207 protein-coding genes, 4 pseudogenes and 1 other annotated feature (2 of these 212 cut by a window edge) are annotated in these 230,686 nt (G+C 46.2%); of the genes and pseudogenes, 68 read left to right on the top strand and 143 right to left on the bottom strand.

The features are described from left to right. Positions 1 to 1,324 carry the 5' portion of a penicillin-binding transpeptidase domain-containing protein gene (locus P3L57_RS02385; RefSeq protein WP_069487511.1) on the bottom strand. Its footprint begins 683 nt before the window's first position, so only the first 1,324 of its 2,007 coding nucleotides appear in the window; it begins with the start codon at positions 1,322 to 1,324; its stop codon lies beyond the left edge, outside the window. A 150-nt stretch (positions 1,325 to 1,474) separates the two neighbouring features. Between P3L57_RS02385 and P3L57_RS02380 the strand changes: the two genes are divergently transcribed. Continuing rightward, positions 1,475 to 1,765, top strand: coding sequence for an antibiotic biosynthesis monooxygenase family protein (locus tag P3L57_RS02380; protein WP_024120249.1), 291 nt, complete (start codon positions 1,475 to 1,477; stop codon positions 1,763 to 1,765). A 2-nt stretch (positions 1,766 to 1,767) separates the two neighbouring features. Here the strand turns inward: P3L57_RS02380 and P3L57_RS02375 are convergent, their stop codons facing one another. From P3L57_RS02375 to P3L57_RS02335, 9 genes are all read right to left on the bottom strand, one after another. Then, positions 1,768 to 2,013 (bottom strand): YczI family protein, encoded by a 246-nt coding sequence (locus tag P3L57_RS02375; protein WP_010333057.1) that lies wholly within the window; start codon positions 2,011 to 2,013, stop codon positions 1,768 to 1,770. Positions 2,014 to 2,185: 172 nt separating this feature from the next. Then, positions 2,186 to 2,827 carry a spore germination lipase LipC gene (gene lipC / locus P3L57_RS02370; protein ID WP_059334506.1) on the bottom strand — a complete coding sequence of 214 codons (642 nt, stop codon included), beginning with the start codon at positions 2,825 to 2,827 and terminating at the stop codon, positions 2,186 to 2,188. A 63-nt stretch (positions 2,828 to 2,890) separates the two neighbouring features. Next, on the bottom strand, positions 2,891 to 3,643 hold the full coding sequence (locus tag P3L57_RS02365; protein ID WP_059334505.1) for an IclR family transcriptional regulator: 753 nt from the start codon (positions 3,641 to 3,643) through the stop codon (positions 2,891 to 2,893). Between the two features lie 16 nt (positions 3,644 to 3,659). Continuing rightward, a complete protein-coding gene (locus tag P3L57_RS02360; protein ID WP_083244563.1) occupies positions 3,660 to 4,667 on the bottom strand; it encodes a 5-oxoprolinase subunit C family protein in 1,008 nt (335 codons plus the stop codon). A gap of 2 nt (positions 4,668 to 4,669) precedes the next feature. Beyond that, positions 4,670 to 5,392, bottom strand: a complete 723-nt coding sequence (gene pxpB, locus P3L57_RS02355) for a 5-oxoprolinase subunit PxpB (protein WP_069487509.1) — start codon at positions 5,390 to 5,392, stop codon at positions 4,670 to 4,672. A gap of 44 nt (positions 5,393 to 5,436) precedes the next feature. Further along, positions 5,437 to 6,228, bottom strand: a complete 792-nt coding sequence (locus tag P3L57_RS02350) for a putative hydro-lyase (protein WP_059291944.1) — start codon at positions 6,226 to 6,228, stop codon at positions 5,437 to 5,439. Between the two features lie 5 nt (positions 6,229 to 6,233). Continuing rightward, a complete protein-coding gene (locus P3L57_RS02345) occupies positions 6,234 to 7,448 on the bottom strand; it encodes an NRAMP family divalent metal transporter (protein WP_069487508.1) in 1,215 nt (404 codons plus the stop codon). A gap of 18 nt (positions 7,449 to 7,466) precedes the next feature. Then, entirely contained in the window at positions 7,467 to 8,234 is a 768-nt protein-coding gene (pxpA, locus tag P3L57_RS02340; RefSeq protein WP_069487507.1) for a 5-oxoprolinase subunit PpxA, read from the bottom strand. Positions 8,235 to 8,438: 204 nt separating this feature from the next. Continuing rightward, positions 8,439 to 9,188, bottom strand: coding sequence for a Cof-type HAD-IIB family hydrolase (locus tag P3L57_RS02335; protein ID WP_024120241.1), 750 nt, complete (start codon positions 9,186 to 9,188; stop codon positions 8,439 to 8,441). Between the two features lie 131 nt (positions 9,189 to 9,319). Here P3L57_RS02335 and P3L57_RS02330 point away from each other — a divergent pair, with 131 nt between their 5' ends. Further along, the gene (locus tag P3L57_RS02330) at positions 9,320 to 9,484 is read left to right on the top strand and encodes a hypothetical protein (RefSeq protein WP_024120240.1); all 165 of its coding nucleotides are present in this window, start codon (positions 9,320 to 9,322) and stop codon (positions 9,482 to 9,484) included. Between the two features lie 35 nt (positions 9,485 to 9,519). On the opposite strand, the gene P3L57_RS02325 is transcribed toward P3L57_RS02330, so the two are convergent. Continuing rightward, the gene (locus P3L57_RS02325) at positions 9,520 to 9,912 is read right to left on the bottom strand and encodes a 3-hydroxyacyl-ACP dehydratase FabZ family protein (protein ID WP_069487506.1); all 393 of its coding nucleotides are present in this window, start codon (positions 9,910 to 9,912) and stop codon (positions 9,520 to 9,522) included. A gap of 85 nt (positions 9,913 to 9,997) precedes the next feature. On the opposite strand from P3L57_RS02325, the gene P3L57_RS02320 reads away from it, so the two are divergent. Further along, positions 9,998 to 10,606 (top strand): dienelactone hydrolase family protein, encoded by a 609-nt coding sequence (locus P3L57_RS02320; protein WP_059291948.1) that lies wholly within the window; start codon positions 9,998 to 10,000, stop codon positions 10,604 to 10,606. Here P3L57_RS02320 and P3L57_RS02315 read toward each other — a convergent pair. From P3L57_RS02315 to P3L57_RS02295, 5 genes are all read right to left on the bottom strand, one after another. Next, positions 10,592 to 11,656, bottom strand: coding sequence for a tartrate dehydrogenase (locus P3L57_RS02315; RefSeq protein WP_082687806.1), 1,065 nt, complete (start codon positions 11,654 to 11,656; stop codon positions 10,592 to 10,594). The genes P3L57_RS02320 and P3L57_RS02315 overlap by 15 nt on opposite strands. A gap of 88 nt (positions 11,657 to 11,744) precedes the next feature. Beyond that, entirely contained in the window at positions 11,745 to 12,866 is a 1,122-nt protein-coding gene (locus P3L57_RS02310) for a mannitol-1-phosphate 5-dehydrogenase (protein ID WP_044161844.1), read from the bottom strand. A 1-nt stretch (position 12,867) separates the two neighbouring features. Then, complete coding sequence (locus P3L57_RS02305) at positions 12,868 to 13,299, bottom strand: PTS mannitol transporter subunit IIA (protein ID WP_059291950.1); 432 nt, start codon at positions 13,297 to 13,299, stop codon at positions 12,868 to 12,870. Positions 13,300 to 13,323: 24 nt separating this feature from the next. Further along, positions 13,324 to 14,757, bottom strand: a complete 1,434-nt coding sequence (locus P3L57_RS02300) for a PTS mannitol transporter subunit IIBC (protein ID WP_044161848.1) — start codon at positions 14,755 to 14,757, stop codon at positions 13,324 to 13,326. A 167-nt stretch (positions 14,758 to 14,924) separates the two neighbouring features. Continuing rightward, positions 14,925 to 15,278: a hypothetical protein gene (locus P3L57_RS02295; protein ID WP_044161850.1), complete on the bottom strand. Its 354-nt coding sequence runs from the start codon at positions 15,276 to 15,278 to the stop codon at positions 14,925 to 14,927. 162 nt (positions 15,279 to 15,440) lie between these two features. On the opposite strand from P3L57_RS02295, the gene cutR reads away from it, so the two are divergent. The 3 genes from cutR to P3L57_RS02280 are packed head-to-tail and all read left to right on the top strand — an operon-like array spanning position 15,441 to position 18,307. Beyond that, positions 15,441 to 16,013 carry a copper uptake transcriptional regulator CutR gene (cutR, locus tag P3L57_RS02290; protein ID WP_069487505.1) on the top strand — a complete coding sequence of 191 codons (573 nt, stop codon included), beginning with the start codon at positions 15,441 to 15,443 and terminating at the stop codon, positions 16,011 to 16,013. Between the two features lie 34 nt (positions 16,014 to 16,047). Beyond that, on the top strand, positions 16,048 to 17,673 hold the full coding sequence (locus P3L57_RS02285) for a copper resistance CopC/CopD family protein (protein ID WP_069487504.1): 1,626 nt from the start codon (positions 16,048 to 16,050) through the stop codon (positions 17,671 to 17,673). Between the two features lie 13 nt (positions 17,674 to 17,686). Further along, positions 17,687 to 18,307, top strand: a complete 621-nt coding sequence (locus tag P3L57_RS02280; protein WP_069487503.1) for a YcnI family copper-binding membrane protein — start codon at positions 17,687 to 17,689, stop codon at positions 18,305 to 18,307. A 42-nt stretch (positions 18,308 to 18,349) separates the two neighbouring features. On the opposite strand, the gene gdh is transcribed toward P3L57_RS02280, so the two are convergent. The 4 genes from gdh to gabT form a co-directional block, all read right to left on the bottom strand. Continuing rightward, positions 18,350 to 19,135 carry a glucose 1-dehydrogenase gene (gene gdh / locus P3L57_RS02275; protein WP_044161863.1) on the bottom strand — a complete coding sequence of 262 codons (786 nt, stop codon included), beginning with the start codon at positions 19,133 to 19,135 and terminating at the stop codon, positions 18,350 to 18,352. Between the two features lie 18 nt (positions 19,136 to 19,153). Beyond that, complete coding sequence (gene glcU, locus P3L57_RS02270) at positions 19,154 to 20,017, bottom strand: glucose uptake protein GlcU (RefSeq protein ID WP_024120228.1); 864 nt, start codon at positions 20,015 to 20,017, stop codon at positions 19,154 to 19,156. A gap of 125 nt (positions 20,018 to 20,142) precedes the next feature. Further along, a complete protein-coding gene (gabD, locus tag P3L57_RS02265; protein WP_059291955.1) occupies positions 20,143 to 21,531 on the bottom strand; it encodes a succinate-semialdehyde dehydrogenase in 1,389 nt (462 codons plus the stop codon). Positions 21,532 to 21,601: 70 nt separating this feature from the next. Continuing rightward, the gene (gabT, locus tag P3L57_RS02260; protein WP_069487501.1) at positions 21,602 to 22,915 is read right to left on the bottom strand and encodes a 4-aminobutyrate--2-oxoglutarate transaminase; all 1,314 of its coding nucleotides are present in this window, start codon (positions 22,913 to 22,915) and stop codon (positions 21,602 to 21,604) included. Between the two features lie 105 nt (positions 22,916 to 23,020). Between gabT and gabR the strand changes: the two genes are divergently transcribed. After that, positions 23,021 to 24,460: a MocR-like transcriptional regulator GabR gene (gene gabR / locus P3L57_RS02255; RefSeq protein WP_069487500.1), complete on the top strand. Its 1,440-nt coding sequence runs from the start codon at positions 23,021 to 23,023 to the stop codon at positions 24,458 to 24,460. Position 24,461: 1 nt separating this feature from the next. Here the strand turns inward: gabR and P3L57_RS02250 are convergent, their stop codons facing one another. Then, entirely contained in the window at positions 24,462 to 24,776 is a 315-nt protein-coding gene (locus P3L57_RS02250; RefSeq protein WP_069487499.1) for an ArsR/SmtB family transcription factor, read from the bottom strand. A 140-nt stretch (positions 24,777 to 24,916) separates the two neighbouring features. Between P3L57_RS02250 and P3L57_RS02245 the strand changes: the two genes are divergently transcribed. The 4 genes from P3L57_RS02245 (at position 24,917) to P3L57_RS02230 (ending at position 28,447) form a co-directional block, all read left to right on the top strand. Beyond that, entirely contained in the window at positions 24,917 to 25,204 is a 288-nt protein-coding gene (locus P3L57_RS02245; RefSeq protein WP_044161872.1) for a putative quinol monooxygenase, read from the top strand. Positions 25,205 to 25,220: 16 nt separating this feature from the next. Further along, positions 25,221 to 25,970: an NADPH-dependent oxidoreductase gene (locus P3L57_RS02240; protein ID WP_044161874.1), complete on the top strand. Its 750-nt coding sequence runs from the start codon at positions 25,221 to 25,223 to the stop codon at positions 25,968 to 25,970. A gap of 161 nt (positions 25,971 to 26,131) precedes the next feature. Next, a complete protein-coding gene (locus P3L57_RS02235; protein WP_069487498.1) occupies positions 26,132 to 27,010 on the top strand; it encodes a TetR/AcrR family transcriptional regulator in 879 nt (292 codons plus the stop codon). An 18-nt stretch (positions 27,011 to 27,028) separates the two neighbouring features. Further along, positions 27,029 to 28,447 (top strand): MDR family MFS transporter, encoded by a 1,419-nt coding sequence (locus tag P3L57_RS02230; RefSeq protein ID WP_044161878.1) that lies wholly within the window; start codon positions 27,029 to 27,031, stop codon positions 28,445 to 28,447. 48 nt (positions 28,448 to 28,495) lie between these two features. Here P3L57_RS02230 and P3L57_RS02225 read toward each other — a convergent pair whose 3' ends face one another. Genes P3L57_RS02225 through yclN form a run of 4 tightly spaced genes read right to left on the bottom strand, consistent with a single transcriptional unit; the run spans position 28,496 to position 32,113 of the window. Then, positions 28,496 to 29,449: a siderophore ABC transporter substrate-binding protein gene (locus P3L57_RS02225; protein WP_069487497.1), complete on the bottom strand. Its 954-nt coding sequence runs from the start codon at positions 29,447 to 29,449 to the stop codon at positions 28,496 to 28,498. A 21-nt stretch (positions 29,450 to 29,470) separates the two neighbouring features. Next, positions 29,471 to 30,229, bottom strand: coding sequence for a petrobactin ABC transporter ATP-binding protein YclP (yclP, locus tag P3L57_RS02220; RefSeq protein WP_044161880.1), 759 nt, complete (start codon positions 30,227 to 30,229; stop codon positions 29,471 to 29,473). After that, positions 30,223 to 31,170, bottom strand: a complete 948-nt coding sequence (yclO, locus tag P3L57_RS02215) for a petrobactin ABC transporter permease YclO (RefSeq protein ID WP_024120217.1) — start codon at positions 31,168 to 31,170, stop codon at positions 30,223 to 30,225. The genes yclP and yclO overlap by 7 nt, the downstream gene beginning before the upstream one ends. Continuing rightward, complete coding sequence (gene yclN, locus P3L57_RS02210; protein WP_044161881.1) at positions 31,163 to 32,113, bottom strand: petrobactin ABC transporter permease YclN; 951 nt, start codon at positions 32,111 to 32,113, stop codon at positions 31,163 to 31,165. Before yclN ends, yclO begins: the two co-directional genes overlap by 8 nt. Positions 32,114 to 32,498: 385 nt before the next feature. Here yclN and P3L57_RS02205 point away from each other — a divergent pair, with 385 nt between their 5' ends. The 3 genes from P3L57_RS02205 to P3L57_RS02195 all read left to right on the top strand — a co-directional run bounded on the left by P3L57_RS02205 (position 32,499) and on the right by P3L57_RS02195 (position 34,365). Beyond that, a complete protein-coding gene (locus P3L57_RS02205) occupies positions 32,499 to 33,863 on the top strand; it encodes an aspartate kinase (protein WP_069487496.1) in 1,365 nt (454 codons plus the stop codon). A 152-nt stretch (positions 33,864 to 34,015) separates the two neighbouring features. Continuing rightward, positions 34,016 to 34,126, top strand: a complete 111-nt coding sequence (locus tag P3L57_RS02200; RefSeq protein WP_024120215.1) for a YjcZ family sporulation protein — start codon at positions 34,016 to 34,018, stop codon at positions 34,124 to 34,126. Between the two features lie 146 nt (positions 34,127 to 34,272). Next, positions 34,273 to 34,365, top strand: coding sequence for a YjcZ family sporulation protein (locus P3L57_RS02195; protein ID WP_024120214.1), 93 nt, complete (start codon positions 34,273 to 34,275; stop codon positions 34,363 to 34,365). A 104-nt stretch (positions 34,366 to 34,469) separates the two neighbouring features. On the opposite strand, the gene phrC is transcribed toward P3L57_RS02195, so the two are convergent. The 4 genes from phrC to yclJ form a co-directional block, all read right to left on the bottom strand. Next, the gene (gene phrC, locus P3L57_RS02190) at positions 34,470 to 34,592 is read right to left on the bottom strand and encodes a phosphatase RapC inhibitor PhrC (RefSeq protein WP_010333023.1); all 123 of its coding nucleotides are present in this window, start codon (positions 34,590 to 34,592) and stop codon (positions 34,470 to 34,472) included. Then, positions 34,576 to 35,724 (bottom strand): response regulator aspartate phosphatase RapC, encoded by a 1,149-nt coding sequence (gene rapC / locus P3L57_RS02185; RefSeq protein WP_024120212.1) that lies wholly within the window; start codon positions 35,722 to 35,724, stop codon positions 34,576 to 34,578. Before rapC ends, phrC begins: the two co-directional genes overlap by 17 nt. Before the next feature lie 186 nt (positions 35,725 to 35,910). Further along, the gene (yclK, locus tag P3L57_RS02180) at positions 35,911 to 37,320 is read right to left on the bottom strand and encodes a two-component system sensor histidine kinase YclK (RefSeq protein ID WP_082687805.1); all 1,410 of its coding nucleotides are present in this window, start codon (positions 37,318 to 37,320) and stop codon (positions 35,911 to 35,913) included. Then, a complete protein-coding gene (gene yclJ, locus P3L57_RS02175) occupies positions 37,307 to 37,990 on the bottom strand; it encodes a two-component system response regulator YclJ (RefSeq protein ID WP_024120210.1) in 684 nt (227 codons plus the stop codon). Before yclJ ends, yclK begins: the two co-directional genes overlap by 14 nt. Positions 37,991 to 38,202: 212 nt before the next feature. Between yclJ and P3L57_RS02170 the strand changes: the two genes are divergently transcribed. Both P3L57_RS02170 and P3L57_RS02165 read left to right on the top strand, forming a co-directional pair. Next, positions 38,203 to 39,657: an ABC transporter permease gene (locus P3L57_RS02170; RefSeq protein WP_059353096.1), complete on the top strand. Its 1,455-nt coding sequence runs from the start codon at positions 38,203 to 38,205 to the stop codon at positions 39,655 to 39,657. 15 nt (positions 39,658 to 39,672) lie between these two features. Next, positions 39,673 to 40,353, top strand: a complete 681-nt coding sequence (locus P3L57_RS02165; protein WP_044161887.1) for an ABC transporter ATP-binding protein — start codon at positions 39,673 to 39,675, stop codon at positions 40,351 to 40,353. 102 nt (positions 40,354 to 40,455) lie between these two features. Here the strand turns inward: P3L57_RS02165 and P3L57_RS02160 are convergent, their stop codons facing one another. Genes P3L57_RS02160 through gerKA form a run of 3 tightly spaced genes read right to left on the bottom strand, consistent with a single transcriptional unit; the run spans position 40,456 to position 44,444 of the window. Continuing rightward, complete coding sequence (locus P3L57_RS02160; RefSeq protein WP_069487495.1) at positions 40,456 to 41,580, bottom strand: endospore germination permease GerKB; 1,125 nt, start codon at positions 41,578 to 41,580, stop codon at positions 40,456 to 40,458. Positions 41,581 to 41,602: 22 nt separating this feature from the next. Then, the gene (locus P3L57_RS02155) at positions 41,603 to 42,826 is read right to left on the bottom strand and encodes a Ger(x)C family spore germination protein (RefSeq protein WP_044161892.1); all 1,224 of its coding nucleotides are present in this window, start codon (positions 42,824 to 42,826) and stop codon (positions 41,603 to 41,605) included. Beyond that, entirely contained in the window at positions 42,816 to 44,444 is a 1,629-nt protein-coding gene (gene gerKA / locus P3L57_RS02150; RefSeq protein ID WP_044161894.1) for a spore germination protein GerKA, read from the bottom strand. The genes P3L57_RS02155 and gerKA overlap by 11 nt, the downstream gene beginning before the upstream one ends. A 126-nt stretch (positions 44,445 to 44,570) precedes the next feature. On the opposite strand from gerKA, the gene P3L57_RS02145 reads away from it, so the two are divergent. Beyond that, positions 44,571 to 44,792 (top strand): YczF family membrane protein, encoded by a 222-nt coding sequence (locus P3L57_RS02145; protein ID WP_044161896.1) that lies wholly within the window; start codon positions 44,571 to 44,573, stop codon positions 44,790 to 44,792. Between the two features lie 16 nt (positions 44,793 to 44,808). On the opposite strand, the gene P3L57_RS02140 is transcribed toward P3L57_RS02145, so the two are convergent. Continuing rightward, the gene (locus P3L57_RS02140; protein ID WP_083244553.1) at positions 44,809 to 46,563 is read right to left on the bottom strand and encodes a right-handed parallel beta-helix repeat-containing protein; all 1,755 of its coding nucleotides are present in this window, start codon (positions 46,561 to 46,563) and stop codon (positions 44,809 to 44,811) included. Between the two features lie 279 nt (positions 46,564 to 46,842). Between P3L57_RS02140 and P3L57_RS02135 the strand changes: the two genes are divergently transcribed. After that, positions 46,843 to 48,321 carry a peptide MFS transporter gene (locus tag P3L57_RS02135; protein ID WP_044161897.1) on the top strand — a complete coding sequence of 493 codons (1,479 nt, stop codon included), beginning with the start codon at positions 46,843 to 46,845 and terminating at the stop codon, positions 48,319 to 48,321. Positions 48,322 to 48,356: 35 nt separating this feature from the next. Here P3L57_RS02135 and P3L57_RS02130 read toward each other — a convergent pair whose 3' ends face one another. From P3L57_RS02130 to P3L57_RS02110, 5 genes and pseudogenes are all read right to left on the bottom strand, one after another. Next, positions 48,357 to 49,202: an alpha/beta fold hydrolase gene (locus P3L57_RS02130; RefSeq protein WP_044161898.1), complete on the bottom strand. Its 846-nt coding sequence runs from the start codon at positions 49,200 to 49,202 to the stop codon at positions 48,357 to 48,359. Positions 49,203 to 49,277: 75 nt separating this feature from the next. After that, positions 49,278 to 49,742 (bottom strand): pyridoxamine 5'-phosphate oxidase family protein, encoded by a 465-nt coding sequence (locus P3L57_RS02125; RefSeq protein WP_044161899.1) that lies wholly within the window; start codon positions 49,740 to 49,742, stop codon positions 49,278 to 49,280. Continuing rightward, positions 49,739 to 49,966, bottom strand: coding sequence for a phenolic acid decarboxylase subunit BsdD (bsdD, locus tag P3L57_RS02120; RefSeq protein ID WP_044161900.1), 228 nt, complete (start codon positions 49,964 to 49,966; stop codon positions 49,739 to 49,741). The genes P3L57_RS02125 and bsdD overlap by 4 nt, the downstream gene beginning before the upstream one ends. 17 nt (positions 49,967 to 49,983) lie before the next feature. Beyond that, on the bottom strand, positions 49,984 to 51,405 hold the full coding sequence (gene bsdC, locus P3L57_RS02115) for a phenolic acid decarboxylase BsdC (RefSeq protein WP_044162203.1): 1,422 nt from the start codon (positions 51,403 to 51,405) through the stop codon (positions 49,984 to 49,986). Between the two features lie 2 nt (positions 51,406 to 51,407). Then, positions 51,408 to 52,023, bottom strand: a pseudogene (locus P3L57_RS02110) (non-oxidative hydroxyarylic acid decarboxylases subunit B). 88 nt (positions 52,024 to 52,111) lie between these two features. Between P3L57_RS02110 and P3L57_RS02105 the strand changes: the two are divergent. The 6 genes from P3L57_RS02105 to P3L57_RS02080 all read left to right on the top strand — a co-directional run bounded on the left by P3L57_RS02105 (position 52,112) and on the right by P3L57_RS02080 (position 56,905). Beyond that, entirely contained in the window at positions 52,112 to 52,984 is an 873-nt protein-coding gene (locus P3L57_RS02105) for a transcriptional regulator BsdA (protein WP_059353092.1), read from the top strand. A gap of 115 nt (positions 52,985 to 53,099) precedes the next feature. Further along, positions 53,100 to 53,906, top strand: a complete 807-nt coding sequence (tcyA, locus tag P3L57_RS02100) for a cystine ABC transporter substrate-binding lipoprotein TcyA (RefSeq protein WP_044161903.1) — start codon at positions 53,100 to 53,102, stop codon at positions 53,904 to 53,906. Further along, complete coding sequence (tcyB, locus tag P3L57_RS02095) at positions 53,893 to 54,597, top strand: cystine ABC transporter permease TcyB (protein WP_024120194.1); 705 nt, start codon at positions 53,893 to 53,895, stop codon at positions 54,595 to 54,597. Before tcyA ends, tcyB begins: the two co-directional genes overlap by 14 nt. 13 nt (positions 54,598 to 54,610) lie before the next feature. Then, positions 54,611 to 55,354, top strand: a complete 744-nt coding sequence (tcyC, locus tag P3L57_RS02090) for a cystine ABC transporter ATP-binding protein TcyC (protein ID WP_069487494.1) — start codon at positions 54,611 to 54,613, stop codon at positions 55,352 to 55,354. A gap of 124 nt (positions 55,355 to 55,478) precedes the next feature. Then, positions 55,479 to 56,126 carry a YczE/YyaS/YitT family protein gene (locus tag P3L57_RS02085; protein WP_024120192.1) on the top strand — a complete coding sequence of 216 codons (648 nt, stop codon included), beginning with the start codon at positions 55,479 to 55,481 and terminating at the stop codon, positions 56,124 to 56,126. Between the two features lie 104 nt (positions 56,127 to 56,230). Continuing rightward, on the top strand, positions 56,231 to 56,905 hold the full coding sequence (locus tag P3L57_RS02080; protein WP_044161905.1) for a 4'-phosphopantetheinyl transferase family protein: 675 nt from the start codon (positions 56,231 to 56,233) through the stop codon (positions 56,903 to 56,905). Here P3L57_RS02080 and P3L57_RS02075 read toward each other — a convergent pair. Continuing rightward, entirely contained in the window at positions 56,900 to 58,234 is a 1,335-nt protein-coding gene (locus tag P3L57_RS02075) for an aminotransferase-like domain-containing protein (protein WP_059353091.1), read from the bottom strand. The genes P3L57_RS02080 and P3L57_RS02075 overlap by 6 nt on opposite strands. A gap of 123 nt (positions 58,235 to 58,357) precedes the next feature. Between P3L57_RS02075 and P3L57_RS02070 the strand changes: the two genes are divergently transcribed. Both P3L57_RS02070 and P3L57_RS02065 read left to right on the top strand, forming a co-directional pair. Continuing rightward, entirely contained in the window at positions 58,358 to 59,299 is a 942-nt protein-coding gene (locus P3L57_RS02070) for a DMT family transporter (RefSeq protein ID WP_044161909.1), read from the top strand. Between the two features lie 136 nt (positions 59,300 to 59,435). After that, complete coding sequence (locus P3L57_RS02065; RefSeq protein ID WP_252188298.1) at positions 59,436 to 59,879, top strand: YcxB family protein; 444 nt, start codon at positions 59,436 to 59,438, stop codon at positions 59,877 to 59,879. Positions 59,880 to 59,967: 88 nt separating this feature from the next. Here the strand turns inward: P3L57_RS02065 and P3L57_RS02060 are convergent, their stop codons facing one another. The 6 genes from P3L57_RS02060 to hxlR all read right to left on the bottom strand — a co-directional run bounded on the left by P3L57_RS02060 (position 59,968) and on the right by hxlR (position 88,408). Further along, positions 59,968 to 61,212: an MFS transporter gene (locus P3L57_RS02060; protein ID WP_083244552.1), complete on the bottom strand. Its 1,245-nt coding sequence runs from the start codon at positions 61,210 to 61,212 to the stop codon at positions 59,968 to 59,970. Between the two features lie 105 nt (positions 61,213 to 61,317). Next, on the bottom strand, positions 61,318 to 62,046 hold the full coding sequence (gene srfAD / locus P3L57_RS02055) for a surfactin biosynthesis thioesterase SrfAD (RefSeq protein ID WP_069487492.1): 729 nt from the start codon (positions 62,044 to 62,046) through the stop codon (positions 61,318 to 61,320). 27 nt (positions 62,047 to 62,073) lie between these two features. Further along, the gene (srfAC, locus tag P3L57_RS02050) at positions 62,074 to 65,901 is read right to left on the bottom strand and encodes a surfactin non-ribosomal peptide synthetase SrfAC (RefSeq protein WP_069487491.1); all 3,828 of its coding nucleotides are present in this window, start codon (positions 65,899 to 65,901) and stop codon (positions 62,074 to 62,076) included. 36 nt (positions 65,902 to 65,937) lie between these two features. Beyond that, the gene (srfAB, locus tag P3L57_RS02040; RefSeq protein WP_069487490.1) at positions 65,938 to 76,692 is read right to left on the bottom strand and encodes a surfactin non-ribosomal peptide synthetase SrfAB; all 10,755 of its coding nucleotides are present in this window, start codon (positions 76,690 to 76,692) and stop codon (positions 65,938 to 65,940) included. A gap of 12 nt (positions 76,693 to 76,704) precedes the next feature. After that, positions 76,705 to 87,468: a surfactin non-ribosomal peptide synthetase SrfAA gene (gene srfAA / locus P3L57_RS02025; RefSeq protein ID WP_277617493.1), complete on the bottom strand. Its 10,764-nt coding sequence runs from the start codon at positions 87,466 to 87,468 to the stop codon at positions 76,705 to 76,707. A 577-nt stretch (positions 87,469 to 88,045) separates the two neighbouring features. Next, positions 88,046 to 88,408: a transcriptional activator HxlR gene (gene hxlR, locus P3L57_RS02020; protein WP_044161922.1), complete on the bottom strand. Its 363-nt coding sequence runs from the start codon at positions 88,406 to 88,408 to the stop codon at positions 88,046 to 88,048. A gap of 231 nt (positions 88,409 to 88,639) precedes the next feature. Here hxlR and hxlA point away from each other — a divergent pair, with 231 nt between their 5' ends. The 5 genes from hxlA (at position 88,640) to P3L57_RS01995 (ending at position 92,716) form a co-directional block, all read left to right on the top strand. Beyond that, positions 88,640 to 89,272: a 3-hexulose-6-phosphate synthase gene (hxlA, locus tag P3L57_RS02015; RefSeq protein WP_003224929.1), complete on the top strand. Its 633-nt coding sequence runs from the start codon at positions 88,640 to 88,642 to the stop codon at positions 89,270 to 89,272. Between the two features lie 5 nt (positions 89,273 to 89,277). After that, positions 89,278 to 89,835 (top strand): 6-phospho-3-hexuloisomerase, encoded by a 558-nt coding sequence (hxlB, locus tag P3L57_RS02010; RefSeq protein WP_044161924.1) that lies wholly within the window; start codon positions 89,278 to 89,280, stop codon positions 89,833 to 89,835. Between the two features lie 108 nt (positions 89,836 to 89,943). After that, on the top strand, positions 89,944 to 91,668 hold the full coding sequence (tlpC, locus tag P3L57_RS02005) for a methyl-accepting chemotaxis protein TlpC (RefSeq protein ID WP_069487488.1): 1,725 nt from the start codon (positions 89,944 to 89,946) through the stop codon (positions 91,666 to 91,668). A gap of 185 nt (positions 91,669 to 91,853) precedes the next feature. Then, entirely contained in the window at positions 91,854 to 92,291 is a 438-nt protein-coding gene (gene nucA, locus P3L57_RS02000) for a DNA-entry nuclease (protein WP_069487487.1), read from the top strand. Between the two features lie 26 nt (positions 92,292 to 92,317). Further along, positions 92,318 to 92,716, top strand: a complete 399-nt coding sequence (locus tag P3L57_RS01995) for a competence protein ComJ (protein ID WP_024120177.1) — start codon at positions 92,318 to 92,320, stop codon at positions 92,714 to 92,716. Positions 92,717 to 92,751: 35 nt separating this feature from the next. Here the strand turns inward: P3L57_RS01995 and P3L57_RS01990 are convergent, their stop codons facing one another. From P3L57_RS01990 to P3L57_RS01960, 7 genes are all read right to left on the bottom strand, one after another. Beyond that, complete coding sequence (locus P3L57_RS01990; protein WP_059291981.1) at positions 92,752 to 94,185, bottom strand: glycoside hydrolase family 1 protein; 1,434 nt, start codon at positions 94,183 to 94,185, stop codon at positions 92,752 to 92,754. Between the two features lie 72 nt (positions 94,186 to 94,257). Beyond that, the gene (locus P3L57_RS01985; RefSeq protein WP_069487486.1) at positions 94,258 to 94,986 is read right to left on the bottom strand and encodes an AAA family ATPase; all 729 of its coding nucleotides are present in this window, start codon (positions 94,984 to 94,986) and stop codon (positions 94,258 to 94,260) included. A 16-nt stretch (positions 94,987 to 95,002) separates the two neighbouring features. Beyond that, entirely contained in the window at positions 95,003 to 95,341 is a 339-nt protein-coding gene (locus P3L57_RS01980) for a DUF3147 family protein (protein ID WP_069487485.1), read from the bottom strand. Continuing rightward, complete coding sequence (locus tag P3L57_RS01975) at positions 95,332 to 95,751, bottom strand: MarR family winged helix-turn-helix transcriptional regulator (protein WP_069487484.1); 420 nt, start codon at positions 95,749 to 95,751, stop codon at positions 95,332 to 95,334. The genes P3L57_RS01980 and P3L57_RS01975 overlap by 10 nt, the downstream gene beginning before the upstream one ends. Positions 95,752 to 95,886: 135 nt before the next feature. Next, positions 95,887 to 96,192 (bottom strand): YckD family protein, encoded by a 306-nt coding sequence (locus tag P3L57_RS01970; protein ID WP_233403648.1) that lies wholly within the window; start codon positions 96,190 to 96,192, stop codon positions 95,887 to 95,889. Between the two features lie 111 nt (positions 96,193 to 96,303). Further along, complete coding sequence (locus P3L57_RS01965) at positions 96,304 to 96,759, bottom strand: RDD family protein (RefSeq protein ID WP_059291986.1); 456 nt, start codon at positions 96,757 to 96,759, stop codon at positions 96,304 to 96,306. Between the two features lie 12 nt (positions 96,760 to 96,771). After that, complete coding sequence (locus P3L57_RS01960) at positions 96,772 to 97,908, bottom strand: zinc-dependent alcohol dehydrogenase (protein ID WP_069487483.1); 1,137 nt, start codon at positions 97,906 to 97,908, stop codon at positions 96,772 to 96,774. A 167-nt stretch (positions 97,909 to 98,075) separates the two neighbouring features. Here P3L57_RS01960 and P3L57_RS01955 point away from each other — a divergent pair, with 167 nt between their 5' ends. Both P3L57_RS01955 and P3L57_RS01950 read left to right on the top strand, forming a co-directional pair. Continuing rightward, positions 98,076 to 98,939 (top strand): transporter substrate-binding domain-containing protein, encoded by an 864-nt coding sequence (locus tag P3L57_RS01955; RefSeq protein ID WP_083244551.1) that lies wholly within the window; start codon positions 98,076 to 98,078, stop codon positions 98,937 to 98,939. Between the two features lie 9 nt (positions 98,940 to 98,948). After that, entirely contained in the window at positions 98,949 to 99,629 is a 681-nt protein-coding gene (locus P3L57_RS01950; RefSeq protein WP_026014657.1) for an amino acid ABC transporter permease, read from the top strand. Between the two features lie 47 nt (positions 99,630 to 99,676). Here P3L57_RS01950 and zinU read toward each other — a convergent pair whose 3' ends face one another. The 6 genes from zinU to P3L57_RS01920 all read right to left on the bottom strand — a co-directional run bounded on the left by zinU (position 99,677) and on the right by P3L57_RS01920 (position 104,913). Next, positions 99,677 to 100,870: a zinc metallochaperone ZinU gene (gene zinU / locus P3L57_RS01945; RefSeq protein ID WP_059291989.1), complete on the bottom strand. Its 1,194-nt coding sequence runs from the start codon at positions 100,868 to 100,870 to the stop codon at positions 99,677 to 99,679. 130 nt (positions 100,871 to 101,000) lie between these two features. Next, complete coding sequence (locus P3L57_RS01940; RefSeq protein ID WP_277617492.1) at positions 101,001 to 101,546, bottom strand: FAD-dependent oxidoreductase; 546 nt, start codon at positions 101,544 to 101,546, stop codon at positions 101,001 to 101,003. Next, a complete protein-coding gene (locus P3L57_RS01935; protein ID WP_277617491.1) occupies positions 101,518 to 101,757 on the bottom strand; it encodes a hypothetical protein in 240 nt (79 codons plus the stop codon). The genes P3L57_RS01940 and P3L57_RS01935 overlap by 29 nt, the downstream gene beginning before the upstream one ends. 334 nt (positions 101,758 to 102,091) lie before the next feature. Then, a complete protein-coding gene (locus tag P3L57_RS01930; protein ID WP_069487482.1) occupies positions 102,092 to 102,667 on the bottom strand; it encodes a L,D-transpeptidase in 576 nt (191 codons plus the stop codon). Continuing rightward, positions 102,664 to 103,578 (bottom strand): GTP cyclohydrolase FolE2, encoded by a 915-nt coding sequence (gene folE2, locus P3L57_RS01925; RefSeq protein ID WP_069487481.1) that lies wholly within the window; start codon positions 103,576 to 103,578, stop codon positions 102,664 to 102,666. The genes P3L57_RS01930 and folE2 overlap by 4 nt, the downstream gene beginning before the upstream one ends. A gap of 129 nt (positions 103,579 to 103,707) precedes the next feature. Further along, positions 103,708 to 104,913, bottom strand: a complete 1,206-nt coding sequence (locus tag P3L57_RS01920) for an MFS transporter (RefSeq protein ID WP_044161947.1) — start codon at positions 104,911 to 104,913, stop codon at positions 103,708 to 103,710. 181 nt (positions 104,914 to 105,094) lie between these two features. Between P3L57_RS01920 and nirB the strand changes: the two genes are divergently transcribed. From nirB to cobA, 5 genes are all read left to right on the top strand, one after another. Further along, on the top strand, positions 105,095 to 107,413 hold the full coding sequence (nirB, locus tag P3L57_RS01915) for a nitrite reductase large subunit NirB (RefSeq protein ID WP_059291991.1): 2,319 nt from the start codon (positions 105,095 to 105,097) through the stop codon (positions 107,411 to 107,413). A 6-nt stretch (positions 107,414 to 107,419) separates the two neighbouring features. Further along, positions 107,420 to 109,552 carry an assimilatory nitrate reductase catalytic subunit NasC gene (gene nasC / locus P3L57_RS01910; RefSeq protein ID WP_069487480.1) on the top strand — a complete coding sequence of 711 codons (2,133 nt, stop codon included), beginning with the start codon at positions 107,420 to 107,422 and terminating at the stop codon, positions 109,550 to 109,552. A 120-nt stretch (positions 109,553 to 109,672) separates the two neighbouring features. Then, a complete protein-coding gene (nasD, locus tag P3L57_RS01905; RefSeq protein WP_069487479.1) occupies positions 109,673 to 112,090 on the top strand; it encodes an NADPH-nitrite reductase in 2,418 nt (805 codons plus the stop codon). A gap of 31 nt (positions 112,091 to 112,121) precedes the next feature. Then, the gene (nirD, locus tag P3L57_RS01900) at positions 112,122 to 112,442 is read left to right on the top strand and encodes a nitrite reductase small subunit NirD (protein WP_024120163.1); all 321 of its coding nucleotides are present in this window, start codon (positions 112,122 to 112,124) and stop codon (positions 112,440 to 112,442) included. Between the two features lie 59 nt (positions 112,443 to 112,501). Further along, positions 112,502 to 113,953, top strand: a complete 1,452-nt coding sequence (gene cobA / locus P3L57_RS01895; RefSeq protein WP_083244550.1) for a uroporphyrinogen-III C-methyltransferase — start codon at positions 112,502 to 112,504, stop codon at positions 113,951 to 113,953. A 28-nt stretch (positions 113,954 to 113,981) separates the two neighbouring features. On the opposite strand, the gene P3L57_RS01890 is transcribed toward cobA, so the two are convergent. Then, a complete protein-coding gene (locus P3L57_RS01890; RefSeq protein WP_069487477.1) occupies positions 113,982 to 114,992 on the bottom strand; it encodes an NAD(P)/FAD-dependent oxidoreductase in 1,011 nt (336 codons plus the stop codon). Positions 114,993 to 115,279: 287 nt separating this feature from the next. On the opposite strand from P3L57_RS01890, the gene P3L57_RS01885 reads away from it, so the two are divergent. Together P3L57_RS01885 and P3L57_RS01880 are read left to right on the top strand one after the other, a co-directional pair. Beyond that, positions 115,280 to 116,164 carry a permease gene (locus P3L57_RS01885; RefSeq protein ID WP_082687818.1) on the top strand — a complete coding sequence of 295 codons (885 nt, stop codon included), beginning with the start codon at positions 115,280 to 115,282 and terminating at the stop codon, positions 116,162 to 116,164. Between the two features lie 4 nt (positions 116,165 to 116,168). Then, entirely contained in the window at positions 116,169 to 117,026 is an 858-nt protein-coding gene (locus P3L57_RS01880; protein WP_044161967.1) for a TIGR03943 family putative permease subunit, read from the top strand. Between the two features lie 36 nt (positions 117,027 to 117,062). Here the strand turns inward: P3L57_RS01880 and putR are convergent, their stop codons facing one another. The 8 genes and pseudogenes from putR to P3L57_RS01840 form a co-directional block, all read right to left on the bottom strand. Next, positions 117,063 to 118,298, bottom strand: a complete 1,236-nt coding sequence (gene putR, locus P3L57_RS01875) for a proline utilization transcriptional regulator PutR (protein WP_010332961.1) — start codon at positions 118,296 to 118,298, stop codon at positions 117,063 to 117,065. Positions 118,299 to 118,450: 152 nt separating this feature from the next. Continuing rightward, the gene (putP, locus tag P3L57_RS01870; protein WP_082687800.1) at positions 118,451 to 119,905 is read right to left on the bottom strand and encodes a sodium/proline symporter PutP; all 1,455 of its coding nucleotides are present in this window, start codon (positions 119,903 to 119,905) and stop codon (positions 118,451 to 118,453) included. Positions 119,906 to 119,996: 91 nt separating this feature from the next. Further along, positions 119,997 to 121,544 (bottom strand): L-glutamate gamma-semialdehyde dehydrogenase, encoded by a 1,548-nt coding sequence (gene pruA / locus P3L57_RS01865; RefSeq protein ID WP_044161972.1) that lies wholly within the window; start codon positions 121,542 to 121,544, stop codon positions 119,997 to 119,999. A 16-nt stretch (positions 121,545 to 121,560) separates the two neighbouring features. Continuing rightward, a complete protein-coding gene (gene putB / locus P3L57_RS01860) occupies positions 121,561 to 122,472 on the bottom strand; it encodes a proline dehydrogenase PutB (protein WP_083244561.1) in 912 nt (303 codons plus the stop codon). A 188-nt stretch (positions 122,473 to 122,660) separates the two neighbouring features. Then, positions 122,661 to 123,443: a nucleotidyltransferase domain-containing protein gene (locus tag P3L57_RS01855; RefSeq protein WP_024120156.1), complete on the bottom strand. Its 783-nt coding sequence runs from the start codon at positions 123,441 to 123,443 to the stop codon at positions 122,661 to 122,663. 81 nt (positions 123,444 to 123,524) lie between these two features. Further along, entirely contained in the window at positions 123,525 to 124,481 is a 957-nt protein-coding gene (cah, locus tag P3L57_RS01850; protein WP_069487475.1) for a cephalosporin C deacetylase, read from the bottom strand. Positions 124,482 to 124,638: 157 nt separating this feature from the next. Further along, positions 124,639 to 124,910 (bottom strand): annotated as a pseudogene (locus tag P3L57_RS01845) (LysR family transcriptional regulator substrate-binding protein); the annotation flags it as partial. A gap of 109 nt (positions 124,911 to 125,019) precedes the next feature. After that, positions 125,020 to 125,580 (bottom strand): shikimate kinase, encoded by a 561-nt coding sequence (locus P3L57_RS01840; RefSeq protein WP_024120152.1) that lies wholly within the window; start codon positions 125,578 to 125,580, stop codon positions 125,020 to 125,022. 415 nt (positions 125,581 to 125,995) lie between these two features. Between P3L57_RS01840 and P3L57_RS01835 the strand changes: the two genes are divergently transcribed. Beyond that, on the top strand, positions 125,996 to 126,784 hold the full coding sequence (locus P3L57_RS01835) for a sugar phosphate isomerase/epimerase family protein (protein ID WP_069487474.1): 789 nt from the start codon (positions 125,996 to 125,998) through the stop codon (positions 126,782 to 126,784). 54 nt (positions 126,785 to 126,838) lie between these two features. Continuing rightward, entirely contained in the window at positions 126,839 to 127,432 is a 594-nt protein-coding gene (gene tmrB, locus P3L57_RS01830; RefSeq protein ID WP_069487473.1) for a tunicamycin resistance ATP-binding TmrB, read from the top strand. Between the two features lie 87 nt (positions 127,433 to 127,519). Here tmrB and nadE read toward each other — a convergent pair whose 3' ends face one another. Both nadE and P3L57_RS01820 read right to left on the bottom strand, forming a co-directional pair. Continuing rightward, positions 127,520 to 128,338, bottom strand: a complete 819-nt coding sequence (gene nadE / locus P3L57_RS01825) for an ammonia-dependent NAD(+) synthetase (protein WP_059353064.1) — start codon at positions 128,336 to 128,338, stop codon at positions 127,520 to 127,522. Positions 128,339 to 128,471: 133 nt separating this feature from the next. Beyond that, complete coding sequence (locus P3L57_RS01820; protein ID WP_044161986.1) at positions 128,472 to 129,068, bottom strand: DUF1989 domain-containing protein; 597 nt, start codon at positions 129,066 to 129,068, stop codon at positions 128,472 to 128,474. A 129-nt stretch (positions 129,069 to 129,197) separates the two neighbouring features. Here P3L57_RS01820 and P3L57_RS01815 point away from each other — a divergent pair, with 129 nt between their 5' ends. Beyond that, the gene (locus P3L57_RS01815) at positions 129,198 to 130,538 is read left to right on the top strand and encodes an amino acid permease (protein WP_059353063.1); all 1,341 of its coding nucleotides are present in this window, start codon (positions 129,198 to 129,200) and stop codon (positions 130,536 to 130,538) included. 1 nt (position 130,539) lies between these two features. Here the strand turns inward: P3L57_RS01815 and P3L57_RS01810 are convergent, their stop codons facing one another. The 3 genes from P3L57_RS01810 to P3L57_RS01800 all read right to left on the bottom strand — a co-directional run bounded on the left by P3L57_RS01810 (position 130,540) and on the right by P3L57_RS01800 (position 132,539). Continuing rightward, positions 130,540 to 131,301 carry a YqcI/YcgG family protein gene (locus P3L57_RS01810; protein WP_069487472.1) on the bottom strand — a complete coding sequence of 254 codons (762 nt, stop codon included), beginning with the start codon at positions 131,299 to 131,301 and terminating at the stop codon, positions 130,540 to 130,542. A 69-nt stretch (positions 131,302 to 131,370) separates the two neighbouring features. Next, complete coding sequence (locus tag P3L57_RS01805; RefSeq protein WP_059334450.1) at positions 131,371 to 132,000, bottom strand: LysE family translocator; 630 nt, start codon at positions 131,998 to 132,000, stop codon at positions 131,371 to 131,373. A 74-nt stretch (positions 132,001 to 132,074) separates the two neighbouring features. Then, positions 132,075 to 132,539: a MarR family transcriptional regulator gene (locus P3L57_RS01800; protein WP_044161996.1), complete on the bottom strand. Its 465-nt coding sequence runs from the start codon at positions 132,537 to 132,539 to the stop codon at positions 132,075 to 132,077. A gap of 112 nt (positions 132,540 to 132,651) precedes the next feature. Here P3L57_RS01800 and bmr3 point away from each other — a divergent pair, with 112 nt between their 5' ends. Continuing rightward, a complete protein-coding gene (gene bmr3, locus P3L57_RS01795) occupies positions 132,652 to 134,190 on the top strand; it encodes a multidrug efflux MFS transporter Bmr3 (RefSeq protein ID WP_069487471.1) in 1,539 nt (512 codons plus the stop codon). A gap of 40 nt (positions 134,191 to 134,230) precedes the next feature. On the opposite strand, the gene P3L57_RS01790 is transcribed toward bmr3, so the two are convergent. The 5 genes from P3L57_RS01790 to P3L57_RS01770 all read right to left on the bottom strand — a co-directional run bounded on the left by P3L57_RS01790 (position 134,231) and on the right by P3L57_RS01770 (position 141,317). Beyond that, complete coding sequence (locus P3L57_RS01790) at positions 134,231 to 135,856, bottom strand: L-lactate permease (protein WP_069487470.1); 1,626 nt, start codon at positions 135,854 to 135,856, stop codon at positions 134,231 to 134,233. Between the two features lie 32 nt (positions 135,857 to 135,888). Next, positions 135,889 to 136,854, bottom strand: coding sequence for an L-lactate dehydrogenase (locus P3L57_RS01785; protein ID WP_044162002.1), 966 nt, complete (start codon positions 136,852 to 136,854; stop codon positions 135,889 to 135,891). A gap of 176 nt (positions 136,855 to 137,030) precedes the next feature. Further along, entirely contained in the window at positions 137,031 to 139,010 is a 1,980-nt protein-coding gene (gene amyE, locus P3L57_RS01780; RefSeq protein ID WP_263870861.1) for an alpha-amylase, read from the bottom strand. Between the two features lie 266 nt (positions 139,011 to 139,276). Then, entirely contained in the window at positions 139,277 to 139,768 is a 492-nt protein-coding gene (locus P3L57_RS01775; RefSeq protein ID WP_069487468.1) for a DUF6773 family protein, read from the bottom strand. Between the two features lie 115 nt (positions 139,769 to 139,883). Next, complete coding sequence (locus P3L57_RS01770) at positions 139,884 to 141,317, bottom strand: YfcC family protein (protein WP_069487467.1); 1,434 nt, start codon at positions 141,315 to 141,317, stop codon at positions 139,884 to 139,886. Between the two features lie 127 nt (positions 141,318 to 141,444). On the opposite strand from P3L57_RS01770, the gene P3L57_RS01765 reads away from it, so the two are divergent. Continuing rightward, positions 141,445 to 142,596 (top strand): M20 peptidase aminoacylase family protein, encoded by a 1,152-nt coding sequence (locus P3L57_RS01765; RefSeq protein ID WP_069487466.1) that lies wholly within the window; start codon positions 141,445 to 141,447, stop codon positions 142,594 to 142,596. Between the two features lie 37 nt (positions 142,597 to 142,633). On the opposite strand, the gene P3L57_RS01760 is transcribed toward P3L57_RS01765, so the two are convergent. From P3L57_RS01760 to opuAA, 3 genes are read right to left on the bottom strand one after another with little or no spacing between them, the layout of a single operon-like run. After that, positions 142,634 to 143,515: a glycine betaine ABC transporter substrate-binding protein gene (locus P3L57_RS01760; protein WP_044162015.1), complete on the bottom strand. Its 882-nt coding sequence runs from the start codon at positions 143,513 to 143,515 to the stop codon at positions 142,634 to 142,636. Next, complete coding sequence (opuAB, locus tag P3L57_RS01755; protein WP_024120135.1) at positions 143,515 to 144,363, bottom strand: glycine/proline betaine ABC transporter permease subunit OpuAB; 849 nt, start codon at positions 144,361 to 144,363, stop codon at positions 143,515 to 143,517. The genes P3L57_RS01760 and opuAB overlap by 1 nt, the downstream gene beginning before the upstream one ends. Position 144,364: 1 nt before the next feature. Continuing rightward, positions 144,365 to 145,621, bottom strand: coding sequence for a glycine/proline betaine ABC transporter ATP-binding protein OpuAA (opuAA, locus tag P3L57_RS01750; RefSeq protein ID WP_044162018.1), 1,257 nt, complete (start codon positions 145,619 to 145,621; stop codon positions 144,365 to 144,367). 290 nt (positions 145,622 to 145,911) lie between these two features. On the opposite strand from opuAA, the gene P3L57_RS01745 reads away from it, so the two are divergent. Together P3L57_RS01745 and P3L57_RS01740 are read left to right on the top strand one after the other, a co-directional pair. Next, positions 145,912 to 146,214: an ArsR/SmtB family transcription factor gene (locus tag P3L57_RS01745; RefSeq protein WP_083244560.1), complete on the top strand. Its 303-nt coding sequence runs from the start codon at positions 145,912 to 145,914 to the stop codon at positions 146,212 to 146,214. 66 nt (positions 146,215 to 146,280) lie between these two features. Then, complete coding sequence (locus P3L57_RS01740) at positions 146,281 to 147,462, top strand: MFS transporter (protein ID WP_095532969.1); 1,182 nt, start codon at positions 146,281 to 146,283, stop codon at positions 147,460 to 147,462. A gap of 13 nt (positions 147,463 to 147,475) precedes the next feature. Here P3L57_RS01740 and niaP read toward each other — a convergent pair whose 3' ends face one another. From niaP to P3L57_RS01685, 11 genes are all read right to left on the bottom strand, one after another. Beyond that, complete coding sequence (gene niaP / locus P3L57_RS01735; RefSeq protein WP_069487465.1) at positions 147,476 to 148,678, bottom strand: niacin permease NiaP; 1,203 nt, start codon at positions 148,676 to 148,678, stop codon at positions 147,476 to 147,478. A 121-nt stretch (positions 148,679 to 148,799) separates the two neighbouring features. Continuing rightward, on the bottom strand, positions 148,800 to 149,891 hold the full coding sequence (locus P3L57_RS01730) for a toxic anion resistance protein (protein ID WP_010332934.1): 1,092 nt from the start codon (positions 149,889 to 149,891) through the stop codon (positions 148,800 to 148,802). A gap of 15 nt (positions 149,892 to 149,906) precedes the next feature. Continuing rightward, a complete protein-coding gene (locus P3L57_RS01725) occupies positions 149,907 to 151,520 on the bottom strand; it encodes a YceG family protein (protein WP_069487464.1) in 1,614 nt (537 codons plus the stop codon). A 31-nt stretch (positions 151,521 to 151,551) separates the two neighbouring features. After that, on the bottom strand, positions 151,552 to 152,352 hold the full coding sequence (locus P3L57_RS01720) for an HAD family hydrolase (RefSeq protein WP_059334440.1): 801 nt from the start codon (positions 152,350 to 152,352) through the stop codon (positions 151,552 to 151,554). Beyond that, positions 152,349 to 153,458: a cysteine protease StiP family protein gene (locus P3L57_RS01715; RefSeq protein WP_069487463.1), complete on the bottom strand. Its 1,110-nt coding sequence runs from the start codon at positions 153,456 to 153,458 to the stop codon at positions 152,349 to 152,351. The genes P3L57_RS01720 and P3L57_RS01715 overlap by 4 nt, the downstream gene beginning before the upstream one ends. Positions 153,459 to 153,464: 6 nt before the next feature. Then, positions 153,465 to 154,775, bottom strand: coding sequence for a phosphoribosyltransferase family protein (locus tag P3L57_RS01710; RefSeq protein WP_044162209.1), 1,311 nt, complete (start codon positions 154,773 to 154,775; stop codon positions 153,465 to 153,467). After that, the gene (locus tag P3L57_RS01705) at positions 154,765 to 155,925 is read right to left on the bottom strand and encodes an HpcH/HpaI aldolase/citrate lyase family protein (RefSeq protein ID WP_069487462.1); all 1,161 of its coding nucleotides are present in this window, start codon (positions 155,923 to 155,925) and stop codon (positions 154,765 to 154,767) included. Before P3L57_RS01705 ends, P3L57_RS01710 begins: the two co-directional genes overlap by 11 nt. 62 nt (positions 155,926 to 155,987) lie before the next feature. Beyond that, a complete protein-coding gene (locus tag P3L57_RS01700) occupies positions 155,988 to 156,761 on the bottom strand; it encodes a TerC family protein (protein ID WP_024120125.1) in 774 nt (257 codons plus the stop codon). Positions 156,762 to 156,812: 51 nt separating this feature from the next. Then, positions 156,813 to 157,391: a TerD family protein gene (locus P3L57_RS01695; RefSeq protein WP_010332927.1), complete on the bottom strand. Its 579-nt coding sequence runs from the start codon at positions 157,389 to 157,391 to the stop codon at positions 156,813 to 156,815. Between the two features lie 35 nt (positions 157,392 to 157,426). Further along, complete coding sequence (locus tag P3L57_RS01690; protein ID WP_044162033.1) at positions 157,427 to 158,008, bottom strand: TerD family protein; 582 nt, start codon at positions 158,006 to 158,008, stop codon at positions 157,427 to 157,429. 22 nt (positions 158,009 to 158,030) lie between these two features. Next, the gene (locus P3L57_RS01685; RefSeq protein WP_069487461.1) at positions 158,031 to 158,630 is read right to left on the bottom strand and encodes a TerD family protein; all 600 of its coding nucleotides are present in this window, start codon (positions 158,628 to 158,630) and stop codon (positions 158,031 to 158,033) included. A gap of 287 nt (positions 158,631 to 158,917) precedes the next feature. Between P3L57_RS01685 and P3L57_RS01680 the strand changes: the two genes are divergently transcribed. Next, entirely contained in the window at positions 158,918 to 159,913 is a 996-nt protein-coding gene (locus P3L57_RS01680; RefSeq protein WP_069487460.1) for an LLM class flavin-dependent oxidoreductase, read from the top strand. A 40-nt stretch (positions 159,914 to 159,953) separates the two neighbouring features. Here the strand turns inward: P3L57_RS01680 and znuB are convergent, their stop codons facing one another. From znuB to P3L57_RS01650, 6 genes are all read right to left on the bottom strand, one after another. Next, positions 159,954 to 160,796 (bottom strand): zinc ABC transporter permease ZnuB, encoded by an 843-nt coding sequence (gene znuB / locus P3L57_RS01675; RefSeq protein ID WP_044162037.1) that lies wholly within the window; start codon positions 160,794 to 160,796, stop codon positions 159,954 to 159,956. Next, positions 160,754 to 161,449: a zinc ABC transporter ATP-binding protein ZnuC gene (znuC, locus tag P3L57_RS01670; protein WP_024120122.1), complete on the bottom strand. Its 696-nt coding sequence runs from the start codon at positions 161,447 to 161,449 to the stop codon at positions 160,754 to 160,756. Before znuC ends, znuB begins: the two co-directional genes overlap by 43 nt. A gap of 57 nt (positions 161,450 to 161,506) precedes the next feature. Further along, positions 161,507 to 162,469 carry a metal ABC transporter substrate-binding protein gene (locus P3L57_RS01665; RefSeq protein WP_059334435.1) on the bottom strand — a complete coding sequence of 321 codons (963 nt, stop codon included), beginning with the start codon at positions 162,467 to 162,469 and terminating at the stop codon, positions 161,507 to 161,509. Between the two features lie 192 nt (positions 162,470 to 162,661). Further along, complete coding sequence (locus P3L57_RS01660; protein ID WP_069487459.1) at positions 162,662 to 164,350, bottom strand: glycoside hydrolase family 13 protein; 1,689 nt, start codon at positions 164,348 to 164,350, stop codon at positions 162,662 to 162,664. Positions 164,351 to 164,376: 26 nt separating this feature from the next. Then, on the bottom strand, positions 164,377 to 165,153 hold the full coding sequence (locus P3L57_RS01655) for an SDR family oxidoreductase (RefSeq protein WP_059292016.1): 777 nt from the start codon (positions 165,151 to 165,153) through the stop codon (positions 164,377 to 164,379). Between the two features lie 110 nt (positions 165,154 to 165,263). Next, positions 165,264 to 166,385: a response regulator aspartate phosphatase gene (locus tag P3L57_RS01650; protein ID WP_069487458.1), complete on the bottom strand. Its 1,122-nt coding sequence runs from the start codon at positions 166,383 to 166,385 to the stop codon at positions 165,264 to 165,266. A 120-nt stretch (positions 166,386 to 166,505) separates the two neighbouring features. Here P3L57_RS01650 and P3L57_RS01645 point away from each other — a divergent pair, with 120 nt between their 5' ends. Further along, positions 166,506 to 167,009, top strand: a complete 504-nt coding sequence (locus P3L57_RS01645; RefSeq protein ID WP_044162047.1) for a peptidoglycan L-alanyl-D-glutamate endopeptidase CwlK — start codon at positions 166,506 to 166,508, stop codon at positions 167,007 to 167,009. Between the two features lie 5 nt (positions 167,010 to 167,014). Here P3L57_RS01645 and P3L57_RS01640 read toward each other — a convergent pair whose 3' ends face one another. Beyond that, on the bottom strand, positions 167,015 to 168,376 hold the full coding sequence (locus P3L57_RS01640; protein WP_069487457.1) for a YcdB/YcdC domain-containing protein: 1,362 nt from the start codon (positions 168,374 to 168,376) through the stop codon (positions 167,015 to 167,017). A gap of 185 nt (positions 168,377 to 168,561) precedes the next feature. After that, on the bottom strand, positions 168,562 to 169,983 hold the full coding sequence (locus P3L57_RS01635) for a YcdB/YcdC domain-containing protein (RefSeq protein ID WP_069487576.1): 1,422 nt from the start codon (positions 169,981 to 169,983) through the stop codon (positions 168,562 to 168,564). A gap of 164 nt (positions 169,984 to 170,147) precedes the next feature. Here P3L57_RS01635 and P3L57_RS01630 point away from each other — a divergent pair. Together P3L57_RS01630 and P3L57_RS01625 are read left to right on the top strand one after the other, a co-directional pair. Next, positions 170,148 to 170,278 (top strand): annotated as a pseudogene (locus P3L57_RS01630) (hypothetical protein). A 23-nt stretch (positions 170,279 to 170,301) separates the two neighbouring features. Continuing rightward, positions 170,302 to 171,366 carry a DUF4352 domain-containing protein gene (locus P3L57_RS01625; RefSeq protein ID WP_059292019.1) on the top strand — a complete coding sequence of 355 codons (1,065 nt, stop codon included), beginning with the start codon at positions 170,302 to 170,304 and terminating at the stop codon, positions 171,364 to 171,366. 37 nt (positions 171,367 to 171,403) lie between these two features. Here the strand turns inward: P3L57_RS01625 and P3L57_RS01620 are convergent, their stop codons facing one another. From P3L57_RS01620 to natA, 3 genes are all read right to left on the bottom strand, one after another. Then, a complete protein-coding gene (locus P3L57_RS01620; RefSeq protein ID WP_059334431.1) occupies positions 171,404 to 172,336 on the bottom strand; it encodes an aldo/keto reductase in 933 nt (310 codons plus the stop codon). Positions 172,337 to 172,471: 135 nt separating this feature from the next. Beyond that, entirely contained in the window at positions 172,472 to 173,632 is a 1,161-nt protein-coding gene (locus P3L57_RS01615) for an ABC transporter permease (RefSeq protein WP_069487456.1), read from the bottom strand. After that, positions 173,633 to 174,373 (bottom strand): sodium ABC transporter ATP-binding protein NatA, encoded by a 741-nt coding sequence (gene natA / locus P3L57_RS01610; RefSeq protein ID WP_059334429.1) that lies wholly within the window; start codon positions 174,371 to 174,373, stop codon positions 173,633 to 173,635. Between the two features lie 143 nt (positions 174,374 to 174,516). On the opposite strand from natA, the gene natR reads away from it, so the two are divergent. Both natR and natK read left to right on the top strand, forming a co-directional pair. Continuing rightward, positions 174,517 to 175,218 (top strand): two-component system response regulator NatR, encoded by a 702-nt coding sequence (gene natR / locus P3L57_RS01605; protein WP_024120110.1) that lies wholly within the window; start codon positions 174,517 to 174,519, stop codon positions 175,216 to 175,218. A gap of 12 nt (positions 175,219 to 175,230) precedes the next feature. After that, positions 175,231 to 176,187, top strand: a complete 957-nt coding sequence (gene natK, locus P3L57_RS01600) for a two-component system sensor histidine kinase NatK (RefSeq protein ID WP_069487455.1) — start codon at positions 175,231 to 175,233, stop codon at positions 176,185 to 176,187. Positions 176,188 to 176,230: 43 nt separating this feature from the next. Here the strand turns inward: natK and P3L57_RS01595 are convergent, their stop codons facing one another. Further along, positions 176,231 to 177,310, bottom strand: a complete 1,080-nt coding sequence (locus P3L57_RS01595; protein WP_044162061.1) for a helix-turn-helix domain-containing protein — start codon at positions 177,308 to 177,310, stop codon at positions 176,231 to 176,233. Between the two features lie 236 nt (positions 177,311 to 177,546). Between P3L57_RS01595 and P3L57_RS01590 the strand changes: the two genes are divergently transcribed. Continuing rightward, positions 177,547 to 177,930, top strand: a complete 384-nt coding sequence (locus tag P3L57_RS01590; protein ID WP_069487575.1) for an RDD family protein — start codon at positions 177,547 to 177,549, stop codon at positions 177,928 to 177,930. A gap of 37 nt (positions 177,931 to 177,967) precedes the next feature. Here the strand turns inward: P3L57_RS01590 and estA are convergent, their stop codons facing one another. Both estA and P3L57_RS01580 read right to left on the bottom strand, forming a co-directional pair. Continuing rightward, positions 177,968 to 178,606, bottom strand: coding sequence for a lipase EstA (gene estA / locus P3L57_RS01585; RefSeq protein ID WP_044162064.1), 639 nt, complete (start codon positions 178,604 to 178,606; stop codon positions 177,968 to 177,970). Positions 178,607 to 178,776: 170 nt separating this feature from the next. Then, on the bottom strand, positions 178,777 to 179,910 hold the full coding sequence (locus P3L57_RS01580; RefSeq protein WP_069487454.1) for a type II asparaginase: 1,134 nt from the start codon (positions 179,908 to 179,910) through the stop codon (positions 178,777 to 178,779). Between the two features lie 217 nt (positions 179,911 to 180,127). Here P3L57_RS01580 and lmrA point away from each other — a divergent pair, with 217 nt between their 5' ends. Together lmrA and lmr(B) are read left to right on the top strand one after the other, a co-directional pair. Further along, on the top strand, positions 180,128 to 180,694 hold the full coding sequence (lmrA, locus tag P3L57_RS01575; RefSeq protein WP_069487453.1) for a transcriptional regulator LmrA: 567 nt from the start codon (positions 180,128 to 180,130) through the stop codon (positions 180,692 to 180,694). A 57-nt stretch (positions 180,695 to 180,751) separates the two neighbouring features. Further along, positions 180,752 to 182,194 carry a lincomycin efflux MFS transporter Lmr(B) gene (gene lmr(B) / locus P3L57_RS01570; RefSeq protein ID WP_063623076.1) on the top strand — a complete coding sequence of 481 codons (1,443 nt, stop codon included), beginning with the start codon at positions 180,752 to 180,754 and terminating at the stop codon, positions 182,192 to 182,194. 101 nt (positions 182,195 to 182,295) lie between these two features. Here the strand turns inward: lmr(B) and P3L57_RS01565 are convergent, their stop codons facing one another. Next, the gene (locus P3L57_RS01565; protein WP_277617490.1) at positions 182,296 to 183,414 is read right to left on the bottom strand and encodes an aminotransferase class V-fold PLP-dependent enzyme; all 1,119 of its coding nucleotides are present in this window, start codon (positions 183,412 to 183,414) and stop codon (positions 182,296 to 182,298) included. Positions 183,415 to 183,494: 80 nt separating this feature from the next. Here P3L57_RS01565 and pcp point away from each other — a divergent pair, with 80 nt between their 5' ends. Continuing rightward, positions 183,495 to 184,142 carry a pyroglutamyl-peptidase I gene (gene pcp / locus P3L57_RS01560; protein ID WP_059334425.1) on the top strand — a complete coding sequence of 216 codons (648 nt, stop codon included), beginning with the start codon at positions 183,495 to 183,497 and terminating at the stop codon, positions 184,140 to 184,142. On the opposite strand, the gene tatC is transcribed toward pcp, so the two are convergent. From tatC to P3L57_RS01530, 6 genes are all read right to left on the bottom strand, one after another. Beyond that, positions 184,139 to 184,864, bottom strand: coding sequence for a twin-arginine translocase subunit TatC (gene tatC, locus P3L57_RS01555; RefSeq protein WP_024120100.1), 726 nt, complete (start codon positions 184,862 to 184,864; stop codon positions 184,139 to 184,141). The genes pcp and tatC overlap by 4 nt on opposite strands. 61 nt (positions 184,865 to 184,925) lie before the next feature. Next, positions 184,926 to 185,138 carry a sec-independent protein translocase protein TatAD gene (gene tatAD / locus P3L57_RS01550; RefSeq protein WP_010332899.1) on the bottom strand — a complete coding sequence of 71 codons (213 nt, stop codon included), beginning with the start codon at positions 185,136 to 185,138 and terminating at the stop codon, positions 184,926 to 184,928. 13 nt (positions 185,139 to 185,151) lie between these two features. Beyond that, the gene (gene phoD, locus P3L57_RS01545) at positions 185,152 to 186,903 is read right to left on the bottom strand and encodes an alkaline phosphatase PhoD (RefSeq protein ID WP_069487451.1); all 1,752 of its coding nucleotides are present in this window, start codon (positions 186,901 to 186,903) and stop codon (positions 185,152 to 185,154) included. Between the two features lie 54 nt (positions 186,904 to 186,957). After that, the gene (locus P3L57_RS01540) at positions 186,958 to 187,107 is read right to left on the bottom strand and encodes a hypothetical protein (protein WP_069487450.1); all 150 of its coding nucleotides are present in this window, start codon (positions 187,105 to 187,107) and stop codon (positions 186,958 to 186,960) included. A gap of 78 nt (positions 187,108 to 187,185) precedes the next feature. After that, positions 187,186 to 187,917, bottom strand: a complete 732-nt coding sequence (locus P3L57_RS01535; protein ID WP_059292032.1) for a vWA domain-containing protein — start codon at positions 187,915 to 187,917, stop codon at positions 187,186 to 187,188. Between the two features lie 96 nt (positions 187,918 to 188,013). Further along, positions 188,014 to 188,442, bottom strand: coding sequence for a cell wall hydrolase (locus tag P3L57_RS01530; protein WP_069487449.1), 429 nt, complete (start codon positions 188,440 to 188,442; stop codon positions 188,014 to 188,016). 344 nt (positions 188,443 to 188,786) lie between these two features. Between P3L57_RS01530 and P3L57_RS01525 the strand changes: the two genes are divergently transcribed. After that, positions 188,787 to 189,173 carry a YndM family protein gene (locus P3L57_RS01525; RefSeq protein ID WP_010332895.1) on the top strand — a complete coding sequence of 129 codons (387 nt, stop codon included), beginning with the start codon at positions 188,787 to 188,789 and terminating at the stop codon, positions 189,171 to 189,173. Next, positions 189,145 to 189,207, top strand: a pseudogene (locus P3L57_RS01520) (hypothetical protein); the annotation flags it as partial. The gene P3L57_RS01525 and the pseudogene P3L57_RS01520, both read left to right, overlap by 29 nt. Here the strand turns inward: P3L57_RS01520 and P3L57_RS01515 are convergent. The 16 genes from P3L57_RS01515 to glnK all read right to left on the bottom strand — a co-directional run bounded on the left by P3L57_RS01515 (position 189,208) and on the right by glnK (position 206,162). Continuing rightward, positions 189,208 to 189,903, bottom strand: a complete 696-nt coding sequence (locus P3L57_RS01515) for an ABC transporter permease (protein WP_069487448.1) — start codon at positions 189,901 to 189,903, stop codon at positions 189,208 to 189,210. Positions 189,904 to 189,921: 18 nt separating this feature from the next. Next, entirely contained in the window at positions 189,922 to 190,608 is a 687-nt protein-coding gene (locus P3L57_RS01510; RefSeq protein ID WP_083244559.1) for an ABC transporter permease, read from the bottom strand. A gap of 17 nt (positions 190,609 to 190,625) precedes the next feature. Next, a complete protein-coding gene (locus P3L57_RS01505; protein WP_044162079.1) occupies positions 190,626 to 191,549 on the bottom strand; it encodes an ABC transporter ATP-binding protein in 924 nt (307 codons plus the stop codon). 93 nt (positions 191,550 to 191,642) lie between these two features. After that, positions 191,643 to 192,578: a HAMP domain-containing histidine kinase gene (locus P3L57_RS01500; RefSeq protein WP_044162082.1), complete on the bottom strand. Its 936-nt coding sequence runs from the start codon at positions 192,576 to 192,578 to the stop codon at positions 191,643 to 191,645. 1 nt (position 192,579) lies between these two features. Continuing rightward, positions 192,580 to 193,260 (bottom strand): response regulator transcription factor, encoded by a 681-nt coding sequence (locus P3L57_RS01495; RefSeq protein ID WP_081638226.1) that lies wholly within the window; start codon positions 193,258 to 193,260, stop codon positions 192,580 to 192,582. A gap of 98 nt (positions 193,261 to 193,358) precedes the next feature. After that, on the bottom strand, positions 193,359 to 194,297 hold the full coding sequence (locus P3L57_RS01490; protein WP_044162085.1) for a DMT family transporter: 939 nt from the start codon (positions 194,295 to 194,297) through the stop codon (positions 193,359 to 193,361). Between the two features lie 20 nt (positions 194,298 to 194,317). After that, positions 194,318 to 194,479, bottom strand: coding sequence for a tryptophan RNA-binding attenuator protein inhibitory protein (locus P3L57_RS01485; protein WP_024120093.1), 162 nt, complete (start codon positions 194,477 to 194,479; stop codon positions 194,318 to 194,320). 94 nt (positions 194,480 to 194,573) lie between these two features. Continuing rightward, positions 194,574 to 194,823, bottom strand: a binding site (T-box leader). A 56-nt stretch (positions 194,824 to 194,879) separates the two neighbouring features. Further along, positions 194,880 to 195,803: a macrolide 2'-phosphotransferase MphK gene (gene mphK, locus P3L57_RS01480; protein ID WP_069487447.1), complete on the bottom strand. Its 924-nt coding sequence runs from the start codon at positions 195,801 to 195,803 to the stop codon at positions 194,880 to 194,882. Between the two features lie 278 nt (positions 195,804 to 196,081). Beyond that, a complete protein-coding gene (gene garD / locus P3L57_RS01475; protein WP_069487446.1) occupies positions 196,082 to 197,614 on the bottom strand; it encodes a galactarate dehydratase in 1,533 nt (510 codons plus the stop codon). A 92-nt stretch (positions 197,615 to 197,706) separates the two neighbouring features. Next, the gene (locus P3L57_RS01470; RefSeq protein WP_277617487.1) at positions 197,707 to 198,408 is read right to left on the bottom strand and encodes a FadR/GntR family transcriptional regulator; all 702 of its coding nucleotides are present in this window, start codon (positions 198,406 to 198,408) and stop codon (positions 197,707 to 197,709) included. Positions 198,409 to 198,477: 69 nt separating this feature from the next. After that, the gene (gene gudD / locus P3L57_RS01465; protein WP_069487445.1) at positions 198,478 to 199,845 is read right to left on the bottom strand and encodes a glucarate dehydratase; all 1,368 of its coding nucleotides are present in this window, start codon (positions 199,843 to 199,845) and stop codon (positions 198,478 to 198,480) included. 36 nt (positions 199,846 to 199,881) lie between these two features. Then, positions 199,882 to 201,249 carry a glucarate transporter GudP gene (gene gudP / locus P3L57_RS01460; protein WP_044162095.1) on the bottom strand — a complete coding sequence of 456 codons (1,368 nt, stop codon included), beginning with the start codon at positions 201,247 to 201,249 and terminating at the stop codon, positions 199,882 to 199,884. A gap of 86 nt (positions 201,250 to 201,335) precedes the next feature. After that, on the bottom strand, positions 201,336 to 202,802 hold the full coding sequence (gene gucD, locus P3L57_RS01455) for an alpha-ketoglutaric semialdehyde dehydrogenase GucD (protein ID WP_069487574.1): 1,467 nt from the start codon (positions 202,800 to 202,802) through the stop codon (positions 201,336 to 201,338). A gap of 32 nt (positions 202,803 to 202,834) precedes the next feature. Then, entirely contained in the window at positions 202,835 to 203,761 is a 927-nt protein-coding gene (gene kdgD / locus P3L57_RS01450) for a 5-dehydro-4-deoxyglucarate dehydratase (RefSeq protein WP_069487444.1), read from the bottom strand. Positions 203,762 to 203,975: 214 nt separating this feature from the next. Continuing rightward, positions 203,976 to 204,920, bottom strand: a complete 945-nt coding sequence (gene glnL, locus P3L57_RS01445) for a glutamine utilization two-component system response regulator GlnL (protein ID WP_044162101.1) — start codon at positions 204,918 to 204,920, stop codon at positions 203,976 to 203,978. Positions 204,921 to 204,929: 9 nt separating this feature from the next. Beyond that, a complete protein-coding gene (glnK, locus tag P3L57_RS01440) occupies positions 204,930 to 206,162 on the bottom strand; it encodes a two-component system sensor histidine kinase GlnK (RefSeq protein WP_069487573.1) in 1,233 nt (410 codons plus the stop codon). A 301-nt stretch (positions 206,163 to 206,463) separates the two neighbouring features. Between glnK and P3L57_RS01435 the strand changes: the two genes are divergently transcribed. The 4 genes from P3L57_RS01435 to mmuP all read left to right on the top strand — a co-directional run bounded on the left by P3L57_RS01435 (position 206,464) and on the right by mmuP (position 211,515). Then, positions 206,464 to 207,447 (top strand): glutaminase, encoded by a 984-nt coding sequence (locus P3L57_RS01435; protein WP_024120081.1) that lies wholly within the window; start codon positions 206,464 to 206,466, stop codon positions 207,445 to 207,447. A 21-nt stretch (positions 207,448 to 207,468) separates the two neighbouring features. Further along, positions 207,469 to 208,905: an alanine/glycine:cation symporter family protein gene (locus P3L57_RS01430; RefSeq protein WP_044162103.1), complete on the top strand. Its 1,437-nt coding sequence runs from the start codon at positions 207,469 to 207,471 to the stop codon at positions 208,903 to 208,905. A gap of 127 nt (positions 208,906 to 209,032) precedes the next feature. After that, entirely contained in the window at positions 209,033 to 209,980 is a 948-nt protein-coding gene (gene mmuM / locus P3L57_RS01425) for a homocysteine S-methyltransferase (protein ID WP_059292105.1), read from the top strand. Positions 209,981 to 210,102: 122 nt separating this feature from the next. Beyond that, positions 210,103 to 211,515, top strand: coding sequence for an S-methylmethionine permease (gene mmuP, locus P3L57_RS01420; protein WP_044162105.1), 1,413 nt, complete (start codon positions 210,103 to 210,105; stop codon positions 211,513 to 211,515). A gap of 35 nt (positions 211,516 to 211,550) precedes the next feature. Here mmuP and P3L57_RS01415 read toward each other — a convergent pair whose 3' ends face one another. The 3 genes from P3L57_RS01415 to gamR form a co-directional block, all read right to left on the bottom strand. Beyond that, positions 211,551 to 212,618 (bottom strand): branched-chain amino acid aminotransferase, encoded by a 1,068-nt coding sequence (locus tag P3L57_RS01415; RefSeq protein ID WP_059334412.1) that lies wholly within the window; start codon positions 212,616 to 212,618, stop codon positions 211,551 to 211,553. Positions 212,619 to 212,853: 235 nt separating this feature from the next. Further along, entirely contained in the window at positions 212,854 to 213,129 is a 276-nt protein-coding gene (locus tag P3L57_RS01410; protein WP_069487443.1) for a DUF1648 domain-containing protein, read from the bottom strand. Positions 213,130 to 213,190: 61 nt separating this feature from the next. Continuing rightward, the gene (gamR, locus tag P3L57_RS01405; RefSeq protein WP_044162108.1) at positions 213,191 to 213,898 is read right to left on the bottom strand and encodes a transcriptional regulator GamR; all 708 of its coding nucleotides are present in this window, start codon (positions 213,896 to 213,898) and stop codon (positions 213,191 to 213,193) included. Between the two features lie 217 nt (positions 213,899 to 214,115). On the opposite strand from gamR, the gene nagB reads away from it, so the two are divergent. The 3 genes from nagB to gltP all read left to right on the top strand — a co-directional run bounded on the left by nagB (position 214,116) and on the right by gltP (position 218,166). Then, positions 214,116 to 214,865, top strand: coding sequence for a glucosamine-6-phosphate deaminase (gene nagB / locus P3L57_RS01400; protein ID WP_069487442.1), 750 nt, complete (start codon positions 214,116 to 214,118; stop codon positions 214,863 to 214,865). Between the two features lie 21 nt (positions 214,866 to 214,886). After that, entirely contained in the window at positions 214,887 to 216,782 is a 1,896-nt protein-coding gene (gene ptsG, locus P3L57_RS01395) for a glucose-specific PTS transporter subunit IIBC (protein ID WP_069487441.1), read from the top strand. Positions 216,783 to 216,921: 139 nt separating this feature from the next. After that, positions 216,922 to 218,166, top strand: a complete 1,245-nt coding sequence (gene gltP, locus P3L57_RS01390; protein WP_069487440.1) for a glutamate-aspartate/proton symporter GltP — start codon at positions 216,922 to 216,924, stop codon at positions 218,164 to 218,166. Positions 218,167 to 218,206: 40 nt separating this feature from the next. Here gltP and trhO read toward each other — a convergent pair whose 3' ends face one another. From trhO to P3L57_RS01330, 12 genes are all read right to left on the bottom strand, one after another. Then, on the bottom strand, positions 218,207 to 219,175 hold the full coding sequence (gene trhO / locus P3L57_RS01385) for an oxygen-dependent tRNA uridine(34) hydroxylase TrhO (RefSeq protein WP_059292051.1): 969 nt from the start codon (positions 219,173 to 219,175) through the stop codon (positions 218,207 to 218,209). Positions 219,176 to 219,391: 216 nt separating this feature from the next. Next, positions 219,392 to 220,270 (bottom strand): helix-turn-helix transcriptional regulator, encoded by an 879-nt coding sequence (locus tag P3L57_RS01380; RefSeq protein WP_069487439.1) that lies wholly within the window; start codon positions 220,268 to 220,270, stop codon positions 219,392 to 219,394. Between the two features lie 105 nt (positions 220,271 to 220,375). Beyond that, positions 220,376 to 221,695 carry an erythromycin esterase family protein gene (locus tag P3L57_RS01375; RefSeq protein ID WP_406795236.1) on the bottom strand — a complete coding sequence of 440 codons (1,320 nt, stop codon included), beginning with the start codon at positions 221,693 to 221,695 and terminating at the stop codon, positions 220,376 to 220,378. Positions 221,696 to 221,825: 130 nt separating this feature from the next. Continuing rightward, positions 221,826 to 222,101: a hypothetical protein gene (locus P3L57_RS01370; protein ID WP_069487437.1), complete on the bottom strand. Its 276-nt coding sequence runs from the start codon at positions 222,099 to 222,101 to the stop codon at positions 221,826 to 221,828. 57 nt (positions 222,102 to 222,158) lie between these two features. Further along, positions 222,159 to 222,950, bottom strand: coding sequence for a phosphatidylserine decarboxylase (locus P3L57_RS01365; protein WP_069487436.1), 792 nt, complete (start codon positions 222,948 to 222,950; stop codon positions 222,159 to 222,161). Beyond that, positions 222,943 to 223,431, bottom strand: coding sequence for a DedA family protein (locus tag P3L57_RS01360; protein WP_044162116.1), 489 nt, complete (start codon positions 223,429 to 223,431; stop codon positions 222,943 to 222,945). Before P3L57_RS01360 ends, P3L57_RS01365 begins: the two co-directional genes overlap by 8 nt. Then, a complete protein-coding gene (pssA, locus tag P3L57_RS01355; RefSeq protein WP_044162117.1) occupies positions 223,422 to 223,955 on the bottom strand; it encodes a CDP-diacylglycerol--serine O-phosphatidyltransferase in 534 nt (177 codons plus the stop codon). The genes P3L57_RS01360 and pssA overlap by 10 nt, the downstream gene beginning before the upstream one ends. 187 nt (positions 223,956 to 224,142) lie before the next feature. Continuing rightward, positions 224,143 to 225,039 (bottom strand): enantioselective carboxylesterase CesB, encoded by an 897-nt coding sequence (gene cesB, locus P3L57_RS01350; RefSeq protein WP_069487435.1) that lies wholly within the window; start codon positions 225,037 to 225,039, stop codon positions 224,143 to 224,145. A 174-nt stretch (positions 225,040 to 225,213) separates the two neighbouring features. Next, positions 225,214 to 225,618, bottom strand: a complete 405-nt coding sequence (locus P3L57_RS01345; protein ID WP_044162119.1) for a DUF2606 family protein — start codon at positions 225,616 to 225,618, stop codon at positions 225,214 to 225,216. Then, on the bottom strand, positions 225,581 to 226,519 hold the full coding sequence (locus P3L57_RS01340; protein WP_044162120.1) for a trypsin-like serine peptidase: 939 nt from the start codon (positions 226,517 to 226,519) through the stop codon (positions 225,581 to 225,583). The genes P3L57_RS01345 and P3L57_RS01340 overlap by 38 nt, the downstream gene beginning before the upstream one ends. Before the next feature lie 151 nt (positions 226,520 to 226,670). After that, complete coding sequence (purT, locus tag P3L57_RS01335; protein ID WP_059334404.1) at positions 226,671 to 227,825, bottom strand: phosphoribosylglycinamide formyltransferase 2; 1,155 nt, start codon at positions 227,823 to 227,825, stop codon at positions 226,671 to 226,673. A 99-nt stretch (positions 227,826 to 227,924) separates the two neighbouring features. Next, entirely contained in the window at positions 227,925 to 228,983 is a 1,059-nt protein-coding gene (locus P3L57_RS01330) for an iron-containing alcohol dehydrogenase family protein (protein WP_069487434.1), read from the bottom strand. A 480-nt stretch (positions 228,984 to 229,463) separates the two neighbouring features. Here P3L57_RS01330 and P3L57_RS01325 point away from each other — a divergent pair, with 480 nt between their 5' ends. Together P3L57_RS01325 and P3L57_RS01320 are read left to right on the top strand one after the other, a co-directional pair. Then, positions 229,464 to 230,291 (top strand): AraC family ligand binding domain-containing protein, encoded by an 828-nt coding sequence (locus tag P3L57_RS01325; protein ID WP_059292060.1) that lies wholly within the window; start codon positions 229,464 to 229,466, stop codon positions 230,289 to 230,291. Next, positions 230,288 to 230,686: the beginning of a DMT family transporter gene (locus P3L57_RS01320; protein ID WP_069487433.1), read on the top strand. It continues 522 nt past the right edge of the window; only the first 399 of its 921 coding nucleotides appear in the window; its start codon is at positions 230,288 to 230,290; the stop codon falls past the right edge of the window. The genes P3L57_RS01325 and P3L57_RS01320 overlap by 4 nt, the downstream gene beginning before the upstream one ends.

The raw sequence follows: 230,686 nt of genomic DNA, 5'->3' as shown, positions 1-230,686 counted from the left end.
CTTTCTGCCACTGTTTCCCTTTGATTGTTTTCTTCTCTGCGGCTTTAAGCGTGCCGTTTTTCAGGCCGATAGCAGCAGCGATCGGTTTAATCGTAGATCCTGGTGCATATGTTTTGTTGAATTTCGCAGAAAACGGGTTGTTTTTGTCTTCGTTTAGTTTTTTCCATTCTTTATCGCTCCATCCGAAGATAAATCCGTTTGGATCATAAGAAGGCGCGCTGACAAGAGCCAGTGTTTCACCTGTCTGCGGCTGCAGTGCGACTGCCGCCCCGCTGTCATCCCTCAGTTCGTCATAAAGCTTTGTTTGCGTTTTGATATCAATTGTGAGATGTAAATCCTCACCGTCTTTCGCTTTCGTTTCAGCGATGACTTCGCCGGTTTGCGGAACGTAGATTTTCCATCCTGTCGTGCCTCTGAGCTTGTCTTCATACACATTTTCAAGACCTGCGATTCCGATGTTTGACGTATCGCTGTATGTTCCGTCTTTCTTTTTCTTCAGTTCTTCCGCCGTAATCGCGCGAACGTAGCCTGTCAGATGGGCTGTTTTTTCGCCATACGGATAATAGCGTGAGCTGACATTTGTTCTTGTGACGCCTTTTAATGACGTCACTTCAGACACTAACTTTTCTTCGTCCGGTTTTACTTTTTTGACCGGCACGAATGAATCATCTTTGACCCAGCTTTGTTTCAGCTTCTGGTTGATGTCATCTTCAGTTACATCCAGTTTTTTCGCGAGCTCTTTTATGACTTTCTCTTTTTTATCGCCAAGTTCTCCGGGAATAATTCCGATTTCTGGAACATCTGTGTTGACGGCTAAGCCTTTCCCGTTTTTATCGTAGATTTGGCCGCGTTTCGGTTCAATGCTGGCGATTTGAACGGTTTTGTCATCAGCCAGCTGCTTGAAAATAAACGATGGGTCCCAATCTATATTCCATGACTCCTCGTCATCTGTTTTTTCTTTTTTCAGCACAGCGGTATTTTTAAAGCTGACTTTGCCCGCATTTGTGTCCATGCTGACTTTGTATGGGATGTGCTTCATCGTTTTATTGTCTTTATCATCCTCGTCCACTTTTCCCGCAGTGACTTTCAGATTTTTCACGCCTGCCTGCTCATAGATGGTTTTATATCTGCTGACGAAATCCTTTTTGGAGATTTCTTTTTTTACATCTTTGGTCAGGCTTTGATACATGTCATCGAATTGCTGATCGTTCCACTGTTTTACGAATGCTTCCATTCGGTCCTCTGGTGAATCTGTTTTGGAGCATCCGATTAATCCGATCAGCCCGATACATAGAAATAATAGTAGAATACACTTTTTACACATGACTTTCCCCTGCCTTCCACTTGTTATTTTCTCTTAAATGAATTAGTACGCGCAAGATTTTTTTGAAAATGAAGGAAAAGGTTCATCGATTTTGAAGAAATCTCCTTTCGTTTCCTGTAAACTATTTGAAAAGAGGAAAGAAGGGATCGCATGGTCAGAGAAGCAGCTATGCTTCATATTAAAGAGGGGCTTGAACAAGAATTTGAGGACGCGTTCCGGCTGGCGGCGCCGATCATTGCCGGAATGAAGGGCTATATCACACATTCTTTATCAAAATGTATGGAAGAAACACATAAGTACCTGCTGCTCGTAGAGTGGGAAACGCTTGAGGACCACACTGAAGGCTTTCGCGGGTCTTCCGAGTACAAAGAGTGGAAAGCCTTGCTGCATCGGTTCTATACGCCGTTCCCGACGGTTGAGCATTTTCTGGATGTATCATAGATTTATATCATATAAAGCGTAAAACCGATGAGAGAAACAGACCAAACGAAAACGGCAGTATAGATGTTAAATGCTCCTGAGCTGTCGTTTTCTTTTTTGCGTTCTTCAAGCCCCTGAATAAACATGACAGCTCCCAGAAAAACGAGCATGACCGATTGGATAACAGAGGTGTGTTCCGTATAGTTAAAAGCGATAAGCGCCAGTATGATAATGATAACCGCAAAAGACATTTTAAAAATGCGAAACAAAAGGACCATCCTTCCTTATATACGAAATATTGAGCGTTATGCCTATATTTGCCTTTGCCCTCCATTATTCTAGCGCACTTTTTTTGTATATAGAACATGAGACGGGGAAATTTAAGTTTCTTTTAATATTTGAATTCATATAAAAAAACGCGCCAGTGATCAGGCGCGTTTTCTATGAAACTGATAATTCACGATAACCTATTCCTTGGAGCACTTCGGCCATTGCCTGATAGCCATTGCTATTCGGATGGACACCGTCGAAAGACAGGTATTCCTGCTCTTTCCCTTTAAAGACACTGTAAACGTCAGCGATTTTCACATGAGGCGCTGATGCCAGCGTTTTCAAATGCGAATTAAATGAAGTAATCCATTGATCAGCAATGCCAATGCTGGGAAACGGGTTGTATAAATTAAAAACACGGATGGCGTAAGGTGATGGATCTGCCCCTTTGATGTTGGCGATTTGGGCAATCATCTTTTCAAAATTCTCATGACAATGCGCGGACGCACGTCTGAAAATCGTTTCATCCTGAGAAGATTGATAGGATAATACAGATTCAATGAGATCATTTCCGCACCCTGTGATCGTAATCATATCAGCGGCTTGAATTTGTTTTTGCACATAGGGATATGACAGGAGCCCGAGGATTTCCTCTGTATCAAGGCCGGATTTGGCGAAAACCGATACGGCTGTTTTTGATTTCAGATCGGCTTCCATCATGTCTCTGAAGCGCTGGACAAATCCTGCAGAAAACAGCCCTGATCCTCTCCCCGTCGTTAAAGAATCTCCGAGCGCTGTATACTGAAGCACCATGATTTTTCCTCCACTCATGAACGTCGATACGTTAATGTACGCAGCAGAGAAAAGATCGGCTACTTATGGATACCCTATTTTTCTGGAAATCTGTAAAGCGGCTTGTTTTACCTTTTCCGTTAAGTACGGCAGCCTGTCTTCTGTAAATCTCGCTTCAAACCCTGCAATACTGATGCCGGCCGCCACCTGGTGATGATGGTTAAAAATCGGCGCGCCAATAGCGGCCGTATAGTTTTCGAGTTCTGAATAGCTGACGGTATAGCCATTTTGCACCGAGGTCTCAATCGCCTCAAGAAGCTTTGACGGTTCTGTAATGGTCCCTGAACCGATCGGAATGAGCTCTGTCTGTTTGATGTACGCTTCAATTTCTTCACGGGGCAGAAAAGATAAAATACTCCGGGCACATGCCCCGGCATACAGAGGAGAACGCCGGCCGATTGCAGTGTACAGGCGAACGGTCTGTGTCCCTTCAATCTTCTCCACGTAGATCGCTTCATTTCCGTCCCTCATGATCAAATGAACGGCTTCATCTACTTCACGGCAAAGCTCTTCCATCACAGGCTTGGCTATTTTTCTGATATCGAGTCTGTCCGCGACAAGCTGTCCGAATTCCAAAAACACCAGGCCAAGCGTATAAACGCCGTATGGGTCTCGATTGAGGAATCCCATTTCTTCCAGTGAGCTGACCATTCGGTGAACAGAGGTTTTCGGCATTCCTGACAGGGAAACGAGTTCGCTTAAAGTAAGGCTTGGTTCATGCAAAAACAAATTGAGCAGCGCCATAGATTTCACTACGGTTTTGTTTTTATTCTGCATCATTCCACCCCCTTTGTTATGTCAGCCATTCCATTTTCATTCTTGTTTTCAGTTCTTTTAGATGCGCTTCCCGTTCAATGAAAAGCGCTTCCGCTTCTTGAAGGGATACAGGCTCAAATTGGACGTGCTCACCCGGCATAATTTGCGAGGCAATCGGAAGATCAGCTGAAATGATGTGAGCGATCCTCGGATAGCCTCCCGTCGTCTGCCGGTCTGCAAGCAGGATAATCGGATTGCCGTCAGGCGGCACCTGAACTGTTCCAAATGTAACCGCCTCTGACACCATCTCAAGCGGCGCCTTCAATTCAAGCGGTTCTCCTTTGAGCCTGTAGCCCATACGATCGGACTGCGGAGTGACACGGTACGTTTCTTCATAAAACCGCGTTTTCGATTCTTCTGTGAAAAAAGAGAATTGTTTTCCTTCCAGCACTCGGATCACCGGATTCTTTTTTAACGGCAGAAATCTGTATCGGCTGACTGACCAATTCGGCACCGCAAACCCTCGCTGACCAAGGTGCTGGCTCAAGCGGGAGACGATGGTTTTCGAAAGAGATGACATCTCTCCGATCGGCAGTTCATCTTCCTTCTGAAGCGCTCTTCCGCGAAATCCGCCGATGCCCGCTCTGACATACGTGCTTTTGCTTCCCATCACAGCAGGTACATTGAAGCCGCCGGCTGTCGCTATATAAGCGCGGCTGCCTAGTTTGCAGGGGCCGAAGGTGACCGTGCTGTTTCCCTTAACGAGCACAGGTTTCCAAAGAGGCGCTTCCTCATCATTCACACGCAGGGTAAAGTCCGCTCCTGTTACGGCAATCAGCATTGGTTCTGACACATAAAGCGACGGGCCGGGACCCATCAGCGTAATTTCAAGGCCGGCTTCTTTTTCGCTGTTACCGATCAGCAGATTGGCAATTCGAAGCGACACCGTGTCCATGGCGCCGCTTGCCAGCACGCCGTATTTTTGATACCCCGTTCTGCCTATATCCTGAACCGTTGTGAGCAGTCCGGGCTTTAACACTTTCATGCTCAATTGGACTCCTCCTTATAGGCGTGATAGTCATCCTCTGAGATGCGGACGAATGTAACAATATCTCCTGCTCTTAATAACGTTGGCGGGTTTTCCTGCGGCCGGAATAGAGCCAGCGGCGTTTTTCCGATCAGCTGCCAGCCGCCCGGTGTCGAAATCGGATAAACGCCTGTTTGCAGTCCCGCAATTCCGACTGAACCGGCGGGAATCGATGGTCTTGGCGATGATTTCCTTGGAGCTGCAATGCGTTTGGACATCCCGCCTAAGAAAGGAAACCCCGGTGCAAAGCCCAGCATATACACCGCATATTCACCGCCTGTATGAATCTCAATGACCTCTTCGGGTGTCAGATGATTGATCTTCGCCACCTCTTCTAAATCAGGCCCGAATTCACCGCCATAGCAGACGGGAATTTCAACGACGCGGCGGCTGCTTTCATAATCAGCCGTTAATTCTCCGAGCCGCTCATGAACATCGCGTTTCACCTTCTCAAAAGGCGAGCTGATGCCTTGAGGCAAATGCTTATACACTTCATACATATCATAAAATACGGTAAGACTCGTAAAAGCCGGGATACATTCAATGAATCCCGGAAACGGCTGTTCTTCTATATAAGCGGCAGCGGCATGGACAAGACCGTTTACTTGCTCGCTTATTTCTTCTCCAAATCGGATCATCATTGCAGAATCACCGAGCTGTTCGATTTGTAATCGTTCAGTCATCTTTCTCACCTCGTTTATTTCTCGTTCATCTGGAGGACGAGAGGTTACAGCACCGCAAGCGACTCGTCTCGAATATCTGTGATGAGCATATGCCCCGGCGCATGTGTGATGACCATTTCAGGTTTTACATTCATAGCCACAGCTTGCGGAGTTACCCCGCATGCCCAAAATAGAGGAACCTCGCCTTCACGAACAAAAACGGCATCTCCGAAATCTGGATTGCTCAAATCCTGTATGCCGATCGCTTTTGGATTGCCGATATGAATCGGTCCTCCGTGCACAGCCGGAAAACGCGATGTCACCTGTGCGGCGCGTACAGCGAGCCGTTCAGGAACCGGTCTCATACTGACAACCATCTGTCCATGAAACGGCCCCGCCGGAACACAATCTATATTCGTTTTGTACATCGGAACGTTCGTCCCCTCTTCGATATGTCTGACGGGTATTCCATTATTGATCAGCGCTTGTTCAAAAGAGAAACTGCATCCGATCAGAAAGCCGACAAAATCGTCCTCCCAGTATGGCGTAATATCAGATACCTCATCTGTCAAAACACCGTGCCTGTATACACGGTATTTTGGAAAATCTGTTCTGATATCCGCATCCGGCGCTGCAAGCGACGCCACAGGCGAACCGGATTCCGTCACATCCAGCACCGGACAGGGTTTTGGATTCCGCTGGCAAAACAGCAGAAAGTCAAATGCCAAAGCTTTTTTCAAAATCACAAGGTTCGCTTGAGCATAGCCGCCGGACATTCCGGCGGTCGGCCCGTTTATTTTCCCCTCTCGTATAAAGGCCCGCACATCTCTTGGCGCCATCTTGTTCAAATGATCCACTCTTATCAGCCCCACAATTGAGGAAGTTGTGTAAATAACGTGTAGACGCCCATAATCGCCATGACGATGACAACCAGTGCACCTGAGCCTGTCAGCCAAAGCGGATGCTTATAATCACCGACAATGTTTTTCTTATGCGCGGCAATAAGCAGCGTTCCAAGCGCAATCGGCAGAATCAAACCGTTCAGAGATCCGACAAGCACGAGAATTTTCGCCGGCTGGCCGATGGTGACGAAGGCTAATGTAGAAACGACAATAAATCCGATAATAATGCCGCGTGAATTCTTTTCAGTTTTTGGAGAAAAGGTTTTAAAAAACGAAACAGATGTATAAGCGGCCCCGATAACAGACGTAATGGCCGCTGACCACATGATCAATCCGAAGATTTTATAACCGACATTTCCCGCTGCCAGCTGGAACACAGAGGCCGCCGGGTTGCTTTCGTCAATGTGCAGGCCTTTTGAAACAACGCCGAGCACAGCTAAGAAAAGGGCGATCCGCATGATAGATGTAATTAAAATGCCGATAACTGAGCTTTTTGTCACCTGGGGGATGGATTCCTTGCCTTTAATCCCTGCATCAAGCAAACGATGTCCGCCGGCAAATGTGATATATCCCCCGACGGTTCCGCCGACTAATGTGACAATTGCAAATATACTGATATGTTCAGGGACAAACGTGTTAGCCACAGCCTGTCCGACCGGCGGCGCTGTGGTGACCGCAACAAAGACAGTTAAAATAATCATGACAAAACCCGCGATTTGCGTAAAACGGTCCATCGCTTTTCCTGCTTCCTTGATGACAAAAATCAGAATGGCGATGACGGCGCTGATTAAGGCGCCTGTTTCTGGTGTAATACCGAACAAGACTTGAAGTCCGAGCCCAGCCCCTCCGATATTCCCGATATTAAAGGCAAGTCCGCCAAGCACGACGAGAATGGCGATAAAATATCCCAGTCCGGGAAGCACCATATTCGCAATCTCCTGGCCCCTTTTTCCTGAGACCGCAATGATGCGCCATACGTTGGTTTGAGCAAAGATATCCAAAATAATAGAAATGAAAATAACAAAACCGAAGCTTGCTGCGAGTGTGTTTGTGAATGTTGCGGTTTGTGTCAGGAATCCCGGGCCGATTGCTGATGTCGCCATTAAAAAGGCGGCCCCCATCAGCAACGACCAGCTGCCCGTTTTTTTTCCTGCTGTTTTTTTCTGCTGCTCCATCTATTTTCCTCCTTCTGATTACTCCTGCGCTGAAATAGCGGTCACTTCGATTCCGGCCGCTTTAAGCTCTTTTCGTATTTTTTGCGCAAACGTCAGCGCATGGGCACCGTCTCCGTGAATGCAAACCGTATCTGCTTTTAAGGACACATCATGTCCTTGCTGGGATTTGACCGCTCCCTCTTTTACCATTTTGATCACCTGGCTGACAGCGGCGTCGTCGCTTTCAATCAGCGCATCAGGCTGAGAACGCGGTGTCAGTGTGCCGTCCGCTTGGTATGTTCTGTCGGCGAACACTTCACTTGCTGTTTGAAGCCCGATCCGTTCTCCCGCTTTTACAAGCTCGCTCTCAGCAAGGCCGAAAAGAATCAGTCCTGGATCTACCTTGCAGACAGCTTTTGCAATGGCGTCCGATAGCTTCTGATCGACTGCGGCCATATTGTACAAAGCGCCGTGCGGCTTGACGTGCTGCATGTGAAGTCCTTCCGCTTTTAAAAACCCTGACAAGGCGCCAATTTGATAAACCACAAGATCATATGCTTCCTCTGGAGAAATCGCTATATTTCGGCGGCCGAAGCCGAGCAAATCCGGGAGTCCCGGGTGAGCGCCGATTTTCACGCCTTTTTCAGCAGCAAGGGCAACTGTTTTCCGCATGACACTTGGATCCCCTGCATGAAATCCGCATGCGACATTCGCTGAAGTGACAAACTCTAAAATATCTTGATCAAGACCTATCGTATAGGCTCCGAAGCTTTCCCCTAAATCACAATTTAAATCAACTTGAAACACAGAATCCCTCCTGCCAAGCAAACGATTGCTTTATGTATTTTATTGTTCCGAAATTCGGAACAACTATTCCGAATTTTTGAACTTTATTTCATTATATTCAATCATATCAGTTTGTGAAATAACTTTGTTAGAAAACCTACCATGGTCCTAGAAGAAAATCTCCCTGATAAAAAAGAAAAGAGTCCTTATCTCAGGACTCTTTTCTTATAGTACCCAATGGCGTATCGCTTTAGCGACGCCATCTTCTATATTTGTATCAGTGATCCAATCAGCCGTTTCCTTCACGACGTCTTGGGCATTGCCCATCGCTACGCCCAGCCCGGCTTCTTTGATCATCGCGATATCATTCAGGCTGTCGCCCATCGCCATAACATTTTCCATCGTAAAGCCGAGTTTTTCAGAAACCTTCGCAAGGGCTGCGGCTTTGTTGATGCCGAGCGCGTTGACCTCGATGTTTGTCGGGCTTGAGTTTGTGATTTCAAGCTCTTTATTTTTTCTGAGCTCCGCCAGCACTTCGTTTCGGATGTCGTCATCTTCTATGTCAAATCCGAATTTAAGCCATTCATGATCAGTGATGTTTTCCGGGAACTCGCCTCTCCACACTTTGTTAACAGTTGAAGCCCAGAAATTAGTGTTGTGCTTATTCCGCAAATCCCACATCATTTTGATGTGATCCGTGTGGAGCAGCTTGCGTTCCACTAAATTAAAATTCGAATCCCAGATTTCACTTCCGTTAGCCGTGATTAAAAAAGACGACAGCTTCAGCGACTCAGCCAGCTCCCGGCACGTCATCAGCGTCCGGCCCGTACTGATGACCACGTAGACGCCTTTATCCTCCGCCTCACGAATCGCGTTGCGGTTTTCGTCTGAAATCAGCTGCTCGTCATTCAGCAGTGTTCCGTCCATATCAATAGCAATCAGCTTGATATTCACATCTTCTCTTTGAACAGACATATATGTACCTCTCTTTATCTTTTAGTTGTTCTGGTTCTATTCTAATACATTATACCCAGCGGAACAAAACAGCCATTTACATGTTTCAAGTGGAGACATTAGAGGAAAACAAATGGTGAGGTGATAAAAATATGAAAGAGAGAAAACAGCAGAACCGCCCTAATGAAAACCCCGAACATAATGACTTGACCGATCCGATACCGAATGAAGAGCTGAAGGAAAACATGAATGATGAAAAACAAAAGCGGCAGCAACGAGATGACTCACAAAGCGAACGGGATTACGATACGAAATAATAGAACCCCTCACAAATCGTAGTGAAGGGTTTTTTTCATTTTTCAATATAGATGCCGATTTCAGCTTCAGCAATAGGCTGCCCGCCCACTGACGCCTTGGCATGTCCAAACACAAACCCGCGCCGGTTGCGCGTGACTTCAAACGTAAGATCAAGCCGGTCACCGGGTATGGCCGCGCCCAGCTTTTCCGCTTTCTTCACGGATGACAATAAGCCCAAGCTGTTCTCATCTGTAATCCCTGTAAAAGCTGCGGTTTGCGCAAGCGCTTCAATCACAAGTGAAAAAGGCATTTCTGTTTGCGTGTCAGTGATAAACCAGTCGTTCTCACTGACCAGCTTATAAGCAGCTGCATGCTTGCCGGGCTCGCTTTCCGTCACGCCGTCAATTAATAAAAATGGGTAGCGGTGAGGCAAAGATAATAAGTTCATTCTATTTCTCCTTTTTTTGACCATTATATATCAGCCTAAAGCTGAACGATAGGATATAATGGAAAAAACACAAAAGGAGACCGTTATGCCCCAAAAACCGCTCGTCATTCTCGCACACGAAATATACGGTGTAAACAGCCATATGAAAAAAATCGCCCGCCTGATCAAAATGGCTGGATATGATGTGATGACACCTAACCTGCTCGGTGATGGTGAAGTTTACAGACCGCAAGAGGAAAAAACCGCATACGAACAGTTTACAAAACTTGAACGGCTGAAAACAGGAGAAATCATCATTCAAAACTTGATTAGGCAAAACGCGGGACGACGCATTTTTGTGATCGGGTTCAGCGCAGGAGCAACGATCGCATGGAAATGCAGCAGTATGCCTGAGGTGAGCGGAGCTGTATGTTATTACGGTTCCCGGATACGCGATTGCCTTGATCACATTCCTTCCTGCCCGGTTCTATTGTTTTTCCCTTCATATGAACCGTCGTTTGATGTTGCTCTTCTCGTCAAAAAACTGCGGGAAAAACAGCATCACGATTTGGAGATTTATCAATTTGATGCTCTTCACGGCTTTGCCAATCCTGATTCGGTTTATTTTGACAGGGCAATCTTCTTCAAAACGCTTTCCATCATAAAAAACGAGGCAGAAAGTCTGCCCCGCTCTGTTCTATCAAAGTTTTCTTAAACGCACACAAATTTCGTCAGTGACCTCTTCCGTCGTGCTTTGTCCGCCAATGTCGCGTGTTTTAATGCCGTCAGCCGTGACTCGTTCCATCACATTGAGGATCTTTGCCCCCAGTTCTTCCTCTCCGAAATGGTCAAGCATCAGCTTCGCTGTCCAAATCTGGCCGATTGGGTTGGCAAGGCCTTTGCCGGCAATATCCGGAGCTGAGCCATGAACCGGTTCGAACATGGATGGGTACTTGCCGGACGGGTTAATGTTCGCAGACGGCGCAATGCCAATGCTTCCCATCAGGCTTGAGCTGATGTCGGTTAAAATATCACCGAACAGGTTGCTTGCCACAATGACATCAAACGTTTCCGGACGCGTCACAAAAAAAGCGGCCAACGCATCAATATGCTGGGATGACGTTTCGATTCCGCTGTAATCAGCCGCAGTCTGCTGAAAGACTTCATCCCAAAACGGCATCGCGTGATAAATGCCGTTGGACTTTGTTGCGCTTGTCACATGACCGCGCCGTTTTTTCGCCAATTCGAAGGCAAAACGCATGACACGTTCTGTCGCTTTTCTCGTAAACACGGCATTCTGGATGGCGATTTCATCGTCACCCCTGTGAATGCGTCCGCCGACTTCACTGTATTCACCTTCACTGTTCTCGCGAATCACCACTAGATCAAAATCGTTCGGATGCCGCAGAGGCGACGTGATGCCGGCCATTTGTTTGGCTGGTCTCATATTAATGGAAAGCTCAAGCTCTCTCCTGATCTTCAGCAGCAGACCCCATAAGGAAATATGGTCGGGAACCAGTTTCGGATTTCCGACCGCTCCCAAGAAAACCGCTTCAAATTGAGTGAGCGTATGTATTCCGTTCTCAGGCATCATTTCGCCGTGCTCCATATAATAGTCACAGCTCCATGGAAATGACGTAAATGAGAATGACAAACCTCCGTGAACCTCAGCTGCTGTGTGAAGCACTTTCTCAGCAGCGGCTACAACCTCTTTTCCTACTCCGTCTCCCGGTATTGCCGCAATCTCGAATTGTTTCATCGTCATTCTCCTCCCCCTGTTATCGTAAGCGTTTTCTATTATACTAGATTGCGAGATGGTAAAAAAAGCCCGTGACGTATAGTCACGGGTCCGGTTATTGATTCAATTTCTTTAAAACGATGGCATGCAGCGGTTCATGAGACGGAATACCGCACACCTCGTGAAGCACTCCGCTGTATCCTTTTTCCGCGATCAGCGCTTGCAGCTCGACCGCTTCCGGATCACCGGCAAAGTCGAATCGCAGTGCCGCAGCAATGCCTTCTGCCAGCGCATTCGGCTCTTTGATTTTCTTCGCCGGACCTACAAGCCTGTCATTTTCTCCAAGCTTTCTGAGCGGCGATCTCGCCACACGGGTCACATCGTCGGTGATGAATTCATTTTCAAAGCGGCCGATGATCTTTTTAATATATTGCTCGTGTTCTGATTGCTTAAATCCATACGTTTTAATGAGATAATCACCGGTTTCAAGCAGCGCCGAGTGAACAACACGGCGGATTTCCGGATGATCGATCGCTTCTTTTATCGTTTTTAATCCGCGCTGATAGCCGACATAGGCCGTTACAGCATGGCCGGTATTAACGGTAAACAGCTTTCGTTCGATGTACGGCGTTAAATCATCAACAAACAGCGCCCCTTTTATTGCCGGTGTTTCCCCTATAAAGCCTGATTCGTCGATGACCCATTCAAAGAACGGCTCAACCGACACTTTGAGCGGATCTTCATGATGCTGAATCGGCACGATCCGGTCAACCGCGGAATTCGGGAATCCGACAGTGTTGCCGACAGCCTCCTGCTCCGCCTCTGTTAAGTGGCTGTATACTTCTTTTTTTAAGAAGCTGCTTCCGCCAATCATATTTTCACAGGCAATGATATTCATTGTGTCGGCAGAGCTTCTTCGTCTTAAGCCTTCTGCGATAGACGGGGCAATCAGCTTCAATACATTCGGGCCGACAGCCGTCGTGATGAGCGCCGCCTCATTGATCAGCCGATACAGCTCCTCCGGCTGGCTGCCGCTGTTGATGGCGCTGACCGGGCCGATCACCTCTGATGAACGCCCTTCTTCTGCGAGTTCAACAGTGTATGCCCGTTTTTCATTAAGGAGGCCGACCATCGTGTCATTTACATCCGCAAACACCACTTCATAGCCGGAGTGGTGAAGCAGCGCACCGATAAAGCCCCTCCCGATATTTCCCGCGCCGAAATGTAAGGCAATCATGCTAGTTCACCTCGTTGAAAATCGCGATCAAATCTTCTTCACTTTTCGCAGAAATCAGGCGTTCAATGTTTTCTTCTTCTGAGCAGATGATGGCGATGTTAGACAAAATGTCTAAATGCTCGTTATTTTTTCCGGCAATGCCGAATACGACTTTAGCTGTGTTTCCTTCTCCATACTCTACTCCGCCAGGAATTTGAATGATTGAAATCCCTGAGTGAAGCACTTCGCTTTTGGCATCTTCTGTGCCGTGGGGGATGGCAATAAAATTCCCCATAAAGGTAGAAGATGTTTCTTCCCGTTCAAACATTTTCTCAATATAATCGTCTGTCACGTAGCCGTTGTCAATCAGCGTTTGGCCCGCCAATCTGATCGCTTCTTCTTTTGTTGCAACCGTTTGATTGAGTTTGATGTTTTCTTTTGCGAGTACTTGCATGAGTATCACTCTCTTTCTATGAGATTACTTTTTTAGCTTTTCAATAAGCTCGTCATATTTCGGGCTGTTTAAGAAGTTATCCACTGATAAGTGCGTCGCATTCGGCAGCTTTGCCTTTGCTCGATCTGTTAAGTCTTTGTGGGTAATGACAATATCCGCATCGCTCGGCAGATTGTTAATCGCCGTGTTGGTCACGCTGATATCCAGGTCTGCTTTTTTGACTTTGTTTCTTAAAATCGAAGCCCCCATCGCGCTCGAGCCCATTCCGGCGTCACATGCGAAAATAATGTTATTGACGCTTTCAGGAGACAGCTCAGACGCTTCCTCAGCTTTTGCTTGTTCTGCCTCTAAAGCAGCGGCAGCTTGGCTTTTCTTCCCCTTCATGGACTGCATTTTTTCTGTTGCGGCAGCGAGGTCTTCTTCGCTTGCTTTTGAAGATTTCAGGATCACTGCTGATACGATGAACGAAACAGCCGCAGCTACTAATACACCTGCCAATACGCCGAAGTATCCGCCTCTTGGCGTCATGGCCATCAATGCGATAATGCTTCCTGGTGACGAAGCTGCGACCAGACCGGCGTTAAAGATAGAAAACGTCAGGAGTCCGCTTGCTCCGCCTGCAATCGCTGCCAGAATCAATGCCGGCTTCATTAAAATGTACGGGAAGTAAATTTCGTGAATCCCCCCGAAGAAATGAATGATTGCCGCTCCAGGAGCCGTTGATTTTGAAGAGCCTTTTCCAAAGAACATATACGCGAGCAAAATGCCGAGCCCCGGTCCAGGGTTTGCTTCTACTAAAAACAGAATTGACTTTCCGGTATTGGCTGCCTGCTCGATTCCAATCGGGCTTAAGATACCGTGGTTGATCGCGTTATTTAGGAACAAGACCTTCGCCGGTTCCACGAAAACGCTTGCAACAGGCAGCAAGTTAGCGTGTACAATGACCTCTACACCGGCCGCCAGTAATTTATTTAACGTCAGAACGACTGGGCCGATCGCATAAAACGCGAGAATCGTTAAAGCCGCGCCGACAATTCCTGCCGTAAAGTTGTTAATCAGCATCTCAAAGCCTTGTTTTACTTTGTCCTTGAATAATTTATCAGTTTGCTTAATGAGATATCCGCCCAGCGGCCCCATTATCATCGCGCCTAGAAACATCGGAATATCAGACCCGACAATTACTCCGATTGCCGCCGTCGCACCGACGACTCCGCCGCGGTGGTCGTAAATCATTTTTCCGCCTGTATACGCTATCAAAAGCGGCAGTAAATACGTAATCATCGGGCTGACCAGCGTATTCAGCTGCTCATTCGGAAACCATCCCGCCGGAATAAACAAAGCGGTAATAATGCCCCACGCGATAAACGCGCCGATATTCGGCATGATCATACCGCTTAAATAACTGCCAAAGCGCTGAACTTTCACTTTCATGCCGCCTTGCTGCTGTTCTTGCTGCATATATAAACCCTCCCTGTTTTGTTTGTCGCTAAAAGAATGATAATGTCAGAGAATGATGCTTCCCTTTGACTCTATATTAAAACGCTTACAGTGTGTGCACAATTGAAAGTAAAGAGGACTTTGGCACATGGGTGTGACAATTTTTTAAAAATAAAAAGGCTCCTGTTTTAGGAGCCTTTTCTCTTTCCTCTATAAATAATCTTTCCGTTTTGAATCACATACTTCGCGATCATCCGTTCACTCACAATAAATACAGGATAGGCGCACACAAGCGCAAAAACAGCCATCGGCACATGCTGAACGGCCGGAATCATTGAGCCTGCCGCATTGCGAAGGAGCATCAAAAGATAAATAAGCAGCACGATGAGTGCCAAAGACACAATCATAATCGGAGCTGATACTTTATATTCGTAAAGCCGTTCCCGGCAGTGACCGCAGCGAAATTGGCACGGGACATTTGACGATCTGACCATGTCGCCTGTCAAAGGTTTGCCGCAGTTCGGGCATACTGTTTCTTTCATATGGTATTTTCACTCTCCATTCATATGTCCATTATACCAGAGACCCTTCTGTTTCGTTTTGTTACTGTTCAACACATTTTCACATTTTTTATCACCAGCATACTTGTCTCGGTCTTTGAAATCCTCTACGCTTAAGAAGATCTTAATGAAGGGGATGTATGAATGCTTCCGATTAATAGACAGCAGCACATACTTGAGTGGCTGAAAAAAGAAGGCGCGCTCAGAATTTCTGATATTAGTCAACGGTTCGGTGTGTCAGAAATGACAGTATACAGAGATGTGAATCAGCTTGTCCAATCAAACCAGGTGATAAAAACGGCCGGCGGCATCACGCTCCCAGTCCGTGCGCCTCAGGCTGATCACACGTGCAGCTATTGCCTAAAGCCGGCCAATCAGGCTTATTCGGTCCAGCTGATCACGGTGACACAAGACATTGAACAGCTGTGCTGCGCACATTGCGCGTTTTTGCGGTATGCAGATAAAACGGAAGAGGTTTCTCATTTGATTTGCAAAGACTTTCTGTTACAAACTACGGTCAGTGCCGCTTCGGCTTATTTTGTTGTAAACGCTGAATTAAATCTGCACTGCTGCCAGCCGCAGGCCATACCGTTTGCGACTCTTGACCATGCTGAACGTTTTCAAAAAGGCTTTGGCGGAGCCGTCCGCACCTTCGATCAAGCGCTGGAAGACATGCTGAGAGACAGAAAAAAGCGCTGCACCTGCACCAAGAAATAACACAATATAATTAGCGGAAGGTGGTGTCTGAGTAATGCAACGAAACAGATGGTGGATCATACTTCTGCTTTTTCTTGTTTTCCTGCCGAAAACAAGCTTTGCTCACGCCTATATTGTCAAATCTTCGCCCGGAGAAAACAGTGAATTAAAAAGCGCGCCCGCACAGGTGGAAATTGAATTTAATGAACCGGTTGAAGAGGGCTTTCACTACATTAAAGTCTATAATTCAGACGGCGACCGGGTGGATACGGACAAAACAGAAATCAAAAAAGACAACAATCACATCATGACCGTGAAGCTGAAAAAGAATCTGCCTCATGACGTGTACAGAGCGGAATGGAATGCCGTTTCGGCAGACGGGCACCCTGTTTCCGGCGTCATCCCGTTCAGCATCGGAAAAGCGGATGGAGGATTCAGCAGCCAGAAAACATCAGGCTCAACCCTGAATCCGGGAACAGCTGCAGACCGCGCCATTCTGTATACAGCCTTTTCTCTGTTTATCGGGACCGTTTTTTTCCATCTCTTCTGGTATAAAGGGGACGAAAAAAAACTCGCCAAACGGACAAAGCGTTTGCTTGTCACCTCAGTCACTGTGCTGGGGCTGGCGCTCCTGCTTCAGCTTCCGATACAGACAATAGCGAATGCAGGCGGCGGCTGGGGCAATGCCTTTCAGCCGGGGTACATGAAGGAGACACTGTTTGAAACCGCGGGAGGCACAATTTGGATGATTCAGGCCGTGCTGTATGTACTCCTTGTCCTGTCTGCCGTCCCAGTGTTACGCAAAAAGCGTTTTGCGTCCTTCGCATATTGGACGGCGCCGCTCCTTTTCTTTTTCGGTCTCCTGCTTGCCAAAGCGTTTACCGGACATGCCGCTGTTGTTGAAGAAAAGACAGTCGGTATCCTGATGGATTTCCTTCATTTATCAGCCGCCTCCATCTGGATCGGCGGAATAGCGGCCATCGTTTTACTGCTGTCACAGGAGTGGAGACAGCCGGACAAAACGCTTGCTTGGGAGACGGTGAAACGGTTCTCTCCATGGGCACTCACAGCAGTCGGTGTCATTTTGTTCTCGGGCTTGCTCAATGGATTTTTCATCATTCGGTCAATGGACTCACTGTTCCATACGGCGTATGGCCAAGCCTTGTTAGTCAAAAGCGGACTGTTTGTTTTGATGCTGATTCTGGGCGGTATTCATTTTCTGCTCACCAGAAAACGGCAGGGGTCCAAAATCACCCGCACGCTAAAAGCGGAATGGGCAATCGGCATCGCTGTCCTGATCACAGCTGCCGTATTTACAAGTCTGCCAAGTCCGCCTGAGCCTGCACCGGAACCGTTTTATCAAACCAAAGCGATTGAAAACGGGCAAAGTGTTTCTCTCAGCATCAGCCCGAACCAGCCCGGCAAAAACGAGTTTGAACTCAGGGTTACCGATCATAGCGGAGACCCAGTAAAAAACATTCAGCAAATCACCTTGTCCGTTTATAAAACGGGACTGTCAGGCAATAAAAACAAAAGCACGTTTCAATTGAAGGAAAAAACAGATGGCATCTTCCAGACTGAAAACCTGTCCATTAATGAAAAGGGAAACTGGAAGATCAAAGTCCACGGACTGACCGGCGACTTTAACGAAATCAATATCATGTTTACAAAGACAAATTAAAGGAGTGTTTGAGTTGTTGAAAAAAATCGCATTCACACTATGTCCAGCTGTTATCGGCTCTCTTTTATTCTTTACGGCGCCTGCCAGCGCGCACGTGTCTGTAAAACCGGCTGAATCCGCCACAGGATCATGGGAGACCTACACAATGAAAGTTCCTTCCGAAAAAAATCAGCCGACAACAAAGGTTGTTTTAAAAATGCCAAAGAATGTTGAGTTCCAGCAATACGAACCGGTTCCTGGCTGGAAGGTGTCTACTGCCAAACACGACGACAAATCAGTGTCCGTGACGTGGGAGGCCACTGACGGAGGCATTCAGGAAGGCCAGTTCCAGCAGTTTACCTTTGTTGCCAAAAACCCTGATAAAGCGGAGGAAGCCGCTTGGGATGCCTATCAATATTACAAAGACGGCAGCATAGTTGAATGGACAGGCGATGAAGATGCGGATACGCCTCATGCCATTACAAAAATCACCGCAGCCAAAGAAGTAACAGATGAGCATGGCGCCACTCAAACGAAAGATGATTCTGCTTCTGAAGACTCAGGTTCATCGGCTCTTGATATCACAGCGATTGTGCTATCTGCGGCAGCCATTATTTTATCTGTTGCAGCTCTAGTAAAGAAAAAGCGCGACTAAAGAAAAAGCGATCCAGATGAGTTCTGGGTCGCTTTTTTTGTTTTATCCGCGTCCTGCCTGGAAAGAAGGGTATTGTGTCATACCGCCGTCCGCGAATAACGTAATGCCTGTGACGTAGCTGGCTTCCTTCGAAGCAAGCCAGGCTGCCACTGCCGCAATTTCCTCCGGTTCACCGATATATCCCATCGGAATCATGCTTTCTACATCTGCTCTCTGCTTAGGATCAGCAAATTTTTCAGCATTGATTGGCGTGTTGATCGCGCCTGGCCCGATATTGTTGACACGAATGCCTTTCGGCGCATATTCCAATGCCAATGTTTCCGTCATCAGCTTGATTCCGCCTTTACTTGCCGCATAGTGAACAAATAATGGCCACGGAATCACTTCATGTACGCTCGACATATTAATGACATTTCCTTTTATATCGTTTTCAACAAAATATTTAATCGCTTCACGGCTTCCTAAAAAGGCGCCCGTTAAGTTCGTGCTGATGACTTTTTCCCAATCCTTGAGCGGCATTTCATGAGACGGCACGGGATTTTCAAGACCGGCATTATTAATCATAATATCGAGTGTGCCGAACTCTTTAATCGCTGTTTGAACGATGTTTTTCACATCTTCCTCTTTCGTTACGTCTCCTTGGACGACAATGGCTTCACCGCCCGCCTTGATGACCTCTTCTTTTACCTCGTTTGGATCCTGTTTATTACTGTAATAGTTGATGACCACTTTCGCCTGCTCCTTGCCGAAGCGAATGGCCATTGCCTTTCCTAATCCTGAAGCAGCTCCTGTTATAGCGACGACTTTTCCTTTTAAATCCGGATACATATTCATCCTCCTTAGCTGTTATGAATTCGTTTTGGCGATTCCTAAAAATACGGCAGCCGCAATAATCAGTGCAATCCCGATCGCAATCGCAATCAGCTGGCGTTTTGATTTCTTTTCACGCAGGATGAAAATACCGCCAAGCGTCGAGATGACAATTCCCATTTGAGAGAGAGAAAAGCTTGTGGCAACGCCGACTTTCGGCTGAGAAATAAACAAAAACATATTTCCCCCTGCCCAGATTAAGCCCGGGAGAATATTTCTGATGGCATACTTGTTGAAGGGCTTGTGCTTATAGGTTAAAATGACCCCTCCAATGACCATCCCGATCGCCTGCGGCAACAGGGCGGACCATCCAGATACATTAAATAATCTTGCGACAACGACATAAATCAAATAACCCAATGTCGAGACCAGAAGGATTAAAATGCCCTTTTTTAAGTTGCTCGGCTCTCCATCTTTTTTGTCTTTCTTATCTTCTAATGACGTGAGAACGATACCGACAATAATAAAGATAAGAGCGAGGACTCCAAGTGTAATCGAAATCGGTGTTGACCACTCTCGGAAAACAATGACGCCGAACAGTGAGGTGGAAACAAGCTGCATCCCTGTGGAAATCGGCATCGTTTTGGACACACCCATTAACTGAATGCTTTTGAGCTGGTTGCTCTGCCCAAGTGACCAAAATAAGCCGGATATAATTCCAACGATAAAAATGCGCATGGACAAGACGGGTTGGACAAACAAATAAATAACGATAGAAACAATTAACGCCCCGATCGTCGTTCCCAGTGTTTGGCTGTACGGCCCGCCGCCTAATTTAACATTGAAGAGAACAATGCTCCCCCAAAACAAAGCCGGGAGAAGAGCCAGAAATAAATCCATTGTTGGGGAACCTTCTTTCAAAATGTATTTGCTGTTATTTTGGCTGGAATTGATGTGTTTATTCGCTGAAACAAAAAAAGAGCTGCCGGATCTTCCGGCAGCTCTTCAGGAGCATATCGTTTCGTTTATAAACCGATGGACATATATTTTGTTTCAAGGTATGGTTCAATACCTTCTGAACCGCCTTCACGGCCGATTCCGCTTTCTTTCATTCCGCCGAAAGGAGCTTGAACCGCGGACGGTCCTCCGTCATTCCAGCCGATAATTCCGTACTCAAGGTTCTCGGAAATATAAATGCCGCGGCGGTAATTTTCTGTGAAGAAATAAGCTGCTAAGCCGTACGGTGTATCGTTGGCGAGCTCAATTGCTTCATCAATATCTGTAAAAGTGACGATTGGCGCAACAGGGCCGAATGTTTCCTCGTGCATGATATTCATGGACGTATCGACGTCAGCGAGCACTGTCGGATTGACAAAGTAGCAGCCTTTATCATCGTTTCGTTCATAAGTGCCCCCAGCGACAACCTTCGCTCCTTTTTCAACCGCATCATCAATTTGGCTGACGATTTTTTCAAAGCCCCTTTTGTTGATAATCGGACCGACGTTTACGCCTTCCTCAAGTCCATTTCCAACCTTCAGCTTCGATACTTGCTCGCTCAGTTTTGCAGCAAATTCATCTTTGATGGATTCATGAACGATCAGGCGGTTAGCACATACGCATGTTTGGCCCGCGTTTCGGTATTTAGACACCATTGCCTGTTCAACAGCAAGATCAATGTTTGCATCTTCATCCACAATCAGCGGGGCATGTCCGCCGAGCTCCATGGATACGTGTTTCACAGTATCAGCGCTGTTTTTCATCAGGATTTTCCCTACAGGTGTTGATCCTGTAAAGGTGATTTTGCGGATTTTCGGACTGCTTGTAAAAACGTTTCCGATCTCCTCGCCATCACCGATGACAACCTGAAGCACGTCTTTTGGAATACCCGCTTCGTATGCGAGGCGTGCAAGTTCATAGGCTGACAGCGGTGTATCAGGCGCCGGCTTGATAATAAACGTACAGCCGGCAGCAAGAGCAGGCGCCGCTTTACGTGTAATCATCGCATTTGGGAAATTCCAAGGCGTAATCGCGGCAACTGGGCCGACTGCCTGGCGCGTCACGACAATTCGTTTTCCGGTTGTCGGAGCCGGAACGGTTCTTCCGTACACACGCTTCGCTTCCTCCGCGAACCATTCGATATAACCGGCGCCGTACAGCACCTCCCCGACAGCTTCCTGGTACGGTTTTCCGTTTTCCTTCGTAATTAAATCTGCAAGTTCTTCTTTATGTTCAACGATTAGCTCATACCACTTTTTCAAAAGAGACGCTCTTTCGTTCGCTGATGTTTTAGACCATGATGTAAACGCTTGATGTGAACGTTCAATGGCTTCTTCTACTTCTTTGGCTGATTGCTGAGGAATCGTTTTGATCGCCTCGCCTGTAGCCGGGTTGTAGACCGTTAATTGATCTGGCATATTGAACATTCCTTTCTATTCTTGGATTTACTTAAAATGATAGCAGACCCGTGTGTTCTCTTTCCAATGATTAAGCTCGCAGACCTGCTTCCACAATGTGGATCCCTTCATTCAGAAGGTCATCTGAAATAACCAGCGGCGTCAGGAAGCGGATGATATTGCCGTTGATACCGGCAGTCAGCAGCAGCAATCCGTTTTGATTCGCGTACGCTGCGATGGCTGCCGCTTTCGCTTTATCAGGTTCACGTGTTTCAGGGTCTTTGACGATCTCGATTGCTGCCATCGCCCCAAGTCTGCGGATGTCACCGATAAACGGGTATTCTGTTTGCCATTCAAGCGCTTTTTCTTCAATGATCCTGCCGATTTCCTCAGAACGTTCATTCAAGCCTTCTTCTTCAATAATGTCCAAAACAGCCAATGCCGCCGCGCACCCAAGCGGACTTCCCGCATACGTGCCGCCGAGCTCTCCGGGCGCCGCCGCATCAAGCATTTCCGCGCGTCCGATCACACCGCTTAACGGCAGCCCAGCCGCAAGAGATTTCGAAACCGTGATCAGGTCTGGCACGACATCAAAGTGCTCGATCGCGAAATAAGTGCCCGTTCTGGCAAATCCGGTTTGAATTTCATCGGCTACAAAGACGATGCCGTGTTCTTTACAGAAGGAAGCGACGTGCTGCACAAACCGTTTAGAAGGAATAATGAATCCGCCTTCTCCCTGCACCGGCTCCATCACAACACACGCTACCGTTTCAGGAGCAACTGCTGCGATAAAGAAGTCATTGAACGCTTGAATGACCATATCGTCATATGCATCATCACTCAGTCCGGCAGGCTTCTGATAATAATACGGAAACGGCGCCTGGTATACCTCTGATGCAAATGGGCCGAAACCGAATTTGTACGGCTTTACCTTGCTTGTCATGCTCATTGTCATATTCGTGCGTCCGTGGAACCCGCGTGTAAACGAGACAACGCCTTGGCGCTTGGTATACTTTCTGGCGATTTTCACAGCGTTTTCCACCGCTTCCGCTCCGGAATTGAGGAAAATCGCTTTTTTCTCATGAGTGCCCGGCGCAATGCCGCAAAGCTTTTCAGCTAATTCAATATAAGACGGATACATCATGACGTTAAAGCCCGGATGGATCAGCTCCTCCGCCTGCCGCTTCACAGCTTCTACCACCTTCGGATGCGAGTGTCCGACGTTTAAAGTTCCAATAGCGCCAGCAAAATCAATAAATCTCCGGCCGTCCAAATCATACAGCTCTGCTCCCTCTCCTTTTACCGCCAGGCTGCGGTTTCCGTTGCTCACACCTTTTGAGACAAATTGGTCTCGTTTTTGCTGCCACTCTGCTGTAGTGAAAGTTGATGCCGTTGTTTGACTCATGTGAATCCCCCCACTGTCATTATTTTCTTACCATTCTGACTTCTTTTTGGTATGATGAAAAGTACCAATTATAACTTTTTGATGGCACCAGAAGGAGACACCGCAATGGACATCACAATCACTCTCGATCGCTCAGAAAAAGCCGATTATATCTATCAGCAGATTTATCAAAAGCTGAAAAACGAAATCCTCAGCCGTAATCTGCTGCCCCACTCGAAGGTTCCCTCCAAACGAGAGCTGGCTGAAAAGCTGAAGGTCAGCGTAAACTCTGTGAATTCAGCCTATCAGCAGCTGCTCGCCGAAGGGTATTTGTACGCTGAAGAAAGAAAGGGTTTTTTCGTGGAACAGCTGGACACATTTTCTACTGAGGAACAGCCCTCATTTTCACTGCCGGATGACCTGAAAGAGGTTCATATCGATCAAAGCGATTGGATATCTTTTTCACATATGAGTGCCGATACAGATCATTTTCCAATGAAAAGCTGGTTTCGCTGTGAGCAAAAAGCGGCTGCCCGCTCATACCGCACGCTCGGCGACATGTCTCATCCGCAAGGCATATATGAGGTAAGAGCCGCCATTACAAGGCTCATCTCTCTAACGCGGGGCGTGAAATGCCGGCCGGAACAAATCGTCATCGGGGCGGGCACCCAGGTGCTGATGCAGCTGCTGACTGAGCTTTTGCCCCAAGGTGCGGTGTATGCGATGGAAGAGCCTGGATACAGGCGAATGTACCAGCTTTTGCAACATGCCGGAAAACAAGTGAAGACGATTATGCTTGATGAAAAAGGGATATCCATTTCTGAAATCATCAGACAGAAGCCTGATGTATTAATCACTACCCCTTCGCATCAATTCCCGGCCGGGACAATTATGCCTGTGTCCCGGAGAATTCAGCTGCTGAACTGGGCAGCGGAGCAGCCGAGCCGCTATATTATTGAGGATGATTATGACAGCGAATTTAAATATGATGTAGACAGTATCCCGGCGCTCCAAAGCCTTGACCGCTTTCAAAACGTCATCTATATAGGCACCTTTTCAAAATCACTTCTCCCCGGATTGCGGATCAGCTACATGGTGCTGCCGCCGAAGCTGTTACGGGTATACAAAAAGCGGGGCTATGACCTGCAGACCTGCTCGTCACTCACACAGCTCGCCCTGCAGGAATTTATCGAGTCTGGAGAATATCAGAAGCATATAAAAAAAATGAAGCAGCATTATAAAGAAAAGAGAGAACGCCTCATCCGCGCATTAGAATCAGAGTTTGGAGGGGAGATTACAGTAAAAGGGGCAAATGCGGGACTGCATTTCGTCACTGAATTTTACACCTGCCGCACGGAACAAGAGATCCTCGCGTATGCCGCCGCCCAGCAGCTTGAAATCTTTGGGATGAGCCGGTTTCGCTTAAAAGAAAGCCGTCCGCAGCCTGACAAACCCGCGCTTATTATCGGCTTTGCACGGCTGAGGGAAGAGGACATTCAGGAAGGTGTGCAAAGACTTCGCCGCGCTGTTTATGGACATAAAAAAATCCCCGGTTCAGGGGATTGATTTACCAGCGCTCCTGGTCCACGTTCAGCACTGCTTCAAGCAGGCCCGGAAATGCCCTTTCAAGATCTTCTGTGCGAAGCGAATAATAACGGCGCTTTCCTTCTATGCGTACTTGAGCGATGCCCGATTCTCTTAATACTTTAAAATGGTGGGACAAGGTCGACTTTGCAACCTGTACATCAGCACAGGTGCTGCACGTTTTCTCTTTTGCTTCGGCCAATTGCTTCACCAGCTCTAAACGAAGCGGATCACTCAGTGCGTGAAGAACCTTTGTCAGCTGCAACGTTTCTATTTGTGGATGGTTTGGAATGTTCATGACACAAATGTATCACACAACAATTAGAATGACAATTTTACTATTTGAGGGTTTTTCCTTTACCTGATTTTGATTACATGGTACATTTAGTTCGATCAAATTCGAACAATAAATTTTAAAGACAAATGGAGGAGATTTACATGATCGTATTACAAGCTTATATGAAAGTAAAACCCGAAAAACGCGAAGAATTCTTGAGCGAGGCACAATCGCTCGTTCAACATTCAAGAGCCGAGGAAGGCAACGCCCAATACGACCTTTTTGAAAAAGTAGGCGAAGAAAATACATTCGTGATGCTTGAACAATGGAAAGATGAAGCGGCGATGAAATCACACAATGACACTGCGCATTTCCAAGCATTTGTAGCAAATGCCAAAGAACTGCTGAGCGCTCCTCTTGATGTTGTACGCACAGAGCTCAGCGAGTAAGGAAAGGATGTCTCACATGAACGAAGTAATCAAATCATTAACAGATCACCGCTCCATCCGCAGCTATACGGACGAGCCGGTGCCAGAAGAGCAGCTGGACCACATTATACAAGCGGTGCAATCAGCCCCTTCTTCTATCAACGGGCAGCAAGTAACCGTCATCGCGATTCAGGATAAAGAGCGCAAAAAGAAAATCTCCGAGCTGGCGGGCGGACAGCCTTGGATTGACCAAGCTCCGGTTTTCTTGCTTTTCTGCGCAGACTTCAATCGGGCAAAAATTGCGCTTGAAGATCTGCATGACTTCAACATGGAAATCACAAACGGGCTAGAATCCGTTCTTGTCGGCGCAGTTGATGCCGGCATCGCACTTGGCACAGCGACGGCAGCGGCTGAATCACTCGGACTTGGCACTGTTCCGATCGGCGCGGTTCGCGGAAATCCAAATGAACTGATCGAGCTGCTTCAGCTTCCGAAATACGTGTTCCCTGTATCGGGTCTTGTCATCGGCCATCCTGCTGATCGTTCAGCGAAAAAACCTCGTCTTCCAAAGGCAGCGGTTTATCACAAAGAAACGTATCTGCAGCAGGACGAGCTGACATCACACATTCAGTCATATGATGAACAAATGTCCGAATACATGAAAAACCGGACCAACGGAAAAGAAACACGAAACTGGTCACAAGGCATCGCCTCATACTATGAGCGCCTGTACTATCCGCATATTCGTGAAATGCTCGAAACACAAGGATTTAAAGTTGAAAAATAAGCCACACCCGGCCTGTCGGAATTCCGGCAGGCCCCTTTTATTGTCCGGATAAAATCCATTGACTTTCATTTTGTTTATTTGGTAAAATTTCATCAATGTACTCATTGGTTTTCTGTGAACCAATGGGTTTTCTATTGTTCAAGAAAGAAGGAAGCCAAGAGATGCTTGATAAAAAAACAGAGATCTTGTTAGCCGCGCGGAAGCTTTTTTCTGAAAAGGATTTTACGTCGGTTTCCATGCAGGCAATCGCAGAAGAATGTAAGATATCAAAAGCTTCGATATATAAGCTGTTTCAGTCGAAGGAAGATTTGCTTTTGGAGCTGCTGACGTTTAACCAGAAGCAAATGGTGGCCGCGGCGTCAAGACTGCAGGAAAATACCGCGCTGACACCGGAGGAGCGTTTGATTCAAAAGGTCAAAATGGAGCTGGAAGGATTCAGGCGGAATCAGCAGTTTTTTAATATGCTGACCTACGGAAACCCCAAGCTGCACAATGACCGTGTAAAACAGCATATCCATCAGACCAGATCAACGATTATCTGCTGGCACCGCGATTCGCTGATCCAGGCGTATGGAGAAACCATTCTCCCGTTTGTATGGGATTTGGTGATCATTCTTCACGGCATGATGCGTGAGTTTTTAATGCTGATCAAAATAGAGGAAAAACCGCTTGATCTTGACCCGATCGCAGCGTTTATCATCAGCACCCTCAATCAGATTGTCAAAAACAAAGAAACACGGCAGTCCCTGCTTCCGCCTGAGACCATCGAGCTTTATATCCAATCGGCGTCCTCCTACCAGCCAAAGGATAAATCACTCCTGTTATCAGAAAGCCTGAAAGAATTACATAAAGGCATCTCTTCCCTGCCCGCCGCGGATTATGATATCGATGAGTTGGCATCCGCTGCAGCCATGCTGGAAGAGGAAGCAAAAAAGGAAGAGCCCCGCGCCTTTTTACTGAAATCACTGATTGGCTATCTGGAACAAACCGGTGTTTTAACACAGCAAATTTCTATGTTAAAAACACTGTTAATTACTTAAAGAAAAGAAGGGATCTTATTGGACACAAGTATTGAAAAAAAACCGTTTAACCGTTCTGTCATTGTCGGCATTTTGTTAGCCGGGGCGTTTGTCGCCATTTTGAACCAGACACTGTTAATTACCGCTCTCCCCCATATCATGAGGGATTTTCATATAGATGCAAACCAAGCCCAATGGCTGACGACTTCATTTATGTTAACAAACGGTATTTTAATTCCGATTACTGCGTTTTTAATTGAAAAATTCACGAGCCGTACGCTTCTCATTACGGCGATGAGTATTTTCACTGCCGGAACAATCGTCGGCACGTTTGCCCCGAACTTTCCGGTTCTGCTGACGGCCCGTATCATTCAGGCGGCCGGAGCCGGTATTATGATGCCGCTCATGCAGACAGTATTTTTAACGATCTTTCCGATTGAAAAGCGCGGCCAGGCTATGGGTATGGTCGGATTGGTCATCTCCTTCGCGCCTGCGATCGGACCGACTCTTTCAGGATGGGCAGTAGAAGCTTTCTCGTGGAGATCATTGTTTTATATCATTCTTCCGTTTGCCGTGATCGATTTGCTTCTCGCTATCATTCTTATGAAAAACGTGACGACATTAAGAAAAACACAGATTGATATTCTATCAGTGATCCTGTCGACATTTGGATTTGGCGGGCTGCTCTATGGCTTCTCAAGCGTCGGCTCTTACGGATGGACCAGCTCAACGGTTCTGATTTCACTGCTTGTGGGCGTGATCGCGCTGCTCTTATTTATTACAAGACAGATGAAGCTCGAAAAACCGATGCTGGAATTCCGCGTATTTACGTTTGGTATCTTCAGCTTAACAACCCTGCTGGGAACCCTTGTCTTTGCTTTATTAATTGGTACGGAAACCATTCTGCCGCTGTATACACAAAACGTCAGAGACGTCACAGCCTTTGATACAGGGCTTATGCTTCTGCCGGGAGCCATTGTGATGGGCTTCATGTCACCGATTATCGGAAGAATTTTTGACCGTGTCGGCGGAAGAGGTCTGGCGATTGCAGGTTTCTGTATCATCTTCCTGACATCACTTCCGTTTATGCAGCTGACTGACCATACGTCACTGGCTTGGATTGTCGTTTTATATACCGTTCGTCTCTTAGGGACAGCGATGATTATGATGCCGGTGACAACAGCCGGAATCAATGCGCTGCCGCGCCACCTGATTCCGCACGGAACAGCGATGAACAATACGGTTCGCCAAGTCGGCGGCTCCATCGGAACTGCTCTGCTGGTATCCGTGATGAGCAACCAGGCAGCACATGCAGGAACCGCAAATGTAAAACACGCCGCTCTGCACGGCATGAACGCCGCTTTTATTGTGGCAGCCTGCATCGCGCTTGCCGGCTTACTTCTATCCTTTACATTAAAGAAACCTCAGCGCCCTGCCGAACAGCAGCCGGCACGCTGATCCTATAAAAAAAGAGCCCCGCTTTGAGAGCGGAGGCTCTTTTTGGTTTTACTTCTCTAACCCGTCTTTCACTTCTTTAATCATTTGCGTCATTGACTCAAGTCCGCCTCCTGATAAGTACCAAGTAGCTGAATCAAGGTAAACGACATGATTATTTTTCACGGCGTTTACGTTTTTCACATAGTCGTTTTCAACGACTTGTTTTGTAGATGATGTTTCTCCGATTGCTGTACCGCGGTCAATAACAAACAGGTAATCAGGGTTTGTTTTTGAAATGTACTCATATGAAACGCTTTGTCCGTGAGTAGATGCTTTGATATTTTTATCAGCCGGTGTCACGCCGAATACGTCGTGGATCAGCCCGTATCTTGATTTAGAACCAAAGGCGCTGATTTTGCCGTCGTTCGCCATCATCACAAGGCCGTTTTTGTTTTTCTTTTCAGCTGTTTTCTTAAGATCCGCAATTGAGTTATCAATTGTTGCGAGCTCGTCTTTTACTTCATCTTCTTTATCAAAGATTTTACCGATTGTTTGTGCATCTGATTTAAATGATTCCATGTAGTTCGCTGTATCTACGCCAAGGTAAATGGTCGGTGCAATATTAGAGAATTCTTTGTAGGACTCAGATTGTCTGCCAGAGATAATGATCAGGTCAGGGTCTAACTCCGCTACTTTTTCAAAGTCTGGCTCTTTTAAGCTTCCGACATCAGCATATTTGTCATCTTTGAATTTGGACAGATATTTAGGAAGGGCTTGTTTCGGCAGGCCCGCTACTTTATCATCAAGACCTAATTTATCTAATGTGTCTAAGCTTCCTAAATCAAATACAACGACTTTTTTAGGGTTCTTTGTCACTTTTGTGCCGTTTTTGTCCAGCTGGTGTTTCACCGTCATTTGTTCTTTCTTCGTGTCAGAACCTTTACTGCTTGAGCTTTGGTTTCCGCAAGCGGAAATGACAACAGCCGTCACCAATGCGATGAATAGAATTGCAAACTTTTTCATGCTCTTCACCTCTTCTGTATATTAAGAAAAATAAACACCTATTCTTTGGTTATCAATCGTCTGAATCGGGATGGTCATATCGTAGATTTCTTCGAGCACAGAGGTTTCAATCATCTCCTCCGGCGGCCCCTCTTTTACGATTCGGCCGTTTTTCAAAGCAACGATATGATCGGAATAGACGGAAGCAAAGTTGATATCGTGAATCACGATCACGATTGTTTTTCCAAGCTCCTCTACCAGCCGTTTCAACAGTTTCATAATTTCAACTGAATGTTTCATATCCAGGTTGTTCAGCGGCTCATCCAGAAAAATGTAATCCGTGTCCTGGGCAATGACCATTGCGATAAAAGCCCTTTGGCACTGTCCGCCGCTCAGCTGATCCAAGTACTTATCCTGAATCTCCTCCAGCTTCATATAACTGAGCGCCTGGTTGATATAAACCCAGTCTTCCTCTGTCAGCCGGCCCTGTGAATAAGGGAATCTGCCAAAACTGACAAGGTCTTTGATGGTCAGTCTGATATTGATTTGGTTCGCCTGCTTTAAAATACTCATTTTTTTGGCAAGCTCTTTGCTGTCGCAGGTTCCGATCTCTTCTCCGTCTATGAAAATCTCACCGGAATCCTTTTTGGTCAGGCGGCTCATAATAGACAGCAGCGTACTTTTGCCGGCGCCGTTAGGACCGATAAACGAGGTGATTTTGCCTTTTTGAATCGTGACTGACGTCTCTTCAAGGACAACTTTCCCTCCATATTGTTTGCTTACATTTTTGACCTCTACCATGATTTATTCTCCTTTAACAGCAAGTAGATAAAATAAATCCCGCCGGCAAAATTAATAATAACGCTCAGCGTCGTTGAGAAGGTGAATACTTTCTCAACCACAAACTGTCCCCCGACTAACGCAATAATGCTGATTAAAACAGAACCTGCGATTAAGTATGAATGCTTATATGTTTTCAGAAATTCTCTCGCCAGGTTGACGACGAGAAGCCCCAAGAACATAATCGGGCCGACAAGCGCTGTAGAAACAGAAACAAGGATCGCGATCACGATCAGCATCTGTTTGACAACTTTGTCGTAGTTAATGCCCAAATTGACGGCGTGTTCACGGCCGAGTGACAGCACGTCAAAAAATTTCGTGAAACGCCAGACATAAATACCGGTCAGCAGGAAGATGATGAAGGCGAGCCATAACAAATCAGTGTTGATGTTGTTAAAGCTGGCAAACATTTTGTCCTGCACAACCTGAAACTCATTCGGATCAATCAGCATCTGCATAAAGGAAGACAGGCTGCTGAACAGCGTGCCGAACACGATTCCGATGAGCAGAAGAAAGAAGATATTTTTCCCCTCACCTTTGAACATGATCTGATAGAGAACAAAAGAAAACAGCACCATCAGCAAAACAGAGATGATGAAGTTGATGTTTTTATTCATGATTACGATATTCATAGAACCGAACAAAAAGATGATGACGGTCTGAATCAGCATATAGAGAGAGTCAAGGCCTAAAATGCTGGGCGTCAGGATGCGGTTATTCGAGATGGTTTGGAAGATCATCGTCGAAAACGCAATCGCTCCGCCTGTCAGCATAATGGCAGCGACTTTTTTGATTCTTCTCGGCAGTGTGTAATCCCAATTGCCTAAGTCATAAAACAGAAACAAACCGATACATACAACGGCTATACCAACGAGCAACGCAATTTTCATCTGGTTACGCATACGCTTTTCTCCTTAACAGCATAAACAGGAAAATGCCGCTGCCGATGATTCCGACCATCAGACCAATCGAGATTTCATATGGGAAGATAATGACTCTGCCCAATATATCGCAAAACAGAACAAAAACCGCTCCCAGCAGCGCAGTGTGCGGCAGGCTGTTTTTCAGGTTGTCTCCTCTGTAAATCGATACAATGTTCGGGATGATTAAACCGAGAAACGGAAGCATACCGACAGTCAAAATGACAAGTGACGTAATCAGGGATACGATAATGAGCCCGATGTTCACAACCCGTTTATACTTGAGGCCGAGGTTGACAGAAAAGCTTTCTCCCATACCCGCCACTGTAAATTTATCCGCATAAACATAGGCAATGATGACAAGCGGAATACTCAGATAAAGAAGCTCGTATCTCCCTTTCACAACTAAGGAGAAATCCCCCTGAAGCCATGATGACACGTTCTGGATCAGGTCATATTTATACGCGATAAACGTCGCGATTGAGCTGACGATATTCCCGAGCATTAAACCGACAAGCGGAATAAAGATGGTGTCGTTAAACTTGATTTTTTCAAGAATTTTCATAAACAGAAAATTGCCGACTAAAGCAAAGACAAAAGCAATCAGCATTTTCATTAAAGGACTTGCCGATGTAAACAGAAGCAAGGATATTAAGATTCCCAGCCTCGCCCAGTCCATCGTGCCGGCCGTTGTCGGTGACACGAATTTGTTTCTGGTGATCTGCTGCATAATCAGGCCGCAGATGCTCATGCTCATGCCCGCGATCAGAATGCTGATCAGCCGCGGCAAACGGCTGGCAAAGAGCGTTGACGCCTCTTCTTTGCTTAAATCAAAGAGATCAAGCGGCGACAAATCTTCTACGCCGATAAATACAGAAGTGACTGCTAATATGATAAGCAGAAAAAATAAGTAACGTAGCTTCATGCTGCCTCCTTACATCCTCACAGCAAAAAGAACGTATCTCCTACTCCGCAAGGACTCAAAACGATATGGCCATATAGTAATTGATTATCATTATCATTTACATATTACCATTTTTCTAGTGTTAGTCAATATTCTTTAAAAATATTAACTTCATTATCTATTCAATTTTACTAATCATTCAAACCCTTTTCCATCACAAATCGTTAGTCTGTTTACCATATTTATCTTCACTATGCTTCAAGTTCGTCATCAGACCTGACATAATTCCTCCCTATAAATACAAATGTTCATTCCACAAAGAAATTTCTCCTTGATTTACAGAACTGAAAGAGGGATAATAAATACTAAATTTGTGTGAAAATTTTAAACATTAGGAGATGTAAACATGAAGGTCGTTAAATTCGGAGGCAGCTCACTCGCTTCAGGCGCACAGCTTGAAAAGGTGTTTCAAATCGTAACCTCAGATCCCGCGCGCAAAGCTGTCGTGGTTTCGGCTCCGGGCAAACGCTATTCCGAGGATACGAAAGTGACTGACCTCTTAATCGCATGTGCTGAACAGTATTTATCATCCGGCAGCGCCCCTGAACTGGCGGAAGCGGTCATTGAACGGTATGCTCTGATCGCAAATGAGCTTCAGCTTGAGCCGTGTATTATAGAAAAAATCCGTGATGATTTGTTTACGCTTTTAGAAGGAGATAAAAGCAATGCCGTACAATATTTGGACGCAGTCAAAGCAAGCGGTGAGGATAACAACGCTAAGCTGATTGCCGCCTATTTCCGCCACAAAGGCGTGAAAGCGGAATATGTGAACCCAAAGGATGCCGGCCTTTTTGTAACAAACGAACCCGGCAACGCGCAGGTGCTGCCTGAATCGTATCAAAATCTCTTTCAGCTGAGAGAGCGTGAAGGCCTCATCATATTCCCCGGCTTTTTCGGGTTCAGCAAGGATGGCGATGTGATGACTTTCTCACGGAGCGGTTCTGATATTACAGGCTCGATTCTTGCCAACGGACTTCAAGCCGATTTGTACGAAAACTTTACGGACGTGGATGCTGTGTACTCTGTCAATCCGTCTTTTGTTGAGAATCCAAAGGAAATCAGCGAGCTGACTTACAGAGAGATGCGCGAGCTGTCGTACGCAGGCTTTTCAGTGTTTCACGATGAGGCGCTCATTCCGGCCTTCAGAGCGGGCATTCCCGTGCAGATCAAAAATACGAACAACCCGTCGGCGAACGGGACACGCGTCGTCAGCAAACGCGATAACACAAACGGTCCTGTCGTCGGCATTGCCAGCGATACCGGCTTTTGCAGCATTTACATCAGCAAGTATTTAATGAACAGAGAAATCGGGTTTGGCCGCAGAGCCCTTCAAATCCTAGAAGAACACGGTTTGACGTATGAGCATGTTCCATCGGGAATTGATGACATGACGATCATCTTAAGACAGGGCCAAATGGATGCTTCGGCCGAACGAAGCGTAATGAAGCAGATTAAAGAGAACCTTCATGCCGATGAAGTCATTGTCGAGCACAATCTGGCGCTGATTATGGTTGTAGGAGAAGCAATGCGCCATAATGTCGGCACAACGGCAAGAGCGGCCAAAGCCTTATCAGAGGCGAAAGTGAATATCGAAATGATTAACCAAGGATCTTCTGAAGTGAGCATGATGTTCGGCGTAAAGGAAGCCGAAGAAAGAAAAGCCGTCCAAGCATTATACCGGGAGTTTTTCGCGGGTGTGCTGGTCTCTTAATCTATACATAAAAGCGGGCCGCAGGGCCCGCTTTTTATATTGCCCGCCGCGATAGCCGAATTGTTCATTTTTTTGCCTTGTCCACTATTATCCCTATCAATCCGGCCATGTCCGCATATTTTGCAGTATCCATCATAGGGAGGTGAAGCCTTATGTCAGGATACGCTAACGGCGGCGGTTACGGCATCGGTTCTTTCGCTTTGATCGTTGTATTGTTTATTCTATTAATTATCGTAGGTACTGCATTTACAAGAGGCTTCTAAGTCTGCAGTACAGCGCCGTAAGACAATACCATTGTCATGCGGCGTTTTTTAGTTGTTTTCTTTATTTTTCAATCTATATCCTGAAAGCCCTGTCCACCGCGTTTATGCAGCATATCATAAAGTAATCTCACAAGGAGGTGACACAGATGTCTGGTTATGGAAACTCTTTTGCTTTGATTGTTGTGTTATTTATCCTCTTAATTATCGTGGGAACTGCATTTTTTAACGGAGGCTACTAAGAAAAAGGAATCTCCATGAATCAGGCGGCGCCGTAAGGTCCATATCCTGCGTTGCTGTTTCTTTAAAAGAAAACCCCTTCTCTTATTGAGAAGGGGCCTGGTTCTTACGTCATTCCTCTTTCTGTGACATGAAAGTCGGATGCTTCAGCATGTGCAGAGACGCCAACCGCTGTAAAAACAGCTGCTGCAGCCAAACAAATAACAAATAACTTAGATTTCAATTTCATACAAACCTTCACTCCTTTGTATTTGTTTTCTTGCCTCTTCAACTCTAAGAAAGTAGGAAGCAGACAGTTCAAACCATTTTTGTTCATAGTAATATTTTGCTACTTCTAGGCCTAAATCCTCTATATCAGCATACATATTTTTATTTTTTAAATATCGGAAACATCGTTCGATTCCTTCTGTATTGGGCTGTGCCTGATATAGGGATTGTAAAAACTCAAATTTTACCGCGTAATCTGCATCGTCTGTTTCTTTAGCATATTCATAGCCCCTCTTGTGATATTCCGAGGCCTTCTCATGTTTTCCGCGTTTATAATAAATAAGTGTTATTAAAAAATATGCTTGAGGCAGAGAATTGGTGATTCTGCTGTTTTCAAAAGTGGAAACCGCTTTCTCAAAATGTTCAATGGCAGGGTCGAGGAGGTCTTGATTGTAATAACACAGCCCTAAATTATAAAATGCTCTTCCGACCAATTGGGCTTTTTGTTCCGCTTCCGCCATCTCCAGCGCCAATTTGAAATGCCGTGCGGCTTGTTCAAAATTTCTCTCATCCATGAGGTTAACCCCGAACACAAAATGGCATTGGATAATCCGAACATTATAGGTTTCCTGCTCTACATAAATTTCATATGCATTTTTGATATGAATCAATGAAAAGTACGTTTGCTTCATATAATAATAAGCTTCCGCGATTTTAAAATAAAATTCAGCCCGTTCAATATGATCGGAAACAAAAGAAAGTTTTTTCTCCGCCTGTTTGTAATATGTAATGGCAGAAATAAATTCCCGCTTATCAAACTCATACATTCCGCGGAAAAAATTCACATAATAATCGAGAAGCCCTTTCAGATCAGCTTGGTTGCTGTCTATATTTCGTGATAATTCTGACAGGCTTGGCTGGTCTTCGATATTTAATTTCTCCAGCGGCTCGAGATAATCAAGCATAAGCTGGTGGCGAAATTCCATTAGTGAGTAATATAACAGCAAGTTGGAATCATGCTGCATGTGTTTCAGTTCCTGCTGGATTTCAGCTTTTAGCACCTCGGCATCCGGCACGCTGAAGGTCCGGATATATTTGTACCACTCGTTAATTTTTTGACCGACCGCTGAAGAAGGAATTACCCCGCTCTTCATTCCTTCACCCTCTCCCATCAAAAACTGTTTATGTCATATTTTATCATGTTTACAGACTGTCCTAACCCGAAAAACACGCAATCTTTATTTCGGGAGCACGCAATAAAAAAAGGAATACCGAAGCGATGTTAGAAAGAAGAAGGCGGCAGCATCTGACGATATGCCGCCGCCTTACATGATTGATTGCTATTTTGCAGGTAAAGGAAGGCGGATAATGAATGTTGTGCCTTTCCCTTGTTCACTCTTAATGTCTATTGTGCCTTGATGCATTTCTACCAGCTGCTTGACGATGGAGAGGCCGAGGCCGTATTCTCCGTACGCCGTGTTCGTTCTTGAAATATCAGCTTTGTAGAACCGCTCCCAAATATGCTCGATATCCTCTTTTGAAATGCCGATTCCCGTATCTTCAATTTCGATAATGGTCTCTTTATATCCTTCTGTTCCCCGCAGCCAAATGTCACCGTGCTGCGTAAATTGGATGCTGTTTTTTGTAATGTTCACGAGGATTTGAATTAACCGGTCATAGTCGGCATGAACGATCACGCTGTCCTCCACCTGAATCATCAGCTTATTTTGCTTTTCTTCCGCCTGCTGTTCAAGGTGCTCTTTCATGATTTCGAATACCTCAATCAGCGGAACGTCAAGCTTGTTCAGGGTGATTTGCTGTGATCTGATTTTTTCGTAATCGAGATTTTCTTTTACAAGCCGCAGCATTCGCTTCGTTTCCTCACTGATGAGCGAGAAGCATTTTTCTTTATTCTCCTCTGGAATCGTATTGCTGTCCAGCCCTTCAACCAAACCGTTAATGGTTGTCAGCGGCGTTCTTAATTCATGAGATACATCGGCAATAAACTGCCTTCTCCGCTTCTCAAGCCGATCGATTTCATCCCTCGACTGCTTTAATTTTTTCGCCATGATATTAAAGTCAGACGCCAGCACCCCGATTTCATCCCGGTAGCCGTTTTCCAAGTGGATGTCATAGTCGCCGGAAGCTACTTTATCCGTTGCTTCTCTCAGCTTTTGAATGCGTTTCACATGGAATTTGGAAAGCAGCCAGCTGACGAGAATGGTAATGACAAGCGTGCTGATTATCGCGTAAAACATATAGAGGTTGACCTGGTTAATCATTTGCTCTACGCCGCTGATTGGAGAAATCAGCAGTACCGCGCCTTTAAATTCATTGTTAACAAAAATCGGCTGTGCAACAAGGGAAACCTCATCGTTAAAACGGCCATCCGCTCTGTTCATGACCACCTGCCCTTTTTTCAGCTTCTCCCACTCCGCTTTCTTCAGCTTTTCCCGTGGGTGAAAGTCTTCAGGGTGAAAATAAGGCTGCTGTGCTTCATTAAAGATGATAAACTGTGTCTTTCTTGTGCGTAATATATCCTGATATGGGTACAGCCGGCGCATATCAACCTGGCCGGTTTGAAATTCGCTTGCAATCTGCACCGCATATGACGTCAGTTCCTCTACTTTATTTTGGTAGGCAAACTCTTTCACGAAGTGAGAAAAAAGAGAAATAATGATAACAAATGCTAAAATTAATATGCTGACATGGCTCAGCAGCAGCTGATATAAATATTTAATCCTCATCAAATTTATACCCTACTCCCCATACAGTATATAGGAAAGGCCTGTCCTCACTCGCAAGCTTTTTCCGCAGCCGTTTAATATGAACATCGACAGTCCGTTCGTCTCCGTAGAACTGATAGCCCCATACCTGCTCAAGCAGCTGCTCTCTGGAAAACACCTGCCGCGGGTTCTGCACAAGGTAATAAAGCAGGTCAAATTCCTTAGGCGTGAGGTTTTCAACAGGCTCCCCGTTTAAAAATACTTCTCTCGTCTTTTTATTAATTTTAAAGCATTCCGATTCAATCGTATCTTCTTCAGCTGCCGCCTTGCCCGTCGCCTGATATCTTCTGTTCACGGCTTTGATGCGGGCAACCAATGTCAGCGGGCTGAATGGCTTCGTCACATAATCGTCCGCACCCATCTCAAAGCCGATCACCTGATCTGATTCGGTGTCTCTGGCAGTCAGCATGATAATCGGAACCGTGCTTGTCTCTCTTATTTTTCTGCAGATGGTTACGCCGTCCATAGACGGAAGCATAATATCCAGAATCACCAAATCCCAATTCTCTTCCGCAAAGCGCTGATACCCCTCTAAACCGTCATGAACAAATTCAGCTTCAAAACCTTCCTTAAAAAAGAACATCTCTGTCATCGTACAAACACTAACGTTATCTTCTATCATTAAAATTTTCATTGGATCCTCCGATTGTTTTGATGCTTTTCTATATAATAGCACCATTTTATACAGAGAATTTTGGGTTTCACAATTGTTAGTTTTTATTTCATCAACTAGAAATAGATTGTTCATATTTTTTTCATACCTTTGGACTACTATAAATTTATCAACAAGCGGGCCAGCCTCACTGGCGGTGTTATCCATAAAAATACCTATACGGGGGAACATAAATGAATTTTATCAAACGGGCTTTTTGGAACATGAAGGCCAAAAAAGGAAAAACGTTTTTGCAGTTATTTGTGTTTACAGTGATTTGTATATTTGTTCTGTCTGGCCTCACGATCCAGTCAGCAGCTCAAAAATCCAGCGACCTTGCCAGACAGGAGCTGGGCGGAACCGTAACGCTTCAAGTTGACCGGCAAAAACAAATGGAGAAGCAGCAGGACAGCGGTGAAAAACGCAGCTTCGAATCTACACCGATAAAAGTGTCTGATGCCAATAAGCTGACAGCGCTTGATCATGTGAAGAGCTACAACTTCATTACGTCAGCTTCAGCCAACGCCGGAAACTTCGATGCGATTGAAAGCTCAAGCTCTAGTGATTCGAGCACAGACTCAAGCTCAAGCGATACAAAAGGCGCTCCAATGCAAGGCGGAAAACAAATGGTTCAAGCCGATCTTTCGATTGAAGGCGTCATCAGCACGTCGCTGTTAGAGGAATTCTCTGACGGAGATTCAAAAATCACAGACGGGCGCGCGATTACAAAATCTGATGTCGGCAAAAACGTCACAGTGATCAATGAAACATTAGCAGAAGAAAATGATGTAAGCGTTGGGGATTCCATCACAATAGAATCAGCAACAGACGAAGATACAACAGTCAAACTGAAGGTTGTCGGTATTTATAAAACAACGTCTTCAGGCGATGACCAAGCCCAGAATTTCTCATTCTTAAATCCTTACAATAAGCTTTACACGCCTTACACAGCAACAGCGGCGCTGAAAGGTGACGATTATAAAAACACGATTGATTCAGCTGTTTATGATATGGACGATGCTGAACATATTGATGCATTCGTAAAAGCAGCGAAGAAAACGTCAATTGACTTTGATACGTTTACATTAAATACAAACGATCAGCTTTACCAGCAAATGGTCGGTCCTATCGAAAATGTAGCTTCTTTCTCTAAAAACGTTGTGTACCTTGTATCAGTAGCAGGCGCTGTCATTCTTGGCCTCATTGTCATGATGTCAATCAGAGAGCGCAAATATGAGATGGGTGTGTTAATGGCGATCGGTGAAAAACGGTGGAAGCTGATTGGCCAGTTCTTAACTGAGATTCTGGTCGTGGCTGTTGTGGCCATCGGCATTGCATCAGTGACTGGAAATCTGGTCGCCAACCAGCTCGGCAATCAGCTCTTATCCCAGCAGATCAGTTCATCAACTGATTCAACACAAACCGCAAGCGGCCAAATGCCCGGCGGCGGGGGCGGCATGGGCCACGGAATGTTCGGCCAAAGCTCTTCAAACGCGGACGTCATTGATTCACTGAATGTGGCAGTTTCGATGAACGATATGCTTGTTCTCGGCGGAATCGGAATGTTAATCGCTGTCATTGCAACGCTGCTGCCGTCTATTTCAGTACTGCGGCTCCACCCGAAAACGATATTGACAAAACAGGAATAGAAAGAGGCGAAACGAATGAGCTTATTAGAATTTCAACAAGTCGGCTACTGGTATAAAGACAAAAGCCAGCCCTTGTTTCAGGATATCAATATCAGCTTTGAAAAAGGTAAATTTTATACAATTGTCGGCACATCAGGGACAGGAAAAACGACCTTCCTGTCTCTGGCAGGCGGACTTGACGCACCTAAAGAAGGACATATCCTTTATGACGAAAAAGCTGTTTCCAAAATCGGATTGACGAATTTCAGAAATAAATACGTATCCATTGTCTTTCAGGCGTACAACCTGCTTCCATATATGACAGCTCTGCAAAATGTGACAACCGCCATGGAAATCACAGGTTCAAAGGAAAAGAACAAAGAAGCATATGCGTTGGAGATGCTGGAGAAGGTCGGCATCAATGAAAAACAAGCCCGGCAAAAGGTGCTGACATTAAGCGGCGGACAGCAGCAGCGTGTTTCCATTACAAGAGCGTTTTGCTGTGACACGGACTTGATCGTAGCCGATGAACCGACCGGAAACCTTGACGAGGATACGTCAAAAGAAATTGTGCGGCTCTTTCAGGATTTGGCGCACAAAGAAAATAAATGCATCATCATGGTGACGCATGATGAACAAATTGCAAGGGTCTCTGACACTAACATCAGACTTTCACGAGGAAGCTTTACTGTGACGGAAAACGCCGCAGTCGTCTAACAAAAACGCGCCTCTGCCAGTGCAGACAGGGGCGCAACCTATATCCCCCTTTTATATAGAAGTGAACGTAAAAAGAGCGGCGGCTGCATCCCCCCGCTCTTTTTATTGTTTCTGTTTTTCAGCCTGCTTTGATTTCTCTCTTCTCTTCTTTTTCCAAACAGCGAGGATAAACAGAAATAATGGAAACAGCACTTGAAAGGGCAAATGAATGTACAGCGGCACTACTTTCAGCCCTTCATTTAGATGCTCTGAAAAGTTGGTGGCAATTGCGATAGAGAGGATGAGTATGCCCAGTCCCATTGGATATGCCAACTGTGAAGGATTTTTTTCCTTAAAAAGAGTGGACGCACCCACCACCACCGCATACAGATAGAGGCTGACTTTGAAAAAGCCGCCGATAATCAGTGCCAGCATAAAAAAGATATCAAGCCGATCCAGAAATTCTTCCACTTTGATTGTCTGAATCGTACTTAAAAGCGGAAACTGCGATCGCAATGTCAGATCAACATCAAGCACACTGATATTAATCGCTACGGTAAGCGCCACAATCAATCCGCTGATGACCGTAGCGAGCATCCCCACTTTTTTGACATTCTTGCGATCATTGAGATTAGGGAAAATCATTACAAATAAAACAATTTCACCGAACGGAACGTACATGGTTTGTGTAAAAACAGAATGAATAACAGGGAAAATCCCGTCTGCTAAAACCGGTTTTAAATTTTTCAGATCTATGGAACCCGATACAATGATCAGCACGAGACCGAGCGCCCCCAATAGATACATTGCCCCGAAGAGAAGCTCGCCCGCCCGCGCCAGCACTTCAATTCCTTTTCTGACGGCATATATGCTGACCACCATTAGTAAAGCATTCACGATGATAATCGGAGTATCATGGTAAGCAAACGTCAGCAGCATTTCTCCGAAATCACGCAGCACCCGGGCGGCAATATATGCAAAATATAAGATATAAAGAAACGAAAAGAACCAGCTCATCTTTTTGCCGAGCATATCATCCATGTATTCTTTCGGGGAGAACTCCGGATAGCATTGATAGATCCCCTGATACAAGTAAAAAAGAAATAAACCAACTGCACAGCCTAACAGCACTGCTATCCAGGCATCCCGGCCCGCCATCGTTCCCGGTGTAATCAATAAGGAGCTGCCCAGCTCAAAAATGATCATCATGACAAACAGCTGCCTAATGCTGATTTTGGCTTTTTCCATCTGTCACTACTCCTTTCTTGACCTATTCATGATTAAGCTGGTTTCTGAGCGGATTATTTCGCAGCCCCGTTCTTCTGATATACGTCTCCGCCTTTATATCGACAGGCAGATCAGGCAAATATTCTTTGTCCCATGTATCCCTCATTTTTTTCCACTGCTTCGGATACTTCCTGTATATCGTGTCTCCGAATCCGATAAAGTCGATTTTATGTTCCTTTATCTTTTCAACTGCATGGCTGATTTCCTTTTCCAGCTGTTTATTGAGTGCTTTTTCGATATCGGCTAACACCTTTGGGTCAGACAAATGAAATGGATACTTTACTGCGTCTATTATGCCTTCAACCGTCACGTGAACATGAATGCGGGGACGGCCGTTTCGTATTTCCGGGTTAAGCTTTGTTGTCTGATGCGTGACCTGTAAGCTTACCGCATCTTTTGTCTTCTTCCAATCGGCATTAATAAACGTATGCTGGATTTGATTCTTAAGCCAGACAACCCCAACTTTGTCCTTATCTTCAATCCAATATTTTAAATGGCCTCTTTTATCGAATACCGCCAAACCGTCCGCCTGAAGAATGGCTTGCGGGTCAGTCGCCTGTGTGTTTTCCAGGCTGACTCCTTTTTTATCATCCCCGATCATCCTGTATCCGGGGATCACCGGCGCTTCTGTTGTAATAGCAAGTGTTTTCAAGACATCTTGGATACTGGTTTTAATCACCCGCCCATATTGCGCTTGCGTGAAGTCGAGTGTTTTATTGACTTTATTGGAAGGAATTTTATCAATCGGCGTAAGCGTTTTGACGATATTTTCGGCTTTCGTTTTATGGGCGATGACAATCGTTGCTGTGGTCCTGAATTCCGTATCGCGGTCAAGGTTATCTAACACAAAATTCAAACCTTCCTCTTTCGCCAGCTTTTCACTGATCACGACCAGGTTGGTATGGGCAAAATAAAGCCGCCTGGATATTTTCATAGAGGCTTTTCTGAGCGCTTCCGTCATGTTGTCGCCTACTATGGAATAGACGGATACAGGCGGCCTGTCTCCCGCACCGCCGCCCTGAAGCCCTCCGGCGACGTTTCCGGGATTAATAATCTGAAAGTGCAGTACGTAATTCCCTTCATTTGTCCGATCAATGCCGATTGCCGAAATAATCGCAAGATCTGTCAGCTCACGCTTATCCCAGCAGCCGGGCAGCACAATGATGCTCAAAAGCATGATAACGGCTAGTACACGTTTACGTATCATCTTGATCTCCTTCTCTCAACTCTTTGTTCACCATTCCGCGTGAACCATCCGGCTGAGGACGCTGGTCTTTCCCCTGACGGACCTTATCTTTTTTGCTGATGGATTCGGGCCTTTTCTGGTCGGCCCACCAAGGAACACGGAACAGCGTGTCCTTCACGCCTTGTGAAGAAAAGGGCGCAAGCGGCGACATATAAGGAACACCAAAGGAACGCAGACTGCATAAATGAACAAACATCATAATAATCCCTAATACCAGCCCGTAAAAACCCATTACGGCAGAAGCAATGATAAACATAAACCGGATGAGGCGGGCAGATATCGCCATGGCAAACGCCGGGGTTGCAAAGCTGGCAATTGCCGTTATGGCAACGATGATGACCATAGCCGGAGACACGATACCAGCCTGAACAGCAGCTTGGCCGATAACTAGCGCGCCTACAATCGAAACAGCCGATCCTACAACCCTCGGCAGTCTGACCCCAGCTTCCCTGAGAATCTCAAAAGCAACCTCCATTGTGATGGCTTCAACAACGGCCGGAAACGGAACGATTTCCCGCTGGGCAGCAATGACGATTAACAGCTGTGTCGGAATCATTTCCTGATGAAACGTCGTGGCTGCCACATAAACAGCAGGTGCGACAAGTGAAATAAAAAAGATAAATATCCGCAGAATTCGTATACTTGTCGCAATGTCAAAGCGTGAATAATAATCTTCAACCGACTGAAAAAATTGAATAAATAAGGCTGGGGCAATCAGAACAAACGGTGTTCCGTCCACAACGATTGCAAATCTTCCTTCTAATAGATTTCCTGCGACGACGTCAGGGCGTTCCGTGTGATACATGGTCGGAAACGTCGTAAACGTTTCGTCTTCGATTAGCTGCTCGATGTATCCGGATTCTAAAATACTGTCAATGTCTATTTTTTTCAGGCGCTGCCTCACTTCCTTCAGCACCTTTTCATCACAAATGCCGTGAATGTACATCAGCGCGATATCCGTATTTGTTACAGAACCGATTTTCATTTTTTCGACCCATACATTGGGATTTTTAATGTATCGCCGAATCATGGAAATATTGGTTTGCAAAGACTCTGTAAACCCTTGGCGCGGGCCCCGGAATGACATCTGGGTGCTCGGCTCTTGTATGGAACGGTGCTCTCCCCCCTGGGTGCTGCAGATAAGCGCCTCATCAGAACCGTCCGCAAAAACCAGCGCATTTCCAAGCATCAATTCAGTGAACAGCTTGTCCCAGCTCTTTTCAGCTTTTACTCCGCCCAGCGGAAGCGTTTTTTCAAGGATCTGCTTTATCGCATGGGCGTTTTGGATGGTTTGATCCTGAATCAAAGGCTCGATTAACGATTCATGTATCGTGTTATTATCGACCAGACCCGCGATATAAATAATGGCCAGGTGAACTTCATCCTGTTCCCCTGCTTTCACTTCCCGAATAATGACATCAGAGCTGCTTCCGACTTTCTTCTTCATGTCCGCCACATTTTTCGCCAAACTTGAAGAAGCCAGAATCGGCCCTTCTTCTCTCTTCTGCTGATTCTTATCTTCTTGTTTCTGGCTGTCTTTCGTTTCGGTATTTTTCTTTTGCTTAAAAAATGACGGCATACACAAAATACCTTTCCTTATCGTTTTCTCATATTCTTCCTGTCAGCCTTAAGATTATGCATGTTACTGGCGAGCGGGTATAACTCTCTCATAAAGATAGACACTAAAAGCGGAGGGTGATGAAGGATGAAAATATTAGGCGTGACGGCTGTTTTATTAATATGTTTGTTGGTGATTTCAGTTTTCATGGACATGCTTCAAGGATTCAGTTTAGGAAAAGCCATTTATAATAATATGTCCAGCTTCAAGATGACATCGTTTGCGGAATGGATGATGCTTTTATTTTTTGTTTTGCTATTGGTGAGAGAGATATTCGTGATCTATAAATCGAACAAAAAGAGCCCCTAGAGCGAGGCGCTTTTGTTCAGACGATCATATTGCCGTTTACCTTATCTCCGTTATTGTTGGTGATGGTTCCTTTGATGATTCGATTTCCGATGATGGCGGAATTGGTTGAGGTGTCCGTTTGAATGGCCACCGCCGTGCTTGCGGAGAGGTTATTGATGGTGTTTCCTGAAATGATAGAGCCTGAGGAGCCGTTGAGATAAATCACAATCGGTCTGCCGGCTGTTCTATTGACTGAAATGGTATTATCAAAAATGTCATGAACGCCGGTGCTGATATAGATGGTCACTAGAAGAGGAGATCTTTCAAAATGGTTTCCGACAATAGAGGTTTTTGCACTTGTCGTACAGTAAACCGGGTAATTTTTAAAGTTTTTAAATGTATTGTTTTTAATGATTGCGCCAGCATTGTTTGTGACAGAAACGGCATACGATTCAAGGGCCGCTTCAAACGCGTCGGGGTTAAGCGTATTTCCTTCGATCAACGCGCTTCCTTGAGCGATCCAAATGCCGCGGCTGAATTTTCTCAGCACATTGTCTTTAATGATCATATCGCCTCCTGAAATGTTCACCCCGTCGATGACTTGAATAAGACAGTTATTCAGAAATGCGGTATCATCAGACAGCACCGCTCGAAGGCCGGTACTGCGCCTTGTTTCAGACAGTCCGTTTTCAATCTGGTTGCCGTCTACCTTTACGTCGGAAGACTGATAAACCAATATCCCTGTGTTTTCAAAATTGCTGATTTTGTTGTTCGTGACAAGAACGCTCTTTCCTCTGACATCAATTCCGGTTGAAAATCCGGTAATGAGGTTGCCGGCGATCACTGCATCACTGCTTTCTTTTCCTTGTGAAACACCCAATCCGGTAATCCCGACTCTAGGCGCCGCAGCCGCGTCTTCCGCCCTTCTGAGGATATTCCCCTTAATGACCGTTTGAGTGCCGTACCCATAGCTGATTGTATTGTCTGAGTGGTTTCCTTCTATTGAAATGCCGTACCCGTTAAAATTGGTCACAGAACTTGAAACGTTTCCATTAAAATAGTTATTTCGAATCGAGACATTGAGCGGTTCCTCATAATCAATATTTCCTTCACCATATCCTTCAATGTCAATTCCGAATTTCGGCGCTGTTCCATTTCCCGTTCCGGCATCTTCAATCACGCAGCCCTCCACCGTAACTGTGTCACATCCGGTAATCGAAATGTTATTTCTCCTCGATCGCCGAACCTTACAGCGGCGGATGGTAATGTGCTCTGATGTTCGATAATCGTTATTTGTCTTTAAGCCCCGCGGACTGATAATGATCCCATCTCCGGTAAAATCAGAAATGTTGACATCATCAACGACAACATTTGAACACCCTTCAATACAAATGCCGAAGCCCCATTCATGGGTTGACCTTATCCCCGCGGACGCATACGTATGCTCGTCGCGCTCGCCGATAATTTGTCCACCGGAAATGGTTATATTCTCTTGCTTGCCTACATAAAATGCAGAATACCCCCAGGAGCTGTTCGGAATGACTTTGATGATACACTCAGAGTCCATGACAATATGAAGATTGCCGGGAACAATAATCCCAGCGTTGCGAAACACCTGATTCGCATCCCCTCCAAGCGTCCCGTCAATTAAATATGTTCCTTTCGGGAACCAGACTGTATGGTACCCCTTTGAAACAGCCGCGCTGAGGCATTGATTAATCAGTTCTGTCGAATCCGTTTTTCCGTCCCCTGAAATACCGAAATCTGCTGCATTCAAGATGAATTCAGCCAATGATCCAACCTCCTCCCGCATGATTGTTACCATGATATTCGCGGCAGCCCGATCTGCTTGTACATTTCTCTAAAATTTTATTAAAAAAGTATAAAGAAATACTATCGTTAGAAAATGTAACAATATGAGACATAAGAAACAGAAAAAACTCACTGTTTTCTACCTTTATAGTTTTTCCATTCTGGAACTTCTTGAAATGAGTATAATTTATATTGACACAAGTATTATATAAGAATATGATTTTTATAATACACTTTTTTAAGAAAGGGTTTGGCTGACATGGCTTCGATTGATAACGAAAGTATCATTAAAAGCGTCCCGCAAAAAGGGTTCTTTGGTCACCCGCGAGGACTATTTACACTATTTTTCACCGAATTTTGGGAGCGTTTCTCTTACTATGGAATGAGAGCAATCTTGCTTTACTATTTGTATACAGAGACGGTAAACGGAGGGCTTGGCTTTGACAAAGGCACTGCGGTTGCCATTATGTCGATTTACGGATCACTCGTATACATGTCCACTATTATTGGCGGATGGCTCGCTGATCGGGTATTCGGTACCGCAAACACCGTGTTTTACGGCGGCATATTTATTATGTTCGGCCACATTGCACTCGCCTATCCGGGCAGCGCGATAGCATTCTATATCAGCATGGTGCTTATCATTATCGGAACAGGCTTATTAAAACCAAACGTTTCGAGCGTCGTTGGAGATCTTTACACGAAAGAAGACCCGCGCCGCGACTCAGGTTTCAGTATTTTCTACATGGGGATTAACCTCGGCGGTTTACTCGCGCCGTTAATTGTCGGAACACTCGGACAGAAGTACAACTATCATCTCGGCTTCGGAGCTGCCGCGGTCGGAATGCTTCTTGGACTTATCGTATTTGCTTTGACAAGAAAGAAAAACCTCGGACCTGCAGGTTCAAATGTGCCGAATCCGCTGTCTAAAAAATCTGCAATCGGCACCGGAATCGGTGTTATCATTGTGGCGATCGCAGTGATGATTTCTGTACAAACAGGCGTGCTGACGATCAACCGTTTCATCGACCTTGTAAGTATTCTCGGTATTTTGATTCCTGTTATTTATTTCATCATCATGTTTACAAGCAAAAAAGCGGACAAAACAGAAAAATCTCGTCTTGCCGCTTACGTTCCTTTGTTTATCGGTGCTGTCATGTTCTGGGCCATTCAGGAACAAGGAGCGACCATTCTTGCGGTATACGCTGATGAACGCATAAGACTTTCATTGGGCGGAATAGAACTTCAGTCATCTTGGTTCCAATCATTAAACCCCTTGTTTATCGTCATTTTCGCACCAATTTTCGCATGGCTTTGGATGAAGCTTGGCAAACGCCAGCCGTCCACACCAGTTAAATTTTCAATCGGAATTATTTTAGCCGGATTGTCATTTATCATTATGGTATTCCCGGCTATGCAAGGGAAAGAAGCACTCGTAAGCCCGCTGTGGCTCGTTCTCAGCTTCCTGCTTGTCGTGCTTGGAGAGCTGTGCCTGTCACCAGTCGGTTTATCCGTGACAACAAAACTGGCGCCAGCTGCATTCTCTGCACAGACAATGAGTATGTGGTTTCTGACTAACGCAGCAGCCCAGGCGATCAATGCCCAAGTAGCCGGGTTGTTTGATAAAATACCTGAAACAACGTACTTCGGTACCATCGGCTTGATTTCTATCATACTCGGCGGCATTCTGCTGCTGATCTCACCGATCATCAAACGTGCGATGAAAGGTATCTTATAATAAAGAAAATCCCGCAGATCAGCTCTGCGGGATTTTTATTTTTCTATCCATTCCATTAAGCTTTGCCTGAAGGTCTGCGGTTCCTCCAGCATCGGCTGGTGCCCGCTCTTTTCAAAGATGACCTTCTTCACATGCGGATATATACCGTCAATGGCATCCCACAATGATACAGGAGCAACCAAATAGTCATATCTGCCTAAACCGATATAGACAGGAACATGAACGTCTGCTAACCGCTGTATGAGGTTCATCTGCGCGAATGTATGTCCCCATAATTCATCTATGATCGGCATATTGGTGTCAACACCTTCCCATAAAGCTGCCGCATTCGTCCTCTCTTTATAAAAGCTTTTCGCTTCAGCGCGAATGCACATGTGCACGAAACGCCTTTCAGGATCTTTTTCTATGTCACCTGCTAAACTTGCAATATCTTTTTCGAAACGTTTCTTTCTCTCAGGGCTGGCTGTTTCCCTAAAAAACGCTTCACTGTCTCGCTGTCTCTTTTGACTGTTATCAGGCGCTGAATTGAGGAGCACGGCCTTTCGCACATGCTCAGGGTACTTTCTGGCGTATTCTAATGCCATAAACGCATGCCCCGAATGTCCCATGATGATAAAATCCTTAAGCTGAAGATGGCGTCTTATCGCTTCAATATCGTCCAAAACTGCATCCAGGCTTTGATCTTCCGGCCGCAGCGCCCGCGCCGGCTTGGCAAAACCCCTGTGATCGGCAAATATCCATTGATAGTTCTGTTTGATATCCTGATGAAATAGACGCGGGTAGTAAACCGCACTGCCGATCACGAGAATCGGCGCGCCCTCTCCTTCAATACAATAAGATAAATCAAAACCGTCTGAATAACAGATCCCCTTTGTGCCCATTCCTCACGCCCCCTTTGTCTTTATATGGTTCATTATACTAATAAAAGCCTGACGCATGGCGTCAGGCTTTTTCATTTATCGTTTTAATTCCTCAAGCGTTGCTTCCCATCTGTTCAGCACCTCTTCAGCATTGTGAAGCTGTATCCTGACGCCGGAAGTTATATCAGCGTACTTTGCAACATCCTCCTTAGCTGAAGCGATACGGCAGGCAAAGCGTTCCCTGTCATAGACCGCATCATTCAGCGGCGGGAGCGGCTCACATTGCAGTTTCACGTAATGAGCGGCTCCTTTCCACCATGCAGTAAGCTGGGCTTGTCCCGTGCGAAGAATATTTCCCGCAGTCTCTGTGTTTTTCCACAGGGCGATCCGGATATCCGTCCGATTCAGGGCGATGACTTCTCCGGCGCTGATCATAGCGGCATGCGGCCAGCCGTCCTCCGATACCGTTTGCAGAACGAAGGCTTCATGCTGCTTTTCTTTCAGACGTTCCCCGTCAAGCAGCTCAAAGAGACGGTCTGATAGTCGGTTCACGCCGATCAGGCCTTTCGTTCCGGAACAGCGGGAACTTCAACCGCTGTTTCTGTTTCTTTTGGATCGATTTTAAAGGCCGGATTATATTTTTCCGGATTTGTAATACTTTCCGGTTCACATGATCTCCATGTAAAAAAACATGTTTGGCATTGATAGACTTCCCATGCTCCTTCTACAGGCGATTTGCTCATGACTTCTCCTTTTTTTGAATCGCATCGAGGACATGTATGCATGTCGAATCATCCTTTCCTTATTTATTCATCAAGTCCATTAGTTTTTGTTCCCATTCTTTTGTTGTTAATGGAGAATCAAGCGGCTGTGAATAATGGCCTCTTGTTTCCGGCGCAACAGGTGTTGTGGCATCAAGAATCATTTTGTGCGTGATTCCTGATGGATTTGATCCCGGGTCAAGCGGCAGGACAGATAAATCCGGTATAATGACCGCATCGTGTTTCGGGTGCATTTTTGTAGAGAGCGCCCACATGACCTGCGGCAGGTTGAATGGATCGACATCCTCGTCGACAACGATAACCATTTTGCAGTAGCCTAGTCCGTGCGGGGTTGTGAGCGCGCGCATGCCGACCGCTTTCGCAAATCCGCCATAGCGGTTTTTTGTTGATACAATCGCGATTAAACCGTGTGTGTACATGGCGTTCACAGCCACAATTTCATTCGGATACGCTTCTTTTAGCTGCTGATACAGCGGCACACAAGTATTAATGCCAATCATGTAATCACATTCTGTCCACGGCATGCCTAAGTATAAATGTTCAAAAATCGGGTTGTTTCTGTGATACACGCGGTTAATTTTGATAATCGGCATGCTGCGTCCGCCGGAATAGTGCCCTGTAAATTCACCGAATGGCCCTTCATATTCACGTTCTCCGGCAATGATTTCTCCCTCGAGCACAACTTCTGCTCCCCATGGAATATCAAGGTCAGACAGCTTTGATTTTACGATGCGGTACGGTTCTCCTTGGATTGCTCCCGCCATTTCGTATTCGGATTGATCATAGAGAAGCGGAGTGGATGCCGCGGTTGTAATGACCGGTTCACATCCGAGCGCAATCGTGACCGGAAGATTGATGCCGCGTTCTTCAGCTTGGCGCAGATGGATCGCAATATCGTGCTGCGGCACAGGCTGAATGCCGAGGCGGTCTTTTCCCTTTACCTGCATTCTGTATATGCCGACATTTTGTTTGCCGAAGGTGTCAGGGTCCTCAAGGTCGCGGGAGATGACGCATGCTTTGTCTAAATAGTAACCGCCGTCTCCTTGGTTAATCCTGAAAAGAGGCAGGATATCGAACAAATTGATGTCCTCTGTGATTTCATTTTCATGAAACGGCGCTGTTTCTTCGCGTTTGACCGGCATCGGAAACTGTTCATATCGCTTCGCAAATTCAAAAAACTGCTCTTTCACCGGTGTATCTTTCGGCAGTCCCAGCATCATCGCGTGGTTCGGCCAAGAGCCGATGACATTCATCGCGATTTGCGCGTTGTTGTAGCCGTAAATATTGTTAAATAACAGTGCAGGGCTTTTATCGCCGAGGTTGCTGGCTGCCCGTGCAGCTGCTCCCAGATCAGGCTCAGGCTTTACCTCTTCATTCACCGTTAACAATTGTCCCTCTTTTTCAAGGGCAGCGAGAAATTCTCTGAAATCTTGATAAGCCATCATCAAGCTCCTCCTTTTTGTTTTTCAATTCCATTCCAGCGCTTTGCCTCAGAAAGGCGCAGGCCGAATTGGTCCAACGTTCTGAATACAATATGGTCGACCATTTCTTCTAAGCTGCTCGGCTGATTATAAAACGCCGGCATCGGAGGAAGAATAATCGTTCCCATTTTTGTGAGTGCAAGCATATTTTCGAGATGAATCTGGTTCAAGGGTGTCTCTCTTGTTAAGAGAACGAGCTTTTTCCGCTCTTTCAGCATGACATCCGCCGCGCGAGTCAGCAGATTATCCGCCATCCCGGTGCGGATGCTCGCAAGCGATTTCATACTGCACGGCGCCACAATCATGCCATCGGTATCAAACGAGCCGCTGGAGATGGCCGCCGCCTGGTCCTTGTGCGAGTATGTGTATGTGGCCAGCTTTTCAACTTCTTTTAACGTGTAGCCTGTTTCATGTTTGATGGTAACGTTAGCCCAAGGAGACACAACGAGATGGGTTTCCACTTCCGCTGCCTTCAGCCATTCTAATAGCCTGACACCGAAGATAGCCCCAGTTGCCCCTGTCATTCCGACAACGAGTTTCAAATTTTGCCCCTCCTTCACGCTTGAATTCTGTCTTCATTTCAATCATACTCCTGATATATCCATATGAAAAATATTCGTTAAATCTATAATCAATACCTAAAAGGTATATAAAAGGAGGCCCTTCTTTGGACATTCGTCAGCTGCGATATTTCATTACCATTGCCCAAGAACAAAAAATCACCTCTGCCGCCAAAAAGCTCCATATGGCGCAACCGCCGCTAAGCAGGCAGCTCAAACAGCTGGAGGATGAGCTGGGTGTTGTATTGTTTGACCGTAATAAGAAAAAACAAATGACTCTTACATATGAAGGAAGCATTTTTCTCAAAAGAGCCAAAGAGATTCTGCACAGGTTTGAAGATGCGGTCATTGAGGTACAAGAGCTGAGGGAGGAGGTTGCCGGCACGCTGGCTGTGGGTTCGACGATTTATTGCGCCGCTCTTATGCTTGAGAAAGTGACGCAAATGAAAGAAAGATATCCGCACCTCACCTTTAATATTTGGGAGAACGAACCGGCAACGCTGTTAGAGCTGCTGGAAAGCCGGCAAATCGACGCAGCTGTCACGACAACCATGATCAAAAGCGATACCGTCCAATTTAAAAAGCTTGACGACATTCCATGTGTGCTCGTTCTTTCTGATGATGCCGAGTATACATGCGGAGACACCATTCAAATGGAGGATATCCCTTCTTTCCCGCTGATTCTGCTGCGGCCTGTGAACGGAAAAGGCGTTTATAACCAGGTCATGAATGAATTTCAGCGTCTTCAGCTGGAGCCGCGTATTGTTTGTGAATGCCACGACTCAGCAACACTGCTCAGTCTCGTCTCATCAGGATTTGGCGCGTCCATTCTGCCCGTCACCATGATTCCTGTTCATATGAGAAACCACATTCACACAGTTAAAATCGAAAACAATCCCTTCGTCATGACACCGGCTGTCATGTGGAGAACTGACAGTTATTTGCCAAAACCGGTACAGCAATTTTTGAATTTATTTTAAGTGTTTTTGTCTCATGAAAACCAAATACTTGACTCATACTAAAAAAAAGTTATCCTTTAGATTTGTAAGCTATTTTTTCATTTCAACAAAATTAATCAGAAAAGTGGGGAATAGAATGAAAAAAGCACTTTTAGCTTTATTCATGGTCGTAAGCATTGCAGTTCTCGCAGCTTGCGGAGCAGGAAATGATAATCAGTCAAAAGATAACGGAAAAAACGGCGATCTTTGGGCTTCGATTAAGAAAAAAGGCGTACTGACAGTCGGTACAGAAGGAACGTACGAACCGTTCACTTATCATGACAAAGACAATGACAAGCTGACTGGCTATGACGTGGAAGTCATCACAGAAGTCGCAAAACGCCTTGGACTGAAAGCCGAATTCAAGGAAACACAGTGGGACAGTATGTTTGCCGGCCTGAATTCCAAACGGTTTGACGTCGTTGCCAACCAAGTCGGAAAAACAGACCGTGAAAACCAATATGACTTCTCAGACAAATACACAACATCAAGAGCCGTTGTCGTGACGAAAAAAGACAACAACGATATTAAGTCTGAAAAAGACGTAAAAGGAAAAACGTCAGCTCAATCACTGACAAGCAACTATAACAAACTAGCTACAAATGCCGGCGCGAAAGTAGAAGGCGTTGAAGGCATGGCGCAGTCCCTTCAAATGATCCAGCAAGGCCGCGTCGACATGACGTACAACGATAAGCTTGCCGTATTAAACTATTTAAAAACATCAGGCAACAAAAACGTAAAAATCGCGTTTGAAACAGGCGATCCGCAGGAAACGTATTTCACGTTCCGTAAAGGAAGCGGCGAGGTTGTCGACCAAGTCAACAAAGCATTAAAAGAAATGAAAGAGGACGGGACTCTTTCTAAAATCTCTAAAAAATGGTTCGGCGAAGATGTTTCTAAATAATATACCGGCACTGACGCTTGGCACGGCGATCCCGTGGGATCTGGTGCAGCAGTCATTCTGGCCGATACTTTCAGGGGGAATCTACTATACGATTCCCCTTACGATTCTTTCCTTTATATTCGGAATGATACTGGCGCTGATTACGGCGCTTGCCAGAATGTCGAAAGTGAGACCTTTGAGATGGGTGTTCAGCGTATACGTATCCGCCGTACGCGGCACGCCACTTCTCGTTCAATTGTTCATCATTTTCTATCTGTTCCCGGCCTTTAACATTACACTAGATCCTTTTCCAAGCGCAGTTATTGCCTTTTCCTTAAACGTCGGCGCATATGCATCTGAAATCATCAGGGCATCTATTTTATCCGTGCCGAAGGGGCAATGGGAAGCTGGCTATACCATCGGCATGACACACCAGAAGACGCTGTTCCGCGTCATTTTGCCGCAGGCGTTTCGTGTGTCGATCCCGCCATTATCCAATACCTTTATCAGCTTGATCAAAGATACATCGCTTGCATCTCAGATTCTCGTCGCTGAGCTGTTCAGAAAAGCTCAGGAAATCGGCGCGCGCAATCTCGATCAGATTTTAGTCATTTATATTGAAGCGGCCTTTATTTATTGGATGATCTGCTTCTTGCTTTCGCTCGTCCAGCATGTCATCGAACGGCGTCTTGACCGCTACGTGGCCAAATAAGGAGGTTCCGAGTATGCTTTCCGTTAAAGGATTAAACAAATCATTCGGTCAAAATGAAATTTTAAAAAAGATAGATATGAAGATAGAAAAAGGAAAAGTCATCGCTATACTTGGGCCTTCCGGTTCAGGGAAAACGACGCTGCTTCGCTGTCTGAACGCGCTGGAAATCCCGAATCGCGGGGAGCTTGCATTTGATGATTTCTCCATCGATTTTTCAAAGAAAGTGAAGCAGTCGGATATCCTTCAGCTCCGCCAGAAATCGGGAATGGTGTTTCAGGCGTATCACCTCTTCCCTCACCGCACAGCCCTTGAAAACGTCATGGAAGGCCCTGTTCAAGTGCAAAAACGAAACAAAGAGGAAGTCAGAAAAGAAGCGATTCAGCTTCTTGATAAAGTCGGATTGAAGGACAAAATGGATTTATATCCGTTCCAGCTTTCCGGCGGACAGCAGCAGCGCGTCGGCATCGCCCGCGCACTGGCAATTCAGCCTGAGCTGATGCTGTTTGACGAACCGACCTCAGCGCTTGACCCTGAGCTTGTGGGTGACGTACTGAAGGTTATCAAGGATTTAGCCAATGAAGGCTGGACCATGGTCGTTGTTACCCACGAAATCAAATTCGCCCAGGAAGTGGCGGATGAAGTCGTCTTCATTGACGGCGGCGTCATCGTGGAGCAGGGGCCGCCTGAGGAAATTTTCTCTGCTCCAAAAGAAGAACGGACCCAGCGGTTTTTGAATCGGATTTTGAACCCGTTGTAAAACCCAAAACAGGGCGCCTGCCGGCGGCCCTGTTTTTTTGTTGAACCCATTTCGCCTATTCCGCCCTTTTGTCAGATATGCTACAATGACAATCGATTGATTTTTACGAAAGAAGGGACTTCACGTGAAGCGAGAACTTGTTCTGCGCTGGACATTTTATTTTGCCGGTCTGCTTATTTTGTCTTTTGGTGTATCCCTTACGATAGAAGGAAAAACGCTGGGGATCAGTCCGTGGGATGCATTTCATTACAGCCTGTTTCAGCACTTCGGGCTTACCGTCGGCCAGTGGTCCATCATTATTGGAGCGCTCATCGTCGGATTCACGTCTTTGTTTACGAGGGCTTGGCCAAAAATCGGGGCGATCCTGAACATGGTGCTCATTGGTGTTTTTATAGATTTTTTCAATTTTCTTCTGCCTGCCCCCTCCACCTACACAGGCTCCGTCATCGTCTTCTCTCTCGGCGTGCTGCTGATCGGCTACGGCGTCGGTGTTTATGTATCAGCGGGCCTTGGCGCGGGGCCGCGTGATTCACTGATGATGCTGATTACAGAAAAAACCGGCTGGAATGTGCAATGGGTGCGGAACGGCATGGAAATAACAATTTTGTTTGCAGCATGGGGCATGGGCGGTCCGATCGGTTTAGGTACAATTTTGACCGCCATCCTCACCGGTATCATTTTGCGCTTTTCATTGCCGCAGTCAATCCAGCTGCTGAATTATGCTGTGGCAAGGCGGACAGCCGCTGTGAAAGCAACTCCGCCTATACACTAAAACAAAGCCGCTTCGGCTTTGTTTTTTTATTTTCTCCTCTATATGAGTCTTGTTGAAGTATGATAGGATGGTTTTGACAATCTTTTGCAGACGGAGGATCTAGAATGAAAATTTACGGAATTTATATGGACCGCCCGCTTTCACAGGAAGAAACGGATCGGCTGATGTCTTTCGTTTCCGCTGAAAAACGGGAGAAATGCCGGAGATTTTATCATAAAGAAGATGCTCACCGCACCCTCCTGGGAGATGTGCTTGTTCGCTCTGTCATCAGCGAGCAGTACCAGCTGAATAAAGCCGATATCCGATTCAGCGCGCAGGAATACGGGAAGCCTTGCATCCCTAACCTCCCCAATGCCCACTTTAACATTTCCCACTCCGGCCATTGGGTCATCGGCGCGTTTGATTCAGATCCGATCGGCGTCGATATTGAAAAAATGAAGCCAATCAGCCTCGGGATTGCCGAACGTTTCTTTTCGAAGAACGAGTACAGCGATCTTTTATCCAAACATAAAGACGAGCAAAACGATTATTTTTATCATCTATGGTCTATGAAAGAGAGCTTTATTAAGCAGGAAGGCAAAGGCCTGTCGCTGCCGCTTGACTCCTTCTCCGTGCGCCTGCATGAGGATGGCCGAGTATCCGTCGAGCTTCCGGAACACCATACGCCTTGCTTTATCAAAACGTATGAGGTAGACCCCGGCTATAAAATGGCCGTGTGCGCCGCCCGCCCTGATTTCCCGGAGGACATCACGATGATCTCGTACGAAGCGCTTTTATAAATGGCTCATCAGCAGCTTAATGCCGCGTTCAATATCTTCAGTCTTCACATTGGAAAGATTGATTTTTAATAGATTTTCTTTCGGATAATCTGATAAATAATGGCGGTCAATCGTTTCAAGAAGGACCTCTTGTTTTTTCATCTTTTGAATCACTCTTGATGCCGGCAGATCCTCAGGAAGCACCAGATGGGTATGCATGCACGGGGCCTGGCCGCTGGAAAATAGAAAGCGGCCGCGGCTCGATTGTCCGTGAGTTTGAATGGCTTCATGAAGCCTGAGGGACCGTTCCTTATAGGAATTTCTGATTTTCTCCTTGTGCCTGCCGAACATTCCGCTTTTAATGTAAATTTCTAACGCGGCTTGGGAAATCATCGAGCAGTCAATGTCGTTCAGCTTTTTGTACGTAAGAAATGTGTCAGTCAGCGCATCTGGCAAAACGGCGGCCCCCACGCGAAGGCCGGGAAATATCATTTTTGAAAAGCTTTTTAAATAAATCACATGTGAGGACAGATCATATGCGTACAGCGGGTCTGCCTTTTTATTTTCCTCGAGATCACCGAGATAGTCATCCTCAACAAGATAGACGTCATAGGCTTCCGCCAATCTTACCAGCTCTCGTTTGTCCCGTTCGGCCAGTGAGCTCCCAAGCGGGTTATGGAAGCGTGGCATCGTATAAAAAAATTTGATCGGTTCTGTTTGAAACAGCCGCTCGACTTCCGCTAAATCAAGCCCCTGCTCCGTTCTTTTTATCCCGAATGCGGGGATGCCCAGTGTCTCCACTTGTTCAATCATCAAATGATAGCCCGGCTGTTCAATGGCGATCTTCTCTTTCCCATTGGGGAACGGCATTGCACATAGCAGGGATAGTGCCTGCTGGACGCCGGATGTGATAAACATATGACGCTCGTCCGCAAATACCTGCTGATCAGCAAACAGCTTTTGCAGAACACGGATGAGCGACGGGAGGCCCTTCGGCGTTCCGTAGAGAAACAAATCATGCTTGTATGTATCAATTGCTTTGTTGATGCAATGCTGAAAATCCACATACGGAAAAATATCAGGGTCCGGCGCAGACGTTGCAAAGTCGATTGGGCCTGACTTGCCGTGATGCGGCTTTCTCGTTTTTTTCACAAGATAATAACCGCTTTTCGGAACAGAATAGATGAGATGGCGTTTTTCCAGCTCTTGCAGCGCGCGGATCACCGTGCTTTTGCTGACTTGATAGCGGGCGGACAGCTGCCTGATGGAAGGCAGCCTGTCTCCTTCTTGATAGACACTGCTTTGCATCATTTCCTCTATCTGTATTAAGAGACTGATATACTTCTCCATTCTTTCTCCCCCTGTTTTGTACCGGTACAGTTCATTGTTTTTCTCATTGTACCGTTCCTATCCTCCCCATACAATAAAAGGGAGCGGCCGGCTCTATTATTTATATAAAGGAGCACTTCCTATATGTATAAAAACCAGCAAACCTCAGCTTATCTTGCAGCTATGTTAAATGCTTTGATTATCGGTTTATCCTTCCTTTTTGTGAAAATCGCGCTGCAATCGGCAGAACCATTTGATATTCTTGCACACCGGTTCACCCTTGCGTTTGCAGCGGCTACTATACCTGTCTTATTCGGATGGGTGAAGCTGTCCATCCGTTTAAAAGATGTAATGGCCATTTTGCCGCTCGCCCTGCTGTATCCGGCGCTGTTTTTCAGCTTTCAGGCATTCGGCCTGGTGTACTCGTCATCCTCTGAAGCCGGGATCATTCAGGCATCGATTCCGATTTTTACAATGGTCTTTGCCGCTTATTTTTTAAAAGAGCGATCGACGTGGGCTCAAAAAGGGTTTACCGTGTTATCAGTTGCGGGCGTCATGTTTATTTTTGTGATGAAGGGCGTGAACGTTGAATCGGCCAGCCTAAAGGGATCTGTACTCATTCTCTTGTCCGCTCTGTCTTCAGCTATGTACAATACCGCCGCAAGAAAAATGACACAGCGTTTCCGGCTGATAGAGCTCACCTACATCATGTCAGCGATCGGATTTGTCGTCTTCAATGCCATCGCCTTGGTTCGGCACGGCGCTTCCGGAACGGTCGGCACTTACTTCCATCCATTCCGGGAACCCGGCTTTATTCTCGCGATTGTGTATTTGGGCGTGTTATCTTCGCTCGTGACTTCGTTTATGTCCAACTATGCGCTGTCCCGGATTGAGGCGTTTAAAATGAGTGCCTTTAATCATTTGTCCACCATCGTGACGATGATTGCCGGAGTTGTGGTTTTGAACGAAAGCCTAGCCTGGTATCACCTTGCCGGTGCGGTTTGTATTATCATCGGCGTGCTGGGAAGCAATGCCGGTCTCCGAAAAAGAAAGCAAACCGAAAAATCCATTTCTATGAACAAATGAGATGTTATGTTAGAGTTGAAGAAAAAATGGTTTGAGGTGCAGTGTAAGAATGATTCAACACAGTGTCTTCCTAGAGGGAGCCATTTCATTACAAGATATGAGATGTTATTTTTTATCCCGGCAAAGGATATCAGCATTGTTTTATTTTATTTATATTTTTCTTCTATCTTTACTGGTGTATTCGCTTTATGGATTTCCGATTACCGTTTATGACAGCGAAACACTCGAAGTGATATATAATGGTATTTTCATAGCGATTCTATCCTTGATCTTTACATTGCTTTTGATTGCTTTTCATTATATACGGCTGCGTACCAGCTATAAGAACAATAAACGGCTAAAACGCAAAAGGACTTATACCATTAACCGGCAAGGCATTCGAATTCAATCCAAAAACTACGATACATTGTTTGAATGGGATGAAATAAGGGCAGTTGCAGACTATAAACACTTTTTCTCTATCAAAACTTCTAGTCACCAGGTCATCTTAGTTCCTAAACGTTTTTTTGTATTCGAAAATGAGCTCCACTCATTCAGACAGCTAGTAAAAGAACATGTACGTGCCAAAAAAGTAAAATGACAAACTTAAAAAGAGGGTTTTCCCTCTTTTTTTATGTTAATGAGATATGCCGCTCCATTGAGTAACATTCTCATCAGCTAATGGAGATTTACCCCTCAACACTCTCTTCGTTATGAACATGATTGTGTTTTTTGATTGGCACCAGCTCCAATAATGCTGATAAACTTACAAGAACCAAACACACAACAGTAACCAGCAAATAATTATGATTCATGTCAAAAAATAATCCGCCCACATACACACTGAGAGCGCCGGCGATTTGATGGATAAAGAAATTGATGCCTAGGAGCGAGCCGATAAGCCCGGTTTGAAAGCTTTCAGAAATGGACGCAGCAGTCAGCGGGATCACGCCTGTGTAGCTGAGCCCGAATAACAGCGTAAAGCACAAGTACCAGAGCTCACTGTTATGAATGCCGAGTGCGGGAATGAGCAGGCAGATCAAGCTGATGAGACGAATGAAAAACAAAATGGAGAGCATCACGCTTCTGCTGCCAAGCAAATCTGACAGCCAGCCTGCCAATAATCCCCCGATGATAATAAACGCCCCGAATGCAGCCATCATTCCGTTGATATGAGAGACATGCGCATCCTCCAGCATTGGAACGAGATGAGCATCAATGATTCCCATCGTAAATCCGCACGTAAATACGCCGAAGTACAGGATATGAATGAGGCGGGACTGCTTTAACACCTTCCAAAATCCCTGCCAGTCATAAGATTTTTTCACGGACTGCCCTTGGACATTGGGCGGGTGCTTCATTCCGAAGGCCAAAAGAGGCAGCAGGACAGCCGCTAAGAAAATGCCCAATATTGTATACGCAGTTTGCCAGCCTGCATAGTAAGGAGCCGCAGCCCAAATCGGTGACAGCAGCAGCAAACCGGCTGAATTTGCATTGGTCAAAATGGCGAGCGCCAAGCCTTTATGCGTGTCAAACCAGCGGCTGATAAAATACTGTGTCGTCACGCCAACCGCGCAGGAATAGCCGATTCCGCCGAGCACTCCGTAGATCACGGAAAATATATGGACATTCGGCGACTGCGGGAGCGCCAATAAGCTTGCGCTGATACAAATGGCGCCGATCCCCATAATCTTTCTGACGCTGAACCGGTCAATAAAAAAGCCGACAAAAAACTGAACGACACCTGTTGTAATCATAAAAATGCTGACGGAAGCCGAAATCAGCGACCGATCGGCGTGAAAGGTCTCTGCCATCGGGAGCATAAAAAATTGAAAGGAATTTCTGAATGAGTTCATTCCGATGGCGAAGACAAACGTGAACAGCAATACTAACCATTTCATCTTAGGAGACGCGCGAAGGATATGCCGAGACATGTTTTCCTGACCTGCCTTTATTTGAGTATTTCGACTATTATATCATGATAAAATTTACATTCTATATCAAAAAAAGCGAACAGCACAGTGCTGTCCGCTTTTTCATTAGGAACTGGAAATCGGATGCTGATTCAAAATCGCAAAAATCCGTTCCGCCACTTCCTCCGTATTTGACAGCAGAAACATATGCCCGCCGGCAAATTCATGGTACGTGATGTGTTTCGCCCACTTCTTCCAGTCTTCCGCATCCCGGATGCATTTTTCGTCATTCAGTCCGTTAAAGACGTGGACCGGCGATTGGATCGGTGTCATGTCGTTAAGCTCGAATTGTTCAAGAGCCCGGTAATCCGATCTGAACGAAGGAAGAAAAAATGACATAACTTCTTTATTTTCAACGAGCTCTGCGGGCATTCCGCCTAATTTGATAATATGATCGAGAAATTGATCATCAGGCAAATGCGATACTTTTTTCCGCTGAATATGCGGCGGCTGAATCGCAGAAATAATCACAGCCTGCGGAAAAATGCCTTCACGCTCCAGTTTTTGCGCCAGCCTGAAGGTAATCATCCCGCCCATGCTGTGCCCGAACAGCACAAACGGCCGATCTGGATGCAAATGTAATTCTTGCTTGTACAAATCAGTCAGCTGCTCGAGATCCTCAATTGCTGACGTCTGATTCGTGCCGTGCCCGGGCGGTTCAGCTGCAAGCATTTCACACTCTCCCTGCAAGAAAGTATGGAGAGGGCGAAATGACGCCGAGTAGCCGCCGGCAAACGGAAAACAGATGAGCTGCGTTTTTTCCGATACATCAAATGATTTGAAAAGTTGGCTCATTGGCCGGCTCCCCCTTTCATCGCTTCCTTAAGAAAGCGTTATGGTTTGTTTATTAAGAAATTCGCGCAAAATCCCGGCATTCCTATCAAGACATTCGCCCTGCAGCATTTCGGCGTGTGTACCAAAGCCTTTTTTCACACGATAAGCGCCCGTTGTCGCCTCTTCCCATGATGAAAGCCATTCAGGCATTTCAAAGTCAATATCAGAGGTCAGCAAATCAATGTCCGCTTTCACTTGGCCCGAGCTGATCAGGTTGACGTAGTATGAGTAGAAGGCATGTGTTTTTTTCTTGAGCCCCTGCTTAACGGCTTCGCTATTGAGGGCTTCATTGTCTCGATTTACATTCATCAGCGCCTCGACATCGTTTTCGACCGTGCGTCCATCCAGATCACTGACGCCTTGTTTTTTATAGGAATCCACCATGATAATCCGCTGTACAGTGCGTCCCTGCTCTTCAAGTTTTTTAGCGGCTTCAAACGCCAGGCTGCATCCTGCTGAATAACCGAACAGTGTCACAGGACCTTCCGGCTGAAGCTCCTTGATCAGAGCGGCATAACGGTCAAGACGGTTTTCCTCCTCAATAAAGTCAAAGGCGCACAGCTTGTATGACGGCAATTGCTTGGCCAGATTCTGATACATTAAGCCATATCCCAATACCGGCGGGAATGCGAAAATGATGTTATCCTGATCCGGATTCATGATTGTAACGTCCTGAAGTCCTTCTGAGCCTCCGTTTTTCAGATATGCTGAAATGCCGGCAATCGTCGGCGCTTCAAACAAAAGCTTCACCGGAAGGTCAATTCCGAGCTCTTTTTTGATGCGAGAAGCGGCTGTCATCGCCTTTAAGGAATGGCCGCCAAGCTCGAAGAAATCGTCATGGATGCTGACTTGCTTTCTGCCGAGAATCTCGGACCAGATTTGCGCGATTGTTTCTTCCGTTTCATTTCGAGGCCCAATCCATTCTTGCGATATCTGATCTTGCTCCGGTTTTGGCAGCAGACGTTTATTGACTTTTCCGTTTGTTGTTAAAGGAAGCTCGTCCAAGAACGTAAATGTCTGCGGCACCATATAAGCAGGAAGCTGTTTTTTCAGGTGTGCCTTAACGTCTCCTGCTGAAAGCTGTGTCCGGTTCACGAGGTAGGCGTTAATTGATGCGTCCCCAGACTCGCGGCGGTCCACCACGACGACTGCGTCTTTTACTCCGGGATATTCCTGCAGCTGCTTTTCGATTTCTTCCAGCTCGATCCGGTGTCCCCGTATTTTCACTTGATCATCAATGCGGCCGGCGTATTCAATCGTACCGTCAGGCAGCCAGCGAGCGAGATCCCCGGTGCGGTAAAGTGTTTCTCCCGGTTTGAACGGGTTGGCGGTAAATTTCTGCTTTGTCAGCTCATCACGATTTACATAGCCTTTTGATACGCCCATTCCGCTGATGCATAGTTCACCGACCGCTCCGAATGGCTGGAGCTGATTTGATTCATTGAGAATATAAATACTCGCATTGCTGATCGGCTTTCCGATCGGCAGTGAGGAGATAGACTCCGGAATCTCGTGCACGACGTGAGCCGTTGCAAACACCGTGCCCTCAGTCGGACCGTAGCAGTTAATCAGCTTGCCCGGCCCCATGATCCGCAGCGCTTTCCTGACGTGAGGCACAGACGCGCGTTCCCCGCCGAATAACACACAGCGAAGCCCCTTCAGCCAATCCTCTCCCGCATCTGTGAGAAGATTAAATAAAGCTGTGGTCGCAAACATGACGCTGACATTCTCTTGACGGATGAGACTCGTGAGACGGTCTGTATCAAGCAGTGTATTTTCATCTGCGATAATCAGCCTTGCTCCATTCAGAATGGAAGCGTAGAAATCAAAGGTAAATGCGTCAAAAGCGTAATTCGATACAGATAAGAACGTGTCTTTTTCAGAAAACGTCATGTAGTCAACGTGCTTCACTAATCCTTGAATATTGGCATGCGTCGTGATGTTTCCCTTTGGCTTTCCGGTTGTGCCTGATGTATACATGATATACGCCGCATCATCGGGCGCAATCGCGGTTTCAGGATCGCTTGCCTCTTCTTCAAAACGGATGGGATCATCAATGATGAGTGTTTGGCCTGTAAACGGCAGCTGATTCGCTTGCTCTTTCATCTCTTGGTGTGTAAGCAGACATGCCGCCCCGCTGTCGGTCAGCATATATGAGATTCGGTCATCCGGCAGCTTAGGATCAACCGGCACATAAGCAGCTCCCGCTTTTAACACACCGAGAATCCCAATCACCAGTTCCAGCGAGCGCTTCGTGTACAATGCAACAACTGAGCCTTTGCCTGCCCCTTGCTTTTGCAAACGGCGTGCGAGGCGGTTCGTTTCCTCGTCTAATTCGTGATAGGACAGCGTTCGGCCTGCAAATGTGAGCGCCGGTGCACTTGGATTGACGTCCACCGCCTCCTTGAACCAATCCGTCAGCGGTTTTGGCTCACACGTTTGAGGTGCCGGATTTAAGCCGTTAAGCAAGTACTCTTTTTCTTTTTCGTCAATGAAATCAATGGTGCTGACAGGCTGATCCGGATGCTGAATAAGCTGCTGAATCGCTGTGAGAAGCTGGGATTTTAAGCGCAGGATAAACGCTTCATCAAACACATTCTCATTATAGGCAAGCTTGATCAGCATTTCGTCACCCGGGGAGGCCATCAAATTGAGATCGTAATTTGACTTCTCAAATACATGGACATCCTCCATATCGAACCCGTTTTGTCCGCTTTCTTCATTGCTTGCATCCTGAAGCGGATAATTTTCAAACACGATGATGTGGTCAATCAATTTCAACTGGTTGGCTTGGCTTTGGATGTCATAAAGCGGCACATATTGATGCGGTTCTGACTCAAGTGACTGCTCCTGAAGCTGCTTGAGCAAACCGTTGAACGTCATGTTTTCAGCCAATTTCACTCTTCTTGGAACAACGTTGATAAACAGGCCGACCATATGTTCAACGCCTTTGATTTCCGCGGGACGTCCGGAAACGACTGTACCGAAAGCCAAATCGTCAGACCGCTGATAACGGCTGATCAGTACGCTCCAGACTGCCTGCAAAGCGGTACTCAAAGTGGTGTGCTGAGATTTCGCAAGCTCTGTAAAAGCTGTCGTTTCCGCTTCCGGCAGTGAGAAGAGAAGTTCTTTCGGTTCGTACCCTTCCTTTTGTTTCTTTCTTTGCTCCGCAAACGTCGTCTGTCCTTCAAAGTCTTCCAAGTACTCGTGCCAGTAACGGAGCGATGCTTGTTTATCCTGCTTTTCAAGCCACTTGATGTATTCCTTATACGGTTTGACAGGCGGCAGACTGTACGGCTTTTGTTCGCGCAAAGCGTTGTATACCTTAAACAGATCCTGCACGACGATGCCGAAGCACCATCCGTCCAAAATCATGTGGTGGTAGCTCCACACCCATTCAAAGCTGTTGTCAGCTTTTTTGAAGATGGCTGCCCTCATCGGAATATCCCGCGTTAAATCAAAGCCTTTGATCTTATCCTGTGCTTTGTATTCATTGATTTTGTCCGTTTGTTCACTTTCGGGTAAATGTGTCAGATCCATTTCTTCTATATGAAATTGACGTTTTTTTAATACGACTTGAACGGGCCTTTTTACTTTTTCGTGAATGAACACGGTACGAAATACATCGTACCGGTCCATGATGACATTCATGCTTTCTTCAAGGCATTTGATATTGAAGTCGCCCTTTACTTTCATCGTAATTTGTTCAAGGTAAAAGCTCTGGCCGGGATTAAGGATGGTATGAAACAGCATCCCCTCCTGCATCGGCGATAGGTAATACATATCTTGAACCTGATCTTTGCTAAATTGACTCATATGTTTCGCTCCCGCCTTCTGTAATTCCCTTGCATTTTATTTCAAATTTTCCTCAAGCATATCAAAGATATCGCCCATCTCATCCATTTCAAGGTCTCCCGCACTGAAGTCGCTCGGTGTGAATTCCTTGTCCTCTTTTTCCGTACAATGGCGGATGATCAGGAGGAGGTTTTCTTTAAACCGCTCCATTTGTGCTTCGACCGTTGCTCTTTCATATTCCTTCTCATTGTAGGAGCAAGAGAGGACAAAACGTCCGTTTCGGATCATGCCGCTGAAGCTTAAAGCGTACAGGGCTTCTGATTCTTCGCTCACTTGGCGTCCCATATCGAAAGCGGACGGTTCAAAGAAATCCGTTTTCACTTCACTGTCGAATTGGCCTAAATAGTTAAAGCTGATTTCCGGTGTGAAGCCTTGCGCTCCCGCTTGTTCCGTAAAGTAGCGGAGAATGCCGTATCCGACGCCTTTGTCCGGAACGCGGCGCAGGTTTTCTTTGACTGCTTTGATGACCGCTGAAACATCTGTTTCAGACATGTCGAGCACAACAGGATATTGTGCCGTAAACCAGCCAATCGTTCTGGAGATGTTCACATTCGGGATGATGTCTTCCCGTCCGTGCCCCTCAAGATTGATGCCGATTTTGACACCGTCTGTCCACTCTTTCATCGTTAAACCGAGCGCACTGAGGAGAATATCATTGATCTCGGTTCCATATGGCTGATGAACATCTGTTAAGAGGTGTTTAGTGTCTTCTTCATTTAATTCGCAGATGACGGATGATGTATGTTTGACAATCCGCTCCTCTGTTTCAGCATCCTTCGGTACAGCAGAAACCTCTTCAGCGTCAATTTGCGCCCAGTATTCAGCCTGCTGCAAAAGGTGTGCTGATTGGCTGAATGCCGCCAATTCTTCCGCCCAATCCTTGAAGGAGTTCGTTTTTTGCGGGAAGACGATTTTCTCTTCGTTCTCAGTCTGCACGTAGCCTGATGCAAAGTCCTCAAGTAAAATCCGCCATGATACGCCGTCGACCACGAGATGGTGTACAGCGATGAGCAGGTGATCCCCTGCTTCCGTGCGGTATAGCTCCCCTTTCAGAAGCGGCCCGTTTTGCAGGTCAAGACTGCTTTGCAGACTGTCAGCGAGAACCTTAATCTGACTTTTCAGCATATCTTCATCTGAGCCGTACAGATCAACGATTTCGAAGCTGACCTCGCATTCGTCTATCCGTTTATACGATTGAATGATGTCGCCGTTTTCTTCACGGTAAACCATGCGCAGCGCGTCATGATGTTCAATCAGTGCCTGCAATGTCTTTTCAACCCGTTCCGGATCGAAGCCCTTCGCAGAATGAAGCATGACCGACTGATTCCAATGGTGTTTGTTTGAGAAGTTCTTTTCAAAGAACCAGCGCTGGATCGGCGTCAGAATAACTTCGCCCTCCACCGGGCCTTGGTCTGCCTGTTTGCCTTCGGCACGCTCCACGTATTGTGTCAGTTCTTCAATCGTCGGGTGCTGGAAGAGATCCTTCATTTCCAGCTTCCAGCCGTGCTGGTTCAAGCGGCTCGCCATCTGGATTCCTTTAATGGAATCTCCGCCGAGCGAGAAGAAATTGTCGCTGACACCGACTTCAGAAATACCGAGCACGTCCTGCCAAATGCCGGCAAGCAGCTCTTCCATGTCAGTGGACGGCGCTTTGTATTCTCCGCTTCCTGCTTCGATGTCCGGCTCCGGAAGCGCTTTGCGGTCTACTTTGCCGTTTGCGGTAACCGGAAGCTCGTTTAATGTCACCCAGAACGCCGGGATCATGTAGTCTGGCAGGGTTTCCTTCAGTGCTGATTTCAGCGCTTCTATGTCAGCTGTTTCCGGTGTGACATACGCCGCGATCGCTGTATTGCCGCCTTTATCTTTTACAGCTGTCACTGCCGCATCCTGCACCTGAGAAAGCTGGGCCAGCTGCACTTCAATTTCTGACAGCTCGATTCGGTAACCGCGGACTTTGACCTGCTGGTCGATCCGGCCGATGTATTCGATGCCGCCGTTCGTCCATTTCACTAAATCGCCTGTTTTGTACATGCGTTCACCCGGCACGAACGGATCGGGGACAAACCGCTTCGCGGTTTCGTCTTCCCTGTTCAGATAGCCGCGCGCCAGTCCGCGCCCCGCCACACAAAGCTCTCCGGCCACGCCTTCCGGCTGAACCTGATGGCTTTCGCTGAGAATGTACACTCTCGTATTGGCGATCGCGCGACCGATGGAAAGCGAACCTTCCTCCGGATTGATTTCTGTGCTCGTCGCAACGACAGTGTTTTCGGTCGGCCCGTAGTTGTTGACAATCGTGTACGGCTGCTTAACCGCACGCTTCAGTTTGTCTCCGCCTGTCAGCAATACGCGGAGTGATGTGTTCTCTAGCTCCATGAACTGTTCCGCCAGCTGTGTCGGCAGGAAGGTGACTGTGACGTTGTGCGTTTCGAAATAGTCATTCAGGCGGGTGATATCAAGGCGGATCGCTTCATCAATGACATGAAGCTCGGCGCCGATCGTCCAGGTCGGGAACATCTCCCAAATGGAAGCGTCGAACCCGAAGCCCGCGTACTTCGCACTGCGATCCTCCGCCGTCATGCCAAATGCGTCGTGGTGCCAGAAGCACAGGTTCACAAGCGCATGGTGCTCGATCATCACACCCTTCGGCTGTCCGGTCGTTCCTGACGTGTAAATCATATAAGCAAGGTGATCCGAGGTTGTGCCGGTCTGCGGATTTTCCTCGTCGTTTTCATCAAGCGGCAGACTCAGGATTGTGCGGTTGCCGTCAAGAAGAATGACCTCGCCCGTGTAGCTGTCCGGCACTGAGATGCCTTCTTGTTTCAAGAGAAGTTTCGCGCCGCTGTCCTGTAGGATATATTCAATCCGCTGATCCGGATAGTCAGGATCAATCGGCACAAATGCCGCTCCTGCCTTCAGGACACCGAGCACCGCGGCGGACATTTCAAGCGACGGCTTCGTGAGAATGCCGACGCGCTCATCCGCGCCGATGCCGCAGTCAATCAGAATCCGCGCCAGACGATTCGCCTTCGCATTCAGCTCGCCGTACGTCCATGATTGCCCGTTATACGTGACAGCCGGGCGGTCTTTGTGGCGCTTAGCCGCTTCTTCAAACAGCTGATGAACCGTTTGGTCTGTCGGCACAGGCAGTGTTTTTCCTTTCCATGCCTCCAAAAGTGTTTGTTTTTCTGTTTCGTTGACGAGTGACAGGCTGGAAAGCGGCTGGTTTGGATGTTCTGCAACAGCCTGCAATAATCGCAGAACGTATTCGCTCCATTGCTCAGCAGTTTCTCTTGAGAATAGGTCAGTCGCATATTCCAGCTGCAGACCGATGCCGTTTTTGTCAGCGAAACCGCCTAATGTGAGGTCAAACTTGGATGTTCCTTGATGTGCCTCATAAGGTGAAATCGTGAGATCTTGCAGCTCAAGCTGTTCTTTATCAGGGTTTTCTGTCGTAACCATCACATTAAACAAAGGATTCCGGCTCATATCCCGAGGGAGGTCTAACTGATTGACCAGGTCTTCAAACGGATACTCCTGATGCTCAAGTGCTGACAGATTTGTCTCCTTCGCTTGCTCCAGAAGCTCTGCAAATGTCTGCTCTTCCCTTGCTTCCATTCTCAGTGCGAGCGTATTGACGAACATCCCCGGCATGTTTTGCACGTCGGCATTCGTGCGGCCTGCTGTAACCGAGCCGATCACGATATCCCGCTGTCCGGAGATTTTGCTTAAAAAGACATGGAAGACGGTGTGAAGCACCATATGCAAAGTCGTTCCCGTTTCTGCGAGCAGTTTTTCAATCGCCTTTGCCGTTCCGCTTTCCGCACGGAAACGGACGGTATCCCCTTCAAAGCTTTGAACAGGCGGTCGGGTGTAATCGAGCGGAAGGTCAAGCTCCGGCAGTTCGCCTGAGAGAACTGAAAGCCAGTATTGCTCATGCTCCTTCATCCGTTCTTTCTGACCGGCTTCATTTTGCCAAACAGCGAAATCTTTATAATGAAGCTTCGGCTCCGGAAGCTGTTCGCCTTTATAAAGCAGTGCCAATTCTTTAACGAAAATACCTCTTGATACACCATCCGCGATAATGTGATGCATATCCAATAGAAGCAGATGTTTTTGGTCTGCGATTCGGAGTAATGCCGCGCGAATGAGCGGAGCGCCGCTTAAGTCGAATGGCCGGATAAATTCTTTAATCTTCTGTTCCGCCTCGCCCTCTTCTGCATCAAACACGTGAAGATCAATTGATGCCTCCTCAACAATGCGCTGGACAGGCTCTCCGTCTGCTTCCGTAAATGACGTGCGCAATGATTCATGACGGTTTACGAGCTGGTTGAGTGATTCCCGCAGGCGCGAAATGTGAAGCTCGCCTTCCATAAGAAGAACCGATGGCATATTATAGCTGATCGTCTGCCGGTCAAGCTGATGGAGCACGTACATCCGTTTCTGCGCGGATGACAATGGATACACATCCTGTTTGTCAGCCGGCTTCAGCATGTGATAGCCGCCTGATGCTGCCGATTCCTCCATATAAGCCGCCAGCTGGCGTACAGTTGGCTGTTCGAACAGCGCTTTAAGCGGCACGGTTTTCTCCAACTCTGCCTGTATATTGGCGATGAGCATCATTCCTTTTAGTGAATGGCCGCCTAAATCGAAGAAGTTGTCATCGATTCCGATCGCTTCAATGCCGAGTGTTTTCTGCCAGATGCGGCAAAGGCTTTCTTCAAGCGCTGTTTCCGGAGCAGCTGACGCTTCATATCCGGATTGCGCTGCGTTCGGCTTCGGCAATGCGTTTCTGTCGGTTTTCCCGTTTGCCGTGAGCGGGATGGCGTCCACCTGCACAAAGAAGGCAGGGATCATATGAGACGGCAGTATTTGTGAAAGCTGTTTCCGGAGCTCTGCTTTTTCAATGGCTTGATCCGCCGTATAATACGCGCAAAGCTCCTGAAGCCCGCCCTCAGAAACCGCAAGCACAACCGCTTCTTGAACGTCGCTGAGGCTGAGCATGACCGTTTCAATTTCTTTCGGCTCAATGCGGTAGCCGCGGATTTTCACCTGATCATCAGCCCGGCCGATAAATTCAATCGTGCCGTCAGCCAGTCTCCGAACGACATCTCCGGTCTTGTACATCAGGCTGCCCGGCGCATACGGGTTTTCCACAAATTTCTCGGATGTGAGCTGAGGACGGCTGAGATATCCTCTGGCAAGCCCCTGTCCCGTGATATATAACTGGCCGCTCGCTCCCGAAGGCACAAGCTTCAATGACTCATTTAAGACAAGTGCGCCGGTATTGGCAATCGGCCGTCCGATTATCGGCCGTTTCGCGAATGTGTCAGGTTCAGTCAGGTCAACCCGTCCGGCAATGGCGCCGATCGTTGCTTCGGTCGGACCGTAGTGATTGATAAATTCGGTATGCCGATATACCTTGCTGAAAGCTAAAACATCAGCCGGAATGATCTTTTCTCCTCCCAACACAATCAAGCGCAGGGATTCAAAGTGCGGCTCCTTTGTAAAGCTGGCCGTGTTCACCATCGTATGGAACAGAGACGGTGTCAGCTTGATATACGTGATGCCGTGTTCCTTGATATAACGGCCAATCTGATCGGGCGCCGTATATGTTTCTTTCGGCACAATGTGAAGCTCACCGCCTGCTTGAAGCACAGGGAAAATGCTTGTATATCCCAAGTCGAATGCGTAAGACGAAAGCAAGACAGACTTATCCGTTTCAGCCAGCCCTGCCTCTTTGCTAAACCAAGAAACATAGTTTGTCAGATTGCGATGCTCAATCTGCACACCCTTCGGCTTCCCGGTCGTGCCGGATGTGTAAATGATATATGCAAGATTCTGAGGCCCAGAAATCGGTTCCGGACGCTCCTTGCTTTCGTTCCGCCAATCCGCTTGATCGATGTTGATGGCGGTTCCTTGATATTGCCCTATGGCAGTCATATTTCTTTCATTCACGACTGTAAATCTCGCACCGCTGTCTTCTAATGAATAGCGGATTCGTTCCTCAGGCGTATCCGGATCAATCGGAAGGAAAGCTGCTCCCGCCTTCAGGACACCAAGAACAGCTGTCATTAGGTCAGCTGAACGGTCCATGACAACGGCTACGATGTCTTCACTTCCTGCCCCGTGCGCGCGCAAATGATGCGCCAGCTGGTTTGCCTGTTCATCGAGCTCACGATAGCTCAGCTGGTTTCCGCCACAAATCACAGCCGGATGATCAGGTGTTTGCTGCACCTGTTTTTCGAAAAGTGACGCAAACGTGTCATTGCCAGAATGAGTGGTTTGTTTTTTCTCTTCAAGCAAAGCTGCCGTTTCAACTGGTGAAAGAATCTCCAAATCAGACAGCCGTACGTTCGGATTAACCGCAGCTGCTTTGATCAAATTGACAAAGTGGCTGCTCCAGCGGCGGATCGTCTCGTCCTTAAACAAGGCAGTTGCGTAGTCAAAGCTTAAACCGATTTCTTCTTCCCGTTCGACAGCTTCCAAGGACAGATCAAATTTCGCCACGTGATGAAGCATGGAATAGGAAGAAATCTTCAAATCTCCTAATTTCAAAGAAGGAACCTCCATGTTCTGCATGTTGAACATGACGCTGAACAGCGGGCTTCGGCTTGTGTCCCTTGTGAGCGGCAGTTTTTCAATCAGTTCCTCAAGCGGATAGCTTTGGTGCTCGAATGCTTGCAGACTGACCGTTTTGACTTCGTCTAGGAATTGTGCAAAGGTTTTATCCCCTGCAGGCGCTGTCCGTAATGCCACCGTGTTGACAAACATACCCGGCACACCTTGCAGATCAGGGTGCGTTCTGCCCGCAGTCGGTGAGCCGACGATGATGTCATCCTGTGACGCGTACTTAGAAAGCAGTACATGAAATGCGGCTAAAAGGAACATGTACATTGTTGTGTCTGTTTCTGACAGCAGCGATTTGATTTGAGCTGTGATTTGTTTATCCAGCCCGAACATGACGCGCTCCCCGGAAAAGCTCCGTTCTGCAGGACGCGGGAAATCCGCCGGAAGATCAAGAACCGGCAGCTCGCCTTTAAACGTATCCAGCCAGTATGCTTCATCCTTTTGATGATCCGCATGTTCTTTTTGCCAGACAGCGTAATCTTTATAGTGAATCTGCGGGAGCTCCAGATCTGCGCCTTGATAGATTTTGGCGAGATCGCCGATGAAAATGCCTGTGGAGCTGCCGTCCGTAATGATATGGTGCATATCAATGAGCAACAGATGGCGTTCTTCTTCAAGCTGGACAAGCTTCGAACGGACGAGCGGCGCGCGGTTTAACTCAAACGGCTGAATAAACGATTTGATCAGCTCTTCCGCGTCTTCTTCCCGTCCCTTGGCAGCCTCCAGCTGGAACGATATGTTTTTATGAACGGTCTGTACGACTTCTCCGTCTATCATGTCAAACGACGTACGGAGAATTTCGTGCCGGTTGATTAATTGCTGAATCGCATGTTCAAGCCGGTCTTTGTTTACTTCTCCCTCCAGCAAAAGTACAGCAGGGACGTTGTAGCTTGTGCTTGCTTGTCCAAGCTGATTGAGGATGTACATTCTCCGCTGGGCCGGGGAAACAGGATAATGCTGCTGATAAGGTGCTTGCCTGATCGGTTCAAACGTCTGCTCCTCCTTGCTTTCGCTCTCTTCCAAATACAGTGCCAGTTCTTGAATGGTCGGCTTTTCAAAGAGCACTTTAATCGGTACTTCCTTGTGGAAATGCTCTTGAATTTTCGCCGTCATCATCATCGCTTTCAGAGAATGTCCGCCGATCATAAAGAAGTTATCGGTAACGCCTGCTTTGACGCCGAGTATCCCTTCCCAGATCTCCGCTAATTTCTTTTCACTCTCTGTTTTGGGTGCTGCATATTCAGACTGCACAGCGTCTGATTGAGGTGCAGGCAGTTCTTTTTTATTGATTTTTCCGTTTGGTGTAAGCGGCAGGCTGTCCATCTGGATCAAATGGGCAGGAACCATATAGTCAGGCAATGATTGAGACAGCGTTTTTCTCAGCCCGCTCACAGACACTTCGCGATCCGCCGTAAAGTACGCGCAGATTTCATTTTCATCCGCTTTGTTTTTGCGAATGATCACGGCAGCCTCTGTCACATGTTCGGCCATGTTCAATTTGGTTTCAATTTCGCCAAGCTCAATCCGGAACCCGCGCACCTTCACCTGGTTATCAATTCTTCCTAAAAACTCGATATTCCCGTCCGGAAGCCATCTCGCCAAGTCGCCAGTTCGATACATTTTTTCACCCGGTCTGAATGGATCTTCGAGAAATTGCTTCTTCGTCAGCTCTGGGAGGTTGACGTAGCCCCGTGCCACGCCGCTTCCGCCGACACACAGTTCACCGGGCGCGCCGATCGGCTGCAGGCGCTGCTGCTCATCCATGATGTATGCAGTGGAATTTCCGATTGGCTTCCCGATTGGAATTGAACCGCTATACTCGCGATCAATCAGAAAGCTTGTAGAAAATGTCGTATTTTCTGTCGGTCCGTACCCGTTCCACAGAGAAAGCAACGGCGATGCCTGTTTCACTTTACTTACAATATGCGGCACGAGCGCGTCTCCGCCGATAATTAAATGGCGCAGTGTGCCGAACATGCCGGCATCCTTTGCAGCAAGCTGGTTGAATAATGGCGATGTCAGCCACATCGTCGTAATTCTCTGCTCACGGAGGAACGCTGAAAACCGTGTCGCGTCAAGCAGTGTCTCTTTTTTCACCGGATAAAGCGCAGCGCCGTTCAGCAGCGCGCCAAAGACCTCAAATGTACCTGCATCAAAGCTGACAGCTCCCGTTTGCGCCATTCGGTCTTCTTCATGAACAGGAACGTATCCTGCATTTTTAACGAGACGCAGAATGCTTTTATGTTCGATCATGACGCCTTTCGGTTTTCCGGTCGAACCTGACGTGTACATGATGTAAGCCAGGTCAGACGAATCGGCGGGCAGATTCAGATTGTCAGCCGTTTCATTCCCTTCAAAGACGCCTTCCAGCGGGAGAACCGGTACTTGCAGCTGATTTGCCTGTTTTGTATAGGCCTCTCCAGCTAAAGCGATCCGAATTGAGCTGTCCTCCGCCATGAAACGGAGCCGATCCTCCGGAAGTGCGGGATCAAGCGGCACATATGCGGCGCCTGCTTTTAAAACAGCCAGCATGGCGGCAACAGTGTCTGCCGAACGGTCATTCATAATGGCTGCTGTTTCACCCTTTTGAAGACCTTGCCCGATGAGCTTTCTCGCCAGGCGGTTCGCTGCTTCGTTCAGCTCGCGGTATGTCAGCTCGGCTCCTTCATATACGAGGGCAGTACTTGCCGGTGTCCGCTTTGCTTGTTCTTCAAATACTTGATGAACAGCCATTCCTTCAGGGAGTTCTGATGAAGTGCTGTTAAAGGTCTCCACAATTTGCCGCTGCTCTTCTTCTCCCACAAGCCCGTGCTCACGCACAAAAGCGTCCGGCCGCTCGACAGCGGCTGTCATCATGCGGGTGAGATGCCCCGCTGTCCGTTCAATAAAAGCAGAATCAAATGCAGCGCCGTTATATTTGATTTTGACGGTCCAGGTTTTACCCGGGTAAACAATGAGGTTGAAATCAAAGCTTGTTTGTTCAAATGCGCTCTCAACCTTAATAGAGAACCCGAGCCGGTCTTCCATGCTGCCGTTTTCAAGCTCTTGATCAAGCGGATAATTTTCAAAAGCGACGAGATGGTTCAAAAGACTGCTGTCCAAGGCTGAACGTTTTTGAATCTCGTAAAGCGGCACGTAATCGTAGCGCTCCGCCTCCACCGCATGCTGCTGAACGTCTGTGAAAATATCAGCGAATGTAGACTGCTGATCAACCTTTACACGCACCGGAATGGTATTGATAAAGAGCCCCGCCATTGTTTCAATTCCGTTGATTTCAGACGGCCGTCCCGATACGACCGTGCCGAAGACAACATCATTTGTAAAGTTATATTTGCTGAGGACGATTCCCCAGATCGCCTGAAACAGGTTAGGCCCCGTCACTTGATGGCGATTCGCCGTTTGCTGAATGCGTGCAACCAGTTCCTCATCCCATGTAAATGAATATTCTCTGTTCACATACTCGTCTTTTTTCTCCGGCAAGCGGCCCGGGAGCACGCTTGGCTGTTCAAAATCCGCCAAGCGTTCGCTCCAGTAGCCTTCCGCTTCTTCATTGTCCTGTTTTCCAAGCCACTTAATGTAGTCGGAATATGGCTTGCCCTGCCCGTTTGCAGGTGTGCGGCCTGCTCTGAGCGCTTCGTAGTTTTGGAACAGGCTTTTCATCAGCACGCCCATGCTCCAGCCGTCCATCATAATATGGTGATTGCTCCAGACAAGATACAGCTGATCTGCATCAAGGCGGAAAACTGCCACCTTGAACAAAATGTCTTTTGCCAGGTTAAAGCCTTGGCGCTGAACGTCTAGTTTGTAACGCTCGATGTGGTCTTTCTGGCGATCCTCGTCTGCATGACTGATATCTTCATAGTGCACCTTTGTCTTGCGTTCCGCTAACACAACCTGACGCGGCTTTTGCAGCTGCTGGTGCACAAATACCGTACGGAGAATATCGTATGACCGGATCAGTTCATTGACGCTTTTCTCAAAGATTTCTAGATCAAAAACACCTTGAATGCCAAGCTCTAATTGTGTGAAGTAAGAGGAAGAATGCGGATCAAGCATCGCATGATACAGCATTCCTTCCTGCATCGGTGTAAGTGCATACACCTTTTGAATCGATTTTTTGCTCATATGCCACCTCTATTAAAAAATTTCCATTAATTTATCAAGCTCATCCAGCGTCAAATCGTCGTCGCCAAGGTCACTCGGCGTCAGTTCCGTGCCATCTTGAGATAGGCAATGTTCAATGATTCTATGAAGATGGTCCTTAAAGCTGTCACTGAATGTCTGTATCGTTTTTTCATGAAATTCGAGAGAGTGATAGGCCAGTGACATCGTCAGTTTTCCGTTTTCAATATATCCGACTACATCAAGCGCGTTCGGTTTTTCCGTTTCCGGGCTTAATGACTGTCCTGACGGCAGCTCTGATCTCGTGAATAAACCTGCATCCGACATTTCATCGAACTGTCCTAAATAGTTAAAGCTGATATCCGGCTGAATGGAGAACGCCACATCTTCTTTATGCTCCGGCGCCGTCAAATAGCGCAAAATGCCGTAGCCCACTCCCTTATTCGGGATATGTCTGATGTCTTCTTTCATTTGCTTCAGCTGATAAGCCAGATCATCCGCGTGCTTCATATCCAGCACCATCGGGAACATACTCGTAAACCAGCCGACTGTCCGGGAAATGGTCAGGTCTTCTACGATATCTTCACGTCCATGCCCCTCTAAATGAACACTCACTTGCTCCTGACCTGTCCACTCCTTCATCGCCAATCCGAATGCCGTCAGCAAAATATCATTCATTTCTGTATGATAAGCCTCATGCACCTTGGTGGTAAGCTGTTCTGTCTCTTCAGCAGTCAGCGAAAATTCGATTGTCTTTGTATGTTTCATTCGCTGATCACTAGATTCGCGATCCTTCGGAAGCTTCATCGGGACAGTCTGTTCTTCAAGCTGTTTCCAATACTCTTTTTCTTTCAAAAAGGCCTTAGAATTTGCGAAGTCTTGTAATCTCTCCGCATACTCCGCAAACGAATGGGTTTTCTGCGGAAGAACCGGCTCGTTCCCTTGCTCCAGCTGTGTATAAACCGCGGCGAAATCCTCCAGTAAAATCCGCCACGATATACCGTCAACCACTAAGTGGTGAATCACAAGCAGCAAGTGATCTCCGTCTTCTGCCTGGAACAAGCCTGCTTTTAACAAGCCGCCTTCATTCAAATCGATGCTGCTTTGCAGACGCTCCGCTTCTCTCTCTATGCGGTCTTCATGATCTATAGCCTGCCCCTCCAGCTTGGCGATCTCCAAGTGGACAGACACAGCATCAAGCCCTTTATTAAACTGAACGATCTCCCCTTGTTCCTCGCGGTAGACCATGCGAAGCGCGTCATGATGCTCAATCAGTGCCTGCAATGTCTTTTCAACCCGTTCAGGATTAAAGCCCTTCGCAGAATGAAGCATGACCGACTGATTCCAGTGGTGTTTGTTTGTGAAGTTCTTTTCAAAGAACCAGCGCTGGATCGGCGTCAGGATAACTTCGCCCTCCACCGGGCCTTGGTCTGCCTGTTTGCCTTCGGCACGCTCCACATATTGTGTCAGTTCTTCAATCGTCGGGTGCTGGAAGAGATCCTTCATTTCCAGCTTCCAGCCGTGCTGGTTCAAGCGGCTCGCCATCTGGATGCCTTTAATGGAATCTCCGCCGAGCGAGAAGAAATTGTCGCTGACACCGACTTCAGAAATACCGAGCACGTCCTGCCAAATGCCGGCAAGCAGCTCTTCCATGTCGGTAGACGGCGCTTTGTATTCTCCGCTTCCTGCTTCGATATCCGGCTCCGGCAGTGCTTTGCGGTCTACTTTGCCGTTTGCGGTAACCGGAAGCTCGTTTAATGTCACCCAGAACGCCGGGATCATGTAGTCCGGCAGGGTTTCCTTGAGCGCTGACTTCAGCGCTTCTATGTCAGCTGTTTCCGGTGTGACATACGCCGCGATCGCTGTATTGCCGCCTTTATCTTTTACAGCTGTCACTGCCGCATCCTGCACCTCAGAAAGCTGGGCCAGCTGCACTTCAATTTCTGACAGCTCGATTCGGTAGCCGCGGACCTTGACCTGCTGGTCGATCCGGCCGATGTATTCAATGCCGCCGTTCGTCCATTTCACCAAATCGCCTGTTTTGTACATGCGTTCACCCGGCACGAACGGATCGGGGACAAACCGCTTCGCGGTTTCGTCTTCCCTGTTCAGATAGCCGCGCGCCAGTCCGCGCCCCGCCACACAAAGCTCTCCGGCTACGCCTTCCGGCTGAACCTGATGGCTTTCGCTGAGAATGTACACTCTCGTATTGGCGATCGCGCGACCGATGGAAAGCGAACCTTCCTCCGGATTGATTTCTGTGCTCGTCGCAACGACAGTGTTTTCGGTCGGCCCGTAGTTGTTGACAATCGTGTACGGCTGCTTAACCGCACGCTTCAGTTTGTCTCCGCCTGTCAGCAATACGCGGAGTGATGTGTTCTCTAGCTCCATGAACTGTTCCGCCAGCTGTGTCGGCAGGAAGGTGACTGTGACGTTGTGCGTTTCGAAATAGTCATTCAGGCGGGTGATATCAAGGCGGATCGCTTCATCAATGACATGAAGCTCGGCGCCGATCGTCCAGGTCGGGAACATCTCCCAAATGGAAGCGTCGAACCCGAAGCCCGCGTACTTCGCACTGCGATCCTCCGCCGTCATGCCAAATGCGTCGTGGTGCCAGAAGCACAGGTTCACAAGCGCATGGTGCTCGATCATCACACCCTTCGGCTGTCCGGTCGTTCCTGACGTGTAAATCATATAAGCAAGGTGATCCGAGGTTGTGCCGGTCTGCGGATTTTCCTCGTCGTTTTCATCAAGCGGCAGACTCAGGATTGTGCGGTTGCCGTCAAGAAGAATGACCTCGCCCGTGTAGCTGTCCGGCACTGAGATGCCTTCTTGTTTCAAGAGAAGTTTCGCGCCGCTGTCCTGTAGGATATATTCAATCCGCTGATCCGGATAGTCAGGATCAATCGGCACAAATGCCGCTCCTGCCTTCAGGACACCGAGCACCGCGGCGGACATTTCAAGCGACGGCTTCGTGAGAATGCCGACGCGCTCATCCGCGCCGATGCCGCAGTCAATCAGAATCCGCGCCAGACGATTCGCCTTCGCATTCAGCTCGCCGTACGTCCATGATTGCCCGTTATACGTGACAGCCGGGCGGTCTTTGTGGCGCTTAGCCGCTTCTTCAAACAGCTGATGAACCGTTTGGTCTGTCGGCACAGGCAGTGTTTTTCCTTTCCATGCCTCCAAAAGTGTTTGTTTTTCTGTTTCGTTGACGAGTGACAGGCTGGAAAGCGGCTGGTTTGGATTTTCTGTTACTGCTCCTAAAAGCTGAATCCAGTATTGCTTCCATCGTTCAATCGTTTCCGTTGTAAACAGCGCCGTATTGTATTCAAGAACAAATGTGAGCCCTTCGCCGGTTTCGTCAGCTGTCAGCGTGATATCAAACTTGGCCGTTTTCCGCTCAAACGGATGCGGTTCAAGCTCGACCCCTTTCATCGTTAAATCTTTAATGTTCGCATTTTGCATAGAAAATACTGCGTCAAATAAAGGGTTTCTGCTTGTGTCACGGTGAACCTGAACTTTTCCGATCAGGTCTTCAAGCGGGTAATCCTGCGCTTCAAATGCGCTAAGTGCTGTTTCTTTCACTTCGCCAAGATAATCCGCAAACGTCTTATCGCCCTTCGGATACGTGCGCAGCGCCAGCGTATTGACAAACATGCCGATGACGCGGCTGATGTCTGCTTGAGAGCGTCCGGCTACCGGCGAGCCAACAATGATATCGTTTTGCCCGCTCAATTTTGATAAAAACGCGCTGTAAGACGCCAAAAGAACCATATACAAGGTGGAATCCGTTTCCTTCGCGAGCCTGCGAAGAGCATCTGCTTTTCTTGCATCTAATGAAAATGCAATCCGGTCTCCCTCAAACGTTTGAACCGCAGGACGGCTGTAATCAGTTGGAAGAGTCAGCACCGGCAGCTCTCCTTCAAGCTCCTTCAGCCAATGCTCCTCTTGCTTCCGGTAAAGCTCGGACTGAATAAACTGCTGCTGCCACACGGCATAATCCTTATATTGAATATGAAGCGGCTCAAGGCTTTCTCCGTCGTACAGCTTCGAGAGTTCATCAATCAGCACGCCGACAGACGCTCCGTCAGAAATAATATGGTGCATATCAAACAGCAGCAGATGCTCAGTTTCTGAAAGCTTGATCAGTCCCATTCTGAACAGCGGCAGCCGGTCAAGTGTGAACGGACGGATAAACTCAGAAACGATCCGCTCGGTCTCTTCTTCTGGAGCTTCAAAATATGCCATATCAAACGCTGCTTCATCCCAGATTCGCTGCACCGTTTCTCCGTCTTTTATTTCAAAGGTTGTTCTGAAGGCTTCATGGCGCTCCATTAACTGATTCATTACGCATTTGAGCCTTTCAACATCCAAATGACCATTCAGGCGCAGAACCGATGGCATGTTGTAGCTTGTGTCCGCTCCTTCAAGCTGCTGAAGCACGTACATCCGTTTTTGCGGAGAAGAAACAGGATAAGTCTCTTGTTTCTTTGCCGGTCTGATGCTGATCGCTGTTCCTTTTTCAGCGGCGGCAATAGCCTGCGCTAAGCTTTCAACGGTCGGTGATTGGAAAAGATCCTTCAGAGAAAGTTCGGCGCCCAGTTCCTGATGAATCAAGGCAAGCATCTTCATCCCCGCTAACGAGTGTCCTCCGATATCAAAGAATTGGTCATAGATGCCGATCTGTTCAACCTGAAGCACCTGTGCCCAAATGTCTGCGACTTTTTGTTCTATTTCATTGCGCGGCGCAACATATGAAACACCATTTGAGATGTTGGCGTCAGGAAGCGGAAGCGCCCGACGGTCGATTTTTCCGTTTCCGGTCAGAGGCAGCTCATCCATTTGGATAAATACCGCAGGAATCATGTAAGCCGGCAGATCCTTTGCCGTATCCTCTCTCAGCTCTTGCGCTGTAATTTCACCCTGTCCGACAAAGTACGCACAAAGCAGTTTGTCTCCCGCACCTTGATCGACGGCAAGCACAACGCTCTCCTGCACACGATCGTGGCTTTGCAGCTGGTGCTCAATTTCTCCGAGCTCAATGCGCTGTCCTCGGATTTTCACCTGGTGGTCGATCCGTCCGATAAATTCGATATCGCCATTCGGCAGCCATCTTGCCAAGTCACCTGTTTTATACATGCGTTCGCCTTTTTTAAACGGATGCGGCACAAATTTCTCCTCAGTCAGTTCAGGTCGGTTGTAATAGCCTGTCACGAGTCCTTCCCCGCTGACACACAGTTCTCCGGCGATGCCGGCAGGCTGAACATGTCCCGCGCGGTCAAGAATGTATACTTCCGTATTGCTGACCGGTTTTCCAATCGGAACGGACATCGTGTGCTCATCTAATTCATCAACCGGATGATACGTCGCGAAAACCGTGCTTTCAGATGGGCCGTACATGTGAAGCAGCTTGCCTTTTCCAACGGTCTGCAGCGCTTTTTTCACATGATCTACAGAAGCCCGTTCTCCTCCGAACATAATCTTGCGCAAAGTCGACAAGCATGTCGGATTCAAGTCCACAAGAAGGTGGAACAGAGCTGTCGTGATCATGAGAATGCTGATGTTCTCCCGATCAATGACGCGAGAAAGACGAGCCATGTCCAGAACTGTTTCTTTCGGAACGATGACAAGCTTCGCGCCGTTTAAAAGAGAACCGAACACATCAAACATAAATGCGTCAAATACATAGTTTGAGAGTCCGAGTATCGTATCCTGTTCCGTAATGCTGAGATAATTCGTCTGCTTAACCGTGCGCAGAATATTGGCATGTGTCACGATATTCCCCTTTGGCGTTCCTGTCGTTCCGGATGTATACGTCAGGTTGGCCATAGCCGCCGAATCAAACGGCAGAGCGAGGTTTTGCGCATCGTCGTGATAGCTATCGTCCTCATCAGCGAGCACGATGACGCCTTCGAATTCCGCTTTTTCCGCTAACGCCTTTAATTTCTTCTGGGTGAGAAGCACTTTCGCTCCGCTGTCTTGGAAGAAATGCTGCATCCGCTGAATCGGGTGTTCCGGATCAATCGGTACATAAGCCGAACCGGATTTTAATACCGCCAGGATTGACACAATCATGTCCATTGACCGTTCACATAGGACGGCCGCTGTCCTGCTTTCGCCTGCTCCCATTGAAAGAATGCCGCGCGCTAAACGGTTGGCCCGTTCATTCAGCTCACGATATGTGAGCGATTGCCCTTCATATTGAAGTGCCGGACGATCCGGCGTTTTGGCAGCCTGCTCCTCAAACAGCTGAACAATCGTTTTGTCTTTCGGATAAGGCGTTCTTTCCGGGTTAAACTGCTGAATTTGTGAAACGGCTTCCTGTTCAGAAAGAAGATTGTATTCAGAAATTGGTTTCTCAGGCTCAGCCGCTACATCTTCAAGCAACCGCGCAAAATGCGTGAGCAGCCTGTCTGCCGTGCTTCGTTTAAACAGTTTTGTGCTGTAGTCTAAATCAAGATCAATGCCTTGGTCCGTTTCTCTTGCCTGAACCGTTACATCAAATTTGGCAATGTTGAAATTGGTCTCATGAATCGACAATGTCAAATCACCGACAGCCGGAATGCCCGCCGTTGCGTTTTGGAGACTGAACATCGTGTCAAACAATGGATGCCTGCTGATATCACGCGGTATGTTCAGGTCTTCAACGAGCCATTCAAATGGATAATCCTGATGAGAAAAAGCATCCAGAACCTGCTGGCGCACACGTGTGAGCAGGCTGTTAAAGGTCTCATCCTGCTTCACTTCGCTGCGAATCGCGAGCGTATTGACGAACATGCCGACAATGCCCTCTGTGTCAGAATGATGTCTGCCCGCTGACGGGGTGCCGACAATGATGTCATCCTGCCCCGTATATTTAGACAGGAGCGTATAGTAGGCTGACAGCATAACCATATAAAGTGTGGCGCCATTTTTTTCAGCTAAACGATACAGGCGATTCTTTAACTCCGCATCCAGCTTGATGGAAACCCGGTCTCCTTCAAAGCTTTGGACAGGCGGTCTCGGATAATCGGATAGAAGCTGAAGCACTGGAAGCTCGCCCGCAAAGGCTTCCTTCCAATACGCCTGATCCTCCTGGTATCCTTCAGCAGCCTGCGCGCTTTGCCAGACGGCGTAATCTTTATACTGAAGACGGAGCTCAGGAAGCTGTTCACCGCGGTAAATCTGTGCCAGTTCCTCCAAAATAATGCCGATGGAAACACCGTCAGAAATCAAATGGTGCATATCAAACAGAAGCATATGACGGTTTTCTTCAAGCTCCATCAATCCGATTCTCAACAGCGGCGCTTTCGATAAGTCAAACCGGCGGACAAAAGAAGTCATAACCTCCTCATTTGAGCGGCCGCTTCTTTCAATCATCTCGACGTTGAACTGAACACTGTCATGAATTTTCTGTCTCGGCGTACTGCCTTCAAGCACAAATGACGTCCTCAGTGACTCGTGGCGGCTGATTAACCCGTCAAATGCGCGTTCCAGTTTTTGAATGTCTAAAGGCCCCTCTAAAATAGCTGCCGCCGGCATGTTATATCCGACTCCCGCATCTTCGAATTGGCTGACAATATACGTCCGCTGCTGCGCCAAAGAAAGCGGGTAATGTTTCTGTTTTTCAGCTGGCTCAATTGCCGCAAACGTCCTGCCTGCTTCACGCTCGGCCGCCTCAGCAAGAGCGGCAATGGTCGGATGCTCAAACACATATTGCAGCGGGATGTCTGCGCCTGTCTCCTTATGAATCTTTGTTAAAAGCGTCATGGCCTTCAATGAATGACCGCCCGTTTCAAAGAAATTGTCAAAGACTCCGGCTTTCTCAACGTTCAGCACATCCTGCCAAATCTCAGCGATTGCTTTTTCCATTTCGTTTCGAGGTGCGGTATAAGCTGTTCCGCTGACCGCTTTTACCTCAAGCGCAAACAGCTTGCGGCGGTCAACTTTACCGCTTGGTGTGAGCGGGATTTCTGTGATTTCTGTGATGTAAGCCGGCACCATATAGTCAGGAAGCTGTTTTGCCGCGTGTTCCCGCAAACGTGCTGGAGCAAATTCGCTTCCCTCCTTTTGCACAACATACGCACAAACCTCAAGATTCCCTTGGTCGTCAGGCCTCGCCAAGACGACAGCTTTGGCAACATCAGGCGCCTGCTGAAGCACGGCTTCAACTTCTCCAAGCTCAATGCGGTATCCGCGAACTTTGACCTGATCATCTTCTCTTCCTAAGTATTCGATCGTTCCATCTGGAAGCCAGCGCACCACATCTCCGGTACGATACATGCTGTCACCGGGCACAAACGGGTCTTGTGAAAATTTCTCAGCTGTCAATTCCGGAAGGTTTAAGTAACCTCTTCCTACACCGTCACCCGCGATATACAGCTCGCCCGCCACGCCTTCCGGCTGCAGACGGCCTTTTGTATCCAAAATATACAAGCGGTTATTCCCAAGTGCCTTACCGATTGGCACATACGCTGATTGAACTGAACTGTCCGGGTGGACCGGATGAACGGAAGCATCCACACACGTTTCAGTCGGCCCGTACACATTGGTCAAACGAGGAACGGCACCCGCTTCTTTAAACAATGTCAGAAGCTTGTCCGCCACAACGGAAGAAAGACCTTCCCCGCCAATCAGCAGGTGTTTGAGCTTAAGACCAGTCAAATCTCCCGCAGCAATCAGCATTTGCAGATGGGCCGGTGTTCCGTCCGTCGCCTCAATCCCGTGTCTGCGGTAATACTCAGCAAGAGCAGCGCCATTCGTCACCGTGTTCTTCGGTACAATATAAAGGGTCTGTCCCAAAAGAAGCGACGCGAAAATCTGTTTCACTGACGCATCAAAGTGGAACGGCGCAAGCAATGCCATCCGCAGGGTTTGGCTCTCACTCTGATAAACGGTCTGCTGCAGAGATTCAACCAAATGATGAACCTGGCGATGCTCGATCATCACTCCTTTTGGACGTCCGGTTGTCCCCGACGTATAAATAATGTAAGCAAGATGATCGGCATTCACATTGACATCCGAAATAGCATCTGTACCGCCTGCAATCGCCTGATCAAAGTCAATAAGCTCAGCAGATGCACCTGGAGACGCAACCTTCGATTCAGTCAAGACGAAATCCGCACCGCAGTCCTCCAAAATAAATTGGATGCGCTCTGCCGGAAACTCGGGGTCAATCGGCACATAGGCTCCGCCGGCTTTTAAAATCCCCATAATGGCCGTGATCATTCGTTCAGAACGTTCGAGCAAAACGGCAACCGGGCTGTCTGCACGGACACCCTTCTCTTTCAGCACACTGGCAATGCGTGATGATTGTTCATGTAACGTTTGATAGGACAATGCTCGATTTTCAAACACAACCGCAGGCTGATCAGCAAGCGATTCAGCCTTTTCTTGAAACAGCGCCGGAATCGTCATGTTCTTGCGGTAATTGACCGGTTCACCCCCGGCCCGCAATAGCAGCCGCTCTTTTTCCGCCTCAGAAATCAGTGTCAATTCATCAATCGTATGATTCGGGTGCGTAAGTGCGTTCTCAAGCAATGTCATCATGCGTTCACAAACAATTTCGATTTCTTCACGCGTCATTAAATCAGTACGGTAGTCAAAGTCAATTGTAAGTTTCCCAGTATCCCAGCGATCCTTCACATGAATCGAAACATCATTTAATCCGCTTCCGCTGAAAATGGGCTCAGTCAAAAAGGAAAGATTTTCTTCTTTCTGCCACTGCATCACCTGATATTCAAGAGAAACGGTAAACAGCTTTGTCACAGAGCTTTTTGTTTCACGAAGATCATTGATGAGAAGATTATACGGGTACTTTTGATGGCGAAGAGTTTTCATTAAATCCTTCATCCGGTCTTTAACAAAATCAAAAAACGCCTGTCCGCCGTCAATGTTTGCCCGAAGCGGAACCGTAGAAACAAACATGCCGAGCATCTGCTTTTCTTTCGCATTTGTCCGGTTGCCCATAAATGTACCAGTTACCACATCATTCTGCCCGCTGACTCTGTACAAGTAGGCGGCAAGCACCGATTGAAACACCGATAAAACGCTGACCTTATGCTCCTCACAAAAGGATAAAATTTGCTGATGCAGCGCCTCAGGCACATCTTGAGAGAATCTCTCAGCATCTAAACTTCCGCCTGCAGGAGCATTCCGTTTCAGGGAAACGAGTTCAGGCACCGTTTCAAATTGCTTGTTCCAGAACGCTTTATCTTTTTCAAACCGCTTCGATTGAGCATAGTCCTGTTCAGACAAAACATGATCGATAAATGAATGCGAGATTCCTTTTTTTGTTTCTGAGCCGCCTGCTAATTCCAAGTAAATGTGCATAATGGCGTTTCCGAGGATGTTCATGGAGATCCCGTCAGAAATCACATGATGAACATTTACGTAAAACCATACTTCATTTTCTTTGATGGTAAACAGGGAAAATCGGAATAAATCACAATCGTACAGAGGCAGAGGTTTTTTCGTTTCCTCCCGGCCCCATTGTGAAACAGATTCTATCGCATTCGGATCTCCGGTGGTGTCAGTATGTTTTATATCAACAGGCCGATACTCGCTTATATATTGAACGGGCTCTCCATTTTCATCGAGACGCAAACGAAGACGCATTGCGTCATTTCTGCGGACAAACTCTTGAATCGCTTGCTCCACAAGCTTCCAGTCAATTTCTTCAGTTGAAACCAGCTTACCAATCCCCGCAAGATTTGAAATACTCGTTTGAGGATAAAATTTTTCTGTATACCAAATTCGTTTTTGAGCATCCGTTAAAGGATAAAAAGTTATTTCCATATTATCTTACCTCCCCTAATCTTCAATAATCTGTAACATGTGCAGGATTATTTCTCTTTCGTATCCTTTGACAGCTTTTGAATCCAATGAACTAACCGCTCAAAAAGCCGAAAGTACTACTTCTCAAAAGCGTTGCATCCAAACAAAAAACACAAAGCGACCTAAAAAACGCCAGCCGTATGCATTGATTGCGGTGTCAGGCACAGGCAGATAAAGACCGCAAGCCCTCTTGCCCTAAAGTGAAACATTTTTGCCTATTTCTTCATTGTTTTCAATATTTTTAACCTTTCTAACGTTCACTTTAAATGAAAAAAATGTTTTTATCACCGAAAAATGGGTGAAAAGTTTCATGCGGGATACCGAAAAGATTCCAGTTTATTCACTGGGATATTTTTGCGGGATACCGCAATAATTTCCACTAAACATTATTTACAGAAAAATAAAAATGTTTAAAAAACACTCTCACCCTATTTCCCATTTATTGTTGAAAGCCATTTACAATCTTTACATCCCATATGTTTACCGCGCAAAAACCGAAAAACAGGCAAAAAAAAAGACACCCTTAGCCAAGAGCGCCTTACAACGATTCCTTCATGACATTTTTGTCGATATCAATCAATTCCATATAGCCTTTCCCCCACTCATGCATGGCATCAAGAATAGGCATCAGGCTTTCTCCTTGCGGGGTCAAGGAATATTCAACCTTCGGCGGGACAACCGGATACACTTCCCGGTGAACAATCATATCCTGCTCAAGCTCTCTCAGCTGATTCACGAGGATCTTCTGCGTAATATCAGGAATCAAAGCTTTCAATTCATTAAAACGTTTTGTGCCTTCTTTTCCTAAATGCCACAAAATGAGCATTTTCCATTTGCCGCCGATCACCGCAAGCGTTAATTCCTTCTCACAATTAAACCGTTTGTCGTCCATCCGGCTCAAAAGAAATCCCCCCTTAGTATACTTTTTGTATGTTAGATACGTATCATCACTTACTTACTTTTTGGCAGACTCTTTTTCATTATACTCACTCATAAAACCAAGCGAAAGAAATCTGATTGCCTCTTCTCACAGTATCCTCCAAGTAACTAGTTGACTTCAAAGTGCCTACTTCTCAGCTAAAGAGGGAACCTATAGAATGAAAAATAATTCGAATAAGGGAGTGGATCAACAATGGAATTACAGCTGGCATTAGACCTGGTAAATATCCCGGAAGCCATCGAGCTTGTCAAAGAAGTGGAACAATACATCGACGTGGTTGAGATCGGAACACCGGTTGTCATTAATGAAGGCCTTAGAGCCGTTAAAGAAATAAAAGAAACATTTCCGCAATTGAAGGTCCTGGCAGATCTGAAAATCATGGATGCCGGCGGATACGAAATTATGAAAGCGTCGGAAGCTGGAGCTGACATCATCACCGTTTTAGGGGCTACAGACGATGCAACAATTAAAGGCGCAGTAGAAGAAGCCAAAAAACAGAAGAAGAAAATCTTAGTGGACATGATTAACGTGAAAGATATTGAATCCCGTGCGAAAGAAATTGACGCACTCGGTGTTGACTACATCTGCGTCCACACTGGTTATGATCTTCAAGCAGAGGGCAAAAACTCTTTCGAAGAATTAACGACCATCAAAAATACCGTAAAAAACGCAAAAACCGCAATTGCAGGAGGCATCAAACTTGATACACTGCCAGAAGTGATCAAACAAAACCCTGACCTTGTCATTGTTGGGGGCGGAATTACAAGCGCAGCCGATAAAGCAGAAACAGCTTCAAAAATGAAACAGCTTATTGCCCAAGGATAAATAAAATGAAAACGACTGAATACGTAACGGAAATTCTCAATGAATTACACCGTTCAGCGGCTTATATTTCTAATGAAGAAGCTGATCAGCTCGCCGATCACATTCTTTCGTCCAATCAAATTTTCACTGCGGGCGCGGGGCGGTCTGGCCTGATGGCAAAATCCTTCGCGATGAGATTGATGCACATGGGCTTTAACGCTCATATTGCCGGTGAGATTCTCACTCCGCCGCTCCGCGAAGGAGATCTCGTCATTATCGGCTCAGGATCAGGCGAGACAAAGAGCTTGATCCATACAGCAGCAAAAGCAAAAAGCTTACACGGGATCGTTGCCGCTTTAACCATCAATCCGGATTCGAGCATCGGAAAACAATCGGATCTCATCGTCAAAATGCCTGGCTCTCCTAAAGACCAGTCAAACGGAAGCTATAAAACGATGCAACCAATGGGTTCATTATTTGAGCAAACATTGCTGCTTTTCTATGATGCAATAATTTTAAAACTCATGGAGAAAAAAGGACTCGATTCTGAAACCATGTTCACTTACCACGCAAACCTTGAATAGCGTCACACAGCCGGCCTGGAGATCAGGCCGGTTTTAATATCCCCTAAAATAAAACTTTAAACCCAAAAACTCGATAAGTAATATGACCTACAAACAAAGGGAGGAATTATGTTGAAAAAACAAATTAAGCTAAAGCTTGGAACTAAAATACTCGGCTTGGTCTTCGCGGTTATTCTATTGTTTTCTCTATCAGTCGGCGCCGTGATGCTTAAGGACATTACAAGCAGCATGAAAAAAATGGCCACTGAAAAAGCGAAAGGCGATCTTGCTTTAAGCAGCACGTATATTGACGACGTGATTTTAGGGAACTGGGAGTTAAAAAACGATAAGCTGTATAAAGGCGAGACACAAATAAACGGAAATGAAGAAATTGTTGATCTGCTTGGCAAAAAAACAGGTGACACCGTAACGATTTTCCAAGGAGATACTCGGGTCGCAACCAACGTAATGAAAGACGGCGAAAGAGCTGTCGGCACTCAAGCTTCTGCTGAGGTCACTGACGCTGTTTTAAAAAACGGGAAGCAATTCTACGGACAAGCAGATGTGGCAGGCTCCTCTTATCAAACAGCATATATGCCCTTAAAAGATAAGGAAGGCAACATTATCGGTATGCTGTATACAGGAGCCAATCAAAGCATTTTAGCATCGCTTACCCAATCGCTGTTCACTCAATTCGCTATCGTTCTTGCTGTAGTTATTATGATATCTGTCATCCTTGTTTTGCTTTTCACCAAAAGAGTCAACCGGAGGCTGAACGTATTAAAATACGCCTTTGAAAGCGCCGGAAACGGAGATATGACAATAGAAGTTTCAGACAAGTCCGCTGATGAGTTAGCAGAACTGAGTGTCTACTATAATAAGATGAGAATGAAGCTGAATCAGACAATCCAAACGGTACAGCAATCCGCCCTTCAGCTTGCATCAGCCTCTCAGCAGCTTTCAGCCGGAGCAGAAGAAACCAATCAAGCCTCCGAAAAGATCACAGAAGCTGTTCAGCAAATTGCAAACGGTGCCAAGCATCAAATCACACGAATCGAAAACAGTGAAAAATCACTGGAGCAAACAACAGCTGACATATGGCATATTTCTTCAAATACTGCTGCCATTGCTGAGAAAGGGCAGCTTGCGCAATCAAAAGCAGACATTGGCCAAAATGAAATTTCAAATGTTCAGGCACAAATGGATACCATTCACCATTCGATTGAAAAAAGCGGAGAGATCATTCAGCAGCTGGACGGCCGTTCTAAACAAATTGAACAAATTTTATCCGTTATCACCCAAATTGCCGATCAGACAAACCTGCTTGCTCTTAATGCAGCAATTGAAGCTGCCCGAGCCGGAGAACACGGTAAAGGCTTTGCCGCTGTTGCTGATGAAGTTCGCAAATTAGCAGAGGAATCTCAACGGTCTGTCGGACAGATTTCCACATTAATCGCTGAGATAAAAAATGATATGACTGAATCTGCGCAGTCTGTTGAACATGTGAAAACAGAAGCTGCTGAAGGTGTAAACATGATTCACCGCACCAGAGACGCATTTAAAGAAATTGCAGCAGCAACAGATGAAATCACTGCGGAAATCAGCGATTTATCAGCATCTGTTACCAACATTTCAGCAAGTACGCAAAAAATAAATGAATCCTTTGCCGCCAATACAACAGACATTAAAGAATCAACAGAGAGTACCCGGCAGGCGGCCGCTTTAACAGAAGAGCAATTTGCCGCAATGGAAGAGATTACTGCAGCCTCAGAAACGTTATCTCAATTGGCTGAAGAGCTTACGAGTATCATAAGCCAATTTAAAATGATTGATCAACCTGAAAACAGCCTATAATCTAGTAACAATATTTCAATTTGATAACATTATTTTTTTAAAAATGAATATTTCGATCTGCTAAAATTACGATTTCTGCAGTAAACCTAAGACAAAACAAAAAATTTAAATCTTTACACCCAGCCCTTTCTGCATTACTCTTGGAGCAGTTTTAAAGTTGCTGACGCGGGAGGTGATCATCACGAATGGACATTATAAAAACTTTACTTCTCGTAATAGTCGTCATAGCAGCTGCAGCTGTTGGCCTGATTAAGGGAGACTTTTTCTCAGACGATCAAAAAACGTCTCAAACAGAAGAATATGACGAAACACTGGCCTTCCCTTCTGAGCGTTATCCTGAGACAGCAAATCATATCAAGGACGCAATACGTGAGGGGCATTCAGATGTGTGCACCATAGACAGAGACGGAGCTGAGGAACGCCGCGAACAATCATTAAAAGACGTACCTTCCAAAACAGGGTATGACCGAGATGAATGGCCAATGGCCATGTGCAAAGAAGGCGGTGAAGGGGCTTCTGTAGAATATATTTCTCCCGCTGACAATCGCGGCGCAGGCTCCTGGGTCGGGCATCAGCTGACCGATTACCCTGACGGCACAAAGGTTTTATTTACGATTCAGTAAACAGTTAAAAGAGGAGGAACAGCACATTGATCAAATCATGGAAGCCGCAAGAACTGACGATTTCATATCATCAATTTACTGTATTTCAAAAGGGTTCCGCACCGCCAGTCATCGATTGGACAGATGAAGCAATTGAAAAAGGTTATGCGGAAGCGGACGAAGCCATTTCGTTTGAGGCACAGCGGAATTCAAAGGTATATATTCTTTTGCGCCTTAACAGTTCAGAAACAGTTGCATCCTATGAAAAAAAAGTGACTGTTCCTTTTCACGTCACAACAGACGGAATTGAAATTGAAAGCATCATGTCCAAGAGGCTGTCCTTTGACCTTCCTAAAGGAGACTATCAATTCACATGCTACACTGTACCAGCTGAGCTGTCAGATCTGCACGCTGACACTTATATCATTGATGCTGTTTCCGTCTAATGAAAAGCCCTGAGAGGAATACTCTCAGGGACTCTTTATACATTTTCTCCATTTGTCTTAATGACATCCTGATACCAATAAAAGCTTTTTTTCTTCAATCGTTTTAAGTCATGTTCATTCTCTTCGTCACGATTCACATAAACAAAGCCGTATCTTTTTTGATAACCGTTCAGCCAGCTTAACAGATCAGTAAAGGACCAGCTGCAATATCCAATCAAATCGACTCCATCACTAATGGCCTGTCTGCATTGCTCAAGATGCGATTGCAAATAATCAATTCTATAATCATCATGTATAGTGCCGTCTTCAACTTTATCGAATTCTCCTAAACCGTTTTCTGTAATAAACACAGGAAGCTGATAACGTGTCGTAATACGGCGAAGCCCGATACGCAATCCTACCGGATCAATCGTCCAATCCCAATTGCTCGTTGTTAGGTTCGGGTTTTTCTTAGTTTTAAATAGTCCCGGCATCCCTGTTTCCTGATTGGTCCCTTTTTGTCCCGTCGTATTCATTTTCCCTTCTGAAACACCGTCGAGCGGATTTCGTTCGTAAGTAATCGTTTGATAATAGTTGACACCTACAAAATCCGGCTTCCCTTTGGCAAGCAGCTCCATATCACCCGGTTCGACTGTCGGCGCCCATCCCTGTTTTTCTAAATAGCGGAAAGGAATTTGCGGGTAGGTTCCCCAGCAGTACATATCCAGCCACCAATTATTCATAAATTCTTCAGCATTTTCAAATGCCGTAATGTCCTCTGGATGACTGGTTAAAGGGTATGCGGGAGAATAAGCAAAGCTTGGTCCTATTTTGCCTTCGGGCACATATTTTCTGAAGGACTCAATGGCTTTCGCATTTGTCAGAAACGCAATATGATTTGCTTCGTAAAATCGTTTTCTATCCTTCACGCCAGGCGGATGCATAGCTGTTAGAAAACCGTGATTAAAATTGTAGTTTTGTTCATTTAACGTTACCCAATATTTCACTTTCTGCCCAAAGCGTTTATAAAGAGTAATGCAGTAATGATTAAAATCCTCTATGATGTTTCTCGACTCAAATCCGCCATACTCGTCCATAAGCGCCTGAGGCAAATCCCAGTGATATAAAGTCAAAACCGGTTCTATGTTATGAGAAAGCAATTCATCAATCAGGTTATCGTAAAATGCCAGACCGGCTTTATTGATTTCTCCTTTTCCTTTTGGAAAAATACGCGGCCAGCTGACAGAGAATCGATATGCCTTCAGCCCCATCTCAGCCATCAGAGCGACATCTTCCTTATAACGGTGATAATGGTCAACTGCAACATCACCATTGGTGCCCTTAAACGTTTTGCCGGGGATTTTCGTAAACACGTCCCATACAGAAGGGCCTTTGCCATCTTCGTTCCAAGCTCCTTCAACCTGGTAAGCTGCTGAAGCCGAGCCCCATAAAAAATGTTTCGGAAAAGATTCTGGATGTTGATGGATCATTGTGTTAATCACTCCTGAAATATTTGATAAGCCTATCATAGGCTATGAAACGCGTTTCATAGCAACACGATGTTAATCCCGGAACAGCTCAGCTAATATTTTCTCTCTTTGTTCAAGAAAATATCTGGTTAACTGGACGTGTTCAGTGCTTTCGTATTCTGTATGATGAATACTGCCCCCGTCAAAGCTGAAAATGTCAGCATTCGGATACCCCAGCAAAATTGGAGAGTGAGTGGCAATGATGAACTGTACATTTCCGCCTTTCACTAAATCGTGTATAACTCTCAAAAAAGCTAACTGCCGTGAGGGAGAAAGAGCAGCTTCAGGCTCATCTAAAAGATAAATGGCTTTTCCTTTAAAACGATGTTGAAACAGCGACATAAAAGACTCACCATGCGATTGCTTGTGCAGCGGCCTTCCGCCATAGGAGAGATATGGCTGCGGAGCATCTCGTTCCACTTCATCAAGATGAAGAGAAAGCTGATAAAACGATTCTGCTCTTAAGAAAAAACCATTTGTGATCTTCGGAAGCCATGATAACCGTATGTAATCTCCCAAATGAGAGTCTGACTCCTGCAATTCATAGATATTATTACGGCTGCCGCCCGCTGTATTAAATTCACACTTATCAGCAATTGCTTCAAGCAACGTTGATTTCCCCGAGCCATTTTCACCGACAAAAAAAGTCACTTCTCTGGTAAATGAAATGTCGTGTAATTGACTTACAGCAGGGATAGTGAATGGGTATCTGTTAAAGGACGGGATCTTATCTCTTAGGAGTGTTACTCTTTTTAAAAACATAGCTTCTCCTCTCGTGTTAAATGAATATATTAAAAAAAATCTTTTGCAGTAGCAAAAAAGCCATCCATCCTAAGATTCCAAAGCATAGCGCTAACCAGAATGGTACATTAGCTTTCAATAAAATCACCATTATCGCGAGCAAACAAACCGTAGCAGGTAGTCCCTTGAGCACACCAGACGCAAATTGACTTAATTGTGCTGTATTTTCGCCCTGCATTTTCATCCAGAAAAGGCTTAACAAGCTGACCAAGGGCAACGCTGCAATAATCCCTCCATAGGTTGGATGTCTTTTTGATATTTCAGTAACGAATCCAATAATCAGTGCTGAGATGATTACTTTACTGATTACCGCCATTGTTTAGCTTCCTTGCTTAAAATTTTAAATGCTTGTTGAATCAATTCCTTTTCCGATGAGCTTATTCGTTCAATTATTTCTTTTAATTTCTCTTTGTCCAGCTGTGTATGCTGTTCAAGAACAGAGCGCCCTTCCTTTGTTAAAACTACCAGTACCTTTCGTTCATCTTGCTGACTTCGACGTTTAGCTGCCAATCCCTTTTGAATCAACCGTTTAGTATGTTCAGATGCTGTATTATGAGAGACAGACAAATACTCTGCTAAAGCTCCTATTGTTGCCTCACCTTGCTTTTCAATATGCTGCATGAGTCGTATCGCCTGATGAGAAATGTTATCTTTTTGCTTGTAGTGTAATGAATAGTAGATATCGGTCCACTGCTGATTTAGTTTATTTATGAAATCCAGTTCCATTTTTCACACCTCTCTTTATATCTTATAATACGATATATTCTTTTTTAACGATACAACTTTATAAAAAACTTCAATATCATATTGGATAATAACTTTAATCAAAAAAGCACCCAACCTCAATTGGATGCTTACAGCCTAATGTCTCTTTTCAAATTTATGCGGATGAGGATGAGGCTTCGGAACAAAGCCATTTTGTTTCATCATTTCAAAGTGTTTGACCATGTGATTTTTGATATGATCTCCTCTTTCTTTAGGCAGAACGCCGTATTCTACATACTTTGAGATGACATCCTTGCGTTTTTTTAATATGTCTGCTTCCAGCTGTTCAATTTCTTTCTTTTGCTGTTCAGTCAGTGTAACGTTTGCAGGCGGCTGCTGATTCTGTTTTTCCGCTGCTTCAGCTGTGCCAGTTAAAGAAATAACAGCCGCGGCAATGAGCATTCCGATGATATTGACTTTCAGTTTTTTCACCCAGTTTATTCCTCCTATCTTTTTTTCATATATTTTGCTTCATTCTGTTTTTTATGCATACAAAATAGAAAGAGCGAACCATTATTCGCTCTTTCTGATCTGTTCGTCCGTATATAGTTCTTCTTCTCCCGGTGATGCGTAAGTAACGTATGTTCCTGCGATAAAATCATGCAGCGTCCGTTTGTCTTCTCTCAGCCCGATCATAAACAGGCTGACAATTAAGCCAAGCCCGAAGGTTATGCCGTAAACCAGTCCGGCAATGATGACTCGCATAATCATGGTTACCAGGCCGACCTGTGACCCGTCTTTTTTTACGATTCTGATTCCGCAAATCCTTTTTCCGATGAGATAGCCTTGCCAAAATACCGGCAGCAAAATAGAGTACAGCAAAACGACCAGGCTGATGATCATGCTTTCGTTCGGGTCTTTTCCTGTGATCAGCCAATAGATCAGCAAAAGGGGCACCGAGACAATAATGTAATCCAGTAATGAAGCTCCTAGTCTGATCCAAAATCCGGCTGGTTTGTAGATGTTCATGTAACTCCCCCATTATGGTTTCAATATGACTTTGATGTTGCCGTCTTCTTTCTTATCGAATATATCATATGCTCTAGGGGCATCAGCAAGACTTAATTTGTGCGTAATGATATCAGTAGGATCAATTTCTTGCTGCTCAACCATTTGATACAGCATCGGCATCAGATGAATGACGGGCGCCTGTCCCATTTTGACAGATACATTGCGGGTGAAGAAATCGCCGAGCGGAAAACCGTCCGCTTGAGAAATATATGCCCCTGTCAGCTGAACTGTGCCGAACTTTCTGACTGCTTCAGACGCGGTGAGAATCGGGCTGATGGTTCCGAGTTGGTTCGGCTTTTCAGACGCTTTTTCTTTCGACAGCGGGGTCCCGTCCATTCCGACACAATCAATAACGACATCCGCTCCGCCGTCCGTTTCATCATAAAGAAGCTTCCCGATCTCATCATGTTCTGTAAAGTTGAACGTTTCCACGCTGTTTGTCCGTTTTGCATGCTCCAGGCGATGAGGAACTTGATCCACGGAGATGACGCGTTTCGCTCCCTTCATCCAAGCGAATTTTTGCGCCATTAATCCAATCGGCCCCGCTCCCAGAATCAAGACGGTATCGCCTTTTTTCACTCCGCTGTGCTCCACGCTCCAATATGCTGTCGGCATCACGTCGGATAGAAACAAGACCTGTTCATCCTTAAGCTCACTGTCGGCAGGAACTTTGAAGGATGAAAAATCAGCAAACGGCACCCGCAAGTATTCAGCCTGTCCTCCGGGAAAATTGCCGTTATCTTTAGAGAAACCAAATAAACCGCCGGCATCGGTATGCGGGTTTGGATTTGATTCATCGCACTGGCTCTCCATTTGATGCTTGCAATAAAAGCATTCGCCGCACCCAATGTTAAACGGAATCACGACACGATCGCCTTTTTTTAGTGATTGAACCTCGCTTCCGGTCTCTTCAACTATTCCCATCGGTTCATGTCCGATAATATAATCCGGCGCAGCCGGAATCCCGTTTTTATACAAATGAAGATCAGAGCCGCAAATACCTGTTGCCGTAATGCGGATAATAGCATCTCTCGCATCCTGAATCCGGGGAGCTTCAACCTCTTTCACTTCCACATGCTCTTTCCCTTGGTATGTCAGTGCTTTCATCCTTGGCCAACTCCTTTTTTATGACTCCTTCCCTTCCCGGCTGCTTTTAAACTCGCAGCTTCATTTGTATACACAATTCGAACTTTTTGAAAACGCCATCAACATATTGCAACCCCTTATGTTCAATGCTATCTTTTTAGTTGATTAACAGATTGGGGGAAACATAGGTGAAATCATTCAAGCAATCCAAAGCCGTTATATTCAGTTTCACAATGGCTTTCTTTCTTATATTGGCAGCCTGTTCCGGCAAAAATGAAGCCGATTCCAAGGATACAGGCTGGGAGCAGATCAAAGAAAAAGGAAAAATCGTCGTTGCTACGTCCGGCACACTTTATCCTACGTCCTATCATGATACCGATTCAGGCAAGGATCAACTAACAGGCTATGAGGTTGAAGTTGTTCGAGAAGCGGCTAAACGTCTCGGACTCAAAGTCGAGTTCAAGGAAATGGGCATCGACGGGATGCTGACAGCGGTGAACAGCGGCCAGGTTGACGCTGCCGCCAATGATATAGATGTGACAAAGGACCGCGAGAAGAAGTTCACGTTTTCTTCTCCTTATAAATATTCATATGGCACAGCAATTGTCCGAAAAGATGATTTATCAGGGATTAAAACACTGAGAGATTTAAAAGGGAAAAAAGCGGCTGGCGCAGCGACAACTGTCTATATGGACGTTGCCAGAAAATACGGCGCACAAGAAGTCATTTATGATAACGCGACAAACGAGCAGTATTTAAAAGATGTTGCCAACGGCCGCACTGATGTCATCTTAAACGACTATTACCTGCAGACACTGGCACTCGCGGCATTCCCGGATCTTAACATAACGATCCATCCTGACATCAAGTACATGCCGAATGAACAGGCGCTTGTCATGAAAAAAAGCAATACTGAGCTTCAGAAACAAATGAACGAGACGCTGAAAAAGATGAGCAAGGACGGCACTTTGACAAAGCTGTCGAAACAATTCTTTAATAAAGCGGATGTATCAAAGAAACTGGATGTCGACGTTCAAGACGTTGACCTGTAATCAGACGCCATGATGTACAGCATTCAGTGGGAATATATTTTCAACACACAGCTGGCGATTGAATCGTTTCCTTATGTCATAAAGGGTATAGGGTACACGTTGCTTATTTCTTTTGTCAGCATGTTTGCGGGAACGGTAATCGGGCTGTTTATATCGCTCGCCAGAATGTCTAAGATTGCCCTGCTGAGATGGCCGGCGCGTCTCTACATTTCTTTTATGCGCGGCGTTCCGATTTTGGTGATCCTGTTTATCCTTTATTTTGGATTCCCTTATATCGGCATTGAATTTTCTGCCGTTACGGCCGCCTTGATCGGCTTTAGCCTCAACAGCGCCGCTTATATTGCGGAAATTAACCGTTCAGCCATTTCATCCGTTGAAAAAGGACAGTGGGAAGCTGCATCCTCGCTCGGTCTTTCATATTGGCAGACGATGAGGGGGATCATTTTGCCCCAATCGATCCGCATTGCGCTGCCTCCGCTCGCCAATGTTTTGCTCGATTTGATCAAGGCATCCTCGCTCGCCGCGATGATTACAGTGCCGGAATTGCTCCAGCATGCGAAAATTATCGGGGGCCGAGAGTTTGATTACATGACCATGTATATTCTGACCGCACTCATTTATTGGGCCATCTGCTCCGTTGCGGCGGCATTTCAGAATATCCTTGAGAAGAAATACGCGCATTATCTTTAAACAAACGTTTCATTAAAAAAAGCCGCTCCGCAGGAGACGGCTTTTTCCTATTGATTCAGCTTCCATTTAAATGGATCTTCAAACAGCGACCAATCGGAATCAAACTCATATTCAGTCAGCAAACATTGATCCAGCTCCTTCGTAATAGCGTCTTCATCCAAGTCTGTTCCGATAAACACCAGCTGCGTCAGACGATCGCCGAATTCCGGGTCCCAATCCTCTAATATTTCCGGCTCCTGCTGTTTGATTTGCTCCTGCTCAAGCTTCGGCATCGCCGCCACCCAATAGGATACCGGCTCAATGGTTACGGACGGGCCGGCTTGGGACATCAGAAGAGCGAGGCTGTTATGCGATGCGCACCAGACGATACCTTTGGCGCGGACAACATTTTTAGGCATTTGATCCATCCATTGATAAAAGCGCGTTGAGTGAAACGGCAGCCGTCTTTTATAAACAAATGAAGAAATGCCGTATTCCTCGGTTTCCGGGGTATGGGCTGCATGTCCTGCCGTCAGCTCTCTTATCCAGCCGGCAGATCCGCTCGCTTCCTCGAAGTTAAATAGCCCCGTATGTAAAATCTCCTGCGGCTTGACGTTCCCTTTGACAGCACGAATGAATGTAGCCCTTGGCTGCAGGGTGCGAAGGACTTTCTCAAGCTGTTCAAGCTCTTGCTCGCTGACTAAATCACATTTATTTAAGATCAGAACATCGCAAAACTCAATTTGATCGATTAACAGGTCGGCAATTTCTCTTTCGTCTTCTTCCCCAAGTGCTTCTTTGCGGTCCAGAAGGCTGTCACCCGACTGATAGTCATGCCAAAAACGGTTCGCATCGACCACTGTCACCATCGTATCTAACTCACAAAACTTAGTGAGATCGATTCCCAGCTCTTCGTCAATATAAGAAAATGTCTGGGCCACAGGGATCGGTTCGCTGATTCCCGTCGATTCGATGACGATATAATCAAACCGTCCGTCTTTTGCCAGCTTCTCCACTTCGACTAACAAATCCTCGCGAAGTGTGCAGCAAATGCAGCCGTTTGACATTTCCACTAGCTTTTCATCTGTTCTGGAAAGCCCGCCTTCCTGCTTGACCAGCCCTGCGTCAATGTTTACCTCGCTCATGTCATTTACAATCACGGCTATTTTTAAGCCATCGCGATTTTGCAAAATGCTGTTGAGCAGTGTTGTTTTTCCCGCGCCAAGATAGCCGCTTAGTACAGTAACCGGAATTTTTTTCATTGTGATCATATCCTCTCAAAATAGAATAATTACGATTTAAATGACGTATGTGTAATAGTGATTGCCGCTTTTCGCGCCCCGGAAATATTTCTCGCTGTCGGCCCGATTTCAAGTTCCGCAAAGGCACCCATCACGTATAACCCGTTCCCCCATTGCAAATCCTTGCCGACAATCGGAAAGCCGCAGCCGGCAAAAGGCAATTGCTCTGCTTGCGCTGCTTTTTGAACCCCTCGAATCGGCTGATGTCAGAGGCAAAGCCTGTTGCCAGCGCGATATGTTCGAATGTGTATGACGATTCATTTTTCTTCAGCTGTATGTGCAGCCGGCCGTCAGCTGTTTTTTGACATGACATCACTTCATCCTGAATGACCTTTATCCTGCCCTCTTCTCTATAAACAGCAAGCTTTCTTGAGATGTCCTTCGGGAAGGAGCCGCGATGTCTGACGTTTGTGATCCATTGCCTTCTCTTTTGGCAGTCTGGCGTTTTGCTGAATCTTTTCATATACTTCGGGCCAAGCCAGCCCGGATCACTGTCAAAATCATAGGTGCGGAATGGATGCCTCGCGAACATCGTCACGTCGTGCCCGTCATCTGAGAGCTTGATGGCGTAATGAGCCGCCGTGATCCCTCCGCCCACAACCGCCGCTTTAACGTCTTCCTGTCTTAACCCTTGCATCCCTGTCAAACACATGATAAATGCCGTCATTCTGAAATGGCTGTGCCCACTCCGGCCAGCAAGGCTGTTGTGAAAAACTCATGGCTAGTACAACTCTTTCGCCTTTGATTGTTTCGGAGGCATCTGTCCTCACTTCCCACAATCCGTTTTTTCTTCTCAAGTCTGTCACCATGCCTGTCTTCCACGCCTGATCAATATGTATCTCATCCAATACAGTTTCACAATGCTGATTAAAAAGCGATAAAGAGGGGCGCTTATACCTCACGAAGAATATTGCAGGCTGAACGGCTCGGTATCCATGTGATGGACCGATGGAGAGCGTAAATCATTCATCCGAATGCGGGCCGTATTTCGCTTCCAGCAGTCAAGGGGCTATTAGGATCAATGACCGCAAGATCCTGGATAGGCACCTTTCCGCTCTTCACCAGATGCACAGCCAAGGTCGACCCTTGAATTCCGCCGCCGATGATAAGCCATTTAACAAAACGTAATTATTACGATTTAAATCGTATGTTCTTTTTTCCTTTTTGTCAACTGCTTTCTATTCAGCTGATCACAACTTTTGTGTGTTCAGGTATGTTTTCGTATATCCATTTCGCATCTGGAATGGATAGTCTGATACAGCCATGGGATGCTTTTGCCCCTAATTTTTTTGCTTCCTTTTCAATGACTTTTTTGTCCTTTGTCATGGGTACGCTGTGAAAAAGAAATTTTCCATGGTTTTTCCATGAGACCCAGTATTCCGCCCCTTCCTGATATCCTTCAGAGAAAAACCACTCTCCCCGTTCAGGCTCGATATGAAATGTGCCTTTCGGTGTGGAATCATCATGGGTTTGATCGAGTCCTGATGAAACGACCATGGTATAGACGGTTTTGCTTCCGGCTTTGATGTAAGCCTTCTGCTGTTTCACGTCTACATCAATCCAGACATTTTTCAGCTGCTTGATATCGGGGTATTCTCCGCCGGAAGGCTTTGTCCAATCAATGCTTGTATTCTCCGCCTTTATGTGTTTGTCTGTTTTCTTCATTTGAGATCCAGCTTTCTCGTCCGCATGATAAGAGCAGGCTGACAGCAGAATTGCCGGCGCAAAAACAGCAATTAATAAGAATGACAGTTTCATAGACATTCTTCCTGTTTCGAAAACCTAAGCTTCGCATAGGCATCGTGCAGATGAATCGATTCTTCATTTCTGCATTCAATATCAAAGGCCGACACCCATTCAAGCTCATATAAGTCTGCGGCAATGAGACGGGCCATATCCTCAACAAATCTGGGGTTTTCATATGCGGTTTCCGTTACGGCCTTTTCATCCGGCCGCTTTAGCACCGGGTGCAGTCTCGCGCTGGCATTTGATTCTGCAACGTGAAGCAAATCGGCTTTCGCATCGACTGGGAGCAGTGCCGTTGGATGAATATCGGCCAAAATGCTGACCGTTCCTCTTTGATTGTGGGCGCTGTATTCACTGATTTCCTTAGAGCAAGGGCAAAGAGTCGTTACTTTCACTGAGATACCGGCCCGCTGTTTAAACGGCTGATCTTCATGATAAGTGACAGACATCAACATCTCAGCATGCATTAGCCCCGCTTTCTCAAGCCTTGGACTCTTTCTTTCGAAATACCATGGAAACCGCACTTCGACGGAAGCCGAGATTTGATCCATGGTTTCTGCAAGCTCTTTCGTAAATTGCTGAAGAGAAGAAAATGAAAGAATCCAGCCGTTTTGATGATAGCGTTGAAGCTGCTCTGTTAACCGGCTCATATTGATGCCCTTCTGATTTCGCTGCAGGCTGGCGGTCATGGTAAAATTCGCTGCTGTCGTTTGCTGAAAAGGCTTCATCGCTGAGGCAACAGTGACCGGGTGAGACACATTGGTGACACCTACTTGCTGAATACCAAAAAAATAGTCTTTTCTGGTATTCTGAAGATCCTTCATGTTCTCCTTTTCCACAGGCTTTTGTCCTTTCACAGGACTGACCGATCCAAAATATCGAAGACGCTCCGTTTTTTCCGGGAGCAGAATGTGTTGTGCCATTCAGAAAACTCCTTCCGTTTTAAATCGTAATAATTACTATTTATTCTGATCGGTTCACGAGTTAAAATCAAGAGAAAGTTGAAAACAGCAAAAAAAGACACGCTAAATCGCGTGTCTCCCATTCAAACATCAAACATCCGCCGGGCTGCTTTCCGCACTCCAGCTTTTTCTCCAGTAATATCCTGCGGCAATCACAAGCACAAACGCCAGCAATGCGATACAGGAAAACGTGATAAATCCGATGGCATATGTGCCTGTCATCTGTTTTAATGACCCTAAAATGTTTGGCAGAAAGAATCCTCCGATGCCTCCTGCTGCGCCGACGATACCCGTCACCATTCCAATTTCTTTCCGGAAGCGCTGCGGGACGAGCTGAAACACTGCTCCGTTGCCCATTCCGAGTCCCATCATTCCGACAAATAAAAGGATGATAACCATTGAAAGAGACGGCAGACTGCTGACTCCGGCCATGCAAAGAGCCACGATGACAAACAGAACAGAAAGAACCTTCGTGCCCCCGACTCGATCGGAAATCCAGCCCCCTACAGGCCGGAAAAAACTGCCCGCTGCTACACATAATGTGACGAAATCTCCCGCGTGAATTTTTGACAGCTGGTATTGATCAACGAAGAATATCGCCAAAAAGCTGGACAGCCCGACAAATCCTCCAAAAGTGACGCTGTACAGCAGACAGAAAAACCACGTTTCCTTCTGTCCGAACACCTGCAAGTAGTTTTTGAGCGGCTGCGGCGCCGGTTGTTCAGGAGAATTCTTCGCCATGAAAACAAATAGAATAAAGACGATGATCAGAGGAAGAAGCGCAATTCCCATCACGCTGTGCCAGCCGAACTGCTCTGCAAGCCGGGGGCCAAACAGTGTCGCAAACAAGGTGCCGCTGTTACCCGCTCCCGCTATTCCCATCGCCAGTCCCTGCAAATGAGGCGGATACCACCGGCTTGCCATAGGAAGCGCAACAGCAAAGCTCGCGCCGGCCACGCCAAGCAGAATGCCGATCCCGTAAAGCTCAGTCAGCGTACGGCCGCCAAAAGTTCCCCAAAGCAGCGGGATCATCGTCACCAGCATTCCGGTCACAGCTGTTTTTTTCGGCCCGATTCTGTCCGTTAATACGCCTAATATGATCCGAAACACAGATCCCGATAAAATCGGCACAGCCACGATAAGCCCTTTTTCAAAGGGAGACAGGCCAAAATCTTGAGAAATATAAACACCAAGCGCCCCAAGCATAACCCATATCATAAAACTTACATCAAAGTATAAAAACGAGCAGAGCAAAGTGGACGGGTGACCGCTTGTTTTCAGTTCCGACAGCTTCATAACATTCCCCTTTCTTGACCCTATAAAAATTTCAATTTTCTGAATCAAGAATATATGACCTTATTTTTTCGGAAAAGACATGTGTAAGCTAATGTGACACGTTTAATGCGTTAACTGAGCATTGTGCCATAATTTTTGATAGGAGAAAAACTTACAGGCTGAGGCAAAGGAGGTCTGGCAAATGAAGAAACAAAGATTAATTGTAGCAGGGAACGGAATGGCCGGAATTCGCTGTATTGAAGAAATATTAAAGCTTCATCGTGACATGTTTCAGATTGTCATTTTCGGCAGCGAACCGCATCCCAACTATAATCGCATTCTCTTATCCTCCGTTTTACAGGGGGAGGCATCGCTCAATGACATTGTGCTGAACAGCAGTGAATGGTACGCCAAGCAAGACATAACACTTTACACAGGAGAAACAGTCGTTCAAATCAACACAGACTTGCAGCAAGTCATCACAGATCAAAAACGCAGCCTGTCCTACGACAAATTGATTCTGGCAACAGGCTCCTCCCCTCATATTCTCCCCATACCCGGGACAGACAAAGAAGGTGTTTACGGCTTTCGGACAATAGAAGACTGCCAAGCTTTTATCAGCATGGCGGAACGTTATCAAAAAGCAGCGGTCATCGGCGCCGGCTTATTAGGCCTTGAGGCGGCTGTCGGCCTGCGGCATCTGGGCATGGATGTCAGCGTCATTCACCACTCTCCCAGCATTATGCAAAAACAGCTCGATCAAACAGCCTCTCGTCTGCTTCAGTCTGAGCTGGAACGAAAAGGCTTAACCTTTCTTTTAGAGAAAGACACAGCATCCATTACAGGAGGCTCACGGGCAGATGGTATCCGGTTTAGCGACGGCTCTTCGATAAAAGCAGACTTGATTGTGATGGCGGCTGGTGTAAGACCCAATATCCAATTGGCTGCATCAGCAGGAATCGCGGCAAACCGCGGCTTCATCGTCAATCAATTCATGCAGACGAGCAAACCGAATGTGTATGCCGTCGGGGAATGCGCTGAGCACAACGGAATGGTATACGGATTGGTCGCGCCTCTTTATGAACAAGGAAAAGTCCTCGCACAACACATCTGCGGCGTTCCCTGTGAAGGGTATCATGGCTCTGCCCAATCTGCAGCCTTAAAAATAGCGGGAATTGATGTGTGGTCGGCAGGAAAGGTGCACGAAGACGCAGGCACGACGAGCATTAAGCTTCATGATGAACATGCCGGCTGCTACAAAAAAGTCCTCTTTGAGAACGACAAACTGGCTGGTGTGATTTTATTCGGAGACACACGTGATAAACAGAGGCTTCTCGACAGCCTGCTCAAACAAAGAGACATTTCCATTGTCAAAAAGCAGCTGATCGAACCGGATCAAAGCGGCATATCATTTGCATCCATGCCTCCCGCTGAACCCATTTGCCAATGCAACTCGGTGACAAAAGGTTTGATTGAAGAAGCGGTGCACACGAAAGGCTTAACAACGGTCGAAGAAGTGAAGCAGTGCACAAAAGCATCCGGCTCTTGCGGAGGCTGCAAGCCGCTCGTTGAAGACCTTCTGAAATACATGGCCAGCAGCGAATATACAGAACCAGCCGGCCAGCCTTCGTTTTGCGGCTGCACTGATTTGACGGAAGATGAAGTCATCGCCGAACTGCACCGATGTCATTTCCCTGATCCTGCTGAGGCAATGAATCAGCTTGGCTGGAAAACGAAAAACGGCTGCCGCGTTTGTGTTCCGGCGCTTCACTATTACATGGAATTGCTGCAGCCTGGCTATATCCAGTCTCCTGAAACATCGCCCGAGGATACATGCACCCTCATTCCGCAAATGTACGGCGGGCTGACAAATGCGAAGGAACTCAAAAACATCGCAAACATCATCGAGACATACGGCATCCCCAATGTTTCAATAACTCACGGCCAGAGGCTGAAGCTTTCCGGAATCCGTCCGAATGACCTTGCAAACATCAGAAAAGAACTGCACATGGCGGCTTTCTCTCATCAGCACCGCCGCTCGCTGCAAAGTGTCATAGCATGTACTTGCGGGGAAGATCGCTCTATTCAAAAGCTGGCAAGCCATATCGAAAGACATACTGACATGCTTTCCATGCCCGATCACATATCCATCAGCTTGTCGTGTGAAAAAGACTGCACCGCCGCAGCTATACAGGATATCGGCGCCATTCGAACACAAGAGGGCTGGGACATTTACACTGGCGGCATCCGGGGAGCGCATGCCCGTGCCGGAATGCTGTTTTGTGTGACGGATAGCGAAGAAAATACTGCCATTATGATGAAAGGCCTTCTTCAATATTATCGCGAAACGGCTCACTACGCAGAAGCGGTTCATCAGTGGATTGACCGCCTGGGCATCATTCATATCAGAGAGGTATTATTTGAACAGGATTTGCGGACGCAGCTGCTGGAAAACCTTCAAACAGACCTGTCATTGATACAAGATCAGCCTATACAGGCTGGCGCACTTAAGAAAGGATGAGGCATTTTGACTGAACGACTGCTTAGATATTTCCGCGAAAAACAGCAAGACGTCCAATCAGAAAAAACATACGACACCCAATGTCCGTTTTGCAGCATGCAATGCAAAATGCAGCTTGTGGAACAAACCATCGTCACACGGAAAAAGTATACAGCCATCGGCATCGACAATCCCACGACACAAGGCCGTTTATGCATGAAAGGGATGAACGCCCACCAGCATGCCCTGCACTCCTCCCGCATCACCCGGCCGCTGCTCAAAAAAAACGATGAGTTTGTGCCTGTTACCTGGGCTGAAGCGCTGAACTATATAAAAGAGCAAGTCACCCTGATCCAAGACAAACACGGTCATGATGCGATGGCTGTCTACGGAAGCGCCTCGATTACGAATGAAGAGGCATATCTATTAGGAAAGTTCGCACGAGTCGGCTTACAGACAAAATACATCGATTACAACGGCCGGCTCTGTATGTCCGCCGCAGCAACCGGAGCCAACCAAACATTCGGAGCAGACAGAGGCTTGACGAATCCCTTAGCGGAAATCCCCCACACCCGAGTGATCATTTTGGCCGGCACCAATATCGCGGAATGCCAGCCGACCATCATGCCGTATTTTGAACAAGCGAAAGAAAACGGGGCTTATCTCATTGCAATTGACCCCCGGGAAACAGCGACGACAAAAATAGCCGACCTTCATCTGAAAATCAAACCCGGAACAGATGCAGCCCTTGCCAACGGTTTAGTCAAAATCATCATAGACGAACAGCTGATAAACGTAGACTTCATTCGCACGCGCACAAACGGATTTGATGAGCTCAAACAGCATACCGGCGCTTTAAATCTGGAAGACATCGCCGAGCAGACAAGTGTTCCTTTAGAGCAAATGCGAAAGGCCGCTATGAAGTTTGCCAAGGAAACGTCCGGCATGCTGTTTACAGCCCGCGGAATTGAACAGCAAACCGACGGAACCGCAGCTGTGAAAGGCTTCTTAAATGTGGTGCTGATCACAGGAAAAATCGGCAAGCCTTACGCGGGCTACGGAGCGATCACCGGACAGGGCAATGGGCAAGGCGCTCGAGAGCATGGCCAAAAAGCAGATCAGCTTCCCGGCTACCGTTCCATCGAAAACGAAGAACATCGGGCTTATATTGCAAAAGTGTGGGGAGTCAATCCGGATGAGCTCCCGCGAAAAGGCGTCTCAGCCTATGAAATGATGGAAAAAATCAACGATGGAGACATTAAAGGACTGTTTCTAATGTGTTCCAATCCAGCAGTCTCCAGCCCAAATGCCAACCTTGTCAAACAGGCGCTGTCGAAACTGACATTCTTTGTTGCGATCGACTTGTTTCTATCTGAAACTGCGAAATTCGCTGATGTCATTTTGCCCGCATCCTCTTACTTAGAAGACGAAGGCACGATGACTAATGTTGAAGGCCGCGTGACATTGAGGGAAGCGAGCCGCCCCTGCCCGGGAGAAGCAAAGCATGATTGGCAGATCATTTGCGAAATCGCGTCCGTTCTCGGAAAAGGCCGTTATTTTTCCTACACGTCTGCGAAGGATATCTTTAACGAATTGAGAGAAGCAAGCCGCGGCGGAATCGCCGATTATTCCGGCATCACATACGACAGGCTCAGACAAGAAGGCGGGATTCACTGGCCGTGTCCGGAGCCTGATCATCCTGGAACCGGGCGCTTGTTTGAGGACTCATTTGCACATCCGGATCAAAAAGCGGCACTAAGTGTGATCCCAAACGAACCCGTTGTTCCAAAAGATAAGCCGACCGCCGAATATCCGTTGTTTTTAACGACCGGAAGGGTCATGTCTCATTATTTAACAGGTGTCCAAACGAGAAAAAGCGCCTCTTTGGCCGCAAGACATTTTGAATCATTTATGGAAATCCATCCGAAAACAGCAGCAGCCTACAATATCGAAGACCGCGTTCTCGTGAACATCGAATCTCCTCGCGGAAGCATCATCGTCCGCAGCAAATGGTCAGAACACATCAGAAAAGACACAGTATTTGTTCCCATCCACTGGGCGGATGCCCAAAACGTAAATGATTTGATTGGCGACAGCCTAGATCCAGCGTGTAAAATGCCCGGTTTTAAGGTATGCGCCGTCCGAGTCAGACCTATTTAAAATTTTCATAAAATTTTTAGAAATTTTCGTATTTTTTGTTACATTTTATAACATGCATCTTAAATATTTCTTTTTGCTGTGCTACGCTGGAAAAAACATTGATAAGGAGCGGATCATCTGATGGGAAAAAAACAGCTAGTTCTTGTTGGTAATGGAATGGCCGGGGTAAGGGCCATTGAAGAGATACTGAATGTTTCAAAAAACGAATTTCAAATCACAATTTTTGGTTCCGAACCGCATCCCAACTACAACCGAATCCTTTTGTCAAAAGTGCTGCAAGGCGATACAGATATCAAAGATATTACGTTAAACGATTGGAACTGGTACGAAGATAACAATATACAATTGTATACCAATGAAACAGTTATTAAAGTGGACACCGAAAACAAAACCGTCATCACCGATGCAGACAGAATACAGCCTTATGATGAACTGATCCTGGCTACGGGTTCTGTCCCTTTTATCCTGCCGATTCCGGGCGCAGACAAAAAAGGCGTCACAGCTTTCCGGGACATAAAAGATACAGACACGATGCTCGCCGCGTCAAAACAGTATAAAAAAGCAGCCGTCATTGGCGGGGGCTTGCTTGGCTTAGAAGCTGCGCGCGGCCTGCTGAATCTCGGTATGGAAGTTTCCGTTATCCATCTCGCTCCCTTCCTGATGGAACGCCAGCTTGACGCAACGGCCGGACGCCTGCTGCAAAACGAATTAGAAAAACAAGGAATGACCTTTCTGCTTGAAAAGCAAACAGAAGAAATTCTCGGAGATGACCGGGTCGAGGGCGTCAGGTTCAAAGACGGCACAAGCGTTGAAGCCGATTTAGTCGTCATGGCCGTCGGCATCCGCCCAAATACAGCGCTTGGGGCCGAAAGCGGAATTCCAGTCAACCGCGGCATCATTGTCAACGATTATATGCAAACTGAAATTCCGCACGTTTATGCGGTCGGTGAATGCGCCGAGCACCGAGGAATCGCATACGGACTCGTGGCGCCGCTCTATGAACAGGCGAAAGTTCTCGCTAAACATATCTGCGGTGTTGAAACGAAACCTTATGAAGGCTCCGTTCTCTCCACTCAACTCAAAGTATCAGGAGTCGAGGTCTTTTCTGCCGGTGACTTTAACGAATCAGACGAGAAAAAAGCGATTAAGGTCTTTGATGAACAGGATGGCATTTATAAGAAAGTCGTGCTGCGAGGCAATCAGATTGTCGGAGCCGTTTTATTCGGCGACAGCAGTGAGGGCAACCGCCTGTTTTCGATGATTCAAAAAGAAGCAGATATCTCTGAAACCTCTAAAATCTCAATTTTACAGCCTCTCAACCAAGAAGCCGGCACAAGTCTGACCGCTGCCATGAGCAATGATGAAATCATCTGCGGCTGTAACGGCGTGTCAAAAGGAGCAATTATTCAAGCCATCCAGGAACAGGGCTGTTCATCAACAGATGAAATCAAAGCTTGCACCGGCGCGTCCCGCTCATGCGGAGGCTGTAAGCCGCTCGTAGAAGACATCCTTCAATATACGCTGGGATCAGACTTTGACGCATCAGCCCAAAAAGAAGCGATTTGCGGCTGCACCTCATTGTCGAGAGACGAGGTTGTCGAAGAAATCAAAGCCAAAGGGCTGTCACATACAAGAGAAGTCATGAACGTGCTCGGCTGGAAAACGCCAGAAGGCTGTTCCAAATGCCGTCCGGCTCTGAACTACTATTTAGGCATGATCAATCCGTCCAAATATGAGGATGAGAGAACATCCCGTTTTGTTAATGAACGGATGCACGCCAATATTCAAAAAGACGGAACCTACTCTGTCGTACCGCGGATGTACGGCGGTGTAACCAACTCTCAAGATCTTCGCAAAATCGCTGATGTCGTCGACAAATACGAGATCCCGCTCGTCAAAATGACAGGCGGCCAGCGAATTGACTTGATCGGCGTGAAAAAAGAAGACCTGCCAAAGGTATGGGCCGATCTTGATATGCCGTCAGGCTACGCGTACGGAAAAACACTCCGCACGGTAAAAACATGTGTAGGCGAACAATTCTGCCGCTTCGGCACACAAGACTCCATGGCCTTAGGCATCGACCTTGAGAAAAAATTTGAAGGACTCAACACGCCTCATAAAGTGAAAATGGCCGTATCTGCCTGTCCGCGAAACTGTGCAGAGTCCGGCATTAAAGATCTTGGCGTTGTCGGCATCGACGGAGGCTGGGAGCTTTACGTCGGCGGAAACGGCGGAACCCATTTGCGTGCCGGCGACTTGCTGATGAAGGTGAAAACAAATGAAGAAGTCTTGGAATACGCAGGCGCTTATCTTCAATACTACCGGGAAACGGCAAACTACTTAGAACGCACGTCCGCATGGCTGGAGCGCGTCGGTTTATCCCATGTCCAAGATATTTTAAACGATCCGGAAAAACGGCAGGAGCTGAACGATCGAATGAATGAAACGCTCTCTGTCCACAAAGATCCGTGGAAGGACTTCCTGGAAGATAAACAAACCTCTAAAGAATTATTTGAAAATGTCGTGACCACATCATAATGACAGAAACAAACATTGAGGAGGAATGGACATGGTGAACAAAGACGTCACAAAAGTATGTATCGGAAAAATCGAAGAATTGCCTGAACAATTAGGAAAAACAGTGTATATTGAAGATAAGGAGCTTGCGGTCTTTAAGCTTTCAAACGGGAGCATCCGCGCCATTGAAAACCGCTGTCCCCATAAGGGCGGCGTCCTTGCAGAAGGTATCGTCAGCGGCGAATATGTCTTCTGTCCGATGCACGACTGGAAAATCTCCTTGGAAGACGGAATCGTTCAAGAGCCGGATCACGGCTGTGTCAAAACATACGAAACGCTGATCGAAGGAGAATACGTTTATCTCGTATATTGATCAAAGACCGGATCACTTTCAAAGTGATCCTTCATTTTTTACAGTGACGGAAGGATGACATGATCATGAAAAACGGAATCGTATATTTTGTGGGTGCCGGACCTGGAGATCCAGGGCTCATCACCATAAAAGGAAAACAGGCGCTGGAGGAAGCGGATGTCATTTTGTATGACCGGCTCGCAAACCCAAAGCTGCTCGAATACGCATCACCAGACTGCCAGTTCATTTATTGCGGAAAACTGCCGGACCGCCATTTTATGAAACAAGCAGAAATCAATGCCCTGCTGATTGAAAAAGCGTCGGAGGGATTAACTGTTGTCCGTTTGAAGGGCGGAGATCCCAGCGTGTTTGGCAGAGTCGGCGAGGAAGCAGACGCTCTCCACCAGCATGGCATCCGCTATGAAATGGTACCGGGCATCACCTCGGGAATCGCAGCGCCGCTGTATGCGGGAATCCCCGTCACGCATCGGGATTTCGCTTCGTCTTTCGCCATGATTACCGCACATGATAAATCCTTAAAAGGAACCCCGAACCTTGACTGGGAAGGGCTTGCCCGAAGCGTTCAAACGCTTGTGTTTTACATGGGTGTCAAAAACCTTCCATTTATTTGCAAGCAGCTCATCGCGTACGGAAAATCTCCTTCTGTCCCTGTCATCGTGATTCAATGGGGAACGTGGGGCCGCCAGCGGAGCGTAAAAGGAACGCTGCAGGATATCCATCAAAAAATACAGGAACAGCAAATCACAAATCCCGCCATTATCGTCATTGGTGATATTGTAAACGTTCAAACACACAGCTGGTTTGAAAGCAAACCATTCATCGGGCAGCATATGATGATAGTCACTCATGGCGAAGATGAGCATACGCTGGCAGACAAGCTGCGCGATTATGGTGCCGATGTCATCGAATGGCCGAAATGGCGGACTGAAAAAATGCCTGCCAACGAGGATATTCTAGGACAGATCAGCACCTTTGAGGATATTTTCTTCACATCACGCCGTGCGGTTAGCGAATTTTTTCAAGCGCTCGCGTCCAAACGAATCGACATTCGCCAGCTGACCGCACGCCTGAGTGCAGCGTCAGAAGCAGGAAAGGCAGAGCTTATAAAACGCGGCTTCATCATATCCGAGCACCATCACAATTCACCTGAAAAGCTGATTGTCGGCAGCCGTCATTCAGTAGAAGAAATGCAGAAATCAGAGGCCTGTTTGTGCTATATCACTCATGAAAACGTCATAGATGAGCGATTCACCAGAATGACCGAACGGACGATCAGTGAGTCTCCTCTGCATATGATCATTTGCCCCGGCAAGCAGTCCGCTCAGCAATTGATCAGCGCAGGAGAAGAAATCGGCATTTCACCTGAACCGTCAGCAAGCCGCCCCCCTGTCATCTGTATAGGCGATGGCGCGCCCGCCGCTGCATATGGGTTTACTGCCGTACAAGACCAAGAGCAATTATTTACGTTTATACAAAATGAGCAAGTGGAGAAAAAACTCCTCCACAGCTGATGATACAGCCCTTTTCCAAAGGGCTTTCTTATTTATGAACCAATTTTTTGTGGTGGGTGGAATACATCGCCATATTTTCCGCCTGAGGGTCCAGATAAGATTTCGCACTGTTGACGGCAGTCGGGCCTTCCGTAAAGCCGCCGGCAATCAATCTGAGCTTGCTTTCATAATAAGCCGCGTCCCCCGCAACAAACACGCCCGGAAGATTCGTCCGCATATGTCTGTCAGCTTTAATCCGGCCTTCTTCAATCTCGAGGCCCCAATCCTTCATCGGGCCGAGATCAATTTTAAACCCGTGATTAATAATGAGCTCATCAAGCTCGATTTCCTCGGTATGTCCAGACTCAGCATGACAAACGGTGACGCTTTCGATGCGTTCTTCAGTGCCGCGGAGATGTTCCAGCCGATAAGGGGTAAGCACCCGCACAGATGACTGCTTCATTTTCGTCACGCTGCTTTCCAGTCCGCCGAATTCCTCCCTGCGGTGCACGACAGTAACAGATGCCGCAATCGGTTCCAGCTCATTAGCCCAATCGACCGCAGTATCTCCCCCGCCGGAAATCACAACCCGTTTGCCTTTAAACGCCTCAAGCCTCTCCACTTTATAATGAAGGTTTTTTCCTGCATATCGGCTCGCATCCTGGCTGTCAAACTCATTGACCTCCAGTGTGCCCATGCCGACAGCCAAAATAACGGTTCTTGTATAGTGCTTCTCCCCCTCAGAGCTAGTCAGCACCATGGTTCCGTCATCCAGACGCTCAAATCCGGTCACTCGCTGATTCAGCACAATATCAGGGTCAAACGTCGCCGCCTGCTCCTTCAGCTGTTCGATCAGCTGCTCCCCGGCAATCCCCGGTATCCCGCCAATATCGCGAATGATCTTCTCAGGGAAAAATAAAGACACCTTTCCCCCGAGCCGCGGCAAAAACTCGATCACTTTCGTTTTCAGCTCCCGCATGCCGCAGTAAAAAGCCGTAAACAGCCCGATCGGTCCTCCGCCTATAATCGTGACGTCATACACCTCTTGATTTTCAGCCATCCGTCCTGCCTCCCGTTCCAAATCTATCACTAACGTTATATCGTTTAATTGAGAATGAATATCAACACAAAGTATATCATATTTCAAGAGCCTGTGTTCAACCACTTCGTCGGCCCTGAATAATAATTCCCGCGCATGATGTTTGCCGCAAAGGTGCCGCAGTTCACCACTGGATTTCTTAGAATCCTAACCAAGGTGAAACGATCCTTCCTCCTCTTCCGTCAAACAATCAGTGCCTTTATTCGTGATATAATCAGAGGCAGCTTACCATGAGCGGAGGTTTTATTGTGACAGCACAATCGTCTTTTCTTCAGCTGAATTCTATTTTTATCAGTATTTTAATAGAAGCCATTCCGTTTATTCTGATTGGCGTCATTCTGTCCGGAATCATTCAAATGTTTGTTTCTGAAGAAATGATTGCAAGGATCATGCCGAAAAACCGGTTTCTCGCAGTCTTATTTGGTGCGCTTGCCGGCATCTTATTTCCCGCCTGCGAATGCGGCATTATCCCGATTACGAGGCGGCTTCTGCTAAAAGGGGTTCCTCTGCATGCAGGCGTTGCTTTTATGCTGACTGCTCCTATCATCAATCCCATTGTTTTGTTTTCTACGTATATTGCGTTCGGGAATAGATGGAGCGTTGTCTTTTACCGGGGCGGGCTGGCGCTGGCCGTTTCGGTGATCATCGGCATCATCTTATCCTATCAATTTAAGGATAACCAGCTGTTAAAGCCTGATGAACCCGGGCATCGCCATCATCATCACCACACCCTGCTTCAAAAGCTGGGAGGGACCTTGCGTCACGCCATTGATGAATTTTTCTCCGTGGGGAAATATTTAATCATCGGCGCCTTTATCGCAGCTGCGATGCAGACGTACGTCAAAACATCCACTCTGCTTGCGATCGGACAGAATGATGTATCTTCTTCCCTCGTGATGATGGGCCTGGCGTTTGTCTTGTCGCTTTGTTCAGAAGTGGATGCATTTATTGCGTCTTCCTTCAGCAGCACATTTTCTTTAGGCTCGCTCATCGCCTTTCTCGTCTTCGGTGCGATGGTTGATATTAAGAATCTCTTGATGATGCTCGCGGCCTTCAAAAAACGATTTGTTTTCCTGCTGATTACGTATATTGTCGTGATCGTCTTAGCGGGATCACTACTTGTAAAGGGGTGATTGGATGTTTCGTCTATTGGTGCTGATGGGATTTACGTTTTTCTTTTATCATCTGCATACCTCAGGAAATCTAACAAAATATATCAATATGAAATATTCCTATCTTTCCTTTATTGCGATTTTCCTGCTGGCCATTTTGACAGCGGTTCAAGCGTATTTGTTTATCAAATCGCCTGAAAAAGGCGGGCATCTTCATGATGATGATTGCGGCTGCGGCCATGATCATGAGCATGACCATGAACAAAACAAACCATTTTATCAGCGGTATTTGATTTATCTTGTTTTTCTTTTCCCTTTGGTGTCAGGCATCTTTTTTCCGATTGCGACGCTTGACTCATCTATCGTCAAAACAAAAGGATTCTCGTTTAAGGCCATGGAAAGCGGAGACCACTACTCCCAAACCCAGTATCTGCGGCCTGATGCCAGCCTTTATTATGCTCAAGACAGCTATGACAAGCAGATGAAACAGCTGTATAAAAAATATTCTGGTAAAAAAGAGATTTCTCTGACCGATGATGATTTCTTAAAAGGAATGGAAACCATTTATAACTATCCGGGTGAATTTCTCGGACGGACGATTGAGTTTCATGGATTTGCGTATAAAGGAAATGCGATTAACAAAAACCAGCTCTTCGTATTGCGGTTTGGCATTATTCACTGTATCGCTGATTCCGGCGTTTACGGGATGCTTGTGGAATTTCCGAAGGACATGGATATTAAGGATGATGAATGGATTCATATCAAAGGCACTTTGTCCTCAGAATACTATCAGCCATTCAAATCCACCCTCCCTGTCGTGAAAGTGACGGACTGGAACACCATTAAAAAACCTGATGATCCGTATGTTTACAGAGGATTTTAATTGAAGACGAAACCAGTACAAGTACTGGTTTCTTTTTTATTTCTTTTTCATTAGCATCAAATCAAGATAGAGCTGGCATCGCGTTCTGAAATCGCTTAAATCGATAGATGTCATCTCAAGTATCTGCTTGATGCGGTAATTTAATGTGTTTTGGTGAATAAACAGCTGTTCTGCGGCTGGTTTTGTTTTGCAATTGTTGAGGAGATAGATTTCCAGCGTCTTCAGCAGCTCGGTGCTGCTTTCTTGGTCTTTCGCTTTTAGTAAAGCCAAATCCTTATTCTCGTATTCCAAAAAGTCATTTTTCTGTTCAATGCTTTCTAAATAACGATAAATACCGAGCTTCTCATATTCATATGGAATGTTTTCCTGGTTGCCGGTTATTTCTGCGGCTTTAATGACTTCCAATGCTTCTGTATAGCTTTTGCCAAGTTTTAAGATGTGGTCGTATTCGTTTCCGATACCGATATAGATAGGGGTAGGAATTTTTTGAAAGTGAAAATGTGTTAACAGCTTGTTAATGAATTCAGCAGCTGCTGAGGAGGCGGAGCTTTTTTGGGAAAAACTCGCTACGACGATGACAATATTTGATTCTATCGTTAAGACATGACTGACTTTATCCCGCAAATTCAGGTAAGACCTGATATTTTCCTTTAAATCTTCCACCGCTTCCCCATCCCCATTCGCGGCGTGCAGGATGACAACTGAAAACACAGAAGGCAGCACGGTGTTGATTCTCTCAGCTTCGCGCCTGAGCTCCTTTTCAGAAATAAATTGCTGATAGATCGCCCGTTTGATGAGGTCCTCAGCTCTTTCTTCCTTTTCCTGTTTCAGCTTGTTCGCTTTATAAATAATTTTTCCGACATGGAAGGAGGTCTCGTACAAAAAGTCGAGCTCTTCGTCTGTCAGATCACGATCCAGTTCCTGAATCCAGATGTAGCCCATGACTTCCCCTTTATGCTTCGCACTCACGACTACTCTCTGATTTAACCCAATGCTCTCAATTTTATTGACGCGAAAAGGCTCAGGTTCTGTTTTCAGCTTTTCAATGATCCCGTCCTTCAAAAACCTCTCAAAAATCTGAACCGGACATTTTTTTGAAAAAATAGTCTGCTGGTTCGCAGAATCAAAATGGTTAATATAGTAAGAATTGTAGGCTAACAAAAAGAAATCCGCGCTTTCCAGTATCACTGGTTTTTGCAGTTCATAGCTGATAAAGTCAATCAGCTTATCAACATCTGAAAATGAAAAAACTCTCTCTAAAAGCTCTTCCATACCTTTTTCTCCTATACTTTTTTTACTTTAATCATATCCATACGGGGTCTTTTTGTATAGAAAAAAATACGTTTGTTTCCAAAAGAAAACACAGCGGTCTTAAAAGGAGAAAAGAGGAAAAAGGGATATCCCCTTCCTCCTCCTCTCGATCTTTATTGTGACATCGTATCTTCGTAGTCTTTAAACTGGTCTGTAACGTCTTGTGACGGAGCCTGCGTCAATACGCTGACGAAAAAGACCGACAACAGACTCGCAGCAAAACCAGGTATCATTTCATACAGAAAGCCCGAAAGACCGGCATTCGCCCAAATGATTACAGTCGCTGCCCCTACAATCATGCCGGCGAGTGCCCCCCATTTGGTCATTCGTTTCCAAAATAAACTGAGCAGTACAACCGGTCCGAAAGATGCACCGAAGCCCGCCCACGCGTAGCTGACCAATCCAAGGATGGTATTGTTTTTCTCCCAAGCCAGAACTAACGCGACAATTGAAACAGCCAGCACAGCCAGACGCCCTAAAAACACCAGCTCTTTATCAGAAGCTGAGCGCCGGAACATCGACTTATACAAATCTTCTACCAAAGAGCTTGATGTGACAAGCAGCTGGGAAGAAATCGTACTCATGATGGCCGCTAAAATCGCAGAAATCAGAAATCCTGTGATAATTGGGTGGAACAAAATGTTTCCTAATTGAATAAAAATCGTCTCCGGGTCCTTCAATGTCATGCCCCGCTGATGGTAATAAGCGATTCCGCCCAAACCTGTCAGCACTGCGCCGACCGCCGAAAGAATCATCCATCCCATTCCGATTCTGCGCGCTCTTTTTATCTCTTTGACAGACGTAATCGCCATAAAGCGCACAATGATATGCGGCTGGCCGAAGTAGCCCAAGCCCCAGGCAAACAATGAAATGATGCCAAGAACACTGGTTCCTTTAAAAATATTAAACATATCAGGGTCCACAGAGCGGATCTCAGCAGTTGTATCACCTATTCCCCCGGTGTGGAAAAACGTAACGATAGGAACGAGAATAAGTGCTGCAAACATAATGATCCCCTGAACAAAATCTGTCCAGCTGACAGCCAGAAAGCCCCCAAACAGGGTGTACGCGACAACAACACCAGTCACAACCCACAAGCCGGTGTGATAATTCATCCCCAGGATGCTGTTGAATAAGACGCCGCCGGACACCATTCCGGAAGATACATAAAATGTGAAAAAGACTAAAATGACAATTCCTGAAAACAGCCTGAGGAGCTTTGTTTGATCTCCGAAACGATTTTCAAGGAATCCGGGAATCGTAATCGAATTCCCCGCTTTTTCTGTATATGTTCTCAGCCGCGGCGCGACGTAGAGCCAGTTTGCCCATGCTCCAAGGCAAAGCCCGAACACAATCCAAACGCCGCTCAGTCCAGTTGAAAACATGGCGCCCGGAAGCCCCATCAGCAGCCAGCCGCTCATATCGGCAGCTCCCGCACTGAGAGCGGTTACAGCCGGACCTAAGGAACGTCCTCCCAGCATGTAATCCGTCAGGTTTGACGTACGTTTGTAGGCAAAGTAGCCGATCAGCAGCATCCCCGCCATATAAATACAAATTGAAATAATCAGCTGTGTGTTTTCTATGGCACTTCCTCCTCTTTTTTATAGTATATGGATGAAATGGACACCCCCGCAGGGAGGATGCCCATTTAGTCCCGCTTTAGAACATTTCACTGATTGTTTTTGCCTGCATGTGCAGTGCCAGGTAATCCGGACCGCCGGCTTTTGAATCTGTGCCGGACATTTTGAAGCCGCCGAACGGATGGTAGCCGACGATGGCTCCTGTACAGTTGCGGTTAAAGTACAGATTTCCAACATGGAATTCTTGTTTTGCACGCTCAATGTGCTTGCGGTTGTTTGTGATCACCGCTCCCGTTAAACCGTACTCAGTATTGTTCGCCACTTCTAATGCTTCATCAAAGCTTGATACTTTAGAGAAAGCGACAACAGGCCCGAAAATTTCTTCCTGCATGAGTCTTGCTTTCGGTTCAAGGTCAGCGAAGATCGTCGGTTTGATGAAGAATCCTTTTGAATCATCACCAGTGCCGCCGCTTACTAATCGGCCTTCCTCTTTTCCGATCTCAATATAACTCATAATTTTATCATAAGAACCCTGGTCAATGACAGGTCCCATGTAAACATCTGCGCTGTCAGGGCTTGCCGTTACTTTAGACTCTGTGATTTCAATAACGCGCTCTAATACTTGATCATACACTTTTTCATGGACAACAGCACGTGAACCCGCAGAACATTTTTGGCCCGCAAAGCCGAATGCAGATGTAAAGATGGATTGAGCCGCCAATTCAATGTCCGCATCCTCATCGACTACAACTGTATCCTTACCGCCCATTTCAGCGATTACACGCTTTAAGTGCTGCTGGCCTGGCTGAACTTTTGCCGCACGTTCGAAGATTCTCGTACCGACTTCTCTTGATCCCGTAAACGTGATAAGGCTCGTTTTTGGATGGTCAACAAGGTAGTCACCGACTTCCGCTCCGCTTCCAGGAACAAAGTTGACAACGCCTTTTGGCAGACCGGATTCTTCAAGAACCTCAACGAATTTCGCAGCAATGACAGGCGTTGCGCTCGCAGGTTTAAGAACAACTGTGTTACCGGTAACGATCGGTGCTACTGTTGTTCCGGCCATAATCGCGAACAAGAAGTTCCAAGGCGGAATAACGACTGTTACGCCAGTCGGCGTGTATACATATTGGTTTTTCTCGCCTTCACGGCTGTTGACCGGTTTTCCTTTTGCCAGTTCAATCATTTGGCGTGCATAATATTCCATGAAGTCAATCGCTTCAGCCGTATCAGCATCCGCCTCGTTCCAAGGCTTCCCTGCTTCTTTTACAAGCAAAGCGGAGAATTCATGCTTTCTGTTGCGGACTTTGGCAGCCGCGCGGAACAGGACAGCCGCTCTTTCTTCCGGAGACGTGTATCTCCACTCTTCGAACGCTTTCGCAGCCGCTTCAATCGCTTGCTCAGCGTGCTCTTGAGAAGCTTTTGAGACTCTGCCGACTACCTCTTCTTTATTAGCCGGGTTAATGGAAACGATCTTCGCTTCTGTTTCCACTCTTTCACCGTTGATGACAAGCGGATAGTCTTTTCCTAAATATTCGTTTACTGTCGCAAGCGCTTTTTTAAACGCTTCTACGTTGTTTTGGTCTTGAAAATTTGTGAATGGTTCATGTTTGTAAGGTGTTGTCATTGTAATCTCTCCTTTTTTACTTCTTCGTCATTCCTTTGAAAGCAAATGCAATGTTTGACGGACGTTCTGCCAGGCGTCTCATAAAGTAGCCGTACCAATCCTCTCCGTAAGGCAGGTAGACTCTCATGTTATAACCTTCTTTTACGAGGCTGAGCTGGGTTTGCGACCGCATGCCGTACAGCATCTGGAATTCAAACATGTCATTGGAAATGCCGTTTTCCCTGGCAAGCTGCTTTGTAAAATCGATCATTTTATCGTCATGTGTCGCAATCGCTGTGTAGTGACCATTTAAGAGCTGCTTTCGGATGATTTTTTTGTAGTTCTCATCGACATCGCTTTTTTCCGGAAAAGCCACTTTTTCTGATTCCTTATATGCTCCTTTTACAAGACGAAGGAACGGTTTCAAAGAATCCAATTCGTCAATATCGTTTTTCGTCCGGTACAGATAGGCCTGTAACACCGTGCTTACATACTCGTATTTCCTTCTGAAATCCTTAAAAATATCAAGCGTTTTCTGGCATCTGACCTCGTCTTCCATGTCTATGGTGACCATGACTTTATGCTTCTCGGCCGTCTGGACGATTTTCGTCATATTTTCATACACCAGATCCATATCTATATCGAGACCTAAAGACGTCATCTTTAAAGAAACGTGTGAGTTCAGCTGCTGATCCGCAATGGTCTCAATGGTTTGAATGCATTCTTCCGTGCGTTCCCTTGCGACCTCTGCGCTGTTCACAAACTCGCCTAAATGATCGACAGTAACTGACAAGCCTTGGCTGTTAAGCTGTCGAATTGTCGGGATTGAACTGTTAAAATCATTCCCGCCGATAATTTTACCCGCTGCCACCCGGCTTCCCCAGTTTCTCGCCATCTTATTGAGAAAGCCGCTTTTGGATAAAAATAAGAAAAAATCTCTTGTGATCACTTCCAACCTCAACACCCCGCAATCTAAGAAGTATTTGTATGAGTTTATTGTAAATGGACAAAACCGCTGTTCACAATATTCTCAAAATACAAAGATTCTGATTATTTTTGTGGGTTTCTCACAATCAGATAGTTAGAAAGTCGGGGGACTTCCTGTCGAAAAATGGAGAGAGGAAGCGACAGTAAACATCAGCTTCCTCCATCATTCCACACTTCTTCAACAGTATTCAAAAGCAGACGATTCAACTCAGGCGTGATATCTTTTTTGATGATTTTCAGCGTTTTCGCCGCTTCCATAATCCTTTCAATCTCCGTTTCAATGAATTGGTGAATCACATGAATTCTTGCTTCAAGATCCAGTTCTTCACCTTTTCTTTTGCGCTCAAGCAAGGTTTCCATCTCTGCTCTCAGTTCGGGTTCCGTAATCAGTTCATTCATCAAGACAGTAAAATCCATCGGCGGAATGGTTCCGTGCTTTTCAATCCACTTGCACGCCAGTATCGGCCGCAGCACGTAAAAATACTTTTTGATTTTCACCTCTTGCCCTTGCAGGTAATCCTTGACGTTTCTTTTTGCCATATTGATATAGTGATACACACTGGCTTCAGGCTTAAACGCAGTGCTTCGCAGCTTTCTCAGCTGCTCTGCGGTCGTAAAAGCTTCGTAATACACAATGTCTGAGGACAGCCACTCAAGCAGCGGAGGGTTTGATTTTTTGAAAAGACGCAGCGTTTTTCTCAGTTCCCAGCCGCTGATATCCAGCAAATCGTGGATCGGCTCTTCAATGACATCCCGCTCCTGCTCAATTGAAAAATACCACTCCTTTTTCGGCACATAAATAAAGCGGACATCATAATCGCTGTCTTGCGACGGGAATCCCCAAGCACGGCTCCCTGATTCAACGGCATACACGATTTTAACGCTGTATTCCTGCTCAATTCGTTTTAGTTCATCAATGATTCTTTGTTTCATATATATTCGTCTCCCGTCTTTTCTCATTCCGGCTGATTGCAGAAAAAAACCGCCAGATGATGCGGCGGCTCTTCACGTCTGTCAGCCTTTAAGATGCTGCTTAAAGAAGGCAAGCTTTTCCGTTTGAAAGGCAGGGATATACTCATGCCCAAAGTAGCGGTACACCTTCAGCTCTTTTTCTGTCTCCAGATGGTTATAGGCCGCAAACACAGTAGAAGGCGGCGTAACCTTGTCAATCAGCCCGATCGACATCAGTACAGGCACCTTCACCCTGTCAGCCAGATTCATAATATCGAAATACGTTAGTGTATTCATGGCCCGCTCTTCTGTTTCCGGGCTGCCATTTCTTCTGAAGAAGGAATTGATTTCGAGATACGGCTGTTCAAGCGCCACATCGATGGCCCGATCGAAATTGCTTAAGTAAGGATAATCAGCAACAGCGGCTTTCGGAATATCTGACAGAGCCGCGGCCGCAATGGTTAAGCCTCCGCCCTGGCTTCCGCCCGTCACGCCGATTCTCGTTTCGTCGACTTCATCAAAGCTGCTGATGACTTCAAGCGCGCGGATGGCGTCCAAATAAACTCCCCGGTAGTAGTATGTATCTTTATCAAGAATTCCTTTCGTCATCCAGCCCAATGCGTGTCCGTGCGGAGAAATACTGGTGTCCTCGCTGCCCTGCTGGCCGCGGACAAGCATGCCGAACGCAGCGTATCCGTGCAGCGCCCAATTGACCATTTCATGAATGTCTCCGTCATAGCTTGCATTGTAGCCGTGATATTTCACGATCGCCGGATGCGGGCCTTCTTTGTCAGGCACCGCATACCATCCGGCAATGCTGGCATTTCCAAAACTTTTATATGTGAGGCGGTATACCTTCACCCCGTCAGCAGGATAATCAACCGGCTGTAAGTCAGGAACTGCTGGAACTTTGGCAAGCTCATTCAAAGAGGATTTCCAAAACTCAGAAAAATCTTTTTGGGCAGTTTTGTCAGGCTTATACGTTTGCAATTGGTCGAGCGGCATATCGAATAGTTGCATTTCCGATTATTCTCCTTTGTTTAATAAGATTTAATTTATTCTATACTATCACGTTTTGAATCTATTTTCTAAATTTTTTAACATCCGCTTTCTGATTCAATCCCTCGACGTGCATTCGTTCTTGTGATGAATATCCTTCTATCCTTGAACACCATATTCACTCTTCTTGATCAAACGTTTGTTTAACCGATTCCCGGCTCAGTTCCATAAAGGCCTGAGCGGTCAGACTGACATAGCGGTTCTTTAAAAATACAAAAACCAGAGTGCGTGAAGGCGCGGATTGAAGAGATAAATAGATGACACCCGGGTCTTTGTCTCTTTTGACCATATTTGGCGCCAGTGTTACCCTAAACCTTTTGCCACAAGGGATTGCGCGGTTTCGATGTGGCTCGTTTTAAACGCCGCGTGCGGCTTAAAGCCGCTTTCCGCTACAAAAAACACCTCCAAGCCTTATTTCGGATAACAACGATCCGTTTTCAAACATGAAGGTGTTTTTTATTTGTTTCATCTTATGGGATCAGTCCCTCCCGCACGGCTTTTACATTGGCTGATAAAGATCCCAACCGATTTTTAGCGTCTCCACAATGTAATCTGCAATCTCTTCAGGAGCAAGGTTGTCTGTTTCCACTTTTGAATTGTGCTTGTCATAGATGACTTTTCTCTCGTTAAACAGCTGCTCCATCTCATCCATTGACCGGTTATGCAGCACCGGACGGCTTTCGATCAGCAAATCCGCGCGCTGCTTCCAGTTCTCCCAAGACAGATCGAGGTGAAGCACCAGACAATGTTCGAGACAGCACTTTCTGATTTCCTCTTGTTTAAAAGAGCCTCCGCCAAGTGAGACAATTTTAAATCTTGTATGGTGACATAGATTCAGGATATATTCTTTTTCTGTTTTCCGGAAAAAGTCCTCACCTTTTTTTTCAAACATCTCAGGGATCGACATGTTGAAATCCTTTTCGATTTCTTGGTCAATATCGATAAAATCTCTATATAATTTCTTAGCGACCAATTGGCCGATTGTCGTTTTTCCTACACCCATGAATCCAATCAGGACGATATTTCTTTCTCTTACTGGGATGGCTCGTTTAGCGTTCATCTTCGGCGAAATCCTCCTAAGGAATGAAAGTTTATCTTCATTATATGCTGATTTTGCGAATATTTATATAGGTACCGGCTCGGGCGTCCTCTATTTCATTGCCAGCCGTTCAAGCTTTCCTACAATAAGCTAACAGAACCGCTCCGTTATACGAGTTTGCCGCTCCGCAGTCAAGATGTTATTAGCCGTGATGCAGCATAAAAGATGTAACATGACGAAACGTCGTATTTGAGCAGTCGGCTCCGTTTCTTTTTTGCGTTCAATCACCTTCTTGGCCGGATGACATTCATTGTACAACATTTTCAGAAATAATTTAACACTTCGACGCAAAAAAGCATTAAATGATTAAACCTCCTTTCTCTCTCTGCGTTTATCCGTTTTTCATCAGGGAAAAAGATGACGGGAGGGATGTGAGATGAAAATAAGCTTTTGTACAACCGGATGTAAAAAGCAAAATGTAATGGACGTCATTTCCTTTGCGAAGGAGCAGTCCTTTGACGGGATTGATTTGTGGTACGGCCACATCGAACAGTATGAACAGGACTTCGGGCCGCTGGACAGCCTTTATACCCTGCTGCAGCAGCATAAACTGAAGGTGCCCGCGGTCAACTTATACACCGATTTTGTGACACAAGGAGAAGAAGAAACAAAAGAAGCAGTGAGAAAAGGGCTTCGGGCGGCGAGACAGCTTCACAGCCCGCTTATTCGCGTATTTGCCGGCAATCAGGCGTCAAACAGAACGTCACCGGAAAAATGGCTGCGTGCGGTTGAACAATTCCAGCAGGCTGCGCAAATGGCAGACGGCTATGAGGTGAATATCGGTCTGGAAATTCACTACGATACGTATGCCGATACACCTGAAGCTGCTTTAACATTTTTGAAGGATGTCGACCATCCGAGACTCCGAACGATTTTTGACGGGTCAAATCTGCACGTGAACCGAATTGACCAGCTGCCCGCTTTAGAAAAAACCTTTCATACGATAAGCCATATCCATTTGAAAAACTACCGCTGGAACTTTGATAACTGGTATCTGAGCGAGCCAACTCCGATTTTTCAAGGAGATCTCGATCAAAAAGCATTTTTAAAAGAGCTGATGAACAGACAATATGATGGTTTTGTTTCTCTTGAGTATTTTGGAGAACATGCCTTTACGCATATTAAGGAATCGCTCCGCGAATATACGTCTGTTTTTTCCCGCTGACTCTTCGATCGAAGGGTCTTTTTTTGTATCATAAACAAAAAGGGGGATATCATGATGATCATTTGGATAAATGGGGCTTTCGGTTCCGGAAAGACACAAACAGCGTTTGAACTGCACAGAAGGCTGAAACCGTCTTACGTATATGATCCTGAAAAGATGGGGTTTGCGATGCGTTCGATGATACCGCCGGATATCGCTGAAGATGACTTTCAAAGCTACCCTCTGTGGCGGGAATTCAATTACAGCATGCTTTCCTATTTGTCAGATACATATCAGGGCATCATCATTGTGCCCATGACCATTACGAACGATCAATACTTCCATGACATTATCAGCAGGCTGAGACAGGACGGCCGGACCATTCACCACTTTACCCTGCTGGCTTCAAAGGAAACATTGCTGAAACGCCTGCGCACCAGAGCGGAAGGAAAAAACTCCTGGGCCGCAAAACAAATTGACCGCTGCATCAACAGCCTGTCTGATAGCCTCTTCACAGAACATCTCCATACAGACCAAATGTCTATTCAGCAGGTCGCAGAAACGATCGCTGCCCAAGCAAATCTGCCGCTTGAGCCTGATTCGAGAGGCAGACTGCGAAGATTCACCGACAGATTGATGGTGAAGCTGAATCATATCCGTATCAAATAAAAGACGTTTTGAAACCATGTCCCTGATACATGCAAATGAATGGATCAATAAATAAAAAGCCCACTCCAAGAGTGGGCTTTAATCATATTATTTCCACCAGTCATCAAACATAGAAGCTGGGACCTGGCGCTTATGCTCCGTCACGCTGAAGCGTTTCTCCAGCGCTTCTGACGCCTTCGCCGATACTTCTTTTCCTTCGAGATAATCATCAATCTCATCGTAGGAAATGCCAAGCTCAGTTTCATCGGACTGCTGCGGCTTTTCATCCAGCAGATCGGCAGTCGGTTCTTTTAAGTATAAGCGTTCTGGGGCACCCAGCTCTTTCAGCAGGCTTCTTCCCTGGCGCTTTGTTAAGCCTGTCAGCGGCAGGAGATCTGCGCCTCCGTCACCGTATTTCGTAAAGAAACCAGTCACGGCTTCGGCCGCATGGTCTGTTCCAATCACAAGAAGGCCTTCTTGGCCGCCGATCGCGTATTGAGCAATCATTCTCGTTCTCGCTTTTACGTTTCCTTTATTAAAGTCTGTCAGCTTATCGCCTGTCTCTTGCTGATATTGATCCGCAAAAGCGCTGACTGTTGATTGAATGTCAAATTTCCAGGATTTATCCGGCTTGATGAATTTCAGAGCGAGCTGAGCGTCATCTTCATCCTGCTGTGTGCCGTGCGGAAGACGGACCGCGATAAATTGAGCGTCTCCGCCCTCCTCGCGAATGCTTTCCACCGCAAGCTGAGCAAGTCTTCCCGCAAGTGTTGAATCCTGTCCGCCGCTGATGCCAAGCACAAGTCCTTTAGCGCCGGTTTTCTTTACATATTGTTTTAAAAAATTGACTCTGTCCTCAATTTCTTGCTTTGGATCAATTGAGGGCTTCACATGTAATTCACGCATAATCTTTTCCTGCATGCTCATCCCAATCATTCCTCCTGTACATTTTCGCTTGTTTCTTACTGTTCATTTCCCCGAATCAATGAAAATGAATCATGACTGTTATGTATCCATATTAACTATAGCACAGGTCTTATTTCATAGTGAATAAGAGAGATCAGCTGACTTCAACCCGTATGGACGTCACACTGTCGCCATTGCACTTTCCTTTTTCAATCGGGCAGGAAGAAAACGCGACAACCAAATCCATCTCCGCTCTGAGTCTGACGTAATCCCCGGCATTTGACAGCGGCGTTTCCACAGACAGGTTCCCCTTCTCATCCAGAACGGTATTCATAAAAATCGCAAACGGATAATGCATATGCGGCTTCGGCACGCCGAACTGCTCAAGCGCCCGGTTCATATTGTCATAACACGTATCCTGGAACTCGTCCTTTTGTTTTCCGTATAACAGCCTGTTCATATCAGGACGGCAGGCGGGCAGAAGCAGGTCATGCTTGCCGACTGTATCCTCAATGAGCGTCAGCATCGGTTTATACAAATTAGAGTAAATATGATCGTTGACCTTCACATGAATGGAATGATTGGCATCAATGGTCGCTCCCTGATCAAGATGCTCATAAAAATCCTTTGCGTGGTACGCCACAAAATCAGCAACCTGCTGCCCCTCTACATCAACCACCTTCAAAATCTGGCCCTTTTTCAGCTTCAGGCCGAGCCCTTTCTTCGGCTGAACGATATATTGCTGTGTCATCCGCTTCGCTCCTTTTTCTATTAGTATGAACGTTTACCATCGCCTCCATGTAAAAAGAGGCAAAAATCCGATGCATATAAGCCTTGCGCGGGTTGCAATCTAACCTTAGATAAAAGGGGTTGAATGTAAATGAGTCAAACAAAAAAAGACCAAGAAAAAGGAAATCTGGCTTGGTGGCAGCTTTCATTAATCGGGATAGGATGCACAATCGGAACAGGATTTTTTCTCGGTTCCAGCATCGCAATTGTGAAAAGCGGATTTTCCGTTCTGCTTTCATTTTTAATTGGAGCAATCGGCACATATTTTGTATTCGAGCAGCTTGCCAAGCTGTCGGCAAAGCAGCCTGAAAAAGGCTCGTTTTGTGCGTATGCGCGAAAAGCGTTTGGCAGATGGGCCGGCTTCAGCAACGGCTGGGTGTACTGGTCATCTGAAATGCTGATTACCGGAAGCCAGCTGACAGCCATTTCGTTATTTACGCAGCATTGGTTTCCTCAAGTGCCGCTGTGGGTATTTGCCTCCATCTATGCTGTACTGGGGCTTCTCATTATTTTTACCGGACTTTCTGTTTTTGAAAAAACAGAAAACGTGCTGGCAGTTATCAAAACAGCCGCTATCTTCATGTTTATCGTGATTGCCATTCTGGCTTTGTGCGGCATATTGTCAGGCGGAAAGCCGGAGGTGCAGATTCCGAATGAGACGAAAGAATTTTTCCCATTCGGAGCTATGGGACTGTGGACAGGCCTGATTTATGCATTTTACGCGTTTGGCGGCATTGAAGTCATGGGGCTCATGACGGTTCATTTAAAGAAGCCGGAGGAAGCCTCAAAATCAGGAAAGCTGATGCTGGCAACGCTGGCGATTATTTATATCATTTCAATCGGGCTCGCTTTGCTACTAGTTCCTTTACACAAGTTTACAGAACAGGACAGCCCGTTTATTACGTCTTTAAAAGGATTTCATCTCGAAGTGATCCTTGATATTTTCAACGGCATTTTTATTATCGCGGGTTTCTCGACCCTTGTCGCTTCACTCTTTGCTGTGACAACATTGCTTTGTACGATGGCCGATGACGGCGACGCGCCGAAATGCTTTACTCTAAAAGAAGGCAAAAAAATATGCTGGCCCGCGCTCGGATTAACATTTGCGGGGCTTATCGTGTCTATCGTACTGTCTTTAGTGCTGCCTAAAAATATATATGAGCACATGACAACAGCGGCCGGGCTTATGCTTTTATACACTTGGCTGTTTATCCTGTTCTCCAGCAAAAAGCTGACCGATCCGGCAGCCATGGCGAAAACGCAAATTTATTTGGCGACAATTCTGATCGCGGCGGCTGTGTCCGGCACGCTGTTTGAAAAATCAAGCCGACCCGGATTTTTTGTCAGCTTGGGATTCCTAGCTGTCATTGCCGTCGTCACCTTGATCTATCAAAAAAAGCAGGGACACAAAGACCGCCCTGCCAGCTCGTGAACTATTTCATTTTGTTAAACATGTTCTTTAAATATGAAAACGGACATTTTGATACCTGTTTTTCATCATCCCGGAGAAAATACTGTTTCCATTCCCGGTTATCCTTTCCTCCGTACCAGCCTAAATGCGGATGAATCGGGGCTTGATCATAAGCCTGTAAACGGGATCGGATCAGCCTGCTCATGTTTCGGCCAGATGCGGTTGAACCATTTAGATCTTCAAACACCCATCTTGGCTGGAACGTGATCATAAAATAAGGAAAGCTTCGGCTTCTCCTTGCATCATGAGCCGGCGTTGCACACAGAATAAAATACGGCTCACCGTCAAAACAAAACTCCCATTTATAATGCTCTGGATCGGCCGGAATATCTGCCGGCCACTCTTTTTTATCTTGTTCGCTCAGTCTATTTAAAAAGCGCCAAAACAGCTCTTCATACGCTTCAATGGAATAATGCTCAGCCAAATCCTCCGGTGTATCAAATAACACAACCAATGACGTATACTTCCCGGTGTCTCGCGAGATATTCCCATACTCCGCAAGCAGCGGCGCCAGTTCCTCCACCGTACCATTTTCTCTGGGATCTCCTGCAAAGGCAATGCGAAGCTGATCAGTCAGAAATGCCTGACGGCCGGGAATACACGGGAACGTATCCGCGTCATCCGCCAAAGTTTCTGCTAATAGCTCAAAAGCGATTCTTTGCCATTCCGGGAACTCAGCTTGATTCCGTTCCAGAAAACTTTTGGTGTAAATCCCTTTCACCATTGATCCACCTCCAGTATCATCTGGATACTATATTAAAACTGGAGGCGGCAGGTGACTGTCCTTCATGAATCAGCCCAGTAACTGTTTGATGCCCTGATAACCGAAGTAAAAGCCAAATACAAGGAGGGATACACCAGCGATTCCGGTCAATCCCCTCAATAGCTTTTCATGAAGCAGATTTCTGAACATGCTGGCTGTGATAGCCATGCAAAAATCCCAGATTAAAATGCCGATCATGATGCCGGAGCTATAGATAAGAAGCTGATTCATATTGTAGGCCTCCGCTGTTTTCGCAAGTATGCTCCCGTAAATCCCAAGCCAAAAAAGGATGCTCAATGGATTTGACAGTGAAATGAGAAAACCCGAAGCGAACGTTTTCCTGTATGAAGCTTTTCCCCGTGTGCTTCGCACATCCATCGGTTCTCTGACATTTTTCAGTGTTTCAATTCCCGTATAAGTCAGTACAAAAAAGCCAAAGAGCCACAAAAACGTTTTCACAAACGGAGCGGTCAAAAACTGTGACAGACCGAAATAGATGAAAAGCATGTACAGTCCGTCAGCTGTCATGGCGCCTAAACCAAAAATCCACGCATGCCAAAACCCGTTTTTAATGCCTTTATCAATTTGCGCCGCATTGACAGGTCCCACAGGCGCAGACAAGGACAGCCCCAGCACAATATAACTCAAAAAAATGTTCACCGGCCCGTACTCCCCTCTCTTACTCAACTTGTACAATTTATTCGGGAACGGGCCAAGCTATGCACAAAAATCACCTATTGTTTCAAGCGGTCAAGCTCTTCCTCCATAATATCGGAGGCTTTGCCGATAAAACCGAAAATCAGTTCCAATTCCTCCTCCGTATACTCGCGGCATAGATCCATCGTGGATTCTGACAGTGAACGGAACAAATCTTTCACGTGCTGTTTAGAAGCGGTAAGAGGCACGATAATCACTCTTCTGCGGTCGTGCGGATCCTTTTCGCGGGCCACATACCCCGCTTTTTCCAGCCGGTCAACAAGCGCCGTAACGGAACCCGTGCTGAGTCCCGTCTTTTTCCCTAGTTCGCCGGCCGTCATTGGTCCTGCTTCATTTAAGATGTCAGCTGATTTCAAATCGGTGGGAAACAGACCGAGAGCTTGAGCTGCCGCCTGATGAAACAGAATGGTTCTAGTGCCCAATTTCCGAAATAGCTGAACGGCGGTCTTTTCCAACTCACTTCTGGAATTTCTTGTTGACAACTGACAGTCCTCCCTATACAATCGAATTTATCTTGATAATCGAGATATTTAACGATCAAACTATTATCATGATATCAGAACTTACATAGAAAAGTAAGAGGAGGTAGAACAAATGGACACAACATCAGCAAAACAGGCTTCCACCAAATTTGTGGTTCTCGGTCTTTTGCTGGGCATCTTAATGTCCGCGATGGACAATACTATTGTTGCCACAGCGATGGGCAGCATCGTGGCTGATCTTGGAAGCTTTGATAAATTTGCATGGGTAACTGCATCCTACATGGTAGCGGTGATGGCTGGAATGCCGATTTACGGCAAGCTTTCCGACATGTACGGCCGAAAACGTTTTTTCCTGTTTGGACTTATCTTTTTCTTAATCGGGTCGGCATTATGCGGAATCGCACAAACAATGAACCAGCTGATCATCTACCGGGCCATTCAGGGGATTGGGGGCGGAGCGCTCCTGCCGATTGCCTTCACGATTATCTTTGATTTGTTTCCGCCGGAAAAACGCGGAAAAATGTCGGGCATGTTCGGCGCTGTATTTGGATTATCAAGTGTTCTCGGCCCGCTGTTAGGCGCTATTATCACAGACTCTATCAGCTGGCACTGGGTGTTTTACATCAACGTCCCTATCGGTGCACTGTCATTGTTTTTCATCATTCGCTATTACAAAGAATCGCTGGAGCATAAAAAACAGAAAATTGATTGGGGCGGCGCGATTACTTTAGTCGTATCCATTGTGTGCCTGATGTTTGCGCTTGAGCTCGGCGGCAAAACATACGACTGGAATTCGATTCAAATCATTGGCCTGTTTATCATTTTCGCTGTTTTCTTTATTGCCTTTTTTATTGTGGAGCGAAAAGCGGAAGAACCGATTATCTCCTTCTGGATGTTTAAGAACCGCTTGTTTGCCACAGCGCAGATTCTCGCTTTTCTTTATGGCGGAACATTCATTATTTTAGCAGTGTTTATTCCGATTTTCGTACAGGCGGTATACGGCAGCTCAGCGACAAGCGCAGGCTTCATTCTGACACCGATGATGATCGGATCAGTGATCGGAAGTATGATCGGCGGAATCTTCCAAACGAAGGCAAGCTTCCGCAATCTGATGCTGATTTCCGTCATATCTTTCTTTATCGGCATGCTGCTGCTTTCCAATATGACGCCGGACACAGCGCGCGTATTGCTGACTGTCTTTATGATGATTTCAGGCTTCGGCGTAGGCTTTAACTTCTCGCTGCTCCCGGCAGCATCCATGAATGATCTTGAACCTCGTTTTCGGGGAACGGCCAACTCCACGAACTCATTTTTACGATCATTCGGCATGACGCTCGGCGTCACGATTTTCGGCACGGTTCAGACGAACGTATTCACAAACCAGCTCAGCGACGCCTTCAGCGGGATAAAAGGCTCCGCCGGCTCAGGCGCTCCGCAGAATATCGGTGATCCACAGGCCATTTTCCAAGCCGGCACACGATCACAGATCCCTGATGCGATTCTGAACCGGATCATCGACGCCATGTCATCAAGCATCACATATGTCTTTTTACTTGCTTTGATTCCAATTGTTCTCGCGGCGATCACCGTTTTGTTCATGGGAAAAACAAGAGTCAAAACAACTGAGGAAATGACGAAGAAAGCAAATTAATACAAAAAGCAGTACACCTGGAGTGTACTGCTTTTTTCTATTAAACACCTAATCTTGCAAGAATAAACGTCCATATGCAGATGATCAATAGCAGAATCAGACTGTACATCACTGTCCGTTTAAACAGCTTTGATTCCTTCCCAGTCTGGCCGACCGCGGCAGCGGCAATGGCGATAGATTGCGGAGAAACGAGCTTCGCCATCACCCCGCCCGCCGTATTTGCGGCTAACAGCAAATCAGAACCGGCACCGATCTGTGCTCCGGTGACAACCTGCAAATGCCCGAACAAAGCGTTATTGCTGACAACTGAGCCAGTAATGAACACGCCGATCCAGCCGAGCACAGGACTGACAAACGGGAACAAATCGCCTGTTTTCGCCAGTGCCAGCCCGATGGAAGAGCTGAGCCCCGCGAAGTTGGCCAGATTGGCAAACGCCATCACAAAGCAGATCGTGACAATCGGCATCCACAGTTCCTTCCCTGTCTCCTTCAAGCAACTGAAGCCATCCCGATAAGAGAAGTTTTTGCTGAACAGTCCTGTCACAATGACCGCGGCTAAAATCGCTGTACCGGTCGCTGACAGCAGATCGACTTTAAAGACTGCATCTAACGGCATGGCAGACGGGGCAATCGGCGGCATTTTCATAATTTGCTGATGCAGAAAAGGCATTTTCATTAGAAGGGTTGTCTGATATAACAGCCCGCCTTCTTGGAAAAGCGCTTTGAATGCAGGAAGGCTCCAGATGGTGATCGCCGCAGTTAAAATGTAGAAAGGAGACCACGCCTTGGCAATGTCTGCGGCGCTGTATCTCTTTTTCTCACCGGTTTCTTCGGCTCCCTGCTCACGATAAATCTGTTTCGGCTGCCACTTGCGCAGGAAAAGCGCAAGCCCGCCCATACTGAACAGCGCCGCCAAAATGTTAGCTAATTCCGGTCCGAGCACAGCCATTGTCAGCGTCTGAACCGCTGTATATATACCACTGACAACCAACAAAGCAGGCCAGGTTTGTTTGATTCCCTTCATCCGGTCTAATAAGAACACGAGTAAAAATGGAATCAGAAATGTAATCATCGGCAGTGTCCAGAGCAATGCCCGAGACAGCTCAAGAGAAGACAAGTCTCCAATTTGCGCGCCTGTAATCACCGGTATCCCGATCGCGCCAAAGGCTCCAGAGGCAGCATTCGCAATCAAACAGAACGCCGCCGCCTTTAACGGTTTAAAGCCAAGTTCGACGAGCAGCGCCGCACTAATTGCAATCGGAACACCAAAGCCGGCCGCGCCTTCCAAAAATGCGTTAAAACAAAAACCGATTAATAATAGCTGTAATCTTTGGTCAGGCGAAATGCCGGCAATGCTGGAACGAATAATGGTAAACTTCCCGGTTTTCACAGCGATTTTATAGAGCCACACTGCCATCAGGACAATGTAGCCGATCGGCCACAAACCGCTTCCAATGCCTAATAAAACAGAAGAAACGGCTTTTTCAACCGGCATATGAAATGCCAATACAGCAACCAAAAAGCTGGCGGCTAGGGTCAGAAATGCCGCAAGAATGCCTTTCATCTTAAAAACGGTTAAAGCTAAGAGAAAAAAGAGAATCGGTGTGAGCGCAACCAGTGCGCTCACATACTCGTTTCCAAACGGATCATACAACTGCTCCCACATTGACAATCAGCCCTTTACTCTATAGTTGCGTTCTAGTTGACGTTTTGTTCCGCAAAATGCGGTTTCAAAATGTTTTTGAGCACGTTGGCGCTGTGGTTAAACTGCTCTTTTTCTTTCTCATTTAAGTTCAGCTCAGTGATGCCAGCAACTCCGCCGCGGTTGACGACAGCCGGCACTCCGATGTACACGTCATCTGCTCCGTATTGTCCGTCCAAATATGTGCTGACTGTTAAAATGCTGTTTTCATTATGAAGAATCGCTTTTGTGATTCGCGCAAGGCTCATGGCAACGCCATAATACGTCGCGCCTTTTTTCTCAATGATATGATAAGCGGCGTTTTTCACGTCATCCACGATCTGTTCAAGCTCTTCTTGTTTGTATGCTTCGTTTTTCTCAACCAGTTCACTGACCGGCACTCCGCCGATATTCGCGTGGCTCCAGACAGGAAGCTCAGTATCGCCGTGTTCGCCGATAATATGAGCGTGCACATTGTGTGCCGCTGCACCGAAGTATTCGCTCAGCATGTAACGGAATCTCGCAGAATCAAGTGTTGTGCCGCTTCCGATCACTCGCTCTTTTGGCAGGCCGCTGAATTTCCATGTTGCATACGTCAGAATATCAACCGGATTTGTCGCGATTAAGAAAATGCCGTCAAATCCGCTCGCCATGACTTCACTGACGATTCCTTTGAAAATCTTTAAGTTCTTTTCTACTAATTCAAGGCGTGTCTCACCAGGCTTTTGGTTTGCTCCGGCGCAGATGCAGACAATATCAGCATCCTTACAGTCTTCATAGGTTCCGAAAGATGTTTTGACCGGATGCGGCGCAAACGCCTTTCCGTGGTTTAAATCCATTACATCGCCCATTGCTTTTTCTTTATTTACATCAATGACCACAAGTTCATCTGTGATCCCTTGGTTAATTAACGCAAATGCATAACTGCTTCCAACAAAACCCGCTCCGATTAAAGCTACTTTATTTACTCGTTCATTCATCATTTATCCTCATCCTCCAGTGTTTGTTTATCTTTGGTGTTTGTTTGTGAAGTATTTCACATTTATATTGTGCAACACTTCACAAACTTTTGCAAGAGAAAAGATTTGTCTGATTTATGAACAAAAAAGAAACCATCTATGATGGTTTCTTTTGGGATTTTTCCGCTGATCGCTTGCCCTCACTGAGGAAGAGAACCGCTTAATCCAGAGTTGTTATATAAACCATTTTGTACATAATCAAAGCCAGGCTGATTCTGGCCGGGCACTTGGGCACTGCCATTATTAAAAATCACTTTGGCGTTGGTTGTATCCGTATCCGCCGGCAGCGTCAGTGTGTAAATTCCATCTGCATTCTTAGTCATTGCTTTACCTGGCCAAGACCCGGTCAATTCGATTGCCCGGCCTCCATCATGTTTATAGATATAAGCATTTACATGTCCCCAATGATTCGGATTTTGATAGCCAATTGTTTTGGCCGCAGACGGGTCTCTTTTTACAAAGCTGTACTCTTGGGCCCTCGTTACACCATCACTGTTCGTTCCTGTTAACGTGATGTCGTATGTTGTGCCAAATGGATCTCCTTTTCCGATTGTTAATTGGTCTCCATCCTTAAACGCTGTCTCTTGCCCATTATTCATTTGATAAACAGCTTTTTTCGTATTCGCATTTGCACGCAGGGTGATCGTCAGTTGATCATTGAAAGAATGGGTTACCCCTGTTTTGACATCCTCAAGGAAGACATGAGGCGCATTTGCAATATCATCAGGATAAAGAACAGCCACTGATCTGGCATTGATTGTGCCTGTCAGTTTACCGTCCCTGACTTGAAATGAACCAGTCCCGGCTTTATTATCATAGCTGCCATCAGGTAATTTCGTTGAAGCATTGATGCTGACAGAAGAGGAACCTGCATTTGCCAACACAACACCTTTTGAGCCGCGCTGATTCATAAAAATTTGATTGTTTCCATTCGGATTCGATAGCTCCTCAGGCTGTCCAGCCATTACATTGTGAAACGTATTGACCGCAACGATAGCCTGATCCTCAAATAAAGCACTCCCGCGATCGCCTATTTGGGTTTTCCCCGGGAATCTCACACCATTTCCGCCGCCATCAGGTCTTGAAAAGAAGAGAGGCGTACTGCCTGAGCGAGAAGCAATCACTGCCCAGCCTAAGCGGATATCGTCATCGCTCATCCATGTTGACTCCTCATCATCATTTGCATACGTATCATGCGATTCCACCCACGTGACTAACTTGTCGGCTGACACATCAGATGCATAATGGGAAATATTCGACACGCTCAGATTACGATTTTTTAAAGCGGACCTTATGGAATGTCCATAGTTAGATGCTGTCACATTCATATAATTCGCATATGCTGCATCTCTGGAGGCACTGTCTTGCAGGATTTCTCCGTATTGGAACTCGGCAGATGTATTCGTGATATTCGGCCAAAATTGGCTGCCGTAATTCCCATCATCGGGAAGCTCTATATGCTTGGCGGCATCATAGCGAAATCCGTCTGCCCCATCATTCAATGCTCTTTCTAAGAAACGTTTCAGATAGGACTGTACTTGTGTATTTTGTGTATTCCAATCATACAGCCCGAGCAATGAATTCTGCGTGACATCCCATCGATCGGACCAGTTTTTAATTTGTGTGTTTCCATGCGTCCAATTTGATATACTTTTAATTTCATTTGAAATCGCAGCATAGTCACTGGTTGTGTGATTGATGACGGCATCGACAATAACCTTCACGCCATATTCTTCAGCCGCCGCACACATTTCTTTAAACTCTTCCTCGGAACCCAGGTACCTGTTGCCAATCTGGTAAGAGGTCGGCTGGTAAAGCCAGTACCAGTTCCCCATGCTTTTATCTCCATTATTTCCTTCCTTTACTTGATTAATAGGAGACGTCTGAATGGCAGTATATCCTGCATCATGGATATCCTTCATATTATTTTTTAAGGTGTTGAACGACCAATTCCAAGCATGAAGAATCGTCCCGCTCTTTATTGATGGCGCTGTATATTCATTTGATTGGTTCGCAGTCTCTGCATTTACAGCCACCGGCCCTGCCAGAATCAAATGAAACAGCAATAATAATCCAGCGAATAACGGCAGAAAAGAGGTATTTAATCGTTTTTTAGACATTCTGTACACTCCTTATTTCAATTTTCATTTCTGAAGACTTACCGCGGAGTCAGAAATCCCTCTTACTCAATCCTTCCACTTCCTCCTTTCAGACGAATATGAAGACTGGAGAATTTTGTTAACGCTTACATTTTAAATTATCATACTCTTTCTATCAAAACAACTTGATAGAGTCATTTCCCAAACAGACATCACGAGCCGTTTTACATTCTTACACAGCAAGTGGAGCTATTTGTCTGATTTATGAACAAAAAAAGAAACCATCTCTATGATGATTTCTTCTTAAACTCCTTTTTTACCGTTCTTCTGTAAGACAGCTTCACGATTCCGAATCGAAGCAGAAACAGAACGCCGCCGCAGACGATAAATAGGAGAATCATTTTCAGCCAAGCGAAGAATGTGTGGGGAACTCCCCTGTCATACATCGTAAGCACCACTACCGCAAAGGCGACAGCTATTGATTCTATGAACTGCTGCTTCACCCGTTTATGCAGTTCTTCCTCGGTGTCTATTCTCGGCATCAGCATTCCAGAAGCTGATGCCCTGATGCAGTAATATAAGATGATAATGAACAAAAACACAAGGCTCGAGACCCATTCTTTAAACGGAAATTCAAACATAATGCCGCGGATGATCACATCCAGCAGCGCAAACGCCCCGGTTAACTTGCCGATATCCGACCATATCTTTTGTTCCTTTTCTTTTACTCTCTTATTTTTCCCATTCACGCCTGAAAGTCTGTTATGCAGATTATTCATGACCTTCCTCCCGCACTTTTACGAATGGCTTATGGCTTACATGTTACAATAACAGCCTGCGCTTCTGCAACGAATAAATGAAAAGCCCGCCGTACAAACCGGCGGGCATCAATGTTTAAAACGGCCCCCAATTGATCAGGACACCGATACAAATAAACACAAGCCCGATTAAGAACCAAATCAGAGCGAGCGGCAGCATAAACCGAAGCCACTTGACGTACGGAATTCCGCTGGCGGCAAGCACTGCCATCAAAACGCCGGACGTCGGGTTCACACAGTTGACGACCCCTTCTCCAAGCATAACCGCTTCCACCGCGACCTGTCTCGTGATGCCCATCAAATCAGCGAGCGGCGCCAGAATCGGAATGAACACAACCGCTTCGCCCGATCCTGAAGAGATGAGAAAATGAAGCAGGGCGCTGGCGATATACATGCCGATTGCGCCGGCCATCGGACTGAACCCGTCCAATACCGAAGCCAAAGCATTGACGACTGTATCCAGCAGCTTCCCATTTTCAAGAATGACAGAAATGCTCCGCGCCATCCCGACAATCAGCGCACCGTATACAAGGCTCTGACAGCCGGTAATAAAAGTTTTGGCAATATCGTTTGCCGCAAGCCCTCCAATGAATCCGGCAAGGACAGAAATAAAAATAAACGTCGCAGCCATTTGGGAATCTGACCAGCCGAGCTTCAATGCGCCATACAAAAATCCGATCAGCGACAAACCCGCCACTCCCAAAATCAGCTTATGGCGAACGGTAAACGGCACAGACTTATCTTCTTCTTGATTCGTATCGCCCAATCCTGCCGCCGGGAACCAGTTTGTGCCTAACACACTGGCATCCTTTGATTTCTTTAATTTTCTTGTATACCAATAGATATAAATAATAGAAGACACCAAAAAGCATAAGTATATGACCACACGAAGGCCGATCCCCGAAAACAGAGGCAGCTCCGCAATCGATTGAGATAAGCCAAGCGGAGACGGTGATAAAATGGTAGAGTTAAACCCTGCATAGCAGCCAATATAAATAACAGCCGCACCCGCGACCGCATCCCATTTTAAGGAGCGTGCGACAATAAGGCCGATGGGGATGAATCCGATCACTGAATTCACAACAATTCCGGTCGTTCCTAGAATAGAAAACAACGCACCGACAATACAAATAAATAATAATTGCTTTGTGCGGAACTTGCTGATGACATTGTAAATCAGTCCGTTGATGGCACCTGTTTTTTCTAAAATAGCGATCGTGCCGCCTGTGAATAAAATCAGAAAAATAATAGGCGCTGATCCGACCATTCCATCCTGAAGAGAAGTGAAAAAGCTGATCAGGCTGACCGGAGACTGTTCGATTGAATGGTAGCTTCCCGGCACCGCAGTGGTAACCTCCCCCTTCGTCACACGGTCAAATTCTCCCGCCGGCACAATATACGAAGCAACGGCGCAAATGAAAGCGATGATAAATAAGAGGACATAGGCGTCAGGCATGTTAAAGGCGGTGCGTTTTTTCTTTGGCTGTGTTTCGGCTGCTGGCATACTCATATTTCGATCCATCCCCTCTTTTTAGAAAATATCTATTATTCTGAAAAATATAAATATGTGCTATATTATAAACAGCCTATCTACCTGTTTCAATATAAAAAAAGGAATGAAGGAGGTTTTTCTTCCCATGCAAAAACTCTCAGAAGAAATGAAACAAACCGTAATGGACATCTTTGAACATCTTCACGCCAATCCTGAAGTCAGCTGGAAAGAATATGAGACAACTGAATTTCTTAAACAAAAACTCGAAGATGCAGGGTGCCGCACGCGCACGTTTTCAGATTGTACCGGAGTTGTCGGCGAAATAGGTTCGGGTTCGCCTGTTGTAGCTGTCCGCGCTGACATTGATGCATTATGGCAGGAGGTCAACGGCACATTTCGCGCCAATCATTCCTGCGGGCATGATTCGCATATGACAATGGCTTTAGGTACGTTAATGCTGCTGAAAAAACAGCCGCAGCTTCCGAGCGGAACGATACGTTTTATCTTTCAGCCAGCAGAAGAAAAAGGCGGAGGCGCTCTGAAAATGATAGAGGAAGGCGTGCTTGATGACGTCGACTATTTGTATGGTGTCCACGTCCGTCCAATTCAGGAAACCCAAAACGGACGCTGCGCCCCATCCATTCTGCACGGGTCAAGCCAGCACATCGAAGGCACAATCATCGGAGAGGAAGCTCATGGCGCACGTCCACATCTTGGCAAAAACAGCATCGAAATCGCGGCATTTATCATCCATAAGCTGGGGCTGATTCACATCGATCCGAAAATCCCGCACACTGTCAAAATGACAAAGCTTCAAGCCGGCGGCGACAGCTCCAACATCATTCCCGGAAAAGCGACCTTCAGCCTTGACCTGCGGGCGCAAACAAATGAAGCCATGGAGACGCTGATCGCCGAAACAGAAAGAGCCTGCGAAGCGGCTGCCGCGGCATTCGATGCGAAAATTGAACTTCACAAGGAACACAGCCTCCCAGCGGCAACACAAAATAAAGAAGCTGAAGGCATTATGGCTGAAGCGATCACAGACGTGATCGGAGCTGATCAGCTCGATGAACCCCTTGTTACAACCGGCGGCGAAGACTTTCATTTTTATGCCGTGAAAGTGCCGAACCTTAAAACGACCATGCTTGGCCTCGGCTGCGGACTTCAGCCAGGACTCCATCACCCGCATATGACCTTTGACAGAAACGCGATGTTTACCGGGATTCATATTTTAGCAAACGCCGTGTTAAAAACGTTCCAAAAAGCGGATACACTCGCATCAGCCAATGCTTCTTAAATCAAAAAAGCAGCCTGCGAACAGGCTGCTTTCTTCATTATTTCTTCAGATCTTCAATTGAGTTGACGTTTTTCATATATTCAGGCACAACAAGACCCATCTTCACGCCAGTGATACTGGCGCCTACATCATCATATTTGCCTTTATATTTGGCAGCGTATGGTTTATGGGTATTCGGCAGCCATGCGGAAAGGGATGCGTCCGCGCTCCCCGTCGCAATCGCCGTCCACATCGGACCAGCTTCTACCTGAGTGAGTTTCACGTCATAGCCCAAGTCTTCTAACACTTTGCCCATAACGTTTGTACTTGCAATCTCACTGTCCCACGCCACATAGGCAAGGTTGATTTTGTCTCCCTTGACCTTTTGCACGCCTTTGGTCCACTCCGCGATTTGATCCTTGTGCTTCTTCACATACTCAGCAGCGGCTTTGGAAGGTTTCTCGCCTTCTTCCACCTTGATCATCACTTCACCCATGTCGTCTTGCGTCCATTTAAACTGGCTCAGAAGCTTAACGGCATTCGGCTGTTCTTTACTGAAGCCTTTTCTGGTGATCGTATGAATCTCCTCAGCACTGCCGTAAGTTTTTTTCGGATCATCGAGATATTTTAATTTATATCTGGAGAACATCCAGTGCGGTGTCCATCCTGTGATAATAATTGGTTTCTTACGGTCGTATGACTTTTTGAGCGTAGCAGTCATTGCAGCGCTTGACGATGAAATCAATGTCCAGTCGTTCAATTTGTAATCCTTCAACGCTTGGTCAGTCAGGCTCATAATACCTGAACCGGGGTCAATCCCGATGATCGTCTTATTCACCTGTTCAGCCGCGGATGCATTTTCGTCGTTTTCTTGTCCGCAAGCCGCAAGCGAGAGTGCCAGCATGGCGGAAACACCGATACCGATGATTTTTTTAAACATCAGGCATTCCCCCTGCTTTTCTTCTTCACTTTAATATTTTGTGTAATACGGTCGAGCGTAATCGCAACGATAACGATGGCGATACCAGCTTCTACACCGACCCCTGTTTTCAGCTGTGTAACGGCGCTGTATACTTCTGAACCTAATCCCGGCGCACCGACCATTGCTGCGATAACAACCATTGATAATGCAAGCATGATACTTTGGTTGATCCCGGCAAGAATAGTTTTTGTTGCAAGCGGAAGCTGAACTTTAAACAAACGCTGAGCTGTTGTAGAACCAAACGCTTCAGTTGCTTCAATCAGATCAGCAGGCACTTGTTTAATACCGAGAACCGTCATACGGATTGTCGGCGGCATTGCGAAGATAACAGACGCAACGACACCCGGCACAACACCGATATTAAAGAAGAAAATTGCCGGCAAAAGATATACGAAAGCAGGCATTGTCTGCATTAAATCAAGGATAGGCGTTACGATACGGCGAACCGTTTCTTTCTGCGAAGCCCAAATTCCGATCGGCACACCGACCACAATCGAAATAATGACGGATGTGACAACCAGCGCTAACGTTTGCAGCATTGGGTCCCAATATCCTAAATAATCAATTACGAGAAACCCAATTAAAGTGAACAACGCAATTCCTCTCGTACTGATCCACCATGCAAGAGCTGCGAAAATAATCGTTAACAAAATAGAAGGTATAAATCCAAGCCCGCTTACAATCCCGTTTACAAAAACGGCCAAGCCATTTGCGATTCCGTCGAGGAACCCGCCGAACGTTATCGTAATCCAGTCAACAAAACGGTCAATGATATCTGCTAAAGGTATTCTAGGCAGTCTATCCAATTTACTTCACCTCCTGTGCAGAAGGGTCTTGTGGTTGTTCTTCAGTGCCTTCAACATTGATATAATCGTTATTGCCCGCAAGTGCGCCAATCAGCGCGCCTTTTACGACAATCCCTTTCATTCTTTGCTTTTCATCTACAACCGCAATTGGAATATTCGCGTCAGACACAACGTCAAAAATCTCAGTCAGATACGTATTCTCTGGTACAGTCGTAAATTCCGTATTCAAGATATCCTGAAGGGATAAATCAGACTCGGCTGCTTTTTTCGCATCAGCTGCGTAAATGACACCTAACAATTGTTTCTGTTTATCGACTGCATAAATAGATGAAATCCCTAGGTTTTTCATCAGTGTTAACGCAACGCGAGGCCCTTTATCAATCCGCACCGTTTCAGCGCGTTTCATAATGTGGCCGGCAGTTAATACTTTAGACAAATCAACGTCCTCAACGAATTTCTCAACATATTCGTTGGATGGATTCATGAGGATTTCTTCCGGCGTGCCGATCTGAACGATATTTCCGTCCTTCATCAGAGCGATTCTGTCGCCGATGCGAAGCGCTTCGTCCAGATCGTGCGTAATAAAAATAATCGTTTTTCCGACATTATCATGCAGATCCAGAAGCTCATCCTGCATGTCTTTACGGATTAATGGATCAAGCGCACTGAATGCTTCGTCCATCAGAAGGATGTCCGGATTATTCGTCAGAGCGCGGGCAAGGCCGACACGCTGCTGCATTCCGCCCGAAAGCTGATCAGGGTATTGGTGTTCAAATCCTTCAAGTCCGACAAGTTTAAGAGACTCCAGCGCTTTTTGCTGGCGCTCCTGTTTGTCTACACCTTGAAGCTCCAGTCCGTATTCTGTGTTTTCAAGTATCGTTCTGTGCGGGAACAGAGCGAACTTTTGGAAGACCATACTGATTTTTTTCCGGCGGACTTCCCGGAGCTGGTCTTTAGACATATTTGTTATCATGTCACCATCAATGTAAATTTTTCCGGCAGTCGGTTCAATAAGCCGGTTTAACAGCCGTACTAAAGTTGATTTACCGCTCCCTGATAGACCCATGATGACAAATATCTCACCATCATATACATCAAAATCTGCTTGGTTAACCCCAACGGTCGATCCAGTTGCTTTCAGGATCTCTTTTTTATTTTTTCCGTCGGCAAGCATTTGAACTGCTTTCTTTGTTTGTTTCCCAAAAATCTTAGAGACTTTCTCGACTTTTATTTTAATCGGTTTCTCATCTACACTCATATTTTCCCTCCATATTAAGCAATCTTTATTACCGTACCATTTATGTAACAACACACACAAACCGCATATTCTCTTTTATTCTGTACCATTTCATGATAAACATCCCTGTGACCCCAAGACCTTATTTATGCTTCTAAATACTCTGTAATCCTCCTTTATTATTGTATTTTACGGGTAAAATTAAGCCTTTTTTAAATTGAAAACGCTTTTATTGAACCGAAAATCCTTCTTCCTCTTATGACTTCAAGCTCCTTTACTGGAAAAATAAGTTGCTTTTTCATCTCTATGTAATGTATTATAGTTTCATGACTATGAAACTATCAGAAGACCATATCAGAGCTCACATATTCAAAGCATTGTCTGACGAATCCAGGCTTGCCATTATTCGTACGCTTTATTACAGCGGAAAAGAACTCAGCTGCGGTGAAGTAGGTGAAAAATGCAATATCGTCAAAACCACAGCATCTTATCATTTCAAAACGCTGCGTGAAGCGGGATTGACTGCAACGCGAAAAGATTCACGGACAAAATATGTCAGGCTGCGTGAAGACACATTTCAAACATACCTGCCTGGCTTTCTGGAGACCCTCTAAGAAGGGTTTTCTATATACATATCTGTTTCATAGTTTCATAATTATAAAACTATAGGAGTGTTAAACGTGAAACTTATTTGGCTTTTTTTCAGTGTAATGTTTGTCATCGGCACAGATACCTTTTTGCTCTCACCGCTTCTCCCGCTTTTGCAGGACCAATTCCATGTCTCCACTGATTTGTCAGGCTGGATGGTCAGTGCTTATGCGCTCGGTTATGCGCTGTTTGCTTTGGCAGCCGGTCCGATCTCTGACCGTTTTAATCGGAAAACAGTGATGCTATCGGGGCTTGCGGGCTTTATCCTTTCCACCTTTTTATGCGGCATCGCTCCCTCCTTTGCCGCCATGTGTGCATTCCGTTTTGCCGCCGGTGTCAGCGCCGCGTTTGTGACGCCTCAAATTTGGGCATCCATCCCTGTCATCGTCCATCCCTCAAAAGTATTAAAAAGCATGGGGATTGCAACAGCAGGATTAGCTGCTTCACAAATGCTCGGGCTTCCGATCGGCGGATTTTTGGCTTCCTTCACTTGGCACACGCCCTTTTTCGTTCTATCAGCAGGCTCGCTTGTTCTCCTGTTCATTTTGGCGGCGGCCATGCCAGATATTCGTCCTGCAGAAGCGGCAGCACACCGTTCATCTTTAGTCAGCCCTTATCGTGAGCTGTTTTCACTGCCAAAAACATCGATGATCCTGCTTGCTTATTTTCTCTTTCAAACAGGGAATTTCGCCACGTTCAGCTTTCTCGGCACCTGGCTTTTTGCAGATTATCATTTAACCGTATCCCAAATCGGTGCCGCGATGCTTGTACTGGGGCTGGGAAATATGCTTGGAAGCCTTATAGGAAGCAAAATTGCATCAAAGCTCGGAACGTTTAAGACATTAATCAGCGGCATGCTGCTGATGGGAGCGCTCTATTTTTCCCTTCCTTTCTTCCCTAACTTACTTATTGTAGAAGCCAGCTTTTTTCTGACTTTCTTTATAGCGGGGATCATTTTTCCGTTAATGATGGGGATATTCCAATCCATTTCACCGAACGCGCGCGGAACGATTGCATCTCTTTCCAATGCGGCTATGTATGCAGGAACCACTGTCGGCACATGCCTTGCCGGATTTTTATATCAAAACACGCATCATTTTGGAGCTGTCACGGCGTTTACGGCGATTTTATTTGTCCTGTCTATGGCCCTTTATCAAACAAGCAGAAAAAACAAACCGCAAGCTGCCGGTTTCCATGTAAAAAGCACCTCATGATGAGGTGCTTTTGTTATTCAAGCTCAATTTGTTTCGTTTCTTTCCCCATAATCAAAATACACACGACCGCCAGTAAAATGGCAATGCAAAAGATTGAAAAAATCACTGAAAACGAAATATGGCGGGCGGCGAGTGTTCCGACGAGCAGCGGGCCGAAAATGCCGCCGATTCTTCCAAACGCCGCTGTGGTTCCTGAACCTGTCGCGCGAATCGATGTTGGGTATTGCTCCGGTGTATAGGCATACAGCACGCCCCACGCGCCAAGATTAAAGAAGGACAGCAGCATTCCAGCCGTCAGCAGCAGACCTAAGGAATCTGCCGTTCCGAAGAAATACGCGCTTCCCGCTGTTCCGATCAAATAAATGACCAGTATCCATTTCCGGCCCGCCTTTTCGATCAGCCACGCAGCCGAAAAATAGCCCGGAAGCTGAGCAAGCGTCATCAGCAGAACATATTCAAAGCTTTGAATCATGCTGAACCCTTTTAACAGCATCACACTCGGCAGCCACAAAAACATCCCATAATAAGAAAAGACAACGCAGAACCAGACGATCGACAGCATTACCGTCGGCCGTATATACTGTTTCGCCCAAACGCTTTTCACGTTCTCCCACACCGATTTCTGTTTCATAGAAAGCGATTCGTACTTTGGCGAATCAGGCAATCCTGTCCGCAAGTACAATGCATAAAACGCCGACAGTGCGGTTAAAAGCAAAGCCGCCTGCCAGCCGAAGCTCGGAATGACAAAATAAGAAATAAGCGCCGCTGCCAGCCAGCCCACAGCCCAAAAGCTTTCGAGAAGCACAATGACCCGTCCCCGTTTTTCAGGCACAACCGCTTCCGAAACAAGCGTTGAAGCGACAGGCAGTTCGCCGCCAAGTCCCATCCCAATTACAAAACGCAGAATGAGGAATGCCGATAAGCTTGTGACGAAAGCTGATATCCCGCTTCCGATTGAAAAGCATAAAAGGGTAATGATAAATACTTTTTTGCGGCCGATTCGATCAGCCAGCAATCCAAACAAAAAAGCACCCACAGCCATGCCGATGGAATTTACGCTTCCGATCCATTTCATTTCTTCAGGCGAAAGATTCCACTCCACGTGGAGTGCGGCGATAATAAACGATAATATTCCGACATCCATTGCATCAAACAGCCACCCTAAACCGGCGACACCCAGCAGCTTACGCTGGGATATAGGCTGTTGTTTTCCCATAGCCAACACCTCTGATATGCAAAATAATTACCGTTTAAGTTTACACCTGTCTTTACACATTGTCATTACCTAATTGATGTCAATCAAAAACCCCGCTTATGATTCACAAGCGGGGGTCTTTTTATTGCTGTAATGCTGCTTTTTTAATATTATCCTGCAGCTGGGCAATTCGTCTTGCGCCCTCTTCCCGAAGGCGTTTGTTTTCTTCTTCGATTTGTTTTGTTTCCTGCATGCCACTGACAATCGTGTTCCAAGAGGATTCGATCGTTTCTATATCAATGCTTGGTCTGCCGGCCATTCTGGCAATTTCAACACTCTGGTTCGAGATGTTCTCCGCATTGCGTTTCAGCATCTCATTTGTCCGGCGGTCAAGCTCGCTCATAGAGTCAGCCACAAGCTTTTGGCGTTTCACTGTAACGGCCTGAATAATGCCGTTTTTGAAAATCGGAATGGTGATGATAAAAGCGGAGTTGATTTTCCCGATCAGCTTAGCGTTACCGCGCTGGAGCAGTCGGATCTGCGGTGCGGTTTGAAGCGCCACCATTCGCGCCATATCAAGATCATACACGCGTTCCTCAAGTGCCTGAATGCCGTTGCGCAGCGTATCGAGCTGCATTTGCGCAAGCTGGTTTCCGCTTGCCGCTTTTTCTTCATATGAAGGAAGGATTGACTGCATCTCTTCCAGCTTCATTTGACCGGCAACAACGTATTTTTCAAGCTCCATGTAGTAGTTGATATTGTTTTCATACATTTCATCGAGCGTGTAGTTTGTTTTTGTCATCTCATCTTTATATTTGGAAATCTCAACGTTGATTTTTTCAATTTCTCCGCCGAGTGTCTGGTACTTTTTAAAGATTTTCTCAATCATGCTGCCGCCGCGTTTGAAGATTTTGGCCATCAGTCCCTTGGGCTCGTCAAAATCATTTTTGTCAAAGCGGTCCATGATTTTTCCAAGCTGCGTCAGCATTGTGCCTGAGTCTGTCACGCTTGTTGTTTTCATCATTCCCAAGATGCGGTCAGAGAACTTGGAAATTTCAACAGCCGGCTCCTTACCATACTCCAGCAGCTCCATTTGGTTTTTCACGTCAATTTGCTGGGCGAGGCGTTGCACCTCTGGTTCCTGGCGGAGCTGCAGGCGGATATCGTCTGCCTTTTGCTGAGAAATTTCTTCGTTTTTATCGAGAACAAGCGGATTTTGATTTTCTGTTGTCATGCTTTTCTTCTCTCCTTACTTTTGGGTAATCGTTCTGAACAGCCTTTTCACGAGCGAAGGCTCTTTATAGTCCTGCTGAAACACCATGTCGTCCAGCCAGTGGATATCATACTGATCCTCTTCAATATAATGCTCAATGTCTTGATGTCCGGGAGGATTATAAATGACGATATCAATGCCGATTTCATTCAAAAACAGCAGGGCTGCGGCGTCTGATCGTGTGAGCTCACCGTTCATTTCCGTATGATACAGCACCAGTTTCGGAACAGTCTGCGCATAGTCAAACATTTGAATCAATTTCAGCAGGTTAGCGGGAAGGTTTGTTGTTTGTTTAAACAAGTAGATCTGAACATCCTTGACCTGTTCCTGATGCAATGCCTTCAGCCGCGGGTGTCGGCACATTCTCGAGATCGTTTTGGCGATCGCGGTCTGAATGCCTGCCGGAAGCTGTTTGTACTGCCACACATTGCTTGCGATCAGCTTTTCCGGATCGATGTTTCCTTCATGATCAAGCGCGTGGCTGTAATGAAATTGATAGTTTGATTTGATTTCTTCTGTTAACGGAAAGCTTCGAACCATTTCCGTTTCTGGATAATCCGCCATTGTATGAAGTCTGTTCCAATATTCTTTATTGTCCTTCGACACACCCATAATTTTGGCAAACACATTCGGAATATCGATCGAATGTTTATCGGCTTTGAAATTCGGGCGAATAAACGCACGTTCTTTCGCAATTAAAAACAGTTCATCATAGGTCGTTTTCAGCGTCACGGAAACCGGTGTGTGGTCTCTGAACTGCCAAGGCTTGTACAGCATGGATTCCTCGTGATTCAGCACATGCTCAATTTCCTTTGTCGATCGATACGCCACCGTTGATTTACGGTCAGGTTTTTCTTTCGGGAATGGCTGAAGGTCTGAGACATCCGGAAGCTTTTCCGTGAAGCTTAGCTCCTGCTTAGGGTCAACGAGCGTCAGCTGATCGGTTCCCGCCGGATGGAACAATAGAACATCACAGCCGACAAGCATTAAATAATATAAGAAATACAGCTGGCTTTTCGTCGCGTCTCCATACCAGACCACCTTCGGCATCTCCCGCTCTATATCGGCTTTTTCCAGCCAAGGATTCAGGTGGTTCAAGGAAAACTTTGAAACATCAAGAAGCACTCTGCGAAAATCAGGATGATTCAGCCCCTGCTCATGATTTTCGGCAAAGGTATGTAAAAGCGTCATCAGTGCTTTTCTTAAATGGCGGTGCAGCAAAGGATTGGAATGCTTCGCAATCAGCTGTTCCCCGTCCAGAAAGGCGACAAAGCGGCTGACCGAAAGGCCTTTTTCCTTCTGGTTGATGGAATGAATATGCTGAAGCGCCTGAAATGTTTCGGGTGCAATTGTTTTATCAAGTGTTTCGCTCAGGACATAAATATGATCGTTTACAGAAAGTTCATACAGCTCGTTAAAGTAGTCGGTCTCATCAATGGGCGTGCCCAGTATTTGCCCGGCAAGCCGCGAAAAAGAAAGACCTTGTTCATTCTCATAGTGATCCCGCTCCGGCAATGGCTGAAACAGCATGCTTTTCCAATCCCCATCGGCCGGAACAGCTTTATGAATGATTAGCTCTTCTTGTCTCATCATATCCTCCTTTCTGGTTTGTTTGTGTATATTACACGTGTTTTAATTTGGATATTTGCGATAAAACTGACGCTGTGATTTCTTCACCCGCCAGCATGCCGCTTGCAATCGTTTTGCGTAATTCCGGATCGTGACTCAATACCTCTCCGTGCGCGGGTGCGATGCCAAAATCGGCTTCCCGGATCAGTTCAAGATCAAGCAGCGAGTCTCCAGCCGTATAGATTTCATCAAGAGAGAGCCTGGATTTCAGGTATTCAACTGCTTTCCACTTATTAAGCGGATTGGGAATAAAGTAAAGCTTCCGCCCCTGCAGAGATACTTGCCAGCCCTTATCGGCGCCCCACTCTTTCACAGCGGATATATCGATACACGGTATTTTTTCCTCATGTAAAATGAGATACACGAAATAGTGATGGGCGATTCGGGTTCTTTTTACCGCCTCTGATAAAGAGAGACCTGCGATTTCCCTCAGCATGGCCTCGATCGGCAGACACGACGCCAGCTCCTCTTTCATCAGCTCATCCCACTCTTTCAGAGGCTCGCCGTCTTTTAAGATGCACCCGCCATTTGTTGTCACCGCATATTCCGGCACAATGTCCTGCTGGAAACATACGATTCTCTTATACTGTTCGTTTGTACGCGTGGTGACGGGGATAAAATAGTGATCCTTCTGAATCTGATTTAAGTGATCTTTTACGGCTGAGGAAATATAAGAAAGCTCCCGCCCATTTAATGTTTCAATCAGCTCAATCCCGGCTTCCTTATCGGGCGTGCCGATCATGCGCCTTGAATAAATTAATGTTCTGTCTAAATCGCTGGCAAACGCGTTCATAGGCTTTTCTCCGCCGGACGAATCAGCCCGCAGCAGCTGTAAGACATGTTCTCGTATTCTTCTACAGGCACTCCCCGATCCTTTGCCAGTAAAAGAATGTGTTTCAGCGTTTCTTCAGCGCCAGGCTGAATCAGTATTTTCCAAGGCACTCTGCGAAGAAGCACACGAGTCGTTTCTCCGACACCAGGTTTAATCAGGTTCGTATTGCTGATGCCAAATTGCTTTCGGATCGTCTCAATGGAAGCCAAGCCGTCCCAAGCCGGTTTCATACGTGCGCGCTGCAAGCCAATCGCCAGACGTTCTGCTTCTTTACAAATAGACGGAAATTGCTCGGCTATCGTTTCAATATAGAATACAGAAACATCCTCTTCACTCAGCTCACGGTAATATTTCGCCCCGTGAAAATCATCCGGCCCGATCCATTTTTCGTTTAAGACGGTGCGGCTGACAAGACCCGAGACCGTAGAGTTCAAGCAGGCACTCGGAATCAGAAAATCCTCCTTCGTTCCGTAGATGTCCGCGCAATCACCCGGATCGGCAAGCACCGCAATTTCTGAGGAAAGTCTCGTATTCCAGCGCTGGTTAAACTGTTCGATGGATCGATTCAGTTCTTTAGTAATAGCGCCTTTGCCTGTCCAGCCGTCGATAAAGGCGATTTTCCCGTCTGGATGATGCTTCAGCATATACTGCAAGGCGTTTTCATCAATTCCCCTGTCCCGAATAATCGATATGCTGTAGTGCGGAACTGAGACGTGATACTTCAGCTTGATGTACCGTTTAATCAATACACCGATCGGCGTGCCCGCCCTTGCCAGACTGCACAAAACCATATGCTCACCGTGTTTGGCGAAAAGCTGCTCCGCTACAGCTCCGGCCGCTAACGCAACCTTCTGTTTACTGTCTTCAAGCGAGGCATAAAACAGTTTCATATATTCATCTGTCGGCTTATATTCGATCGGCAGCATCTCTGAGTAATGGGTGCCGCTTTGGATCGAGCGTTCCCGTTCTTCCGTGCTTTTTTCAATCGAAACGGCGGACAAATCTTTTAATAGAAAGGTGACATCCTCCTTCTGATAGCTCCCAATCTGGTCAATTATCTCGGTCAATTCAGATCACGCCTTTCCTGAAAAGGTAACAATGTGGATATGCGGCACTTCTTTTTCTTTGAATATATGAAAAATCGGCTGTAACGCCTCATCCGAAACGGTCTTTTCAAGACAGAAAAAGACCTCGTCATACGCTCCGGCGGGGAGGTTATAGATAAAATGGCGAACCGCCTCATCTTCGGGATTCATAAATGAATAACCGTTTTGCACAGCATAGCCCGCTTTGACAACAGGGTGAATCGGGCTGCGGGTAGTAGAGTGATAGGAAATGGAGCCCTGAAGATGCGCTGCGATTTTCATAGGAATGTACATCAGCTCTCCCGTTCCGAGCACAAGCGTTCTTCTCCCCTTCCGATACTGCTCCACATGCTGCGCAGCAAGGCGGCAGGCCTCGTGAACCGCCTGCCTATCACTCGCCTTTAAGCCAAACCGCCCTGTTTCCTTCACATAAAAATGCTCGTCTGCGAATGTGGCCGGCTGATAGGGTAAGGATGCAAAGAAGCCGGACAAGTCGATGTCTGTTCTGTTTATTGCTGATTCCTGCGGCTTCGGTCTGTAATCGTAGGAGGACTCTGACAAAAGCTCTCCCTTAAAGGAAATGCGCCCAGACAGTAAAGCTGTTGTTGATATGGTAACCCCTAATTCCCGTTCCGCTTCAGCATAAGCTTGTTTGTGCTCCTCAGTGCGCCAATCCAATAAAGACAAAACAGCGTATTCTTTGCGGGGGAACTTCGATTGTATATCCCGAATGATATGCAGTGCGGTTTTTCCTGTCGTGATTTCATCATCCACGAGAATCACCGGGCATTCGTTGTTGATCATATGAGGTTCCGCATAGCATAGCTGGTCGGTCGCATGGGAGTGCTCCTCGACAAAGGTAATGGAAGGCTCGTTGTTTCGTATCAATTCACGTGTTGTATGGACATACGACGCATTCTCAATGCAGTCATAAACCGCGTGTCCAAGGGCTGTCGCCGTTTCCGCAAACCCGATCACAAGCGGCGCCTCCTCTAGTGCAATGCGCTGGTTTTGCAATGTTCGATAAGCAGCCCGAAGCCCGCTGTCCGTTCCTGAAAGAAACCCGTTCAAAATGTCGGCCTTCTCCTTCAGCTCACGGCCCGTTTTTCGTTCAGCGTACTCCAAAGCAAGCAGCCCTGACGCCAAAAGCGGCTTCAGCGGATGAACTGGAATATGCTTTCCCAGCACTTTGCTGACAAATAAAAAACCCCTTTTTTTGTTCACTCGCGCCGCCATTTCAAATAAGACTTGCTCCGGAATAGAAAGCGGATTGTCAGTGACCGACAGATCAACCGCCATATTGTCCAATATTTGAAGTGTTTTGCTGTTCGTTGAGCAAATCGGAGAAAGATCGGTTTTCATGATACACCCCATAGATTTCTGATTTTATTATAATGTTCTCAGCCCATTTCATATGGGGCTTCATCTCATTCATTTTGTTGGAAAAATGGCTTTTCATCACACCGATTGAACCGTTTCCGTGATGAATAATGCTTAACGCATCCATATAGTCTTCCTTTGATACAACATACAGGCTGTTTACCGCTTTAAGCTGAGACGGGTGAATGACTGTTTTTCCGTGAATCCCGTTAGCGATATCAAGCTCTGTTTCCTTCACCAAACCTTTGACATGCTCATTCAGCTCAGAAGGCTGGTGTGCTGACAGAAGGTGAGGCTTTTGCGCTGTCTGGAAATATTCCCAGACCGGTCCAGAAACGACAAACGTCCGGCCGAAATAATTGATGACATCCGCCATAAAATCGGAAATCAGGCGAATATCATAGATGGTTTGCCCCGGCTTTCTCCGAATGCCGTATAACCCGCACAAATCAGTCGCACCGATTCGCACATTTAAAATTAAGTCCTGATATTGATGCAGAACCGCACTCAGCTCTCCGAAAGCCTCCGGCCGCGTCTCTTTAGAAAGCAAATCGGGCGTTTCTAAAATCGGCATTCCATAAATCGGAGCTCTCATACCGCGAGAAATGTTGTCCAGCGTTTCCGCATAGTCACGGGCGTTCACTCCTGAACATTTCGGAAACACAAAACCGGTTAACAAATGAAGAAAGCGCTTCAAGCGGCCCGCCAGCTCCTGCAGCTGCTGCGGAGAACGCACCCTTACAAACATGAGCGGAAGATTATCCGGTTCCATTTTGTTTTGCTGAATCGCCTGTTCTATGCGCTCAAGCTGAATGTTGAGATTATGTTCAGCCTGCTCGACTTCATGATCCCCAATCGCATCCTCTAAGCAGAAAACAACGGATGTTAGATCCTCGTACTTCTGTTCAGTAATCATAGCGGCTATGTCGTGGCGGGTTGCAGGCATATATAATAGGGCTCCCAGCGCTTGTTCAAGCCATTTTTTAGGCGCCTCTTTCGTGACCTGTTTCGGCACTTGATAAAATACATGCTCTTCTTGACGCGCTGATAAATAGTGGAAATACCGCAAACCAGTCACCCTCTTTTCTGTAACAAAAAAGGAAGGACATGAAACTCCCTCCTTGTTTTGTTTTATTCTTCTTTTGACGCAGCTGTTTGTTCGCGCACCTGCTTTTGTTTGTTGATATAGTGAATGATAAATGTTACCGCAAATGCAGCGATAATGATAATGAAGAATACAGAATGCGGCATTTCATAATGGAAAGCGCTCCCTGCCATTTTCAGCGCGATAATTCCGATTAACACGAATGCTGTGTTTTCAAGCTCAGGGATTTTATCGATCAGCACAAGGAATACTTTTGCGACTGTTCGCATCATTAAAATACCCAGCATACCGCCGATCAAAAGAACCCATACTTTTTCAGATACCGCAAACGCGGCCAAGATGCTGTCCACAGAAAAGGCAAGGTCCATCAGCTCAACTGAAATAACAGTTGCCCAGAAGATACCGAATGTACGGACCATCCAAGAGTTTTTCTTAATACCGTCTGCTTCCTCTTCTTTTTCGCCGATCCAGAAGTGCTTAATGACGAGCCAAGCCAGGTAAAGCGCGCCAAGCACCTTGATCCACCAGAATTTAATGAGAAGCATACCGAGTCCGATGAATATAAATCGGAAAATATACGCTCCGAATAAACCATACGTTAACGCTTTTTTACGCTGTTTTTCCGGAAGATGTTTCACCATAACCGCAAGAACTAACGCGTTATCGGCCGATAAAAGGCCTTCCAGCACAACAAGGGAACCGATCAGACCCCAAGAAACCGGATCAGTCAGAACTTCCCCCCACATTTTCCAATCGAAAAATGAAGCATACGTAGACATGATGTGATGTAAAAATTCCAAGTTTTTTCCTCCTATTAATTGAAAACGGTGACTGCTTTATTTGTCACTCGCTTACACCTGCAAACCGTAGTTCCGGCACAATGAAGCAAGGCCGCCGGAAAAACCGCTGCCGATCGCATTGAACTTCCACTCGTTTCCGTGTCTGTACAGCTCACATACGACAACGGCTGTTTCAATGGAGAAATCTTCTCCCAAATCGAAGCGAAGAAGCTCATTTTGAGTCTCTTCATCTGCAACGCGTACAAACGCGTTTGACACTTGTCCAAAGTTTTGGCTGCGTGCTTCCGCGTCATGAATTGTAACTGTGATGCCGATTTTCTCAATGTGAGCAGGGATTTTTGAAAAATCAACGATGATCTGCTCATCATCTCCGTCGCCTTCACCGGTGCGGTTGTCACCCGTATGGATGACACCGCCGCTCGGATGCTCAAGGTTATTATAGAAGACGAAATCGAGATCATTCACACAGTTATCATGCGCATCCACTAAAAAAGCTGAAGCATCCAGGTCAAAATCGTGTCCGCCTGAGTACTTATTTGTATCCCAGCCTAAACCGATCACCGCTTTTGTGAGTCCCGGGTTTGTTTTCGTTAAGTCAACACGCTGTCCTTTTGCTAATTGAATGGCCATACTGCCTCTCTCCTTTCTGCTCTTCGTAATATGTCTTAACCGACTTGCAAGCCGTAGTCTGTTGCGATGCGGGCAAGACCGCCTTGGTAGCCTGAGCCGATAGCAGAGAATTTCCATTCTCCGTTGTGTCTGTAAAGCTCGCCAGCGATAATTGCCGTTTCAATAGAGAAATCTTCCGCAAGATCGTAACGAATAAGCTCTTCATTTGTTTCTTCATTGACAATGCGTACAAACGCGTTTGACACTTGTCCAAAGTTTTGGCTGCGCGCTTCCGCTTCATGAATCGTGATAACAAATGAGATTTTGTCGATATTCGCAGGTACGGCGCTGAGATTGACTTTTACATTCTCGTCATCACCCTCGCCAAGACCTGTCAGGTTATCGCCTGAATGAACGACTGAACCGTTTCCTCCTTCAAGCTGGTTATAGAAAATAAAATCACTTTGAGATGCGCATTTTCCAGACGCATCTAAAAGAAATACACTTGAATCAAGGTCAAAGTCATGACCGCCGTCATACTTATTCGTATCCCAGCCTAAACCGACAACAACCTTTGAAAGACCCGGATTTGTTTTTGTTAAATCTACTTTTTGTCCTTTTGCCAATGAAATTGCCATGTTTCATCCACTCCTTTTTCTTTTATACGTACCGGTTGACAATATCTTCTAATCTCGTATCATTTGTGCCTTCGCCGACCGCCGCGAATTTCCACTCGCCGTCCTGGCGGTAGATTTCAGCTGTAATCAGGCTTGTCCTGCCGGCATAATTGTCTTTCAAATTGTATTTGAGCATTTCTTCATGATTCGATTGATCAACAACACGGATAAAAGCATTTTGAATCATGCCGAAATCCTGTTTTCTTCTTACGCAATCATAAATATTCACAACAAATACAAGCTTATTAATGTTGGCAGGCACTTTCGCCAAATCAATTAAAATCTGCTCATCATCGCCCGCTCCGTCGCCTGTCAGGTTGTCACCTGTGTGCTTGACACTGCCGCAGCGGCTTTTCAGGTTTCCAAAATAAATGACATTTTTCTTATCAGTGAACTTGCTGTTTTCCAGCATCAGCACTGATGCGTCACAGTCAATATTTGGTCCGCCTCCGCCGAGCAGCTTTCCAAAAAAGCCGCCGCCTGATGAAACCGGGTCCCAGCCGAGACCGACCATCAATTTTGACAGACCCGCTTTTCCTTTTGTTAAATCAATTCGCTGACCTTTTTCTAAAGAAATTGCCACACGATTCACTCCTAATCATCGAAATGTGAATATAGTCACATTTATTTTTACGTACAAACGTAACTTGAGTATGCCGTAAATTATTAATATATACGTTTTTTATTATATCAAAGTTTCGTAAAAGTTAAGAATAATTGACGAAAATCCTCGAAAAAAATCTCCCATATTTGATATATGTTTTGCAAATCATATGAATGGCGGATCTTAAACAAACCATTTGACGTGAGCGAGTCATTTTGCCTATTCTTGTATCACATTCTAAAAAGCAACGGAAAGGAAGCGGCCTTTTGATTCATTTAAGCATACTTGATCAGGCACCTGTTTCTAAAGGAGAAAGCCCCGTGACAACCCTTCAGCATTCGGTCGAGCTGGCCGGACGAAGTGAAGAATGGGGCTATAAGCGTTATTGGTTTGCCGAACACCACAGCACGAAAGGACTGGCAAGCACGGCACCGGAAATTATGATCGCCCGCATCGCGGCTCACACAAAAAAGATTCGTGTCGGGTCTGGCGGCGTGCTTCTGCCTCAGTACAGCCCTTTTAAGGTGGCCGAAACCTTTCGCCAGCTTGAAGCCTTGTATCCGAACCGAATTGACCTCGGCCTCGGGCGTTCGCCGGGCGGAACGACGAAAACCCGGCTCGCATTAACCGACGGCATCAAAAAAAGCTTAACCGATTTTAACAGACAGCTTCAGGATGTCTCTTATTTTCTGACCGATTCGCTTCCCGCCGGGCATCCGTATGCCGGGATCAAAGCGGCTCCTCTTATTGACACAGCACCGGAGCTTTGGGTGCTTGGATTAGGGGAAAACAGCGCAAGGCGAGCGGCCCATCAGGGAATCGGATATGTGTTTGGACATTTTATCAACCCTGAACGAGGGGAAAGCGCGTTTCGCGTCTATCGTGAAAACTTTCATCCATCAGCTCATTTCACATCTCCGGCCGCACTGTTTACGATCTTTGTCATTTGCGCAAAAACAGATGAAGAGGCAGATGAGCTCGCGTTAAGCCAGGATTTGTGGCTTCTTCGCGTCGGGAAAGGCTTGGACAGCAGGGTGCCAAGCCTTGAGGAAGCGAAAGCATACCACTATACTGAATCAGATAAAAACCAAATACGAGAAAACAGAAAGCGCATGGTCATCGGTTCGCCAAGCACTGTAAAACAGCAGCTTCTGGAGCTGGCGGACCGCTATGAAACAAATGAAATCATGGTTCTTTGCAATGTGTTTGATTTTGAGGCGAAAAAAGAATCATATGAACGTCTTGCCGGGTTATTTCTATAAAAAAAGCAGTTTTCCCCAAAGGAAAAACTGCTTTTTATTTTTATCTGCGCCCTTTTTTACGCTGGGTTTCTTTTTTGATAAACGTCCATATCCCCTGAACTGCAAAACCGATCAGGAGCAGAACAATTAACAGCAGAGTAATGGAAGGCCCTGGCGGTGTGCCGAGCTGATAAGATGATGTCAGTCCCATAAATACACTGAATAAGGAAATGAGTATAGCTGACATAAATACCATGTTAAAGCCTTTTGCGATTCTAATGGCGAAAGCTGCCGGCAATACGAGCAGTGCCGATACGAGCAGTACGCCGATAATCGGAATAATAACTGAGATCGCAAGACCAGTGACAATGCTGAATGACATCGACAAAATGTTTGTATTGATTCCGGACGTTTTGGCTGTCGCTTCATCAAATGTCAGCAGGTAGAGCGGCCTTTTCAGCACGATAAAATAAAGCAGGATCAACAATGTAATGATGCCGATAATATAGACCTGCTGCTGGTTTACCGTCACGAGCGACCCGAATAAGTACTGATCAATGCTCATATTGGCGGCGCCTTTCGAAAGGCTGATTAAAAACATCGCGAAGGACAAACCCGCCGCCATTAAGATGGCAATGGATACTTCCGAATATGTCCGATATGCCCGCCGCATGTATTCAATTCCGACCGCGCCGACGGTCACAACGACTATGCTCGCCGCGGTAATATTGGTGCTGAGGAAAAAGCCGATGGCAACACCCGACAGTGAAATATGCGAGAGTGTGTCAGCCATTAAGGCCTGCCTTCTAAGCACAAGATATACCCCTAAAATCGGGGCCATGATGGCGATCATGCCGCCTGCTAGAAAAGCTCGTCGCATGAATTCCAAGTCAAACATTTCCATCCGCCTTTTTCTCCTCTCTCTAATCGAATTACTTTATCTAAAAATTGCTGTACTTCATTTTGTTCATGAGTGACCATCACAACTGTGCGATTGTGATTTTTCACCAAGTGGTGCATGAATTCGTAAAACCCTTTTCTGCTGTCATAATCAACCGCTGTCGTCGGTTCGTCCAGCATTAAGAGATCGGGATTGCTGGCAAGCATTCTGGCAATACAGATTTTCTGTTTCTGGCCGCCCGACAAGTCACCGATTTTCCGATGGCGAAGCTCCCACATTTCCACCATTTTCAGGGCTTTTTCTACTTCGATATGATCTTCTTCATTCAAACGTTTAAACCATTTCCCTTTTGTGTACCGGCCGGATTGGACAAGCTCAAGCACCGTGCTCGGAAAACCTGCATTAAATGAAGAGATTTGCTGCGGGACATACCCTATAGTCAGACGTTTTCCTTCTGCATTCTTTTTACTGATTGTTACCTTGCCTTCCCACGGTTTCAGCATGCCGAGCATCACTTTGATCAGCGTTGATTTAGAAGCGCCGTTGGGACCTGTGATGCCGACAAACTCGCCGCTTTCAATATCAAGAGATACTTTATCCAACACAGGCGTGTGGGAATAGCCAAAAACGATATCTTTCAATGAGACGAGATTCATGTCAATCTTCCTTTCTCACAAAGAAATAGTGTGCACCCTCCGGCGCACACTATCTTTTTATTTATCCAATAGTGAATCTTTCAGGGCATCGAGGTTTTGCTTCATGATGTCGATGTACCCTATACCTTTATCCTGTTCTTCTTTGCTTAAGCCTTCCAGCGTATTCAGCACTTCTGTTTTCGCGCCGATTTCACTGGCCAGTGTATCTGCAACCTTGGAGGATGCAATTTCTTCAAAATATATAATGTTCACGTCATGCTCTTTGGCATACGTTTTCAGTTTTGCTAAGTCAGCTGCACTCGGTTCTTGTTCAGGAGAAAGCCCTGCAATCGGAACCTGAGTCAGGCCGTATTCTTTTGCCAAATAGCCAAAAGCTGTGTGCTGTGTGATAAATTCTTTCTTCGCCGCTTTTTTTACGGTTGTACGATATAGTTTATCAAGATCCTGCAGTTTTGCAATATATTCTTTACTATTTTTCTCATAGTATTCTTTGTTATCCGGGTCTTGCTTCACGATTTGCGCAGTAATATTTTCAACTTCCTTTTGCGCTAAAACAGGGCTGAGCCATACATGAGGGTCCATTTCATGGCTGTGTTCATGCTCTTCGTGATCTCCGTGTTCATGTTCGTGTTCTTCTTCAGATCCCTCCATTAAATCGATGCCCTTGCTCGCATTTACGAAAACCGCATGATCTTGGCCCATGCTTTTTTCAGTTGAAGGAACCCAAGTTTCCATGTATTCGCTATTATAAACGAACAAATCTGCGTCCTGAATGCTTGCAATATCCTTCGGCGTCGGCTCCCAGTCGTGCGGTTCGACAGAAGACGGAATTAAAAGATCCACATCGCCCTTATCTTTCACAATTTGTTTCGTAAATTCATACATCGGGTAGAACGTCGTGACAATGTGCAGTTTATCACTCTTTGAATCCGTTGACCCTTTTGTTGATGAGTTGCCGCATGCCGCGACCAATAAGAAGCACGCTGCAATGACAAACAAACCGCTCCATTTTTTAAACATAACGAATATCCCCTCTTTTTCACAATGACTTTAAATCCAAATGATAACGATTTTGTAATCCTTAATAATAATAAACCGAAGTCATTACGTTTTGCAAGATTAATTTTATGTTGACGCTATGTTTTTATTCTTCCCGCGTGCAGCGCGGATATATGTACTGAAAAACCCGGCAAACTGCGCCGGGCTGACTTCTTATTCACATGTGTTCAAAAGATACACTCTGCTCTCGTAAGGCTGAAACACCATTTCATCAGCCATATCACCGTTGTTTTTATAATTGCTGAGTAAAAGGGACGCCTGATCCTTGCAGCAGCGCTCCGGCCATTGGAATACAGCCTTCTCTTTTGAAAAATTATTCACCGCCAAAAGCTTCTGCCGGGCGTTCTCTCTGACATATACAAACAGCTGCGGATCATCTGGGAGCAAGAGATCGTAGCTTCCTTTTATAAGATCTGCATACTGCTTTCTCAAACTGATCACCTTTTTGTAATAGGCTAAAATGGAATCGGGGTCTGCCTCCGCTTCCTCGGCATTGATGGATGTATAGTTCGGATTGACCTTAAGCCATGGCGTTCCGTCCGTGAATCCGGCATTCTTCCCGCTGCTCCATTGCATCGGCGTCCGGGCGTGATCCCGGCTTTTGGCCAAGATAGAAGTCATCACTTCTTCAGGATCATAGCCGTTTTCAAACACCCGTTTATGATACATATTGATCGTTTGGATATCTTTGTAGTCCTCAATTCTCGCAAACGGCGCGTTTGTCATGCCGATTTCTTCTCCTTGATAAATATACGGCGTTCCTTTCATAAAATAAAGGACAGTGGCAAGCATTTTCGCAGATTCTTTGCGATATCTCCCTTCATCTCCGAAACGGGAAACGATCCGCGGCTGGTCGTGGTTGCACCAGAACAGAGTATTCCAGCCTTTATGTTCAAGCGTCTTCTGCCACTTTGTTAATACAGATTTTAAATCAGAAAGCTCCAGGGGCTTCAGATCCCAATGTTCTTTTCCCGGCTGCTGGTCAAGCTCCATATGCTGAAAGTGAAAAATCATATTCAGTTCATGCTTATCAGTTCCCGTATATGTCAAGCCTTCCTCCGGTGTGACAGAGCCAACCTCGCCGACCGACATGACATCGTATTGTGAAAATACTTCGTCTGTCATCTCTTTTAAATAGTCATGGATGCGTTCGCCGTTCGGCTGGAAGGGTTTCGGTTCTGCACACTGATTGACGTAGTCCTCATATGAAGGAAGGAACTCTTTCTTTGAGATCAGATGAAGCTGGTCTATCCGCAAGCCGTCGACCCCTTTATCGAGCCAAAACTTCATCATGTCATATACCGCTTGGCGAACGTCTGGGTTTTCCCAGTTTAAATCAGCTTGTTTGACGGCATTCATGTGCAGATAATATTCGCCAGTGTGCTCCTCATATTGCCAAACCGGACGTCCGTAGTCTGACACCCAGTCTGTCGGCGGGCCATCTTCGGTTCCGGGGCGCCAAAAGTAATAACTGCGGTGCTTGCTGTTTTTGTCCAGCTCCGCTTCTTTAAACCACGGATGCTCGACTGAGGTGTGATTGAGGACAAAATCCATGACAAGCTTTAAGCCGCGCTGATGCACCTCGTCAAGCAGATCATGAAAATCCTCCATCGTGCCGTAAGACTCCATAATCGTCTTATGGTCAGTCACATCATAACCGTAATCAACATTTGGAGAAGGGTAGATGGGACATATCCAAATCACATCTGCCCCAAGCTCCTTTATGTAGTCCAGCCGGGAAATAATCCCCCGCAAATCCCCGATCCCATCTCCATTACTGTCCTGAAAACTTCTTGGATATATTTGATAAACGACTGCATCCTTCCACCAGTCTTTTTTCATCCCGCACTCCCCCTGTTTTTTTCTTTCTACTCGAGCTGAGACGGATAAAGTGTCATTCCTCCGTCTACAAACAGTGTTGTGCCGGTGACGTAACTCGCTTCTCCCGATACGAGCCAAGCCGCTGCAGCAGCCACTTCTTCCGGTTTGCCGAAGGCTTTCATCGGAATTTTTTTCAATTGCTTTTGTCTGTTTTCTTCTTTTTTCGTGTCGACGTTGGACTCTGTGGCGATGGTGCCCGGTGCTATCGCGTTGACGCGAATTCCCTTGTCTGCATAGTTAAGCGCCAGCGTTTCCGTCATCATCTTGATGCCGCCTTTAGAAGTTGAGTATTGAACATTAACTGGGCGCGGAATCTGCTGATGAACACTTGAGATATTGAGCACATTGCCTTTGATATTGTTCTTCATCATGTGATTGAGCGCGGCTTTTGCCCCCATAAAGGTTCCCGTTACGTTTACATCAATGACCCTTTGCCAATCTTCAAGGTTCATCTCATGCGGCATGGCTTCTGTACCGTTAAAGCCTGAATTGTTCACCATTACATCAAGCGTGCCAAAGTGTTCTAAAGCGGCATCCATCAGCGCCTGAATCCCTTCTTCCTTTGACACGTCCGCTTCGACTGTGACGGCTTTCCCTCCATTTTGCTTAATGATGTCCACTGTTTCATCGGCTCCTGACGGGTCATTGTGATAATTCACCACCACATTCATTTTCTCGTGCCCAAAGCGTTCCGCGATGGCTTTCCCGATTCCTTTTGAAGAGCCTGTTACGATGGCTGTTTTGCCGATTAAATCTTTATACATAAATGATGTCCTCCTCTGATTTTCCATTGTGTATCTGGAAAATACCCCATTTTTCCGGGTTGAAAACAGTATAAAAAAAGCAGAGAACCTTTTCGGTTCTCTGCCATCTCTTATTGGAATCGCTGCTCGGCAAGTGTCTTTTTTATGTCCATCAGCCTGCGGTAAAAGAAAGCGGCGGACTCGTAATTTCGCTGCTGATTGAAGCGTTCTGCCGCGTCCATCAGCAGCTCCTCTGCATCAGCGAGAAGCTGGCGGGATTCGAGAAGGTCAAAGCATTCTTCGAGTACCTTCCTGTCGCCGCTGCCTAGATAAAGCTCGTGAATAAGGCGGAATTTTGTTAAGTACATGTCATCCGCCCATTCTGCCGCGCTTTTTACCCCGTGTTGATACGTCTCTATTGCTTTGTCGTATTTTCCTTCTTTACAGTAGATATGTGTCAGTGAAAATACAGCTTGAACGGTCTGCTGAAATTTGTGCTCTTCAAAAATGGCGGCGGCCTTCTTGAAATAGCCCTCCGCTTCGCTAAGATCTCCCAAGCTGTACTTACAGTGGCCTACGTTATAATGAGCGGCGGCAATCATATATGCTTCCTCAAGCTGCCTTGCATGATCCAAAGCGCTGCACAAGTGCTTGAGCGCCTTTTCATGATGGTAGACATCCGTCAAATTTCCGGCAATGATAAATTCACACTGCACACGGCGGCGGCCGTACAGTTCGTATTTCGTATAGATATCAAGCGCCTGGCTTGCATAATTCATCGAAAAATACGTTTGTTTGATGTGATAATACACTTCTGCGACCTTAAAAAGAAATTCAGCTTTTTCAATCTCATCTTCTACATACTCCAGCTTTTCCTCGGCGTGCTTATAATGATCGATGGCTAAAATGAAATTTTTCTGCTTAAATTCGTACATCCCTCTGAAATAGTAAAAATAATATTCTAATAAGCCCGTCAATTTTTGCTGATTGCTTTCAATTTCGTTCAGCATGTCAGAGAACGGAGGCTCGGTGTCGCTGTCTTTCACCGGCATCAGCTTGTCCAGCATGATCCGATGCCGAAATTCCATCAAAGAAAAATATAATAGCAAATCCTGATTTTCTTCCATGTCTTCTAATTCGTACTCGATCTCCTGCTTTAACGCTTCTGCTTTAACTGCTTCAAACGCACGAATGTGTTTGTACCATTCGTTTAGTTTTACCGCCACTTCTTCAGATGGAATCTTTGCTCTCATTGTTCTGCCTCCTTCCTCCTGCTACTATTTATGTTATATTTTATCATAGCTATTCTCTTTTAGAGAGAGTCAATGGCTTAAAACATAACATTCAGCACCTCATGAGAAAGTGAGACCGATATGAAGTTAATAGCAAAAACATCCTTTATCTTATGCCTCCTGTTTGTGGCAGACCTTTGTTTTTCATATGTGCGGCACGCTTGGCACGCTCAAACCGCCCTGCAGGACAGGCCTGTTCCGTCTGCTCTTGATCCGATTGTGAAGCAGAACGCCGATACCCTCAAGGCGGCCGCTGCGAATAAAGGCATCTCAATCGTGATTACCGAAGGATTCAGATCCTTCAAGGAACAAGACGAATTATATAAGCAAGGACGTACAAAAAAAGGGAATATTGTCACCTATGCAAAAGGAGGGGAATCGTATCATAACTATGGTTTAGCGATTGATTTCGCTCTTCAGAAAAAGGATGGAAGCATCTTATGGGATATGGATTACGACGGCAATCAAAACGGGAAATCAGATTGGCTGGAGGTCGTCACCATCGCTAAAAAACTCGGATTTGAGTGGGGCGGGGATTGGGAACGGTTCAAGGATTACCCTCACTTGCAGATGATTCCTGACTAGACACCTCACAGCCTCTTCTTTTTTCTTTTATGCGCGTCAATATATGAAGGATAAATCGGCTTATACACAAGCTTATAATGCTGATGGCTGCCTGCTGAAAAATCAGGCTGCCACTCCAGCTTCACATCAAAAGCAGATAAAAATGCTTCTCTCGCTTCGTCAGCTGAAACATCCGGTTTGTGGTTGATTGTTTCTAATTGCTCTGGGTCTATATCCGGAGCCATAAAAGCGTCAATTTTTCCGGTTTCCGGGTTGACGATGATGCGGGCAGCACCGAACCGCAGCGGTATTCCTTTATACCAGACAGAAAAATGATTACGGACCCTGCCTCTTTCATCGATTCGGATTGGATTAACTCTGAAAAACTCATCAGCTCTCGGATAGAGTGCGTACAAAAACTGAAGCGCTGTCTCTTGGCATTCCTCCATTGAGTAATGTGCAGAACCCTGCTGCTCCATAAAAGAAATAGCCGCTTTTAATTTTCCTGTTTTTTTATCAGTCTTCATCTTGATTGTATTTTTATTTCTCGCTGCAAAATAGCTTCCTATGCTTAAATCCTTTCGCTCCGGTGCACTGCCTTTGCGCCAAGTGCTTCCAAGTTCCTCTCCGAAGTCCTTTTCACCGACTTTTTTCATATCAGGGGTAAATCCCAGCATTCCATATATATCGGTTTCTCCTTTTTTTTCAAGCGGCGGGAGAGGCACCCCGTTTTCCGTTCTTTCATCCGATATATGCTGGTCAGGCACGATTTCATCTACATCCGCTGGATAGCTGTAACCCGGCAAAATCGGTTCATAGACGAGCCTGGGCGACTGTTCATCATCAATGACGTCATACATGAGACGTAAAGACATGGTATTGACGTAATGAGAAATGACCTTCTCTTTCTCTACGAATTCCTTTGGGATGTCGGCTTTGTTCCCTTCTCCGTAATATAAAAAATGGACAATCTGTCCGCTGCGGGTAATATCTATTAAAAATCCTGAATTAGGAAGCGAGAGGCCCAGCTGTTTTTTTGTATAAACAAACCGGATGTGATGCCCTCGTTCTTCCTTGGCTTGAAAATGAAATTTCATAAATGTGGCCGGATGGTGGGCTGCGGCAAACTGAAGAGCTGTCAGCTTCAGCTCGGCATCTGGGAGCTTTTTGTCCTGCTCGAGGCCGGCGGCTGTTGAAAATGTGAGCAAAGCGCCGTCATTCGAGAGTTCTACGATAATTTGCTTTTCCGGATTTTCGGGGTCCTTCCAAATGAAGTATGCATGCCCCTTCTTCTTTTGTTTTTGAGCATAATCTTCGATCTCAAGCTCATAATGCGGCGGTACATTTCCGATCTCTTGCGCCTTCTTTTTCAGCTGTTTGTTTACCAATGAAGTCATCCTTTCAAAGAGTCTACGACAAAGAGAACCTTGTTTATTATATAAAAAGACCCTTCTTCTTTGAAAGTGAAGAAAGGTCCTTTTCTATTAAGGAAACTGGGTTCCCATATTCTTTCTATTACTTTTTTCATACCTCAGCCAGTACACACGCCGGAAATGTGTGACTTTTGACTGTTTTAGAATACACTCATGACAGCCTCACCAGTATGGGCATCAATCAATCTCGGATATACCGGCTTGTAGACGAGCCGGTAGCTGTATTCTTCATCTTCTTTGTATTCTCTCTCCCAGCCAAGCTCCACTTTAAAATGGCGCCAAAAGATAGACTTGGCTTGTTCCGGTGAAATGGATGGAACAGGGTCAATAGCTTGGAGCACTTCAGGGTCAATGTCCGGTCCCATGTAAACGGTAATAAGTCCTGTCTGGCGGCTGACGCAGATTTTGACCTGCCCAAACCGAAGCGGAACTCCGTTACAGTGCACGTCAAACGTAAAGACGGCTGACGAGCTTTCTTCATCCTGTTCATCGTATTTGATCTTAAAATATTGATCAGCATTCGGAAACAACGCAAACAGAAAACGAATGGCGATTTTTTCGCACTCTTCCTCGCTTACGGTATACGGCCCTTTTTCGTCTATAAACGACATAACACCTTCAAGTTTTCCGGTTTCTTTGTTATGGATGGTTTTCAGCACTTGGTGAATCCGTCCTCTTAACCAGCTGTCCATGCTTTTATCCGCCCGTTGATACACAGGATTATCCGGATTCCTCCAGACGACCCCGATTCTCCCATCCCCTAGATCCGTTTCCCGCTCTTTGACAAAGCCTTTTTCGATCCCGATCATGCTGCCAGGATCAGCCTTTTCGTGAATGCCCTCGAATAAAGGGAGAGGAAAGCTTTCCCGCTCCCTGTAATCGTCATCATCAAATTCTTTGTCTTCTCGAACCAAATCAGCAGGCACAGCAATGCCCGCGTTTTCAAACTCATACACCAAATGCGGCTGATCGTCTCCGTTTTTGTAGACAGAGCGATGAAGGATCTCAAACAGGAGAGTGACATCTACATCTTTCTTGAAATAAGCCAGTGCTTCTTTTTCATCTGCGACCTGTTCCGGCTTGATTATATTGCACGCTTTCCCGTAATACCGAAAATACACCACCTCCCCTGATAAGGAGACATCAGCCATAAATCCGCTCATAGGAAGCGGCAGCCCGTCTTCCATTTGAACATATGAAAACCTTACCTTATCATCATATGCCTCATCATTTTCTTCACGGACAAATGCAGACGGAGCTTCAGGATAATGAGAATTCACGAACTGAATCAAAATATCCTCTATTTGGTCTTCGGACAGCTTCTCATCGCTTTCAAGCTCAATATCACGAGAAAGCCCTTCCAGCTGTCCGTCCGGTCCAAGCTCTACGACGATCCCTTTGTGTTCATCCTGCGGATCTATCCAGCAAAAATACGACCTTTTCCGTTCATCACCATAATCTTCAATTTCCAGCTTTAAATGTGTCGGCACACGGCCGATTTCCAGTGCTTTTTGTTTCAATTCCTCTTTTTTCACCAAGGCGGCCCCCTTCTTCGTTCGAATGTCACCCTTCGAATGATCACAAAGTAATAGTCTAATATACACAAATTTCTGTGTTTTCCAGTTTTACCAGAACATTTTTCACCAAAAATAGTATGATGAACCTATTCAATATAAAAGCTAATAATCTTAAAATTAATTCCGTTGCAACTTTTTATAGGTCATCAATCGCAAAGAAGGACGGAGTTTCCAGAAATCTGGGTAAAACCATGAGAAAAGAACCGATTTTTTTGGCTGCATGATGTCAATCCATTCAAAAAGATCCAATTCTCAAAGACAAAAGACTCCCCTTTCCTAAAACCATTTGAGGAGGAAAAATGAATGTTTCAGAAAAAAACGTACGCTGTTTTCCTTGTTCTCCTGCTGATGCTGTTTACAGCTGCTTGTTCCGGAAGTAAAACAAGCGCGGAGAAGAAAAATTCAGAAACAGAAAAAAGCGCAGATATAGCTCAAGTTAAGATCAAAGATGTCTCTTATACACTTCCGTCTCAATATGATAAGTCAACTTCAGATGATCAGCTCGTGTTAAAGGTAAATGTCGCTGTGAAAAACACAGGGAAAGAACCGCTTAATGTAGACAATATGGATTTCACTTTGTACCAGGGTGATACAAAAATGTCTGACACAGATCCTGAAGACTATAACGAAAAGCTGCAGGGCAGCACGATCAACACTGACAAATCCGTTGAAGGAAATCTTTTCTTCGTTGTAGATAAAGGCGAAAAATACGAGCTGAATTATACGCCGGAATCTTACGGTGATAAGAAGCCAAAATCAGTCACATTCAAAATTGATGGAAAAGACAAAAAAATTCTTGCGACAGCAGATCAGCTCCAAGACTCTGCGAAAGCTTTATCGGCATATATAGATGTCCTTCTTTTCGGTAAAGATAACAAAGATTTCGAAAAAATCACCGGCGCTAACAAAAATGAGATTGTGAACGACTTTAACGAGTCAGCAAAAGACGGCTACCTCTCAGCTTCAGGCCTTTCAAGCACATATGCGGACAGCAAAGCGCTTGATAATATCGTGAACGGCATTAAAGCGGGATTAAGCAAAAACTCATCGATTCAAGCGAAAACAACTTCGATCTCCAAAGACGAAGCGATTGTTGAAGCCACAATTAAACCAGTAGATGCATCTTCACTCTCAGATCGCATCGAAGACAGAGTGAAAGACTACTACAGCAAAAATGCTGGCGCAAGCTATGAAGAAGCTGTGAAATACGCGCTTCAAGTATATCCTGAGGAATTCAAAAAGCTCGGACCGGCTTCATCTGAAAAAACAGTTGAAGTGAAAATGAAGAAAAATGACATCGACCAGTGGCAGCTTGATATGGACGATTACAGAGCAGCAGAATTAGTTGAAGCATTCATTAAAGAATAAACATCAAAAGGAAATAGCCCTTTGGCTATTTCCTTTTTTATTTAAAAATCTCGCTGATGAAATCTGCTTCATCATCCGTCAGTTCAACATCTAACGTTTTCAGGTTAGCCTTCAGCTGTTCCGGGCGCTTAGCACCTGGAATAATGGCGTCTACAGCCGGTCTCGTTAACAGCCAAGCCAAGGCGACATGAGCCGTTTCCGCATTCTTTTCCTCAGCTGCCGCTTTGAGCTTGTCCACTTTTTTCAAGTTTTGAATAAAGGTGTCTCCCTGGAATTGCGGCTTGTCCTTACGAATGTCGTCAAAGGCATCATCTTTTGTAAACTTTCCGGTCAGCAGCCCGGATGCGAGCGGGAAGTACGGAATAAAGGAAATCCCGTGTTTTTCACAGTATGGGAGCAGCTCCTTCTCAGCATCACGCTGAATTAAAGAGTATTCTGATTGAAAGACCTCCAAGTACCCGTCCGCATTAAACTCCTGCAATTGCTGATAATTGAGATTCGAAGCCCCGATCGCTTTAATTTTCCCTTCATCCTTCAGTTCCTTCAGCGTGCCTGCGACTTCCACAAGAGGTGTCTTGCCATCCGGAAAATGAACATAATACAGATCGATGTAATCTGTCTTCAGCCGCTTCAGGCTCTTTTCCACCTCGCCGCGAAGAAATTCCCGGCTGTTGTCTAATTCAATGCTGCCGTTTACTTCTTTATGGGCTCCTTTAGAGGCGATAATGAGCTGATCCCGGACACCGCGTTCCTGAACAACCTCACCGATTAATTCTTCGGATCGCCCCAATCCATATATAAAGGCAGTATCGATAAAGTTCACGCCGCCGTCCAATGCCGTGCGAACCAAGTCCTTGCCAGTTTCATCATTCAGATTCGGAAACAGATTATGCCCGCCAACCGCATTTGCGCCGAATCCGATCCGTTTCACCTGTAAATTCGTTTGCCCAAGTGCACGTGTTTGATCCATTGTCCCTTCTCCTTCCGAAATGATTTGATGAAAAATAGCGCAGGTTCCACTTTCTGTATTAGATATCCTTTTTCTATTTTCCTTCTTTTTTCAGCATACACAAAAAGGAGAAAGTGTATTTCTCCTTTTGCAAGTTTATTTTGGAAGAACCCATTTGTCTTTTAAGAAGCAGGCTCTGGCCAGTAAAAAGAAAATGGCGATGAGCACGACGATGGTTCCGCACGTGTATAGAATGGCAGCCGGATTTATCATCCCGAATAACAGCTGTTTAAATAAGGCGTGCAGGTTTAGGAATGGGATGAAAAAGTAGGATAGATCGATTTGATTCGGCGCCTTATTGAAGATGAAAAACATCGGGAATATAGGCAGAAAGACGACAAGAGACATATAGCTCTGCGCTTCTTTTACCGTGCCGGAAATGATGCTGATCATAAGCTCCATTGCGGCGATCAGCATTGCAGAAAGCACGATGATCAAGGCTGAAGCTCCGATAATGACCCATAAGTGATCTCCCAGCTGAAAGGCTGTTCTTAACTTTTCCGTAAATAAGACGGTGCACAGAATCAGAAAGATCAGTGACAATACGCCAGAAGCTATCCCGAAGGTAGAAACCGCAAGCCACTTGCCGACTAACACTTTGTTTCTGCTGACCGGGGTTAACAGCAGCGCTTCTATGGATTTCCGGTCCTTTTCTCCGGCAATAATATCTAGAGCAATCGGCATGGCACCGGAAACGATTGATGTTAAAAGCAGCATCGGAAGAATGGCGGAAAGCATGATCGCGGAAACGCCTTGCTCTTCATCTGCTTCTTTTTGCTGAACTGAAAACGGCTGGATCACCGAATGGTCAATATGTTTACTCGTTAAACGTTCTTGCACAATTTCATTTTTGTACTGCTCTAAGGCAGATTGCACAAGCTGCATAGCATTTGATGAACCTTGATCGACCGAGCTGCCGTAAACGTCAACCTCAAAAGATGTCATACTGGTGATATAAGAATCAAACTCTTTCGGGACGTTCAGATACACATCCGCTTTGCCGTCATCGACCGCCTGTTCAGGTTTTGCGAATGTCTTTACACTGATTTCGTCAATCGCATTCAGCTTATGTTCCAGCTCAGACGGCAGGGACTGGCCGACAGCGATCGTGTACTGCTCCCCTTTGTCCGCCAGCATGCTTTCGTAGAAAAACACAAGGCCCAGCATCGTAATCATCGGAACCAAGATCGTCAGTAAAATTGTTTTTCTGTCCCGTAATGCGTCGATCATCTCTTTTTTATAAATCTGTCCTACCATTTATGAAATCCCCCTGACCAGCTTAGACATAAAGATGTAGTTCAAATCGTCGCTGCGTTCGCTCTCGTATAGTGTTTCAAGTGCTCCTCTGTAAATGACCTCTCCGCTGTGCATCATAATGACACTGTCACAGAGCGCCTGTACCTCCTCCATAATGTGGCTGGAGAACAGGATGGTTTTGTGTTCTCTTTTCAGCTGCTGAATAAATTCACGGAAGATATTGCTTGACGTAATATCTAGTCCTGTCGTCGGCTCGTCAAATAAAATGATATCCGGATCGTGAATCAGCGCCCTGGCAATGGCGACTTTCTGCCTCATTCCTTTTGAAAACCCGCCCACTTTCCGGTCCATATAATCACGCATGCCGAACCGTTTTGATAAATCTTCAATTCTCGCTTTGATTTCGTGGCGGTTCAGCCCGTACAGCCGGCCAAAGTACTGTAAATTTTCTTTTGCAGTCATCCGGTCATAGAGTCCTGTTTCTCCCCCGAATAAGACGCCGATTCGTTTCTTGACCTCCGCCGGCTGCTTGGCCGTGTCAAAGCCGTCTACTGTGATCGTGCCCTGTGTCGGTTCAAGCAGGGTCGCGATCATTCTCAGCATCGTTGTTTTGCCGGCTCCGTTTTCTCCGAGAATGCCGACGACTTCTCCTTTTTGAATCGTTAAGCTTACATCACGCACAGCTTTGACTACTTTTTTCTTATCTGTAAACCTGCGGCTGCAATCCGTCAGTGTAATCATGTCACAATCTCCCTTTTCGTTATTTCTAGTATTGACTATATACGAAAAGCTGGATTTGTTGGATAAAGTTGTCGCGAAGAGTTCTTTTTATGTCGCGAAATGGGATAAAATAAAGATGATTCTATTTAACTAGGGGAATGATAATGGTAAAAGTCGGACTAGTCGATGATTATCGAGTAGATTTAGAGAAGCTGGAAGCAATCGTGTCCAGAATGCAGGATGTCGAAATTGTCTTTGCAACCGATTCGGCGGAGGAAGCTTACAGCCGGGTGAAGAACGGGGACATTGATCTTCTGCTTGCCGATATTGAGATGCCTCACATGTCAGGCTACGAGCTGGCGGATTTAATCAGATCTCATTCGCTGGATGTGGATGTGATTTTCGTCACCGGCAACAGCGGCTATGCGGTTCACGCATTTGATCTGAACGTCCACGACTATATTATGAAGCCGTACCACGCCGATCGTCTCAGCTCTTCCTTCGAACGTTATTTCAAAAAGAAAACGGAAACGAGCTTGAACGGGCGGATTTTGATTAAACAAAAATCTAAAATGCATGTGCTGCAAAAGAAGGATATCATTTTCGCCGAACGCACAGGACGGTCGACAACGATTGTGACAACAGCTGAAGAAGTGCAAACGTATCAAACATTAAACGATATTAAAGGCGATCTGCCGGAGAAGGATTTTCTTCGTTCGCACCGCTCCTTTATTATCAACATTCATTACATTAAGCATTTTTCCGCTTATACGAAGCATTCGTTTACGGTTTCGTTTGAGGGAACATCTAAAAAAGCGATGATTACCAAGCAGCAGCTTGATTATTTTCAAAACTATTATTTTTGAGGAGCGCAGGTTGTGATAACTCTGTTTCAATGTCTTTATTTGTTTTTATTCAGTTTCCTATTTTATCAGTCGGCTGCCATTCTATCGAACAGCACAGCCGTTTCTTGGCTCGCCGCTGCTTTAGGCGCGGCGGCAGCGGTTTTATACATATGGAAAACGAAGCATATGCGGGATCGCTGTCCGCTTCAGCTCTATTCATGCATCGCCGTGATTCACATTCTGTCGGCGGCGTTTTTGCTGATCGCCCCCTCTGGATTGGCGGTGCTGCTTGTGATTGTGATATTCGCAACGTGTGAATGGCTCCGCATCGGGCTGTGCCGCTCGCTGACAAAGCTTTTTAAACAAATCGATCGGCTGACTCAGGCTGAACAGCACGCCAATCGAATGCTGATGGATGTGAGGAGCCGGAATCACGATACAATGAAGCATATCACAGCGCTCAGCTCGGCGCAGTCAGAGCCGGACACACAAACATACATAAAACATTGGGCGGGCCAGTACAGTCAATATGACCGGTTTTTGAAAGGAGAGAGTGCGTACATTGCAGGGGTGCTGTATGACTTTCTGGAAAAAGCAAACGCTTCGAATGTGAACGTTTCACTGCATTTGCATACACCGCTTTCTTCCCTCCCTTTCTCGCCCGCTGATCAGGTCAGCCTGGCCGGCAACATATTAGAAAATGCGCTCGACAGCGCTGCAGAGGCCCCTGAGAAAGCGGAGATCAAGCTGGAGACATCATTGCGAAGCGGGCTTTATGTGCTGATTTGTGAAAATACGACACCCGGCATGGAACCGAAAGTGCTCGATACACTGTATCAGTCATTCGGCTATACGACGAAAAGCGGCACTCATGAAGGAATCGGCACTTATGTGATCCAAATGCTGGTGAACCAAGCTTTTGGAAAGCTTGATTTCACATATCGCCATCCTGTCTTCCGATTAGAAATCAAAATTCCGTTCCAAAAATAAAAAACCTTGAAAAGCTTGGCTTTTCAAGGTTTTTTGTTCGTCATTAAGATGTTAATGATTGTGCAAAGCGATCCGCTTCATCTTGAAGCGTGCTTTCAATTTCTTTGTAGCGGCTTGAAATCGTTGATGCGCTTACGCCGTATTTTTTCGCCAGTTTGGCTTGGGAAACGGTTGCGCCGTTAAGAGAGATTGCATTCACATAATATTCAACTGCCGCCGCAAAAGCTTCCGGCTTTCTGATGACAGGTGATTTTTTCTCGCAGAACGATTTCCAGATGTCAATGACTGCCGGAATCAGCTCATTCGGATATTCATCTCCGCTCATGCCTTTTTCGATCGCCGCCGCTGTTTCTTTCTCCATGTCATTTGCCCACTCAACGCTGCTTTCTTGAACAGGCTCCGCTTGCTGCGGCTGTTCATCTTTTTCAGCTAACAGCGCGAAAAGTACGTTGTTGAACTCCTGCTTCATGAAGTCCTCCGGCGTTTTGCCGTTTTTCACTGCAGCATCCGCATATGTCTTCACCTTGCTGATCAGCTCTTCCGTTCTCTTCACTGGGAAAATTGTGAACTGCATGAAGAATTCCGCTTTTTCCGCTTCGTGAATCGGATAGCCGAGAATCAAGCTTCCCACTGGAGGGAGGTCTTGACTTGTGACGTCCATTTCCACGTCGAATTGTTTTTTCGTAATGACATCTTCAAAATGAATAACTGCTTCTTTCATATCCTTCAGCAGCAATAAAGCAGGCGTCATGCTCTTCCAAGATTCAACGATCTCACGTGTTTTCGGGCGGGTGATCGAATCGCCTTTTTTCTGAAGGTACTCTTCAAAGATCGTTTTGCCACCAGCGAGCGGGTGGAAGAAGATTCCCCAGATTCCTAAATTAAATACACTGATGTCCTTTGTCTGCCTGTCCATAGTAGAAAGAAAATCATGCTGGTTGATAAAACCTGAAATGCTTTCTCTATGTACTGTGAAGGCATACTCCACTAAGTCTTCCTGAATTTGTTTTGCTTCTTTTGCCGCTAATTCTGTCGGGAAGTCGACAACTTTATTTCCGCAGCATTTTTTATATTTCTTACCGCTGCCGCATGGGCAAGGGGCATTTCTTTTCACTTTTCCCACAATAAACCCTCCGAATTCTGTTGTAACTTTTCTATTTTAACAAAAATAACTTCTGAGGGCTTGGTTTCGGGCTAAAAAAGAATTTGGTAATGTGACAGCCTGGTTCATTATGTAAATTCACCTATGACTTTTTCATCAACTTTTGTAATGTAAGGCTTATAACCTATTCCCACTTTAGGCCCTTCTTTTTTACAATTGTTAGGTGTTTATCTAAAATTTTTAAGGAAGTGTTTATGTTGGAACTAGCTGGTTTTATGCTGCGCGCCTGCGCTCTTGTGCTTGACATGATCATTGCGGCCTCAGTGATTGCAGCATCCGGATTTATGTTTGGCGACGGGTCCGCTGGCGTCATTGCTGTCGCCATATTGATGCTGCTTGTGTATCCTTTGCTGATGCCGCTGACAAATTGGAAGGGTACGCTGGGCAAAAAAATCATCGGGCTGCAAATCGTGAGAGATGAAACACACGAGAAAATCTCCCTCCCTCAGGCTATTGTCCGTTACATGATAGCGTGGGTCCATGTGTTTTCCCGCCTGATCTATTTAACAGCCGCATTTACGAAGAAAAAACAAACCGTTCATGATATGGCTGCGAAAACAATTGTGCTGAAAGCAGAATAACCTTGAAGAATAGGATTCTTCAAGGTTATGTTTCTCATTAGTTCGTATTTTGTCCGCCGCCGTTCAGCCCTTCTTTAATCAGGCTGTTGACTTGGCTGCTGTACAGAAGGCCGATATGTCCGACACCGTGGATACGAACATTTTTTGCCCCTTCTAAGTTAGACAGATAGTTCATAACAATCATGTCCGCCGAGCTGTAAATGGACGTATATAAAATCTTTTGATTTGGGTCCGTTCCCGGAAGCGCCTTGTTTGAAACAAGACGGTTCGCGCCGCCAAGCGTTACGACGTTTTCAATTTTATTACCGCCGTCCAGTTTTTTTATGTAATAAAGCGTGTTGGCGCCCCCCATGCTGTGAGCGACAATGTCCACTTTTTTCGCACCGGTTTCATCTAATACCTTTTGCACAAAACGTGATAATACTGGGCCGTTGTTTAAGTTATTGCCTGTCTTGTCCCAAAAATCTACAGCATACAGCTTGTCCCGTGACCAGCCTTGTGATGCCAAATAAGTTTTAATACCGGCAAAGTTAAAAGAAGCTCCGCCAATTCCGTGAACCATTACCACCGGATTATGTTCAGCGGCTTTCGCTGACGGCTGCATCGCAAACATGGATGTAACTGACAGCGCAACAATTGTTACAAGTGCAATGATCTTACCTCTTAAAAGTTTCATAGTTTCCTCCTTTTTTTGTAACAAATTCATAAATTATATTACTTTGCCAAAATAATTAAGTAAAGGGTAAATTTGACTTATTTTTAAAGAAATTTTAAGGTTGAGAGAACATTTGAGCTGTTTATGATCCCGAAAATGCAAAAAAAGAAGGCTTTTTCGCCCTCTTCTCTTTAATATTCATTAAAATAGTCTTGGATTTTTTTAGGATCATCTGTTTTGGTGAGCGCGAGCATTAACAATATCCGGGCTTTTTGCGGATTTAAGGAGTTTGATGCCAAAAGGCCGTTTTTCACATAGTCGCCGTTCGGTGTGACGACCCCATTCCCCGTACGGGTTGAGCGAACCACTGTGACGCCTTTTTTGACCGCACTGACTGCTCCTTTTTCGGCTGCGTCAGATAAAGATCCGTTGCCTGATCCTGCGAACACTATGCCTTTTGCTCCGGCTTTCACAGCTGCATCAAACAGATAGCTTCCGTCATTTTGGTAGCCGTACAGAATGTCTACTTGCGGCAGTTTATCAAGGCTGGAAATCGAGAACTCGGTATCCTTTGTATGCTTGCGTGTCATTTCATTATGAAAATAAATGTCATCGGCAATCGTTCCGACGTATCCCATTTCTTCTGATTTAAAGGTGTCTGTTGCGGTTGTGTTGGTTTTTGTAACGTATCGTGCTGAAGCAATGCGGTCATTGAGAACGACGAGCGTCCCTTTCCCTTTTGCGTCAGGTGCGCCCGCCACTTTAACTGCGTTGTACAAGTTGGACGGGCCGTCAGCACTGATGGCTGTAGACGGCCTCATCGAACCGGCAACAACAACCGGTTTATCACTTTTCACAATGAGGTTCAGAAAATAAGCCGTTTCTTCTAATGTATCTGTTCCGTGAGTCACGACAATACCGTCAACATCTTCTGAAGAAAGCAGTTTGTTGACTCGTTTTCCGAGCTTCAGCAATGTTTTGTTATCAATGTTTGTGCTTCCGACGTTAACCACTTGCTCGCCGCTGACATTCGCAATGGCCTTCATCTCTGGCACCGCTTCGATCAGAGACTCAACGCCGACGACACCTGCTTTGTATTCAGTTGTAGAGGTTTTTGATTTATCGGCTCCGGCAATCGTACCTCCTGTCGCCAGTATTTTGATATTTGGAAGGTCATTTTTTTTGGAAGCAGAAGCTGAAGAAACTTTTTGTGTCTGCGGTTTTTCTTTTGGGGATTCTTTTGCTTCAGGAGATTGTGAGCATCCGGTAAAAGCAAGCAATAGTGCGGTAAAAAGGGTCAGTAAGAGGAATCGTTGTGTTTTCATGTTTTTCTCTCCTTTTGTATGGTAACGTCTTTACGCCTTTTAATAATTGAATATTTTATTTATTCAGTCAAAATGTGCGTCAGGTTATCTCTCAGCTTTTTTATATGCTTATTTTATTTTCATATTCAAGTTTCTTTATCTTGACAATCGATGGGGGAATCAAGATAATAGACCAGTCACTATATTTTATGATCGCAATCAGTAAGGTGGGAATGTTATGAGCTATGGAGATTCTCGTGAGAAAATCCTTTCTGCAGCTACCCGGCTTTTTCAGCTGCAGGGGTATTACGGCACGGGACTGAACCAGATTATTAAAGAAAGCGGTGCACCTAAAGGCTCTCTTTACTACCACTTTCCCGGCGGTAAAGAACAGCTGGCAATTGAAGCCGTGAATGAAATGAAGGAATACATCGGCCAGAGGATCACAGACTGCATGGACGTGAGCACTGATCCCGCAGAAAGCATTCAAGCCTTTTTGAAGGAGCTCTCCTGTCAATTCTCATGCACAGAGGACATCGAAGGCTTGCCCGTCGGCTTGCTTGCGGCAGAGACATCATTAAAAAGCGAGCCTTTGCGAAAAGCCTGTGATGAAGCCTACAAAGCGTGGTCCCTTGTGTTTGAGGAAAAATTGCAGCTGTCGGGTTACAGCGAGAGCCATGCCAAGGAATCAAGCATCGTCATTAACGCGATGATTGAAGGCGGCATTCTTTTATCATTAACGGCAAAAGACAGCACACCGCTTCTTCATATCTCCAGCCGCATTCCCGCTCTGTTGAAGAAATAAAAAAAGAGACATACTACTACAAGCTGAGTGAATACATTCAGATGAACGAGAGGAGAAATAGATTTGGAAACAGCAGCTAAAGCATCTCAGCAATATAAAGTGATGCCCATTATGATATCTTTGCTGACGGCCGGTTTTATCGGCATGTTCAGTGAAACAGCGCTGAATATCGCGTTAACCGATCTTATGAAGGAATTGAACATTACAGCGGCAACCGTTCAATGGTTAACAACAGGCTACTTGCTTGTGCTCGGTATTCTTGTTCCTGTTTCAGGTCTGCTATTGCAGTGGTTTACAACTAGACAGCTTTTTACTGTGTCACTGATTTTTTCAATCATAGGCACCCTGATTGCGGCGCTTGCGCCTAGCTTCTCTTTTTTATTAGCGGCGAGAATCGTTCAGGCACTTGGAACGGGACTCTTATTACCGCTCATGTTTAATACGATTTTGGTGATTTTCCCGCCCCATAAACGGGGAGCGGCCATGGGAACAATCGGACTTGTCATTATGTTTGCGCCGGCAATCGGCCCTACATTTTCCGGGTTGGTTCTTGAGCACCTTAATTGGCACTGGATTTTCTGGATCTCTCTTCCGTTCCTTGTGCTTGCGCTCATTTTCGGTATCCTGTACATGCAAAATGTGTCTGACATCACAAAACCGAAAATTGATGTCCTGTCTATTATTCTGTCGACGATCGGTTTCGGCGGCATTGTGTTTGGATTCAGCAACGCGGGGGAAGGCTCTGGCGGATGGTCCAGCCCGACTGTGATCGTTTCACTTATTGTCGGTGTTATCGCCCTTATTCTATTTTCAATCCGTCAGCTGACGATGAAGCAGCCGATGATGAACCTGCGTGCATTCAGATACCCGATGTTTATTTTGGGCGTCATTATGGTCTTTATTTGCATGATGGTCATCCTGTCATCCATGCTGCTTCTGCCGATGTATCTGCAAGGCGGCTTAGTCTTAACAGCATTTGCCTCAGGACTTATTCTCTTGCCGGGCGGTATTTTAAACGGATTTATGTCACCTGTCACAGGCCGCCTGTTTGATAAATACGGACCGAAGTGGCTTGTTATTCCGGGATTTTTGATTGTGACTATTGTTCTGTGGCTCTTCTCAAATCTCACGACAGCTTCAACAGCAGTGCTGATTATCGTGCTGCATACCTGCTTGATGATTGGGATCTCCATGATTATGATGCCTGCTCAGACAAACGGTTTAAACCAGCTTCCGCGTGAGTTTTATCCGGACGGCACTGCCATTATGAACACACTTCAGCAAATGGCGGGCGCGATCGGGACAGCTGTTGCGGTCAGCATCATGGCTGCCGGTCAGCATGACTACATGAGCAGCGTAAAAAATCCAGCCGATCCGGCAGTCATTCCGCAAGCATTGACAGCTGGCGTTCAGCATGCATTTGTCTTTGCGATGATTGTTGCGATTATCGGTTTAATTGCCGCTTTCTTTTTGAAGCGAGTAAAGGTTGATCATCAATAAGAAAACCCCCTGATCTTAAGGTCAGGGGGTTTTTTATACCTATATCGGACAACAGCGAGCAGCGCCGAAGGAGGTGAACATCTATTTTTAGGTGATCTCTTTTAATGTGCGGATAAAATCGCAGCCATTTCATCAATCGCATAACGCAGTTCGCCCTTCGTATTATAAAAGTGGGGAGCGAGACGGATGACATTGTCCCGCGGAGCACAAATCACGTTTTTCTTCTTTAGTAACGCCGCCGTTTCCGATGCCCGTTCATCCCGAATGGAAATCATGCCCGGCTGCTGTCCTGATGGCGCCCCTGCAAGCTTCAGACCTTTTTCAGCTGCATATTGAAACGCATCGGCACTCACCGTTTTTATATGATCGCGGATACGGGACATTCCGATATGATTCAGCAGCGATAAAGCCGCAGCCGCTGCATACACGCTAATAAAAGCAGGGGTTCCTGTTTGAAAACGCCTCGCGCCTTCTTCTGCATAAGACGACGCCCCAAACCCGTTTTCCCGCCCGAACCAAGCAGATGCTTTGGGCTTCAGCTCGTTCGCCAGCTCTTTTCTCACATAAAGAAACGCCATGCCCGGTATGCCGAGCATATACTTTCTGGTGCCTGCCGCCAGCATATCTATGCCCCATTCTTTCACATCAATAGGAATATGCCCGGCAGATTGATATGCATCCACAAATACCATCGATCCCTTTCTCTTGGCGATGGCAGCGATGGCTTTTATATCCTGAATGCAGCCGTCACGATAATGAACGTGCGGAACACAGGTCAGCACCGTCTCTTCCGTGATATACCTTTCATATTGTTCGAGCGGCAGCTCACTGTCTATTGAAGGGATCACAGATACATTGTAATCAGATTGTGCCTGCCAAATATGAGACACCGCCGGGAAATCCATCTCCGTGTATACAACCAGTTTCTTTTTAACAGCAGACAAGGATGATGCCACGGAAATCAGCGCATCAGAAACTGACGGCACAATCGCAATCTCTTCCGGCTCAGCCCCTACCAGCCTCGCAAACTCGTTTCTGGCACTCTCTGTCTTTTCAATCGCTTCATTCCAGTTCGTCCCCCTATGCAGCAAGCTGTCATGATAATCTTGTATCGCCTTTGACACCGGCTCTGCCAACGCGCTCTGTGAGCAGCTGGCAAGCATGATGCGGCTCTGCACGGTTGGGAACAGATGTCGGTACTGCTGCGGCAAATGTTCCATTCTGATTCACTCCTTTTTATTATTTTGATGAAAAATCCAGAAATAAACAATAGAATAATAGAAAAAAGGAGATGGCTTCCATGAGAAAAAAAGTGCTCTTCACAGGTTTTGACCCTTTTGATCAGGAAACTGTCAATCCATCGTGGGAAGCGGTGAAACGGCTGAATGGCTTTGAAACGGATCAGGTGGTCATCGCTTCGGCACAAATTCCGACTGTGTTCAGAACCGCTCTCGACACTTTGCGGCAAGCGATTCATAAACATCAGCCGGACATCGTGATCTGCGTCGGGCAAGCCGGCGGCCGGATGCAGGTGACACCGGAACGGGTCGCGATCAATCTTGCAGACGCGCGTATCCCGGATAATGAAGGAAACCAGCCGATTGATGAGGAGATTTCTCCCGGCGGGCCTGCCGCTTACTGGACAGGGCTTCCGATTAAACGCATCACATCTCAAATGAAGGAAAACGGCATTCCGGCGGCTGTTTCCTTTACGGCCGGCACATTTGTATGCAACTATCTGTTCTACGGGTTAATGGATCACATTCACCGTACGTCTCCGCACATTCACGGCGGGTTTATCCACATTCCGTACATTCCGGAACAAACAATCGACAAAACAGCGCCGAGCCTCAGCCTCGACATGATCGTCAAAGCATTGAGGATCGCCGCTGTTACGGCCGCACAATATGATCAGGATACGAAGTCACCCGGCGGCGCGCTGCACTAAGCGGCGGCCGCTTCACTGGTCAGTCTCTTTTTGTATACAAACGCTGATAGTGTGACGCTCACTTCGAACAGGACAAGCAGCGGAATCATCACGAGAAAATCAGAAATAAAGTCTGGCGGGGTAATCAATATGGACACCACGATCAGCAGAAAATAGGACAGCTTTCTCGCTTTGGCCAGCCGGTATGGATTTAAGATGCCTAACCTTGTCAAAAACATCACCACAAGGGGCATTTCAAACAGAAAACCGAACGGCAGGCTCAAATTCACCATAAACCTGAAATAGCGGTCAGCGGTAAACATCGTTTCAAAATGGCCGGCAGACAAATGTGTCAAAAAGCCGAGAACGATCGGAAACAACACAAAATATCCGAACGAGATGCCGGCCAGAAACAGGGCGAATAATCCCGGTATGTACATCAGTGTCACGTTGCGCTCCGTTTTTGTCAGCGCCGGCGCTACAAAACGCCAAAGCTGATAGGCGGCAACGGGGATGGAGGCGGCAATCGCACAAATGCCGGCAAGCATCATATATACCCAGAGAATTTCACTCGGTCCGAGAACAGCTAATTTCCCGTCAAAATCTCTGATCAGCCAATCATAAATGTCCTCCACAAACAAAAAAGCCGTAATTAAAAACAGAAGAAAAGCCGCAAGTGTGAAGATGATCCGACGGCGAAGCTCTTCTAAATGTCCGATCAGATGAGTTTCTTTTTTATCCATTCAAAAAAGCCCTCCCTTTCATGAGAAAAAGAGGCAGACCATGCGTCTGCCTCATCAGCACTCAGCCTGCGTTTTTGTCCTGCTTGACCGCTGACAGCTCAGCTGATTTTTCTTCTTTTTCATCACCAGACACAAGTGATTTTGTGGCGCTTTTGAATTCCAGCAGAGTCCGACCGGCGGCTCGTCCGATTTCCGGAAGCTTTGAAGGGCCAAAAATAATGAGGGCGATGACAAAGATCAGAATCAAACCTGGTATTCCAATGTTTGAAAACATAATGTTTCACTCCTTAATGCGTAATTTTTGCCCGTTTTTTGATCATTTGTTTTTCATGGGCTTTGTTGTGCTCAAAGAAACGATCCTCTTCGACTTCATTGGATTGTTTCACTCCGCCTTGAACCATCGTTGAGGATACCTTTCTCAATCCGGTTTGGTCTTTTTGATAAACGAATGAAGCCCGTGTGGAAATGGCTGCTCCCGGCTCTGTCACAAATGGCATTACCCGATAATCAGCTTTCCACTGGTGAGGCGTTACTGTACAGCGGACATATCCGCGGTAATCGTTAAAGAACTTGATATGTGGATTTTCCTTTAAAATTTGATCGGTATCCGCCCGCTTATCCGCTCCATTTCCTCCGGATGTGATGGAGGTGCCGACAAATTCAGCCCCGAAAATTTTTGAGCTTGTTTTATTAAAATCGACATGCAGATTCGATGCCCAGCTTGCGTGTACATCTCCTGTCAGCACGACAACATTGTTTAAATTTTTGCTGTTAATGTAATTGACGACCCGTTCGCGCTGAGCCGGATAACCGTCCCATGAATCCATGCTGTAAATCGGGCTTGAGCTTGTCCCGAAATTCCACTTCGCAAAGAAGATTTGCTGTGCCAGCACATTCCAATATGCTGTCGAGCTGCTCAAATTATTAAAAAGCCATTGCTCCTGTTCTTTTCCTAACAAGGTCCGATTCGGATTGAGCGATTCATCAGAAGGCGGCTTATTGCCGTCGTTATTGGCTTGGTCATCTCTGTACTGACGTGTATCCAGCACATTAAATGATGCCAGATTTCCATACGTAAAGTGGCGGTACAGCTGCATATCCGGGCCATTCGGCAGAGAGGAGATGCGGAGCGGCATATGCTCATAATAAGCCTGATACGCCGCCGCACGGCGCAATACAAACGCGTCAACCGACTGCCCTTTTTCCGGGATTTTATTGGCATAGTTATTTTCAACTTCATGGTCATCCCAAGTGACAACCCAAGGAAACGCCGCATGCGCCGCTTTTAAATTAGCGTCTGAACGGTATTGGGCATGGCGGTTTCGATAGTCCTGCAGCGTAATGATTTCCGCGCTGCTATGCGTGCGGACATTGCCTGTTTTTGATACATATTCATTCGGCCCGTACTCATATATGTAATCACCGAGATGGAAGACAAGATCAAGCTTTTCCTTCGCCATATGCTTGTAGGCTGTATAATAGCCATGCTCATATTGCTGGCAGGAAGCGAAGGCAAAGGTCATTTTCGGCACATTGGCACCTGGGGCCGGCAGTGTTTTTGTTTTTCCGACAGGACTTAGCTCATGTCCGGATTTGAATCGGTAGTAGTACACTTTGTTCGGCTCAAGCCCGTCCGCTTCCACGTGGACAGAATGGGCGAGACTCGGTTTGGCCATTTCTGTGCCCTTTCTCACGATCTTACGGAAGTTCTCATCCTTTGCGACTTCCCATTTGACTGGAACCGCCTTGTTCGGCATTCCTCCGCCGTTCAGCGGATCTGGCGCCAGACGTGTCCAGAGTACGACACTGTCAGAAAGCGGATCACCTGACGCTACCCCTAATGTAAACGGATAGCTTGAGAATTTAGGCGCAGCATTTACTTCAAAGGCCCCAACCGACTGGGCAATCGTTAATCCAAGAGAAAGTCCTGCAATCTTCCCCGCTCCTTGAATAAATTTGCGGCGGTCAAACGTATTGTTTTGAAAGCTTTCCTCTTTCAGTTTCTGTACCCATTCATCAAAACGACTGTCATATGCCATTCCAGATCCCCTCTCTTCTCATTGATCGCTTTCATTATAGGAAACGATTGTTAATTAGCTGTGAAGAAGTGTGAACAGATTGTAAGCACTGAACATCAGAAACAGGACTTCATTCACAGCCCTTTCGCCGAAACATGCCGACAGCTGGCAAAACGGCGTGTTTTCTGCATATCCTGTCGTTTGCAAGCCGCCCTTTTTACCCATTTTTCTTCACATGATCTTAAAAAAACAAAAACACCGAGCGATTTTGCAAAATCACTCAGTGTTTGAGAAGGCTGTCTGTTATTTAGAAAACAATCTGCTGAAAAAGCCCTTCTTTTCCGGTTTTGCAGCTTCAGGCTCTTGTTCTATTAAAATTCCTTTTTCCTTCACTTCTTGCAGCCAAAATGGAAATTCAGTAAGCAATGCATCATAAAGCTCATCATCAGAGATGCGTTCAATGTCTTCGATATGCAGGAAGTTTGCGTTATCAACAACACGCCCTTCAAGCGTATCCAGTTTATGAAGAAAATCGAAGTTGCCGTTTCCGATGCCGACAAACTGCCAAAACACTGGTTTATCAGAGGCAGCTTCAATAATGGGTTTAATGGATTTTTTACACCCTCCATCATTAATAAAAACGATAAAAGCGGGATATGAACTCGGTTCTTCCACAACATATTTATGTAACACATCTTTTATGACCGGCGGCTCATCATTTCTCCCGAATTTATGCAAGAGTTCATTATTCAAAATTTCGCGATCAACATAGCCTGAAAAATCGATTTCAGAGACTGGTTTTAACCGGGAGAATTCATTATCATAAACCCATACATCAAGCAGACCGTTATCATCAAACTGATCAGCCACAGCCAAAATCCGCTCCACCACTTTTTGAACCGTTCCGTTTTTATACAGCGTTCTCATTGAACCGGTAATATCCAGCACCAGCCCGACACGAGCCGTCACCTTGGTTAACTGCTTTTTCTCCAGTACGATTTTTACGCTCTTCTTTTGCAGGTCAATTGTCGCCATCTTTGTCATCTCCTGTAGTTCTTTTCTACGATTATCTCACAGAAATATTTTCCAATAAAGAAAAAACACCGTTCAAATGCGAACGGCGTCCTGCCCCTAAAATGTGTTATATACATTTTCACATGTTTCGGCCGTCGGCTGATAAAAACAATGTGATTTGAATCTGGCTACAAACGGCTGGTTATACCAGGTCGGCGGGCAGTTTCCTCCCGGCTTGAAATACCACAAGCTGAATTTTGCCGGCCAGAACCTCTCCCCGTTTATCGTCCGGCGTGCCAAGGCCCGCTCGCTTTCCCGCGGTCTTTGATAAAAGTATCCATGGGTCACCGCTTCAAACGCATGCGGCTGAAAAATCATCTGCCTGATGGTGCGGAGGCCTTTAAAATCAGAGCAATTGGCCCTCAGCCGATTAATCCCAACATTGCCGACAAGCAGCATCCCTTGCTTTCCTTCACCTTCCGCTTCCGCTCTGAGCAGCCGTGCCATCAAGTTGACATCTGCGCTTGTTGCTCTCACAACCGCCATCACGTCACCTCCCCTTTTTCTCCTTTCATCATATTGCAATACCCAAAGAGTGATGACGGAGGGACAGGAGAAGTTTTAAAATTTATTCTCCCGGTACTGACACAAACCATAAAGATCGGTAATTGCAGAAAAAAGTGGACATCTGGCCGTCAAGGAAATCTCCGGTAAAATCCCGGATTCCACGGGCATGGCAGCTGCCGCTTCATCCCCCGATCCATAACAGTTCTTCAGCCTTTTTCCTCCTGTAGCCGAAAACGCTTTTAAAGAACACTAAGTAATGTTTAACTTTCCGTATTTGAGGAATCATACATAACAAATCAGATAAAAGAAGGAGGAACCTTATCATGACACATGTGAAAGCGCTCGCGATTAAAGGTATTATGACGATTATTGTTTTGTATTTGGTGCTGGGTCTTGGCTTTGGTTTCACGTTTGGTGATACGCTGCTGATGACGGTTGTGTTAGGGGTCATTTCTTATTTGCTTGGAGACCTTTATGTATTGCCCCGATGGAACAATATGATCGCCACTTTAGCTGATTTCGGTTTGGCATTTCTCGTGATTTGGCTGATGGGCATGCCGCTTTCTATGGGGATGACTGGCGGAGAAATTGCGCTGGCGGCTCTATTTGGAGCAATCGCCATGGCCATCGGTGAATATTGCTTCCATTTCTATATGATGAGCAAAGAAATTGGCAAAAAGCATTATCTTGAAACAAGAACAGATTCATAAACAAAAGGCCGGTGCTGACAGCATCGGCCTTCTATCATAAAGCATCTTCCCGGTCTATGTTTCGGACAGACCAAATCGCTATCAAGATGCCGATCGCACCTAAAGAAAGCGGAATGTAGATAATCGTTGCCAGCGATAACTCGGGGCTTTGCTGGCTGATCAGTATCGTCAATATAACCGATGAAATGATAGCAGCCGGAACAGAGCGTTTCCTCATCCCAAAATATAAAGGAATAAAACTCAAGCAAGCAGCCGAAGCGGCATATATCGCCATACTGCCGACCTCTTGCCCGATAGTCTGGACTGATAACATCGCAGGTGTAAGTTGATAATATTGATTGATTTGCGCAAAGATGAATGCAAGCGCAAGTTCAGACACCATAATGGTGATAAACGTCAGTCCGCCTGTAATCAGCAACTTGGCAGCAATCAGTTTTTTTCGGCTGATGGGATATGTAAACATGACGGTAATCGTTTTATTTTTGTACTCGCTAATAATCAATTTGGCAATCAGCACACTGGCGAAAACAACAAATACAGATCTTACAAACGTTCCAAGCAAAAATAGCGTGGATGCCGCATCAGTCATCATCTCCGGCTGCGGGAGTTTTTTTTCTTCTGATGCGATCAAGCACATAAATCCGAGAATACATAAATTCGCAATAACGGCGCCTCTGTAATACCAGCCTACTTTCATTTTTTTCAATTCAAGTTTCATTAAATTCAACATGTTGTTTCAACTCCGTATTTAAGCATCTTGCCAGTCTGCTTTCCTGACTGCCATGTATGAAAAAAACAAACCGACAGCAGCTAGAGATAATGGAATATATACAATGGAAGAAATGGACAGGCCCGGGCTTGTTGAACTCATCAGCATGACGATCACGACAGATGAAATGATGGTTGCCGAGACAGAGTGCTTACGCATCCCAAAAAAGATGGGAACTAAACTGGTGCCAGCGGCGCCAAAAGCGAAAACCGCCATTTTTACCGAATGCTGAGAAATGACATCGGCGCTCAATTCTCCCGGAATGACATGGTAGATCGAGTTCAGCATATAGAAAGCGGCTGCTACGAACGCATTTGAGACCAAAATGGTGATAAACGTCAGCCCGCCTGAGATGCTAAGCTTAGCAGCGAGCAGTTTTTTCCGGCTGATCGGGTACGTGAACATCACTTGAATCGTTTTGTTTTTATATTCCGATATGACTAATTTAGCGATCAGTACTGCGCCAAAAACGATAAACACCGCTCTGACAAAAGTGCCAATGACGAGAAATGCTTCATCCATGCTTTGGAGCGATTCAGTGCCCTCCGCTTTTTCTGTGTAACTGACCAACCACATAAAGCCAAGGATAATCAGGTTAGCAATGATGACTCCTCTTACATACCATCCCATCTTCATTTTCCTTAATTCGATTCTGATCAAATTCAGCAACGGTCTCGCCTCCTTTACGCACTGATGTGATTGCCGTTGATCAAGCTGATGAAGTAGTCCTCCAGTGACGTATACTTTTTATTTATTGATTCAATGTCTACATCATTTAAAATTAGCGCTTTTGATATGGCACCCTGTGATTGCTGAGCATCATAGATCCGAATGGTTTTATCACTTAAGATTTTAAAGTTGGCAATGTGAAGTTCTTTCTCAAGCACAAAGCAGGCTTTTGTCTGATTCGATGTAACGAGTTCGATGTATTCTGTGTTTTGTCCCCTGACATCTTCCATCGACACCTCTTCCAGCAGCCTGCCGTCACGAATGACGCCGATTGTGTCCGCAATTTGTTCGATCTCACTCAGCATATGGCTGGAGATCAGCAGTGTCATTCCATACTCCTTGCTTAATACTTGAAATAAGTTTCTGATCTTTTTAATGCCGACAGGATCAAGGCCGTTTACCGGCTCATCCAATATAAGCAGATCAGGTTTGGTGAGGATGGCGCGCGCTATGCCGAGGCGCTGCTTCATTCCAAGCGAAAATGTTTTGACGGGTTTCTTGTCGATCTGTTTTAAATTCACCATATCGAGTACTTCTTGAATGGCTTTTTTATTGTGATATCCCATGTATGCACAATGCAGCTCTAAATTTTCGATAGCCGTCAGATTCTCATAGAAAATCGGATATTCAATCATGCTGCCGATCCTGCCGAGCACCTCATATGATGTATGGTTGAAGTTGTTTCCGAGGATATTGATTTCACCGCTTGTCGGTTTTACAAGACTTGTCAGCATTTTCATGATGGTTGTTTTCCCCGCTCCGTTTGGGCCGAGAAAGCCGTAAATTTCACCTTTTTTGATATGCATGCTGACATCTGAAACGACTTCTTTGCCTTGAAACGTTTTGGTCAGTCCGTTTGTTTGTACGATGTAAGTCAACGTTGTTGCTCCTTTCCTCTTTTTCCTGTTTTCTATTGTAGCGGCGGGCCCTGTCATTTTTATTTCTTCATTCTTAAGAAATTCTTACGATTGTTAATAGGTCATTCGTTTTAATGTAATCGTAAACGCTGTCCGTTCATACGGCTTGCTTTGAAGAGAGATGGAGCCCCCCATTTTTTCCACAAGCCTTTTCGTGATCGTCAAACCGAGACCGCTCCCTTGGAATGCTTTGTTTCTTGATTCTTCAAGTGTGTACAGCCTCTCAAATACCCGCTGCTGGTCTGTTTCACTGATTCCTTTTCCGCGGTCCCATACGGAGATGGCAATGCTTGTCTCGTCATAAGAAAGTGATAATCCGATAAACTTTCCAACCGCGCCATATTGAATCGCGTTGGATAATAAATTTTGCAGGATACGGTCCAGCGCCTCTTCATTTGCATGCGCGTATACCGGCGTATCCGGAATATCAATCTCCGCGTTAAAACCTTTTGCCTGAACGGCATCATAGTAATGCAGGATATTTCGTTTGCATACTTCGTTGATATGTATTTTTGTGATCGGGATTTGTTTGTCTTCAGATTCCAATTTGGCTAAATCAAAAAAAGAGTGGATCATTTGGATGAGTTCATTTGTTTTTTGGTGCAGTTTCTCAAGCAGTCTTTCCCGCTCGCTGTCCGGCATATCCCGGTCACTTTGGATGGCTTCGATATAACCGAGAATAACCGTCAGAGGTGTTTTGAGATCGTGTGACATATTGGTCAGCATCCGTCTCATGGATTGCTCTGTTTTTGCAAACCGGGCGTTGATATGCTGATGATCCTCAGCGAGCAGATTGATGTTGACGAGCAGGTCCCTGAGCGCACGGTCATCTGTATGAAGTAAAACCTGATCGGCCGATTCGTTGTCAAGCATGGCGCTAAGCTTTTCTGCCGTATACGTCAAATTCCTGTCCCGGTTCTTTTTCATCATATATTGAATGACATTCAGACACGCCAAAGCGATGATAGCAGCAATCGTTAATACTGCCATTCTAAAACTCTCCCCATTTATAGCCGATGCCCCATAATGTTTTGATATATTGAGGAGACGATGGATCATCTTCAATCTTTTCTCTCAGCCGCCTCATATGTACATTAATGATGTTTTGGTCGCCAAAGTACTCCTCATTCCATACGGAACGATAGATTTGTTCTTTCGTAAACACCTTTTTAGGATTTGCTGCAAATAGTGTCAGCAGCTGCCATTCGGTTGACGTCAGCTGAAGCGGTTCGCCGTTTTTCAAAACGGATACATTGTCTATATCGATCGTAAGCTGGTGAACACGAATCACCTGATGTTCAGCCGGTTCACTCGACGAATATTGCGTCGCCCTCCGTATCGCTGCTTTGACTCTGGCTGTCAGTTCAATCATCGAAAACGGTTTGGCGATATAATCATCCGCCCCGAATCCCAGCCCCAATGCTTTATCAACATCTCCGTCTTTTGCTGAAATCATTAAAACAGGAATCTTGCTTTTTTCCCGAATGATTTTTAAAACATCCATTCCATTCAGCTCTGGAAGCATAATATCAAGCAGAATGAGGTCGTACGCCTGCTCTTGAAACCTCCGAATGCCCTCTTCACCGTCGAAAGCATGCACGATTTCAAAGCCTTCTTTTGTTAAATAATGATCCACCATTTCACTGATGGAATGGTCATCCTCCACAAGCAATATGCGCTGCATCCTCTCACCTAACCTTTTTCATAGTCAAAAAAACACACATGTCATTACGCTTATTGTAATTGAAAAACATGTGTGTTTTACAAAATTTATTCTTTTTTTCCTGTTTTCAGCTTTCTATATTCCATGCCCGTTATGACAATAAATACGGCTGCGCATCCAATGGTTTGAGTAAACTGGAGCCGCTCACCGAGAAATAAGGCTCCAAAGAAAATTGTCAGGACAGGTCCTGCCATTGAAATAGTGGCAGCTCGCAGTGCCCCGATTCGTTTTATGCCCTCAAGCATCAGCACAAATGGAATCACAGTGGAGACGACTGCGATGAACACAAACAAACCGTACACAGCAAGCGGATATGCTGTCATTGGCGGATTCATGCCGATCGCCGCCTTGATGCCTGTGTAAAGCATCATGGCCGCTCCGGCTGCTGTCATCCCGTAAGCATTGAGTCGGATGCCGCCGATTTGATGGACGAGACGCCCGGAAAGGACAAGATAACCAGCATAAACGGCCGAGGATAACAAAATGAATACAGATCCAATCATATTCGCCTGAAAAAGCTCAGCATTCCAGCCGCCGAGCGCAAAGAAAAAGCCGATCATGACCATCAGCACTGCGAAAAGGTCTTGGATGGAAACCATTTTCCGGTCACGACACGCGTTGAATCCCATCATAAACACCGGATAGCTCATCAGCAAAATACGCTCAACCATTGCGGATACATGGTTCAGCCCGATAAAATCAAACAAGGGAGACAGAAAAAAACAAAACACTCCCGCGACACACGCCCTCCATAGATCCCCTTTTTTCATACCGTCTGGGATTGGCGGTCGGTATAACAAATAAATCAGCCAAAACAGCGGAACAGCAAACAGCTGCCTGTATAACAATACTGCGTCTGGCTCAGCACCCATTTCATATGCGCATTTAATCCAAATCGACTTAGATGCAAAACAAACCGTTCCGATCAGCAAAAAAACCGTCCCTGCCGATGCCTTGCGAATCTCACTCTGCTCTTCTAATCTCATCTCAGCTCAGCTTTTCTCCTTTACTTGTTCATATGTTTTTGGATAAAATCCAAAAGCGTATTTCCTTGTGCGGTAAGAATGACGCCCTTCCCGCTGCATGCCGGACAAGGTTTGCCTTCTATTTCTCCGGCTCTTTCACAATGCGGACAAGCAACCTCCAGATCATCAGTTGCGATCACCATTTGAATTCCTCCTTTCCCATTGATTAAACATGGACCACCAGCCTTCTTCCATTGGCCGTCACCTCCTTTAAGAAACACAAAAACCCCCGTCCTATCAAAGGACGAGGGTCTCGCGGTACCACCTTTATTAACAGCTAAAAAGCCATTCGCTCATCAGTACAGAAAACGTCAGTTTCGATACTCCTCTCTTGGTAACGGGGAGAGCATCCCGGCATTGCCTACTATCTATTCAGCAAAGCAATTCAGAAGCCCATTCGGCATCAGGGGAGGATCGGTTCACACCTGCCACCGACTCTCTGAACCCCGCTCACTGATGCTTACTTGCTCTTCCTCACAATTGTTAATCCGTTCTTTCGCTTGTAAAATTTATAATACTCTGTCAATTTACAGAAGTCAATTCTTAATCCAATTTAGATTCGCCAAGTGCTTCCAGAGCCATATTTACGTGCTCCTCCTGCTGTGTCTGAAGAGCGAACTTGGCAATTTCCAGCGGATACGCCGCCTGCATCTCTGAGATATGATCCTGCATTTTTGACCATACACGGCCGCCTGCTTGATCATAGCATTCAAGCAAACGGGCTGTTTCTTTTTCTCCGAAAATCATGTGGTAAAAGACAAAATCCTTGGCTGGATCGGCGACTTTCGCTTCTGTCCAATCCAGGAGGCCTGTGACGTGTTCGTTTTGATCAATTAGGATATGCGGCGGATGGAGATCGCCGTGTATCAGCGCGGAGAAACCGGGCCAGTATGCATCATCATTGATCCACGTTTGCCATCTTTCCCAAAGCTGCTTAGATACGCCAAACTTATTCTTCACATCAGCCATAGATTCAGCTGTCATTTTCCTGAAATCTTCTGGCATCACCACTTCTATTCCGGATTGGCCGGCAGATGTTTGATTCATGCCATGCAATTCTGCCAGTATTTCGGCAAGTGTATGAACAAAATCGTCTGACGGCGGCTGATGATTCATATTCCATACATACTGTTTCTGTTCCAAATCAATCCCAGCAGCAGGCGTTCCGCTAAGCTTCGGGTAAGCGGTCAATTCCGGCGTATGAATTTTCCAATCCGGCACATCAGCTGTGAGGTTCGCGCGGAGAAAGGCAAGCGTTCTGCCTTCTGAAGCTGCTCTTTCAACTACATCGCTTCTCCGCGGTTTTCGCAGCACCCATGGCATACCTGTATCGTCCTCGGCGAATACAACTTGAAAATCCATTCCCGTTTCATTCAATTGAGCGTTATCACAGTGAACCGTCAAACCTTGATTGCGTGCAAGCGCGACAATCTCAGTGATTAGCTGCCTTTCGTTCGGGTTTGTCATCTCTTTTCCCCTTTCTCATATTCCGCCTGTCGTTAGAGAGAAGGGATGTTTTTAAGGAACAAAAAAAGAGGGCAGCATCGCCACCCTCTTTTCATGACAATATAAGGGTACATACATAGGCAGATTCATCCCGATTCCCCGCATCCAGGCGAGTGTCGTTCACTATTGAATTCGTGTCAATCGGAATCTAATGAATGCCATGTCGGAACCCCTCCGTTCATTGTAGTCGATCTCCATTTTACATCATATTCCAGTTTTGATCTACTATAAAAAATGAATCAAGTCACAGGCGCGGGGTTAAACAAACACAAATCATTATGAAGGCCCCAATGGTCCGCCCATGTTTGTTTCCTGCCGCTCGCTACATCTAAGACCATGCGAAAAATCTCCCAGCCGACTTCTTCGATACTGGCCTCTCCGGTAGCAATTCGCCCGGCATTGATATCGATTAAATCCGCCCAATGCTCTGTTAATGAATGACGTGTAGATACTTTCAGCACCGGCGCAGCAGCCAATCCATACGGTGTTCCTCTGCCTGTCGTAAAGACCTGCAGATTCATGCCTGCCGCCAGCTGAAGGGTTCCGCACACAAAGTCGCTTGCCGGCGTCGCCGCAAACAGCAAACCCTTTTTCTCCGCCTTCTCCCCAGGCCCGAGTACACCGGAAATGGGGCTTGTGCCTGACTTTGCTACCGATCCTAACGCTTTTTCCACCACATTGGATAAACCGCCTTTTTTATTGCCAGGTGACGGATTGGCGCTTCTGTCTGCTTCCCCCCGCCTCAGATAGCTGTCATACCACTTCATCTCATCGATCAGCGAACGTCCGACCTCTTCGCTGACAGCCCGGGGCGTTAATAAGTGAATCGCATCCCGCACCTCAGTCACTTCAGAAAACAAGACCGTTGCGCCTGCCCGAACCAATAAATCAGCCGCATATCCCACTGCCGGATTCGCCGTCACGCCGGAAAAGGCATCACTGCCGCCGCATTGAAGGCCAATTACCAGATCAGAAACAGGGCAGGATACACGGACTCTGCTATTGAGTCTGATTAACCGCTCCTCCGCCATTTCCATCATCGATTGAATCATATTCGCAAAGCCTTGATAATCTTGAAGTGAAATGATGTGATCTTTTTTCTCAGGTGCAATCCGTGCCGGGAGGAGCTTTTCACATCCTAATCCGACCACCATCACTTCTCCGCCGAAGTTCGGATGCTTTGCCAGATTTTGAATCGTGCGGATGGGAATCACGGCGTCTGGGGCATTGATGGCCACGCCGCATCCATATTGATGATGAAGCGGCACGACATCATCGACATTTGGATATTTCGGAAGAAGCTCTTCTTTTATCCGTTTTACCGCATAATCCAGCACGCCGACGACACATTGAACACTTGTGGTAATACCGAGAATATTTTTTGTTCCCGCACTGCCGTCAGCATTTCGATATCCTTCAAACGTATAGCCTTCAAGGGGCGGCAGCGGTTCGGGCACTTTGTTTGCGATAGGGAGGTCATGGAGTTCCGGAGGGGCGGGCATTCTCACCAAAGCTTCCCGCACCCAGCTTCCGCGTTTGATCGGCTGATCTGCAAATCCGATCACTTCTCCATAACGCAGGATGGCATCCCCCTGATTCAAATCGGTTAGGGCCACTTTATGGCCTTGAGGAACATCTTCTTCCAGCATCAGCCCGCATGGAAAAACAGTGCCCTTTTTCAGTCCGCCGTCATTTACAATAATCGCCGTGTTATCTTTTACATTCACTTTAATGTAAAGAGGCTCTTGATTCTGTCTGAGGTTCATCACCATAGGAATATCACTCCTCAACATTGTAAACGCTTTCTGATTTTGGTTTGAAAAAAGCCGCAAATCCCGATTCCAAACTGCGGCTGTCATAACAATTATGTTTCGTCTATCCCATTCAAAATTTTGTCACGAACAAATTTCAAATGCTCATACATGTGGTAATGAGCCTGGTAAGGATCTCTTTTGGCAAGGGCGTCGTAGATTTTTTTGTGGTATTCAACCGTAACATCCCTTTCCCTGTACGGAATCTGGCTGTCGATTTTCGCATGCGTGATCAGCAGAGATTGAATCATTCCTTCAACAACGGGATTATTAGCGCTTAATGCAATAATTCGGTGAAATTCTTTATCTGCTTCTCCATAATTGTTGTCAGTGCTGCTGGCAATGTCGTCGATTGTTTTCTGTAAACGCTTAAGCTCATCTTCATTTATCTTTTCCGCGGCAATCGTCACCAGCCCGAGTTCTAACGCCATCCGCGCTTCAATAATGGCCGGAAGATTATCAGTCGCCAAAGCAAGCATAACGGAAAAAGGCTGCATCCCGATTTTGTCATTGAAATATGTGCCGCCGCGGGTTTTTCTCGTGATAACGCCCAGCGTCTCTAGTGAGCTAAGCGCTTCGCGAAGCACCGGTCTGCTGACATGTAAGATATTCATTAGCTCCATTTCTGTCGGCAATTTGTCTCCGGCCTTTAATTGTCCGCTTGACAGTAAATGGACAATCCGTTCAATGACCTGCTTGGCTAATGTTTTCCGATTGACTGTATCCACCTTCAGATCTTCTAAACCTTCGTACACGAACAACTCTCCCTTCAGTTGTTCAATTGTAAGACAAAATATTCATTATGACAATATTTAGAATAAAACTTATCGCACCAGACACGGGCGCTTGCGGTCAAACTCCCAATTGCTGATCAGAAACTGCATAGGGATTGCATCGTTCCGTGCGCCTACATTCATTTTTCGATAGAGATCATGCGCTTTTTCCACTTGTTCCATATCAATTTCGATGCCAAGCCCAGGCTTATCAGGCACCTTCACACAGCCATCAGCAATTTCTAAAGGCTGTTTGGTTAAACGCTGTCCGTCCTGCCAGATCCAATGGGTATCAATCGCCGTGATGCGTCCCGGAGCTGCGGCCGCCACATGGGTAAACATGGCAAGGGAGATGTCAAAATGATTATTGGAGTGCGAGCCCCACGTCAGCCCCCAATCATGGCACATCTGTGCAACCCGCACCGAACCCTGCATCGTCCAGAAATGGGGATCAGCCAGCGGAATATCGACCGCATGAAGCTGAATCGCGTGCCCCATTTCCCGCCAGTCAGTCGCAATCATATTTGTCGCGGTCGGCAGGCCTGTCGCGCGGCGGAACTCAGCCATCACTTCACGTGCGGAATAACCGTTTTCCGCCCCACACGGATCTTCGGCATAAGCAAGTACATCCTGCTTTCCTCTGCATAATGTAACAGCTTCTTCTAGCGGCCAAGCCCCGTTCGGATCAAGGGTAATTCTCGCCTCAGGAAAACGTTTTGATAACGCGGTGACGGCTTCCATTTCTTCCTCGCCCCGCAATACGCCGCCTTTCAGCTTGAAATCTTGGAAGCCGTAGCGCTCTTGTGCCGCTTCTGCCAGACGTACAACGGCCTCAGGAGTCAGCGCTTCCTCATGGCGGAGGCGGAACCAGTCGCAATCTGACTGCTGATTGCTTTGATACGGCAATGTCGTCCGCTTTCGGTCACCAATGTAAAATAGATAACCGAGCATCTTGACTTCATCCCGCTGCTGTCCTTCTCCAAGCAAAGCCGCAACCGGTTCATTGAGAAATTTGCCGAGCACATCCAACAAAGCGGCTTCCAAGGCTGTGACCACATGCACCGCAGTACGCAAATCAAATGTCTGGATACCGCGGCCTCCCCTATCCTGGTCCGCAAACTGCTTTCTGACTGTTTGCAAAATCGACTGGAACGCGCCGATCGATTTTCCGACAACAAGCGGCTCTGCAAGCTCCAGTGTGCGGCGGATCGCTTCCCCGCCCGGCACCTCGCCGACACCCTGATTCCCGCTGCTGTCCGTTAAGACGACAAGATTTCGGGTAAAAAACGGGCTGTGGGCACCGCTTAAATTCAGCAGCATACTGTCATGCCCCGCGACTGGAATGACTCTCACTTCAGTAATTGATGGAATATTCGATCTTTTTTCTTTTTGAACCTGTTCCTGTATTGGTGAACTCATCTGTCATCCTCCTTTGATAAAGCGCTTTCATAAGTATTAGACAGGCAGTGATTGATCGGGGTCTTTCTCTTGTTTCTTTAATACGACCCGTTTGATCGGTCCGACCAGCAGCAAATAGCTGAGGACTGCTGCAATCGCATTAGCGCCGACAAAAACGAGCGCGCCATTAAAAGATCCTGTGGCATTCACGATGTAGCCGATCATAATCGGAGTCGTAATCGAGGCGATGTTTCCGAATGTGTTGAACAAACCGCCGCTTAATCCCGCACACTCTTTTGGCGACGTGTCCGACACGACAGCCCAGCCCAAGGCGCCAAATCCTTTTCCGAAGAACGCGAGTGACATGATTACAACGACAAGCCACGCTGAATCTGTATAGTTGCAGATAATCATGCTGCAAGACAGCAGCATGCCGACAATGATCGGTCCTTTTCTCGCGAAGGTGAGAGAACGGCCTTTTTTCAGTAAAAAATCAGACACGATGCCTCCAAGCACGCCGCCCGCAAATCCGCACAGCGCCGGGAGGGAAGCCACAAATCCCGCTTCAAGAATGGACATTCCGCGGGCCTGAACCAAATATACCGGAAACCATGTGAGAAAGAAATAGGTGAGAGTCGTAATGCAGTATTGCGCGATGTACACGCCAATCAGCATGCGGTTGGTTAATAACTGTTTGATATACGGCCATTTTGATTCTTTTTCCTGCTTGCTTTGACTGTCATCCATTGAAATCAGCCCGCCGCCTTCTTCAATGTACGCAAGCTCGGCTTTGTTGACCTTCGGATGTTTTTTCGGTTCATATACCGTTTTTAACCAGATAAAAGCCAGTAGGATTCCCGCGGCCCCCATCACTACGAAGACGGAATGCCAGCCAAAAGAGTGGGTGAGCCAGCCCATTAAAGGAGAAAAAATGACGATTGCGAAGTATTGAGCTGAGTTAAAAAAGGCTGAAGCTGTACCGCGTTCGGAGCTCGGGAACCAGGAAGCCACCACTCTGCCGTTTCCGGGAAATGAAGGCGCCTCAGAAAGCCCGACTAAAAAGCGCAGCGTAAACAGCAGGATAATCGCTGTGCCAGCGGTAAAAAATCCAATCGCCCCTTGCAGCAGCGTAAAAAATGACCAGAAAAAGATGCTTAACGCAATAACCGTTTTTGAGCCAAACCGATCCAGCAGCCAGCCTCCGGGAAGCTGTCCGATGACATAGGCCCAGCCGAATGCAGAAAACACATACCCCATGGCAACCGAATCCAGTCCAAGGTCATGCTGGACGGAATCACCCGTAATCGAAAGCGTCGCGCGATCTGCGTAGTTAATAGACGTCACAAGAAACAGCATAAATACGATGAACCAGCGTACAGAGGTTTTTTTGCCCGCCGGCGAAACATTCGCATGGTCTTTTTTCATAATATCTTCTCCTTTGTCAAAGTAGAGAATCATATGCTGACTGGTGATAAGGCTTGGAAAGAGACAAGCGCCTCTTTCCAGCACCTTTACTGCTTCACAAATACGGTTTTGATCGCCGTGAAGAAGTCCTTCGCGGCCTCACCCTGTTCGCGGGAGTGGGAGCTTGATTGCTTCATGCCGCCAAATGGCGCCTGAAGCTCAACCCCTGCGCTTTCCGCGTTGATCCTGACAAGCCCGGCTTCAATCTCATCAACGAATGAAAGCATACGGCCGATGTTTTGCGTAAAAATAGATGCACTTAATCCGAACTTCACATCATTGGCGAGGTCTAAAGCCTCCTCCATCGTGTCCACCTTTAACAGAGCGATGACCGGCCCGAAAATTTCCTCCTGGGCAATCTTCATGTCAGATGTCACGTTGTCAAAAATGGCAGGCTGCACATAATATCCGTTTTGATACTTTCCATCCTCCAGCTTTTCTCCTCCGATCAAAAGAGAAGCGCCTTCCTGCTTGCCTTTTTCAATATACGATAGACAGTTATCAAGCTGATTTTTGCTTGCGATCGGTCCCATCCAAACGTTTTCGTTCAAGCTGTCTCCGATCGTGATCTCCTTTGTGCGCTGCAGCAGTTTTTCTTTAAAGCGGTCGTAAATTCCGCCTTGGACAATGACACGGCTTGTTGCGGTGCACTTCTGGCCCGTTGAACGGAAAGCGCCTGTCACCACAGCTTCCGCTGCCGCTTCAAGATCAGCATCGTCCGCTACGATCACCGGGTTTTTCCCGCCCATTTCAAGCTGATATTTGGCGCCTCTCGCTAAAGCGGCCTGCCCGATGATTTTCCCGACTTGATTCGAACCCGTGAACGTAATGGCATTGACCCCGTCATGTTCGGCAATACCTTGGCCGACAACTGACCCTTGGCCAGTCACCAAATTGATGACTCCCGCCGGAAGTCCCGCTTCTTCAAAACAAGCGATGATCTTCGCACATGTAACGGCAGTTTCTGTTGCGGGTTTGATGACAACAGTATTGCCGTACACCAGTGCCGGCGCCATTTTCCAAATCGGGATCGCTACCGGGAAGTTCCACGGCGAAATCACGCCGACGACACCGAGCGGGACACGGGTTGTAAACATCAGTGCGTCTTTGTCAGTAGACGGGATAACATCGCCTGTTTTGCGCATGCCCTCGCCGGCGTAGTAGCGAAGAATCGCAATGCCGCGAGCGGTTTCTCCTTTTGCTTCCGGCAGGGTTTTTCCCATTTCACGCGTCGCACATGCGGCGATGTCCTCTAAGCGCCGTTCCATGATATCAGCTGTTTTGTACAGTAATTGGCCCCGTTCTGCACCCGTCAGCTTTCTCCATCCCGTTTTTGCCTCATAAGCGGCGGCGACGGCCCGGTCCACATCATCAGCTGTTGAACTCTGCACATAGCCGACGATGTCGTTCACATCCGCAGGATTTTCCGACTTGATCATATCGCCTGATTGAGCTTTGACCCACTCTCCATTAATAAAATTGAGATATGTGTTTTTTTCCGTGATTACAGACATGCCCATTGCCCCTTTCATGCTTTTTATGTTTGTCAAACCGTCGCGGCCTTCTTCGGGAAACGATCCGCCGCTTGCTTCAAAATGGCTTCCAATTGCTGATAGTGTTCTTTTTCAACCGGTCCGACAGGCGGTCTGGCTGTATTTCTCACATTCATCCCCATAATCTCCATGCCGGCTTTGATCAAGGACACCGCATACCCTTTCCGCTGCTTCCGGATATCGTTGATCGGCAGAATGACATGCTGATAGAGTTCCTTCACTGCATCGTTGTTTCCGTTTTTCAAAGCTTCATAGAACATCCGGGAAATATGCGGAATATAATTCGAAATGGCTGAAGAATAAGAGTGAAAACCGATTGGCAGGTAGGACGGCATCGTCACTTCAGCCATCGGCATTCCGTTAAGCCACCCCAAGCGGTCACCGATTGTATAGGCGAGGTTGATATTCAAATCCATGTTCCCCACCCCGTCTTTCACACCAACAAGCTGTTCAAGCTCCGTCAGCCGTTTGATCTGTTCAAGAGAAAATACGGCGTTGTCGCGCTGATACAGAATGGCATTCAAGTCCGTACTTTCAATAATCGTTTTGGCGTACTGATACAGCCCCTCCTGTTCGCCATGCACCAAATACGGAGGAAGGATCAAATAGCCGTCAGCGCCTTTTTTCTCCGATATACGCGCCCAATCAAGCGCGGTGCTGAGGTTGCCGCCCACTCCCGTATAGACCGGGACCTTTCCTCCCGCAGCCGAAACTGCGACTTCGACCATGTTTTCGTATTCTTTCTGGCTAAGGGACTGAAATTCCCCTGACCCGCAGGCGATAAAAATCGATTCCAAGCCTTCTTCGAGCAAAAACTCGATATTTTGAAACAGAGCTTCTTCCTCCAGCTTTCCTTGTGTATTAAAAGGCGCAACCGGAAACCCTAAAATCCCTTCAGGTGCTTTTCTTATACGGCTCATGTACAAAACCTCCTGTCATTTGTGTAAACAGCTCATTTGAAAGCGCTTTAAAATCATGTGGTTGCATATCCTCTCCTTTCAACATATCTTTTTGTTTAATTGTAAGACAAATAAACAATAAGTCAATAACTTTATTTTCAGACTTTTCATAAAAACGCTGAAAGCCCCCGTTTTTCCGCATAAAAAAAACAGCCGTTGCTAGCCGGCTGTTTTTTCACATACTTCTTTCTTTCATCGTTTCGTTCAAAAGCTTTGCTTCCAAAAAAAATACGTGGATAAATTTTTTCATATTCACTCTGGCAGGTGCGAGGGGTTTTGCCTCTTTGGATTGAATTTCTTTCATTTTTTGGCTGACGACCGGAAAATCAAAGAATTTTGATGCGTAGGTTTCGAATTTAGGATTCGAAAAATCAGTTGTGCCCAATGAGGCAAAATGGTCAAGCGAATGAATAATGGCTCTGCGGATTCGCTGTTCCGAGGCTTTCATTTCGCGGTTGATTTCCGTTTGTGATGCCGCAGCTCCAAGCTTTCGTTCCGCTACTTGTGTGAAGATTTGTTTTAAAGAAGGGATATTTTTTTCGTAAGGCTCAGATTGTTCATGCTCAGTTAAATACTGAAGGACCGCCATCATATCATGAGCGCCGCCTTCCCCCATCATGCCGAGCTCGGATAGCAAAAATGTTCCCGCTTCTTTTAAGCTGTTGGCATTTTTATACTGAGACCGTGCTTTCCGTTCAGTTCGGCTGACCAGCCGGCTTAAAGAGTTTTGGATATCTCCGATCGAGTTTTCAAGCTCGATTCGTTCCTTCACCTTTTGCAGAACAGTCACAATTTCAATACGGTTAATTGGTTTATGAATAAAATATTCAATGCCGAGAGAATACGCTTCTCCGACCATTTCTTTAGCTTCCACTTGTGAGATCATAACGATTTTCCCGGAATAAGAGTCCTTGATCCGACGTATGGTCTCAATTCCGTCCCGCCCGGGCATTAATAAATCGATTAACAAAATATCAATCTGCTTAAATTGCAAAATATGCCCCTCCACTTGGCTTCCGTCTTCCGCTTCACCCGCAGCCTCTCCAAGGTCCTCATCTTCTATGATCTGCCTTAAAATCGACCGCACAGCACGGTCATCATCAGCGATAAAAAAACGCATATTATCCGTTCATCCTTTCTGAATCAAATGTCTGGCAGGCAGCCCGATGGTAAAGACCACTCCTTGCTGCTGGTTGTGAAACTTGATGTCTCCCTCAAGCTCTGTCACGATTTCCTTGACGTAGGAAAGACCAATTCCGGTTGAGGGCGTGCCAAACTCGTCATACGTTGAGGTAAAGCCCGGATCAAACACAATATCTCCGATTTTCTCCGAAATGCCGGGGCCATTGTCTTCCACCTGAAATTCTATCATACTCTCATCTGGCTTACGGAGCCTCAGGCTGACCGTTCCCTCATCCCCCATCGCCTCCACCGCGTTTGCCGTCAAATTATTAATGATAGAAAGAACAATAAATACATGATAATCGTCATGCTCGCCCTCTATTGAACAATGAAAATTGATCTGTTTGCCCAATGATTCAGCGTACTTTTCATTCATTCGAATGACAAGCCGGAAAAGGTCCGAGGCATTCATATAATCTTTAAAACTTTCATTGGAAATCAGTTTCGAAAGCCCGGCATATATCCTCTGGTTGTCCTTTTTCACTTCATGAATTTCCCCTGCCAGCCTTAGAATCCTGCCTCCGAGCTGATCGTCCTTGCCCTTCACTTCCCGGTAGAGCTGATAGGATTCGTTTGTCACGTGCTCTGTTGTTTTCAGCGTCTTTTTTAAATGCACTGTTTCTTCATATAAATTCGACACAATCATCAGCATGTGCTCATTTTGCCGCCTTGTCTGCTTTTCTCTGGACTGCGTTTCATACAGCTTGAGCACGTTAAAAAAGCTGATGACAATAAATGTATGAGAAATCGCAACAACCGCGATATCCGTTATTTTCTCAGGCGTCACCACCGTATGAAAAAGAAGAAACTGAACGGCCAGCTCGACGCTATCGGAAGCAATTTCAATCATAAATCCATAAAAACCGAGCATTACCGGCCGATCACGATAGCGGTTCGCCCGCAACACATAAAACAGACATGCAAACGTCATGTAAAAGAAAAAACCGGACGCTTGATCATACAGGATTGGAATCAGCCCTGCGTGTCTTCCGTCCCATAATTCCAATAAAACACGAAATACGAAAACCGATGTTCCAGTCAAAAACCCCGGCAATACAGCGGACACATGCCGCAGCAGCACTAAGAAAAAGAAAAAAGCCGGCGCGCCGAAGCTGATTCGGAACTCTTCATTGAGGGGATAAAATTTCAGTTCGCCTGCAAGCGGCACAGTAACGAGCATGAGCGCCATTATATATGCGTCTTTCTCAAAAAAACGTTCCAGTTTGATTATAATCACATCCTCATTTTTATTTTGAGGAAAGGACAAAAAACCTGCAAATTTCTTTCGACCCAGTATGTAAGCTTTTTATAAAACCAACGGCTTATTTTCGAAAAATTTTTGTCGTATTTTGTATGATTCTGTAGTCTCCATTATACAGTTATGATACCTTTCCGCATTCATGAAAGCGTTTAACGCCTCACCTGTCTTCGATTCTACTCCGCCTCAGTCCCAAATAGCAAAAACAGATAGGAGGAATTTGATGAAAGAACTGATAAAAGAACGCCCGGAAGAGAAGAATCTGGCGTCACAGCTGTATGAATGGGTAGAACATTACCGCCCCTTTGCCGCCAATGGACAAAGCGCAAATTATATCCCCGCGTTAGGAAAAGTCAATGACTCACAGCTCGGCATTTGTATATTGGAGCCTAATGGAGCAATGATACATGCCGGCGATTGGAACGTCCCTTTTACCCTGCAAAGCATTTCAAAAGTCATCAGCTTTATCGCTGCGTGCATGAGCCGCGGCATTCCTTATGTGCTTGACCGCGTCGATGTCGAGCCGACAGGTGACGCCTTTAATTCAATTATCCGTCTTGAAATGCACAAGCCCGGAAAACCGTTTAACCCTATGATTAACGCGGGCGCCATTACAATCGCCTCGCTTCTGCCGGGAGAAACAGCCCGCGATAGGCTGGAGTATCTGTACTCTGTCATTGAAACCTTAATAGGGAAACGTCCCAGAATACATGAGGAAGTTTTCCGGTCTGAATGGGAAACCGCCCACCGCAACAGAGCATTGGCCTACTACTTAAAAGAGACAAACTTTTTAGAAGCCGATGTGGAAGAAACGCTGGAGGTTTACCTGAAGCAATGTGCCATGGAAGGCACGACAGAAGACATTGCATTGATCGGCCTGATCCTTGCTCATGACGGTTATCACCCGATTCACCGCCAGCAGGTGATTCCAAAGGATGTGGCAAAGCTCGCCAAGGCTTTAATGCTGACATGCGGCATGTATAACGCCTCCGGAAAATATGCGGCGTTTGTCGGGGTACCGGCCAAAAGCGGTGTCTCCGGCGGCATCATGGCGCTGGTTCCTCCAAGCGCCAGAAGAGAGCAGCCTTTCCAAAACGGATGCGGCATCGGCATTTACGGGCCTGCCATTGATGAATACGGCAACAGCCTGACTGGGGGCATGCTGCTGAAGCACATCGCACAGGAGTGGGAACTCAGCATTTTTTAAAATTAAAAACGAGGTGATTGTATGCAGCAATTCCTGGAACATATCGTCGGTTTCGCTAATGATTTTTTGTGGTCAAAGCTATTAATTGTATTGCTTCTTTCTTTGGGAATCTATTTTACGTTCAGGCTTAAATTTTTGCAGGTTCGCATGCTGAAGGAAATGGTCAGGGTGTTAAAGGAAGGCGCTGCATCCCGCTCGAAAAACAGCATCTCTCCGTTTCAAGCGTTTTGTATCAGCATGGCAGCCCGTGTCGGCACCGGAAACATTACGGGTATTGCCATTGCGATTGCGCTGGGCGGGCCCGGTGCGATTTTCTGGATGTGGATTATTGCCATTATCGGGTCAGCGTCAAGCTTTGTCGAAAGTACACTGGCTCAAATTTATAAGGTGAAAGATGCAAACGGTTTCCGCGGCGGTCCTGCTTATTATATGGAAAAAGGGCTGAACAAAAGATGGATGGGCGCCTTGTTCGCCGTTTTAATCACGCTGTCGTTCGGTATCGTCTTTAACTCGGTTCAATCAAATACGGTCAGTCTCGCGTTTGAAAACGCGTTCGGCACAAACCGCCTGACACTTGGACTCATTTTAATTGCTGTGTTTGGAACGATTATCTTTGGCGGAGTCAAACGCATCGCAAAACTGGCTGAATATATTGTTGTTGTTTTGGCTGTCCTGTATATTGGAGTCGCTTTTTTCGTGATTCTCACAAACATCACCCAGCTGCCTGCCGTTTTTGCGCTTATTGTCAAAAACGCGTTTGGATTTGACCAGGCGGCCGGCGGCGCTTTGGGAGCAGCTTTAATGCAGGGTGTCAGACGGGGGATTTTTTCAAACGAAGCGGGAATGGGAAGCGCACCGAATGCCGCTGCCACCGCGACGACAAGCCATCCTGTAAAACAAGGGCTGATCCAGGCATTTGGTGTGCTTACTGATACGCTGGTCATTTGTACAAGCACGGCCTTTATCATCCTGTTTTCAGACGCCTATCATACACCGGGACTGAGCGGAATCGCATTAACTCAAGCCTCTCTCAGCTCCCATATCGGACCATGGGCATCAGGCTTTCTCGCCATCCTGATCCTCTTATTCGGATTCTGTGCCTTGATCGGCAACTATTATTACGGCGAGACCAATATCGGCTTTTTGAACAAAAGCAAAAAACTGATCTTCGTTTACCGCATCGGCGTGCTTGCAATGATCGTGTTTGGCTGTGTAGCCAAGGTGCAGCTAGTATGGGATTTGGCCGATTTGTTTATGGGCTTGATGGTCGTCGTCAACTTAATCGCCATTTTCTTATTGTCGAAGGTGGTTTTTGCAGCTCTCAAGGACTATACCCGGCAGAAAAAAGCGGGCAAAGATCCCGTTTTTTATAAAAATGTCATAAAAGATCATGAGCGGATTGAATGCTGGGAGCTTTCAGAAACGCCTGCTGATCCTCATAACAAACAAATATCATAACGCAGAAGGTGTTCAGATCAATGGAATCTGAACACCTTTTATCTTTCGGTTGATTGACAAACATCAAGACGTCCTTTACCATTTTCATATCTTTTCAAAAAATCAGAAAGAAGGATCGGAACAGCCTATGAATCCAATTCAGCATCTATTAGATACATACCCGCTTATCGTGTTAGACGGCGCGATGGCAACCGAGCTTGAGCGCAAAGGCTGCGACTTGAATGACAGTCTCTGGTCGGCAAAAATTCTGATGGAGCAGCCAGACCTGATTAAACAAGTTCATACTGATTATTTTGCGGCAGGCGCCGACTGTGCGATCACCGCCAGCTATCAGTCTACGTTTGAAGGCTTTGCCGCACGCGGGCTCAGCGAAGCGGAAGCCCGCCGGCTTATCCAGATGTCCGTCAGGATCGCGGCCGAAGCCCGTGATGAATTTTGGGCACAGAAAGATAACCGCTTGAATCGGCCAAAACCGATCGTTGCGGCCTCTGTCGGCCCGTATGGCGCCTATCTTGCGGATGGCTCAGAGTATCGCGGAAACTACGGAATCTCTGAGGATGAGCTGGCTGAATTTCACCGCCCCCGTATGAAAGCCCTGATTGACGCCGGTGCGGATGTTTTGGCATGTGAAACGATTCCATGTCTTACTGAGGCAAAAGCAATTGTCCGTCTGCTGAAGGAATTTCCTGAAACATATGCGTGGTTCAGCTTCAGCGCGAAAGACGGTCTGCGTATCAGTGACGGAACCTCTGCCGCTGAATGCGCGTCATGGCTTGATCAGCACAGCCAAGCGGCGGCGGTCGGGATCAACTGCACCCCGCTTCAGCATATCCCTTCATTGATTGCTGAGCTAAAGAAGAACACCTCTAAACCGATTATCGTCTATCCGAATTCAGGCGAACAATATGATCCGGACACCAAAACGTGGAACGGCGCAGCATGCGGCGAGCCTTACGGACAAAGCGCCCGCATCTGGTATGAAAACGGAGCAAAGCTGATTGGCGGCTGCTGCCGGACAAAACCGGAGGATATTAAAGAAATCGCCGGCTGGGCCCGGACTTTAAAAACCACTTGACTTATCGGAATAGTTTGTATATTCTAACCTAAAAGCCGGCTTGCCGGAATCTCGTGTCACCCGCTGACATGAGATTTTTTATTAGGAAGCCATAAAATCGCCGCATAGAAAGTTGGAAAAAGATGAAATCCGCTCACAACAAGAATGAGACAAACTTTCAGAGAAGTATGAAAAGCAGACACCTCTTTATGCTTTCATTAGGAGGCGTCATCGGAACCGGTCTGTTCTTAAGCTCAGGCTATACCATTCAGCAAGCAGGCCCTGCCGGAACCATCCTTGCGTACTTAGTCGGCGCGGGAATTGTCTATTTGGTCATGCTGTGCCTTGGCGAATTGTCTGTAGCCATGCCAGTGACAGGCGCGTTTCATACCTATGCAGCAACATACGTAGGGCCGGGCACAGGTTTTACGGTCGCCTGGCTGTACTGGCTCACATGGGCCGTTGCATTGGGATCTGAATTCACAGCGGCAGGCCTGCTAATGCAGCGCTGGTTCCCCGATACGTCTGTTTGGATGTGGAGCGCCGTTTTTGCTTTGTTGATTTTCTTGCTCAACGCGTTTTCAGTCAAGTTTTTCGCTGAATCAGAGTTTTGGTTTTCCAGCATTAAAGTATTAGCCATTGTATTATTTATTCTTTTAGGCGGCGCCGCTATGTTCGGCATCATCCCGATCAAAGACGGAGGCGCCGCTCCGATGCTGTCAAACTTCACAGCGGAAGGCGGGCTCTTTCCGAATGGATTTGTCCCCATTTTCATGACCATGCTGTCTGTCAACTTTGCCTTCTCGGGAACTGAGCTGATCGGAATTGCCGCGGGAGAAAGCGTCGATCCCGACAAGACCATACCAAAAGCGATTAAAACAACGGTCTGGCGCCTCTCACTCTTTTTTATCGGAACCATTTTTGTACTCTCAGGGCTGATTCCGATTCAAGAAGCGGGCGTTATCAAAAGCCCATTCGTTGCAGTCTTTGACAGAGTCGGTGTACCATACGCAGCTGACATCATGAACTTTGTCATTCTGACAGCCATCCTGTCAGCCGCTAATTCCGGACTTTACGCTTCGTCCCGTATGCTTTGGTCACTGTCAAAAGAACAGACGCTTCACCCAACATTTGCAAAGCTGACATCAAAGGGAATCCCGCTAAACGCGCTGGTGTTCAGCATGATTGGCGGCATCCTGTCATTACTGTCCAGCGTATTTGCGCCAGACACGGTGTACGTTATACTCGTGTCGATTTCCGGCTTTGCCGTCGTTGTCGTTTGGATGGGCATCGCCGCTTCTCAATTCATGTTCAGAAAACGTTATCTGGAAGCGGGAAACAAGGTCACGGATTTGAAATACCGAACGCCTTGGTACCCATTTGTGCCGATTGCCGCATTTCTTTTATGTCTGGCATCCGTGATTGGCATTGCCTTTGACCCGAATCAAAGAATCGCTTTATATTGCGGTGTGCCGTTTATGGCCATCTGCTATGCAGTGTATTATGCAAAAGCCCGCAAAAGCCGTCCGGCCGCTGATATGACCCATTCAAAATAAAAGAACCTGCCCCAAGGCAGGTTCTTTTTCTATTCTCATACTTCCACTGTCCAACGAAACGGATCTTTCACTTTTCCAAGCTGAATATCGGTTATCGTTTGATACAGCTTTTTTGAGATTTCTCCAATTTCCCTGTCGTTCACAATCACCGTTCTTCCATGAATATTGAGTTCGCCGACAGGCGTAACAACTGCAGCCGTACCTGTGCCGAATACCTCTGTCAATTCCCCTCGTGCGGAGGCTGCATAAATATCATCGATCGATATCCTTTCTTCCCGGACCGGGATGCCCCAGCTTCGGATCAGCTCAATAGCAGAAGCTCGTGTAATCCCGCTCAAAATGCTTCCGCTTAATGCAGGAGTAACAACTTCTCCATTTATGACAAAAAAGATATTCATGCTCCCTACTTCTTCCGCGTATTTCTTTTCAATGGCATCCAGCCATAGCACCTGATCATAGCCTAATTCATTCGCCTTCTGCTGCGCCTGAAGACTCGCCGCGTAATTTCCTGACGTCTTGGCATTTCCGACTCCGCCATTAACTGCCCGCACAAACTCATCTTCCACATAGATGTTAATCGGCTGCAGCTGATCGCCATAGTAAGAGCCAACAGGCGAAAGCACAATCATAAATGTATAGTTTTTTGACGCCTTCACACCAAGACTCGGTTCAGTGGCAATAACAAACGGACGAATATACAGCGACGTTCCCTTTTCCCTCGGGACCCACTCTTTTTCCAGCTCGACCAATTGCGTCAGTGCCTCCAGCACCAGCTCTTCGTCTAAAGGAGGCATACTCATTCGCTGACATGATCTGTTCAGCCTTTTGATATTTTGCTCCGGCCTGAACAGCAGCACCCTGCCATCTTCAGTTCTGTATGCCTTCAAGCCTTCAAAGACAGCCTGGCCGTAATGAAAAACAGAAGAAGACGGATCGAGCATAATCGGTGCATAAGGAGTAAGCCTAGGGTGATGCCAGCCCTTTTCCTCCTCATAATCCATCACAAACATATAATCTGTAAAATATTTGCCGAACCCTAAGGATGATGGGTCTGGTTTTTCCTTCTTTGATGTGATTTTCTCTCGTTCAATAAGCTTGTTCACTGATAAGCACACCTTTCTAGATTAATTTGTTTAAATTTTCTGTCAATTTTGAGCTGCAAATCGGTAATGCCTTTCTTTTTTTACAGGCGGTTTTCCGTTCTCATTTGATATAAGAGGGCTCAAACATAGATGTCAGAATATTCTTTATCGTCTTCGGCTATTATACACTACATTTCGTGTAAGATGAAGGTGAAACTAAAGAAAAAACAGCCAGAGATTTTTCCGGCTGTTTTCGTTAAACTGCTAAATACAAAATGATAGCATGACAAATCAGCAGAATATAAACCGCGATCCCTAACTGCCAGTTGACCTTCTGCGCCAATGCAAAAACAATCATCAAGGCCGGCAAAATAGCTGTTCCAGCCAGCTTATTGACCGCCAAATCCGGGCTGTTCGTTACATCATAATGAATCGGCATATCTGCCGGAAGAAAAGGATAAAACACCATAGAGAGTATGACAGCCGCAATGACAGACCCCCACACCGCTTTCTCATTCATCAATAGAAACATAGAACCAGTCCTCCTCATTACATCCTAAAACAATAAAGCGTTTTCTTTCTCTTCCATTGCTTTACGATTGATATGACTGTTCTACGGTGAATTTCGTTCGGTCTCCTCGTGTAATAATTTGTGCATATTCTACTACTTCTTCATTTTTGTCATAAGTGAGGGATTCCGATAAAAACGCAGGCGCTCCAACATTGGTTAACAGGTGCCCGCTGATCGTTTCATCCGTTAAAATCGGTTCGATCGATTCCGTCCCCCTGCTGATTTCAATATTGTATTTTGTTCTTAATAATTCAAACAGAGATCCGGTGCACTCTTCCTGCGCCAATCCCGGTGCCGCTTTCCAAGGTATATATGAGGTATGGTATTGCAAAGGTTCACCCTCGGCGTATCTGACTCTGACAAGCTTGTTGACAGGCTCATTCTCTTTCATTTTCAGCAGCTCGGCTATGGAATGATCGGCAGGGATCACCACAAGTTCAAGCACTTTTGACTCAGAACGCAGCCCTCTCATTTGTTCTGCAAAACTCGTAATCTTATGCGGAATCGGCGTTTGGATTTTAGCTGCCGATACAAATGTTCCTTTTCCCTGGATTCTCTGAATATATCCTTCAAGTTCAAGCTGCTGCAAAGCCAGCCTTACAGTTGTTCTGCTGACATCATATTGCTCGCAAAACTCGCTCTCTGTCGGCAGCTGATCATTCGCCTGATATTTGCCCGACTTGATTAATTCAATGATTTTAAATTTGATAACAGAATATAAAGCTGCCATTTCATCCTCCCCATTATGTATGTAAACCGATCTTTTTGAATGAAACCATAATACCATCTGTATTTCTATTTTGAAAGATTTGTACTTCCTTTTGTAACAAATTTTCAGAAAATAACGTTGACAATTTTATGGGGATGGTGCTAAATTCGTAATGACAAATATCATAAATTGATCATAACAAATATGATGCTTGTCTATTTCATTGAGGGGGTGTCAGATGAAGATTATCGTTGCTGATCATTATGAAGATCTCTGTAAGTTAAGCGCTAACATAATTAAGGAATATGTACAGGCAAAGAAAGATGCCGTTCTTGGCCTGGCTACCGGCAGCACGCCGATCGGCTTGTACAAACAGCTCATTTTAGACTATCAGGCAGGCGAAATTGATTTTTCAAAGGTTATAACATTTAATTTGGATGAATACGCAGGCCTCTCTCCATCTCATCCACAAAGTTATAACAAATTTATGCACGAACATCTTTTTCAGCATATCAATGTTCAGCCTGACCATATTCATATCCCGCAAGGAGACAATCCCCAGCTTGAGGCTGAGTGCAAAGTGTATGAGGAACTTATCCGCCAGGCGGGAGGCATCGATGTGCAAATCCTTGGCATCGGCTCGAATGGCCATATTGGCTTTAATGAACCCGGCTCTGATTTTGAGGACCGGACACGAATCGTCAGGCTGTCCGAAAGCACGATACAGGCAAATGCCAGATTTTTCGGCGGCGACCCTGTACTTGTGCCGAGGCTTGCCGTTTCAATGGGCATCAAAACGATCATGGAATTCAGTAAACACATTGTGTTATTAGCAAATGGCGAGGAAAAAGCGGACGCGATCCAAAAAATGGCTGAAGGCCCTGTGACGCCGGACGTACCGGCCTCAATTCTTCAAAAACACAATCATGTAACCGTTATCGCCGATCATAAAGCAGCTCAAAAACTGAAAAACTTATCATACTTATAAAACAAATAGAAGGAGACTGTTATGTTTAAAAAGGCGTTTCAAATTCTGCAGCAGCTCGGCCGCGCTTTGATGACTCCGGTTGCCGTCCTGCCGGCAGCCGGTCTGCTGCTCCGTTTCGGTGACAAGGATTTACTTAACATTCCTATTATAAAGGATGCGGGCGGCGTTGTATTTGATAACCTGCCGCTGATTTTTGCCGTAGGTGTCGCGATTGGTTTAGCTGGCGGCGAAGGAGTGGCCGGACTTGCCGCTGTCATCGGATACTTGATTTTAACCGTCACCCTGGATAACATGGGAAAATTACTCGGCCTTCAGCCTCCTTATGAAGGGGCCGAGCATCTGATTGATATGGGGGTATTCGGCGGCATTATCATCGGGCTGCTTGCCGCATATTTGTACAAGCGTTTTTCATCAATAGAGCTGCATCCCGTCCTTGGATTTTTCTCAGGAAAACGATTTGTCCCGATTATTACTTCGGTCAGCTCATTGGTCATCGGCGTTATTTTCTCATTTGTTTGGCCGCTAATTCAAAACGGAATAAACGCCGCCAGCAGCTTAATTGCCGATTCAACGGTCGGCCTGTTCTTTTATGCGACAATCTATCGCTTACTGATTCCTTTTGGACTGCATCATATTTTTTATACACCTTTCTATTTTATGATGGGCGAATACACAGATCCATCAACAGGCAATACCGTAACCGGCGATCTGACAAGGTTTTTCGCCGGAGACCCGACTGCGGGACGTTTTATGATGGGCGATTTCCCTTACATGATTTTCTGTCTGCCGGCAATCGCGCTTGCCATCATCCATACCGCGCGGCCTGAAAAAAAGAAAATGATTTCCGGCGTCATGATTTCAGCAGCGCTTACGTCTATGCTCACTGGAATTACAGAGCCAGTTGAATTTGCTTTCTTGTTCGTCGCGCCTGTACTTTATTTAATAAACTCTATTCTTGCCGGCGTTATCTTTGTCGTGTGTGATCTGTTCCATGTCCGTCACGGCTACACCTTCTCCGGCGGCGGAATTGACTATGTGCTGAATTACGGGCTTTCGACAAACGGCTGGGTCGTCATTCCTGTCGGGATCGTCTTCGCCTTTATTTATTACTATTTGTTCCGTTATGCGATTTTGAAATGGAATCTGAAAACACCCGGCCGTGAAGCAGATGAAGATGATCAAAGTGAAGCCAAATCCCCTGTTTCAAAAGACCAGCTCGCCTTCCACGTATTGCAGGCGCTGGGCGGCCAGCAAAATATCGCCAACCTCGATGCATGTATTACAAGGCTGCGTGTCACCGTTCATCAGCCAAGCCAAGTAAACAAAGACGAACTAAAGCAGCTTGGGGCGGTAGGTGTGTTAGAAGTCAACAACAACTTCCAAGCGATTTTCGGCACAAAGTCAGATGCTTTAAAAGATGATATCAAAACGATTATAGCTGGAGGTGTCCCGGCTGCCGCCGCGGCGCTTGATGCTGAAGCCAAGATCCAGAAGGAGCCTCCTGCCGAAGAGTCTTTTATCTATCCGATACAAGGAGAAAAACTCTCCCTATCCGACGTGCCTGACCAAGTATTTTCTGAAAAAATGATGGGTGAGGGTTTTGCGATTGATCCAACAGAAGGAAAAGTCGTTGCCCCCGCTGACGGCGAGATTGTATCGATATTTCCGACAAAGCACGCCATTGGCTTTACAAGCGCTGGCGGCACGGAAATGTTGATTCATGTCGGCATTGATACGGTGAAGCTGAACGGAGAAGGCTTTGAAGCTCATGTCACGAGCGGCCGAACCGTCAAACAAGGCGAACTGCTTCTAACCTTTGATCTGAATTACATTAAGCAGCATGCCGCTTCCGCCATAACGCCTATTATTTTCATAAATGTATCTGAGGAACAAATGAACCGTATGAACATGAAGTAAAAAAGTCCCCCTGACGCGGGGGACTTTTTATCCAACATAATGAAAGCGCTATCAAAATAAATTTTTTAAAAAGGGGTTTGCATTTGATTCACGAATGGTATGAATAAGCCTCATCATATCATTCTAAAGGGGGATTCATTTGAAAAAATTTATCGCGTTTCAAATTTTAATCGCATTGGCTATCGGCGCAGTAATCGGCCACTTTTTTCCTGATTTCGGAATGGCGCTCAGGCCTGTCGGTGACGGATTTATCCGCTTGATTAAAATGATTGTCGTGCCGATTGTATTTTCTACCATTGTCATCGGAGCTGCTGGAAGCGGAAGTATGAAAAAGATGGGCAGCCTCGGCGTAAAGACCATTATCTGGTTTGAAGTGATCACCACTTTGGTGCTGGGCCTGGGACTTTTATTGGCAAATGTCTTAAAACCGGGCGTCGGGCTGGATCTTTCTCACTTAGCGAAAAAAGATATTCATGAACTTTCCGGCTATACAGAGAAAGTCGTGGATATCAAACAAATGATCCTTGATATTATCCCGACAAACATCATTGATGTCATGGCCAGAAACGATTTACTCGCTGTCATTTTCTTTGCGATTTTATTCGGTGTCGCCGCCGCTGGCATCGGCAAAGCCTCTGAACCAGTGATGAATTTTTTTGAATCGGTCGCTCAGATTATGTTTAAACTGACGCAAATCGTCATGGTGACCGCTCCCATCGGCGTGCTTGCCCTGATGGCTGCCTCTGTAGGCCAATATGGCATCGAACTCCTCCTCCCCATGTTTAAATTGGTCGGTACTGTTTTTCTTGGTCTGTTTCTGATCCTCTTTGTCCTCTTTCCGCTTGTTGGTCTCATCTTTCACATTAAGTATTTTGAAGTGCTGAAAATGATATGGGATCTGTTTCTGATTGCGTTTTCTACAACCAGCACCGAAACCGTTCTTCCTCAGCTTATGGATCGAATGGAGAAATACGGCTGTCCGAAGCGGGTGGTATCATTTGTCGTTCCCTCCGGCTTATCGCTGAATTGTGACGGATCAAGCCTATACTTATCAGTTTCCTGTATTTTCTTGGCACAGGCCTTCAATGTAGACTTGACGCTGTCACAGCAGCTTCTCATGATGCTTGTGCTTGTCATGACCAGCAAAGGCATCGCCGCTGTTCCGTCGGGCTCCCTTGTCGTTCTTTTGGCGACTGCAAACGCTGTGGGGCTGCCTGCCGAGGGCGTCGCCATTATTGCAGGCGTGGACCGCATCATGGATATGGCCCGAACAGGTGTGAATGTACCGGGACACGCGGTCGCCTGCATCGTGGTTTCTAAATGGGAAAAGGCCTTCCGCCAAAAAGAATGGGCCGCCGCAAACGGACAAACGGAAAGCATGTAAAAAAAGAACACCTCTCTGCATGAGAGGTGTTCTTTCCATATTATTCAGCAGCAGCGTGCTCTTCTTTTTCAATCGCTGCAAGTCTGGCGCTAACTTCTTCCGCCGTCATATTGTGTTCTTGTACATATAAGTTTCTTGGGTGCGTGCGGCATTCGTGGCTGCAGCTGCGCATATATTTGTATTCATTTTCCGGTGTGCATATGATTTTCTTATTGCATGATGGATTTGCACAGTTGACATACCGTTCACACGGTTCACCTGTAAAGTAGTCTTTTCCGACAATGACATGCTCGACACGGTTGACCGGCACGCTGATTCTTTCATCAAATACGTAGCATTGGCCGTCCCAAAGCTTTCCTTGCACCTCAGGATCTTTTCCGTATGTGACGATTCCGCCGTCAAGCTGTGATACGTCTTCAAAGCCTTGCTTCATCAGCCAGCCAGAGAATTTTTCACAGCGCACGCCGCCCGTGCAGTATGTCAAAATCTTTTTGCCTTCAAGCATCTCTTTATTTTCTTCGATCCACTCTGGCAATTCACGGAACGCCTCGATGTCAGGACGGACAGCTCCTCTAAAATGGCCGAGATCATATTCATAATCATTACGCGCATCAAGGACGACTGTATCAGGATCCTGCATCTTTTCAAAGAATTCTTTAGGCTTCAAATGCTTTCCTGTTGTTTCATTCGGATTCACATCATCCTCAAGGCGAAGCGTCACAAGCTCTTTTTTATGACGGACGAACATTTTCTTGAACGCATGATTTTCTTCTTCATCAATCTTGAACACCATATCCGCAAAACGAGGATCAGCTTTCATCGCTTGCATATATTTTTCAGTCTGCTCAAACGTACCGGATACTGTACCGTTAATCCCTTCAGCTGATACAAGAATACGGCCTAACAAACCAAGCTCCTTACAAAAAGCCAGATGCTGCTCTCTAAACACCTCCGGCTCTTCAATCGGAACATATTTATAGTAAAGTAATACTCTGTATTGTTTTTCCATGATATAAACACCCTGTTCAATGATATAGTTAGTTGTTATGCACACTCTTACTATATCATACAGGAAAACACCTCAAAGATGAACACATCCGCCCAGACTGATAAAAATATCCAAACTCTTACAAACCCAGGAGGCGAGCGGGTTCGGGGAAAAACAATAGTATTTTCCATTCATTTACTAATAAAATCACATGTATTTTTCAGATAACTATACTTATCATTCTTCCTCAAACGATAAATTAACAGGCTCATCTAAAAGCTCTCCCGGCATTTCAAGATTTGTTGAAGGAACGCTCTCGTCTACCTCTTCAAAAACAACATGATCCAGCCACACTTGGCCTGGTCCCGATAGCTGAACGCCGAATGAAATGACAGCACTATTTTCAGGAACATCTAAAACAACAGCGTAATGATTCCAATTGGTTGTTCCTGTAATTGGCCTGTTGCTCATATTATCAAATTGAAGAACATCTTCAGCCGCACTGTCAACCCGCATCCAAAGCGACGCGAAATGCTTTACGCCTTTTGTTTTGATAAAACTTGATAGACGCAATCTTTTCCCGAGATAACGATGCGCCTTAAATTGCTGCATCATTGTCGCAAATTCCCCGATGTCATGCACCATTGTTGATTTTAAATACCCCGACGCCTTGCCCTGATGCACATTTTCCCGATCAACCCCCATTTCAAATTGAAATGGATGACTGCCGCTTAATACCCAGCCCTTCATTTTTTTCTCCATCCAAGATTCCTCCTTTTTTTCAGTAAAACGTTTCATAAATGTTCGATATGCTCCCGGCGGCATGTGATACATTTTTTTAAATGCCCGAGTAAACGCCTCTTGAGATTCAAACTGATAATGCAAGGCAATGTCGATAATGCGAACATCTGTATAAAGCAAAGCTGCCGCTGCATTTGCGAGACGTCTCAACCGAATATAAGAAGCAACCGACATGCCAACTTCTTTTTGAAAAATCCGATGAAAATGAAATTTGGAAAAGCCTGAAACACTTACAATATCCTCGTGTGATATTTGTTCATGTAAATGTGATTCAATCCAATCGATTGTTTTCTGGACAGCTTTTTCATAATACATTCACGTTTCAATCTCCTTTCTGTTTTAGACTAATGGATCACAGCTTTCTTGTTTTGATTATTTTTGCGATATGTAAAAATCCCCTGTTACCACAGGGGACATCTCTCACTTGATAATGACTGATGGCGTGATATGCTCCAGCCAAATGACACCGTCATATTGTTCCTTCAGGATCATCTGCTCTTCTTTATCCCCCCAATAGAGTGCTGTCCGCGGGGTGTACATCCACGAAGTGCCCTTCTTGTTTTTTGTATGGAGAAAATCAACAAATACAGCTGGATGGTCCGCAGCTTTCAGCAAAGCTTCAAGACTTCCTGGTGGCGGCGGGCTTGTAACCGGTATAATCGTCTTATTATCGACACTGTCAAGACTCGCACCTGAATACGCATAAATGCCAATCGTATATGTTTGTTTTTTCAGCCGCTCCGGCAAATAATCACCCATGTTAGGGCCGTTTACGTACGTCCAATCTTGTATCATTTTGGTATTCTGTTTGCGAAGATGGTAATTGTGGCCCCAGACGATGATTTTCTGTTTCGGATAAAGGTTATCCGCGACCCACTGAAATTGTTCAGCCATCATGCGATCTCTTAAAATAAACGGGACATCTTCTAATCTCTCCAGTGGTTCTTTTAGATTTTGTTTCATTTCTTGGGGCATATATATTTCCATGACGTCAATTCTCAGCTGAAGAGAATGCATAAAGATCTCATAGGCCTTTGGCTCTTTCGGAAGGTGTGCTTTTAGCGCTGAAGCGTTTTTTTCAGCGAACTTGATAAGCTCCTGATAGTTTTTTACCAGCGCTTCCTTCTTTTTCATAAATTCTGCAAACGTGCTGCTGTCTGTCACCAATTTTGAAAAATCGTTTTCTGATTGGGAAAGCAGCTCCGCTTTTTCCGGGTCCACGGCTTTTACCCATTGATTCGCGGCATCATTGAATGAATTCTTCATGCCTTGAATATCAAAACCGGTAAGAATCAGCGGATGGCCTTTCTCTTTTTGCTCTTTCATATAATCAAACAGCTCAACGACATCTTCTGTGTGCCATACAGCATAAATGGAGTTTTTCATCGTGCTCTTAGGTGTGGATTGGTCCATATTGAGGTAAGAGGCATTAGTATCGGTAAAGGCAGATTCAAAGGCCAACACATCATATCCCAGTTCTTCATGAAGGTATTTGATCATGCGGACCTTGGTGGCGTTGATTTCGCCAGCACCATGTGTGGTTTCTCCTAACTGGACGATTCGTTTTCCTTTCAGCACTTTCTTCAGAAATCGAAGATTTTTGTTTGAAGCATCGGAAGAATCCAGCGGATGGGCATTCCGTTCAATCCAGCGATCCCAATGTTTTTCTTCAGAAGCAGCACGGGCGGGCGCCGCAAAAGAAGAAAACGCCAGACAGACAATCAGCAGCGGCAAAGTCATTTTTACTAACTTATGTTTCAATTCTATCTCTCCTTTTCTGCTAGGTTCTCTAGTAGTTACGAGATAGTTATAGAAAAAGTTTCCTTTTCAGTTATAAAAAAAAAGCTTCTGCTGATAGAAGCCGTTTTTTTTAAGAGCTTTTCATTGCCTGATGAAAATAAAACCGATACGTATTTCTCAAAAACGTTTCAATCGGGAGCTGCACATCCGATTGGTATTTGCTGATGATGAATGGAAACCGCTCCAATCCTTTTTGGCGCAAATCGTTCACTTGCTCTGCATCAGTTGCCGCCTCTTGCAGAACTGTTTCCACAATCGGCCAGCACGCTTCCTGCACCTTGTGAAGAGCCGCTCCATCTCCGGTTTGCTGGTAATGTGTGATCCAGCTGACGATTTGTTTTTCCATCACTCTCACCTTTCTTCAAAAAAAGAGGCGCCGCTTCCATTTGCGAGCTCCTCTTCTTTACTCTCCATAACCTATCAGTTGCCCGACTTGGACTTCTTGGCCTTCTGTTACATCAGCAGACGGCCGGAACGCGTCTTTTTCAAAGATCAAAATGACGGTTGAACCAAATGAAAAGTACCCCAGCTCCTCGCCGATCTTCAATTGATCACCTGTGTTGGTCTGCACGATGGAGTTAATATTCATCGCGCCGACAGGAATCATTAGCACGTTTCGATTGCCGCTATTCAACTCATAAACAACTCGATAATTTTTCGACAGTACATCTTTTCCGTATTTTAATCCTAACTGATTCACCGGGTATGAACGGTTTCCGAGTTCAGCCAGCTTTTGATATGTGCAGCTGATCGGGGAATGAAAACGGTGGTAATGCCGCGGGCTTAAGTACAGCACGACGAAATATCCACCGTTGTATTGATGATCAGCGCTTTTACAGCCGGTCAATTCAGCAAATGAGTAGTCTTTGCCCTTTACCGTAAAGGTTTGATTCGGGTTGATCGTCCCTATCGTCTGAACGACACCGTCAACGGGGCTGACCACAGCATGCGCCTCTTTTGAAACAGGGCGCCGCTCCAAATTAATATTCCGAATAAACAATTCCGAAAGCGAACCGTAATCAGCGGCTGTTCCGTCTACATCATTCCAGTTAATTTGAAAGTGTTTAGAGAAGAGCGGAATGACCGGCCTACTGAATTTCGATTCGCAAAATCCTTTGATCAGGCAGGATGATAATCGATGGTTCGTCAGTTCTATCAATGATCGGTACAGAATCTTTACAGCTGTATTAAACATGAATAACCCCTATAACCCTTCCGATTGTAATAAAAATAAAGCACCACAAAAAGGCGCCGATCGCTGCATACGCAATATACGTTTTCAGCTCCATTTTGCCGATTCCCGAAAAATAACACGTCACATGCCGGACGCCTGGAATAAAATAACCTAATATAAGAGAATACGGTCCGTATTTCTTCATCCATTTTTCTACTTTCAGCATTCTCTTTTCTTTCAAACCGACCCATTTGCCATACTTATCGATAAACGGACGCCCGGCCTTTCTGCCGATCATGTAGCTGATCATCATCCCTAACAGGGCTCCGACAAAGCTGATAAAAATGGCAAGTTCATAATTCAGCACATCAATATGCGTAAAATAACCGACGATTGTCATCATGACTTCGTCGGGTATCGGCAATCCAATAATTCCAAGAACAAGCATCAAAAAAATAGCGAGATAACCATAATCCGCTATCAGCTGCTGCACTAATTCCATCTTTCGGACTCCAGATTTTCTGCTGCGTGTTTTTTAAAATGAGGAAATTTCACTTTGCTCACCATTAAATAAGACAGCGCGCATGTGCCGAGCGCCAGCAAAATCGGGTTATTCACAAAGCATAAAATGACGAGACACATTGCCGCAAATGGAATCGGCATTCCGATAAACGTCGGAAGCTTGCTTTGTTCAACATTAAATTTAGAGAGCCGAAGCATTCCGCAAATACTGTAAGCCAGCGCGCATAGTATCCCGATAAACGGCAGGGCATATAAAGCGACACTGTAGGCGAGCATGGATGGCGCCACGCCAAATGTAACCAGATCGGCAAATGAATCCAGTTCTTTCCCCATATCAGATACAGCATTCAGCTTCCGCGCAGCCATTCCATCGAAGAAATCGAGAAACATGCCGGTAAAAATGAAAATCACTGCTGAATGGATGTTGTGAAATATTAAGGAATGAACCGCCAAAAGCCCGCAAATAAAGTTTCCTATCGTAATCATACTGGGTATATAATTCACAGTGTAAACAAACCTCCAATTGAAAAAACCTTATATCAACACGACGTTGTATATCGAATCAGCGTTACAGGAAAAATCTCTCTATTAAGCATGATATCATAGACTGCCAGAAAAAAAAGCAGCACTCAAATTCTATTATTATACAACATTTGTTACCTTTTGAACAATGAATGCCAGTCTTTTCAATTTATGTGCAAATTTCATTTTCGCCTAAAAATGACAAAACACGTTCATTGACATAATCCGGCTGCTCCAGAGGTAACAGGTGTCCCGCGTTCTTAACCATTTCCGTCTGAATCCCCGTAACCAATACAGAAGCTCTTTCTAAAGCCATTTGCTGATGGTACATCACCTCATGCTCACCGAACATCACCAGCATCGGAACTGTGATCGACTTTAACTCCGCGTCTGTGAACACGTAGGGGAAGCCATTTTCTCTCGGTGTCAGGCTTCTTTTCTCATCCTGCCACTTGACTCCAGCCTTGATCTGCTTTTGCAGCATGGGATGAAGCTGATAGCGGTCAGCTGTCAGCCACTTGATGTAAGCATCAGCCCCGCTCGGCTCACTAAGGCCTGCGGCATATTTATAGACATCCGGATGAAATGATATAAACGCTTCAGCAGGACTCATGACAACCGCTCGTTCCACTCTTTCAGGCATATCAAGCAGAAAGTTCACTGTATGAAGCCCTCCAAGGGAAAATCCGGCCAGATGTGCTGTCTCCAGTCCAAGCGAATCAAAAACATCTTTCAGCCAGTGAGCGCAATCAGCTCTCGTATCCAGAGAGGCTGATGGTATACTTTTATTTTTGTCTCCTATTATATCGACTGCATATGTACGATATTGACCGCTCCACTCGGCGATATTCGGATACCACATGACAGAGCTGAAGAGCCCCCCGTGAAGCAGTACGAGCGAAGGTGCGTCCTTTGGCCCACTTGCCATGATATGTGTTTTTCCGAAACGAGTAGAAACATAGAAAGCTTCCGAATCAATCGGCCACAAAGAAAGGCTTTCATCATAAGCCTGGTAAAAGCATGTACCGCCTTCAGCCGCGGCAAGCTGCATCGAATCCTGTTTCATCTTTTTCTTTTTCCTCCGACTTTCATTTATATATAGAGAAAGGAGACTGCCCTTTCTTGTAAGAAAAAATACCCATTCTTATTATCTCATATAACAATTTTCCAGTATATAGTTTGATCATATACGAAGATCAATAAAAAAAAGACGTTCTTCCTAAACTTGAAGGAAAACCGTCTACTCTTTAAAGACTAATGGAATAACCTTATCTTTTTTGTCCTTTGTTAATGACACTTGATGTGTCACAGACGTTTCATTCTTCGTTAAGGCAATGGAGTATTCGCCCTTTTTCCCGGTATCCCATGTGATGTCTCCGTTTTTGTCTGTCAAACCGAGAATCTCACCGATCTCTGTATTCGGCTCCTGATCTGATGCCGGCGCTTTGACAATCGTCACTTGAACACCTTCCATCGGTAACCCGGCATCGTCTTCCACATGAAGGGTCACAGGGATCGTTGTTTCTTTCTGAGCAGAATCTGAATGCGCCTGAGAGCTGCATCCGCATAAAAACAAAATAGAAATGAAAACGGCCAGTTTGCCGTATTTATTGATTTGCCCAATATTGAATATTGTTGAATACATCATTCGTCACCCTTGTTCCCAAGTTATATGACGATCCTCCGTTGGTATGGATTGCAATGGCCGTCTGCCCCGTATCACTATAATTGCGGTAAACAGGCGAACCGCTTTGGCAGCCGTACGTATCAGTTGTATAGGTCAGCTTATACGTTTCCGCAGAGCGAATCGGCTTTGTATCAGACCACATGGTGCCGAAAGTCTTGTCACACGGATATCCTGTAACTGATGTAGAGAGGCCGACGGGGCTGCTGCTGTTTGTTGTTCTATACCCATACCAGCCAACCGTGTTGCCAGGAGAACCATTTAGTTTAATTGCACCGTAATCATAATTGGTATCTTTGCTTTCCGTCCATCCTTTAACGGAGTAAAACATCGTGCCGGAATAAGTGCCGTATGGATACGATGAACCATTGCGGCCCGGCGCAGCAGTTATTGAAGATGCCCACCCGTGATCCTGGCTGTACACACAATGTCCTGCCGTCACCACAGTATTCGGGTTCACTAAAAAGCCTGTGCATCCATAAGTGCTTGAGGTATTTGGATATTTGATTGATAGCTGAACCGTTGCTCTGTAGGGAAATGACGTAGTGCCTGAGATTCTGACGCGTTCATCAGATCCAATTACACTTGAAGGCTTTAAGGATTTAATGTTTTTTTCTGATTCTATGAGCTTGTGTAATGTTTTGCTTGTTTTTCCGGTTCCTTCATAAGGATCAGAAACCAATTCCGCTTTCGATGTCTGGTTATTGCTGACTTCAGCTTCCTTTCCCGTGTTGGAGACAGAGGTTTGCGGGTTCTCAGCCGCTTCTGCCGGCGTTCCGAAAGATACCGCCGCTGCCGTTGCCAAACACAAAATCGTAAACCCTGCAAAGCATTTTTTTCTGAATCTTGAGACTACTCTCATTTTAGTCATCCCCCTCCTTTTGTGTCAACCAACCTTTTTGTTGGAAGACTTTTACATTATAATCAAGAATTTGATTCTTATGATACAATTTTTGGCGGTGATGAAAAAAAAAACGGGCCATGTATCAAGACAAGGCCCGTCTGTTTCATGTTTATTGAATCGATAGTTGATCCAGCGCTTTCTTCGCGTTCTCTCGCGCTTTTCCAATAGTGTCAGCCGCAGAAAGCGCAACCGCCATACGGCGTCCGACCTTCGTTATCGGCTTTCCAAACACGCGCACTTGTGTCTTTGGCACTGCCAGCGCGTTTTCCAAACCTTCAACAGTGTAATCCGCTGACTCTTCCGGTGCTTTGAGGGGCCGGCTGGCGCCTGGAGAAAGCTGTGTGATTTCTGTAATCGGAAAGCCGAGTATCGCCCGGACATGCAGCGCGAATTCCGACAAATTTTGCGTCACCAGCGTCACAAGACCTGTATCATGCGGTCGAGGAGACACCTCACTGAAATACACCTTGTCTTTCGCAAGGAAAAGCTCAACACCAAACAGACCGTACCCGCCAAGCTCATCCGTAATGGCTTTCGCAATATGCTTCGCCTCTTCAATTTGCTGCTCTGTCATATGATGAGGCTGCCATGATTCGATATAGTCTCCATCCTTTTGCTCATGGCCGATCGGCGCACAAAATACCGTACCGTTCACTGCACGCACAGTTAAGAGTGTAATCTCTGATTCAAACGGGATAAATTCCTCGACGATCACGCGTCCGTTCTTCACTCGTCCGCCTTCCATCGCCGTCTCCCAGCAGCTCTCCAAATCCGCTTCAGAGCGGCATACGCTTTGGCCTTTTCCTGAGGAACTCATCAACGGTTTGACGACACAAGGAAAGCCGATATGAGCTGCCGCCTGTACAAATTCTTCATATGTATTCGCAAATTCATAGCCTGCCGTCGCAAGCCCGAGCGTTTCTGCCGCAAGCCGCCTGATGCCTTCCCGATCCATCGTCAGCTTTGCTGCACGCGCATTTGGGATAACGTGAAATCCTTCCTCTTCAAGCTTCAGCAATTCATCCGTCGCGATTGCCTCAACCTCAGGCACAATCAAATCAGGTTTTTCTTTCTCAATAATGTGTCTGATCTGCTCACGATCCAGCATGTCAGTGACATAGCTTTTATGCGCCACCTGCATCGCCGGAGCATGCTCGTAGCTGTCTACAGCCACCGTCTCTACCCCGAGACGCTGGGCTTCAATCACAACCTCTTTCCCCAGTTCACCTGAGCCTAACAACAAAACCTTCTTTGATTGATACATCTTTGCCCCTCCTATCTGTTCAAAAACCATTATAACTGAAATATTCAAAAAATAAATTTCGTAATAAAAAAGCTAAAATAAGAAAACCCTTATTTTAGCTTATGATTCCAATACATTAATTGCCGCCACAACATCCGCTTCACAAAAAGAACCCATCAAACATAACGATTCTTCCGGCTTGCACGCATGAGCCGCAATGACTTTCTTCGCTTGCTCTTGATCCTTATGGATGCCTAAATCACTCAGTTTCACTGGGAAGCCAAGCTGCTGATAAAACGGAATCAGCTCTTCAATTTCCTGATTTCTCTTCTCAAGCGCAAGCTGAATCAGTATGCCGTACGCCACCTTTTGTCCATGCAGTACATGATGGGTTTCCGGGATAAAACTCAGACCGTTGTGAACCGCATGGGCACCCGCCATCCTGCCGAAGCGTCCGGCATAACCGCCTACAGTTCCTGCCAATGTAATAATGGTTTCTGCTACAGCTGTGAAAGAAGCCGAGGCTTCCCCTCTCTCAAGGCTTTCAACAGCCTTAAGGCTTTCCTGCAGCAAAAGATCACGAATATAGACAGACTGCCTAAGCCCTGCTTCGACCATTAATGAAACAGGCTCCTTCGTATTAATGATAATGGCTTCCGCTTCATACCACTTCGCAAGCGTGTCGCCAATTCCGCTTTTGACATATTCGATAGGAGAAGAAAGCAGCAATAACGGATCAACGAGTGTCAAATAGCTGGAACGTTTATGATAATCGACTCGGATAAAGTTGCCTTCTTGATCATAGATCACGCTCAGCGGCGTGCTTGCCGCGCAAGTTCCAGGGATTGTCGGAACAGTTATGACTTCGATATCCATATGATCTGCAACAGCTTTTGCCGTGTCTAACACTGTTCCGCCGCCAATCCCGATAATGAGATCAGCAGATGCCGCTTGTTCCGCAATCTCCCTTATTGCTTCAGGCGAGCTGTACCCTTTATGCTGAATCACTCTCCACTCTGGCGGAATCGCAGCATACGTTTGAAACGCCTCATACGACTTGATGCCCGTTACAACAACAGGATGCTTCCATTCCTTCACAAATGCCGGCAGCTCTTTTACAATTCCTTGTTTGCATATGTATTGATTCGGACCGCTTCGGACAATATCTTCTGGCTGCATCTCTCATCTCTCCTCCATTTTTTCATCAATCATCTCACTCTCCTTCAAATGGTGTCAATCCGCTTTCCCCGCAAACCACCCGTCAATGGCATAAGCGCTGAAAAATGGAGTAACCCCTGTAATCCTGCCTTATAAAGCGGTTCCTTTGCTATGCGGGAACCGGATGAGTACTGACGCCTATGGAATCCACCCTGGGAAAGGTTAGTGGCAAAAAAATATTCTTCCACGGAACGAATTGACATCTCCATCAATCGAAACCATCAAAAATGGCGCTTCTTTTATTAAACTGTTAATATTCTTTTGATAATTAATGTTGGGCAGTTTATTAGTACTTCACAAAGCTAATGGCGAAACATAGCGTTAGCAGCAGGTAATGTAAATCACCTGCTTTCTCCTTTTCCTGCCGCAACATCATACAAGAAATCCCCAAAAATCATGCTACACTTAACCCAAGACCACCACACCGACAGGAGGCATCCCATGCAAAACGAAACCCGAACACTGCACCTTGATCCGCACCTTAATATAGAAGCCTACCGCTTCAAGGGGATTATGCAAAAATTCCCGAATCACTTTCACGATTATTATGTGATTGGTTTTATTGAAAAAGGGCAGCGGTACCTGGCCTGTCAAAATCAAGAATATATCATCAATCCAGGTGATCTTCTTCTCTTTAACCCCCGTGACACGCACAGCTGTGAGCAGATTGACGGGCGCACGCTCGATTATCGGTGTATCAATGTGATGCCGGATGTCATGAAGAAGGCGGTGGAAGAGATTACCGGCGCCGGGCATCTCCCTTATTTCTCCCACCATGTGTTATTCCGCCATGAGCTGACATCCAGTCTGCAGGAATTGCACATTCTGATTTCCAAGGAAAAGCAGGCTTTGCGCAAGGAGGAGCTGTTTCTTCATTTACTGGAAGAGCTGATCCGCCGTTATTCAGACGTTACGTTCCCCGACAGCATTCCTGAACCATCCGACGAAGTCAAAATGGTTTGCGGATTTCTAGAAGAACATTATGACGAGAACGTCACGCTCAATGATTTGAGTGAACTAACAGGCTGGAGCAAGTATCATTTATTGCGTTCATTTACAAAACAAAAAGGAATTACGCCTAATAGCTACCTGGAGACAATCCGAATTAATCAAGCGAAAAAACTCCTTGAACAAGGGATTAGACCGATTGATGCTGCATTCCAGACAGGATTCAGCGATCAGAGCCATATGACGAAGTTTTTCAAACGACAGGTGGGGCTGACGCCGAAGCAATACATGAAGATTTTCGAAAGGGAGTTTCAAAAATGAGCATTCAACGAGAAACTGCCGGCCATACAGCGGCAATTGTGACCATTTTGATTTGGGGCACGACCTTTGTTTCGACAAAAGTTCTGCTGGCTGACTTTACTCCGATGGAAATATTATTTTATCGGTTTTTGATCGGCTTTATTGCTCTGATCCTTGTACGTCCTAAAATGATCCCGTTCAAAAGCTGGCGGCAGGAGCTGTTGTTCGCCGGAGCAGGTTTATTTGGCGTGACCTTATACTTTCTACTAGAAAATATAGCGCTCACGTATACATACGCATCCAATGTTGGCATGATTGTGTCCATTATTCCGATGATCACTGCGGTTCTGGCTCATTTTCTGCTTGAAGGGGAAAAACTGCGGCTGACGTTTTTCATCGGATTCGCTGCAGCGCTG

The sequence above is a fragment of the Bacillus sp. B28 genome (assembly GCF_029536185.1).
GTDB lineage: Bacteria > Bacillota > Bacilli > Bacillales > Bacillaceae > Bacillus > Bacillus halotolerans.
Note: the sequence above shows the minus strand (reverse complement) of the source record. Positions and strands in the feature narration are given on the sequence as shown.

Bases quoted from the DNA above. Each gene is read 5' to 3' on its own strand.
- P3L57_RS01840 (WP_024120152.1), bottom strand. From the start codon at position 125,580: ATGAACGCTAAACGAGCCATCCCAGTAAGAGAAAGAAATATCGTCCTG.
- bmr3 (WP_069487471.1), top strand. From the start codon at position 132,652: ATGGACACAACATCAGCAAAACAGGCTTCCACCAAATTTGTGGTTCTC.
- P3L57_RS01360 (WP_044162116.1), bottom strand. From the start codon at position 223,431: ATGGAATTAGTGCAGCAGCTGATAGCGGATTATGGTTATCTCGCTATT.
- P3L57_RS01835 (WP_069487474.1), top strand. From the start codon at position 125,996: ATGAAAATAAGCTTTTGTACAACCGGATGTAAAAAGCAAAATGTAATG.
- nagB (WP_069487442.1), top strand. From the start codon at position 214,116: ATGAAGATTATCGTTGCTGATCATTATGAAGATCTCTGTAAGTTAAGC.
- P3L57_RS02360 (WP_083244563.1), bottom strand. From the start codon at position 4,667: ATGAAAGTGTTAAAGCCCGGACTGCTCACAACGGTTCAGGATATAGGC.
- P3L57_RS01330 (WP_069487434.1), bottom strand. From the start codon at position 228,983: ATGCAGCCAGAAGATATTGTCCGAAGCGGTCCGAATCAATACATATGC.
- lmrA (WP_069487453.1), top strand. From the start codon at position 180,128: ATGAGCTATGGAGATTCTCGTGAGAAAATCCTTTCTGCAGCTACCCGG.
- P3L57_RS01930 (WP_069487482.1), bottom strand. From the start codon at position 102,667: ATGAAACTGTCATTCTTATTAATTGCTGTTTTTGCGCCGGCAATTCTG.
- phoD (WP_069487451.1), bottom strand. From the start codon at position 186,903: ATGGCATATGACAGTCGTTTTGATGAATGGGTACAGAAACTGAAAGAG.
- P3L57_RS01380 (WP_069487439.1), bottom strand. From the start codon at position 220,270: ATGTATTATGAAAAAGCTGTCCAGAAAACAATCGATTGGATTGAATCA.
- pxpB (WP_069487509.1), bottom strand. From the start codon at position 5,392: ATGACTGAACGATTACAAATCGAACAGCTCGGTGATTCTGCAATGATG.
- tcyB (WP_024120194.1), top strand. From the start codon at position 53,893: ATGTTTCTAAATAATATACCGGCACTGACGCTTGGCACGGCGATCCCG.
- P3L57_RS01730 (WP_010332934.1), bottom strand. From the start codon at position 149,891: ATGACAACAGAAAATCAAAATCCGCTTGTTCTCGATAAAAACGAAGAA.
- P3L57_RS02075 (WP_059353091.1), bottom strand. From the start codon at position 58,234: ATGGAGAAGTATATCAGTCTCTTAATACAGATAGAGGAAATGATGCAA.
- P3L57_RS01985 (WP_069487486.1), bottom strand. From the start codon at position 94,986: ATGTTTTTAAAAAGAGTAACACTCCTAAGAGATAAGATCCCGTCCTTT.
- P3L57_RS02305 (WP_059291950.1), bottom strand. From the start codon at position 13,299: ATGCAAGTACTCGCAAAAGAAAACATCAAACTCAATCAAACGGTTGCA.
- yclP (WP_044161880.1), bottom strand. From the start codon at position 30,229: ATGGTAGAGGTCAAAAATGTAAGCAAACAATATGGAGGGAAAGTTGTC.
- srfAA (WP_277617493.1), bottom strand. From the start codon at position 87,468: ATGGAAATAACTTTTTATCCTTTAACGGATGCTCAAAAACGAATTTGG.
- P3L57_RS01970 (WP_233403648.1), bottom strand. From the start codon at position 96,192: ATGCTCATTGCCGCGGCTGTTATTTCTTTAACTGGCACAGCTGAAGCA.
- P3L57_RS01375 (WP_406795236.1), bottom strand. From the start codon at position 221,695: ATGACTTTGCCGCTGCTGATTGTCTGTCTGGCGTTTTCTTCTTTTGCG.
- glcU (WP_024120228.1), bottom strand. From the start codon at position 20,017: ATGGATTTATTTCTGGCTCTTCTCCCGGCTTTGTTTTGGGGGAGCATT.
- P3L57_RS02250 (WP_069487499.1), bottom strand. From the start codon at position 24,776: ATGAACATTCCAAACCATCCACAAATAGAAACGTTGCAGCTGACAAAG.
- P3L57_RS01890 (WP_069487477.1), bottom strand. From the start codon at position 114,992: ATGGCTGAAAATCAAGAGGTGTATGACGTCACGATTATAGGCGGAGGA.
- garD (WP_069487446.1), bottom strand. From the start codon at position 197,614: ATGGTGATGAACCTCAGACAGAATCAAGAGCCTCTTTACATTAAAGTG.
- P3L57_RS02240 (WP_044161874.1), top strand. From the start codon at position 25,221: ATGAACGAAGTAATCAAATCATTAACAGATCACCGCTCCATCCGCAGC.
- P3L57_RS01960 (WP_069487483.1), bottom strand. From the start codon at position 97,908: ATGAAAGCACTGACATACCAAGGGAAAGAGCATGTGGAAGTGAAAGAG.
- P3L57_RS01710 (WP_044162209.1), bottom strand. From the start codon at position 154,775: ATGGCGGTTGATCTGTCGGTCACTGACAATCCGCTTTCTATTCCGGAG.
- P3L57_RS02285 (WP_069487504.1), top strand. From the start codon at position 16,048: ATGCAACGAAACAGATGGTGGATCATACTTCTGCTTTTTCTTGTTTTC.
- P3L57_RS01345 (WP_044162119.1), bottom strand. From the start codon at position 225,618: ATGTATTCAACAATATTCAATATTGGGCAAATCAATAAATACGGCAAA.
- P3L57_RS01540 (WP_069487450.1), bottom strand. From the start codon at position 187,107: ATGGGTAAAAAGGGCGGCTTGCAAACGACAGGATATGCAGAAAACACG.
- P3L57_RS01965 (WP_059291986.1), bottom strand. From the start codon at position 96,759: ATGAACATCTACAAACCAGCCGGATTTTGGATCAGACTAGGAGCTTCA.
- hxlA (WP_003224929.1), top strand. From the start codon at position 88,640: ATGGAATTACAGCTGGCATTAGACCTGGTAAATATCCCGGAAGCCATC.
- natR (WP_024120110.1), top strand. From the start codon at position 174,517: ATGGTAAAAGTCGGACTAGTCGATGATTATCGAGTAGATTTAGAGAAG.
- gabR (WP_069487500.1), top strand. From the start codon at position 23,021: ATGGACATCACAATCACTCTCGATCGCTCAGAAAAAGCCGATTATATC.
- P3L57_RS01645 (WP_044162047.1), top strand. From the start codon at position 166,506: ATGAAGTTAATAGCAAAAACATCCTTTATCTTATGCCTCCTGTTTGTG.
- P3L57_RS02195 (WP_024120214.1), top strand. From the start codon at position 34,273: ATGTCTGGTTATGGAAACTCTTTTGCTTTGATTGTTGTGTTATTTATC.
- pcp (WP_059334425.1), top strand. From the start codon at position 183,495: ATGAGAAAAAAAGTGCTCTTCACAGGTTTTGACCCTTTTGATCAGGAA.
- opuAA (WP_044162018.1), bottom strand. From the start codon at position 145,621: ATGAGTGTAGATGAGAAACCGATTAAAATAAAAGTCGAGAAAGTCTCT.
- nirB (WP_059291991.1), top strand. From the start codon at position 105,095: ATGAAGAAACAAAGATTAATTGTAGCAGGGAACGGAATGGCCGGAATT.
- tlpC (WP_069487488.1), top strand. From the start codon at position 89,944: ATGTTGAAAAAACAAATTAAGCTAAAGCTTGGAACTAAAATACTCGGC.
- P3L57_RS02335 (WP_024120241.1), bottom strand. From the start codon at position 9,188: ATGTCTGTTCAAAGAGAAGATGTGAATATCAAGCTGATTGCTATTGAT.
- P3L57_RS02315 (WP_082687806.1), bottom strand. From the start codon at position 11,656: ATGACGATGAAACAATTCGAGATTGCGGCAATACCGGGAGACGGAGTA.
- P3L57_RS01975 (WP_069487484.1), bottom strand. From the start codon at position 95,751: ATGGAACTGGATTTCATAAATAAACTAAATCAGCAGTGGACCGATATC.
- P3L57_RS01820 (WP_044161986.1), bottom strand. From the start codon at position 129,068: ATGACACAGCAATATATCGTTCAGCCGAAGAAAGGGCTCGGCCTGAAG.
- mphK (WP_069487447.1), bottom strand. From the start codon at position 195,803: ATGACAAACCCGAACGAAAGGCAGCTAATCACTGAGATTGTCGCGCTT.
- P3L57_RS01785 (WP_044162002.1), bottom strand. From the start codon at position 136,854: ATGATGAATGAACGAGTAAATAAAGTAGCTTTAATCGGAGCGGGTTTT.
- P3L57_RS01500 (WP_044162082.1), bottom strand. From the start codon at position 192,578: ATGGCAGTATTAACGATTGCTGCTATCATCGCTTTGGCGTGTCTGAAT.
- P3L57_RS02310 (WP_044161844.1), bottom strand. From the start codon at position 12,866: ATGATTGCCTTACATTTCGGCGCGGGAAATATCGGGAGGGGCTTTATC.
- tcyA (WP_044161903.1), top strand. From the start codon at position 53,100: ATGAAAAAAGCACTTTTAGCTTTATTCATGGTCGTAAGCATTGCAGTT.
- P3L57_RS01690 (WP_044162033.1), bottom strand. From the start codon at position 158,008: ATGGCAATTTCATTGGCAAAAGGACAAAAAGTAGATTTAACAAAAACA.
- yclN (WP_044161881.1), bottom strand. From the start codon at position 32,113: ATGAAGCTACGTTACTTATTTTTTCTGCTTATCATATTAGCAGTCACT.
- P3L57_RS01655 (WP_059292016.1), bottom strand. From the start codon at position 165,153: ATGTATAAAGATTTAATCGGCAAAACAGCCATCGTAACAGGCTCTTCA.
- P3L57_RS01990 (WP_059291981.1), bottom strand. From the start codon at position 94,185: ATGATCCATCAACATCCAGAATCTTTTCCGAAACATTTTTTATGGGGC.
- P3L57_RS01745 (WP_083244560.1), top strand. From the start codon at position 145,912: ATGTATTATAGTTTCATGACTATGAAACTATCAGAAGACCATATCAGA.
- P3L57_RS01430 (WP_044162103.1), top strand. From the start codon at position 207,469: ATGCAGCAATTCCTGGAACATATCGTCGGTTTCGCTAATGATTTTTTG.
- mmuM (WP_059292105.1), top strand. From the start codon at position 209,033: ATGAATCCAATTCAGCATCTATTAGATACATACCCGCTTATCGTGTTA.
- pruA (WP_044161972.1), bottom strand. From the start codon at position 121,544: ATGACAACACCTTACAAACATGAACCATTCACAAATTTTCAAGACCAA.
- cutR (WP_069487505.1), top strand. From the start codon at position 15,441: ATGCTTCCGATTAATAGACAGCAGCACATACTTGAGTGGCTGAAAAAA.
- P3L57_RS02295 (WP_044161850.1), bottom strand. From the start codon at position 15,278: ATGAAAGAAACAGTATGCCCGAACTGCGGCAAACCTTTGACAGGCGAC.
- P3L57_RS02070 (WP_044161909.1), top strand. From the start codon at position 58,358: ATGTATAAAAACCAGCAAACCTCAGCTTATCTTGCAGCTATGTTAAAT.
- P3L57_RS01435 (WP_024120081.1), top strand. From the start codon at position 206,464: ATGAAAGAACTGATAAAAGAACGCCCGGAAGAGAAGAATCTGGCGTCA.
- P3L57_RS01790 (WP_069487470.1), bottom strand. From the start codon at position 135,856: ATGTGGGAGCAGTTGTATGATCCGTTTGGAAACGAGTATGTGAGCGCA.
- P3L57_RS01815 (WP_059353063.1), top strand. From the start codon at position 129,198: ATGAGTCAAACAAAAAAAGACCAAGAAAAAGGAAATCTGGCTTGGTGG.
- P3L57_RS02345 (WP_069487508.1), bottom strand. From the start codon at position 7,448: ATGGAGCAGCAGAAAAAAACAGCAGGAAAAAAAACGGGCAGCTGGTCG.
- P3L57_RS02300 (WP_044161848.1), bottom strand. From the start codon at position 14,757: ATGCAGCAAGAACAGCAGCAAGGCGGCATGAAAGTGAAAGTTCAGCGC.
- P3L57_RS02235 (WP_069487498.1), top strand. From the start codon at position 26,132: ATGCTTGATAAAAAAACAGAGATCTTGTTAGCCGCGCGGAAGCTTTTT.
- P3L57_RS01525 (WP_010332895.1), top strand. From the start codon at position 188,787: ATGACACATGTGAAAGCGCTCGCGATTAAAGGTATTATGACGATTATT.
- P3L57_RS02130 (WP_044161898.1), bottom strand. From the start codon at position 49,202: ATGGGCACAAAGGGGATCTGTTATTCAGACGGTTTTGATTTATCTTAT.
- srfAC (WP_069487491.1), bottom strand. From the start codon at position 65,901: ATGAGTCAATTTAGCAAAGATCAGGTTCAAGATATGTATTACCTATCG.
- P3L57_RS01770 (WP_069487467.1), bottom strand. From the start codon at position 141,317: ATGAGTATGCCAGCAGCCGAAACACAGCCAAAGAAAAAACGCACCGCC.
- amyE (WP_263870861.1), bottom strand. From the start codon at position 139,010: ATGTCTAAAAAACGATTAAATACCTCTTTTCTGCCGTTATTCGCTGGA.
- P3L57_RS01365 (WP_069487436.1), bottom strand. From the start codon at position 222,950: ATGTTTAATACAGCTGTAAAGATTCTGTACCGATCATTGATAGAACTG.
- P3L57_RS01810 (WP_069487472.1), bottom strand. From the start codon at position 131,301: ATGGTGAAAGGGATTTACACCAAAAGTTTTCTGGAACGGAATCAAGCT.
- phrC (WP_010333023.1), bottom strand. From the start codon at position 34,592: ATGAAATTGAAATCTAAGTTATTTGTTATTTGTTTGGCTGCAGCAGCT.
- nucA (WP_069487487.1), top strand. From the start codon at position 91,854: ATGGACATTATAAAAACTTTACTTCTCGTAATAGTCGTCATAGCAGCT.
- gudP (WP_044162095.1), bottom strand. From the start codon at position 201,249: ATGAAAAAAGACCATGCGAATGTTTCGCCGGCGGGCAAAAAAACCTCT.
- P3L57_RS01325 (WP_059292060.1), top strand. From the start codon at position 229,464: ATGCAAAACGAAACCCGAACACTGCACCTTGATCCGCACCTTAATATA.
- gdh (WP_044161863.1), bottom strand. From the start codon at position 19,135: ATGTATCCGGATTTAAAAGGAAAAGTCGTCGCTATAACAGGAGCTGCT.
- P3L57_RS02325 (WP_069487506.1), bottom strand. From the start codon at position 9,912: ATGAACTTATTATCTTTGCCTCACCGCTACCCATTTTTATTAATTGAC.
- gabD (WP_059291955.1), bottom strand. From the start codon at position 21,531: ATGCCAGATCAATTAACGGTCTACAACCCGGCTACAGGCGAGGCGATC.
- P3L57_RS02380 (WP_024120249.1), top strand. From the start codon at position 1,475: ATGGTCAGAGAAGCAGCTATGCTTCATATTAAAGAGGGGCTTGAACAA.
- P3L57_RS01625 (WP_059292019.1), top strand. From the start codon at position 170,302: ATGTTTCAGAAAAAAACGTACGCTGTTTTCCTTGTTCTCCTGCTGATG.
- P3L57_RS02200 (WP_024120215.1), top strand. From the start codon at position 34,016: ATGTCAGGATACGCTAACGGCGGCGGTTACGGCATCGGTTCTTTCGCT.
- P3L57_RS02320 (WP_059291948.1), top strand. From the start codon at position 9,998: ATGCCCCAAAAACCGCTCGTCATTCTCGCACACGAAATATACGGTGTA.
- kdgD (WP_069487444.1), bottom strand. From the start codon at position 203,761: ATGAGCCGTATAAGAAAAGCACCTGAAGGGATTTTAGGGTTTCCGGTT.
- yclO (WP_024120217.1), bottom strand. From the start codon at position 31,170: ATGCGTAACCAGATGAAAATTGCGTTGCTCGTTGGTATAGCCGTTGTA.
- bsdD (WP_044161900.1), bottom strand. From the start codon at position 49,966: ATGCATACATGTCCTCGATGCGATTCAAAAAAAGGAGAAGTCATGAGC.
- estA (WP_044162064.1), bottom strand. From the start codon at position 178,606: ATGAAACTTTTAAGAGGTAAGATCATTGCACTTGTAACAATTGTTGCG.
- gucD (WP_069487574.1), bottom strand. From the start codon at position 202,802: ATGTCTGTAATCACGGAAAAAAACACATATCTCAATTTTATTAATGGA.
- putR (WP_010332961.1), bottom strand. From the start codon at position 118,298: ATGGAAGAGCTTTTAGAGAGAGTTTTTTCATTTTCAGATGTTGATAAG.
- gamR (WP_044162108.1), bottom strand. From the start codon at position 213,898: ATGGCAGCTTTATATTCTGTTATCAAATTTAAAATCATTGAATTAATC.
- P3L57_RS01950 (WP_026014657.1), top strand. From the start codon at position 98,949: ATGATGTACAGCATTCAGTGGGAATATATTTTCAACACACAGCTGGCG.
- gabT (WP_069487501.1), bottom strand. From the start codon at position 22,915: ATGAGTCAAACAACGGCATCAACTTTCACTACAGCAGAGTGGCAGCAA.
- P3L57_RS01980 (WP_069487485.1), bottom strand. From the start codon at position 95,341: ATGGCGGTAATCAGTAAAGTAATCATCTCAGCACTGATTATTGGATTC.
- yclJ (WP_024120210.1), bottom strand. From the start codon at position 37,990: ATGAAAATTTTAATGATAGAAGATAACGTTAGTGTTTGTACGATGACA.
- P3L57_RS01530 (WP_069487449.1), bottom strand. From the start codon at position 188,442: ATGGCGGTTGTGAGAGCAACAAGCGCAGATGTCAACTTGATGGCACGG.
- gerKA (WP_044161894.1), bottom strand. From the start codon at position 44,444: ATGCCGTCATTTTTTAAGCAAAAGAAAAATACCGAAACGAAAGACAGC.
- srfAB (WP_069487490.1), bottom strand. From the start codon at position 76,692: ATGAGCAAAAAATCGATTCAAAAGGTGTATGCACTTACACCGATGCAG.
- lipC (WP_059334506.1), bottom strand. From the start codon at position 2,827: ATGGTGCTTCAGTATACAGCGCTCGGAGATTCTTTAACGACGGGGAGA.
- bsdC (WP_044162203.1), bottom strand. From the start codon at position 51,405: ATGGCTTATCAAGATTTCAGAGAATTTCTCGCTGCCCTTGAAAAAGAG.
- folE2 (WP_069487481.1), bottom strand. From the start codon at position 103,578: ATGGCACAACACATTCTGCTCCCGGAAAAAACGGAGCGTCTTCGATAT.
- P3L57_RS01340 (WP_044162120.1), bottom strand. From the start codon at position 226,519: ATGAGAGTAGTCTCAAGATTCAGAAAAAAATGCTTTGCAGGGTTTACG.
- P3L57_RS02205 (WP_069487496.1), top strand. From the start codon at position 32,499: ATGAAGGTCGTTAAATTCGGAGGCAGCTCACTCGCTTCAGGCGCACAG.
- P3L57_RS01880 (WP_044161967.1), top strand. From the start codon at position 116,169: ATGTTTCGTCTATTGGTGCTGATGGGATTTACGTTTTTCTTTTATCAT.
- srfAD (WP_069487492.1), bottom strand. From the start codon at position 62,046: ATGAGCCAACTTTTCAAATCATTTGATGTATCGGAAAAAACGCAGCTC.
- gudD (WP_069487445.1), bottom strand. From the start codon at position 199,845: ATGAGTTCACCAATACAGGAACAGGTTCAAAAAGAAAAAAGATCGAAT.
- glnK (WP_069487573.1), bottom strand. From the start codon at position 206,162: ATGCTCGTTACTGTGCCGCTTGCAGGCGAACTGAAATTTTATCCCCTC.
- P3L57_RS01565 (WP_277617490.1), bottom strand. From the start codon at position 183,414: ATGGAACATTTGCCGCAGCAGTACCGACATCTGTTCCCAACCGTGCAG.
- purT (WP_059334404.1), bottom strand. From the start codon at position 227,825: ATGTATCAATCAAAGAAGGTTTTGTTGTTAGGCTCAGGTGAACTGGGG.
- P3L57_RS01775 (WP_069487468.1), bottom strand. From the start codon at position 139,768: ATGAATAATCTGCATAACAGACTTTCAGGCGTGAATGGGAAAAATAAG.
- P3L57_RS01765 (WP_069487466.1), top strand. From the start codon at position 141,445: ATGCAAAAACTCTCAGAAGAAATGAAACAAACCGTAATGGACATCTTT.
- znuB (WP_044162037.1), bottom strand. From the start codon at position 160,796: ATGGAAATGTTTGACTTGGAATTCATGCGACGAGCTTTTCTAGCAGGC.
- P3L57_RS01615 (WP_069487456.1), bottom strand. From the start codon at position 173,632: ATGGTAGGACAGATTTATAAAAAAGAGATGATCGACGCATTACGGGAC.
- zinU (WP_059291989.1), bottom strand. From the start codon at position 100,870: ATGAAAAAAATTCCGGTTACTGTACTAAGCGGCTATCTTGGCGCGGGA.
- niaP (WP_069487465.1), bottom strand. From the start codon at position 148,678: ATGGGAAAACAACAGCCTATATCCCAGCGTAAGCTGCTGGGTGTCGCC.
- P3L57_RS02155 (WP_044161892.1), bottom strand. From the start codon at position 42,826: ATGATACGTAAACGTGTACTAGCCGTTATCATGCTTTTGAGCATCATT.
- P3L57_RS01720 (WP_059334440.1), bottom strand. From the start codon at position 152,352: ATGAACGCGTTTGCCAGCGATTTAGACAGAACATTAATTTATTCAAGG.
- P3L57_RS02245 (WP_044161872.1), top strand. From the start codon at position 24,917: ATGATCGTATTACAAGCTTATATGAAAGTAAAACCCGAAAAACGCGAA.
- cah (WP_069487475.1), bottom strand. From the start codon at position 124,481: ATGCAACTATTCGATATGCCGCTCGACCAATTGCAAACGTATAAGCCT.
- P3L57_RS01695 (WP_010332927.1), bottom strand. From the start codon at position 157,391: ATGGCCATTCAATTAGCAAAAGGACAGCGTGTTGACTTAACGAAAACA.
- P3L57_RS01920 (WP_044161947.1), bottom strand. From the start codon at position 104,913: ATGAAGCTGTCGGAACTGAAAACAAGCGGTCACCCGTCCACTTTGCTC.
- P3L57_RS02365 (WP_059334505.1), bottom strand. From the start codon at position 3,643: ATGCAGAATAAAAACAAAACCGTAGTGAAATCTATGGCGCTGCTCAAT.
- cobA (WP_083244550.1), top strand. From the start codon at position 112,502: ATGATCATGAAAAACGGAATCGTATATTTTGTGGGTGCCGGACCTGGA.
- P3L57_RS01370 (WP_069487437.1), bottom strand. From the start codon at position 222,101: ATGGAAAAACAAATCGTCAGCTGGATCACACATTACCAGCAAACCGGA.
- P3L57_RS01515 (WP_069487448.1), bottom strand. From the start codon at position 189,903: ATGTTGAATTTAATGAAACTTGAATTGAAAAAAATGAAAGTAGGCTGG.
- P3L57_RS02330 (WP_024120240.1), top strand. From the start codon at position 9,320: ATGAAAGAGAGAAAACAGCAGAACCGCCCTAATGAAAACCCCGAACAT.
- tmrB (WP_069487473.1), top strand. From the start codon at position 126,839: ATGATCATTTGGATAAATGGGGCTTTCGGTTCCGGAAAGACACAAACA.
- P3L57_RS01410 (WP_069487443.1), bottom strand. From the start codon at position 213,129: ATGTTTCTATTGATGAATGAGAAAGCGGTGTGGGGGTCTGTCATTGCG.
- tatAD (WP_010332899.1), bottom strand. From the start codon at position 185,138: ATGTTTTCAAACATTGGAATACCAGGTTTGATTCTGATCTTTGTCATC.
- rapC (WP_024120212.1), bottom strand. From the start codon at position 35,724: ATGAAGAGCGGGGTAATTCCTTCTTCAGCGGTCGGTCAAAAAATTAAC.
- trhO (WP_059292051.1), bottom strand. From the start codon at position 219,175: ATGGAAAAACAATACAGAGTATTACTTTACTATAAATATGTTCCGATT.
- nasD (WP_069487479.1), top strand. From the start codon at position 109,673: ATGGGAAAAAAACAGCTAGTTCTTGTTGGTAATGGAATGGCCGGGGTA.
- P3L57_RS02080 (WP_044161905.1), top strand. From the start codon at position 56,231: ATGAAAATTTACGGAATTTATATGGACCGCCCGCTTTCACAGGAAGAA.
- cesB (WP_069487435.1), bottom strand. From the start codon at position 225,039: ATGAAACAGGATTCGATGCAGCTTGCCGCGGCTGAAGGCGGTACATGC.
- natA (WP_059334429.1), bottom strand. From the start codon at position 174,373: ATGATTACACTGACGGATTGCAGCCGCAGGTTTACAGATAAGAAAAAA.
- P3L57_RS01725 (WP_069487464.1), bottom strand. From the start codon at position 151,520: ATGAGACAAGAAGAGCTAATCATTCATAAAGCTGTTCCGGCCGATGGG.
- glnL (WP_044162101.1), bottom strand. From the start codon at position 204,920: ATGCGTTTTTTTATCGCTGATGATGACCGTGCTGTGCGGTCGATTTTA.
- P3L57_RS01490 (WP_044162085.1), bottom strand. From the start codon at position 194,297: ATGAGATTAGAAGAGCAGAGTGAGATTCGCAAGGCATCGGCAGGGACG.
- P3L57_RS02170 (WP_059353096.1), top strand. From the start codon at position 38,203: ATGAATTTTATCAAACGGGCTTTTTGGAACATGAAGGCCAAAAAAGGA.
- P3L57_RS01580 (WP_069487454.1), bottom strand. From the start codon at position 179,910: ATGAAAACACAACGATTCCTCTTACTGACCCTTTTTACCGCACTATTG.
- ptsG (WP_069487441.1), top strand. From the start codon at position 214,887: ATGTTTAAAAAGGCGTTTCAAATTCTGCAGCAGCTCGGCCGCGCTTTG.
- P3L57_RS01855 (WP_024120156.1), bottom strand. From the start codon at position 123,443: ATGAAACAAAGAATCATTGATGAACTAAAACGAATTGAGCAGGAATAC.
- P3L57_RS01620 (WP_059334431.1), bottom strand. From the start codon at position 172,336: ATGGATCAAACACGTGCACTTGGGCAAACGAATTTACAGGTGAAACGG.
- znuC (WP_024120122.1), bottom strand. From the start codon at position 161,449: ATGAATCTCGTCTCATTGAAAGATATCGTTTTTGGCTATTCCCACACG.
- P3L57_RS02160 (WP_069487495.1), bottom strand. From the start codon at position 41,580: ATGGAAAAAGCCAAAATCAGCATTAGGCAGCTGTTTGTCATGATGATC.
- P3L57_RS01535 (WP_059292032.1), bottom strand. From the start codon at position 187,917: ATGGCGACAATTGACCTGCAAAAGAAGAGCGTAAAAATCGTACTGGAG.
- P3L57_RS01760 (WP_044162015.1), bottom strand. From the start codon at position 143,515: ATGTTTAAAAAAATCATCGGTATCGGTGTTTCCGCCATGCTGGCACTC.
- mmuP (WP_044162105.1), top strand. From the start codon at position 210,103: ATGAAATCCGCTCACAACAAGAATGAGACAAACTTTCAGAGAAGTATG.
- P3L57_RS02165 (WP_044161887.1), top strand. From the start codon at position 39,673: ATGAGCTTATTAGAATTTCAACAAGTCGGCTACTGGTATAAAGACAAA.
- P3L57_RS02225 (WP_069487497.1), bottom strand. From the start codon at position 29,449: ATGAAAAAGTTTGCAATTCTATTCATCGCATTGGTGACGGCTGTTGTC.
- P3L57_RS02060 (WP_083244552.1), bottom strand. From the start codon at position 61,212: ATGTCTCGGCATATCCTTCGCGCGTCTCCTAAGATGAAATGGTTAGTA.
- tcyC (WP_069487494.1), top strand. From the start codon at position 54,611: ATGCTTTCCGTTAAAGGATTAAACAAATCATTCGGTCAAAATGAAATT.
- P3L57_RS01665 (WP_059334435.1), bottom strand. From the start codon at position 162,469: ATGTTTAAAAAATGGAGCGGTTTGTTTGTCATTGCAGCGTGCTTCTTA.
- P3L57_RS02135 (WP_044161897.1), top strand. From the start codon at position 46,843: ATGGCTTCGATTGATAACGAAAGTATCATTAAAAGCGTCCCGCAAAAA.
- P3L57_RS02145 (WP_044161896.1), top strand. From the start codon at position 44,571: ATGAAAATATTAGGCGTGACGGCTGTTTTATTAATATGTTTGTTGGTG.
- nadE (WP_059353064.1), bottom strand. From the start codon at position 128,338: ATGAGCATGCAGGAAAAGATTATGCGTGAATTACATGTGAAGCCCTCA.
- P3L57_RS01940 (WP_277617492.1), bottom strand. From the start codon at position 101,546: ATGCAAGGGTTAAGACAGGAAGACGTTAAAGCGGCGGTTGTGGGCGGA.
- P3L57_RS01650 (WP_069487458.1), bottom strand. From the start codon at position 166,385: ATGAGAGCAAAGATTCCATCTGAAGAAGTGGCGGTAAAACTAAACGAA.
- nirD (WP_024120163.1), top strand. From the start codon at position 112,122: ATGGTGAACAAAGACGTCACAAAAGTATGTATCGGAAAAATCGAAGAA.
- hxlB (WP_044161924.1), top strand. From the start codon at position 89,278: ATGAAAACGACTGAATACGTAACGGAAATTCTCAATGAATTACACCGT.
- tatC (WP_024120100.1), bottom strand. From the start codon at position 184,864: ATGGATAAAAAAGAAACTCATCTGATCGGACATTTAGAAGAGCTTCGC.
- P3L57_RS01660 (WP_069487459.1), bottom strand. From the start codon at position 164,350: ATGAAAAAAGACTGGTGGAAGGATGCAGTCGTTTATCAAATATATCCA.
- P3L57_RS01485 (WP_024120093.1), bottom strand. From the start codon at position 194,479: ATGGTGATCGCAACTGATGATCTGGAGGTTGCTTGTCCGCATTGTGAA.